This is a genomic window from Polaribacter cellanae (genome assembly GCF_017569185.1).
Lineage (GTDB): Bacteria > Bacteroidota > Bacteroidia > Flavobacteriales > Flavobacteriaceae > Polaribacter > Polaribacter cellanae.
In genome coordinates this window covers 2441103-2671788 of record NZ_CP071869.1, presented here as the reverse complement: position 1 = coordinate 2671788, position 230686 = coordinate 2441103, and the positions used below count along the sequence as shown (strand labels likewise).

193 protein-coding genes, 7 pseudogenes and 1 riboswitch (2 of these 201 only partly in view) are annotated in these 230686 nt (G+C 29.4%); of the genes and pseudogenes, 100 read left to right on the top strand and 100 right to left on the bottom strand.

The window, feature by feature from the left end; genetic code table 11:
• A protein-coding gene (locus J3359_RS11990) for a DEAD/DEAH box helicase (protein ID WP_208077098.1) crosses the window boundary here: on the bottom strand, positions 1 to 708 show its 5' portion. The gene continues 636 nt to the left of window position 1, outside the view; 708 of the gene's 1344 nt are visible here — the first part of the coding sequence; the start codon lies at positions 706 to 708; its stop codon lies off the left edge, out of view.
• Between the two features lie 500 nt (positions 709 to 1208).
• On the opposite strand from J3359_RS11990, the gene J3359_RS11985 reads away from it, so the two are divergent.
• The 13 genes and pseudogenes from J3359_RS11985 to J3359_RS11920 all read left to right on the top strand — a co-directional run bounded on the left by J3359_RS11985 (position 1209) and on the right by J3359_RS11920 (position 17291).
• Positions 1209 to 4037, top strand: a complete 2829-nt coding sequence (locus J3359_RS11985) for a VPS10 domain-containing protein (RefSeq protein WP_208077097.1) — start codon at positions 1209 to 1211, stop codon at positions 4035 to 4037.
• Positions 4038 to 4106: 69 nt separating this feature from the next.
• The gene (locus J3359_RS11980) at positions 4107 to 4472 is read left to right on the top strand and encodes a DUF2200 domain-containing protein (protein ID WP_208077096.1); all 366 of its coding nucleotides are present in this window, start codon (positions 4107 to 4109) and stop codon (positions 4470 to 4472) included.
• Between the two features lies 1 nt (position 4473).
• Positions 4474 to 5022 (top strand): TPM domain-containing protein, encoded by a 549-nt coding sequence (locus tag J3359_RS11975; RefSeq protein WP_208077095.1) that lies wholly within the window; start codon positions 4474 to 4476, stop codon positions 5020 to 5022.
• A 170-nt stretch (positions 5023 to 5192) separates the two neighbouring features.
• Positions 5193 to 5834: a DUF6973 domain-containing protein gene (locus tag J3359_RS11970; protein ID WP_208077094.1), complete on the top strand. Its 642-nt coding sequence runs from the start codon at positions 5193 to 5195 to the stop codon at positions 5832 to 5834.
• A gap of 89 nt (positions 5835 to 5923) precedes the next feature.
• Entirely contained in the window at positions 5924 to 6601 is a 678-nt protein-coding gene (locus J3359_RS11965) for a succinate dehydrogenase cytochrome b subunit (RefSeq protein ID WP_208077093.1), read from the top strand.
• Between the two features lie 10 nt (positions 6602 to 6611).
• Positions 6612 to 8624 carry a fumarate reductase/succinate dehydrogenase flavoprotein subunit gene (locus tag J3359_RS11960; protein ID WP_208077092.1) on the top strand — a complete coding sequence of 671 codons (2013 nt, stop codon included), beginning with the start codon at positions 6612 to 6614 and terminating at the stop codon, positions 8622 to 8624.
• 78 nt (positions 8625 to 8702) lie between these two features.
• On the top strand, positions 8703 to 9443 hold the full coding sequence (locus J3359_RS11955) for a succinate dehydrogenase/fumarate reductase iron-sulfur subunit (protein WP_208077091.1): 741 nt from the start codon (positions 8703 to 8705) through the stop codon (positions 9441 to 9443).
• Between the two features lie 119 nt (positions 9444 to 9562).
• Positions 9563 to 10863 (top strand): annotated as a pseudogene (locus J3359_RS11950) (IS110 family RNA-guided transposase).
• Positions 10864 to 11141: 278 nt separating this feature from the next.
• Positions 11142 to 11606, top strand: a pseudogene (locus J3359_RS11940) (IS1595 family transposase); the annotation flags it as partial.
• A 489-nt stretch (positions 11607 to 12095) separates the two neighbouring features.
• Positions 12096 to 12740, top strand: a complete 645-nt coding sequence (locus tag J3359_RS11935; RefSeq protein ID WP_208077089.1) for a TonB-dependent receptor plug domain-containing protein — start codon at positions 12096 to 12098, stop codon at positions 12738 to 12740.
• Between the two features lie 63 nt (positions 12741 to 12803).
• Entirely contained in the window at positions 12804 to 14102 is a 1299-nt protein-coding gene (locus J3359_RS11930) for an IS1380 family transposase (RefSeq protein WP_208076639.1), read from the top strand.
• A 15-nt stretch (positions 14103 to 14117) separates the two neighbouring features.
• Positions 14118 to 15905 (top strand): annotated as a pseudogene (locus J3359_RS11925) (TonB-dependent receptor domain-containing protein); the annotation flags it as partial.
• Positions 15906 to 15926: 21 nt separating this feature from the next.
• Complete coding sequence (locus tag J3359_RS11920) at positions 15927 to 17291, top strand: DUF4374 domain-containing protein (RefSeq protein WP_208077087.1); 1365 nt, start codon at positions 15927 to 15929, stop codon at positions 17289 to 17291.
• Between the two features lie 63 nt (positions 17292 to 17354).
• Here J3359_RS11920 and J3359_RS11915 read toward each other — a convergent pair whose 3' ends face one another.
• Together J3359_RS11915 and dprA are read right to left on the bottom strand one after the other, a co-directional pair.
• Positions 17355 to 18422 (bottom strand): hypothetical protein, encoded by a 1068-nt coding sequence (locus J3359_RS11915; RefSeq protein ID WP_208077086.1) that lies wholly within the window; start codon positions 18420 to 18422, stop codon positions 17355 to 17357.
• A 162-nt stretch (positions 18423 to 18584) separates the two neighbouring features.
• The gene (gene dprA, locus J3359_RS11910) at positions 18585 to 19685 is read right to left on the bottom strand and encodes a DNA-processing protein DprA (protein WP_208077085.1); all 1101 of its coding nucleotides are present in this window, start codon (positions 19683 to 19685) and stop codon (positions 18585 to 18587) included.
• Positions 19686 to 19779: 94 nt separating this feature from the next.
• Here dprA and J3359_RS11905 point away from each other — a divergent pair, with 94 nt between their 5' ends.
• The 3 genes from J3359_RS11905 to J3359_RS11895 all read left to right on the top strand — a co-directional run bounded on the left by J3359_RS11905 (position 19780) and on the right by J3359_RS11895 (position 21787).
• Positions 19780 to 20691: an HU domain-containing protein gene (locus J3359_RS11905; protein ID WP_208077084.1), complete on the top strand. Its 912-nt coding sequence runs from the start codon at positions 19780 to 19782 to the stop codon at positions 20689 to 20691.
• Positions 20692 to 20766: 75 nt separating this feature from the next.
• Positions 20767 to 21276 carry an acyl-CoA thioesterase gene (locus tag J3359_RS11900; protein ID WP_208077083.1) on the top strand — a complete coding sequence of 170 codons (510 nt, stop codon included), beginning with the start codon at positions 20767 to 20769 and terminating at the stop codon, positions 21274 to 21276.
• A gap of 7 nt (positions 21277 to 21283) precedes the next feature.
• On the top strand, positions 21284 to 21787 hold the full coding sequence (locus J3359_RS11895; RefSeq protein ID WP_208077082.1) for a mechanosensitive ion channel domain-containing protein: 504 nt from the start codon (positions 21284 to 21286) through the stop codon (positions 21785 to 21787).
• 182 nt (positions 21788 to 21969) lie between these two features.
• Here J3359_RS11895 and J3359_RS11890 read toward each other — a convergent pair whose 3' ends face one another.
• From J3359_RS11890 to J3359_RS11865, 6 genes are all read right to left on the bottom strand, one after another.
• A complete protein-coding gene (locus tag J3359_RS11890) occupies positions 21970 to 22989 on the bottom strand; it encodes a mechanosensitive ion channel family protein (RefSeq protein WP_208077081.1) in 1020 nt (339 codons plus the stop codon).
• A gap of 9 nt (positions 22990 to 22998) precedes the next feature.
• A complete protein-coding gene (locus J3359_RS11885; protein WP_208077080.1) occupies positions 22999 to 25995 on the bottom strand; it encodes an ATP-binding protein in 2997 nt (998 codons plus the stop codon).
• A gap of 115 nt (positions 25996 to 26110) precedes the next feature.
• Positions 26111 to 27334 (bottom strand): murein hydrolase activator EnvC family protein, encoded by a 1224-nt coding sequence (locus tag J3359_RS11880; protein WP_208077079.1) that lies wholly within the window; start codon positions 27332 to 27334, stop codon positions 26111 to 26113.
• Positions 27334 to 28104 carry a lipoprotein insertase outer membrane protein LolB1 gene (lolB1, locus tag J3359_RS11875; protein WP_208077078.1) on the bottom strand — a complete coding sequence of 257 codons (771 nt, stop codon included), beginning with the start codon at positions 28102 to 28104 and terminating at the stop codon, positions 27334 to 27336. The genes J3359_RS11880 and lolB1 overlap by 1 nt, the downstream gene beginning before the upstream one ends.
• Positions 28101 to 29081 carry a tetratricopeptide repeat protein gene (locus tag J3359_RS11870; protein WP_208077077.1) on the bottom strand — a complete coding sequence of 327 codons (981 nt, stop codon included), beginning with the start codon at positions 29079 to 29081 and terminating at the stop codon, positions 28101 to 28103. Before J3359_RS11870 ends, lolB1 begins: the two co-directional genes overlap by 4 nt.
• Positions 29081 to 30097, bottom strand: a complete 1017-nt coding sequence (locus tag J3359_RS11865) for a sugar phosphate nucleotidyltransferase (protein ID WP_208077076.1) — start codon at positions 30095 to 30097, stop codon at positions 29081 to 29083. The genes J3359_RS11870 and J3359_RS11865 overlap by 1 nt, the downstream gene beginning before the upstream one ends.
• Positions 30098 to 30367: 270 nt before the next feature.
• Between J3359_RS11865 and J3359_RS11860 the strand changes: the two genes are divergently transcribed.
• From J3359_RS11860 to J3359_RS11840, 5 genes are all read left to right on the top strand, one after another.
• Positions 30368 to 33802 (top strand): GEVED domain-containing protein, encoded by a 3435-nt coding sequence (locus J3359_RS11860; RefSeq protein WP_208077075.1) that lies wholly within the window; start codon positions 30368 to 30370, stop codon positions 33800 to 33802.
• Between the two features lie 816 nt (positions 33803 to 34618).
• Entirely contained in the window at positions 34619 to 36487 is a 1869-nt protein-coding gene (locus J3359_RS11855) for an ABC-F family ATP-binding cassette domain-containing protein (protein ID WP_208077074.1), read from the top strand.
• A 541-nt stretch (positions 36488 to 37028) separates the two neighbouring features.
• On the top strand, positions 37029 to 37631 hold the full coding sequence (locus J3359_RS11850) for a hypothetical protein (RefSeq protein WP_208077073.1): 603 nt from the start codon (positions 37029 to 37031) through the stop codon (positions 37629 to 37631).
• Positions 37632 to 37863: 232 nt separating this feature from the next.
• Positions 37864 to 38034, top strand: a complete 171-nt coding sequence (locus tag J3359_RS11845; RefSeq protein ID WP_208077072.1) for a hypothetical protein — start codon at positions 37864 to 37866, stop codon at positions 38032 to 38034.
• 31 nt (positions 38035 to 38065) lie between these two features.
• A complete protein-coding gene (locus tag J3359_RS11840; RefSeq protein WP_208077071.1) occupies positions 38066 to 38524 on the top strand; it encodes an META domain-containing protein in 459 nt (152 codons plus the stop codon).
• A 499-nt stretch (positions 38525 to 39023) separates the two neighbouring features.
• Here the strand turns inward: J3359_RS11840 and J3359_RS11835 are convergent, their stop codons facing one another.
• Together J3359_RS11835 and J3359_RS11830 are read right to left on the bottom strand one after the other, a co-directional pair.
• Entirely contained in the window at positions 39024 to 39740 is a 717-nt protein-coding gene (locus tag J3359_RS11835) for a 3'-5' exonuclease (protein WP_208077070.1), read from the bottom strand.
• 86 nt (positions 39741 to 39826) lie between these two features.
• Complete coding sequence (locus J3359_RS11830; RefSeq protein WP_208077069.1) at positions 39827 to 41899, bottom strand: T9SS type A sorting domain-containing protein; 2073 nt, start codon at positions 41897 to 41899, stop codon at positions 39827 to 39829.
• 233 nt (positions 41900 to 42132) lie between these two features.
• Here J3359_RS11830 and J3359_RS11825 point away from each other — a divergent pair, with 233 nt between their 5' ends.
• Both J3359_RS11825 and J3359_RS11820 read left to right on the top strand, forming a co-directional pair.
• Entirely contained in the window at positions 42133 to 42831 is a 699-nt protein-coding gene (locus J3359_RS11825; protein ID WP_208077068.1) for a response regulator transcription factor, read from the top strand.
• A 10-nt stretch (positions 42832 to 42841) separates the two neighbouring features.
• Complete coding sequence (locus J3359_RS11820; RefSeq protein ID WP_208077067.1) at positions 42842 to 43882, top strand: sensor histidine kinase; 1041 nt, start codon at positions 42842 to 42844, stop codon at positions 43880 to 43882.
• On the opposite strand, the gene J3359_RS11815 is transcribed toward J3359_RS11820, so the two are convergent.
• The 5 genes from J3359_RS11815 to J3359_RS11795 form a co-directional block, all read right to left on the bottom strand.
• The gene (locus J3359_RS11815; RefSeq protein ID WP_208077066.1) at positions 43847 to 44902 is read right to left on the bottom strand and encodes a glycosyltransferase; all 1056 of its coding nucleotides are present in this window, start codon (positions 44900 to 44902) and stop codon (positions 43847 to 43849) included. The genes J3359_RS11820 and J3359_RS11815 overlap by 36 nt on opposite strands.
• Positions 44903 to 45059: 157 nt before the next feature.
• Positions 45060 to 46334 carry a phosphoribosylamine--glycine ligase gene (gene purD, locus J3359_RS11810; RefSeq protein WP_208077065.1) on the bottom strand — a complete coding sequence of 425 codons (1275 nt, stop codon included), beginning with the start codon at positions 46332 to 46334 and terminating at the stop codon, positions 45060 to 45062.
• Between the two features lie 111 nt (positions 46335 to 46445).
• The gene (locus tag J3359_RS11805; protein WP_208077064.1) at positions 46446 to 48176 is read right to left on the bottom strand and encodes a zinc-dependent metalloprotease; all 1731 of its coding nucleotides are present in this window, start codon (positions 48174 to 48176) and stop codon (positions 46446 to 46448) included.
• A gap of 187 nt (positions 48177 to 48363) precedes the next feature.
• On the bottom strand, positions 48364 to 49104 hold the full coding sequence (locus J3359_RS11800) for a hypothetical protein (protein WP_208077063.1): 741 nt from the start codon (positions 49102 to 49104) through the stop codon (positions 48364 to 48366).
• 20 nt (positions 49105 to 49124) lie between these two features.
• Entirely contained in the window at positions 49125 to 49718 is a 594-nt protein-coding gene (locus tag J3359_RS11795; protein WP_208077062.1) for a T9SS type A sorting domain-containing protein, read from the bottom strand.
• 91 nt (positions 49719 to 49809) lie between these two features.
• Between J3359_RS11795 and J3359_RS11790 the strand changes: the two genes are divergently transcribed.
• Both J3359_RS11790 and J3359_RS11785 read left to right on the top strand, forming a co-directional pair.
• Entirely contained in the window at positions 49810 to 51648 is a 1839-nt protein-coding gene (locus J3359_RS11790; RefSeq protein WP_208077061.1) for a tetratricopeptide repeat-containing sensor histidine kinase, read from the top strand.
• A complete protein-coding gene (locus tag J3359_RS11785) occupies positions 51641 to 52243 on the top strand; it encodes a response regulator transcription factor (RefSeq protein ID WP_208077060.1) in 603 nt (200 codons plus the stop codon). Before J3359_RS11790 ends, J3359_RS11785 begins: the two co-directional genes overlap by 8 nt.
• Here J3359_RS11785 and J3359_RS11780 read toward each other — a convergent pair.
• Both J3359_RS11780 and J3359_RS11775 read right to left on the bottom strand, forming a co-directional pair.
• The gene (locus J3359_RS11780; protein ID WP_208077059.1) at positions 52240 to 53010 is read right to left on the bottom strand and encodes a glycosyltransferase; all 771 of its coding nucleotides are present in this window, start codon (positions 53008 to 53010) and stop codon (positions 52240 to 52242) included. The two genes, J3359_RS11785 and J3359_RS11780, sit on opposite strands and share 4 nt — an antisense overlap.
• Positions 53011 to 54375, bottom strand: coding sequence for an exopolysaccharide biosynthesis polyprenyl glycosylphosphotransferase (locus J3359_RS11775; RefSeq protein ID WP_243765906.1), 1365 nt, complete (start codon positions 54373 to 54375; stop codon positions 53011 to 53013).
• Between the two features lie 52 nt (positions 54376 to 54427).
• On the opposite strand from J3359_RS11775, the gene J3359_RS11770 reads away from it, so the two are divergent.
• On the top strand, positions 54428 to 55531 hold the full coding sequence (locus tag J3359_RS11770) for a glycosyltransferase (RefSeq protein ID WP_208077058.1): 1104 nt from the start codon (positions 54428 to 54430) through the stop codon (positions 55529 to 55531).
• Here the strand turns inward: J3359_RS11770 and J3359_RS11765 are convergent.
• From J3359_RS11765 to rnpA, 17 genes are all read right to left on the bottom strand, one after another.
• A complete protein-coding gene (locus tag J3359_RS11765; protein ID WP_208077057.1) occupies positions 55479 to 56570 on the bottom strand; it encodes an O-antigen ligase family protein in 1092 nt (363 codons plus the stop codon). The two genes, J3359_RS11770 and J3359_RS11765, sit on opposite strands and share 53 nt — an antisense overlap.
• 187 nt (positions 56571 to 56757) lie before the next feature.
• Positions 56758 to 57807, bottom strand: a complete 1050-nt coding sequence (locus tag J3359_RS11760) for a hypothetical protein (protein ID WP_208077056.1) — start codon at positions 57805 to 57807, stop codon at positions 56758 to 56760.
• Between the two features lie 14 nt (positions 57808 to 57821).
• The gene (locus J3359_RS11755) at positions 57822 to 58874 is read right to left on the bottom strand and encodes a glycosyltransferase family 4 protein (RefSeq protein ID WP_208077055.1); all 1053 of its coding nucleotides are present in this window, start codon (positions 58872 to 58874) and stop codon (positions 57822 to 57824) included.
• Positions 58875 to 58879: 5 nt separating this feature from the next.
• A complete protein-coding gene (locus tag J3359_RS11750) occupies positions 58880 to 60184 on the bottom strand; it encodes an MATE family efflux transporter (protein ID WP_208077054.1) in 1305 nt (434 codons plus the stop codon).
• Positions 60185 to 60414: 230 nt separating this feature from the next.
• Entirely contained in the window at positions 60415 to 61455 is a 1041-nt protein-coding gene (locus tag J3359_RS11745; RefSeq protein ID WP_208077053.1) for a GDP-L-fucose synthase family protein, read from the bottom strand.
• Positions 61448 to 62563, bottom strand: a complete 1116-nt coding sequence (gene gmd / locus J3359_RS11740) for a GDP-mannose 4,6-dehydratase (protein WP_208077052.1) — start codon at positions 62561 to 62563, stop codon at positions 61448 to 61450. The genes J3359_RS11745 and gmd overlap by 8 nt, the downstream gene beginning before the upstream one ends.
• A 126-nt stretch (positions 62564 to 62689) precedes the next feature.
• Positions 62690 to 63646: a PorP/SprF family type IX secretion system membrane protein gene (locus J3359_RS11735; protein ID WP_208077051.1), complete on the bottom strand. Its 957-nt coding sequence runs from the start codon at positions 63644 to 63646 to the stop codon at positions 62690 to 62692.
• Between the two features lie 6 nt (positions 63647 to 63652).
• On the bottom strand, positions 63653 to 74110 hold the full coding sequence (locus tag J3359_RS11730) for a T9SS type B sorting domain-containing protein (RefSeq protein ID WP_208077050.1): 10458 nt from the start codon (positions 74108 to 74110) through the stop codon (positions 63653 to 63655).
• Between the two features lie 32 nt (positions 74111 to 74142).
• Positions 74143 to 76104, bottom strand: a complete 1962-nt coding sequence (locus J3359_RS11725; RefSeq protein WP_208077049.1) for a PorP/SprF family type IX secretion system membrane protein — start codon at positions 76102 to 76104, stop codon at positions 74143 to 74145.
• Position 76105: 1 nt separating this feature from the next.
• Positions 76106 to 78280 carry an Ig-like domain-containing protein gene (locus J3359_RS11720; protein WP_208077048.1) on the bottom strand — a complete coding sequence of 725 codons (2175 nt, stop codon included), beginning with the start codon at positions 78278 to 78280 and terminating at the stop codon, positions 76106 to 76108.
• Positions 78281 to 78379: 99 nt separating this feature from the next.
• On the bottom strand, positions 78380 to 78934 hold the full coding sequence (rfbC, locus tag J3359_RS11715; RefSeq protein ID WP_208077047.1) for a dTDP-4-dehydrorhamnose 3,5-epimerase: 555 nt from the start codon (positions 78932 to 78934) through the stop codon (positions 78380 to 78382).
• Positions 78934 to 79788, bottom strand: a complete 855-nt coding sequence (gene rfbA / locus J3359_RS11710; protein ID WP_208077046.1) for a glucose-1-phosphate thymidylyltransferase RfbA — start codon at positions 79786 to 79788, stop codon at positions 78934 to 78936. Before rfbA ends, rfbC begins: the two co-directional genes overlap by 1 nt.
• Before the next feature lies 1 nt (position 79789).
• Complete coding sequence (rfbB, locus tag J3359_RS11705) at positions 79790 to 80797, bottom strand: dTDP-glucose 4,6-dehydratase (RefSeq protein ID WP_208077045.1); 1008 nt, start codon at positions 80795 to 80797, stop codon at positions 79790 to 79792.
• A gap of 2 nt (positions 80798 to 80799) precedes the next feature.
• A complete protein-coding gene (locus tag J3359_RS11700) occupies positions 80800 to 81840 on the bottom strand; it encodes a hypothetical protein (protein ID WP_208077044.1) in 1041 nt (346 codons plus the stop codon).
• A gap of 22 nt (positions 81841 to 81862) precedes the next feature.
• Positions 81863 to 83551 (bottom strand): DUF6909 family protein, encoded by a 1689-nt coding sequence (locus tag J3359_RS11695; RefSeq protein WP_208077043.1) that lies wholly within the window; start codon positions 83549 to 83551, stop codon positions 81863 to 81865.
• 27 nt (positions 83552 to 83578) lie between these two features.
• Entirely contained in the window at positions 83579 to 85210 is a 1632-nt protein-coding gene (locus J3359_RS11690) for a S41 family peptidase (RefSeq protein WP_208077042.1), read from the bottom strand.
• Positions 85211 to 85212: 2 nt separating this feature from the next.
• Positions 85213 to 85602 (bottom strand): ribonuclease P protein component, encoded by a 390-nt coding sequence (rnpA, locus tag J3359_RS11685; RefSeq protein ID WP_208077041.1) that lies wholly within the window; start codon positions 85600 to 85602, stop codon positions 85213 to 85215.
• Positions 85603 to 86214: 612 nt separating this feature from the next.
• Here rnpA and J3359_RS11680 point away from each other — a divergent pair.
• The 10 genes from J3359_RS11680 (at position 86215) to J3359_RS11635 (ending at position 96238) form a co-directional block, all read left to right on the top strand.
• Positions 86215 to 87393 (top strand): acyl-CoA dehydrogenase family protein, encoded by a 1179-nt coding sequence (locus J3359_RS11680; RefSeq protein WP_208077040.1) that lies wholly within the window; start codon positions 86215 to 86217, stop codon positions 87391 to 87393.
• A 94-nt stretch (positions 87394 to 87487) separates the two neighbouring features.
• Positions 87488 to 88255, top strand: coding sequence for an SGNH/GDSL hydrolase family protein (locus tag J3359_RS11675; RefSeq protein WP_208077039.1), 768 nt, complete (start codon positions 87488 to 87490; stop codon positions 88253 to 88255).
• Positions 88256 to 88383: 128 nt separating this feature from the next.
• On the top strand, positions 88384 to 89379 hold the full coding sequence (gene nadA / locus J3359_RS11670; protein ID WP_208077038.1) for a quinolinate synthase NadA: 996 nt from the start codon (positions 88384 to 88386) through the stop codon (positions 89377 to 89379).
• Positions 89380 to 89388: 9 nt separating this feature from the next.
• The gene (nadB, locus tag J3359_RS11665) at positions 89389 to 90972 is read left to right on the top strand and encodes an L-aspartate oxidase (RefSeq protein WP_208077037.1); all 1584 of its coding nucleotides are present in this window, start codon (positions 89389 to 89391) and stop codon (positions 90970 to 90972) included.
• A gap of 436 nt (positions 90973 to 91408) precedes the next feature.
• Positions 91409 to 91990: a HupE/UreJ family protein gene (locus J3359_RS11660; RefSeq protein WP_208077036.1), complete on the top strand. Its 582-nt coding sequence runs from the start codon at positions 91409 to 91411 to the stop codon at positions 91988 to 91990.
• A gap of 57 nt (positions 91991 to 92047) precedes the next feature.
• Positions 92048 to 92473 (top strand): deoxycytidylate deaminase, encoded by a 426-nt coding sequence (locus J3359_RS11655; RefSeq protein WP_208077035.1) that lies wholly within the window; start codon positions 92048 to 92050, stop codon positions 92471 to 92473.
• A complete protein-coding gene (locus J3359_RS11650; RefSeq protein WP_208077034.1) occupies positions 92466 to 94040 on the top strand; it encodes a S41 family peptidase in 1575 nt (524 codons plus the stop codon). The genes J3359_RS11655 and J3359_RS11650 overlap by 8 nt, the downstream gene beginning before the upstream one ends.
• A gap of 31 nt (positions 94041 to 94071) precedes the next feature.
• Entirely contained in the window at positions 94072 to 94389 is a 318-nt protein-coding gene (locus J3359_RS11645; RefSeq protein WP_208077033.1) for a hypothetical protein, read from the top strand.
• A gap of 188 nt (positions 94390 to 94577) precedes the next feature.
• Complete coding sequence (locus tag J3359_RS11640; RefSeq protein WP_208077032.1) at positions 94578 to 95396, top strand: KilA-N domain-containing protein; 819 nt, start codon at positions 94578 to 94580, stop codon at positions 95394 to 95396.
• A 77-nt stretch (positions 95397 to 95473) separates the two neighbouring features.
• Positions 95474 to 96238: a UDP-2,3-diacylglucosamine diphosphatase gene (locus tag J3359_RS11635; protein WP_208077031.1), complete on the top strand. Its 765-nt coding sequence runs from the start codon at positions 95474 to 95476 to the stop codon at positions 96236 to 96238.
• A 51-nt stretch (positions 96239 to 96289) separates the two neighbouring features.
• Here J3359_RS11635 and J3359_RS11630 read toward each other — a convergent pair whose 3' ends face one another.
• Complete coding sequence (locus J3359_RS11630; RefSeq protein ID WP_437440102.1) at positions 96290 to 99190, bottom strand: TonB-dependent receptor; 2901 nt, start codon at positions 99188 to 99190, stop codon at positions 96290 to 96292.
• Between the two features lie 252 nt (positions 99191 to 99442).
• On the opposite strand from J3359_RS11630, the gene J3359_RS11625 reads away from it, so the two are divergent.
• From J3359_RS11625 to J3359_RS11550, 16 genes are all read left to right on the top strand, one after another.
• Positions 99443 to 100432, top strand: a complete 990-nt coding sequence (locus tag J3359_RS11625; RefSeq protein ID WP_208077029.1) for an AAA family ATPase — start codon at positions 99443 to 99445, stop codon at positions 100430 to 100432.
• Positions 100433 to 100527: 95 nt separating this feature from the next.
• A complete protein-coding gene (locus tag J3359_RS11620; protein ID WP_208077028.1) occupies positions 100528 to 101397 on the top strand; it encodes a DUF58 domain-containing protein in 870 nt (289 codons plus the stop codon).
• Positions 101398 to 101628: 231 nt separating this feature from the next.
• The gene (locus tag J3359_RS11615; RefSeq protein ID WP_208080471.1) at positions 101629 to 102519 is read left to right on the top strand and encodes a BatD family protein; all 891 of its coding nucleotides are present in this window, start codon (positions 101629 to 101631) and stop codon (positions 102517 to 102519) included.
• Positions 102506 to 103513, top strand: coding sequence for a vWA domain-containing protein (locus J3359_RS11610; protein WP_208077027.1), 1008 nt, complete (start codon positions 102506 to 102508; stop codon positions 103511 to 103513). Before J3359_RS11615 ends, J3359_RS11610 begins: the two co-directional genes overlap by 14 nt.
• A 47-nt stretch (positions 103514 to 103560) precedes the next feature.
• The gene (locus J3359_RS11605) at positions 103561 to 103923 is read left to right on the top strand and encodes a four helix bundle protein (RefSeq protein WP_208077026.1); all 363 of its coding nucleotides are present in this window, start codon (positions 103561 to 103563) and stop codon (positions 103921 to 103923) included.
• Between the two features lie 43 nt (positions 103924 to 103966).
• Positions 103967 to 105013 (top strand): VWA domain-containing protein, encoded by a 1047-nt coding sequence (locus J3359_RS11600; RefSeq protein WP_208077025.1) that lies wholly within the window; start codon positions 103967 to 103969, stop codon positions 105011 to 105013.
• A 1-nt stretch (position 105014) separates the two neighbouring features.
• On the top strand, positions 105015 to 105839 hold the full coding sequence (locus J3359_RS11595; RefSeq protein WP_208077024.1) for a tetratricopeptide repeat protein: 825 nt from the start codon (positions 105015 to 105017) through the stop codon (positions 105837 to 105839).
• A 77-nt stretch (positions 105840 to 105916) separates the two neighbouring features.
• Positions 105917 to 107677, top strand: coding sequence for a BatD family protein (locus J3359_RS11590; RefSeq protein WP_208077023.1), 1761 nt, complete (start codon positions 105917 to 105919; stop codon positions 107675 to 107677).
• 2 nt (positions 107678 to 107679) lie between these two features.
• A complete protein-coding gene (locus J3359_RS11585) occupies positions 107680 to 108438 on the top strand; it encodes an SH3 domain-containing protein (RefSeq protein ID WP_208077022.1) in 759 nt (252 codons plus the stop codon).
• Positions 108439 to 108503: 65 nt separating this feature from the next.
• Positions 108504 to 108812, top strand: coding sequence for a hypothetical protein (locus J3359_RS11580; RefSeq protein WP_208077021.1), 309 nt, complete (start codon positions 108504 to 108506; stop codon positions 108810 to 108812).
• An 86-nt stretch (positions 108813 to 108898) separates the two neighbouring features.
• Positions 108899 to 110482: a SulP family inorganic anion transporter gene (locus tag J3359_RS11575; protein WP_208077020.1), complete on the top strand. Its 1584-nt coding sequence runs from the start codon at positions 108899 to 108901 to the stop codon at positions 110480 to 110482.
• 11 nt (positions 110483 to 110493) lie between these two features.
• Positions 110494 to 111255, top strand: a complete 762-nt coding sequence (locus tag J3359_RS11570; RefSeq protein WP_208077019.1) for a universal stress protein — start codon at positions 110494 to 110496, stop codon at positions 111253 to 111255.
• An 87-nt stretch (positions 111256 to 111342) separates the two neighbouring features.
• Complete coding sequence (locus tag J3359_RS11565) at positions 111343 to 113211, top strand: SulP family inorganic anion transporter (RefSeq protein ID WP_208077018.1); 1869 nt, start codon at positions 111343 to 111345, stop codon at positions 113209 to 113211.
• 5 nt (positions 113212 to 113216) lie between these two features.
• Complete coding sequence (locus J3359_RS11560) at positions 113217 to 113846, top strand: carbonic anhydrase family protein (RefSeq protein WP_208077017.1); 630 nt, start codon at positions 113217 to 113219, stop codon at positions 113844 to 113846.
• 251 nt (positions 113847 to 114097) lie between these two features.
• Positions 114098 to 114394, top strand: a complete 297-nt coding sequence (locus J3359_RS11555; RefSeq protein WP_208077016.1) for a hypothetical protein — start codon at positions 114098 to 114100, stop codon at positions 114392 to 114394.
• Positions 114395 to 114496: 102 nt separating this feature from the next.
• The gene (locus J3359_RS11550; protein WP_208077015.1) at positions 114497 to 116083 is read left to right on the top strand and encodes a SulP family inorganic anion transporter; all 1587 of its coding nucleotides are present in this window, start codon (positions 114497 to 114499) and stop codon (positions 116081 to 116083) included.
• 157 nt (positions 116084 to 116240) lie between these two features.
• On the opposite strand, the gene J3359_RS11545 is transcribed toward J3359_RS11550, so the two are convergent.
• Together J3359_RS11545 and J3359_RS11540 are read right to left on the bottom strand one after the other, a co-directional pair.
• A complete protein-coding gene (locus tag J3359_RS11545) occupies positions 116241 to 116633 on the bottom strand; it encodes a hypothetical protein (protein ID WP_208077014.1) in 393 nt (130 codons plus the stop codon).
• Positions 116634 to 116685: 52 nt separating this feature from the next.
• Complete coding sequence (locus J3359_RS11540; RefSeq protein ID WP_208077013.1) at positions 116686 to 117189, bottom strand: CvpA family protein; 504 nt, start codon at positions 117187 to 117189, stop codon at positions 116686 to 116688.
• An 82-nt stretch (positions 117190 to 117271) separates the two neighbouring features.
• Here J3359_RS11540 and J3359_RS11535 point away from each other — a divergent pair, with 82 nt between their 5' ends.
• Positions 117272 to 117628 carry a hypothetical protein gene (locus tag J3359_RS11535; protein WP_208077012.1) on the top strand — a complete coding sequence of 119 codons (357 nt, stop codon included), beginning with the start codon at positions 117272 to 117274 and terminating at the stop codon, positions 117626 to 117628.
• A gap of 7 nt (positions 117629 to 117635) precedes the next feature.
• Here J3359_RS11535 and J3359_RS11530 read toward each other — a convergent pair whose 3' ends face one another.
• Positions 117636 to 118430: an SDR family oxidoreductase gene (locus J3359_RS11530; protein WP_208077011.1), complete on the bottom strand. Its 795-nt coding sequence runs from the start codon at positions 118428 to 118430 to the stop codon at positions 117636 to 117638.
• A gap of 106 nt (positions 118431 to 118536) precedes the next feature.
• On the opposite strand from J3359_RS11530, the gene J3359_RS11525 reads away from it, so the two are divergent.
• Entirely contained in the window at positions 118537 to 119907 is a 1371-nt protein-coding gene (locus J3359_RS11525) for a TlpA disulfide reductase family protein (RefSeq protein ID WP_208077010.1), read from the top strand.
• 315 nt (positions 119908 to 120222) lie between these two features.
• Here J3359_RS11525 and J3359_RS11520 read toward each other — a convergent pair whose 3' ends face one another.
• The 7 genes from J3359_RS11520 to J3359_RS11490 form a co-directional block, all read right to left on the bottom strand.
• On the bottom strand, positions 120223 to 122817 hold the full coding sequence (locus tag J3359_RS11520) for a T9SS type A sorting domain-containing protein (protein WP_208077009.1): 2595 nt from the start codon (positions 122815 to 122817) through the stop codon (positions 120223 to 120225).
• Positions 122818 to 122908: 91 nt separating this feature from the next.
• Positions 122909 to 123661, bottom strand: a complete 753-nt coding sequence (locus J3359_RS11515; RefSeq protein WP_208077008.1) for a LytR/AlgR family response regulator transcription factor — start codon at positions 123659 to 123661, stop codon at positions 122909 to 122911.
• Between the two features lie 2 nt (positions 123662 to 123663).
• The gene (locus J3359_RS11510) at positions 123664 to 126594 is read right to left on the bottom strand and encodes a sensor histidine kinase (RefSeq protein WP_208077007.1); all 2931 of its coding nucleotides are present in this window, start codon (positions 126592 to 126594) and stop codon (positions 123664 to 123666) included.
• A 431-nt stretch (positions 126595 to 127025) separates the two neighbouring features.
• Positions 127026 to 127517, bottom strand: coding sequence for a flavodoxin family protein (locus J3359_RS11505; RefSeq protein ID WP_208077006.1), 492 nt, complete (start codon positions 127515 to 127517; stop codon positions 127026 to 127028).
• A gap of 117 nt (positions 127518 to 127634) precedes the next feature.
• Positions 127635 to 127994: a YraN family protein gene (locus J3359_RS11500; protein WP_208077005.1), complete on the bottom strand. Its 360-nt coding sequence runs from the start codon at positions 127992 to 127994 to the stop codon at positions 127635 to 127637.
• 209 nt (positions 127995 to 128203) lie between these two features.
• Positions 128204 to 129199, bottom strand: coding sequence for a S66 peptidase family protein (locus J3359_RS11495; protein ID WP_208077004.1), 996 nt, complete (start codon positions 129197 to 129199; stop codon positions 128204 to 128206).
• A 2-nt stretch (positions 129200 to 129201) separates the two neighbouring features.
• Positions 129202 to 129798: a hypothetical protein gene (locus J3359_RS11490; protein ID WP_208077003.1), complete on the bottom strand. Its 597-nt coding sequence runs from the start codon at positions 129796 to 129798 to the stop codon at positions 129202 to 129204.
• A gap of 221 nt (positions 129799 to 130019) precedes the next feature.
• Here J3359_RS11490 and J3359_RS11485 point away from each other — a divergent pair, with 221 nt between their 5' ends.
• From J3359_RS11485 to J3359_RS11465, 5 genes and pseudogenes are all read left to right on the top strand, one after another.
• A complete protein-coding gene (locus J3359_RS11485) occupies positions 130020 to 130619 on the top strand; it encodes a Uma2 family endonuclease (RefSeq protein WP_208077002.1) in 600 nt (199 codons plus the stop codon).
• A gap of 66 nt (positions 130620 to 130685) precedes the next feature.
• Positions 130686 to 132756 (top strand): annotated as a pseudogene (metG, locus tag J3359_RS11480) (methionine--tRNA ligase).
• On the top strand, positions 132756 to 133658 hold the full coding sequence (locus tag J3359_RS11475) for a histone deacetylase family protein (protein ID WP_208077001.1): 903 nt from the start codon (positions 132756 to 132758) through the stop codon (positions 133656 to 133658). Before metG ends, J3359_RS11475 begins: the two are co-directional and overlap by 1 nt.
• An 81-nt stretch (positions 133659 to 133739) precedes the next feature.
• A complete protein-coding gene (locus tag J3359_RS11470; protein ID WP_208077000.1) occupies positions 133740 to 134198 on the top strand; it encodes a lipocalin family protein in 459 nt (152 codons plus the stop codon).
• 5 nt (positions 134199 to 134203) lie between these two features.
• Positions 134204 to 134911, top strand: a complete 708-nt coding sequence (locus J3359_RS11465; protein ID WP_208076999.1) for a YiaD family glycine zipper/OmpA-like lipoprotein — start codon at positions 134204 to 134206, stop codon at positions 134909 to 134911.
• A 13-nt stretch (positions 134912 to 134924) separates the two neighbouring features.
• On the opposite strand, the gene J3359_RS11460 is transcribed toward J3359_RS11465, so the two are convergent.
• Complete coding sequence (locus tag J3359_RS11460; protein WP_243766022.1) at positions 134925 to 135311, bottom strand: DUF3095 family protein; 387 nt, start codon at positions 135309 to 135311, stop codon at positions 134925 to 134927.
• 265 nt (positions 135312 to 135576) lie between these two features.
• Here J3359_RS11460 and J3359_RS11455 point away from each other — a divergent pair, with 265 nt between their 5' ends.
• The 20 genes from J3359_RS11455 to J3359_RS11360 all read left to right on the top strand — a co-directional run bounded on the left by J3359_RS11455 (position 135577) and on the right by J3359_RS11360 (position 158922).
• Positions 135577 to 136143, top strand: a complete 567-nt coding sequence (locus J3359_RS11455) for a helix-turn-helix domain-containing protein (RefSeq protein ID WP_208076998.1) — start codon at positions 135577 to 135579, stop codon at positions 136141 to 136143.
• 3 nt (positions 136144 to 136146) lie between these two features.
• Positions 136147 to 136593 carry a response regulator gene (locus tag J3359_RS11450; RefSeq protein WP_208076997.1) on the top strand — a complete coding sequence of 149 codons (447 nt, stop codon included), beginning with the start codon at positions 136147 to 136149 and terminating at the stop codon, positions 136591 to 136593.
• Between the two features lies 1 nt (position 136594).
• On the top strand, positions 136595 to 138379 hold the full coding sequence (locus J3359_RS11445) for a CHASE3 domain-containing protein (protein WP_208076996.1): 1785 nt from the start codon (positions 136595 to 136597) through the stop codon (positions 138377 to 138379).
• Positions 138380 to 138521: 142 nt separating this feature from the next.
• Complete coding sequence (locus J3359_RS11440; RefSeq protein WP_208076995.1) at positions 138522 to 139085, top strand: hypothetical protein; 564 nt, start codon at positions 138522 to 138524, stop codon at positions 139083 to 139085.
• 7 nt (positions 139086 to 139092) lie between these two features.
• The gene (locus J3359_RS11435) at positions 139093 to 139245 is read left to right on the top strand and encodes a lmo0937 family membrane protein (RefSeq protein WP_208076994.1); all 153 of its coding nucleotides are present in this window, start codon (positions 139093 to 139095) and stop codon (positions 139243 to 139245) included.
• Positions 139246 to 140157: 912 nt separating this feature from the next.
• On the top strand, positions 140158 to 141174 hold the full coding sequence (locus J3359_RS11430) for a helix-turn-helix domain-containing protein (RefSeq protein ID WP_208076993.1): 1017 nt from the start codon (positions 140158 to 140160) through the stop codon (positions 141172 to 141174).
• A 220-nt stretch (positions 141175 to 141394) separates the two neighbouring features.
• The gene (locus J3359_RS11425; RefSeq protein ID WP_208076992.1) at positions 141395 to 142846 is read left to right on the top strand and encodes a T9SS type A sorting domain-containing protein; all 1452 of its coding nucleotides are present in this window, start codon (positions 141395 to 141397) and stop codon (positions 142844 to 142846) included.
• Between the two features lie 64 nt (positions 142847 to 142910).
• Positions 142911 to 145970, top strand: coding sequence for a SusC/RagA family TonB-linked outer membrane protein (locus J3359_RS11420; RefSeq protein ID WP_208076991.1), 3060 nt, complete (start codon positions 142911 to 142913; stop codon positions 145968 to 145970).
• A 2-nt stretch (positions 145971 to 145972) separates the two neighbouring features.
• Positions 145973 to 147421: a RagB/SusD family nutrient uptake outer membrane protein gene (locus J3359_RS11415; RefSeq protein WP_208076990.1), complete on the top strand. Its 1449-nt coding sequence runs from the start codon at positions 145973 to 145975 to the stop codon at positions 147419 to 147421.
• Positions 147408 to 148880 carry a hypothetical protein gene (locus tag J3359_RS11410; RefSeq protein ID WP_208076989.1) on the top strand — a complete coding sequence of 491 codons (1473 nt, stop codon included), beginning with the start codon at positions 147408 to 147410 and terminating at the stop codon, positions 148878 to 148880. Before J3359_RS11415 ends, J3359_RS11410 begins: the two co-directional genes overlap by 14 nt.
• Before the next feature lie 3 nt (positions 148881 to 148883).
• Positions 148884 to 149393, top strand: a complete 510-nt coding sequence (locus J3359_RS11405) for a hypothetical protein (protein ID WP_208076988.1) — start codon at positions 148884 to 148886, stop codon at positions 149391 to 149393.
• 169 nt (positions 149394 to 149562) lie between these two features.
• Positions 149563 to 150702, top strand: coding sequence for a cytochrome-c peroxidase (locus J3359_RS11400; protein WP_208076987.1), 1140 nt, complete (start codon positions 149563 to 149565; stop codon positions 150700 to 150702).
• A 449-nt stretch (positions 150703 to 151151) separates the two neighbouring features.
• A complete protein-coding gene (locus J3359_RS11395) occupies positions 151152 to 151667 on the top strand; it encodes a GFO_1088 family ECF-type sigma factor (RefSeq protein ID WP_208076986.1) in 516 nt (171 codons plus the stop codon).
• Positions 151648 to 152070: a hypothetical protein gene (locus J3359_RS11390; protein WP_208076985.1), complete on the top strand. Its 423-nt coding sequence runs from the start codon at positions 151648 to 151650 to the stop codon at positions 152068 to 152070. Before J3359_RS11395 ends, J3359_RS11390 begins: the two co-directional genes overlap by 20 nt.
• Before the next feature lie 36 nt (positions 152071 to 152106).
• Positions 152107 to 152577 (top strand): hypothetical protein, encoded by a 471-nt coding sequence (locus J3359_RS11385; protein ID WP_208076984.1) that lies wholly within the window; start codon positions 152107 to 152109, stop codon positions 152575 to 152577.
• Between the two features lie 183 nt (positions 152578 to 152760).
• Positions 152761 to 153525: a GDSL-type esterase/lipase family protein gene (locus J3359_RS11380; protein WP_208076983.1), complete on the top strand. Its 765-nt coding sequence runs from the start codon at positions 152761 to 152763 to the stop codon at positions 153523 to 153525.
• 524 nt (positions 153526 to 154049) lie between these two features.
• Positions 154050 to 154268 carry a hypothetical protein gene (locus J3359_RS11375; protein ID WP_208076982.1) on the top strand — a complete coding sequence of 73 codons (219 nt, stop codon included), beginning with the start codon at positions 154050 to 154052 and terminating at the stop codon, positions 154266 to 154268.
• Positions 154269 to 154328: 60 nt separating this feature from the next.
• On the top strand, positions 154329 to 155165 hold the full coding sequence (locus J3359_RS11370) for a GLPGLI family protein (protein ID WP_208076981.1): 837 nt from the start codon (positions 154329 to 154331) through the stop codon (positions 155163 to 155165).
• A 356-nt stretch (positions 155166 to 155521) separates the two neighbouring features.
• Positions 155522 to 156295 carry a GLPGLI family protein gene (locus J3359_RS11365; protein ID WP_208076980.1) on the top strand — a complete coding sequence of 258 codons (774 nt, stop codon included), beginning with the start codon at positions 155522 to 155524 and terminating at the stop codon, positions 156293 to 156295.
• A complete protein-coding gene (locus J3359_RS11360) occupies positions 156292 to 158922 on the top strand; it encodes a carboxypeptidase-like regulatory domain-containing protein (protein WP_208076979.1) in 2631 nt (876 codons plus the stop codon). Before J3359_RS11365 ends, J3359_RS11360 begins: the two co-directional genes overlap by 4 nt.
• Before the next feature lie 53 nt (positions 158923 to 158975).
• Here J3359_RS11360 and J3359_RS11355 read toward each other — a convergent pair whose 3' ends face one another.
• The 21 genes and pseudogenes from J3359_RS11355 to J3359_RS11255 all read right to left on the bottom strand — a co-directional run.
• Positions 158976 to 160118 (bottom strand): ATP-binding protein, encoded by a 1143-nt coding sequence (locus J3359_RS11355; RefSeq protein ID WP_208076978.1) that lies wholly within the window; start codon positions 160116 to 160118, stop codon positions 158976 to 158978.
• A 1-nt stretch (position 160119) separates the two neighbouring features.
• Positions 160120 to 160755 carry an HD domain-containing protein gene (locus J3359_RS11350; RefSeq protein ID WP_243765904.1) on the bottom strand — a complete coding sequence of 212 codons (636 nt, stop codon included), beginning with the start codon at positions 160753 to 160755 and terminating at the stop codon, positions 160120 to 160122.
• Positions 160756 to 160757: 2 nt separating this feature from the next.
• A complete protein-coding gene (locus J3359_RS11345; RefSeq protein ID WP_208076977.1) occupies positions 160758 to 161513 on the bottom strand; it encodes an SDR family NAD(P)-dependent oxidoreductase in 756 nt (251 codons plus the stop codon).
• A 178-nt stretch (positions 161514 to 161691) separates the two neighbouring features.
• Positions 161692 to 162612 carry a hypothetical protein gene (locus J3359_RS11340; protein ID WP_208076976.1) on the bottom strand — a complete coding sequence of 307 codons (921 nt, stop codon included), beginning with the start codon at positions 162610 to 162612 and terminating at the stop codon, positions 161692 to 161694.
• A gap of 96 nt (positions 162613 to 162708) precedes the next feature.
• Positions 162709 to 163188 carry a hypothetical protein gene (locus J3359_RS11335; protein ID WP_243765903.1) on the bottom strand — a complete coding sequence of 160 codons (480 nt, stop codon included), beginning with the start codon at positions 163186 to 163188 and terminating at the stop codon, positions 162709 to 162711.
• Between the two features lie 179 nt (positions 163189 to 163367).
• A complete protein-coding gene (dsrP, locus tag J3359_RS11330) occupies positions 163368 to 164597 on the bottom strand; it encodes a sulfate reduction electron transfer complex DsrMKJOP subunit DsrP (RefSeq protein ID WP_208076974.1) in 1230 nt (409 codons plus the stop codon).
• Between the two features lie 22 nt (positions 164598 to 164619).
• Positions 164620 to 165747, bottom strand: a complete 1128-nt coding sequence (locus J3359_RS11325; protein ID WP_208076973.1) for a 4Fe-4S dicluster domain-containing protein — start codon at positions 165745 to 165747, stop codon at positions 164620 to 164622.
• A gap of 11 nt (positions 165748 to 165758) precedes the next feature.
• Positions 165759 to 166382, bottom strand: a complete 624-nt coding sequence (locus J3359_RS11320; protein WP_208076972.1) for a cytochrome c3 family protein — start codon at positions 166380 to 166382, stop codon at positions 165759 to 165761.
• On the bottom strand, positions 166372 to 167067 hold the full coding sequence (locus J3359_RS11315) for a nitrate reductase cytochrome c-type subunit (RefSeq protein ID WP_208076971.1): 696 nt from the start codon (positions 167065 to 167067) through the stop codon (positions 166372 to 166374). Before J3359_RS11315 ends, J3359_RS11320 begins: the two co-directional genes overlap by 11 nt.
• A gap of 3 nt (positions 167068 to 167070) precedes the next feature.
• On the bottom strand, positions 167071 to 169398 hold the full coding sequence (locus J3359_RS11310; protein ID WP_208076970.1) for a molybdopterin-dependent oxidoreductase: 2328 nt from the start codon (positions 169396 to 169398) through the stop codon (positions 167071 to 167073).
• Positions 169399 to 169405: 7 nt separating this feature from the next.
• Positions 169406 to 169642, bottom strand: a complete 237-nt coding sequence (locus J3359_RS11305; RefSeq protein WP_208076969.1) for a hypothetical protein — start codon at positions 169640 to 169642, stop codon at positions 169406 to 169408.
• 144 nt (positions 169643 to 169786) lie between these two features.
• Positions 169787 to 171028 (bottom strand): alginate export family protein, encoded by a 1242-nt coding sequence (locus J3359_RS11300; RefSeq protein ID WP_208076968.1) that lies wholly within the window; start codon positions 171026 to 171028, stop codon positions 169787 to 169789.
• A 148-nt stretch (positions 171029 to 171176) separates the two neighbouring features.
• Positions 171177 to 171353: pseudogene (locus J3359_RS11295) on the bottom strand (single-stranded DNA-binding protein); the annotation flags it as partial.
• A gap of 232 nt (positions 171354 to 171585) precedes the next feature.
• On the bottom strand, positions 171586 to 172983 hold the full coding sequence (locus tag J3359_RS11290; protein WP_208076967.1) for a DEAD/DEAH box helicase: 1398 nt from the start codon (positions 172981 to 172983) through the stop codon (positions 171586 to 171588).
• A gap of 2 nt (positions 172984 to 172985) precedes the next feature.
• Positions 172986 to 173426 carry an IS200/IS605 family transposase gene (gene tnpA, locus J3359_RS11285; protein ID WP_208076966.1) on the bottom strand — a complete coding sequence of 147 codons (441 nt, stop codon included), beginning with the start codon at positions 173424 to 173426 and terminating at the stop codon, positions 172986 to 172988.
• A gap of 57 nt (positions 173427 to 173483) precedes the next feature.
• On the bottom strand, positions 173484 to 173990 hold the full coding sequence (locus J3359_RS11280; RefSeq protein WP_208076965.1) for a hypothetical protein: 507 nt from the start codon (positions 173988 to 173990) through the stop codon (positions 173484 to 173486).
• Positions 173987 to 175030, bottom strand: a complete 1044-nt coding sequence (locus J3359_RS11275) for a nucleotidyl transferase AbiEii/AbiGii toxin family protein (RefSeq protein ID WP_208076964.1) — start codon at positions 175028 to 175030, stop codon at positions 173987 to 173989. The genes J3359_RS11280 and J3359_RS11275 overlap by 4 nt, the downstream gene beginning before the upstream one ends.
• The gene (locus tag J3359_RS11270; RefSeq protein WP_208076963.1) at positions 175027 to 175695 is read right to left on the bottom strand and encodes a DUF6577 family protein; all 669 of its coding nucleotides are present in this window, start codon (positions 175693 to 175695) and stop codon (positions 175027 to 175029) included. The genes J3359_RS11275 and J3359_RS11270 overlap by 4 nt, the downstream gene beginning before the upstream one ends.
• Before the next feature lie 195 nt (positions 175696 to 175890).
• Positions 175891 to 176226: a single-stranded DNA-binding protein gene (locus J3359_RS11265; RefSeq protein ID WP_208076962.1), complete on the bottom strand. Its 336-nt coding sequence runs from the start codon at positions 176224 to 176226 to the stop codon at positions 175891 to 175893.
• A gap of 4 nt (positions 176227 to 176230) precedes the next feature.
• A complete protein-coding gene (locus tag J3359_RS11260) occupies positions 176231 to 176425 on the bottom strand; it encodes a helix-turn-helix domain-containing protein (RefSeq protein ID WP_302850221.1) in 195 nt (64 codons plus the stop codon).
• A 69-nt stretch (positions 176426 to 176494) separates the two neighbouring features.
• Positions 176495 to 176665 (bottom strand): annotated as a pseudogene (locus tag J3359_RS11255) (single-stranded DNA-binding protein); the annotation flags it as partial.
• Between the two features lie 181 nt (positions 176666 to 176846).
• Between J3359_RS11255 and J3359_RS11250 the strand changes: the two are divergent.
• Positions 176847 to 177200, top strand: coding sequence for a hypothetical protein (locus J3359_RS11250; RefSeq protein ID WP_208076960.1), 354 nt, complete (start codon positions 176847 to 176849; stop codon positions 177198 to 177200).
• Between the two features lie 12 nt (positions 177201 to 177212).
• Here J3359_RS11250 and J3359_RS11245 read toward each other — a convergent pair whose 3' ends face one another.
• Positions 177213 to 177680, bottom strand: a complete 468-nt coding sequence (locus J3359_RS11245; protein WP_208076959.1) for a CBS domain-containing protein — start codon at positions 177678 to 177680, stop codon at positions 177213 to 177215.
• A gap of 106 nt (positions 177681 to 177786) precedes the next feature.
• Here J3359_RS11245 and J3359_RS11240 point away from each other — a divergent pair, with 106 nt between their 5' ends.
• The 3 genes from J3359_RS11240 to J3359_RS11230 all read left to right on the top strand — a co-directional run bounded on the left by J3359_RS11240 (position 177787) and on the right by J3359_RS11230 (position 182399).
• Positions 177787 to 180084, top strand: a complete 2298-nt coding sequence (locus J3359_RS11240; RefSeq protein WP_208076958.1) for a M28 family peptidase — start codon at positions 177787 to 177789, stop codon at positions 180082 to 180084.
• 94 nt (positions 180085 to 180178) lie between these two features.
• Complete coding sequence (locus J3359_RS11235; protein WP_208076957.1) at positions 180179 to 181117, top strand: ABC transporter ATP-binding protein; 939 nt, start codon at positions 180179 to 180181, stop codon at positions 181115 to 181117.
• Between the two features lie 82 nt (positions 181118 to 181199).
• On the top strand, positions 181200 to 182399 hold the full coding sequence (locus J3359_RS11230) for a BaiN/RdsA family NAD(P)/FAD-dependent oxidoreductase (protein WP_208076956.1): 1200 nt from the start codon (positions 181200 to 181202) through the stop codon (positions 182397 to 182399).
• Here the strand turns inward: J3359_RS11230 and J3359_RS11225 are convergent.
• The 11 genes and pseudogenes from J3359_RS11225 to dinB form a co-directional block, all read right to left on the bottom strand.
• Positions 182386 to 182835, bottom strand: a complete 450-nt coding sequence (locus J3359_RS11225; RefSeq protein ID WP_208076955.1) for a 3-oxoacyl-ACP synthase — start codon at positions 182833 to 182835, stop codon at positions 182386 to 182388. The two genes, J3359_RS11230 and J3359_RS11225, sit on opposite strands and share 14 nt — an antisense overlap.
• The gene (locus tag J3359_RS11220; protein ID WP_208076954.1) at positions 182810 to 183397 is read right to left on the bottom strand and encodes a 4'-phosphopantetheinyl transferase family protein; all 588 of its coding nucleotides are present in this window, start codon (positions 183395 to 183397) and stop codon (positions 182810 to 182812) included. Before J3359_RS11220 ends, J3359_RS11225 begins: the two co-directional genes overlap by 26 nt.
• On the bottom strand, positions 183390 to 183641 hold the full coding sequence (locus tag J3359_RS11215) for an acyl carrier protein (RefSeq protein WP_208076953.1): 252 nt from the start codon (positions 183639 to 183641) through the stop codon (positions 183390 to 183392). The genes J3359_RS11220 and J3359_RS11215 overlap by 8 nt, the downstream gene beginning before the upstream one ends.
• Before the next feature lie 138 nt (positions 183642 to 183779).
• Positions 183780 to 184787 (bottom strand): IS110 family RNA-guided transposase, encoded by a 1008-nt coding sequence (locus tag J3359_RS11210; RefSeq protein WP_208076828.1) that lies wholly within the window; start codon positions 184785 to 184787, stop codon positions 183780 to 183782.
• A 310-nt stretch (positions 184788 to 185097) separates the two neighbouring features.
• Complete coding sequence (locus J3359_RS11205; RefSeq protein WP_208076952.1) at positions 185098 to 185658, bottom strand: transposase; 561 nt, start codon at positions 185656 to 185658, stop codon at positions 185098 to 185100.
• A gap of 63 nt (positions 185659 to 185721) precedes the next feature.
• Positions 185722 to 186990 carry a beta-ketoacyl-[acyl-carrier-protein] synthase family protein gene (locus tag J3359_RS11200; RefSeq protein WP_208076951.1) on the bottom strand — a complete coding sequence of 423 codons (1269 nt, stop codon included), beginning with the start codon at positions 186988 to 186990 and terminating at the stop codon, positions 185722 to 185724.
• Between the two features lie 58 nt (positions 186991 to 187048).
• A complete protein-coding gene (locus tag J3359_RS11195; RefSeq protein WP_208076950.1) occupies positions 187049 to 187489 on the bottom strand; it encodes a 3-hydroxyacyl-ACP dehydratase FabZ family protein in 441 nt (146 codons plus the stop codon).
• Positions 187490 to 187508: 19 nt separating this feature from the next.
• Positions 187509 to 188561: a type III polyketide synthase gene (locus tag J3359_RS11190; protein ID WP_208076949.1), complete on the bottom strand. Its 1053-nt coding sequence runs from the start codon at positions 188559 to 188561 to the stop codon at positions 187509 to 187511.
• Between the two features lie 434 nt (positions 188562 to 188995).
• Complete coding sequence (locus J3359_RS11185) at positions 188996 to 189715, bottom strand: methyltransferase domain-containing protein (protein ID WP_208076948.1); 720 nt, start codon at positions 189713 to 189715, stop codon at positions 188996 to 188998.
• A gap of 9 nt (positions 189716 to 189724) precedes the next feature.
• A pseudogene (locus tag J3359_RS11180) lies at positions 189725 to 190853 on the bottom strand (NAD(P)/FAD-dependent oxidoreductase).
• A gap of 64 nt (positions 190854 to 190917) precedes the next feature.
• Positions 190918 to 192000 carry a DNA polymerase IV gene (dinB, locus tag J3359_RS11175; protein ID WP_208076947.1) on the bottom strand — a complete coding sequence of 361 codons (1083 nt, stop codon included), beginning with the start codon at positions 191998 to 192000 and terminating at the stop codon, positions 190918 to 190920.
• Between the two features lie 64 nt (positions 192001 to 192064).
• A riboswitch (cobalamin riboswitch) is annotated at positions 192065 to 192286 on the top strand.
• Between the two features lie 143 nt (positions 192287 to 192429).
• Here dinB and J3359_RS11170 point away from each other — a divergent pair.
• On the top strand, positions 192430 to 193500 hold the full coding sequence (locus tag J3359_RS11170) for a DUF5074 domain-containing protein (RefSeq protein ID WP_208076946.1): 1071 nt from the start codon (positions 192430 to 192432) through the stop codon (positions 193498 to 193500).
• A gap of 200 nt (positions 193501 to 193700) precedes the next feature.
• On the opposite strand, the gene J3359_RS11165 is transcribed toward J3359_RS11170, so the two are convergent.
• From J3359_RS11165 to gdhA, 5 genes are all read right to left on the bottom strand, one after another.
• Positions 193701 to 194540, bottom strand: coding sequence for an alpha/beta hydrolase family protein (locus J3359_RS11165; protein ID WP_208076945.1), 840 nt, complete (start codon positions 194538 to 194540; stop codon positions 193701 to 193703).
• Positions 194541 to 194551: 11 nt separating this feature from the next.
• The gene (locus J3359_RS11160) at positions 194552 to 195166 is read right to left on the bottom strand and encodes a LysE family transporter (RefSeq protein ID WP_208076944.1); all 615 of its coding nucleotides are present in this window, start codon (positions 195164 to 195166) and stop codon (positions 194552 to 194554) included.
• Positions 195167 to 195343: 177 nt separating this feature from the next.
• On the bottom strand, positions 195344 to 195967 hold the full coding sequence (locus tag J3359_RS11155) for a LysE family transporter (protein ID WP_208076943.1): 624 nt from the start codon (positions 195965 to 195967) through the stop codon (positions 195344 to 195346).
• A 220-nt stretch (positions 195968 to 196187) separates the two neighbouring features.
• The gene (locus J3359_RS11150; RefSeq protein WP_208076942.1) at positions 196188 to 196688 is read right to left on the bottom strand and encodes a hypothetical protein; all 501 of its coding nucleotides are present in this window, start codon (positions 196686 to 196688) and stop codon (positions 196188 to 196190) included.
• A 105-nt stretch (positions 196689 to 196793) separates the two neighbouring features.
• Entirely contained in the window at positions 196794 to 198137 is a 1344-nt protein-coding gene (gene gdhA, locus J3359_RS11145) for an NADP-specific glutamate dehydrogenase (protein ID WP_208076941.1), read from the bottom strand.
• A 209-nt stretch (positions 198138 to 198346) separates the two neighbouring features.
• Here gdhA and pheS point away from each other — a divergent pair, with 209 nt between their 5' ends.
• The 3 genes from pheS to J3359_RS11130 all read left to right on the top strand — a co-directional run bounded on the left by pheS (position 198347) and on the right by J3359_RS11130 (position 200380).
• A complete protein-coding gene (pheS, locus tag J3359_RS11140) occupies positions 198347 to 199366 on the top strand; it encodes a phenylalanine--tRNA ligase subunit alpha (RefSeq protein WP_208076940.1) in 1020 nt (339 codons plus the stop codon).
• 112 nt (positions 199367 to 199478) lie between these two features.
• A complete protein-coding gene (locus tag J3359_RS11135) occupies positions 199479 to 199943 on the top strand; it encodes an Ivy family c-type lysozyme inhibitor (RefSeq protein ID WP_208076939.1) in 465 nt (154 codons plus the stop codon).
• A 41-nt stretch (positions 199944 to 199984) separates the two neighbouring features.
• Positions 199985 to 200380 carry a hypothetical protein gene (locus J3359_RS11130; protein ID WP_208076938.1) on the top strand — a complete coding sequence of 132 codons (396 nt, stop codon included), beginning with the start codon at positions 199985 to 199987 and terminating at the stop codon, positions 200378 to 200380.
• Positions 200381 to 200632: 252 nt separating this feature from the next.
• Here J3359_RS11130 and J3359_RS11125 read toward each other — a convergent pair whose 3' ends face one another.
• From J3359_RS11125 to J3359_RS11105, 5 genes are all read right to left on the bottom strand, one after another.
• Positions 200633 to 204028 carry a T9SS type A sorting domain-containing protein gene (locus J3359_RS11125; RefSeq protein ID WP_208076937.1) on the bottom strand — a complete coding sequence of 1132 codons (3396 nt, stop codon included), beginning with the start codon at positions 204026 to 204028 and terminating at the stop codon, positions 200633 to 200635.
• A gap of 116 nt (positions 204029 to 204144) precedes the next feature.
• Positions 204145 to 204678 carry a Riean_0653 family protein gene (locus J3359_RS11120; protein ID WP_208076936.1) on the bottom strand — a complete coding sequence of 178 codons (534 nt, stop codon included), beginning with the start codon at positions 204676 to 204678 and terminating at the stop codon, positions 204145 to 204147.
• 32 nt (positions 204679 to 204710) lie between these two features.
• On the bottom strand, positions 204711 to 204995 hold the full coding sequence (locus J3359_RS11115) for a hypothetical protein (RefSeq protein ID WP_208076935.1): 285 nt from the start codon (positions 204993 to 204995) through the stop codon (positions 204711 to 204713).
• A gap of 16 nt (positions 204996 to 205011) precedes the next feature.
• Positions 205012 to 205545, bottom strand: a complete 534-nt coding sequence (locus J3359_RS11110; protein WP_208076934.1) for a Riean_0653 family protein — start codon at positions 205543 to 205545, stop codon at positions 205012 to 205014.
• An 859-nt stretch (positions 205546 to 206404) separates the two neighbouring features.
• Complete coding sequence (locus tag J3359_RS11105; protein ID WP_208076933.1) at positions 206405 to 207880, bottom strand: Na+/H+ antiporter NhaC family protein; 1476 nt, start codon at positions 207878 to 207880, stop codon at positions 206405 to 206407.
• A 154-nt stretch (positions 207881 to 208034) separates the two neighbouring features.
• On the opposite strand from J3359_RS11105, the gene J3359_RS11100 reads away from it, so the two are divergent.
• The 4 genes from J3359_RS11100 to J3359_RS11085 are packed head-to-tail and all read left to right on the top strand — an operon-like array spanning position 208035 to position 210976.
• Complete coding sequence (locus J3359_RS11100) at positions 208035 to 208691, top strand: hypothetical protein (RefSeq protein WP_208076932.1); 657 nt, start codon at positions 208035 to 208037, stop codon at positions 208689 to 208691.
• Positions 208678 to 209736: a sensor histidine kinase gene (locus J3359_RS11095; protein WP_208076931.1), complete on the top strand. Its 1059-nt coding sequence runs from the start codon at positions 208678 to 208680 to the stop codon at positions 209734 to 209736. The genes J3359_RS11100 and J3359_RS11095 overlap by 14 nt, the downstream gene beginning before the upstream one ends.
• Positions 209726 to 210421, top strand: a complete 696-nt coding sequence (locus J3359_RS11090; protein WP_243765901.1) for a LytR/AlgR family response regulator transcription factor — start codon at positions 209726 to 209728, stop codon at positions 210419 to 210421. Before J3359_RS11095 ends, J3359_RS11090 begins: the two co-directional genes overlap by 11 nt.
• A 12-nt stretch (positions 210422 to 210433) precedes the next feature.
• Positions 210434 to 210976, top strand: a complete 543-nt coding sequence (locus J3359_RS11085; RefSeq protein ID WP_208076930.1) for a pyridoxamine 5'-phosphate oxidase family protein — start codon at positions 210434 to 210436, stop codon at positions 210974 to 210976.
• A 3-nt stretch (positions 210977 to 210979) separates the two neighbouring features.
• On the opposite strand, the gene J3359_RS11080 is transcribed toward J3359_RS11085, so the two are convergent.
• A complete protein-coding gene (locus J3359_RS11080; protein WP_208076929.1) occupies positions 210980 to 211414 on the bottom strand; it encodes a TerB family tellurite resistance protein in 435 nt (144 codons plus the stop codon).
• Between the two features lie 158 nt (positions 211415 to 211572).
• Here J3359_RS11080 and J3359_RS11075 point away from each other — a divergent pair, with 158 nt between their 5' ends.
• Complete coding sequence (locus tag J3359_RS11075) at positions 211573 to 213231, top strand: glycerol-3-phosphate dehydrogenase/oxidase (RefSeq protein WP_208076928.1); 1659 nt, start codon at positions 211573 to 211575, stop codon at positions 213229 to 213231.
• Between the two features lie 66 nt (positions 213232 to 213297).
• Here the strand turns inward: J3359_RS11075 and J3359_RS11070 are convergent, their stop codons facing one another.
• Complete coding sequence (locus J3359_RS11070) at positions 213298 to 214002, bottom strand: TIGR04283 family arsenosugar biosynthesis glycosyltransferase (protein ID WP_208076927.1); 705 nt, start codon at positions 214000 to 214002, stop codon at positions 213298 to 213300.
• Positions 214003 to 214024: 22 nt separating this feature from the next.
• Here J3359_RS11070 and J3359_RS11065 point away from each other — a divergent pair, with 22 nt between their 5' ends.
• Positions 214025 to 214786, top strand: coding sequence for a DUF547 domain-containing protein (locus tag J3359_RS11065; RefSeq protein ID WP_208076926.1), 762 nt, complete (start codon positions 214025 to 214027; stop codon positions 214784 to 214786).
• 125 nt (positions 214787 to 214911) lie between these two features.
• On the opposite strand, the gene J3359_RS11060 is transcribed toward J3359_RS11065, so the two are convergent.
• Positions 214912 to 216180, bottom strand: a complete 1269-nt coding sequence (locus J3359_RS11060; protein ID WP_208076925.1) for an MFS transporter — start codon at positions 216178 to 216180, stop codon at positions 214912 to 214914.
• 362 nt (positions 216181 to 216542) lie between these two features.
• Between J3359_RS11060 and J3359_RS11055 the strand changes: the two genes are divergently transcribed.
• Positions 216543 to 216947, top strand: a complete 405-nt coding sequence (locus J3359_RS11055) for a hypothetical protein (protein WP_208076924.1) — start codon at positions 216543 to 216545, stop codon at positions 216945 to 216947.
• Between the two features lie 151 nt (positions 216948 to 217098).
• Here the strand turns inward: J3359_RS11055 and J3359_RS11050 are convergent, their stop codons facing one another.
• Together J3359_RS11050 and J3359_RS11045 are read right to left on the bottom strand one after the other, a co-directional pair.
• Positions 217099 to 217758: a hypothetical protein gene (locus J3359_RS11050; protein WP_208076923.1), complete on the bottom strand. Its 660-nt coding sequence runs from the start codon at positions 217756 to 217758 to the stop codon at positions 217099 to 217101.
• A 229-nt stretch (positions 217759 to 217987) separates the two neighbouring features.
• On the bottom strand, positions 217988 to 218983 hold the full coding sequence (locus tag J3359_RS11045) for an NAD(P)H-dependent glycerol-3-phosphate dehydrogenase (protein WP_208076922.1): 996 nt from the start codon (positions 218981 to 218983) through the stop codon (positions 217988 to 217990).
• 100 nt (positions 218984 to 219083) lie between these two features.
• On the opposite strand from J3359_RS11045, the gene dut reads away from it, so the two are divergent.
• Complete coding sequence (dut, locus tag J3359_RS11040; protein ID WP_208076921.1) at positions 219084 to 219515, top strand: dUTP diphosphatase; 432 nt, start codon at positions 219084 to 219086, stop codon at positions 219513 to 219515.
• A gap of 84 nt (positions 219516 to 219599) precedes the next feature.
• On the opposite strand, the gene J3359_RS11035 is transcribed toward dut, so the two are convergent.
• Complete coding sequence (locus J3359_RS11035) at positions 219600 to 219818, bottom strand: hypothetical protein (protein WP_208076920.1); 219 nt, start codon at positions 219816 to 219818, stop codon at positions 219600 to 219602.
• A gap of 69 nt (positions 219819 to 219887) precedes the next feature.
• On the opposite strand from J3359_RS11035, the gene J3359_RS11030 reads away from it, so the two are divergent.
• The 3 genes from J3359_RS11030 to J3359_RS11020 all read left to right on the top strand — a co-directional run bounded on the left by J3359_RS11030 (position 219888) and on the right by J3359_RS11020 (position 223448).
• Complete coding sequence (locus tag J3359_RS11030; RefSeq protein ID WP_208076919.1) at positions 219888 to 222428, top strand: RNA polymerase beta'' subunit family protein; 2541 nt, start codon at positions 219888 to 219890, stop codon at positions 222426 to 222428.
• An 11-nt stretch (positions 222429 to 222439) separates the two neighbouring features.
• On the top strand, positions 222440 to 223234 hold the full coding sequence (locus tag J3359_RS11025; RefSeq protein WP_208076918.1) for a GLPGLI family protein: 795 nt from the start codon (positions 222440 to 222442) through the stop codon (positions 223232 to 223234).
• A gap of 61 nt (positions 223235 to 223295) precedes the next feature.
• Complete coding sequence (locus tag J3359_RS11020; RefSeq protein ID WP_208076917.1) at positions 223296 to 223448, top strand: PspC domain-containing protein; 153 nt, start codon at positions 223296 to 223298, stop codon at positions 223446 to 223448.
• 3 nt (positions 223449 to 223451) lie between these two features.
• Here the strand turns inward: J3359_RS11020 and J3359_RS11015 are convergent, their stop codons facing one another.
• Positions 223452 to 224003 carry a GNAT family N-acetyltransferase gene (locus J3359_RS11015; RefSeq protein ID WP_243765900.1) on the bottom strand — a complete coding sequence of 184 codons (552 nt, stop codon included), beginning with the start codon at positions 224001 to 224003 and terminating at the stop codon, positions 223452 to 223454.
• A gap of 74 nt (positions 224004 to 224077) precedes the next feature.
• Positions 224078 to 225085 carry a recombinase RecA gene (recA, locus tag J3359_RS11010; RefSeq protein ID WP_208076916.1) on the bottom strand — a complete coding sequence of 336 codons (1008 nt, stop codon included), beginning with the start codon at positions 225083 to 225085 and terminating at the stop codon, positions 224078 to 224080.
• A 112-nt stretch (positions 225086 to 225197) separates the two neighbouring features.
• Here recA and J3359_RS11005 point away from each other — a divergent pair, with 112 nt between their 5' ends.
• Together J3359_RS11005 and J3359_RS11000 are read left to right on the top strand one after the other, a co-directional pair.
• A complete protein-coding gene (locus J3359_RS11005) occupies positions 225198 to 225989 on the top strand; it encodes an aldose 1-epimerase (RefSeq protein WP_208076915.1) in 792 nt (263 codons plus the stop codon).
• Between the two features lies 1 nt (position 225990).
• Positions 225991 to 226560, top strand: coding sequence for a pseudouridine synthase (locus J3359_RS11000; RefSeq protein ID WP_302850179.1), 570 nt, complete (start codon positions 225991 to 225993; stop codon positions 226558 to 226560).
• A gap of 80 nt (positions 226561 to 226640) precedes the next feature.
• Here J3359_RS11000 and J3359_RS10995 read toward each other — a convergent pair whose 3' ends face one another.
• Both J3359_RS10995 and J3359_RS10990 read right to left on the bottom strand, forming a co-directional pair.
• Complete coding sequence (locus J3359_RS10995; protein ID WP_208076914.1) at positions 226641 to 230303, bottom strand: DEAD/DEAH box helicase; 3663 nt, start codon at positions 230301 to 230303, stop codon at positions 226641 to 226643.
• Between the two features lie 41 nt (positions 230304 to 230344).
• On the bottom strand, positions 230345 to 230686 hold the 3' portion of the coding sequence (locus tag J3359_RS10990; protein ID WP_208076913.1) for a GNAT family N-acetyltransferase. Its footprint extends 99 nt past the window's final position; only the last 342 of its 441 coding nucleotides appear in the window; its start codon lies off the right edge, out of view; the stop codon is at positions 230345 to 230347.

Below are 230686 nucleotides of genomic sequence, written 5' to 3'. Positions count from 1 at the left end.
CTTAATTGCTAATTCCGTTTTTTGTTTTTTATCAACTTTATAAACTTTGTGCGTTACTTTTTTGGCCGTTGAATTTTGTGCAGCAGTCTCTACAGAAACCGGGTTTCTTAAAATAGTAGCAGCTAATTTTTTAATATCGTTCGAAAAAGTAGCAGAAAACATTAAATTCTGACGCTTTGCAGGCATAAAACTAATAATTTTGTTAATATCTCTAACAAAACCCATGTCTAACATTCTGTCTGCTTCATCCAAAATTAAAACATCAACACGTTTAAAAGAAACTACTTTTCTGTCATGTAAATCTAACAACCTTCCAGGAGTTGCTACTAAAATATCTACGCCGTTTTTTAATGTTGCAATTTGTGGTTTTGCATTTACGCCTCCAAAAACTACGGCAGATTTAATATTTACATATTTGCTGTATTCTCTTACGTTGTCATAAACTTGCGCTGCCAATTCTCTTGTTGGTGTTAAAACCAAGGCACGTAAAGGCCTGTATTTTGGGTGTTTTGTTTCCGATAAATATTGCAAAACTGGCAAGGTAAAACCTGCTGTTTTTCCAGTTCCTGTTTGCGCAGAAGCTAAAATATCTTTTCCTTCTAAAATATACGGAATCGCTTTTTCTTGTATAGGTGATGGTTTGTTGTATCCTTTTTCGGTTACTGCTTTTACCAATGCTGCAGATAAACCTAAATCTTTAAATGTCATAAATAATGGTTACAAAACACACTTTATGTAGCGGTTTCTTTGGGCAAAGATACGTTTTCCTGCAAGGTCTCGAAGATTTCCTGCAAGGTTTCTAAAACTTCCTGCAAGGTTTTTTTAACCTTGTAGATATAAATTATAAAAAGGAGATTATTTTTTGGGCGTTTTAACGGGCTTTACGCACTCGCTTTTTTTCTGAAAAAGAAAAAAGAGCTCAAACAAATGCTTCAATCCCTAACGCGCTTACTCATTCCCATAAAATAACCCAGAAAGGGTTTCAAACCCTTTCTGGGTTGACTTGTTTATTAAATTTCAACCTACAAGAAACGGAATCAAGTTTAGCGAAATAATTTTTTAGGAAGTCTTCTAAACTTTGTGGGAAACAGAAAATAAATACCTACAAGGTGTTCGAGATCTTGCAGAAAAAAACTAAAACCTGTTAATTTTTTTGATATTCATTTTACAAGTAGTAATTTCATCAATTCTAACCAAATTTTACTTTTATGAAAACTCTTTTTCAATTTTTAATACTGCTGTTTTCAGCAACATTATTTGCGCAAACACCAACAAACCCAAGCGAAATTAAGCAATCTTTAAACCAAAAAGCGAATATGATGCATGCTTCATTGGTTAAAAATGTAGCATTTACCAATATTGGACCCACTGTAATGAGTGGACGAGTTGCAGATGTTTCTGTAAATCCAAAAGACCCAACAGAATTTTATGTAGGTTATGCTTCTGGTGGCTTGTGGCACACAAACAATAACGGAACTACATTTACGCCAGTTTTAGACAATTCTCCAACACAAAATATTGGAGATATTGCTGTAGATTGGACTTCTGGAACAATTTGGGTAGGAACAGGAGAAAAAAACTCTTCGCGTTCTTCGTATGCAGGAATTGGAATATTAAAATCTACAGACAAAGGTAAAACGTGGCAAAATGTTGGTTTGTTAGATTCGCATCACATCAGTAGAATTCTTATCAACCCAAATAATGCAGATGAAGTAATTGTTGGAGTTATTGGACATTTATATTCATCAAATGCAGAAAGAGGAGTTTTTAAAACTACAGATGGAGGAAAAACATGGACAAAAACGCTTTTCATCAATCAAGATACAGGAATTATAGATGTAGCTTTTGCACCAGAAAATTTTAATGTAATGTATGCTGCTTCTTGGGAAAGAGAACGAAAAGCGTGGAATTTCGACGGAAATGGAAACAATTCAGCAATATATAAAAGCACAGATGCAGGAACATCTTGGACGAAGATTGCAGACAATGCTGGTTTTCCAACAGGAGATGGAGTGGGTAGAATTGGTTTGGCGGTTTTTAATAAAAATACAGTGTATGCTTTGCATGACAGTCAATTTAGAAGACCAAAAGGAAAAGACAAAAAACCTTCGGATGCTTTAACAAAAGAAGATTTTAAAACAATGTCTTCTGCAGATTTCTTAAAATTATCAGACAAAAAATTGAATTCTTATTTAAAAAATAATGGATTTCAAGAAAAATACAGCGCACAAAATGTAAAACAAATGGTAAGAGTAGGTACTGTAAAGCCTATAGATTTGGCAAGTTATTTAGAGGATGCAAATGCAATGTTGTTTGACACTCAAGTAATTGGTGCAGAAGTTTTTAAAACCAGAAATGGCGGAAAATCTTGGAAAAAAACACACGATAATTTTTTAGACGGAGTTTATAGTTCTTATGGTTATTATTTTGGAGAAATTAGAGTCGATTTACAAGACGAAAATGCCATTTACGTTTTAGGAGTGCCTATTATAAAATCGAAAGATGGAGGAAAAACCTTTACTTCCATCAGCAGAGAAAATGTACATTCAGATCATCAAGCATTATGGGTAAACCCTAAAAAATCGGGCCATATTTTAAACGGAAACGATGGTGGTTTAAACCTTTCTTATGATGATGGAGAAAGTTGGATGAAATTAAACGACCCAGCAGTTGGGCAATTTTATTCGGTATTTGCAGACAATCAAAAAAATTACAAAGTGTATGGAGGTTTGCAAGATAATGGAGTTTGGGTGGCAGATAATAACGTAAAGATTAATAAAGGTTGGCAACAATCTGGGCATAATCCTTATGAATCTATAATGGGTGGAGATGGTATGCAAGTGCAAGTCGATAACAGAGATGCAAATATTGTGTATACAGGTTATCAGTTTGGAAATTACTTTAGAATTAACAGAAAAACAGGTAAAAACAAATACATTCAACCAAAACATACGTTAGGCGAAACTCCTTACAGATTTAACTGGCAAACACCCATTCATTTATCAAAACACAATCAAGATATTTTATATTTAGGAGGCAATAAATTACATCGTTCTTTAAATCAAGGAGACAATTGGGAAACCATTTCAGGCGATTTAACAACTGGAGGAAAAAAAGGAAACGTGGCTTATGGAACCTTAACTTCAATTTCTGAAAGTCCGTTTCAATTTGGTTTAATCTATGTAGGTTCCGATGATGGATATATAAACCTAACCAAAAACGGAGGAGGCAATTGGACACGAATTTCTAATAATCTACCACAAAACTTATGGGTTTCTAGAGTTATAGCATCAGCACATAAAAAAGAACGCGTGTATGCAACTTTAAATGGGTACAGATTCGACGATTTTGCAACCTATGTGTATATGTCAAATAATTATGGACAAACTTGGAAAAGCATTAGCAGTAACATACCAACATCGCCAGTAAATGTGATTAAAGAAGATTCTGAAAACGAAAATATCTTGTATGTAGGAACAGATAATGGATTGTATATTTCTTTCAACCAAGGAAATTCTTGGGAAGCATTTAGTAATAATTTACCAAATGTTGCTGTGCACGATTTGGTGATTCAACCAACTGCAAAAGATTTAATTGTGGCAACCCATGGAAGAAGTTTGTATAAAACAAATATTGCGAATTTGCAATTAATAAATAATAAAATTTTAGGAAAATCGAACCATATTTTTGCGATAAATAATATCAGAAAAAGTGGAAATTGGGGGCGTTCTTGGAGCCAATGGAGAGATGCTTACACACCAGAAATTGCAATTCCGTTTTATACAAATTCATCAAGAAAAACTACAATTGATGTGTATGCTGGTGATGTAAAAGTAAATTCGATCTCTACAGACGCAAATAAAGGATATAACGAAGCAAAATTTAATGTTTCTTTCTCTAAAAAAGGAAAAAGAGCCTATGAAAGAGAACATAAAAAAGCGAAATTATCAGCAGGACAAAATGGAGTCTTCTATTTACCAAAAGGAAAATATATTGTAAAAATTGGCGAAGCAGAAAGTAAGTTTGAGATAAAATAATACAGATCCAACCCTTTAGGTTTTTAAAACTGGAGGGTTTTTTAAATTCTATAATTAAAAGTATTTAAAATGAAAACAACACCAGAACACAACAAAAGAGTTGCAGAAATGAAGTTTTTTTCTGTTTGGCCACACTATGTAACAAAAATAGAAAAGAAAGGAAGAACAATTGAAGAATTGTACCAAGTTATAGAGTGGTTAACTGGTTTTAATGAGAAAAAAACACAAAAACTTATCGACGAAAAAGTTACTTTTAAAACATTTTTCGAAAGAGCCAACTTAAACCCCAATGCTCATTTAATAAAAGGAGTAATTTGTGGTTACAGAATAGAAGAAATAGACAATCCATTAACCCAAAAAGCTCGTTATTTAGATAAATTAATTGATGAATTAGCAAAAGGTAGAAAGATGCATAAAATTCTGAGAGAAGTTTAAAATGAAAAGAAGAACAAATTTGTTTATTTTTCTTTTTTTAGTTATTAACTTGTTAAACTGTAAGATAATTAAAAATGAAGAGAAAACAGCCTCGAATTCTTCGGGTGTTACTTTAAATTCCCATGATTTTGAAAATAATGATTTTCCAAAGAATAGACGTGAAGTAAACGACTATGAAGCTGTTTTTAATGTTGATGAAATAACAATATTAACAAAAATAATTCGAGATTTTGAAAGAAAAACAACAAATCAAATTGCAATTGTTTCGATTAGTTCCATTGGAACATATACAGATTTTGATAAATATGCGATTGATTTATCTAATTATTGGAAAGTTGGACAAAAAAATAAAGACAATGGCCTAACAATAGTTTTCAGTAAAAAATTAAGGAAAATAAGAATTTCAACAGGAAATGGAACTGAAAAAATACTAACAGACCAAATCTGCAAAGCTATTATTAATCAAATAATTATCCCAGAATTTAAAAACGGAAATTATTATGAAGGTGTTTATAAAGGATTGGCTGAATTAATTGCAAAATGGAAATAAAACCAAATCAATTGCATTCAGCTTTAGCTGGGTGTTAAAATAAATTACAAACAAATGGCTTTAGCCAAAAAATGCATTCTCATTTAAAATAGTTTGGCTAAAGCCAACGATAATTAAAACATATTTACTATTGAATTATTTTTGTTAAAACCTATATATTATATTGATAAATGAAAAAAAGCTTACCAATAATTTTCTTCACATTCGTAATTTCTACAAACGCACAATCCGATTTTAAACGTTTTTTTAAACTCTCTGGCCCTATAAAAACATGGGTTCTATTTCATCCTTTTAAAGCGAAAAAATCTTTAAAAATCTCTATGGAAACAAACAGAGTTGCAGATTCCATAAGAAAAACAAATTTATTAGATGGAGATCCTGCAGGTGGGCAGGTAGATGCTTTTAGGCATGCCTATTGGATGGCTCGTTTGCGACAAGAATTAGGAAAGTCTTCTGCAAGATCTTTAGGAAAAGCACACGAAAGAGATAATTATATTACATATAAAAAACGAAAACTAGAAGATGGAGTGTTGCCAGATGAAATTTCATCGGAAATGGATTTGTACAATAACGAAGAAGGTTTAAAATTAATTAGAAAAAATAGCGAGGTTTCTAAAAACGGATTAATTTTTAGAATTGTAAATGCCATTCACGCAGGAAAAATGAAAATCATCAAAAAAGATAAAAATGGTAATTTTTTAACTTGCGATGGAAAAATAATTCCTAAAGAAAGTTTAAAAGGAAAATGGAAAAACAATAAATGTCTCATTTCTTCTAAGTCAATCAATCGATTGAGTAATTATTTAAAATAGTTCTAAATACGCATTAAAATAGTTCAAAACCTTTGTTATGCGAACACTTTAGCCGTATTTTTGTAGTACAATTTTAACTAAATTATACAATGGGCGGATTTTTCAAATCTTCAATTGGAAGAAAAGTAGCAATGGCGCTTTCGGCGTTTTTCTTAATGTTCTTCTTACTTCAGCATTTAACAATTAACATTTTATCGGTTTTTAGTCCAGATACTTTTAACGAAGTTTCGCATTTTATGGGAACAAATCCTGTGGTTCAATTTGCATTGCAACCTGTTTTAATTTTTGCGGTTGTTTTTCACTTTGTAATGGGTTTTATCTTAGAAATAAGAAACAACAAGGCAAGAAACGTATCGTATGCTAAAAATAACGGTGCTGCAAATTCAAGCTGGTTCAGTAGAAACATGATTTTAAGCGGAATTACAATTTTAGCATTTATAGTTTTACACTTTATCGATTTTTGGTTTCCAGAAATCAATACAAAATTTATTCAAGGAGATTGGTCTGGAACCATGGCTGGTGTAGATGGATTTAGATATTATGAAGAATTGGTTCATAAATTCGAAAATCCACTAAGAGTAGGAGCTTACGTTCTTGCATTTGTCTTTTTAGGCTTGCATTTGGCACACGGTTTTGCTGCTGCTTTTCAATCTATGGGAGCTTCAACAATTCGCAAAAAAAACTTACAAACATTTGGTAAAGCATATTCAATTATAGTTCCAGCAGGATTTATATTTATTGCAATTTATCATCACTTAAACCATTAATCTTAGAAATATGGCTTTAAATTCAAAAGTACCAAAGGGTCCAATTAAAGATAAATGGACAGATTATAAAAATCATATTAACTTAGTAAATCCCGCTAACAAACGTCATATAGATGTTATTGTTGTAGGTACAGGTTTGGCAGGTGGTTCTGCTTCTGCAACATTAGCAGAATTGGGCTATAATGTAAAAGCATTTGCATACCAAGATTCTCCAAGAAGAGCGCATTCGATTGCAGCACAAGGAGGAATTAATGCAGCAAAAAACTATCAAGGAGATGGAGACTCTACATACAGGTTGTTTTACGATACTGTAAAAGGTGGCGATTATCGTTCTCGCGAAGCAAACGTATATAGATTGGCAGAGGTTTCTGCAAATATTATAGACCAATGTGTGGCACAAGGTGTACCTTTTGCTCGTGATTATGGAGGTTTGTTAGACAATCGTTCTTTTGGTGGCGTTTTAGTTTCTAGAACTTTTTATGCGAAAGGACAAACAGGGCAACAGTTATTGTTAGGAGCTTATTCTGCAATGAACAGACAAATTGCTCGTGGAAAGATTGAAATGTTTAATCGTCACGAAATGTTAGATGTTGTTGTTGTAGATGGAAAAGCAAGAGGAATTATTGCAAGAGATTTAATAACGGGAGAAATAGAAAGACATGCTGCACACGCAGTTGTAATTGCCTCTGGTGGTTATGGAAACGTATATTTCTTATCTACAAATGCAATGGGTTCTAATGTAACAGCAAGTTGGAAAATACATAAAAAGGGAGCTTATTTTGCGAATCCTTGTTACACACAAATTCACCCAACATGTATTCCACGTTCTGGAGATTATCAATCGAAATTAACGTTAATGTCGGAATCTTTAAGAAACGATGGACGAATTTGGGTTCCAAAGAAGATGGAAGATGTAATGGCAATTAGAGAAGGTCGTAAAAAACCTACAGATTTGTCTGAAGAAGAAAGAGATTATTATTTAGAAAGAAGATATCCTGCATTTGGGAACTTAGTTCCAAGAGATGTGGCTTCTAGAGCAGCAAAAGAACGTTGTGATGCTGGTTTTGGAGTAAATGCAACAGGAGAAGCTGTGTATTTAGACTTTAAATCTGCAATTACTCGTTATGGAAAAGAGCAGGCGAAAATTCATAATATAGAAAATGCATCCGATGCAAAAATATACGAATTAGGTCAAAAAATAGTGGAGGCGAAATATGGAAACTTATTTCAGATGTACGAGAAAATTGTAGATCAAGACCCATACAAAACACCAATGATGATTTATCCAGCAGTACACTATACAATGGGTGGAATTTGGGTAGATTATAATTTAATGACCACAATACCTGGTTGTTACGCGATTGGAGAAGCAAACTTCTCTGATCATGGAGCAAACAGATTAGGAGCGTCTGCATTAATGCAAGGTTTGGCAGATGGGTATTTTGTATTGCCATATACGATTGGAGATTATTTAGCGAATGATATTCGTACAGGAAAAATATCAACAGAAACTCCAGAATTTGAAGCTGCAGAAAAAGAAGTTTCAGAAAGAATTAATTTTTTCGTGAATAATAAAGGAACAAAATCTGTAGATTACTTCCATAAGAAATTAGGAAAAGTAATGTGGGACAAAGCAGGAATGTCTAGAAATGGGACTGGTTTAAAAGAAGCTATGGAAGAAATTAAGGCAATTCGAGAAGAGTTTTGGAAAGAAGTTTCTGTTCCAGGAACCGCAAGCGAAATGAATCCTGAATTAGAAAAAGCAGGTCGTGTTGCAGATTTCCTAGAATTAGGAGAATTGTTTGCAAAAGACGCTTTAATGAGAGAAGAATCTTGTGGAGGGCATTTTAGAGAAGAATCTGCAGAATTAGACGGTCCACAAAAAGGTGAAGCAAAACGTGATGATGAGAACTTTGCATTTGTTGCTGCTTGGGAATATAAAGGAGAACCTGCAGACGCAGTTTTACACAAAGAAGAATTAGAGTTTAACGATATAGAATTGAAACAAAGAAGTTATAAATAAAATAGTTTATGGTTGATGGTTGTTAGTTTATGGAAACAGCAACTAACAACAAACAACTAAAAACCAAAAACTAAAACAATGAATTTAACACTTAAGATTTGGAGACAAAAGGACGCAAGTTCAAAAGGTCAAATGGTAGATTATAAAGTGACTGAAATTTCAGAACATATGTCTTTTTTAGAAATGATGGATGTTTTAAATGAACAGTTAGTAAATTCTGATGAAGAGCCAGTTGCTTTCGATCACGATTGTAGAGAAGGAATTTGCGGCATGTGTTCTATGTACATAAATGGTGAAGCACATGGACCAGATAGAGGCGTTACCACTTGCCAATTACACATGAGAATGTTTAAAGATGGAGATACAATTACAATCGAACCATTTAGAGCTGCAGCTTTTCCAGTTATTAAAGATTTGGTTGTAGATAGAAGCTCTTTCGATAGAATACAACATGCAGGAGGTTATATTTCTGTAAACACATCTGGTAATACACAAGACGCAAACTCAATTCCTATTTCTAAACATGCAGCAGATACAGCAATGGATGCTGCCACTTGTATTGGTTGTGGAGCTTGTGTTGCAACCTGTAAAAACAGTTCTGCTATGTTATTTGTGGGTGCAAAAGTATCTCAATATGCTTTATTACCACAAGGACAAGTAGAAGCAGCAGACAGAGTTAGAAACATGGTTGCACAAATGGATTTAGAAGGTTTTGGAAACTGTACCAACACAGGTGCTTGTGAAGTAGAATGCCCAAAAGGAATTTCTTTAGAAAACATCGCAAGAATGAACAGAGAGTTGATGAAAGCTTCTGTTTAAAATAATACCAAAATATCATTTCGAAATGAGCTTTTTTTAGCGATTGAGAAATCTCAATTATAAATACAAAACCCAAAACTAATACAGTTTTGGGTTTTACTTTATTATATGAAACATCCATGGCAAAGATTTTGCCACCCAAGGTAATGACTTTAACAAAAAGAGATACAACCATGAAAAAACAACAAATTGAGTTTGAACAACTCATCGAACGAGGTTGTGGCATTGATGTACATAAAAAAATTATTGTTGCTACAATCCGAGGCACAGGAATTAAAGAAGAAACACGAACCTTCGACGGATTCACAGAATCAATAGAAAAGCTACGAGATTGGTTAAACAAACATAAGATTACCCACGTAGCTATGGAAAGTACTGGGGTTTATTGGAAACCTATTTACAATATATTGGAAGATAGTTTTGATATTTTATTGGTCAATGCAAGGCACATAAAGAATGTTCCAGGACGAAAGACCGATAAGAAAGACAGTAAATGGATTGCCAAACTATTATTAAGTGGATTATTAAAAGGCAGTTTTGTTCCACCAAAACCAACAAGAGAGTTGCGAGATTTAACCCGTTACAAGCGAAAAGTAATAGAACAAGTTTCGGCAGAGAAAAATAGGATTCAAAAAATACTGGAAGATGCAAATATCAAAATATCTAGTGTAGTGAGTAATACAAGTGGAGCAACAGCTACCAAGATTATAGATGCCATGATAGCAGGAGAACAAGACATTAATGAACTCCTTAAATTTCGACATAGAAGCATACAATCAAGCATCGAAGATATGGTCTCTGCATTGAAAGGCAATTTAACAGCACATCATAAGTTTATGTTACAAACGATAAAAGAGTCTGTAAATGATAAACAAAACTTACTCGAAAAAATAGAGAAACAAATAGAAAATCACTTAAAAAAGCACGAGTTAGAATTAGATTCAGAACTGTTGCAAACCATTCCAGGAGTTGGTAAAGAGGGTGTCGCTTATTTATTAGCAGAGATAGGTTCAAATATGGAACAATTCCCCGATGAAAAACACTTAGCCTCTTGGGCAGGAATGAGTCCTGGCAGTAATGAGAGTGCTGGTAAAAAAAAAGTAGTAGAATAACACATGGCAACAAATATTTAAGAACAATGTTGGTCCAGTTTGCTTGGGCAGCCACAAGAACAAAAGGAACATATCTCAGAGCAAAATATGATAGCTTAGTCATAAGAAGAGGTAAAAAGAGAGCACTAATAGCAGTAGGACACAAGATCCTGATAGCCACCTATTTTATCTTAAAAAACAAAGTTGAATATCAAGAACTTGGATATGATTATTTACAGAATTTAAAAAAAGATAAGAAGATAAATCGCCATATCAAAATCCTAAAAGAATTAGGCATTGAAGTGGAGATAAAAAACAAAGTAGCATAAATAAAAAAAGGTCGATTTTTACTGGAGGTTGAAATATCTTAGGTCTTGAACCATTTAGAAACCCCGATTATGAAACTGACAACAAACGTTAAGCACCCAAGAGTATTGCCTAGAGCATGAACATGAAATTTTGATTTTCTTAACGTGTTGCTACTTATTAAAAATAGAGAAAATACCAAACCCCATAAATGGGTAAGGGTTTTTATACTTAAAAAACACTTGAAAATAATGCTAACTATTGAAAATCAAAATATTAACGAAACAAAAGAAAGACACATGAAAAAGGAAAACCTGGAAGAAGTTATGATAGTAAAAAGAAAAAGATCGTAACTGCAGTAGAATTAACTGATAAAGGAAAAATAAAAAGAATGTATGCCTTGAGAATAGATAATTTTTCAGCCAAAGAATTAGAGAAAATATTTACCAAACATATTGATGAAAATGCAACAATAACAACTGATTTATGGAAAGGGTATCGTCCTTTATCTAAAGAATATAAGATTACACAAATAGAGAGTGATAATGGTAAAAATTTTATAGCTTTACACACAATGATACATCAAGTAAAATCTTGGATTAGAACAACGTATTCTTGTGTAAGTGACTTTAATATAAATAGGTATTTAGATGAATTTTGTTATCGTTTAAATAGATCTCAAAGCAAGATAAATATCTTTGATAATTTAATTCAAAGAATGGTCAAATCTGATAAAATCTATCAAAACAAAATTATATGCTCTTAACTACTGACCTTAATAAATATATTGTATGCTACAATTTTAAGATTACGATCCCAAAAACCTTGTCACGAAGATTGGAACAAAATGTCACCCAAAGAAAAGGAAGCCATAAAAATGTATCAAAAAATCGCCAAAATTTATTTCTGGAAAAAATGGAACTGTAGAAACAAGATATACTTTACCTATTTACTTTTGAGGTTGCATTATTACAATTAGACTTTAAAAACATCCCTAAATTTATTGACCCTAATAAAGGGTTGGTACCCTCATAATCTTTTCAAGGTCATTTTACAGTAATTTTTACAAAAAACAAATCACTATCCTTATCTAGACTTATTAAAAATAATATCTATTTTTTAAATTATTCTCAATTTAAAACATGTTTTAATGGAAAAAGATTTGTAAAAATTTACAAATAATAATAATTCCTAAAAAACATTAACTTTATTTAGACTAATTATAAATAATATTATCTTTGTCGAAAATAAAATAATGAAAGCGTTAAGAATATTTCTCTTTTTCTTTTTATCCTATTCGACTTATAGTCAAAATGGAAATTTTTATGGAAATGTAAAATTTGACAACAATGAGCCTGCAGTTAGTGCATTCATTCTACTTACTGGTAAAGATTATTATAAAGAAACTACTAGCGATCTTAATGGAAGCTTTTATTTTAAAAATGTTCCTTATGGGAATTACAAAATTCAATTCCATACGCTAAACTCAAAACCTAAATTTGTAACATTTCAATTAGACTCCAAAAGAAAAAAAGTTGATGTATTACTAAATTATGTAAACAACGAGTTAGATGAAGTAAAAATATTTTCTAAGACAGAAGAAACAAAAAAAGAAACAAAAGGGTTTACAGTAAATGTTATAAAAACAAAAGAAGCTAGCCTAAGAAACATTCAAACAAATGAATTATTAAACACCACAGTTGGCGTAAAAATTCGTCAAAATGGTGGGTTAGGTTCAGAAGTTAATTACTCTATAAACGGTTTATCTGGAAATGCTGTACGCATTTTTATTGACGGCATTCCAATTTCTACATACGGTTCTTCTTTTAGTTTAAATAGCATTCCACCTTCAATGATTAAAAACATAGAAGTGTATAAACCTGAATTATGCAATAGATGATTTAAAATTTTGTATAAACGATTACGATTATTAGCTTTACAGTGAATTTAACACATAACCCAAATGGTTAATCTCCCTATAGAGTATTCAAGTAAGAAAGTCACCCCTTTTGGAGGGATGAGCTTAATGAAGCGTTTTATTGATCAAACAGAAATTAGAGAACAACTAGCACAATTAGATTTACCTCAACCAAGCTCTAATGCGGGTTATAATCCTGCACATATAACTGAAGCTTTTTGGTTGAGTATTTGGACAGGAGCCTCTCGTTATATCCATTGTGATTGGTTACGTTATGATAGCGCATTGCAAGAAATTTTTGGATGGAATCGTATGCCTTCACAAAGTACCTATAGTCGTTTTTTTGGCAAGTTTTCTCAAAAGCGCAATACAGAAGTATTTCCAAAGTTGCAACATTGGTTTTTCAAGCAATTAGATGTTGACAACTTAACTATAGATTTTGATAGCACAGTTATTACAAGATATGGAGAGCAACAAGGTAGCGCAAAAGGTTATAATCCCAATAAAAAAGGCAGGAACTCACATCACCCATTAATGGCCTTTGTGAGCCAAACCAGAATGGTTGCCAATGCTTGGTTAAGACCAGGCAATACAGCAGATAGTAGTAGCTGTAAAGAGTTTATGGAAGAAACCTTCAATGAAGCTTTAAAGGACAAAAGAGTTGGTTTAGTTCGTGCAGATAGTGGTTTTTACACACAAGATTTATTAGATTATCTAGAAGGCAAACAACTCAATTACATTATGGCAGCACGTATGTATCCAAATATAAAAAATACAGTTTGGAGTTTGGATAATTGGATAGAGCTCACAAAAGGAATTGAGCTTAATGAGATGATTTTTAACCATACAGATGGTAAGTCAAGGCGCTATATTGTCATAAAAAAGAAAGTAGAAGATCGTCCAAAAGCAGCAGGGAAATTACTCTTTGATGATCTGCCTGGTTATCGTTTTAGTTGCTATGTAACTAATCTAGATTTACCCCTAGACCAAGTTTGGAATATCTACAACACCAGAGCTGATTGTGAAAACAGAATCAAAGAACTCAAAGAAGACTTTGGATTGGACAACTTTTGTTTAAAGAATTTTTGGGCAACTGAGGCTTCCTTTAGATTCATTATGGTGGCTTATAACCTAATGAGTTTGTTTAGGCATTTTGCCTTAAATCATCATAATCGAGCAACTTTAAAAACCCTAAAAGTCTATTGCTTTGCATTAGGAGCTTGGACAGTAAATCATGCTAACAGAAAGGTGTTAAAGATTGCTTTGAACACTAAAAAAAGACCTTGGATGGACGGATTATTCTCCCAAATTAATAATTTAAGTCCTCCTTTTGTTTATTCCTAATGCATAATGCGGGATAAAGGAGTCGTTCCTGGTCATTTAGCTGATGATGCTTTGGGAGGGGTCATTAACATTATACTTCATAAAGGGGCAAAAACTAATTTTAATGTTTCTAGCTCTTATGGATCTTTTAATACCTCTCAAACAAATGTTAACGGTTTGTATCGTTTTAAAAAATCTGGTTTTACATTTAAAGGTTCACTTTTTCATAATTATTCCGATAATGATTATAAAGTTTCTGGTAGAAGTGTTTTAGTTACAGGTCTAGGAGGTGTGCAAACACCCATTACTGCTAGAAGGTTTAATGATGCCTATAAATCTACTGGAGGAATTGCTCAATTTGGATTTACAGATGTAAAATGGGCAGACCAATTTTTAATTGGTTTTACTGGTTCTAAAGATTACAAAGAAGTACAACATGGAGCTTTTATGACCATTACACCATATAAAGGCAGGTTTTTAGAGTCAAATGCTATGTTAGCAACGCTCACTTATCAAAAGAAAAATCTTTTCACTAAAGGTTTAGATTTAAATATACACAGTTTATATGGTAAAAGAAACCGTGCAGTAAACGACACAGTTGCTACAGCTTATAGTTGGAACGGACAAAAAGCAATTGATTTTAAAGGAGATGAATATGAATATTCATGGCGTTCTCAACAGGAAGGAGGACCAACACTAGATAAAATAAATAGAAATGTTGCAACTATTAGAACAGGGCTTTCTTATAAGATTAATAGGAAACATAAACTTCTGCTAAACCATGTGTATAGTAATATTAATAGAAAAGATAGCGATATCTTAAAATCGGTTTTAGAAAACACCTTTATCGGAACAAGAGATTTAAACAAAAACATTTACTCTTTAACCTACGAATTAACTGCTTTAGATAAAAAATTAAAGGCGAATATATTCGGTAAGCATTATCAACAAAAAACAACAAGTGTAGATCCTACAGTAGAAGTTGATAATAATGGACAAAGCATAATAGTAGACGAAATTATAAGTTCTAATAAAAAACATAATGGGTATGGCTTTGCACTTTCGTATGCCTTAAAATCGAATATTACCTTGTTAACATCGGCCGAAAAAGCAATTCGTTTACCAAACGAAACAGAAACATTTGGTAATGATGGTGATAATGTTGTTGCAAACACAAGTATTAACCCAGAGCAAAGTAACAACTATAACTTAGGTTTTAGATTTGGCACATTTAATCTCAAAAAACACCAATTTACTATTTCTACCAATTTTTTTATGCGAAAAATTAAAGACAGAATTGGTCTACCTATAGAAAATTCTACAAATGTAAATAATGATTTAATAGTGTATGTAAACCAGGGAAGCGGAACATCTAAAGGAATAGAAGCACAATTAAACTATAACTACAATCATAATTTTGGCTTTAATTTTAATATTTCTCGTTTTGATTTAAAAATTATGAATAATAACATAGAAATAGACGTTCCAAACACTCCTTTCTTTACGATGAATAGTAGCTTACGATATTCGATTGAAAATGTATTTCAAAAAAAATCTAGATTAAATCTATTCTACACAATGTATTTTACAGATGAGTTTAGCTATTTAAATATTCCATCTGGAGTTTCAGGAGCAGATTTCTTTAAAGTTCCTCAACAATTTGCACAAGATCTTGGACTCAGTTACTCTTTTCCTAACAACAATCTTGTAATGAGTTTTGATATCAAAAATATATTTGACAAACCAGTATACGATAACTTATCGGTACAAAAACCAGGAAGAGCTTTTTACCTTAAACTTAACTATTCAATAAATAAATTTTAATCAAAAATAAAATAACTTAACATGAAACGTAATTTTTTAAACTTTAAAGCAATCGCACTATTTTCGATAACCATAGGTGTAATAACTGCGTGTAGTAATGATAACCTTAAAGCTCCCTCGAATACGGATTCTAATAATGGAGATAATAGATGGATAACTGTCGCTGCAGCTAAAATGGGAGATAACCCTGGAGATGGAAATGGTGGAACACTAATTTATAGTATAAGTAGCGAAGTTGCCAAAGACCCAACCAAATCCATAACTCCTTTTGAAAATGGTTTTATTGCACCTTCTAATCGAACTGCTAGATTACAATCTTCTGAAGATGGTAACATCATATTTAATATTAGTTATGCTGGTGATACTGGAGGTAATTACACCAAATATACTGTAGAAGGTGGACAAAAATTTACTCTTACTGGTTCAGAAGTTAGTATTGCTCCTTATGTAGGTAGTGCTCCTAGATGGATAAAGTTATTTGATGGTGACCAAACAGGTGCAGCAGTTTATGTATCTACAGAACATAAAGTAGATGACAATGGTACTCCAAACGATGCAACAGACGATACTTATATTCGTACAAATGCAAAAATTGGTGTAGTTACTTTAGATTTGGTAAACTCTTCAATAAAGAATTTTGAAGAACATAATGTTCCACTAAGTGCAGAAGAAGAAGCAAAAGGGTACTATATTTCTAGAATAGATATGTCAACTTTAAATGCAGCTGGAAACAAATTATACATTGGTGCACGTTTAAGTAAAGTTGATCCTTCTACAGTAGAAAGAGATAGTAATTTTGAAATTTTAGGTTCTAAAACCATCGTTTTAGATTATCCATCATTATTAAACCCAACAGTAATTACATCTACTGTAGGACATGGAAATACGAATGGATACCGAAGTATAAATGCCTTTGAATATAATGGAAGTGTTTACCAAGCAAACCAAAGTGACCCAAATGGTTCTCATATTTTAAAAATTGATGCAAATAACCAATATGATAACTCTTATGATTTTAATTTAGATGATGCTTTAGGTGTAAAAGGTGCTTATATTTTAGCTTGGAGACCAGCCTCTAATGGTAAAGCAGTATTAGCATATCGTCATGATGGATCTGCAGAAGGTGTTGCAGGACCTCAAGGATTTTTTGCTTTGGTAGATTTAAATACACAAACTGCTCAAAAAATTAATGGTATCCCTTACGACCCAGATTTCTACTTATTCCAATATCAAGGTTTTGTAGTAGATGGAACAGAAATTTATTTAACGCAAGCTCCTGTAGGGAAAAACGGAAATATTTATGTTGTAGAAACTGAAACTGGTGCAGTTACCAAAGGTGCTGAATTGGTAAATGTAGAAGGAAGTCATTTTATTGGCGTTTTCTAGCAGACAATTTAAAACACAAAAAATTAAAAGAGGTTGTTTAAAAAAACAACCTCTTTTTTTATTTTAAAACAGCTCTTTATTACTAATATCTAAATAGTTACGTTTTACAAATGCTAAAATGGTTTCGAGAATTTCGCCCATATTTTCGCAATCTTTAAACTTTACATCTCCCACATATTTTATTAAATGCGATTTTAAAAGCTCTACATTTTCTGGAAAGGAAATAGTGTCTGCTTTCATACATTTAATTAAACGAGTAGTTCTTCTTGGGGCAGTAATCATTCTTTTTGCCATAAAAGAACGTTCCTCTATTTTGTATTGCCTTATAGAACTGTTTTCTAGTTTTTTACCCACCATTTCTATCATCTTAAAATTCTCTTTCATAAACTGTAAGTTGTACACTTTTAGGTTTCCTTCGAAAGATTGTTGGTCGAAATCTATGGCTCTTATTTTATAAATAATATGATCGAAATCGTGTGTTGGCGTAATTACATAGTTGTAAGATCGCATATCGCCCAACAAACGCACCAAACATCGTTCTTTAAATTTTACAAATTCTTTGGCGATTTGCGCTTTTTCTAACTCTGTACAATGTGGTAAAAAATCGCTAATAAAATCGTCTCCTGGAATTCCTGCAATATGTTCTTCGATTAAGGTGTCTTTGTAAACGAGAAAGTTCATATTATGTGGAGATAGAATGTGTTCTAATTCTAAACCATAAACTCTAGAAGCATCTGCCTTTTTTACATAAAAGTAGGTAAAGTTATCGTTTAAGATATTTCTAATTTTTATTCTAAAGGGTTTCGAATTTCCAAATGTACAGTAATCAATTGCATCTACATTTAGGAAGGGAATTGCATCGTCATTTCCATCTGAATGCAACATTGTATAGACTTTTTTTAAATTTTTATCAATCTCGTTTCTATCGGAATCTGAGTAATAAGTACGAATCCAAAGTGTGTCTTCATCATTTTTATCGTAAACAGTAACTGAACCTTGAAAACGCAATAAATCGTCGTAACAAACAGAATTTTTAATCGTTCTATTGTAGTTTTTTAAATAGGCATGCAACATTTCGTTTATAGGAAATGAAGGTTTTTTCTTGGACATCAACTTTTTTTCTACTGCCATCTTCTCTTTTCTATTGATTTTGCTCAAAAATAAGAATAATTAAAGGATTTTTTGTTGAAATGATTCTCGCTAGAATAATTTCGCCACAAATTCACGAATTAAAAAAATAAATTTGAAATTGTTCTTTCTTACTTCAAACTTGCATCTTCAAACTTCCTACTCCTACACCAACTCAAACAACTTTCCAGGTAAAGGTTTCGAAACACCTTTCATTTCCATTTGTAGTAAAATGGATGATAATTGATAAATAGGAATGTTACATTCCAAAGAAATTACATCTAATAATTGTGGTCCTTTTTCATGCAATAAATCGTAAATTTTTTGTTCGTTCTCATTCAGTTCCACAAACAATTGTTTTTGAATGGATTTGGGTTTTTCTTGAATGTCCCAATTGAGCATTTTTACAATATCGTTTGCAGATGTTAACAATTGTGCTCTGTTATTTTTAATGAGATTATTGCAACCTTTGCTATAGATATCTGTGGTTCTTCCTGGCACTGCAAAAACATCTCTATCATAGGAGTTTGCAATATCTGCAGTTACTAAAGAACCTCCTTTTTCTGCAGATTCTATAATAATGGTTGCTGTAGAAATTCCTGCCACAATTCTATTTCGTTTTAAGAAATTTTCTCTTAAAGGAGTTTCTTCATGCCAAAATTCGGTAAGAAATCCGCCATTTTCATTTACTTGATTGATATATTTTTTATGAACTTTCGGATAAATTTCCTCTAAACCGTGTGCTAAAACTGCAATAGTTTGCAACTTATTTTTAATGGAAGCTTTGTGCGCACAAATATCTACTCCGTAAGCAAAACCACTTACAATTATTGGATTGTGTATTGCCAAATCTTCAATTAATTTATTGCAGAAATCGCGTCCGTAAGAACTCATGTTTCTTGTACCAACTATAGATATAATTTTGTTATTTGAAAAATCGATATTACCATCTTTAAATAATAAAATAGGGCTGTCTATACAATGCTGTAAATTGGTTGGATAATCGTCGTCCAGAAAATAAGAATAATCAATCTTATGATCTTGTAAGTATTTTAGCTCTTGTTCTGCAGATTTGACGTTCTTCTCATCAAAAAGGTGTTTTAATGCATAATTTCCTATTCCGTTTATTTTTGATAATGTTGTGGGTTTTTCTTTAAAGATTTGAACCACATCTCCCACATTTACAATAAGTTTCTTTGCCAAAATATCGCCAACCGCTTTCGATTTTTGTAAACGTAAAATAGCGAGTAATTTTTCTTCTTTCACAGGTAACAATTTGTCAACCAAGATATAAAAAAATTGTTGATAATTTTTAGAGAACTTTCTTTTGTGAAACTTCAAAACTTATATATTTGTTGCAATGAATTTAGCCAACTACATAAACGATTTATTATACAGATACGATTGCGTAATTGTTCCGGATTTTGGGGGGTTTGTAACCAATAGAATTGGTGCAAAATTAAATGAGAATACTCATACTTTTTATCCACCAACAAAACAAATTACGTTTAACAATCATTTAAAACATAATGATGGTTTGTTGGCAAACTACATTGCTTCAACCGAAAATATTTCTTTCGAAAAGGCCTCTACTGCTATTTCTTTGTCTGTAATTAAATGGCAAAACGAAATTCAAAAAAAAGCAATAAACCTAAATAATTTAGGAACAATTTCTTTAAACGAAGCGCAACAAATTGTTTTCGAACCAATTACAGATGTTAATTTTTTAACGGAATCTTTTGGATTATCTACCTTAAAATCTTCAGAAATAAAAAGGTATAAAGAAAAAGTAAAACCTTTAATTCCTGTTACTAAAACTAATGATAAAAAAGGAGTTTCTGTATTTATAAAATATGCTGCAACTGCTGCAATTTTATTAACATTAGGTCTCGCTGGTTACAATGGTTATCAACAAAACAAGCAAAAAGAAGTTTTGGCAAGCCAACAAAAAGCGTTGGATAAAAAAATACAAGCTGCAACTTTTGTAATCTCAAATCCTTTACCAACTATCGAATTAAATGTTGCTAAAAAAATATCAAAACCTTATCATGTTGTTGCTGGTGCTTTTCAGTTTGTAGAAAATGCTGTTAAAAAAGTAGAACAACTAAAAGAAAAAGGGTATAATGCTAAAATTATTGGCGTTAATAAATGGGGTTTAACCCAAGTTACTTACAATAGTTATGCTAATAAAAACAAAGCAATTAACAGTTTAAACCGCATTAAAAGAACAGTTTCTAAAGATGCTTGGTTGCTTGTAAACACACCAAAATAAATTCCCTTTTCTTTATACTTTTTGCCTTCGCTTTTTAGTAAGCGATTACTATCTTTGCAAAAAAAATATTTTTTGATGGAAGCAAAAACACCTAAAGATTCTTTAACCATTTTAACAGATTTAGTTTTACCTGGTGAAACCAACTATTTAGACAATCTTTTTGGAGGAGAATTGTTGGCAAGAATGGATCGAGCCTGTAGTATTGCTGCAAGAAGACATTCCACTAGAATTGTGGTTACTGCTTCTGTAAATCATGTGGCTTTTAACAAATCTGTACCTGTTGGAAGTGTGGTTACTTTAGAAGCAAAAGTTTCTAGAGCGTTTAAATCTTCAATGGAAATTTATGTAGATGTTTGGATAGAAGACAGGCAATCTGGACAGAAAACAAAAGTAAATGAAGGAATTTACACCTTTGTTGCAGTTGACGAAACTGGGAAGCCTGTTCAAATTCCGCAATTAATTCCAGAAACGGCTTTAGAAAAAGAACGTTTTGAAGGTGCTTTAAGACGCAAACAATTAAGTTTGGTTTTAGCTGGTAAATTAAAACCAAATGAAGCCACAGAATTAAAAGCATTATTTAATTAGTATTATTATGGAACTGCTAAGTCATTATAAATTTATTGGATCTATTATTGTTTTTGCAGTAGCCTTTTTTTCTCGATGGCTAATTACAAAATCTTTACGTAAAATTCAATTGAAATTTGGTTTTCAAAAAGCCAGAATCTTAGTAACCAATAAAATAATTACAATTCTTATTTATATTACTCTTATTATAGTGGTTGCCTTTATTTGGGGTGTTGATGAAAAACAATTATTAATTTATGTGTCTTCTTTTTTAACCATTTTAGGAATTGCATTTTTTGCACAATGGTCCATACTTTCTAATATTACAGCTGGTATAATTCTATTTATAAATTACCCCGTAAAAATTGGAGATTCTATTACTGTTTTAGAAAAAGACAATGATATTACTGGAGAAATTAGAGATATTGGTGCTTTTTTTATCACTTTAAGAACACCCGAAAAAGAATTAATTACATTACCTAATGCTATTATTCTTCAAAAGAATATAAAATACTCTCCACAACCAGATTAATTAATCTATAGTTTATATACTAAATATACAGCAAAAAACCAGAAAGAGCAGTAGGAAATGTTAGCCCAAAAGTATTAAAATCAATACATTTAACAATAACTACAGCTTCCACTATAGAGCCTTTTATGAAGAAAAAATTCGGTTTTTAATTTTTTAAACTTCTTATTTATTTTCAAAACAACCTATCTCAAATCTTTAGGATTAATAATATTTTGTTCTAAAAGCTGTTTTATAACGATTTCTGTCATATCGCTTTTAAAGGCAAATTCGTAACGAATATCTACAACATAGGCTTTTAAACGCATTTTTAAGTACGAACGACCTTCTTTTACTTCATTAAAAAACAACACGTAAATAGGTTTGTTTAAATAAATGTATTTAGAAATTTGTGCAGATTCATTTGCCAATTGACGAACACGTTTTGTATCTACAGTAATTGGTAAATAAATTTCTGCCACTACTTGGCAATTGGCTTCACCTGTGTTAGAATTCGACACAGATTTGTTCATTAATTCTCCATTTGGTATACTTACCAAAGAATCGTCTGCAGTTACAATTCTTATCGAACGCAACCCAATTTCTACAACTTCTCCATAATGACTTCCAACTTCAATTTTATCGCCAACCGTAAAAGGTCTGTCTAATAAAATAATAATTCCACCAAAAATATTCTTAATTATATCTTGAGATGCGAAACCAACTGCAATTCCTAAAGATGCAGAAACTGCAACTATTGTAGCAAATGGAGGTTGAAAAATACCAACAATAATTAAAACGATGATAAATATCCAACCAAAAATTTTAACTACGGGAATAATTCCTTTTATTGTAATACGTTGGTTTGTAAACTTTTCCGCATATCTTTCTAATAAAGAAACTGTAAACTTTATAAATAAATAACCAATAATAATAAATATAATCGCCCAGATAATTTTTCCCGCAGAAAAGAGTTCTAAAATTTCTGGTGGTTTTAAATTTTCAACGATTTTATCTTTGGTATCTTTTACTTCTTTTTTAACCTCTTTTTTAACCTCTTTTTTAGCTTCTTCTTTTACAATAGTATTCAACTTTAAAGAATCTACTTTTAGCGTATCTACTTTCTGTAAAGTCGAAGATTGAATTGGTAAAAACGTAGCAGTATTTTTATTTACCGCCATTAAATTGACAGAAATAAAAAGGAATATGATAATTATTTTTTTCATTGTTTCTATTTAATGAATCACATTTTTACTTTTTAATAAAGAGGTAATTTGACGATATAAAAATATGTTAATCGTGTAAAACTCTTCATTTTCCATAGTTAACAATCCGTTTTCATACAAAGCATGTATACTATTTTTGGTGTGTTGTTCATTTAAACTAGAAAGTTCTACAATATCTTCTATGGTTAATCTTTCTTGCAATAAAATACTATTAAGCATTAATAATTTTAGAGGTGTTAATTTGTTTAAAAAAGAGGTGTTTATACTTTTTAAAGAACGCATATAAATGGTACTTCCAGAAACTTTTACTGTGGAACGAATCCAATACATAAACGCAATTCTAAAATTACTTTGCGCAATTTTATTAATATCGCTAAAAAACTCTTCTTTTAAAATCTCTTGTTGCACTTCTAAAGGAGCTTTTAAAAACTTTTTGGTTAAATAAGCAACTGGTGGTTGCTCGAAATATAAATTGTAACCACTAATTTTATGTCTTTTTATTAAGGCTTCTTTTATGGTTTGCTTATCAATTTCATTCATTTCTATTTGATATGCAAAAAGCTCTGATATTTGAATCGATTTATTTAAATATTGAAATGCATATTTAGAGGAAGTAACAATCCAAAATACATTTTTCTTTGTAGAAGCAATTAAATTAGATAGCAAATGAAGCACATTAAAACCACCCACTTTTCTAAAATATAAATATTGAAGGTCTTCTAAAATAATTGTTCTTTGTTTACCTGCGTTAAAAAATTCAATCCATTCTTCTATGGTTTGTAAATCTTTGTTGAATGACGTTTTTAAGAACTCAATAAACTCAATAGGTTCGCAAATATTTTGTTTAGATGACAGGAAAATCGTTTTTGGAATTTTCTTATGCTTACCCAAAAAATGATGAATTAAAGACGTTTTTCCTGAACCTCTTTCTCCAACAATTACTGTGGCTGCATACTGGTTTTTACCAAAAGATTCGTAAGCTTTATCTAAATTTTGTAACGCTTCTGTTCTTCCAATAAACAACGTTTCGTTTTGTAAAGTTTCCGATCGAAATAAACGTTGGTACACATAAGGCAATTCATCTAAAGCCTGTTCTGCTTGTTTTAAAAAGTCAGACAAATCTCCATTTACATCTACGATTTCTTTGTACAAACCTGTTCTGATTAACAAATTTTTTAGACGACCTGCTGTTTTTGTATACTTATCTTTCGAATAATTTACAGCAATAGGTACAAAATTCTTAACGTTGTTTATTACTTTTTCTTTAAGTAATTTACTTTTTTCTATAGATTTTGCCTTTGCAATAGACAATCTAATTTCTAAAATATTTTCGGTATCTGTTAACTCTAAAATGCTATGGTTAAATTTAGTAATGCTTGGCAACAACATTTCGCCATTAGAAACATTTAAATTATCCAATGTACTTTTTAATTCTTCAATTTTTTCTTCACTTCTTTCTAAACCTTCTAAAGCAACTTTTTTGGGTGAATTTTCTGTGGAAACACTATCATTAGTATCGTTTTCGAAAAGAGATAATGCAGACTCTAAATTAAATTCACTTACTTGCGCCAACGCGTTTATATCGTCTATAAAAGAAGTAACTTTTTCATTTAAATCTACTTTTGCTTGTTTAATTACTGTTAGTAAACTTGGCCAACTTTGGTAGGTTACCAACTGGAAAGGTGAAATATAATTGATAGAAGAGGTTGCTGTTTTTGTTCCAAAATCCATATCCGAACTAATGGCTCTTTTGGTAGAAAGTGTTTTTAGAACTTGTAAAACATTCTCTTCGAACTGATTAATTTGTAATGGTAATTCTAAGTTGGAAACGCGTATAGAAGTTTCTTCAATAATTTTTTTAAAGCTTTTGTTTACATTTTTTAATTCACTAACAAACGTGCTTTTTATAGCTGTTTTTGTTTTTGCTTTCGAGATTGTACTTTTTACGTCAGATAGATATGTTTTAATATTTTCTAATTCATTTTGAATAACTTCTGAACGCTTATGTATCGATCTTTCTAAAAGATCGTATGTAAAGATTACACTAAATATAATTTTAAATATTTCGATATCTAACTCCCAATCGCTCTCTAAAACACTAAACGTATTTTGCCAAAGTTTTACATCTTTTTCACTTTTCCCAGAAACTTCTTTTTGATAGCTTTCAATTTTATTCGTGTTAAAAAAAGTGGTAGGCAACTCAAAAGTATCTGCTTTGTACAATGCTGCTGTATATTGTAAAACATTTGCTTCAAAAAATTTTGTAAACGCTAATGTATGATGTTCTATTCTCGACTCTAAGGAAGGCACATTTGCTAAACTATCTACTATATTTTTAGAGAAAGACAATACTGCTTTGTTAGATAAAAAAAGCTTAATAGATGCGTCAATTGCATTATCTATCTTCCAGTACACATTTGTAATTTCAGCTATTTCTTTATTTACAGCATCTATGGCTGTTGCTAAATTTTTGGTAAGCTCACTTTTAAAGTAATAGGCTGTTGCATTTTTAAAAGGAATTTCTTGTTGCCAAAAAATAATTTCTTTTTTCGTTTTTCTAAAAACATTGGTTGTTTTTAAAGGAAGTTTCGATATATTAAAAAGGGTACGTTTTACGCTTTTTTTTAATTTTAAGGTTTTAGAATCTGTGTCTAAACCAAAAAATCGTTCTCTGTCTTGTGTTCTTGTTATGGTAGTATCTAAATTCTCTAAAAGAGCATCTAAAGATGTATAATAATTATTAAACGGAACTTCTTCAACCGAATTTATGGTAGAAAAATAGCTAGAAACGATGTTTTCTAATGCTTTCTTATAGGCATTTAAAGCTTCAAATGCGATCGTCTTTTCTTTTTCTGTAAACGTTTTGCCAATAAGTTCTTTTTGAAGATGTTCTATCTTTTGCATCGTTTTATGATGCGTAGTAATTTTTTCTAAAAAAACAGACAGCAACTTTTCGTTATATAAAGCTACGATTTTGTTCTTCTGCTGTAAAATAATTTCTTCCATTGACGATAGTTGACATACCAAAGATATCTAATAAAAATAAATAATTTCAAAAAATTTATTTTATTGATTTTTTTAGATATTAAATGAAGTTACAAAAAGTTTTTAAGACGAAAACTTACCTTTTTAAAATCCAAGAAGCAGGGTTTAAAGGAACCGTATTTTTATAAATTGCAAAAATAAGGTTTGTTTTTCCTGATACTTTGTTGGTAAATATTTTACCAATATTTTGCCCTACAACAACTGCATCTCCCTTTTTTACGTATAACTTACTTAAATTATTGTAAGAAGATATGTAATTACCATGCCTTATTAATACATTTTTTCTTCCTTCTGAAGAAACTAAAATATTCATAACCTCTCCTCCGAAAATGGCTTCTGCATTGTTGCCGTTTTTTGTGGCGATATGCAAACCTGTTCCATTAATTGTAATTCCTGGGAAAGTTGGGTGTGGTTGTCGACCAAATTTTCTGGTAATTATTCCTTCTTTTACTGGCCAAGGTAATTTTCCTTTATTCAATTCGAATTTTGCGGCTAATGCTTTCGATTCCGGACTTAATATAAACTCGTTTTTCTTGGAAGATTTTGGTTTATTTTTTACTTTTTTATTTGCTTTTGCAATTTCGTCTCTAATAATTTTATTAATCTTTGCAGCCACTTTTTTATCTTCAGCAATTTTCTTTCTTAAGTCTCGCTTGTACTTATTTTCCTTCTTTTTAATGTTAGATATTAGTTTTTGTTGACTCTTTTTATCTAATTCAATAATATTTTTTTGCTCTTTTTCTGCCAGTATTAAAGTATCTTTTATCTGCTTTTGTATTAATAAAGAATCGTTCATCTTTTTAACGACATTTGTTTGTTCTACAATGGCCTCTCCTTGCTTTTTTCTAAAAGAGACGTATTGTTTCATATATTCCAAACGTTTGTAAGCTTGATAAAAATTTTGTGAAGATAACAAAAACATCGCCCTACTTTGTTGCGATTTGCTTTTATAGGATTTAAAAATCATATCTCCATAATCTTTTTTTAAATCGGTAAGTTGCTTTTCTAGTTTATCTAATTCTTTTTGATTTTTTTTAATCTCGTTAGACAATAATTTCGATTCTAAATTAATGGTATTTATTAATTTTAATCGAACTTGTATTTTCTGGTTGATATCTTTTAGGTTCTCTAAAGCATTTTTCTCTTTTTTCTGCTCTGTAAATAACAAACGGTTTACTTGCTGAATTTCTTTTTTTAGTTTTTTGCGTTGTTGTTCTAACTCTTTTCTTGTTTGTCCAAAAACAGATAGACAACTTAAAAAGAATACAAAAAATGCGATATGAAAATTTCCCCTTATCACTATAACTCTATACGTTTATAACCATTTGGTATTGAAAAAGAAGTGTTTATTACTGTGTTAAATTCTACAGATTTTAACTCGAAATCTATTTGTGTAAATTTCTTTTTATCTTTTGCTTTAATTTTTATTTCTTGTGGAAAAACAACCTCATCTACAACTGTATAAGAAGGATATAAAATATCTAAACGTTGTTCTTTTGCCGAATTTACAATAGACTGGCTATTTAGTTTAAAATGTCCTGGATGGATATTAAAAAAAGCATCAAATAAAATAGATTGTACTTCTGGGTTTAAAACATAAGAATTATTTACAATATTAACTTCTAGCTTTTCTTCTTTTAAATTTAAAATAGCCTGACCTAAAAATAAATTTTGAAGCTGCTTAAAGTTAATTTGTGTTCCTAATAATTTTTCTAACATTGTAAAATCGCCATCGAAATATTGCTTTTTTAAAGGAGAATAAAACTGAACAGATGTTGGTGTTATTTTCGCTTTAAAAACAGAAATAAACTTGGTTCCTTTCAACCAAATTACCTTGTCTTTCTCTATCTTCATATATACAGAAATACTTTGGTTTATTTTTCCATTATTAAAGTTTACTTTGAATTTTGCGTTGATGGTTTTTTTATCGAAATTATTAGCAATGTGTTTTTTTGCTACTTTTTTTGCAGCCATTTCCTTGGCTATAACTGCAGTTCCCATAGTATATTTTTTTGTTTTACATGAAGCAAGAACGAGTACACAAATTAATAAATATTTTAAAATTTTCATATTCCTTTTAACTTTTTATACTTTTCTAAGAACTTTCGCTCGTCTTTTTTGTTTCCCAAACCTTTATAAGAAATAGATAATTCTTTGTAGAAATCTGCTTCCATATCGTCTTCAATAACAAAATCGATACCATTTTGCAAAGTTTCTACAGCGTTTTTAAAATCTTTTTTACTATTTAATGCTTTTCCATTTATCAAATACACAAAAGGTTGTGCAGGAAAAAGCGCAATACCTTCTTCGCTAAATTTTAAAAGACGCTTTAGATTATCTTTCGATTTGTTTAAAATTTCTTCTAAAATTTTATAAGACTTATCCGTTTTAAACCTCGAAATTAAATCTTCGATATTGGCATCTATTTTTTTAGGTTTTGGTGCCTCCTTTCTTTTTTCTAAACTTGCTTTTAATTTTTTTAAATTTGCAGAAAGTACCTCTTCTTTTTCTAAATTATTTAATAAAGAAACCGCACTTTTATAATCTCTATTTTGCAGATACAAACGCACTAAATATTCTCTTTCTCTAGGGTATTTGGCGATTACTTTTTGTTGTGTTTTTATGGCTTCTGGGAAATTTCTTTCTCGAACTTCTATTTTTACCAATTGTTTTAGCATCCAAACATTTTCTGGTTCTTGTGCCAAAGCTCTATGGATGTATTCTTTCGCTAAAAGCGTATTGTTTAAGCGCAAATAATTTTTAGAAAACTCGAAAAAAACCGTTAAATTGTTAGGTAAAATCTGGTTACAATTCTCTAAATTTTCTATTGCTTTTTGATAATTTCCAATAGATTTTTGGGAAAGTGCTTCGAAAAACGATTGTTGAAAAAGCAACTCTTTTTCTTCTGTTAAATCTTTTGCTGCAGGAATGCTGTCTTGCGAATAGATGTTCGTAGAGAAAAGAATAAACAACAAAGAAAAGAGAACAAACTTTAAACAAGTGGCTCTCTTTTCTTTGTTGTTTATATTTCTACTTGTTATTTTCATTAAATTAATTCTGTGTAATCTCCAATACTAACAGAAGTATATCTACCATTATATTTTGCATGATGCCCAATCATAGCCTTGTTTAAATTTGCATTAGAAATTGCTACGTTCGTTTGTATTAACGAATTTGAAATGATAGAATTTAACACAATTCCATTATCGCCAATAGAAACATGAGGTCCTATTTTACTGTCTTTTAAGACAACATTTTTACCAATATAACAAGGCTGTATAATTTTCGAATTCTCTAATATAACGTCTTCGGAAACTAAATTATTACCTGCTTCTTGCTCGAAATCTAAAACTTGTTTATTGGTATCTACTGTTGGATCTTTTTTACCACAATCCATCCAAGCATCTACAGTTCCAGGAATAAATTTTGCACCATCTTGTTTTAAAGTTTCTAAAACATTGGTTAATTGATATTCGTTATTTTCCCTTAAATCGTTGTCGATTAAATATTGAATTTCTTCTCTTACTTTATCTCCATCTTTAAAGTAATAAATACCTATAATTGCTAAGTCTGAAACAAATTCTTTTGGTTTTTCTATAAAATCCGTAATAAAACCATCTTCTAATTTTACAACTCCAAATGCACTTGGATCTTCCACTTTTTTCACCCAAATTGCTCCATCTGCATTTGCATCTAAAGTAAAGTTTGCCTTAAACAAAGTATCTGCATAAGCCACAACACAAGGTCCAGATAAAGAATCTTTTGCACAATACAAAGCGTGTGCAGTTCCTAAGGCTTCCTCTTGTACATAAACAGCCCCTTTTGCTCCTAATTCTTTGGCTATAGTTAATAAATTTTGCTCTGTTTCTGCTGGAAATCCTTTTTTGGCTGGCCCAATTATAAATGCAATTTCATCTATTTTTTCATCTATTACAGAAGAAATATCTTCTACCAAACGTTGTACAATTGGTTTTCCTGCAATTACGGTTAATGGTTTTGGTACTGTTAATGTATGAGGTCTCAAACGAGAACCAATTCCTGCCATTGGCACAATTATCTTCATAAACTATTTTATAAAAAATTAAAAGTGCAATATACCATTATTAATAAAGATTTTTTAAAAATATACACAAATAAAATTTACCTAAAAGACTATTACTTACTACAAAAACAAATATCTTTTCTCATAAAAACAAAAATATATAGCTTAAAATTTTGAGATATCAATAATCTTTTTGTAGTTTTACGGCGTAATGTGTAATTTTTTAATAATTAATTAACATAAAAACACATTGCTTATTTATAAAATATAACTTCTTAAACCCCTAAAAAAATGAAAAAAAGTTACTTAAGTAAACTTCTTGCAATAGGAGTATTTTTCGCTTTTACATTTGCCTTACAAGCACAGAAGAAAAGCGATATTGAAAAAATTCGTAAGAAATACAATTTATCTAAACTTAAACAAATTAAAAAAACATTTCAAGAAGAAATTTTAACCGAAAAACAAAAAGCTATAAGAATTGCAGAACAAAAAGGCTGGGAAGTATTTACCCAAAAACCAGATGGCGAACCTGGTTTTATGGAACTTCAAAAAGTTGTAGATGGCCATCCTATTTATTTTGCTACTTACAATGTAGATGCAGCAAGATCTACTAGAACAAACCACTTAAATACTGGAGGTTCTTTAGGACTAAATTTATTGGGACAAAATATGACTGCCTATGTTTGGGATGGTGGAGCTGTACAATTAACACATCAAGATTTCGACGGAGCAGGAGGAAACAATAGAGTTTCTATTCTTGACAACGAGGCTAAAAGAAATTCTAATACCTTTCATGCGCAACATGTTACAGGAACCATTGTTGGTTCTGGAGAATTTCAAGCCAACTCTAAAGGTATGGCGCCTCACGCAAACGCTATTACTGCAGATTGGAATAATGATGTTGCAGAAGCTACAGATGCAGCAGCTAATGGTATGTTAATATCTAACCATTCGTATGGTCCTAGAGGAGATTTAATTCCAGACTATTATTTTGGAGCATATATTGTAGATTCACGTAGATGGGATGCGTTAATGTTTAACGCACCAAACTATCTAATGGTTGTTGCTGCTGGTAATGATGGTGATCAAGATGCCTACAATGCAAGCCCATTAGAAGGTAACAGCTCTTACGACAAATTAACAGGCCACTCTACTTCAAAAAACAACTTAGTAGTTGCTAATGCACAAGACGCTAATGTAGATGCTGATGGGAACTTAATTCAGGTATTAATTAACTCTTCAAGTAGTGAAGGACCAACAGACGATTTACGTATAAAACCAGATATTACAGGTAATGGTACAAACGTATATTCTGCATTTGACTTTGAGAGCTTCAAACAAAATCGTGGAGCACCAGATTTTTCTGACGGAAATACAGATGATGATTATTATAGTATTTCTGGTACATCTATGGCGTCTCCAAATGTAGCTGGTACATTATTATTATTACAGCAACACAACAATAACACTCATGGTTCTTTTATGAAAGCTGCAACTTTAAAAGGCTTGGCTTTACATACTGCAGATGATGCAGGAGCAAATGGACCTGATGCAATTTTCGGTTGGGGATTGTTAAATGCTAAAAAAGCCGCAGAAGCAATTACTCAAAAAGGAAATCAATCTAAAATCGAAGAATTAACATTAGCACAAGGTCAAACCTACACAATTACTGTCGATTCTGACGGAGTTAACCCACTGCTAGCTTCAATATCTTGGACAGATAGACCAGGTACAGCTACCACAGCAACAAACTCTCCATTAGCAGTTTTAGTAAACGACTTAGATATTAGAGTATCTAAAAATGGTACGACATCTACACCTTGGAGGTTAACAGGAGTTACAACTAATGGAAGAGGAGACAATAACAAAGACCCTTATGAAAGAGTTGATATAGCAAATGCTTCTGGAACCTATACAATTACTGTAACCCACAAAGGCAATTTAACTGGTGGAAGCCAAAATTATTCTTTAATAGTAACTGGTTTAAGCGGAGTTCCTGTAGTTTGTAATGCTACAACCCCTTCTAATCTTACTGTTGATGAATTTGACTCTTCTACAGCTACTGTTTCGTGGAATTCTGTTGCAGGAACTTCTTATGATTTTAGATATCGTAAAGTAGGTAGCTCTTCTTGGACAACTTCATCTGTTGCAACAGCTACAACTTCTTTATCAAATTTATCTCCTCAAACTTCTTACGAAGTACAAGTAAGAAGCAAATGTCCTAACAACACTACATCTGCATACAGTGCATCAGTAAATTTTACAACTACAGAAGTTCAATTAAATTACTGTAGCTCTAATGGAAATAGTGTTTCTGATGAATATATTAGTAAGGTAGTTTTAGGTAGTATTAACAATACAAGTGGAGCATCATCTGGCGGATATGCAGATTACACATCTCAATCTACAAATATTACCAAAGGTGCTTCAACTACAATTACAATTACACCAACTTGGCCTGGCACAAATTATAACGAAGGATATGCAGTTTTTATTGACTATAATAAAGATGGTGATTTTGCTGATAATGGTGAAACAGTTTGGACAAAAACAGCTTCTAAAACTACGCCTGTTAGTGGTTCTTTTTCTATACCAGCCTCTGCAATAACAGGTACAACAAGAATGCGTGTGGTTATGCAATACAATACTGTACCTTCTTCTTGCGGAACTTTTAATTATGGAGAAACAGAAGATTATACTGTAAATATTACGAATGGTGTTTCAGATACACAAGCACCTACTGCACCCACAGGTTTATCTGCCTCTAACATAACACAAACTACAGCAACTTTATCTTGGACTGCTTCTACAGACAATGTAGCAGTAACAAAGTATGAGATATTTAACAATAATACCAGCGTAGGAACCGTAACAGGAACCTCTGCCAATATTACTGGATTAACAGCAAATACATCTTACACATACACTGTTAAAGCTAAAGATGAAGCAGAAAATACATCTACACCAAGTAACAGTGTAACATTTACAACCTTAGGTGTTGCGCTTAATTATTGTTCCTCTAAAGGAAATAGAGCAACTTACGAATGGATTGATAATATAGAGTTAGGTGGAATGAAAAATGCCACTAGTGCAAATGCTGGTTATGGAGATTTTACCTCTAAAATAGCTACCTTAGCACAAGGAAGTTCAAATACTATGGTTGTAAGCGCAGGGTTTTCAAGCACAGCCTATACAGAACATTGGGCTGTTTGGATTGACTTTAACCAAAATGGAACTTTTGATAGCAACGAAAAAGTAGTTTCAGGATCTTCATCTAGTTCAAACAATTTAACAGCTACTGTTGCTGTGCCTTCTAATGCATTATTAGGACAAACAAGAATGCGTGTTTCTATGAAATACAATAGCGCACAAACAGCTTGCGAAACATTTTCTGATGGTGAAGTAGAAGACTACACTGTTAATATTACCCAAAATACTCCTAACAACTATACAATTTACACAGATAGTACGAAGGGTGAAGTATTAGGTAGCGAAATTTCTTCAAGTTTAGAAATATTCCCTAACCCAACGACTAATTTTGTTCAAGTTAAATTTGGTAGAAGTAAAAACTTATCATTTAAAATTATAAATACTATTGGTCAAGTAATAAAGGCAGGAAAATTACAAAAACGCACCATAGATGTTTCTACTTTAAAAAGAGGTATTTATTTGTTAGAAGTTAACGACGGTCAAAAATCTGTGAAAAATAAATTAATTAAAAAATAAAATTACTTTTTAAAATAAAATTAAAAACCTCGAGCAAATTGCTCGAGGTTTTTTTAGTTGATTTTTGCAAATAAATTACAACAGTTACAAGCCATACCTTATTAAGCAAAAAGGCTTACAGAAAACACTTCTTATGCATTTACAGTAAAAGATGTAGCAAAAAATGTTTCTGGAAACAGCAATTCTGTAAAAATTACTACTTCAGTAACACCAATCTTGTTCTAATGGAATTAAAATGAAGGTAAAACTGATATCGATTGTAGAGGATCTTTTTCTAATTCTTATCGAACTTCTAGCGTTTTTTTGAAACTGATTTAAATAGCTGAATCGATAGTGAGCCTAATTATGCAAGAGTAATACCATTTCTACATTAAAATTTGTATTTATTTCATTGAATTGCCAGATAAAATAAAACGTTCTTACAAAAGTTCATTAAAAATTAAGCATTTTCAATTTTATTTCAATTTTAACAAACCCAGTCTACTACTGGGTTTATTGCTACATCAATTTTTCACTTATCCCTGAGCTCAGGGATAGGTATCCCTGAGCTCAGGGATACGAAAAATATACGGAGTTCAGGGATTGACAAGTACTTGTTTAATATATATATTTACATCATCATAGTGTCATTTAATTTTGCATCCCCTATAAGCAGCCCCCTAAAAATTAAATGAACAGAAAAAAACCCAAGATAAAATCTTGGGTTTTCTCGTTTATATAACTTTTTATTGACTAATATGTTTCTTAAGAAATAATTGAGAGATAAACCCAACTGAACGACATCGATTTTTCGTTTCTTTGCAAAAAAGAAGATTAATGAACTATTTATCAGTAGAAAATATATCTAAATCCTATGGAGAACGTGTTTTGTTTGAAGACATTTCTTTTGGAATTAATAAAGATCAAAAAGTTGCTTTCGTTGCAAAAAATGGAAGTGGAAAAACCTCTATTTTAAATATTATTGCTGGTTTAGATGTACCAGATACTGGGCAAATAGTTACTCGTAAAGATATTTCTATTGCTTATTTGGCGCAAAATGACGAGTTAAACAAAAACCTAACCATCGAAGAAACCATTTTCGCAACAGATAACAAGATTCTTTCTATTGTAAACCAATATGAAAAAGCCTTAAAAAACTTGGACGATACAGATGCATACCAAACTGCGTTTGAGCAAATGGAACAATTTAATGCGTGGGATTTTGAAACGCAATACCGTCAAATTTTATCGAAATTAAAATTAGAAGATTTATCGTTAAAAGTGGGTAAACTTTCTGGTGGACAAAGAAAACGACTCAGTTTAGCTATTGTTTTAATTAACAAACCCGATTTATTAATTTTAGATGAACCAACCAATCATTTAGATTTAGAAATGATAGAATGGTTAGAAGCCTTTTTCGCAAAAGAGAAAATTACCTTATTTATGGTTACACACGACCGTTATTTTTTAGAACGTGTTTGTAACGAAATTTTAGAGTTAGATGAAGGTAAAATCTATAAATACAAAGGAAATTACTCTTATTACCTTCAAAATAAAGAAGAGCGTTTGGCTTTAGAAGCTACCAATTTAAGTAAAGCAAAAAGCTTGTTTAAAAAGGAGTTAGATTGGATGCGAAAGCAACCCAAAGCAAGAACTACAAAATCGAAATCGAGAACAGACGATTTTTATCAAATTAAAGAAAAAGCACACCAACGTAGAAAAGACCATCAAATTCAGCTAGAAATAAATATGGAACGTTTGGGAAGTAAGATTTTAGAGCTTCATAAAGTTTACAAATCTTTTGGCGATAAAAAGATTTTAGATGGTTTCGATTACGTTTTTAAACGTGGAGAACGTGTTGGTATTATTGGTAAAAACGGAACAGGAAAATCGTCTTTTTTAAATATTATTACCCAAAAAGCACCTTTAGATAGTGGTAAAGTTATTTTGGGTGAAACTGTAAAATTCGGTTATTACACACAAGCTGGTATCGAAATTAAAGAAGGACAAAAAGTTATTGAAGTTGTAAAAGAGTTTGGAGAATTTATTCCGCTTTCTAAAGGACGAAAAATTTCTGCCTCGCAATTGTTAGAGCGTTTTCTGTTTGATAAAAAGAAACAATACGATTTTGTCGAAAAACTTTCTGGAGGAGAACAAAAACGCTTGTATTTATGTGCGGTTTTAATTCAGAATCCTAATTTTTTAATTTTAGATGAGCCAACCAACGACTTAGATGTGGTTACGCTAAATGTTTTAGAAAACTTCTTGTTAGATTTTCCAGGAAACTTATTAGTTGTTTCTCACGACCGTTATTTTATGGATAAAATTGTAGATGCACTTTTTGTTTTTAGAGGCGAAGGTGTTGTCGAGAATTTTCCTGGGAATTATTCCGATTTTAGAGTGTACGATAGTTCTAATAATACTGAAAGTGTAAAAGAAATTGCCGAAAAACCTGTTGAGAAAAAGGTAGAAAAGAAAGCAACGAAGTCAAGTTTAAGCTTTAATGAAAAAAGAGAGTTTGGTGCTTTGGAAGTAGAAATTGAAAGACTTCAAAAAAGAAAAACAACGATTGAAAATCAGTTTTTAAATGTAGAAATCGAACCCGATAATGTTGCAAAGAAATCTGAAGAATTACAAGAAATTATTGATGCTTTAGAACAAAAAGAAGAACGTTGGTTAGAGCTTTCTTTAAAAACAGAAGAATAAGTTGCAATACTTAAAACATTGCATTATTATTTTTAAAACCTTAAAAAAAATGACATATTATTATTTTTTTTAAAAAAAGCTAAACAAAACATAAATTTTATTTGCATATCCCATTATTTTTTTTATGTTTAAATTGTTTTTATTAACGACTTGATTTCCGTTTTTAAAAACTTGCTAGCAAAAAAAAGAATGTTTATAAAGAGTGCGCACATTCCTTTTTTAAAATTTACCGAACTTTTACCAAGATTTTTTCTTGGATGTTTAAATAGTATTCTTAGACCTTTATTGTATTAATTTATAAAACATAAAAATTTTAAAAAAGAAAAAAATAATTTTTTTAATTTTAATCGTTGTTGTGGGCAATTAAAAGGAAAGCGTAATTATATTCTAAGAGCAAACTCTACTTGGAAGAAAAAAATGAGTTAAAAAATTATGAATTGTACATAAAAAGAGTTTCTTGAAAAAGAAGGCAAAATTATAAGTCTTCATTCAATACTCTAAAAAAAAAAATTGAATGCGTATATTATTAAAAACAAATAAAATGAAATATTTAAAAACTAAATTATTAATTATTTTAATTTCGGTATTTGTTTTTTCTTGTTCAAATAATACTGAACCAGAATTAAATAATTTAGAGGAATTCACAATAAATAAATTAGAATTAGATTTATCAATAAATCTAAAAGAATCTTATGATGTATATTTTAAAACTTCAAATTTAAGTTCCTTCACGGAAAAATTTTCAGAAGATTTGTTAAATAAAGAAGCTTTTTACATAAAAAGTAGCAAGAAGTATACTATTGTAAGAATCTCAAGTCCTGAATATGAAAATAAAATTAATAATTCGTATAAGGGATTATATTCAAGAAGTGCTGCATCTAAAACATGTAAAACTTGTAGAAGTGAAGCCTGTGTAAAAAAAACAATATCAACAGCTGTTGGTGACGGAACAAAAACAGTATTATATATTAGAGTAAAACCAGTAAAAACATTTGGAATAAGAACAGGAGTCGAAGTATGTTATTCAGATACACCAATTAACGCTCAAATAGCACATATACCACTAGAAAAATTAAGCATTGAAGATATAAAGAACCAAGAAGATGATGGTAATATTATTAACATTGACAATTTATTGGAGTAATTAAAAGCCCATAAAACTGCATATAAAAAAATAGCAGTTAAGCGCAAATTACAAAGTTTGTACTTTTCTGCTATCTTTGTTTATAAACTGAGAATAATAGCATTTTTATTCTGCTACTTTTCATCTACCAACACATTATTGGAATTGGATATCCCTTGAATATGATGGTAACCCAACCAACTATCAAGATTGTTCTTGGGAAATAAAAATTCTTAACAACTTTGGAATATCTATGATTAGAAGTGGAATTACAGAATCTGTAAAATTGGTTACTGTAAGAGGCTCTGGTCCAATACGAATTCAAACAAGATTATGTAATTCTTGTGGATGTAGTGATTGGAAAGAACAAACATTTGGTGTTAAATGGACTTCTTCTGGAGGTGGAGGAATATTTGGATTCTAAGAGTTTTATAAAAACATAAAATAATAAGATTATGAAAAATATGTTTTTAATTTTATCAATTTTCTTTTTGATTACAGGATGTAGTAATGAAGAAGAAACAAAACAGCAAGAAAATTCTATTTATGGTACTTGGAAATTAACTTCATTTGTTAATCGGTTAACTAATAATGTCCTTGTAGATAGTGATTTTTCAAATTCAAATCGAATTACAATAATTTTCAATCGAGAGTTGAATTTTACTGGTAGCACAGTTATTAATGATTTTTCAGGTAGTTTTTCCATTGATAATAGAAGCAAACTACTTATCTTTTCGGAGTTTTCAACAACAGAAGCTAATGAAACAGAATGGGGTAATTTGTTTTATCAAAGTTTAAACTCAAATTATAATAAACAATTAGGAAATTGGCAAAACACTTATGAAATTATTCAAGAAAATACCCTAAAGATTTTTTATTCTGAACAAGAGTATATGACTTTAGAAAAACTGTAACTGCCCCTAACAAAGAACTGAGATAAAAAACAAGTAAAATAGTCTTAGAAATTAACTGATAATGACTTAATTAATAAAAGAGAAAATCTTGACCATTTAATTTTCTTTCCTGGCAAGATTTAGTTGCGATAAAAGCCCATAACAAAAAAAAATAATTGCTATTAAGCTAAACCAAAATCGCAACTACTCTTATACCAACATGTTGCTTTTGCTTTGATGAGTTTTACTACAACAAATAAAAACTTTCATAAATATAAAGAAAGAAAAAAGCAAGATGTTTGTGTAAGAAGCTGTTATTACAGGATAACTAGAACATCAACTTCGATTACAAAAACATTAATTGGATGCGAAGATTGGTATTGTGGCTCTCTTGATAAGGCCGTTATAATCGCAAAATAAAAATAATTGGAGTTGGTTTACAACCACTCCAATATTTAATTAAAATTATTAATCTTTAGTTTGTAGTTTTAAAAGTAGAATATCGGTTTTAAAAACAACTTTAAACTCTTACAATATCTTTTGGTTCGAGTAAATTTTCGTTGTTAAATCGCAATAAAACTTGTGCTACAGCAATGGTATCTTTTTCGCAATAAGTAACAATTCGTTCGATGTTTTTTTCTTTGTAGTAAACGCCTGCAACTTCACTGCCATCAATATCGTCTTTTGGCGAAGGAATTCCTAAAATAGACGTTAGTAATTTTAAAGAGGTATAGTGTTTATAATCACCAAATTTCCAAAGTTCTAGGGTGTCTAAATGTGGTACTTCCCAAGGTTTTTTTCCAAATAAATTTAATTTTTTGGGGAGTTCTATTTGATGGACAATCATTCTTCTGGCAATAAAAGGGAAATCGAATTCTTTTCCATTATGTGCACATAAAACATTAGAAGGTTTCGAAAAATGTTTGTTTAAAAGGTTGTTAAAATCTACTAAAATTTTACGCTCATCATCGCCAAAAAACGAGGTAACTCTAAATTGGTTTTTTTCTTCAACCCTTACAAAATAACCTACAGAAATACAGATTATTTTTCCGAATTCTGCCCAAATACCTGCTCTTTCGTAAAATTCTTCTGCCGTAAATTCTTCTTTACGTTGGTATTGTGTTTTTTTCTCGAAAAGTGTTTGTGTTTCTTTAGGAAGAAAATTCCAATGTTCTTCTTGTGGTACAGTTTCTATATCTAAAAATAAGATATTATTCAGTTTTATTTTTAAATTCATATTTCTCTCTTTTCTACTCTAAAGATACAGAAAAAAGAAAAGCTCCGAATCTTCGGAGCTTTTGTATTACTAAAAATAGTAGAAAATTATCTAATTACTAATTTTTTTGTTGCTGTTTTACTTTCTTCAGTAACTTTTAAAACATAAATTCCCGAGCTAATTGAAGAAACATCTAATGTAGCTTTTGTTCCTGTAAAGCTAGTTGAATAAACATTTTTACCTAAAACATTAAAAATAGCAACTTCTTTTTTACTTGAATTGCTAGAAGTAATGGTAAACTCGTTATTTGTAATTGGGTTTGGGTAGGTTGCAAAACCTAAAATACCATTTCTTTGAACCGAAGCAGTTGTATTTTTATACGTTCCTAATGGAAAAGCTTTAGTAGCAGTAGCATTGTTTGTTCCACCTTCTAAACCATCAACTCCACTATAAGTCCAATTTGCAACTGTAAAGGTAGTTCCTTCTGGACCTGTGTTTGCTTTTCTATAAGCCCAACCATCTAAATAATCCCAAGCTTCTCCAGAACCGTCTTTATTTACATCTCCAAAAACATCAACTATTTGTCCACTTTCGTATAATTCTATAGAATCATCACCATTAATAGAAACAGAACCTGTTGTATAGGTAGGCATCATTCCAAAAAATGTATTAAAGTTTGTATCTTCTGTAGCTACATAAATAAATGTTCCAGCAGTTACTGCATCAGCTGGAAAAGAATATCTTATAGTACCAGCAGAAGTTCCTCCTCCATTTGCTACAGCACTTAAACCATACAAGCTTAAATCTGCAATATCTTTTAAAACATATAATTCTACACCTTTTGGAGTTCCTCCACTTAAAGAACCATCGTAAACACCTGTTATTACCATACTATTTGTAACTGCTCCAAAAGCATTACCACTTACAGCAATTGTTTGGTCTGCAACTCCTGTAGAAGAAAGTGTAATATCTCCTGCATATTTACCAGCAGCCAATCCAGATTTTAAACGAACAAAAACAGTTGTTTTTGCTATAGTTCCAGAATTTGGTACAATATTTACAGCGGCACTAAATCCAGTTCCTGTTGTAAGAGATACTTCGTAGTTTGCAGGTGCTGTAACAACAAGATTGTTACTTAAGAATAATCCTTCTACTGTAAAGGTTTGTTCTTCTGATGGGTTTCCTGTACTAATTATAGTATTAAAATCATCTAAAAAAGCTCTAAACGAAAACTGAGGATCTGCAGGACTTATCTTACCTGACAAAGCAACTGTTTTATCTGTTGCTCCAGTTGAAGAAACTGTTACATCTCCAGTATAAGTGTTTGTGGTTAAACCAGCTTTTAAACGCGTATAAATTGTTGTTGAAGCTACACTTCCAGAACTTTGTGTTAAAGTTACAGAAGCTGCAAATCCACTATCTGAAGTTGTTGAAACTTCGAAATTTGTTGGTGCAGTAACTGTAATATCTGTTGTTAAATTAGACCCTTCAACTGTAAAATCTTTTTCTGCAGATGGTCCATTTCCTTCGAAATAATCTAAACCAGTAACTGCATTTCCAACTGTAATGGATGGATCTGTTGAAGCAACAAGTTTAAAACTACCAAATGGTACTAAAGTACTTAAAGCAGCAGCACTATTACATTTCCCTTTACCATCTAATAAATTTTTAGCTCCAAAAGTCCAGTTAGAAGAACTAAATGTACCTGCGTTTGCAGTAGAACCATCTTTTCTGTAATAATAGGTATCTTCATGCTCCCAATCTTTTCCAGTTCCATCTACACCATCTTCTCCAAATCTATCAATTAAATTATCGTCCTTATCAGAAATTTGAAAAGCATCATTTCCATTACTACTAATAGCACTATTTTGTAAAATATTTGTAGTAACATTAAATTCAGAAGTAAAACCTGCAGAATCGTTTGTAATATATGCAAAAGCATCTGTTATAGTTCCTAAGTTTGTAAGGTCTATATTTGTTGTGTATCCTTTTCCATTAGATTGTCTTTGTAGTTTCCAATCTGTAAAATCTATTGTACCACTAACATAAATTTCTACAGTTCTAGGTTTTGCTCCAGTACAAGGTGCATCTACATAACCTGTAATAAGTACTGTTTGCCCAAAAGATAAAAACCCAAAACAGAGTGTTAAAATAAAAGTAAATAAGTAATTTTTTTTCATAAGTAAAAGTTTAAATTATTTGAGGAGTAAATATACAATTTTATGCGAATTATTCTGTTATTAAATTATTAACAATCTAATTATCAGATATTAACTGTTTTACAATTTTAATAGGCTGTTGTTGGTTAAGACAATGTTATCTGTGGTGCTTTTTAGATTAAATGTATGTTAAGAATAGTTGTAGTTTAATAATTATAGCTATTTTTGAGATTCATTGATTTTTAATTTAAGGTATGAACAGTAGCGATATAAAAATTTTATTGGTAGACGACGAACCAGATATTATAGAAATAGTTGGTTATAACCTTAGAAATGAAGGCTATCAAGTTTTTACAGCAAATAATGGACAAGAAGCCATTAAAGCTGCCAAGAAAAACAATCCTCATTTAATTTTATTAGATATAATGATGCCAGAAATGGATGGTATTGAAGCTTGTGAAAAAATTAGAAAAATTAGTTCTTTAGAAAACGTACTTATTTCTTTTTTAACTGCAAGAGGCGAAGATTATTCGCAAGTTGCTGGTTTTGAGGCTGGTGCAGACGATTATATTACCAAACCCATTAAACCAAAAGTATTGGTAAGCAAAGTAAAATCTTTACTTAGAAGGCTTAAAACCGAAAACGAAAGTGTAGAAACGTTTACGATTGGCGATATTGTAATCGATAGAGACGAATATGTGGTTTACAAAGCTGGCACTAGAATTTCGTTACCTAGAAAAGAATTCGAACTTTTTTCTTTATTAACCTCTAAACCTGGAAAGGTTTTTAAACGTGAAGTAATTTTAGATACTGTTTGGGGAAATGAAGTAGTTGTTGGTGGAAGAACAATTGATGTTCATATTAGAAAACTTCGAGAAAAAATTGGCGACAACCATTTTAAAACGGTAAAAGGCGTTGGGTATAAATTTGTTTTAGAAGGAGCAGATACATAAACTTCTTCGAATGAAATTTAAAAGAACCTATTCTTATGCACTTTGGTCTGCAATATATTTAACACTGCTTTCGGTTATTGTTGTTACCATTTCTTATTTTGTTATTGTTAAACATTTAGGAATTGGAGCTGTAATAATTTCTATTATTGTGCTTTTTATTATTTCTTTTTTTATCATTCAATATCGAGCAGAACATTTTATTTACAGACGTTTAAAGAAAATTTACGAAGACGTTTCTATATTAGATGTAAAAGATTTACGTAGAGATTCTGTAACCACAGATATAGACAAACTTTCCAAAAGAATGCAAAAATTTGTGGAAGGTAAACGATTAGAAATTAAAAGTTTAACAGAAAGAGATTCTTTTAGAAGAGATTTTTTAGGAAACGTTGCTCACGAATTAAAAACACCACTTTTTACGGTACAAGGTTATATATTAACACTGTTAGAAGGCGCAGGAAATGACAAAGAAATTCGAAAAAAATATTTAGAAAGAGCCAACAAAGGTGTAGAAAGATTGGTTGCTGTAACCAAAGATTTAGACATGATTGCCAAATTAGAAACAGATGGTTTAAAATTAAATATCGAGGTTTTTAATATTCTAGAATTGATACAAAATGTATTCGATTTGTTCGAAATGAAAGCCAAAAAGAGAAATATTACCTTAAAATTCGATCGTATTTACGAATTTCCTGTTTTTGTAAAAGGAGATATAGAAAAAATTGAGCAAGTATTAATTAACTTGGTTGTAAACTCCATAAAATATGGCAAACCAAATGGAACTACTGTTATTGCCATCGACAGCTACAACCAAAATAAATTTATTGTTCGAGTTGCAGATAATGGCGAGGGAATTAAACAACAACACCTGTCTCGTTTATTCGAACGTTTCTATAGAGTAGACCAAAGTAGATCTCGCGAACAAGGTGGTTCTGGCTTAGGCTTGTCTATCGTAAAACATATTTTAGAAGCACACAACCAAACCATCTTTTTAAAGAGTACTTATGGAGATGGTTCAGAGTTTTCTTTTACGATGGAAAAGGCGAAATAAGGCTTTATTTAGTTTTGTTTCTTTCGATTGTAAACCACTATAGTTTTCTAATGCAGTTAATTTTTTTGAGGTAAATAAATGTTCCTCACAAAAAGGCGCTATTTTTTTAGCATTTAAATATTTTGCCAAATATTCTTGTTCTGGTTGATTTTTAGTCGGAATAAAAAATGCTTTTTTCTCTAAAACTGCCAAATCCATAATCGAAGAATAGCCAGATCTACAAATTATAATTTTACTTGAATTTAATAGTTGTTCAAGTTCTTCTGACAGTGCATAATTATAAAAAGTACAATTGTTCTCTGTCCATTTATGTTGAGTTTTCTCTACTTTTCCCAACACAAAAACAACATTTCTTTCGTCATTTTTAAATGCTGCAATTAATTTTTCTTCTAAATATGTTCTATTGGGTTCTGGACCAGAAAGTAAAACCAAAACATCTATATTTTTAGAAATTTCTTGCTTCTTGAACCTACTTAAAACACCAATAAATTTTTGATTTAATTTTCTTTTAGAAATGGATAATTTCCCTGAAAATTCTGAAGTTAGGTTATCTGGAATCCAACATTCATCAAACTTATTTATTATTTTTTGATGAATTCTACTGGTAAATAAAGTGGTAACATTCGATAAAATATTAATTTGATGTGTAATATATACAGATGTTACTTTGCTACTTCGAACGCCAAAACGATTGTCGGAAATAACACCAACCACCTCAGGATTTTTATCAATATAAATTTGAATTATTTTCTTTTCTTGTTGGATTGCTCTGAAAATTCTTGGAAGTTGAAGAAATAAATTCTTTTTTAAGTTTTTACCGTATTTAATTTTATAGCAAGATAATTCTAATGTTTCCAAGGAAGGAAATTCTTGCTGTAGAAATTCTAAAGCTTTTCCGTCTGATGCAATTATTGGCGTAAAATTATTTTCTAATAATGCATTAATAATTGGCACACATCGTGAAGCATGCCCCAAACCCCAATTTAGCGGCGCAACAATTATTTTTTTTTGATGTATCATTCTTAGAAATAGAAATCTTTATTTATAAAATTGTTGCCTTGATTTATCTTGGGCAATAATCGAAAATCAGAAAGACATAATTAAAAACTAAATTTAGGTTTCGACTGCGCTCAACCAGACATAAATTTATTTTTTTGAATGAAGTAAAAGGTTTTACTTACACCAAATCGAAACCAATATCTTTTCTAAAATTCATTTTATCGAAACGAATTTCTTCGATACTTCTGTACGATTTTTCCAACGCTTCTTCAATCGTGTTTCCAAAAGAAGTAATTGCCATAACTCTACCTCCACTTGTAACTATTTTGTTGTCTTTTAAAGTAGTTCCTGCATGAAAAATGGTTGATTCTTTTACGTTTTCTAAACCTGTAATTTCTTTATTTTTCTGGTAACTTTCTGGATATCCACCAGAAACCAACATTACAGTAGTGGCTGTTTTGGAAGTTACATGAAACATCTTTTTTTCTAAATTTTGTTTGGCAACACCCTCAAACAAATCAAATAAATCACTTTCTATTCTTGGTAAAACAACTTCCGTTTCTGGGTCTCCCATTCGAACATTGTATTCTACTACAGATGGATTTCCATTATCGTTCATTAAACCAATAAAGATAAAACCTCTGTAATCGATTCCGTCTTTTTGCAAACCATTTATCGTTGGTTTTACGACTAATTCTTCTACTTTATCTAAAAACGCATCGTCTGCAAAAGGTACTGGAGAAATGGCTCCCATTCCACCTGTATTTAAACCTGTATCTCCTTCTCCTATTCTTTTATAATCTTTTGCTGAAGGTAAAATTTTATAGTTTTTTCCGTCTGTTAATACAAAAACCGATAATTCGATTCCTTTTAAAAACTCTTCAATAACAACGGTTGCTGATGCTTCGCCAAATTTTTGGTTGGCAACCATTTCTTTTAATTCTGCTTTTGCTTCTTCTAAAGAAAACAAAATTAAAACCCCTTTACCAGCAGCTAAACCATCTGCTTTTAAAACATAAGGTGCTTCTAAAGTTTCTAAAAAAGCGTAGCCGTCTTCTACATTATCTTTGGTAAAAGATTTATATCTTGCTGTTGGAATTCCATGTTTTTGCATGAATTGCTTGGAAAAATCTTTACTTCCTTCTAACAATGCTCCGTCTTTTTTAGGACCAATTACAGGAATATTTTTTAACTTGCTATCGGCAAGAAAAAAATCGTGAACGCCATTAACCAAAGGTGCTTCTGGCCCAACAACTACCATTTTTATATCGTTTTCTAAAACGGTTTGTTTTATGGCTTCGAAATCTGTGGGACTAATTGCGACATTTGTGGCAACTTTATCTGTACCTGCATTTCCAGGCGCTACAAAAAGCTGATTTACTTTATTACTTTCCGATAATTTTAATGCAAATGCATGTTCTCTTCCTCCTGAGCCTAATATAAGAATGTTCATTTTTTGTTGTGTTGTTTGGGGGTTGTTGTTATTGCAAATATACAATTAACACAAAAAAGAGAAGCTTTAACACTTCTCTTTTTATTCTTTTTCATAGCAATATAAAATTTGTTAGTTTTTGATGATTTTTTTGGTAATCATTTCTCCGTTGGTAAATTTCAATTTTATAAAATATACACCTTTTAGTAAATTTCTAATATCAATTTCAAAATTATTAGAGTTCAAATCACGAGTAGCAACAATCCTGTTAATTGTATTTAATACTGAGTAATTAATAATTGTCTCTTTACTCGAAATTTTCACGATTCCGTTTGTTGGATTTGGATATAATTTTACAAACTCCTCGTCACTCAAAATATTATTTTTATTATCAGGTTTTTCTTTGTCAGAACTCAATACTATTTCTTTTGTTTTTTTAGAATTTGTACTAGTTTTGTTTGCAGTAGTTGAACAACCTTCAATATAGGCTCTAAATGTAGAACCTGATTTTGCTTGAAAGCCAGGTTTTAAATGAACACTTTTACCAGCGCGAGTAATAAGTCTAGAAAAGTTTTCAGTAACATAGTTAGAGATATTAATATTTGAAAAAGCAAATAATGAAGAGGTTTGATCGCTTTTTAAATTTTTGTTATTTAAAATTAGGTTATCTGAATCATTATTTTTTATAACATTACTAATATGACCTTCAAGAAAATTTCTAGCTTTTGCATAATTATTATCACCAGCAGGATTATTATCGGGAAATATTAAACTATAATCTGAGTGAAATGAAACTCTTGTTTGAAAATTATTTTGGTAAGACATTACAGTTCTATAATTTGCTCCTCTAAATCCATATGCTTTTTTATTATCAAGCGCCCAATTAAATCCATTTATTTTTCTCTTCCACCAAGAGAACTCTTCTCTATTATGATCCAAATCAAATAAATGCCCTATTTCATGTGCAACACCATAATTTGATGCAGCTCCATTATGAATATAAATAGCTGAATTACTATTTCTGTTTGCTCTACCAGCTACTTTATTATCGGTTTTAGATATAATTAACATAGTAACATCTGCTTTATACTCTGACTTATAACTAAAAATATCGTCATACTTAGACCAATATGGAAATTTATGAATAAATGAATTATAATTTTTATTAAAACTCACATATTCAGAATCTGTTTGATAGCTGAATACTAATCTAGCTCTAACATTTAAATTACTAGCTATATAAACTTGGTTTACAGAATTTATAATAGATTCTAAATAATTATTAATTTGATTTTGATTATTGGAATAAATATTTGCCACTTCTGGTGTGTAAGCTAATATAACTCTATATGTAAATATATTGTTACATGAAGTTAATGATGCGTTTTTAGAATGAACATTTGACTTTTTAAATTCCGAATATAAATGAGAGTCACAATCAGAATTACTCAACTCTTTTTTGAAAAGAACATAATTATTACCACCAATAAAACTTATTCCATAAAAATTACCATTATCAAGCTTTAAAAAACCTGTTAACTCACCATTATACTCCTCTAATTTAACGAAATTACCTGCATTACTACCTTCCCAATAAATTGTATTATTTTCTATAAAACTAATATTTTTTTGAAATAACAATGTATTTCCTGAAGGCAATTCAATATTCAGATTACTATTATTTACATTAAGAATTAAATTTTTAGAATAAACTTTCCATTCCCCGATATTGGAATCGTTCAAATTTATATCTTTAAGAAGTTGATTTGAATTAAAATCAAAATTTGTATCAATTTCTAAATAATTTTGTGAAAACGAATAGAAACTAATCAAGAAAGTGAAAGAGAATAATATTTTTTTCATCATAAAATTTTTAAATTTTGTAAAGTGTAATTTGTAGAATTAGCCTAAAAATTGGCAATAGCAACCCTTTTTAAGTAGAATATTTTACTTAAAATAATTTTGTTAAAGAAGAGAAGCTGCTTGTTTGACTAACTCACAGCCTCTTCTTTTCATAAAGTTCTAATGATAGTGTATTTTTTTAAAAAAACTATTTTTTCTTCTCTACTAATTTACTTTCTAACGCTTTAATACGTTTTTCTTGCTCTATAGTGTATAAAGTAAGTTCTTCTACTTTTTGTAATAATAAAGATGCCATTTGTTTTAAATGTAATCCATTTTCTTTTATTTCTTTAGCAGAAGGCACTTCTGGTAAGTGATGGTTTTTCTTTGTAAATTTTTCTACCTCTGCTAAAGTTGGCATTTGGTAAGAATCATTTAATTTAGAAGAACCTGTATAATATTTTTGAAAAACATAATCTGGTGCTACATTTAAATCTACTCTTACTTCCTCTGCATGTATTTTTCCTTTTACAGTTAGTTTTTCGTCTGGGTTTTGGGTGCCAATGCCAATATTTCCATAAGGACTAATAAACATTCTTCTAATTGGTTTTGCTCCTTTAGAATTTGTAATTGATACATCAAAAGCTATTCCTACCAAACTAGGAGAAGTAGAACTGTATGCTTGTCCAATATAAGCATTAGAAAATAGTGTTGCAGAACCTAACCATCTATTAAAAACTGTACCAGCAGCATTATAATTAAACGTTGTATTTGTATTCCATGCTCCAAATTTAGCACTAATAGGGATTGTTGTTCCAAAATTATATGGGGTCTGTGAAACACCAAAATATAGGTCGTCTGTTCTAATTTCTTGGCTTTGGGTCAAAATCTGTTGTCCGAAAAATGAAATCGACACTAATAATAGTAAACTTGTTATAATTCTTTCCATAATATAAATTTTAAAGGCTATTAATTTTTAATGATTTTTTTTATTTGTTGGGTTCCGTTTGCCAATTGTATTTTTAGGAGGTATATTCCTTTTTTAATTTCCGAAACTGGTACTGTAACTTTATTTGTATATTTTAAATTTTCTTTTTTGATGTTTTTACCCAGAAAATCGTACAATTGGTAACTTATTATCTTGGTAGCATCTGCACGAATGTTTAGAAAGTCTTTAATTTTATTTGGATACACATTTATGTTTTTAACTAATTTCACCTTCTTTTTAAAAGATGCTTTACCGCCAACATTTCCGTTACTGCCAATCTTGGTAGTATGTGTTTGTATATTACTTCCTTTAGATTTTGCACCATTCGCCAATATTCTTACAAACGTATTGCCAGGTTTTATAATAATAGTTCCAGTTGTTGTAATTACACCTCTAATTATGGTTCCATTAGAATCTTTTGGCAACGATGTAACCAATATATCTTTCGTACAATTCATATGAATATGTGTGAATTTCCCATGTACTGTCTTATTGCAAGAAACATTTTGTGAAAACATTTTTACATTAAATAAAATAGATAATGTGAATAGGATTAATTCTTTATAATTTTTCATACTCTGCAAATTTGCGTTTATTTTTAATTCTAATATATACCACAAATATGGTATATTTATCTTTTTTTAATCATTTTAACCGTCCAACTACTTGAAACTTGTAAAACAACCTTTTGTTTTTTCTGTATGTTGTTTTTTCTGTATTTCTTTAATCGCCCAAACTAAAAAGGAGCTTATAAAGCTACATCAAGAATTTAACGAAACAGTTTTTACCGATTTTAATAAAGCTCTTAAAAATGCTACAATAGCTGTTTCTTTAAGTAAAAAAATTAAAGACAAAAGTCTTTTGTTAACTTCTTATAGTAATTTAAGTGAAATATTCTATTTAAAAAAAGAAACGGATAGTGCTTATATGTATAATGCTAGCGCAATTACTCTTGCCTTAGATATAAGTGATAAAGAGCAACTTGCTAAAAGATACAATTTATTAGGGTCTATTGAAAAAAGAAGAAATAACTATAGCGAATCTTTAAAAAACTATGAAAGAGCATTAAAACTTGCTCATCAAAATTCAAAAAGTGTTGTTTTTAATATAAAGAATAATCTTGCCAGATTGTATTGGGCAACTGGCGATAAAATAAATGCTAAAAAAAGTTTACAGGAAGCACTAAAACAAGATTATAGCATTTATAAAAACGAAATTGCAGATGCATATAATATATTAGGCGTTATTTGTTTAGAGAAAAATAAAGATAGCTCTTTAGTCTACTACAATAAAGCATATTATTTAGCAAATAGTAGCCGTAATAATTATCTTAAAAGTACTATAACATCTAATCTAGGATATCTTTATTTGTATTTAAATGACTATCCAAAATCGCTTAAATATCTAAAAGAATCTGAAATTTTAAGTGAAGAAATTCATGATAAATCCTCATTGCATTATATTAATATCTCTTTAGGAATTTATTACGAGCGCAAAGGAGATTTGAAAAATGCGATTAAAAAATATAAAAAAGCGATTGAAGAATATGGTTCTTATGTAGATGATTATCAAAAATCGAAAGCTTATTGGACAGTTTCTGGAGTTTTTTATCATTCAAAAAAATACAAAGATGCTTATTTATATTTGGATGCTTTTTTAGAACTGAACGAAAAAATATTAAATCTTGAAAAGAAAAAGGAATTTGAAAGAATTAGAATACAATATGAAGTAGAAAAAAAAGAAAACAAGATTGCTTTGTTAGAAAAAGAAAATGAGGTAGCTAAAGTTAGAAAAAAGAATATTCTTATTAGTTTTATCTCTACTCTAATCTTAATAACCGTTTTCATCTTATTTTACAGAAATAAAATGAAAAAACAGAAACAACTGGAAAAAATACACCAATTTTTAGCGGGTCAAGAAAAAGAGAAAAATAGAATTGCTTTAGAATTACATGATGGAATTGGTGGAGAGTTAGCTGGTATTAAACATATTTTAACGGCAGTAAATTCTAATATTGAAAATACAGACATTAAAAAAGTTACAGAAAATATAACTTTAATAACAAATGAAGTTCGCTTGTTATCTCACACATTAAGTGCTAACTATATTTTAAAGACTCCTTTTACCCATTTAATTTTAGAATTAAAAAATACGTTTGAAATCTCTAAAAACATTGAAATTAATATTCATATTTACCCTAAAAATAGTATTAATGAATTGACCGCTAATAAAAAACATCATTTATATAGAATTCTTCAAGAATTAATACATAATAGTTGTAAGCATTCCAAATGTAAAAGAATAGACCTTTCATTTACAAACCATATAAAATATTTATCTTTAATTATAGAGGATGATGGAATTGGATTTAATGTTGAAAATAAAGTTGATGGAATTGGACTTCTTAATATTAAAGAAAGGGTTTATAAAATGAATGGTTTTATAAAAATAGAATCTATAATTGATAAAGGGACATTAATTTTGGTAAAAATACCCCATGCATAAAATAAAGATTGTATTAGTTGATGACCATAAGCTATTTTTAGATGGCTTATCTGCATTGTTGGAAAAAGAAAAAGATATAGAAATAGTAGATATATTTTTAGATGCAAGAACAGCATTAGAAGCAATTCAAATAAATGATATAGAATTGTTAATTACCGATATTTCTATGCCTAACATGAATGGTATGGAATTTATAGAGAAAATTAAAAAGAAACATCCCAATTTAAAAATATTGGTGGTTAGTATGTTTCAGCAATTAATTTCTAATAATATGGTTGACGGATTTCTATTAAAAGACTCAAGTAAAGAAGATTTTATAAAAGCAATTAAAGAAATTGTCTTGAATGGAAATGCTTACTTTAAAAACAATTCAGACATTACAATTGAAACAATTAATAAAAGCTCATTAACAAAAAGGGAAAAAGAAATTGTAGCCTTAATCGCAAAAGAAAAAACAGTAGATGAAATTGCTAATGAATTATTTTTAAGTAGAATGACTATTGAAACCCATAAAAAGAACATATTCTTAAAACTACAAGTTAAAACAAATGCGGGCTTAGTTAGAAAAGCTTTAATGTTAGGATTTGCAAATTAAATACCCCATTTGGAAAAGTATTTTATTGCAGAGGAAATGTGTCTTAAAAATAGATTGATATTTTTCGAAGAACCTTGTTTTAGTACATGTACAATTTCTTCGTTAGGATAATATAGTTTCTTTTTTCCTAAGGCATCTATTTTTTTACAAATATCTACGTCTTCCATATACAAAAAATAACGTTCGTCGAAACCATTTAGTTTTATAAAATCCTCTGTATTATATAAATGAAAACATCCAGTTATATATTCAGCAAAAAAAGGTTTATTTAAATTTTTATCTCTATAAGTTCCTTTGAAAATTACTTGTTTAAAAAAAGACTTTAAGAAAAAAAATCGTCTTGCTAACAATTCGGAAATTAATGGATACCTTCTGCATGAATATTGGTGCTTACCATTTGGAAACAACACTTTTGGGGCAATCATCGCTAAACTATCATTAGCTTCTAACTCTTTAATTAAATTTAAAATTACGTTTGTTTCAAAAAAAACATCAGGATTTAAAATAAGGTGATAATTAGAAACTTCTTTTATACTATTTATTACAACATTATGTCCAGCACCAAAACCAATATTTTTTCCAGTCGCTATATAAGTGATATCTTCGTGTTTAAAAATATTCTGAAATTTCTTTTTGGGCGTATTATCTATCAGGAAAAGTTTCTTTTTTAAAGGAATATTCAAAAAGCAATTAACTGTTTTTGTTAACTCTTCTAAATTTTCGTTATAAAGAACAATAGATGCTGTTATGTCTAGTTTTTCTTTCATTTAATAGGCTTGTTCATCTCCTCTAAATATATTTAGAGTTGTCTGAGTAATAATTTTTAAGTCTAAAATGAAAGACCAGTTTTCGATATAAAATACATCTAAACGAACTCTGTTTTCGATATCCGATTTTTTTTGTATTTCGCCTCTATAGCCACTTATTTGGGCCAATCCTGTAATACCAGGTTTTACAGATTTTCTTTTCATATAATTTCGAACTTCCTTATCGAATTTTAAAGAGTGTATATTCATATGAGGTCTTGGACCAACAATACTCATTTGACCTAAAAGAACGTTAATAAATTGAGGGAATTCATCGATACTAGTTTTTCTTAAAAAAGAACCAACCTTTGTAATTCTATTATCATTTTTCTTTGTGTGTCCATTGTCAAGTGAATTTGATTTGTACATAGATCTAAACTTATAACAAAGAAATTCTTCTCCATTAATACCTTCTCTTGTTTGTTTAAAAATGCTAGAGCCTTTAGACTCTATTCTTATTAAAAGAATAATTATTGGAAATAGCCATGAAAAAATAAATAAACAAACTAATATAGAGAAGATAATATCAAAAAATCTTTTTAAAATTCTGTTCTCAGAAATTTCTAATGGTAATTTTTTTACATTTAAAATTAATAAAGAATTTCCATAAAACTCTGCACTTAAATCTTTATTATATATCTCTTTTGAATTTGGAATTAATTTTAAAATCTTGTTATTTTTATTAGCAAATTTTTTTATTTTCTTTATATCTATTTCATTTACTTCGTTTAAAGAGCAAAAAATTTCATCTACTTCATTATTTAAAATATATAGGTAACTATCTTTTATAGTTCCTAAATACTCTTTATTTGATTTTAATTTATTAGAAAAAAAGCCTAAATACCTATATCCTAAATCTTTATCTTTAACTAAAACTTCTTTAATTTTCTTTGTTGAAGAATCATTACCTAATATTACAATATTTCTAAAATTATTTCCTTTAGACCTATATAACCTTATTGTATAAAAAGTTAATATCTTAAAGAACCAAATAGTTATTAAAATAGAAAATAGTATTTTAGTTTGGTTATAAATTATTTCTCCTTCTCTAAAAAAACCAAAATAAGTAAAATAACCTAAAGTAAATATAATCGTTTGATATATTAGTAATACTAACAATTGAAAGAGTCTAGTATTTCTATTTATATTATAAAACCTTGTAGCTTTTGCAGAAAAGAACCAAAAAAAACAGGTATAAATTAAAAAAGATTTATTTAAATATTCCTTATCGCCAATTAAGTATACAATTAAAGTAATGATTACTAAATCAATAATTGATAATAAAGGGTTTACAAATTTTGAATATCTTTTTTTAATTTGATGCACTATTTATTAAATATAATGTTAATTTTAATGGAACAAAATTAATTCTTTTTTAATGAACGAAACAAAGGTATTACATATTGTTGAATCTTTTGGTGGTGGAATTTATACCTATCTTAAAAATTTTACTAAGTTTATACAAAATGATAAAAACATTTACATAAAAACTTATATTGTATACAGTGGAAAAAGAAAAGAAATTGATAGTCTAATAATTGATAAAGAGTTCCCTGATAAAGTAAAAATGATTGAAATAGCAATGGAGAGAGAGATTTCTCTAATTGAAGATTTTAAATCTACACGAAAAATTATTAAAATTATTAAAAAAATAAGACCAGATGTAATTCATTTACATTCTTCTAAAGCTGGTGTGTTAGGTAGAATTTCAAATTTTTTTATTGCGGATAAAATTCAATTATTTTATACGCCACATGGATATTCTTTTGTTAGAAAAGATATTTCCCCAATTAAGAAGAAGATATTCTATTATATAGAAAAAATATCTGGAAAGATTTTTAAAAGTACAACAATAGCGTGTGGTGATTCAGAGTTTAAATTAGCTAAAAAAATTAATAACTCGAAATTGGTTAGAAATGGTGTTTTCATTCAAGAAAAAGAAACAAATGTTAAAACCCCAACAAATAATACTTTGTTACTTGGAACAGTTGGAAGAATTACTGAAGCAAGAAATCCAAGGTTATTTAATGATATTGCGCTAAAATATCCAAATTATAATTTTTTATGGATTGGTGGTGGAGAATTAAAATCATTACTAACCGCACCAAATATAAAAATAACAGGATGGTTAAATGAGCAAAAAGAAGTTCTAAAATTCTTAGAAACATTAGATATATATTTGCAAACATCTTTATGGGAAGGTTTACCTATTGCTGTTTTAGAAGCAATGGCTCATAAAAAACCTGTTATAGCAACTAATATAATTGGAAATAAAGACGCTGTTCTTCATGAAAAAACAGGATATTTATTTAATAATATTACAGAAATCGATAAATATGTATTATTACTCAAAGACAAATTAAAAAGAGCTGAAATTGGTGAGAATGGTTTTGTTAGGTGTAAAAAATATTTTGATAATAAAAAAAATTTTAAACAATTGGTCTCTCTTTATCTAGAAAGTTCTTTAGAAAATAAGCTGTAAAGATAGAAATCCAAAAGCCACTGAAAACAATACCATCAAAACGTATTAAAAAATCGTCTACTAAATTTGATAGTAAAAAAATAATAAAGAAAGACAATAACACAGGATTTGTTGTTTTATACCCCAAGTATGCTATAAAAAATATATAAATAAAAACCACAATAAAACCTAAAAAACCAAATTTTATTGTAGAGTTTAGAAATTGGTTATGAGGAGGGAATTGATTTCTTTCAAGAAATTTTTGATTTGTACGCTTATAATAATTAAACAATTCGTTATTACTATCACTTGCTCCAACTCCATACAGCAAATTTTCCGAAGCTACTTCATAGGATGCTTTCCATATAGATAATCTTGTTACTAGTGAGTTATAAATAGTTGACTCTGGATTTTCTATACTATCTAAATTCCCAATTTTATCCATATGTGCAAAAGTTACTTTAGAATATTTTTCTTTCATATAAGGGTTATTTTTCAAATAAAATGAAAAAATTACTCCAATTAAAATAAAAGTAGAGAATGTAACTATAAATATCTTTTTAAAATTAGCTCTTTTTTTAGCTTCTAATAGAATAACAACTAATACTCCAACGAAAACTTCCATTAAAGCCAATCTTGTATTTACTATAAGAATTAAGAAAAAACTTAATCCAAATAGAAGTAAATTTAAACTCGTTTTAATTATTTTTCTTTCAGCTAATTCTTCTATTAGAAACCAAAAGCAACAAATCGATATAAAAGACAAATGCATATTTAACGCTGGTGCATGCATCCCAAAACTTTTTGCAAACTCGTAACCACTTTCCCAAAGCTCTTTACCTTTTAAATAAACATCGAAAAATTTTGGTGAAATGATAGCAAAACGAATAAATAAAAGAAATGTTATTATAATTGAAATAATCGTATAGCTTCGAAGAAGCTTATAAAATTTAACTCTTTTAAAATTTCCAACAATAATTAAAGGAAATATAATAAGAGTTACTACTTTTTCTATAGATTTTATTCCATTTATAAAGCTTTTATTATTCCAAAAAAACAAAAACTCTAATATGAACGGAGAGCCTATTAATAGAATAAAAAGAGCATGTTTTTTCTTAAGATTATTTTTCTTGTAATTAATTAAATTAAATAATACAAAAAGAATAATTATAATGGTACAAACTTTTCTAAAAAAAATGGTTGAAGCTATTACTAGTAGAAATAATCGAAAAATTTTATCAAATTTTTTATCTGAAAGAATCATAGTACAAAATAAAATAAATTAATGGAAAAACACCCATTTTATGCCTAATAGCTGAGCCTAAATCAGGCTCAAAAACACCTTGAATCATAAAATATGAAAAAACCATATTAAAAACCCAAAGGCTCGTATTTTTATAGGTTCCCTTTTTTAAGGTTTTATCATATCTTATTAATAATATTAATAACATTAATAACTGCCAAAAAATAAACATTATTATTTGTGGCTTAAATATATGTTTAAAACTATTTAATGGCAAATTAACAGAAAAAAAACCATACATAATTCCTACAGTTTCACCATACCATTTGTTAGTATCTACTGGAGAAACAATAACGGAGTTTGTTGCTTTACCTCCATCTCTAATATTATTTATGTATTCTCTAGATGATTGAGACATAAACTCTCCTTTTAAAAAACCATAACTTAAAGACATCATTATTGTAACTAAAAGACCATAAAAAAAAATAGCAGTTTTTTTATTATTAAGTTTTACTTTATTAATTAAAAAAAGAATAGGAGTTAAAACTGCCACCAAAATAAAATACGGTCTAAAGAAAATTCCAAAAAAGAAAACTAAAAGCAAACAAAAAATAATTTTTTTGTAAAATATAATATTCTTTTGTAGGATAAAAACAATAATAGATAAATATAAGAAATTAATAAACTCTTTACTAGGCATACACAGAAATACAGCGAGTATAATAAAACTTAAATATACCAATACATTTTTAACATTAACTATTTGAAATCTTTTTGGAATTCCTATTTTATAAAGTATATAAATTACGACAGAGTATTGTAAAGCTCCTATGATAGCAAAATGTAAATTTTTTAAACCTGTGATATGATAAAACCAAATAGTAAATGGATAACTACCAATTAAACCTATTTCGTTATGTTTATCTTCTATGAGCACAGCAGTATCGTAAAAAAACCTTTCTGGTAAAATAAAAACACCTAAAATGCTCACTATTAAACCTAAAAGAAATAGTGTAAAAAAAATTAATTTTGATTTGTTTATAAAAGATTTCAAAATCTTTATATTTTTTATTCTTTAAATATTATTTCTTCTATTTTACTAGCAATTTTCTCCCAAGTTAAACTTTGTTTTTTAAGTTTAAGTTTGTTTTTTATGCTATAATATCTCGTCTTATCATTAAAGACTGTATCTATTGCTTTCGAAATACTCTCTGTATTAGGGTTGCACCAAATACACTCATCGTCTTCTAGCTGTTCTGTAAAACCACCTACATTCGTACAAATCATCGGTAGTTCACAAAATATGCCTAATGTAATAACACCAGATTGGGAAGCTTCTTTATAGGGTAAAACTAATACATCTGCCCAACTGAGTAATTCTCCTATTTCTTTTTCGGAAAGATACTTATCTATTAAACTAATTTGATTAGTGTCGACAAAATTTATGTAATATTGACTTTTCCCAGCTATTATCAATTTATCAAAACTTTTGCTTGATAATTGAGCCGCATCAATTAACATTTCCACACCTTTATATTTATCAATTCTTCCGAAAAAAAGAAGATTTTTTGTGTTTCTAATTTTTGTGTTTTTTTTAAAAAATTTATTTTCAATAATTGGATGTGGTACAATATGATGTTTTTTTAAATATCCTAATTCATTCTCTACAAGACCTTTAACATATGAGGTTAAATAAATAATTTCTGAAGCTTTTTTTATTCTATAATTAGTCATTTTTTGTGAGACAATATTTCTTTCTCCAGCATGCAAAACACCATCGTGAATTGTAAATACTATTTTTCTATTTAAAATTTTAAATAGAAAAATAAAAGGAAAGTCCCACAAATGTTGATAAGGAAGATATAAGGTATTGTATTTTTTAATGATTTTAGGACTTAATAAGAGAAGTACTATTGGTAAATAAAAAAAAGTATTTAAAAGAAAAGTAATTTTATTTGTATAAGTTTTTATCTCTATTGAGTTTGGTATTTTATTTTTAATTAACCTATTCTTCGAAATTAGAATATCAAAACTTTGATTTTTAATTTTTTTTGCAATTTCCTCTCCATAAATTGGGAGCGAACCAGTTCTTCCTAATGATAGAATTAAAACCTTTTCCATATTTCTTAAAACTTAGCAAAGATTTTTATATTATCTTTTCTATATATAATTATTGCAGACAAAATATTCCAAAAAACTAAGCTACAGCTAAAAGCTATTGAAGCTCCAACCATACCATAGTTTGGAATTAAAATTAGATTTAATAAGAAATTTATAATAACTGCTCCCAAAAGAATATTTTTAAATATATTCTGCCTACCTGTCATATTTAAATATACTGTAACTGAGCCAAAAAGAGTACAAAAACCTTGACTAAAAACCATTATTAACAATGGGTATTTAGCCTCAATATAATTCTCTCCAAAGAAACTCAAAATCTTTTCAGAAAATAAAAATATTGATAATATTAAAGGTAGAGATAACAAAAAGATAATTCTAGCAGAATTATTTAAAAGTTTATTTAATTCTAAAAAATTATTATTTTTATAAAACTCGGCAATTTTCGATGAGGCATTCACATTTATTGCGTTTATAATCATAGATATAATTAGTACAAATTTAACTGCCACACTATAATAGGCTACTATAGAATTATTTCTATATTTTTTAAGAAACATAACATCTATACTTAGTAATAAAAAAAAAGCCATACTGCTAATTGCGATTGGATATGATTTATTAAAGACTTGTCTAGTACTTATTATACTACCTTTAATTTCTCTGTTTTTTAATTTTGAAAATCTCCAAAAAATTAAAATAGATGAAACCATCGCAATTAAAACAAAACCAAATAAAAAAACATATATCAATAATTCTTTCTTATCTATATAAAACAAAACTAGTGAACCTAAGAATACTGGAATATATTTTACAATATTTCTAAATAACTCAGACATGGAAATCATATCCAACGTTCTCATTACTTCTGAATTAAGAGTTGATATTGAATAGAAAAATAATAAAGAAAAACTATATAATAATATTCGGTAAATATTTACATCTCTAAAAAAATCAATAAATATCGATTCTTTTACTAAGCAAATTAAGGTAAACAGACTAAGAGATATAAAAAAAATTATCTTAATCATCTTAATATAGACTGAACGAATTTCGCTTGATCTACCTTGACTATCTAAAATTCCTTTAAAGTAAAGTATTGATTGATCTGTACCCAATAGACATATACTACCAAATAAGAAAATAACGGATCTAACGAAATCGTACTGTCCAACGATATTTGATGGGTAAAAATTTGTAAGATAAAGTGTAAAGCCAAATAGTAATACTATACCAGAAACCCTAAAAAGTAAAACTTTAATAGTTTGTAGAAACAATTTGTTTTTCAAGGTTTTTCTAATCTTATCTTTCATTTATTAATATTTAGAATTAAGAAAAATTATATTTTTTATCCAAATCAAAAATATTAATCTCTTTACTATTCATTTTATATTTAAAGTTTTTATTAGAAATAATGCTATTTAATTTCAATTCTTATGAGAAAACATAAGAATCTCTAAAATAGAAAAAAATTTAATAAAGTTAAAAAGGATAGGTTTTTCAGTATAATTAAGTTATCTAAAATTATTTTTTTAGCATAATTTTATTTCAAATACCAATCATACATCATTTGTACTCCTTTTTCTAATTTTACAGCATGTTGCCAACCTAATTTTTCTAACTTAGAAACATCTGTAACTTTACGCATTGTACCATCTGGTTTGTCTTTATTAAAAACAAATTTACCTTTATAACCAACAATTTCTTTTATAAGATTCGCTAAATCTTTAATAGAAATATCGTTTCCTGTACCAATATTTATGTGTGTGTTTCGAACGTCTTTTTTATCTTTAATTAAATCTTTAAAATCTACATTTTGCATTATATGCACACAAGCATCTGCCATATCTTCCGACCATAAAAATTCGCGCATTGGATTTCCTGTTCCCCAGACTTCTATATTTTCTGATGAAACCCCGAATTTAGATAAAACAGTTTCAGCTTCACCGAAATTAGAGACACCCAAATCTTTTACAACTGCATCTTTTTTTCCTTCTTCTAATAGTTTTGCTAAATGAATTTTCTTGATTAATGCAGGTAAAACATGAGACTTTTCTAAATCGAAATTATCATTAGGACCATACAAATTTGTTGGCATTACAGAAATAAAGTTGGTTCTATATTGCAAATTATAACTTTCGCATAATTTTATTCCTGCAATTTTTGCGATTGCATACGGTTCATTTGTATATTCTAAAACATCTGTTAACAGTGAATCTTCTTTAATTGGTTGTGTCGCATTTTTAGGGTAAATACAAGTACTTCCTAAAAACAGTAGTTTTTTTACTCCAGAAACATAACTTTCGTGTATTACATTATTCTGAATCATTAAATTATGATAAATAAAATCTGCTCTGTAAGTATTATTTGCCACGATACCACCCACTTTTGCAGCGGCTAAAAAAACATAATCTGGTTTTTCTTTTGCAAAAAAATTAGCAGTTGCTTGCTGATTTGTTAGGTCTAATTCTTTATGCGTTTTAGTAACAATGTTTTTAAAACCTCTTCCTTGTAAGTTTTTCAGAAGCGCACTTCCAACCAAACCTCTATGTCCTGCAAGAAAAATTTTATCGCTTTTATTCATAATTATTTAAAATATCGTGTCCACCTTTCTTCAAATAAATTTCTTTTTTCATTAATTTCACATCGTTTTCCATCATATCTTTTACTAAATCTTGCAGTGTAAATTCTGGAACCCAACCTAGTTTTTCTTTTGCTTTGGTGGCATCTCCAATTAGTAAATCTACTTCTGTGGGTCTGTAATAATGTGGATCTATCGCAACAACTTCTTTACCTATTTCTAGATTAAATTCCGCATTAGAACACGATTTTATGTATCCTTTTTCTTTCTCTCCTTCTCCTTTAAATTCTATTTCTACACCAACTTCTTTAAAAGCCATTTTTACAAAATCTCTAACTTTTGTGGTTTTTCCTGTAGCAATTACCCAATCTTCTGGTGTGTCTGCTTGCAGAATCATCCACATCATTCGTACATAATCTTTTGCATGACCCCAATCTCTTTGTGCATCTAAATTGCCTAAATAAATTTTTTCTTGTAAACCCAAAGCAATTTTAGAAACCGCTCTCGTAATTTTTCTCGTAACAAAAGTTTCGCCTCTTATTGGAGATTCGTGATTGAATAAAATTCCATTACACGCAAATAAATTGTAAGCTTCTCTGTAATTTACAGTAATCCAATATGCGTACATTTTAGCAACTCCGTAAGGACTTCTTGGATAAAAAGGAGTGGTTTCTGTTTGTGGTACTTCTTGCACTTTACCATACAACTCGGATGTTGATGCTTGGTAAATTTTTGTCTTTTTTTCGAGATTTAAAATTCGTATTGCTTCTAACAATCTTAAAGTTCCTAAACCATCTACATTTGCAGTATATTCTGGGGTTTCAAAAGAAACATGCACATGGCTCATTGCTGCTAAATTATAGATTTCGTCTGGCTTTACTTCTTGTATGATTCTAATTAAATTAGAAGTATCTGTCATGTCTCCATAATGCAAAAACAAATTCCTGTTTTCTATATGTGGGTCTTGGTATAAATGATCTATTCTTTGTGTGTTAAAACTAGAAGCTCTTCTTTTAATTCCATGAACTTCGTACCCTTTTTTTAATAAAAGTTCTGTTAAGTAAGCTCCATCTTGTCCTGTAACTCCAGTAATTAATGCAATTTTCTTCATTTATAATAATTTTCTCTTAAAAAAAAAGTGATATACAAACATACGATTTTAGTTGTAAAAACCATCTAATTTTATAAGTGATAAAAAATTAAAACGAGTTAAAATTGCAAGCTAGCGTTTGTATTACTATTGAAATATATAATATTTTTGGGTACATCTCGCTAAACTTGGACGTTGTTTAAAATCGAAACCTAAAGTAATCATATGCGAACCCATATTAAAAGCTTGCGTTTTATTTGTATTTATGCCAAAACCATAAGAAGCATACAGGTTTCCTCTTTTAATACCAACGATTGGAGCTACGCTATTTGGTGTTAAAAATTGATCGTTTAAGAAATTATAACTCAAACCTACCCACACGTAGCCATTATTCATTTTTCTCCTAAGTTTCACATTCAAATCTGTTCTAGATCTTTTATCTGCTTCATAATATTCTACTAAAATAGAAGGCTCTAACTCGTAATTATAAGAAAATTTATTAAAAACGTAAGAGTTAAAAAGAGAATATCTTCTTGTAACTATTGGCTCTCCATTTGTAAATGTATGTTCGTCTTTGTCTAATAAATTAGAAATATTTAAACTTACGCTATAATGATTAAATCGATATAGAAAACTCAAGTCGAAATTAGAGGAATTTACACCTCTATCGTCTATAACAGAGCTATCTGATCCAGTAAAATTACCTGTATCTATTCTAAACATATTGTAACTATACGTAAAACCAAAAGATAAAAAACTGTCGTTAAATCTACTTAATGTTAGATGACTTGCAAAAGTTAGTTTTACGCCTTGTTGAGTGGTATTTCCATTTCTATCGTTAAATACAACCAAACCTCCACCAAAGCGATCTGCAATTCTAGTTTCTATGGAAAAAGATTGTGTGTCTGGCGCATTTTTTACCCCTAACCATTGAGATAATCCGTTAATTCGTATTCTTACCCCAGTTCCAATACCTGCATATGCTGGTGTAATCATAAAAGGATTGTCTCCCATATAATTTAAATACTGAGGCAAATTATTTTCTTGTGCAAAAAGACTAAAATTAGTTATAAAACAAATAACTATTATATATATTTTTTTCATATTTAATTATCTGTAAAGTGTAAAATTTCCCATTAATTTTTTCTTTTCTCCTAGGATGTCTTTGTAGTAAATTACGTACCAATAATCGCCACTAGGCATTGGTTTTCCATTATAAAAACCATCCCAACCTTTTTGAATTCCTTTAAATTCTTTTAAAAGTCTACTATATCTATCGAAAACAGAAACTTCAATTTCGTGATACTCTTCAATTTTTTTTGGATACCAATAATCATTTTCATTATTATTATTTGGTGTAAAGAAATTAGGAATCGTAATGTCTATATATTCTCCTTCTACTGTTGCAGAAACTTCACAACCTATCGCATCTTTAACTGTAATCGTATATGTTTTAGTAGCAGTAATTAAAAAATTATTGTCCCAATTAAAATCACCTCCATTTAAACTATAGGTATATGGTGGAGAACCGCCCAAAGGGTTTGCTATAATTTTATTTTTTGTACTAGTATCAAGTACAAGTTCTATAGGATCTATATTCTCGACTTCTACTTCTTTTGTAACAGAACAACCATTAACATGTAAGGCTTCTAACATATATTTACCTGGAGATAAATTAGTATATTTTCCATCTGTTGTATAGTTTGTACCATCTAAAGAATACGTAATTTTATCTTGGTATTCGCTATTTATTCTACCAGAGATTACAGCTCCCTTATCACAAGAGTATGTTACGTTTGCAAATAAATTTAATTTTACTGCAGGCTCAAGAGAAACATCAATTACTTTTTCGCATCCATTTTGTCCTTTTACAACAACTGTATACGACTTTCCTCCTTCTAGGTTAGAAAAAATAGTACGACCCACTACAAAAGCTCCATTATTTAATTTAGTTTTATAAGGTGCTTGATCTCCAGAAATATCGAGCTCGAACGAAGCATTTCCTGTTCCTAAACATGTTTCTTCTTTAATGTTAACAGGTTTTACTTTTAATTCTTTAGGTTCTTTTATAGTAACAGTTTGTTTAATTGGTTTGCAAGCTAGTTCGTCTTTTACAGTAACTTCATAAGTTCCTGAAGGTAGTTTTCCAAAAACACTTTGTTTTTTAAAATTTACTCCATCTATACTGCACCACAAATCTCCTTTTCCACCCTTAGCATCGATTGTAATAACCCCATTATTTTCGCCAAAACAAGAAATATCTTTCGTAGAAACTGGTGTATTAAAAACTAATGGCTCTGGATTATTAATTACAATATCTTTGGTTAGAACACAACCACTTTTATGAGATACTGTTAATGTGTGAGTACCTGAATCTATATTTTTAAAAATTCCTGAAACTTGTGGTGTACCACCATCTAAAGAAAATTTAATTTCATTTACAAAAGATGGGTTTACAGAAGCAGTAATTGTGGTTAAATAATTAGAACAATTTACATTTAAAGCAGTTTGTAAGTTTAAATTTACTGCTTCCTTTAATGGAACAGAAACCACTGTTTCGCAACCCATACTGTCTTCGATAGAAACCACATATGTTTTTCCTCCAGTAAGATTATTATAATATAGTTGATTATCAACAAAAACACCATTATCTAATTTCGTTTTATAAGGTGCTGTTCCTCCAGAAATTTTTATAGAAAAGGAAGCGTCTCCATTTTTAAAACAAGTCTCTTCTTTAATATTTGTTACTGATGCTGTTAACTGGGAAGGCTCACTTATAGTTACTCTTTGTAATATAAAACAACCACTTTCGTCTTGAACAATTACATCGTAATTTCCTGATGATAAACCAGTAAATGTATTTTTAGTTTCGAATTTTAATTGATTTATGCTATAAATTAAATTTCCTGTACCGCCTTTTGCATCAATTGTAATTGAACCATCATTGGATCCAAAGCAACTAATATTTGTTACTTTTATGGGTGTATTTAATTCTAAAGGAACTGGGTCTGCAATTGTGTGCAGAGCAGTAGTTGTTTGGCAATCGCCACTTGTAACTCTAATTTTATAAGTTCCAGCACCTAAATTTGCAAATGTTTCTGATGTTTGTTGTGGTCTTAAAACTGTATTAGAACTATCTAATAATTCGTATAAATTATTGCCCAAACCACCAGAAACATTGGCCGAAAGTACTGCTGTGTTTTCAGCTGCGCAATTTACTAAAGCAACATCTAAATGTAAGGTTGCAGTAAGTGGGGTAATTGGTAAAATTTCGATGGTCTCAGATGCATTAGAAATACATCCATTTACATCTTTTGCATAAAATTGATGTTTTCCAGGAGCAACATTAAAAATAGAACTGTTACTAAAATTAATTCCGTCGGAACTAAAGGTGTAATTTCCTGCTCCACCACTTGCTGTTAAGGTAATAGAAGCATTTCCATTGAAACAAGAAACAGTACTTGTAATTGTTGCTTGAACTTCTACTTTAGTGGGCTCGTTAATAGTAATTGGTAATTCTAAATCGCAAGAGTAATCATCGGAAATTGTAACAATGTATTTTCCTGCAGCTAAGTTCTTAAAAACATTCGATTTTTGTTTTGCAGAAATTGCTTGACCATCTAACTGAATTTGATACCAATAGTTTGGTGGGCTTCCTTGTCCGCCAGAAGTAACATCTACTCGAACAGCAGCATTAGAATCTCCAAGACATAAATTAGAAGTTGTTTCAACTAAAGTTGCTTGAATTGGTTTTGGAGCCTCTAAAACTACGTTTTTAACAACCTCACAATTATTTTTATCTTTTACAGCAACTACATAGGTTCCAGATTTTAAATTTTCAAAGCTGTTATTTGTATTAAAATCTTGAATAATAGTTCCTGACAAAGTGGTTACTTTATATTGATATTCTTCCCAACCTCCAGTTGCACTTATAAATATTTTTCCACTATTTAAAACTGCACAATTTGCAGGTGTTTTTGTTGTTGTAAAATCTAAAGGTTGCAAAGGATTATAAATACTAAACACTTCTGAAGTTATTGTACAAAAAGGACTGTTTGGCATTGTTACTACTGCATAATATTCTCCTACAGGTAAATTACTTATAGTAGTTGCTCTTGTTCCTACACCAGAAATAGAAGTTGCTGTTCTAGTTGCATTATCATATAAAACATAATTATAAGAATTTGTATATGGAGTCGCGACACTAAAATCTAACATTATTTTACCAGTACTTGATCCGAAACAAGTTACGTCTTCTTGTTTTTTTATAGTTAATGCAAATGGTTTACTATTTAAAACTTGATGAGAAATATCTGTACTACAACCAGAAGTTATATCTTTTACAGAAATCGTATAGTTATCTGCCGCCAAATTTGTAAATTTTCCTGTGTTATTTGTTGCCGAAAAACCTTTTTCTCCCACAATTGAATAACGAACATTTGTTATTGGAAATGTAGATGTATAACTTACAGAAATATCTTCTCCAGTAAAACAATCTAATGCTTTATCTACAGTAACTTTTACGGAAGATATTTCTGAAAATGGTAAAATTGTAGCATTTGTAGTTCCAATACAACCTAAAGAATCGTAAATATTAATGGAATAATTGCCTCCGTTTTTATTGTTAGAAACAAATGTGGCACTTGTTCCTCTTTGCAAAATTACATCGTCTACAGTAGTTGCTGTTTTTTTGGTATCAACAAATTCGAAAATTGTATAAATACCACTACCACCAATTATTGCTGTTTTATCAACAATAATTCTAGCATTTTTATTTATGTTAGCAGTTGTACAACTAAATTCTTCTACAATTGGTGTAGGAACCACAATTGCATTATTTTCGTTAATTTTTATGGCAGATTTTACAAAACTACATCCATTAGATCCTAAAGCTGTAATTGTATAAGTTCCTGGTGAAACGTCTATAAAACTATTTGTATTTGCATCAAAAGTTCCGGAAACCGGATTAATACTATACGAATATGTTAAATTGGCTTTTAGATTTTTTAATAAAATACTTCCAGAATTGCTTCCCTCACATAAACTGTTATTTGTTGTATATGTAAATTCTGGTTTAGTAGATTCCTTAATTTCTACTTCTATTGTTTTAAAACATCCTGCTAAATTATCGTAAACTTTAACGTTATAAATCCCTTTTCCTAAACTTAATGTTGTTGGATTGCTCGCTAATTTCGCTTTTGCAAAAATTTCTGTTCCAGCACTATCATATACGTCATAATCATAATCACCTGAACCACTTATAACATTTAATGTTAAAGTTGCATTTGGATTTAAAGAACAATCTAAGTTTTTAGTTATAAGAGCTTCAAAATTTAAAGTCGGTATAATTGCTACTTTTTTAGAAGGGCTCTCACAACCATTGCTGTCTTTTATTTTTACTAAGTAATCTCCTACACTAAGATTTTCAAATTTTGATGTTGATACATAATTAACTCCATCATCAATGGAATAAAAATAAGGTGGCAAACCTTTTGCTCCAGTAATTGTAATTGTTTTATTCGCATCGCAATTATTTGTATTTATTTTTGAAATTTCTGGTTTCTCACTTACCTTTAGTGTTACAGAATTTAAATTTGTTCCACAACCAGATGCATCCTTTACAGAAACTAAAATTGTTGAAGAAATTGTTGCATCTACCAAATTAGATAGAGGAACTTCAATAGATTTATCTTTACTTGTAATTGGATTTACAAAATTAGTACTGGTAAGTGTATAGGTATAATCTCCAAATCCACCAGAAATTGAAGAAATTTCTACAATTCCAGGTAGTGCACAAGTAATATCTCTATTTTTAACTACAAGCCCAGTGATTGGTGCTCCTTTTTTAATTGTAACATCTAAACTTCCCCAAGAACAAGAAGCGCTATTTGTAATGGTAATATAATAATCTCCTGCTGCTAAATTACCAACTTTAATAGTATTCGTATTGGATTGACTTCCACTCTTTATTGCAGAACTGTTAGCCTTTTCGAACAACTTCCAATTAATTGTTCCACTTAAAGGGTTTTTAGAATCGTCTATAGAAAATTCAATTTCTCCAGTATTAGATGTTGCACAAGCGTTTTTCGTTACATTTCCAGTAATTAAAATATCTGGTTTGTATGTATCGTAAACGTCAACTTTATTTTGTTTTATACAACCTGTAGCATCTTTAACGTAAAAAGTATAACTTAAACCTGGTACAAGCTTATCAAAAATATAATCTGAAGAATTTGATGGTGTTGGGGTTTGCCAAGCTGTGGTAGAATTTATTGCAAACTGGTATGGACCAACTCCATCCTTTGCCTCAACCGTTACACTAAAACCGTCGGCACAACTTCCGCCAGCAGCCGTACTTACTAACAAGTTAGAAACTGGATAAGGAATTGTGTAAGCCTCTAATATTTTACTACATCTTACAGTAACACCATCCGCTTCTAATAAACGAATTATAGGATATACTTTGGTTCCTGAAACAAGCCCCATAAAAGTATTATTTGTACTCCAAGTCGTTCCATTATCTGCACTATATTGAATAATAGAGGATCCAAAACTATTGGTTACATTAAATTTAAAACCAAAATCTGCTGGTACATTCGAAGCGTTACAGGGTGGCACAATTGGCGAAATTGTTGCTTTTAGTTCTAATGGTTCTGTAATAACTGTAGTTGCTGTCTTAGTGCAACCGTCTTTTCCTGTAACTTTTATTGTATAATTTCCTTTTGATAAATTTGCATATTCATTAGAGTTTCCAATAAATGATGAAATGATATTAGTATATCCTGCAGGTTCTGTTACTTCAATTGTATATGGTGCAACACTTCCAGAAATATCAACTTTAATTTTTCCTTTATCACCAAAACATTTAGGGTTTGTTGTTGTAGCTGTAACAGCTAAATCTGGTGTTTTACGAATTGTAACTGTTTTTACAAATTCACAAAAACCAATATTTCCACTATTATCTCTTACATAAACATCGTAATCGCCTGCTGTAGAAATGTTTTTAATATTAGAGTTTATAAAGTTGGTTGTTGTTGGTGTGTTTCCTGTAGTTACAAAAGCGTATGTGTAAGAACCTTTTCCGCCAGTAGCTTTTGCGGTTATTGAACCAATAGTACAACTAATATCTTTTGCAACTACATTTACATTTAATTGTGGTGAAATTGTATGAGTTGTTGCTGTAGACTCACAACCTAATGCATCTTTTACATTTACAGTGTATTTTTTTGGTACTAAATTTTTAAATGTATAAGAATTTGGAGTTGCACTATCTGGTGTTAACCAAGGACCATTGTTTATCTTAAAAAGATAATTTCCATTTCCTTGCGTTACAGTAACTGTTATTTCTCCATTATTGCCTGTATAGCACTGTGTACTTGTAGCTGTATGTTTTAAAACTACTGGATTGTCTATTTTTATTACGGCATCTGTTTTTGCCAAACAACCATTTTTATCTTTTGCTTTTATGGTATAATTTCCTGCTGAAAGATTGGTGAACTTACTTTTCCAAGTAATACCATTATCGATACTAAATTCGTAGGGAGCAGTTCCTCCAGAGGCTTTAGGTGTTATGGTTGCATGTGTATTTGAACAGGATAAGTCTTTAGTAATACTAGCAGTAACAATTACTTCTGTTGGTTCTGAAATTGTTTGTGTTCCTAAATCTAAGGTACAAGAACCTTTTTTTAGTTGCACAGTATAACTTCCCTTAGAAAGCGTATTTAAAACAACTGGAGAAGTTGTAGTTGTTTTCCAACTTCCTCCATTTAAAGAGTATTGGAAGCTTCCCTCAAAATTTTCTGCATTTATAACAAAACCTCCATTAGAATTGCCATTACAAACCACATCTTTTACATTTGTAATACTTCCTTTAAACGCTTTATTAGCCAAAACATCTATTAATATTGTTTTTGTGCAATTGCTTCCATAATTTACTTTTACGGAATGGCTTCCTGCAGAAATATTACTAAAAACGTTATTCGTTCCAAAAGTTCCATTATTAAAGCTGTAACTATAATTTGCATTTGTTGGTGTAACTGTAATTGTTCCTTTTCCATCGCAAGAATAGGATACACTTGCTGTTAAAGTTGGTTCTGTAGGTAAAGAATTTATAACAATATTAGGTAATGTTAACACACAATTATTCGCATCTTTTATAGAAGGTAAAAAAGTACCTGCTTTTAAATTTTTAAAAATTTTGTTTGATACATAATTACTATTATCAAGACTAAATTTGTAGGGAGCTTTTCCTCCAGAAGGCGAAGTAAAAGTAATGTTTCCATCTGTGGTACATGTTAAGTTTTGGGTTAAACTTGCAGTTCCAATAATTACAGCAGGCTCTGTAATTGTTGCTGTTTTTTCGTAAGTACAAGTTTCTCCTGCCTTTTTTGCATTGATTTTAATTGTATAATTTCCTGGAGATAATTTATTAAAATATCCTTTTGTTTGGTAAGTTGTACCTCCATCAATACTATACTCTAAGCTGTAGCCTAAATCACTTCCACTTACAGTTAAATGAATACTTCCATTATCTTCGCCATTACAAGTGCTGTTTTTTATAGTTTCATTAAAAACTAATTCTTTTTCTTTTTGAATTTTTACTGAGTTAGATATTGACCAACAATTGTTGGAATCTATTACTAAAAACTTATAATCGCCTTCTTTTCCTGAAGTAATATCAACTGTTTTTGTAGTGAAAAAATCTGTAATAGGAATTGCATCTACAGAAGTATAAAGGTTGTTGCCATTATAAGACCAAATGGCAAAGTTATATTTTGGAACACCCCCAGAAGCGTTTAATTTAATAGAACCATCTAAACAGTTAATGTTTTTGGTTGTAGTTGCAGAAATAGTTAGTGGGTTTGGTTTTGTAAGTGTTACATTTCCTTTAAAACTACAAGTATTTGGGGCAGTTACTTCAACAGAATATGTTCCTCCTTTGGTTACCTCAAAACTATAATCGTTATTGTTAATTGGACCAGCAGAAGCTGTTAAATTACCATCTTTATATAATTTATAAGTATATTTTCCAGGAATATTATCTACTTGCACTCGAATTTTTCCTTTAGAATTTGAACATGTAAATGCTGTTGGGACTAATTTAACCTCAATATCTTTTTTTGCTATATCTATATTTGTAACTGTATAAATACAAGAACTTGCAGAACCTCCTTTTTTTCTTATATATAAATTATAACGACCTGCCTTATTTATCGGAAAAACATTACTTGTTTGGTAAGAGTTGGTAGTATTTGTTAAACTATATTCGTAATCTACTGGTACCTTATTAACTGTAATACTTCCTGCAGTTCCACAAATAATGTCTTTTTTAACAACTACTGGGTTTATAGTTGCTTTAAACACATTAAAATAAAATCTTTTAAAACATCCTCCTTGCGAACGTATTTCTAATCTATATTTTCCTGGTGTTTTTGCTGTATAATCGTTATCTGTTTTTACAGTATTCCATGTACAGGAATTATCTACATTTGCACAAGATGAATTTGTGACTGCTTTACATGAGGTTTCGTCTAATTTTTGCCATAGAATAGTGTTTGAATTTACAATACTTGTTTTAATTTCTTTTACGCTTTGGTCTCCACATAAATAAATTTCTGATAATTTAGAACCATCATTAGGGCAAGTTTTAATCTCGTCTGCATATAATAAAAGCGGGTTTTTTTGTGTCGTAAAAGATACCACATTTACAATTTCTGAAGTGCTAATACAACCAACAGGCGCTATCTTATCTACTGTATACTTACCTGTTTTAGAAACAGTTACAGATTGTTTGGTTCCAATAATTTTTCCGTTTTCATCTTTCCATTTATAAGAAAGAAAGCCATTTCCAGCAGTTAATACTACAGATGTTGCACAAAGTATTTCATTTCTTTCGTATTTACAACCAGAAACATCTACTAGAAAATTCGAGGGACCTTCTAGCCCAATATTACAGGCATTTACTCCGTAAAAACTTGGGTCGTCGTTTATTTCTATTCCACTAGTTTTACCCTTGTAACTTGTAAAAATTTGATTATCGATTTTATTAGAACAAACATCTCTTAAATCGTTACAATTATCTACCACTTTAACTTTTATACGAATATTGTATGCAGTACCTCCATTCTTTACTAATCTATTGGGAATATTAAATTTTAAAATACCTCTAAATCCGTTAGATTTTATTGGTGGATCATAAGTATAAGTAACTCCATTTGGAACAACTATATCGTTTTTTATAAAATCTACATTTTTGGGGAGTTTATCTACTAATATGGTATTTAAAGCATCGTCGTTTCCTTTGTTTCTAAAACTAACGTTATACCAAATTACATCGCCTAAATCAACATCATTTCCTGCAATATCATTTCCTTTTCCGTCATCAATAGTTTTAATTAATTCGATATTTGGTTCAATAATATCTACACTCATCGCATTTAAAAACACCCAATAAACATCTCCAGAAGAGGTTAACTTAATATCTGCTTTGGTTTGTCCATTACTAATTAATTTATTATTTACATTATTAATTGTAAATAAATCGGCATCAAAACCCAATGTATTTTCGCTGGCAGGAAATCTTCCTGCTAAATAAGTATCGTTAATAGTTATAGATCCATTAAAAAAATTATTTTTGGGATTTAAATTCGTGGTAGATAAATCTTGATAATTTCCATAGACATCTTTAATTTTAAATCGATCTCCATCAATAGCCTTATCTCCTTCTAAGGCAGCAACAAGCATTTTAGCTTTAACTGGACCTGTAGGAATTGTTTTAAACCCTGAGTAAGAAATATCTTGTGTCGAGCCAGAACCCACACTAGAAAATCCATCGAATATAGAAACTCTTCTACTTGGCTCTAAATCATTTTCGTAAACCACCACTAAAACCCAGCCTCCAGAGGATCCTAAACCTCCAGCATCTCTACCTACAATAGATCTTATGTTTGCAGCAAAATAATCTCCATTAGGAGATTTTAAACCCGCTACTAAATTAGTTACATCTTTATAGCATGTGTATGGTTTGCTAGTATCTTCTCCATCATCATAAATAACTTCTCCTGTAATATCTAAATAATTTCCGCCAGGAAGTTTAAATTTAATTTGATTAAAATCGGTCTTTCTAGGGGCAGAATTTACAGAAGTATCCCAATGAGTTCTTGGATACACTGCTGCCCAATACAAACCTGCATGAACGACTTTAGAACAACTAGGTAAGTTTAAGCTAGATTTACTTGAAGAGAATGTTGTTGGATCCGAATCAACATCAATATAATCCATAAAAACAAGTCCGTTAGATGCAAATCCATTGTAATTGTCGTTGGCATCTATACCATCTTGTTCTATACTAACAATACTATTTGAAATTATAGTAATGTCTCCTTTTAAATTAATACCTCCATTGGAAAGTCTTTGAGTGAAAGGAACATCTTTTCGAAAATTTACTTTTGTGCTCTTTTCTATATTTTGTACTTTTTTATTCTTTGTTTGAGCAGAAAAGCTTAATCCTAAGGTTTGTAATAAAAGTACAATTAGGACTAAAGTTGATTTAACATTTAGTGTTTTCATATTAGGGGTATGAATTGGGTTAAGTTAATTTTTTATTCTATATGCATAATCCATTTATCGTTCGTATAATTTCCATTTATATTAGAATAATACAATTCTAAAATTTCCTTTTTTGTTTGTTTTTTGGACAAGTACACATATCTATAATTATTTTTAGGATAGATAAAAAACTGAGGGTTTAAATTATCTTCCTCCATTTTTTTTAAAAATTTGTTTGCATAATATTTTTTTGAAAAAACATTTACAATAAGATAATAGCCAGGTTCTAATCCTTTACTCGACTTCATTTTTTTAATTTTAACTGGCTTTTTATTTATTTTAGTTGCTTTATATTTCTTAACAGGCTTTTTAAATGAGGTTTTTTTTGTTGAAGTGTTGCCTAATACTTTTCCAACTCTATTATTGTTTACTTTTACGACAGATAATAATGCAGTATACCTATTATTTAATTTAGAGTCTATTGCTTGTTGCGCTTCAATATTTGTACGAAAAGAATCTAAATAAACGTAATAATAGTTTTTTCTTGGGTGCTTAAAGTATTTAGAATCGAACCCTTTCTTTTGCATTGTTTTGGTAAAAGCAATTGCATTTTTTTCTTTAGAAAAGTAGTTTGCAATCACAAAATACCCATTAAGGTTTTTTGTAGGTATTTTAATTTTTGAATTACTTACAAGTTGCTTTCTTGCAACAATATTTTCTTTTTTTGTAAGAGTTTTCTTTGAAATTGTTTTCTTTGGTGTTATCTTTTTAGGTATAACTTTTTTTGGTTTTTCTTGATTTTTAGCCTTTTCTACACTTTTTTTCTTAGAAATTATCCTTTTTGCTACTGCTTTTTCTTTTTTCTTGTTCGTTACAATCTCTACAGTTTTATTTTGTTGATTACTTTTAATTAATTTTAAAACCTGTAAATGCTTTTTTTCTGCTTCTAATTTTTGAGCTTTGTTAATAGAATCTTGACGAATTTTATAGGAATTCATCAGCTCGTTAACCTCTTTTTTATTCTTGTTGTTTTCTTCTAATTTAGATATAGATGCTTCTAAAGTATTTAAATTACTAGAACCATTAATATTTATTTTTGCATAATCGTGTTTTCCAAAATTATAGGTTAGCCCTATTTCATTGGTAATTCCTAAATTATTTTTTCCTTTTTCATAGACAAAACCAATTGATATTCTTTCAGAAATATTTACTCCAACTCCTATTGAAGTTCCGTAAAAATGGTCGTAAGTAGATTGTATCCAACCAATTTTTGGAAGGTCTAAAAGTAAACTTCCTGTAAATTCGGTGTTATTTTTACCTGGTTTTCTTACAATACTTAACAGCTGTAATTTCCCGTCTTTAAACATTCCGGTTTCGCTTGTAAACTGTTTGGTATACATTAAATGTCCCGAAAATGTTTTGTCTGGAAACTCTGTAATAAATTCGTAGGCTTTTAGATCGTAGTCTATTAAATTTTCAAGAAAGATTCCAACATCGAAACTACCCAATGTTAAATTTACAGCTGGTTGAAAATTAATTAAGGGGCGTTCTTGAAAATTTGCTAAAAAAGGGTCTGGGTTGTTTACCAATATTTTATTTCTATCTATTCCGCTTCTGGAATACATAAAGTTAAAACCGAAAGCAAGTGCATTTTTCTCACTTAACCGAACTTGATATCCGTAATTTAACAGCACTCCAAAGTGTTTAAAAACTCCAAAATTCTGTTGAAAAACTCCTAAACCCACACCCACTTTTTCGCTAATTCTGCCAGAATAACTTCCAACGTATAATTGAGGAGAGTCATCAAAATCAGAAAATTTATTTCTACTTAAAAAGCTTAAATAGGTTGTATTTTCTCTTGCTACTGAGAAGGTAGGATTCAAGAAAAATCGATTGTGCTTTAAAAAATTATGAGAAGAAAAGTTATTAAATAACTGCTCGTTATTACTTTGAGAAAATATAATGGAAGAAACGCTTATAAGTAGCAACGTTAAAAGTAGTTTGGTTTTAAACATATTATTTTATTACAGAAATTGTTCCTTTTTTAATTGTTTTATTTTTGTTTTTTATGACATAAAAAAACAACTGATTTTTATCTATTAGTGTTTTATTAGGCCAATTATTTTGATAGTTATTCGTCTCCAACACCAATTTACCTCGAGAATTATAAATTTTAACATATACATTTTTATTAAACGCATATTTGCTAGGCAAAACCCAAACATCGTTTAAACCATCTCCATTTAAAGTAAGCGCATTTGGTATATTAGTGGCTTGGTTTGTAAAAACAGAAATTGTTTTAATTACTTTACAACCATTAACACTTGCTTCTAAAACGTAAACACCTTTAGTATTTATTTCTAAGGAAGAACCTGTTCCTAAAACATTTTTATTTTCGTCTAACCAAATGTAAGAGTCTCCCCCACTTGCATTTATTTTCTTAGTTTCACCTGAACCTAAAATAATATCTAATGGCGTGTCTAATTGAACAGAAGAAGCGTCAAAAGATGTAATAATTATAGTATTTGAAGTTGTAGAACAACCAAAACCTGTGGCAACTAATTGATAGGCTCCTGGTTTATTAATGGTAATTTCTGCATCGGTTGCATTGGAAACAACTAGGTTATCTTTCAACCATTTATAAGTAAAATTATTATTATTTGAAGTACCTAGAGTAATGCTTTTAGCATCACAAATTTTATTTGAAGTTGATGAAGAAACAATTGTTATTTCAGGAGTTTTTAATAAAACAGGTACTTTGTTTGAAACATTATTTACGGCGTTTGAACTTACTTCCAAGGAATATTCTCCATTTTTTTCGAAAGTATCTATAGAAATTTCAGCATTTGTAAATCCATTTAAATTTACATCTCTTTTTTTCCATTGAAATTTTACATATTGATACTGGTTTTCCAAAACATTGTATTCGTTACTCTCTGAATCAAATGCTTTTAAAGTCTCTAATTTCAGAGAAGTTTTTTCAGAATTACAAGAATTATATGTCGATTTGTATGTTATTTTAGGAATAAATTTTACAATCTTATGAACAGTAAATTCTGAAGAATTTTTAGATGTAGAACAAGAACCTCCATTACCAATAACCTTAGCGTAATAAACGCCAGAATCGATAATGTTTATTTGGTTTTTATTACTATTTGGAATCTCTATTCCGTTTTTATACCAAACAACAGTTGCATTTGTAGCACTATGTTCTATTTTTAATGTTTTCGTTTCTCCTTTTAAAATATAGGTTGATGTGTCTCCAATAGCATCTACAGTTAAATTTGATGAAACTTCTGTAATTTCCACTTCTTGCGAGGTACCAACACAGCCATTTTCGTTTTCTATCTCTACATAGTATTTCCCAAAACTATCGTTACCAGAAACCGTTAAACTTGGCTTATAATCTGGTGCAGGCTGTATTCTTACTCCGTTTTTGTACCAACGATATTTGTAATTCGGGTTATCTACAGTCATTTCCAAAACATAAGAAGCTGTCGAACAAATTTCTACTTTCGAACTTCCCTTAAGTTTTGAAACAACTTTTGGAAGCTTCGTAACCTCTACCATATTAGAAATTACAGCATTATAACAAGATCCATAATAAATTTCGGTATAATATAAACCAGGTTCTGAAACCTCTAATTTAGGGCCGCCCAAACCAATTTTTTTACCATCTTTATACCATTGATAACTTGCAGCAGATTGTATGTTTAGTGCAATTTCTTTGGTAGCTCCATCACATAAAATTACATCAGTAAAATTGTTTAAAATTAACCTATCAGAGGTTAAATAATAGGCTTCAAAAGCATTGGAAGATGGACTAATTTTCTCTGGAGAGGAAGATTTAATTCTTATTTTATAACCTTTTCCATAAAGTTTTTTAGGAAACTGAACATTCGTTTTAAATTTATAAGAAGAATTCTGATTCGAAATTGTTTGTAAAACAGTTGGTAAAGAAAAATCTCCATCTTTATTAGATAATTCTACAGAAAAAACATTGTTATTATTAAAAGCAGCAGTATTATATGCTATCTCTATTTCGAAATTGTTAAAACTGTTAGAAGCACAAACGTAGGAGAATTGCAATATTGGTTTCTCAAGAGTTTGAGAAACTAATATTAATGTACTAAATATTAATAAAAAAGATATAGGGGTTCTCTTTTTAATAATTTTACTATCTAGGGGCATTAATTAAAATTAATGCTGGGGATTATATAACCAAAAGTACAAGTTTTTTTTATAAAAAAAAATTTAAACACATTTTCTTTAACTGTAACTGTTAATAGCTTAAATGATTTTTTGTCGAAATTCTAAAAAAGATGGAAGGTTTTCGTCTTTTTCTGATAAGAGTATTTCGTTTTTCTTTAGTTTCCAATCTATATTTAATACCTTATCATTGTAAATAACTCCATCTTCTGCTTCTTTATGATAATAATTATCGCATTTGTAGGAAAAGATAGTATTGTCTTCTAAAGTAGAAAAACCATGTAAAAACCCTTTTGGCACAAATATTTGTTTGTTATTATCTTCAGATAATTCTATAGAAAAGTGTTTACCAAACGTTGGTGAATTTTTTCTAACATCTACAACAATATCTAAAACTTTACCCTTAATAACTCTAACAAGTTTGGCTTGTGCAAATTCTCCTTTTTGCAGATGCAAACCTCTTAAAACTCCTCTTTGGGAAATGGATTGGTTATCTTGTACAAATTTTACTTTTAAGCCTGTTTTTTCTGTAAATATTTTTTGATTAAAAACTTCAAAAAAATTACCTCTTTTATCTCCAAAAACTTTAGGTTCTATAACAAAACAACCTTTTAAAAATGCCTCTGTAATTTTCATTATATTTTTAATAAGTTGTTCGAGTAACCACTCTTTAATAAAGGTTTTGCTATCGCTAACATTTCTTGTTTTGTAATAAAACCTGCTCTAAAGGCAGCTTCTTCAATAGCCCCAACTTTTAAACCTTGCCTTTCTTCTATTACTTGTACAAATTGCCCTGCTTGCATTAGAGAATCGAAAGTACCTGTATCTAACCAAGCTGTGCCTCTATCTAAAATTTGTACAGATAATTTTCCTTGTTTTAGATAAATAGTATTAATTTCTGTAATTTCTAATTCGCCTCTTTTACTTGGTTTTATATTTTTTGCAATACGTACCACATCATTATCATAAAAATAAATTCCAGGCACTGCAAAATTAGATTTTGGTTCTAATGGTTTTTCTTCAATTGAAAGTACGTTATTTTCATCATCAAACTCCACAACTCCATATCTTTCTGGATCATTTACGTGATATGCATATACAATACCTCCATCTGGATTATTGTTTGCTTCTAATAAGCTAGACAAACCAGAGCCATAAAAAATATTATCTCCTAAAATTAAGGCTACTTTGTCTTTACCTATAAATTTTTCGCCAATAATAAATGCTTCTGCCAAACCATTCGGTTTTTCTTGAACTTCGTATTGAAAATTACATCCTATTTGAGTTCCATCTCCCAATAGTTTTTTAAAAAGCGGCAAATCTTGTGGCGTCGAAATTATAAGTATTTCTCTAATTCTTGCAGAGATTAAAGTAGAAATAGGATAGTAAATCATTGGTTTATCGTACACTGGCATTAACTGCTTACTAACAGCTAATGTTAATGGGTGTAATCTTGTACCAGAACCTCCTGCTAAAACAATTCCTTTCATTTTAATTATTTTTTTCTAAATACCACTTAACAGTTTTTACAATGCCAGATTCGAAATTTTCATTTGCTTTCCAACCCAATTCATTTTCTAATTTAGAAGCATCGATTGCATATCTAAAATCGTGTCCAGGCCTATCTTTTACAAAAGTTATTTGATTTTTATAAGAGTTTTCTTTAGGTTGAATTTTATCTAAAATTTCGCAAATTTTATTTGCGATATATAAATTATTCCGTTCGTTTTTTCCTCCAATATTATAGGTTTCTCCTAATGTACCTTTTTTATATACAGCTTCTATTCCTGTACAATGGTCTAAAACATACAGCCAATCTCTAATATTTTTTCCATTTCCATAAATGGGAATTTGTTCTCCAGAAATGGCTTTTCTAATAATGGTAGGAATTAATTTTTCGTTATGCTGTTTTGGCCCGTAATTATTGGAACAGTTTGTAGTAATTACATTCATTCCATAAGTATGAAAATAGCTACGAACCATAAAATCGGAAGATGCTTTTGATGCACTATAAGGACTATTAGGAGCGTAAGGAGTGTTTTCCGTAAATAAACCTGTTTCTCCTAAAGTTCCATAAACTTCGTCTGTAGAAATATGATGAAATCTTGCCTCTTCAAACCCTTCTTTGAAATTATTAGATGAATCCATCCAGTAATTCTTAGCAACATTTAACAGGTTAAATGTTCCAAATACATTGGTTCTTACAAATGCATCTGGGTTTTTAATAGAATTATCTACATGCGATTCTGCTGCGAAATGAATAACTCCAGAAAAATTGTGGTTTTTAAATAATTTTTCGACCAAATTTCTGTCGCAAATATCTCCTTCTACAAAAGTATATCTTCGATTATTTTTAACTTCTTTTAAATTACTTAAATTTCCTGCATAGGTTAATAAGTCTAAATTTACAACCTTTATTTCTTTATTATTTTCAAGAAAATAAGGAATAAAATTAGCACCAATAAAACCTGCACCTCCAGTAATTAAAATTGTTTGCATCGTTACTTTTTATAAGTATTTAAAAAAGCATTCAACTTTAATAATAGTAAAATTAAAATCATTAGTAAAGCTCCTAGAACTGCTAATTGTGCCGCTTTATTTTTTGTAATTCCAGATATTTTTGTTCCTATGGGCTGAAAGTTAGAAATAACATTAATTACCTCGTATTTTTCCGATTTATCAATAGCAATATCTTTTAAACTGCTGTTTATTTTTTTATTAGTTTCGAATAATTCTAGCTCTTTTGTGGTTCTTTTTTCGCCTCCTAAATCTATACTTGTTCCAGTAGTTTGCTTTTTCGCTTCTTCTACCATTACTTGCATATATACTCTTCTTAGAGTGTCTATTTGAATTAGGTTTTGTCTTAAAATAGAATCTGTTCTATTTAAGTTTTCGTTGGTTAACTCCTTTAAGCGATTAAAGTATTTATTTTTTACAACAGAAGAAATAATAACATCGCCTAACTTATTAAATATGTTATTTTTTTCTGAAATAACTTTTATTGTATGAATTTTATAATCTAAATCTGTAAATGAAGCTTTAAACTCTTGGAAAGAGTAGCTTTTAACAGTTGTTGTATCTACAGATTGAATAAAATCGTTGTAAGAATCTATAATATCGTTTTGATTTATGATGGGTTCGATTGTAAATTTTCTTAAAGAAGCAGCTTCTTCTTTATTTAAGCTAAATGTATTTTGCAACCCAACTGTATCTTTTTGCTTTACTAAATCGTTGTAATAATTTACATTATTATACAATTGTCGAGCGCTTTTAAAATTTGGCTGTACTAACATTTCAGATTCAAATCTATCTGTTGTTGTTACTTGTAAAAAAATACCAATTACAAACCCAATAGCTGCAGCAATTCCAATTTTTACAATATTCTTTTTTATAAAAATTAAAATGGAAATAATGGTATGAAAAATTCCTTTAAAAATATTTCCAATAAAGTTAAAAAAGTTCTTAAAACCTCTTCCTATAATTACAAACAACGAGCCTAAATCTACTTCTTCTTCGTTATTTTTTTGTTGGTTGGTTAACATGTTTGGTATTTATAATATTGTTTTAACTACTAAAAATTTGTTCTAATATTCTTTGTGTAATGGCATAAGTTGGTGTAACTCCTGTCATTCCTAATCCACCAGAAGCTAGTGTTGCTCCTGTTTCTAAAGGATTATCAGAGGCGTAATATGCATATCTTACTTTTACATCTTCGGATACATTTCCTCTAATTCTCGAAGCAGATTGTATGGCTTTTTGGTAATGTGCGCCTTCCATTTCTAAGCCAATAACACTCCAAGTAGAATCGTGGAAAAATTTTAATAAATCTCTATTTTGTAACGATGTTCCTAAAACCGAAATCATAGAACCGTCGAAAACTTTTATTCCAAAACCTTCTAAATCTTCTTTAGAAAGTTCGTTTTTAAACGGATAATTGTCTGCTGTTCCTTCGAAAATATGCGCAGAAGGAATCATAATATCTCCCTTTCCACCTTCCAAAATACCTGCTTTTCCCATGATAGAAACCGATTTTACATCTAAATGTGTTTTGGTATTTTTCTCACAAGTATAAGGTTTTAGCAACTCGTCCATCGTTTCATAGGCTTGTTCTCCAAAAGCATAATCCATTACTATAATTACTGCATTGTCTTCTAATTTTTCTTTTTTAGAAAACGTTAAAACATCAAAATTTATTTTAGCAGTATCTATTATTTGCACATCTATGTTGGTGCCTGATGTGTCTTTTATGTACAAAAGACCATTAGAAGAGGCAAATTCTTTTACTTTCTTTTGCAAAGGTTTGCTGTTCGAATTACTTAACAATTGATATAATTCGAAACCCTTTAACTCTTTTGCTTCTTTTGGAAGTGCATTTTTTGCGTATATAGAGTTTAGAACACTATGCATATTTGCACTAATAATATGTATGGGTCTTTCTAATAAACTGTTTTGTTTTAATACCTTTTTAATATTATTCGCCCAAATTTCTCCATAAATATGATGCCCAATTTCTTCCACCAAAACAGAACTAAAAGTAACTGTTCTCTTACTGTTTTCGAAAACTTCGTTAATGGCTAATTTACCCAACCAATAAATCAATTGGAAAAAACGATGTGGATTTTCTTCCGTAGAAAATGTTTTATAAATACTTAAAACTTCATCGAAAGTTCTTCCTAAAATATTCCCTAAATGTACAATGGTTACTTCTCTTTCTTCCTCAGAAATTTCTTTTTGATACAATACAATATCCTCTAAATGCTTCCATTCTCTTGTAAAATCTTCTCCATCATTTAACGTAACTCTTGCTTGAATTTTATGAGATTCAATAAACAAAAAAGTTAAATGGGTAAGAATATCATAAATTTCCGATCTTCCTCTGGTAATCTCGATATTCATTTGATTTTTGTCTATTCTATAACAATTTCTTCTCCTTTTTGGAGGAACAATTGGCGTAAAATGAGAGTTTTTATAGCCTTCGTCTGCCGTTAAATTTATGTATTGGCATTCTTCAATTCCTTTGGGAAGCCTTTCTATTACATACGTTAAACCATTTAATTCGATTCTTTCTTCTGCAATAGAACCATAAATTTCTGGCCTTAATAATAATAACGATTTTCGTAAAGTTTCTCCAGAAATTCCCATTGGTTTGTAAAAACCTCTACTAAATAAATGACGCATAGAAATGTATAATTTTTCTATGGCATTCGTAGATTCTTGGGCTCTTGTTCTATCTATTTTTTTAAATTCTGACATTCGTTCTTTTAAAGCGCAAATATAAAATTAATTACTCGATAATATTTTTGAATATTTTGTTTGATTATGCAACAAATCTACAGCTTCAGATATTGTTTTATCTTTCTTTAATTTGTGTTCGTAAACTCCTTCTCGATAAAAATAACGCTGTAAAATTTCTTCTTTTATCATATCTGTAAGAATATCTTTATTTTTAGAAATTTCTTCGACTTTTAAATCGAAAAGTTTTTCTTTTATGTTTTCATATTCTTTAGAAATACTGTTTTTATCGGAAGCCAAATATGCCTTTTTAAATAATTTTTCTTGCTTGGTTAAAAAAGTGTCATCAATTTTTAAAAATTTTTTAAACTTATTAAAATCGCTATTTTTAAAATCGAATTCAGTTACATTTCCAATCGTTGAATTTTCGTAATAATATTTCGTCGCAAAATTAAAAATTGCCTTCGATTTTAATAGTTCTTCTGTAGCCTCATTTCTATCGGAAGTTTTTATAACAATGTCTGGTAAAACGCCACCTCCATCGTAAACTGTTCTTCCGTTTTCGGTTTTAAAAGTATTTATGCCACGATCAGAAAATTTTGGAACTTTTCCATTTTTATCTCTATTTGCATAATCCAATTCTTGGATACATCTTCCACTTGGTGTATAATATTTAGAGATGGTAACTTTTAGTTGTGTTCCGTAAGTTAAAGGTCTAAAACGTTGCACTAAGCCTTTACCAAATGAGCGTTTTCCCATAATTACGGCTCTGTCGTAATCTTGCAAAGCACCACTTACAATTTCGGATGCAGATGCAGATCGTTCGTTTACTAAAACCACTACAGGAATTTCTAAATCTAAAGGCTCGTTGGTTGTTTTATAAGTATTACTCCACTTTTTAATTTTCGCTTTTGTGGTTACAATTGTTTTTCCTTTTGGTAGAAAGAAATTACAAATATTAATAGATTCTAACAAAGAACCTCCAGGATTAGAACGAAGATCGAAAATCAATTTTTTCATTCCTTGTTTTTCTAATTTTCGGAATGCTTTTTTAACTTCGGAAGATGCTTTTTCGTTAAAACGAGTTAATGTAATATAACCTATATCTTCGTTTACCATTTCTGCATACGGAACTGGGTTTACAACCACTTTATCTCTCGTAATTTCTTTTTGAAGAATTTGCCCTTGTCGTTCAACCTCTACTTTAAATTTACTATTTGGAACTCCTTTTAAAAAGGTAGAAAGTTGCTCTCGATCCATATTTTTTAACGACTGCCCATCTACAGCTGTAATAATATCTCCCGCTTTTAAATCGGCTTTATCTGCGGAAAACCCTTTGTAAATCTCGCTTATTTCAATTCCTTTTTTGGTGTAATGTACAGAAACTCCAATACCACCATATTCTCCTGCTCTTCGAATTCTTGCAGTTTCTACATCTTGCTCGTTGTAAAAATTCGTGTACGGATCTAATTCTTTTAAGGTGTTTTTTATGGCTTTATTTGTAAATTCTGCAGGGTTTATTTCATCTACATAATACATATTTAACTCCTTAAATAAAGTATTGTAAATTTCTATTTGCTTGGCTACTTCAAAAAATTTAGATTTGAACGAGTACGTCATAAAAACGACTCCAACCAGTAAAATAATAACGGTTCTTTTTTTAAAATTGAATTTTTTCATCTTTATTCTTTTAAATCTTTATTTTTAGTTTGCTCCACAAAAAGCTGCAATAACTTTTCCATTTTAGAAAATAGATTTTCATAAGCCCATTCTTCTCTCCCAAGATACGAAATCATAAAAACATAGGGTTTATCTACATTTTCGTACACAATTTCTTTTTGGAGCCTGTAACATTCGCGCATCAATCTTTTTATTCTGTTTCTATCAACCGCTCTTTTAAAGTTTCTTTTTGCAACAGAAACACCCATTTGCACAGGAAAATCGGAAGTATGTTCTGTTTTAACAAACATCATTCTTAAAGGAAATACTTTTATAGAATTCCCTTCTTCGTAGAGTTTTTCTATGAGTTTTCTACTCTTTAAACGTTCATTTTTTCCTAAAGTGTACTTCATTATTACAAACTTAATAGAAAAGGAACACTTTTTAACAATTTCTAAAGGCTATCTTTAAAAAGATGCGTATTTTTAGGTTAATTTATGTGATGAAAATCAAAAAAAAACACGAATTTCAGAGATTGCTTGGATTATTACACAGAGAAACGCTGAGATTCGCAGAGTTTTATGAATGATGGGAAACAAAAAAGTAGACACGGATTTCACAGATTTTTACGTAGAAATTTTATATGATGATAAAAAATAGCAAAAACACAATTTTATGGATTACACGAATAATTACGCAAAAATTTATCGAGAAACTGGGAGATTCTCAAAAGATACTAAGAACTAAGTAATAGCAAAAGAGTGTTTCCCTTCTTTGGGGAATTAAAGGGAATTTTCACAGATAAATCCGAAAAAAATGCTACGAATGCACAAATTTAAAAGCAATTTTTATCAGGAAATATTTCTATGTTTATGTAGTGAAAAAGTTTTCAAACTTAGCCACAATTTTTAAATTATTAAGTAGTATAAATAAAAACCAATAATTAATTTTGAAGTAATTTGTTGAATATTAAACAATATTTGATAGATTTGTTAAAATTTATTATTTTACAGAATCATAATTTTATGAAACCAGATTTATTTCAAGCTCCAGATTATTATAATATCGACGATTTATTAACGGAAGAACATTTATTAATTCGCGAAGCTGCTCGCGATTGGGTAAAACGCGATGTTTCTCCAATTATAGAAGAATATGCTCAAAAAGCAGAATTTCCAACTCAAATTATTAATGGTTTGGCAGAAATTGGTGCTTTTGGCCCTTATATTCCAGAACAATATGGTGGTGCTGGTTTAGACCAAATTTCTTATGGTTTAATTATGCAAGAAATAGAACGTGGCGACTCTGGTGTTCGTTCTACTGCTTCTGTACAATCTTCTTTAGTAATGTATCCTATCTACGCATATGGAACCGAAGAACAACGTAAAAAATACCTACCAAAACTAGCTTCTGGAGAATGGATGGGTTGTTTTGGTTTAACAGAACCCAACCATGGTTCAAATCCTTCTGGAATGGAAACCAAATTTAAAGATATGGGCGACCATTATTTGCTAAATGGAGCAAAAATGTGGATTTCTAATGCTCCTTTTGCACAAATTGCAGTTGTTTGGGCGAAGAATGAAGAAGGTAGAATTCACGGTTTAATTGTAGAACGTGGCATGGAAGGTTTTTCTACGCCAGAAACACATAATAAATGGTCTTTGCGTGCTTCTGCAACTGGAGAATTAATTTTTGACAATGTAAAAGTGCCAAAAGAAAACTTATTGCCAAACAAATCTGGTCTTGGAGCTCCTTTAGGCTGTTTAGATTCAGCAAGATATGGAATTGCTTGGGGCGCAATTGGTGCTGCAATGGATTGTTACGATACTGCTTTGCGTTATTGTAAAGAACGTGAACAGTTTGGAAAACCTATTGGTCAATTTCAATTACAGCAAAAAAAATTAGCAGAAATGATTACCGAAATTACCAAAGCTCAACTATTAGCTTGGCGATTAGGAACTTTAAAAAATGAAGGAAAAGCAACTTCCGCGCAAATTTCTATGGCAAAAAGGAATAATGTAGACATGGCCATACAAATTGCTAGAGAGGCAAGACAAATGTTAGGTGGCATGGGAATTACAGGCGAATATTCCATAATGCGACACATGATGAATTTGGAAAGTGTAATTACCTACGAAGGAACGCACGATATTCATTTATTAATTACAGGATTGGATGTTACTGGCTTAAATGCTTTTAAATAATATTTAAAAGCTGTTTTAGTAAATTCTCTTTATGTTTTTTTAAATAGAGAGCATTTTCTGTAAGGAAATCGTATATTTTTAGACTATAACATATATGAAAAAAGGATTTTACATTATTTTTTATAGTTTTTTTCTAACGATTGTTTCTTGTGGAAGTATAACTGATTTTGATGAAAACTTAGAAACAAATGTTTCTGAGGTTTTAAAAGACACCTCTTCTGTAAATTTAAACAATGGAGGTGTAAACAAAAACGGAACATTTAAAATTTTATCTTTAGGAGATAGTTACACAATTGGGCAAAATGTGTGTAATTCTTGTAAATTCCCTATTCAATTAGTAGATACTCTTTTAAAAATTACTAAAAATAAAAGTACATTTCCCTTAAAAGTTATTGCAAGAACTGGCTGGACAACCACCCATTTAATTGGTGCAATAGAAGACCAAAATATTACTGCATATTACGATTTAGTTACTTTGCTCATTGGCGTAAACAATCAATTTCAAAATAAATCATTTTCAATTTACGAAGAGGAATTCCCAAAATTAATAGATATTGCTATTAAAGCAGCAGGTAATAATGCTAAAAATTTAGTAGTTCTTTCGATTCCAGATTATGCTTTTACACCTTATGGAAACGGAAATACAACCATTTCTACAGAAATCGATAAATACAACAATTTCGCTCGAACCTATTGTATGAGTAAAGGAATTACGTTTGTAAATATTACAGAAATTACCAGGCAAGGTTTAAATAATAAAGCTTTAGTTGCAAACGATAACTTACATCCATCTAAACTGGCATACAAAAAATTTGTAGAGAAAATTCTGCCAGAAGTTCTTAAAAAATTAGAGTTGAAATAACATTTAGTACTTTTTTATAAAAAAATTATAGCCCTATTAATTATAAAATAAGTAAGGGAATTCAGCTTAAAAATAACTTATTTTTAATTGAAAAAACCTTAATTTTACAGGCTTATAAGCGAACGTATATGAACACTTTAGAAAAAGCAACTTTAAATCTTCAAGAAAAAGGGTTCTTAGATTTAGATACTCCAAATATCGATTACATTAAAGAAATAAAACGTTTAAAAAAGGAAAAAAACGCCATTTTATTAGCGCATTATTATCAAATTGATGCAATTCAAGAAATTGCAGATTTTGTTGGCGATAGTTTAGCACTGGCTCAAAAAGCAGCTAAAACAGACGCAGATATGATTGTTTTTGCAGGAGTCCATTTTATGGCAGAAACTGCTAAAATATTAAATCCAACTAAGCAAGTTTTATTACCAGATTTATTGGCAGGTTGCTCGTTGGCAGATTCTTGTCCGCCAGAAAAATTTGCAGCATTTAAAAAGAAACATCCCAACCATAAAGTAGTAACTTACATAAACTGTTCCGCCGAAATAAAGGCGTTAAGCAATGTAGTTTGCACTTCTTCCAACGCAAGAAAAATAATAGACTCTTTTCCAAAAGACCAACCTTTAATTTTTGCACCTGATAGAAATTTAGGCGATTATTTAAATAAAGAAACTGGCAGAAATATGCTTCTTTGGGATGGCGCATGTATTGTACACGAAGCTTTTTCTATGGAAAAATTAATCGATTTGTATAAAGAGCATCCAGATGCGGAGTTAATTGCGCACCCAGAATCGGAAGCACACATGCTAAAAGTAGCAAAATACATTGGCTCTACCTCTGGCTTATTAAATCATGTTAAAAACAGTAAAAAAGAAAAATTTATTGTCGCTACAGAAGCTGGTATTTTATACCAAATGATGGAAGAAAATCCAAATAAAATTATTATTCCTGCACCAGCAAAAGAAGATAATACCTGTGCTTGTAGCGAATGTGCTTACATGAAAATGAACACTTTAAAGAAATTATATTTGTGTCTTAAACATGAGTTACCAAATATAGAAGTAGACAAAGAACTGGCTAAAAAAGCAATTATTCCTATCGAAAGAATGTTAGAACTTTCTAAATAATTAAGATGTATGGCTACAAGTAATAAAAAGATTGAATGCGATTTTTTAATTATTGGTTCTGGAATTTCAGGTTTAACTTTTGCGCTAAAAATTGCTACAAAATTCGAAAAAGCAAAAGTTGTAATTGTTACGAAAGACGAAAAAAGTGAGTCCAATACAAAATATGCGCAAGGTGGAATTGCAACCGTTTACAATAATAACAAAGATAGTTTCGAACAACACATACAAGATACGTTAATCGCTGGTGATGGGCTTTGCGACCCAGAAGTCGTAAAAATGGTTATTAAAGATGCACCAGAACGATTAGTAGAACTAATTAACTGGGGCGTAAAGTTCGATAAAAACAAAACAGGAAATTACGATTTAGGAAGAGAAGGTGGCCATTCTCAAAACAGAATTTTACATCATGCAGATATTACTGGATTAGAAATAGAACGCAGTTTATTAGCACAAGTCGAGCAAAAACAAAATATCGATTTTCTTACGCACCACTATGCTATTGACGTAATTACAGAACATCAAGTTAAAAAAGAAAAGACAAAACGAAACTCTAAAATTAGCTGTTTTGGTGCTTATGTTTTGGATGAAAAGAACGAAATTGTTAAAACCTTTGTTAGTAAATTTACCTTGTTAGCTTCTGGTGGAAATGGGCAAGTTTATGAAACTACCACAAACCCAATAATTGCAACTGGAGATGGGTTGGCAATTGCATATCGTGCAAAAGCAGAAATTTCTGAAGTAGAGTTTATTCAGTTTCACCCAACAGCTTTGTATAATCCTGGAGAATATCCTGCATTTTTAATTTCTGAAGCTGTAAGAGGTTTTGGCGCTAAACTTAGAGATTACAATGGAAATTTTTTTATGCATAATTACGATAAACGTGAAGAATTGGCCTCCAGAGATATTGTTGCAAGAGCCATTGATAACGAACTAAAAAAAAGTGGAAAACCGCATGTTTATTTAGATTGTAAATATTTAGATTTCGATAAATTCAAAGCTCATTTCCCAAATATTACAGAAAAATGTGCTTCTCTCGGAATTGATGTTCGAAAAGATTACATTCCAGTAGTACCTGCTTCGCACTATATTTGTGGTGGAGTAAACGTAAATAAAAACGCGAAAACTTCCATTAAAAAATTATATGCTTGTGGCGAAGTTACAAGAACAGGTTTACATGGTGGAAATAGGTTAGCCTCCAACTCTTTATTAGAGGGTTTGGTATATGCACACAAAGCTTTTTTAAATATTTCCAAGAAGTTTGAAAAAGCAAAAATGCCCAACGACATTCCAGAATGGAATGATATTGGAGTTAAAAAAAACACCGAAAAAATATTAATTACGCACGACAGAAATGAAGTAAAAAAAATTATGAGTAATTATGTTGGCATCGTTCGTTCTAACGAACGTTTAAAGCGTGCAGAAAACAGGTTAAAAATACTTTATGAAGACACTAAAGTTCTGTACAACAACTCCGAATTATCTGTAGATTTATGCGAATTAAGAAATTTAATTACAACAGCATATTTAATTACCCAGTTTTCTAAAAACCGAAAAGAAAATAGTGGTGGCTTTTATAACTTAGATTTGAAATAACTTCGTTTTGCTACGAAGCTACTTGTAACAAAATATTTGGGCATCTTTTACAATTAATGCCTTTCTTCTTATATTTATTACAACATTTGCTTTTTGGAGTTAAACAATTAGAAGAACAAATATTGTTGCAAACACCTGCGTTCGTTAACCTTATTGTAGGTTTTTCTAAAGTATAAAAAACAATCATTCTTAATAATTAAAGTGCAAATATAATTCTTATTTAGAACAAATAAAAATAAAAGTTGTAAAATACCATGAATCCACGAATTTTCTCTTTAAACAAATCATTCATCAGCATTAAAGCATCTGTCTTATTTGTGAATTCGTGGTATTTATTTTAATTATGAATGTATTCTACCTTAAATTCAATCAAACAAATATGGTTAGCATTTTTTCTTTTTATATCTTTGGAATCCTCTAAAATCTTTATAGAAAAATGGACGATTTTATACTTTATTTCAAAATGGGTTTAAACCACGTGTTAGACCTTAGTGCTTACGATCATATTTTATTTTTAATTGTGTTGGCAGTTGTTTTTAGCTTCAATCAATTTAAAAAAGTGTTGTGGTTGGTAACTCTTTTTACACTTGGACATTCTATAACATTGGCTTTATCTGCCTATGGAATTCTAAATATTAAAATGGCTTTAATTGAATTTTTAATTCCCCTTACTATCTTTATTACAGGAGTTATTAATGTTATGACAGCCAAAAAATCTTCCCTTGGAAAACAAAATACAAACCTGGTTTTTGCCCTATTTTTTGGATTAATTCATGGCTTAGGTTTTTCCAACTATTTTAAAATGATGGTTGGCAAAGAAGAAGACAAATTATTTCCTTTATTAGAATTTGCCTTAGGAATTGAAGCTGCACAGGTAATTATCGTGTTAGGAATATTAATTGCTGGCACCCTACTTCAAAACTTTTTTAGAGTAACTCGAAGAGATTGGATTTTGGTTTGCTCTTCCATCGTAATTGGTTTCGCCATACAAATGATGTTAGATCGTGTCTTTTGGTAGAAAATTTGTCTAATTATTAACGTTTCAATTCTATTAATCTTGTTACTTTCGTAAATCATGACAGAGAAAAAACAATTAAAATACGACAAAGCCTATTTAAAAATGGCGTTCGAATGGGGCAAACTTTCCCACTGCAAACGCAAACAAGTAGGTGCTTTAATTGTAAAAGATAGAATGATTATTTCCGACGGTTTTAATGGAACTCCAACTGGTTTCGACAATTGTTGCGAAGACGAAAACGGAGTTACAAAATGGGAGGTTTTACATGCAGAAGCAAACGCCATTTTAAAAGTTGCCTCTTCTACACAATCTGCCAAAAATGCCACACTATATATTACATTATCGCCCTGCACACAATGCAGTAAACTCATCCATCAAGCAGGAATAAAACGTGTGGTGTATGCAGATTCTTACAAAGACGATTCTGGTTTAAAATTTTTAGAAAAAGCAGGCGTTCAATTAATGCATTTACCTTATGAATAAGAATAAACTTCCTCTTTTTTTAGCAATTGCAGTAGTTTTCGGTATTTTAATTGGAATGTCTTTTGGTGGAAATTCACCAGAAATGTTGTCTTTTGGAAAAAATACTGCATCAGAAAAAAAAATAAAAAGACTCATAAATTTTATTGAAAGAGATTATGTAGATAGTGTAAATACAGACAGCCTTTTAGATGGTGCCATTACACAGATGTTAGGAAAATTAGATCCACATTCTGTATATATTCCAAAAGAAAACTTACAATCTGTAAAAGAAAGTATGCAAGGTAATTTTGTAGGAATTGGCGTACAATTTAGAATGATTTCCGACACAATTACTGTAATTCAACCAATAAAAGGCGGACCAAGTATAAAAATGGGCATTAAAGCTGGAGACAGAATTTTAATGGCAAACAAAGATACTTTATATGGAAAAACAATTTTAAGTGGTTCCATTCCAAGATATTTAAAAGGAAAACCAGACACGAAAGTGGCGCTTCAAATTTATAGAAAAAGTAGCGATTCTCTCTTTACGGTTGATGTAACTCGTGGAAAAGTAAACATAAAAAGTGTCGATTTAGCCTATATGATTAACGATTCTGTTGGTTATATAAAATTAGATCGTTTTGCCAGAAACACGTATTCCGAATTTAAAGCGTCTTTACATAACTTAATAGACAATGGAATGACAGATTTGGTTTTAGATCTTCGTGATAATGGTGGTGGCTTTATAGATATTGCCAACCAAATTGTGGATGAATTTTTAGAAGAGGATAAATTAATCGTTTTCACCAAAAATAACAAAGGACAAATCGACAAATCGTTTGCAACTTCTAAAGGAGATTTCGAAAAAGGCGGTTTGTATGTATTGATAAATGAAAACTCTGCATCTGCATCAGAAATTGTAGCAGGTGCTTTACAAGATAACGATAAAGGAACCATTATTGGGCGCAGATCTTTTGGAAAAGGTTTGGTACAAATAGAAATGGATTTGGGCGATGGTTCTGCAGTTCGTTTAACAACTGCAAGATATTACACACCAACAGGTCGTTCCATACAAAAACCGTACGATCACAAAGGCAATAAAAACTACTATAAAGATTATCAAAAAAGAATAAATAGTGGAGAATTGTTAAGCAAAGACAGCATAAAAGTAGTAGATTCTTTAAAATACACCACACCAAAAGGAAAGGTTGTTTATGGTGGTGGAGGTATTATTCCAGATGTGTTTGTAGCAATAGACACCACTTCTTACATGTCGAGTTTTTATTTTAATTCCATTAATAATTTTGCTTTCGATTATGTAGATAACAATCGTAAAAAATTAGAAAAATGGAAAATAGATTCTTTTGTAAAAGATTTCGATAAAGACGATGCTATTTTAGATTCTTATTTAGCTTCCATAAAAGATAAAATTACACCATCATTTAAAACAAAACAAAGCATTCAAAGATATTTAAGAGCCTCTATTGCAAATGTACTTTTTGGTGATGTTGGTTTCTATAGAATTGTTCACGAAGAAGATAAAATGCTCCAAAAAGTGCTGGAGTTGGAAAGTAAAAAAAGTAATTGATAAAATTGTATCTTAGTAACAAATTAAAATTATGAGCATTTTAGAAATTAAAAATAAAATTGTGGAAGAAATTGATACTATCAAAGATGCTTCACTCTTAAAAAATATTCTTACTTATTTAGAAAATTTAAAAGATAAAAATTTGAATGCTGTTGCAGAAGAACAACTAATTTATAAAAAAAATGCTAATTATTCCACTGAAAATGAAATTGTTGCTTATACAATTAAAGGAGAACCAATTTCTAAAGAAGCATATATAAAGCGTAATAAACAAGCTGTAGAATCTTATAAACAAGGCAATTTTAAAACCCAGAAAGAACTTTTAGAAAAATACCAAAAGAAAGCTTAATTTAGTATAAATAAAAATGCGATACTATAATCTGGTCTTCAGATGCAGAAAATGATTTAGAAGATATTGAAGATTATTATACAATAGTATCACCAGAAAAATCTACTGAAAAAAAATCCACAGTTTATCCTACACAAAAAAGTCCAGAAAACATCTCTTAAATTTCACCAATTTTAATGTAAAAAAGAATGGCAAAAAAGAAATCGATATTTGTAAAAGGAAAGGAAATTAGCATTTTGAATGAAAAAGATGGCGATTTTATTTCTTTAACGGATATGCTACAGGCAAAAAATGGCGATTTTTTTATTTCTGATTGGTTGAGAAACAGAAACACAGTAGAGTTTTTAGGAATTTGGGAATCTGTTTATAACCCAAATTTTAATTATGGCGAATTCGCCATAATTAAAAGTCAAGCTGGTTTGAACAGTTATAAAATTAGTGTAAAAGAATGGGCTTTAAAAACTAATGCAATTGGGTTGCGAGCAAAAGCAGGAAGATATGGTGGAACTTATGCTCACGCAGATATAGCATTTGAATTTGGTATGTGGATTAGTGCCGAATTCAAAATATACTTAATTAAAGAATTTAAACGTTTAAAAGAAGATGAAAATAGCCGTTTAAATTTAGAATGGAATTTACAAAGAACACTCTCTAAAATTAATTACAAAATACACACAGACGCTATAAAAGAAAATATTATTCCGAATCTAATTTCAAAAACTCAAATAAGTTTTACATATTCCAATGAAACAGATTTATTAAATGTGGCGCTATTTGGTATTACAGCAAAAGATTGGAAAAAAGAAAATCCTAAGTCAAAAGGAAATATGAGAGATGATGCCAGTATTGAGCAATTAGTTGTTTTAAGTAATATGGAAAGTATTAATGCTTTATTAATTGAACAAGGATTAACACCAAAAGACAGATTAATTCAACTTAATAAAGTAGCCATAACGCAAATGAAATCGCTTTTAGAAAATAATTCATTTAAAAAAATATCTTCTTAAAGTTCGAAAAATAGAGTTTCTTATATTATTATTCCATAATTTTATACTCGAAAAAATCCAGAAAACATTTCTTAAATTTGATTACAATATCAACTTCAACAAACAAAAAAGTCTATTTTGCTTCCGACCAACATTTAGGCGCGCCTACTCAAGAAACCAGTTTTCCAAGAGAAAAAAAGTTTGTGGCTTGGTTAGACGAAATTAAAAAAGATGCAGAAGCCGTATTTCTTTTAGGCGATTTATTCGATTTTTGGTTCGAATATAAAACCGTTGTTCCAAAAGGATTTGTAAGAGTTTTAGGAAAATTAGCAGAAATAAAAGATAGCGGAATTCCTATTTATTTCTTCGTAGGAAATCACGATTTATGGATGAACGATTATTTCGAAAAAGAACTAAACATTCCTGTATATCATTCCCCACAAGAATTTCTAATTAACAATAAAAAGTTTTTAATTGGTCATGGAGATGGTTTAGGTCCTGGAGACAAAGGGTATAAACGCATGAAAAAAGTCTTTACATTTCCGTTATTTAAATGGATGTTTAGATGGTTACACCCAGATTTAGGTGTAAAATTAGGGCAATATATGTCCGTAAAAAACAAACTAATTTCTGGTGACGAAGATGCTAAATTTTTAGGCGAAGAAAACGAATGGTTGGTTCTATATTGCAAGAAAAAACTCACAGAACAACATTACGATTATTTTATTTTTGGTCACAGACACCTTCCTCTAGAAATAAAATTGCAAGAAAATAGCCAATATATTAATCTTGGAGATTGGATTCAGTATTTTACCTATGGTGCATTTGAAAAAAAATTTAAATTAATTGAGTATCAGCAATAAAAAAAGGAACAAATTCAATTGAATTCGCTCCTTTTTATGCATTCGTTTTGCTTATTTTAAGTTGAAACTTACTCTTGCGAATAAGAATCTACCTCCAATACCAAATTGTTGAGATCTTCTAGACCAATCAAAACGACCACCACTTCTATTAGCTTCAATTGCTCTATCTGGATATATATCTAATAAATTATTAGCACCAATCGTTAATGTTAAATTTTCAGTTGCTTTGTATCCTAAAGATAAATCTGTAACTATTTTAGAGTTAAAAACTTGTTGATTGGTAATACTATTTGTTGCTTCAGAAACTTTCCCAAAATATACATTTCTTAAGAAAACATTAAATTTACCAGAGGTTAAATTATTCGTTAAGTTTATCTTAGTTCTAGGAACTGCTTCCTCTAAATAAATTCTACTATCTTCTGGGAAATAAGTACCTTCTTGACCTGCGTCTCTTAAAATTTGAGAAGAATTAATGCCACCCTCTTGTTTTGTTTGAGAAAAAGTACCTGATAAATCAGTTTTTAATCTTGTTTCTCCAAAAGTTGCTTTATGTGTAACTACAACGTCTATTCCTGTAGACTTTGTATCAATTGCATTTGCAAAAAAGGATGCTGCTGTTGCATTTGCTTGAACTAACAAATTAGCAAGTTCTTGATTTGCTGCATCTACTGGCACTCCATTGCTATCTAAAGTAGGTTTAAATTGACCAGTGTATACTACTCTATCATCGATATTTACAATATATCCATCTACTGTAAAAGTTAAATTAGACTCTGGCAACTTTGCTGTAAACCCTGCACTAAAACTATTAGATGTTTCTTCCTTTAATTGAGGAATTCCTAATAACTGTGCTGCTTTACTATCATTAGAGAAAGTACCCACTTCTACAGGTACACCATCTTGAAAAATTGTAGAAGTAGAATTATAATTTAATTGGTGTAAAGATGGTGCTCTAAAACCAGTATTAAAAGATGCTCTAACTCTAAAATTATCAGAGATCTTATAAATAGATGCTAATTTAAAGTTTAATGTAGCACCAAAATCTGAATAATTTTCATAACGTGTAGCAAAGGTTGTTGAGAATGCATCAGAGAATTTTGCATCCAAATCTACATAAGCAGCCACACTACTTCTACTTCTATCCAATTCGTTTTTTGGACCAAAACCGGGAAATACTTGAGAACCTCCAGGTCTAGAATTTCCGAAAAAATCTTTTAAAGGACTAGTACCATTAACACCACTAAATGGAGAACCATCTGCTTGGTACTGTGTATAAGAAGCTTCTTCACCAGAAATAATTTCGTAATTTTCTAACCTGTGCTCACCTCCAAAAGCGACACCAAATCCTTTAAATATATCTTCATAAAATTTAGACAAATCTAAATTGGTTGTGTTTTGCGAAAAAGAAAAACCTCCAGCATCAAATTTAGTTGCAGAAGCATTTCCTAAAGATGCATTATAGGTATTACCAATAATAAAATCAAAAGCATTTTTTCCATAGGTATTAGAAAAATCTACATTCCATTCACCTATTTTACCTTTAATACCAACTGCTAAAGATTGGTCAGAAATTGTTGAATTAATTTCTGGTAAAAATCCATTAATATAAGCAGGAGTATACGTTCTACTTTGGTTTGGCAATCTATAGAAACCCGCAGAATTACCATCTCTTGAACTCATTCCTGCAAAAGAATATAACTCTGTACCATTATCATCTAAAGGTAATTTAAAATTGGCAAAAAACCTACCTCCTCTAACTCTAGATTGTCCTACTCTCATATTAAAATCTGTTCTATTTAAACCTCTTGCAGCTAATTCAGAAGTTGTAGCATCAGCTTTTAAAATTGTTTGTAGTTCAGATAACCCATCTGAAGGAGCTGTAGCATAACCTGCAGTATTTGCGAACCCTTTTAAATCATTTAAAATACTAGAATATTCTGTAGAAGCTGGGTCTAATCCATTTATTAAAGATAAAAATTTTGTTGTATCGTAATTAGCTTCATTAGCAAAACGCTCTACTGCATTATATCCATTAAAAATAGAGCCTTCCCACTCTTTCATTCTATTATATTCTTCTCTAACATCGAAATCTCCAGAAAAAGTAATAAAACCACCATTTTCTCCTAATGACAATCCGTAACTAGCACTAATGTTGGTTGTTTCGCCATCTACACCACCTGTTTGAGAATTTGAATTTTTACTAAAGTTTGCTCCTGTAGTAACAGATAACGATAATTGATTTACTGTTTCATTTAAAACAATATTAATAACACCAGCAATGGCATCAGAACCATATTGCGCTGCTGCACCATCTCTTAAAACTTCTAACCTTTTAATGGCAGAAGCTGGTATTGCATTTAAATCCGTACCCACAGAACCTCTACCAAAAGTACCATTTACATTTATTAAAGAAGAAGTGTGTCTTCTTTTTCCATTAATTAAAACCAATACTTGATCTGGTCCTAAACCTCTTAAAGAAGCAGGGTCTATGTGATCTGTTCCATCAGAAATAGTTTGTGTATTTGATGTAAAAGAAGGCGCCACAAAATTTAAAATTTGATTTAAATTAACTTGCGGAGAACTAGCTGTAAGCTCCTTAACATCAACAACATCAATTGGTACAGGAGAATCTACTGCTGTTCTATTTGGATTTCTAGAACCAATAACTACAATTTCATCTAAAGCATTGTCTTCATTTATAGAAATTGTTAGATAAGAAGTGTTTGTAATATTTATTTCTTTAGTTGCAAAGCCCATAGAAGAAATAACTAGTTTAGTAGGTAAACTTTTTACAGCAATAGAAAATTCTCCTCTATCATTTGTTGTTGTTCCATTTGTTGTGCCTTTTTGTATAACGTTTACATAAGGCAGTGCTTCTCCTGAAGCATCTGTTACTTTTCCTTTAATCGTTTGAGCTACCACAGTTAATGGTAAAAGCAAAAAAGAAAGCATTAAAAAAAAATTAAGTTTTTGTCGTTTCATTTGAATTGTTTCTATGATTCCTATATGATTTCTAACAAATATTAGTGTTTTAATTTTAGAATGCAAGTAAAAGCTAAACTTTTTTAAAATGAAATTATAGTCCATTACGAATTAAATTTATTTGAAAATATAAATATCTTTAACCTACTTTTAACAAATATAAATATGTTAAAATTGTAGCTTTGTTTGCATTAAAAAATTTAACACCTAATACACAATATAATGGATGTAGATGTAAGAGCTATTAACGAGAAAATTGAAAGAGAAAGTGCCTTTATAGACATTCTTACTTTAGAAATGAATAAAGTAATTGTTGGGCAAAAACAAATGATAGAAAGTTTGTTAATTGGTTTGCTTGGAAATGGGCATATTCTTTTAGAAGGAGTTCCTGGTTTGGCAAAAACCTTAGCAATTAACACCTTATCTAAAGCTGTTCAAGGAACTTTTAGTAGAGTGCAGTTTACACCAGATTTATTACCTGCAGATGTTGTTGGAACCATGATTTACAATATGAAACAAAATAGTTTCGAAATTAAAAAAGGACCAATTTTTGCAAATTTTGTATTGGCAGATGAGATTAACAGAGCGCCTGCAAAAGTACAATCTGCTTTGTTAGAAGCAATGCAAGAACGCCAAGTTACTATTGGCGATAGTACTTTTAAATTAGACGAACCATTTTTAGTAATGGCAACCCAAAACCCTGTAGAACAAGAAGGTACATATCCATTACCAGAAGCACAAGTAGATAGGTTTATGTTGAAGGTGGTTATCGATTACCCAAAAATACAAGACGAACAAATTATTATGCGTCAAAATTTAACGGGAGATTATTCAACCGTAAACCCAGTGATTTCTACAGACCAAATTATAAAAGCAAGAGAAGTTGTAAACGAAGTGTATATGGACGAGAAAATCGAAAAATATATCCTTGATATTATTTTTGCAACTCGTTATCCAGAAAAATACAACCTACCACAATTAAAAGATTTAATTAGTTTTGGAGCTTCGCCTCGTGGAAGTATCAACTTAGCAAAAGCCGCAAAATGTTATGCTTTTATCAAACGAAGAGGCTATGTAATTCCAGAAGATGTTAGAGCTGTTGTTGGCGACGTTTTACGTCACAGAATAGGAATTACCTACGAAGCAGAAGCAGAAAACGTAACATCTGTAGACATTATTAACTCGATTATTAATGAGGTTGAAGTACCTTAAAACTGTGTAATTGTTAGCACCATTATGCCACAATATATAATTAAACAAATACAACATACTACGATTACACAATTAAACAATTACACGCTTACACATTGAAAACAAAAGAAATACTAAAAAAAGTTCGAAAAATAGAGATTAAGACACGTCGTTTGTCTGATCATATTTTTGGAGGTGAATACCATTCATCTTTCAAAGGACGAGGTATGACTTTTTCTGAAGTAAGACAATACCAATTTGGCGACGATGTTAGAACCATAGATTGGAACGTTACTGCACGTTACAACGAACCTTACATTAAAGTTTTCGAAGAAGAGCGTGAGCTAACAATGCTATTAATGGTAGATATTTCTGGTTCGGAATCTTTCGGAACTTCCACACAATTTAAAAAAGATACCATTACAGAAATTGCGGCAACCTTGGCTTTTTCTGCCACACAAAATAACGATAAAGTAGGTTTAATTCTGTTTTCTGATGATATAGAACTATTTATTCCTCCTAAAAAAGGAAAAAGTCACGTTTTAAGAATTATTAGAGAACTAATAGAATTTAAACCAAAAAGTAAAAAAACCAATATTTCAGTTGCATTAAAGTTTTTATCAAGCGTATTAAAGAAAAGAGCGATTGTTTTTATGTTATCAGATTTTATGGACGACGATTATGAAAAAACGATAAAAATTGCCGCTAAAAAACACGATGTAACAGGAATTCGTGTTTTCGACAAACACGACCAGGAAATTCCAAATTTAGGAATGGTACCCATGTTAGATGCAGAAACAGGAAATGTTCAATTGATAAACACAGCATCCAAATCTATAAGAACCAATTATAAAGCAAATGCTTTGCGTTTGCAAGATTATTACATAAATACTTTTAAAAGAAGTGGTGCTGGTACCATTAGCACAAGGGTTGATGAGAGTTATGTGAAAAAATTGTTGGGATATTTTAAACATAAAGGGAGGTAAAATCCCATCCTAACCTTCCCAAGGGGAAGGAATAGTTTGTGGAAATTGACTGAAAAGAAATAAAATTAAAATTGAAGAACAAGTATTTTAATTTCTGTAAAACAGAAATCTAATTAAATAATGAAAAAAAGTATAAAAAATATAAGTTTCATAATAAGTGATAAAAAATCACAAGCCAAGTGCTTTCTTTCCCTTGGAAAGAGATTTAAAGAGATAGGATTTATCTTTTTTATGTTCTGCTCTTTTCTTTCATTCGCCCAAGAAGGAATGGTAAAAGCAGAAATCGATACCACAAATATTAGAATTGGTGAGCAGTTTCAATTAAAAATTTCTGTGGATGAAACTCAGAATGTAATTATCCCAAAATTACGTTTAAATGGTTTAGAGGTTGTAGATTCTACAAAGGTAGATACCCTTAAAAATTCACTCATTAGAAAATATATTTTAACTGGTTTCGATAGTGGCGCATTTTACATTCCTCAACAACAAATATTTGTAAAAAACAAAGCATATTTTACAGACTCTTTATTGGTAAATGTAGCTACAGTGGCTATAGATACTACTAAAGTAAAAAAATTCCCGATAAAATCTATTAAAAAAGAACCTTATACTTTCGACGATTTTAAAATTTATTTTTACATTCTTTTAGCTGCTTTGGCAATTATTGCTTTCTGGATTTATTGGTTTGTTATCAGAAAAAGAAAAGAAGAAATTGAAGCACCAACTTATAGAACATTACCTCCTTACGAAGAAGCCATTTTAAGGTTAAGTGAATTAGACGAGAAATTATTGTGGCAAAACAATAAAGTAAAAGAATATTATAGTGAATTGACGGAAATTGTTCGTGGTTACATAGAACGTGAGCTAAATGTGCCTGCCTTAGAAAACACGACAGACGAAGTTTTGGAAATGCTTAGAGATTTTAAAAAAGCAGACACAATACAAACATCGCAAGACACTTTAGATAAATTAAGAAGCTTATTAAGAGAAGCAGATTTGGTGAAATTTGCAAAATCGAAACCTTTGGCTTTAGAAATAGAAGAAGACCGAAAAGATGCGCAAGAAATTGTAAGTAATTTAAAACCTAAACCAATTATAGAAGAAAATGATGAATTGGAATAATTTCGAGTTTCATAATCCTGAATTTCTCTGGTTGCTAATTTTAGTTCCACTTTTGGCAGTTTGGTATTTCTTTATGCGCAAAAAAGATGCTGCTGTTTTAACCATACCAAGTGTAAAAGGTTTTAAGGTAGAATCTTCTTTTTTATCAAAATTAAAACCCCTTTTATACTTGTTAAGATTGTTCGCTTTGGCTGCAATAATTGTGGCTTTAGCAAGACCAAGAAACATTTCTGTAAGCAAGAAAACAAAAACAAATAGAGGAATAGATATTGTAATGGCAATTGATGTTTCTGCAAGTATGTTAGCAAGAGATTTAAAACCAAACAGGTTAGAAGCGCTTAAAAAAGTAGCGATAAATTTTGTAGACAAAAGACCAAATGACAGAATAGGAATTGTTGTATATGCTGGAGAAAGTTTTACCCAAACACCAATAACAAGCGATAAAAGTATTGTAAAAAGAACTATTTCTGAGCTAAAATGGGGCCAATTAGAAGGCGGAACTGCTATTGGAATGGGCTTAGGTTCTGGAGTAAATAGATTAAAAGAAAGTAAAGCAAAAAGTAAAGTAATTATTTTGTTAACAGATGGGGTAAACAACTCTGGAAATATCGATCCAAGAACTGCAACAGAATTGGCAAAAGAGTTAAAAATTAAAGTATACACAATTGGAATTGGAACCAATGGAATGGCAGATTTCCCTTGGAGTAAAGACCCAAGAACAGGAAAATTAAACTTTAGAAAACAACAAGTAGAAATAGACGAAGCTTTATTAAAAGATATTGCTTTAGAAACAGAAGGAAAATATTTTAGAGCGACAAACAATTCATCTTTAAAAGAAATTTATGATGAAATAGATACCCTCGAAAAAACAAAAATAGAGGAATTTAAATACTATAATTATCAAGAAAAATTTAGAATTTTTGTCTTTTTTGCTCTTGGTTTATTAGTATTAGAATTCTTGTTGAGAAACACATTATTTAAGAGTTTTATATAGGAAAAAGTGTAATTGTTGAATTGTTTAATCGTGTAATTGTAAAAAATATGTATGTATTTTCATTTGAAAAATTAAAAGTATGGCAAGAAGCAATCGATTTATCTGTGGAGGTTTACGGCATATCTACAAATTTTCCTGCTGATGAAAAATATGGAATTACAAGTCAATTAAAAAGAGCAACAAACTCAATTTCTGCAAATATTGCAGAAGGAACATCAAGAATTACAAATAAAGACAAAGCACATTTTTCGACACTTGCTTTTAGCACAACAATGGAAGTTTTAAATCATATTATTTTATGTTACAAATTAAAATTTATAAATGAAACTATTTATAACGACATAAGGCAACGTATTTACAAAATATCAAATATGTTAAATGCACTAAGAAAATCTCAATTAAACAGTTAAGCGTTTCAACAATTAAACGATTAAACAGTTACACCTTTTAATAATGTACAGAATAGAAGAACCAATTTATTTTTACCTACTCGCAATTATTCCAGTAATAGTTGTACTATTTCTATTGGTTTTATGGTGGAAAAAAAGAACGCAGCGTAAATTTTCTGATGCAAATTTATTGCAGAAATTAGCGCCCAATTCTTCCACATTTAAATCGGTTTTAAAATTGGTAATGCTACTTTTAGGAATTACTTTCTTAGTAATTTCTTTGGTAAACCCTAAAATGGGAACCAAACTAAAAACAGTAAAAAGAGAAGGCGTAGATATTGTGTTTGCTTTGGATGTTTCTAAAAGTATGTTGGCAGAAGATATTGCCCCAAATCGTTTAGAGAAGTCGAAACAAATTATCTCTAAAATTATCGATAAATTAGGCTCAGATAGGGTTGGAATTATTGTGTATGCTGGAAACGCATATCCGCTTTTACCCATTACTACAGATCATGGAGCTGCGAATATGTTTTTGCAGAATGCAAATCCAGATATGGTCTCTAGCCAAGGAACAGCCATTAATGAAGCTTTAGAACTGGCAAAAACATTTTATAATAATGATGAACAAACAAACCGTTTTCTAATTATTATTTCCGATGGTGAAGATCATCAAGAAGAAACAAAACAAGTTGCACAAAACTTAACAAACGAAGGCGTAAAAATTTATACAATTGGTGTTGGTACAGAAAGAGGTGGTCCAATTCCTATGCGTTTAAATGGCTCTGTAATTGGCTATAAAAAAAACAACAAAGGCGAAACTGTAATTACCAAACGTAAACCAGAAGTTTTGCAAGGAATCGCAGATATTGCCGACGGAAAATATATGGATGGAAATATTACTGAAAATCCAGTGAGCACAATTGCAGATATTATCGCAAATGCAGAAAAAAATGAGTTTGAAACAAAACAATTTTCAGATTATAAAGATCAGTTTCAGTGGTTTTTGGCACTAGGTTTGTTATTCTTAGTTGTAGATATTTTCTTATTTGAGAAAAAAACAAAATGGTTAAGAAAAGTAGATTTATTTAATGAAGAAAAGAATAAAAAATAGGATGAAAACATTAAAATATACCCTTATTCTCTTTTTATTGCTCTTTTCAACAAAAGAAATAGCAGCACAAAAAGACACAATAACATTGCAAAGAAAAGCAAGAACAATGTTGCGTCAGGGAAACGAATTGTACCAGAAAAAGCAATTTACAGATGCATCTGTGGCATATCAAAAAGCTTTAGGAAACAATTCTAAATACGATAAAGCCGCTTACAATTTAGGAAATGCTTTTTACCAAAATAAAAACTTTAAAGAAGCAATTCCACAATACGAATTAACAGCAAAAACAGCAAAAGATAAATTTACAAAGGCAGAAGCATTTCATAATCTTGGAAATGCACAAATGGAAGCAAAAAATTACCAAGGTGCAGTAAATGCTTTTAAAAATGCTTTAAGAAACAATCCTAACGACGACGAAACTCGTTATAATTTGGCAGTCGCTCAAAAAATGGTAGATAAACAAAAGCAGCAAAAAAAAGACGACAAAAACAAAGATAAAAAGGATAATAAAAACAAGGATAAAAAAGATAAAGACAACAAAAATAAAGATAAAAATAAGGACAAGAAAGACGGAAAAGACAAGAATAAAAAAGACGAAAACAAAGACAAAGACGGTAAAGGCGATAAAAACAAGGACAAAAATAAAGACCCTAAAAAGAACGATAAAAAAGACCAACAAAAGCCAAAACCAAAGCCAGGCCAAATGACTCCTCAACAAGTAAAACAATTGTTAGAAAGTTTAAACAACGAAGAGAAAAAAACCCAAAAGAAAATGAATGCCAAAAAGGCAAAGGGTAAAAAAATAAAACAAGAAAAAGATTGGTAAAATTATTGTGTAATCGTTTAACTGTTTATTTGTGTAAATTTCTAACAATTAAACGATTCAAACAATCATAAGTAAATATGAAGTTGAAAAATTACATATCGTTGTTAATTTGCTTGCTAAGTATGTCTTTAGTTGCGCAAGAAGCAACCATTCAAGCTAAAGTTAGTAAAAACAAATTGGGTTTAAACCAACGTTTGCGAATTGTATTTTCAATAAATAAACAGGGTGGAGAAAACTTTACGCCCCCAAACTTTAATAATTTTAAAGTGGTTGGAGGGCCAAGTCAATCTGTTAGCCAATCTTGGATTAATGGAAGAACAACCTTCTCTCAGTCTTATACCTACATTATTCAACCAACAAGAAAAGGAGAACTTTCCATTGGTGCTGCAAGTGTTAAAATTGGGGGAAAGACTATAAAATCGAACCCTATAAAAATTATAGTTGTAGACGCTGTTGAAATTCCCAAAGACCCAAACGATCCTAATTATGTAGCCCAACAAAACATTCATTTAGTTGCAGAAATTTCTAAATCTACACCTTATGTTGGCGAGGGAATTTATGTTGAATATCGTTTGTATGTAAGTGAAAACGTAAGTGTTTACGATACAAATGTAACAGAAGCACCAAAATACAATGGTTTTTGGAATCAGGATATTAAAATAAATGGTTATCCTGTAAAAATGGGAAAATACAATGGAGAAGATTATAGATACATTGTTTTACAGAAAGCATTATTAGTTCCTACAAAATCTGGAAAATTAGAAATCGAACCCATGAAAATGGACATTATTATTGGTGTTCCAACAGGAAGAGCCGATTTCTTTGGAAATGTTATTACAAGAAATGTTCGAAAAGAATTTGCTTCAGAAAAAAAACTTGTTCGCCCTAAAAGCCTTCCTTTAAAAGGAAAACCAGCAAACTTTACTGGAGCTGTTGGAGAATTTAATTTTAATGTTTCTTTAAGTAAAGACATTTTAAAAGCCAATGAAACATCAGAAATTAAAGTAGCAGTTTCTGGAAAAGGAAATTTAAAATTATTTGAATTACCAAAAATAGAAACCCCTAATGAGTTAGAAATTTATCAGCCAGAAAGAAAAGAAAAAGTAAATGTATATGCTAATGGAATTTCTGGCTCTGTAACAGATTCTTACACAGTAGTTCCACAATATAAAGGAAAATATAAAATACCAAGTACTTCTTTCTCTTACTTTAATCCTAAAGAAGAAAAATACAAAACAATTACTACCAAAGATTTATTTGTAGATGTACAAGAAGGTAAAGAATTGGTTACTGTAGATACTACTTCTGTAAACAAAAAAGATGTTGTTACAACTGGCAAAAACTTTAGATATATTGCCACGAAAACAACTTTTAAACCTGCCGAAAAATTAGATTTCTTTAAATCGAATTTATTTTATATTTTGCTTTTATTACCTTTAATAACAATACCTATTGGAATATTTATAGGTAAAAGAAATAAAAAAAGAAATAACGATATTATTGGAAATAAACTAAGAAAAGCAAACAGATTAGCCAAAAAATATTTGTCGGAAGCACAAAAACAATTGGGTAAAAAAGAGGCTTTTTATGAGGCTTTAGAACGTGCGCTCCATAATTATTTAAAAGCAAAATTAGGTGTCGAAACCTCCGAAATTAGTAAAGAAAGAATTACTGTAATTTTGGAAAATAAAAAGGTAGATTCTGTTACAATCCAACAATTTATTGAAGTTTTAAAAAGCTCGGATTTTGCAAGATATACACCATTTACAGCAACTCAAATGAAAGAAGAATTTGAGCGAGCAAAAGAAGTAATTGTTCAATTAGATAAACAATTATAAAAATGAAAAAAATACTGTTTTTATTGTTGATAATTGCCGGTTCTGTAAAGGCTCAGAATGTAGATAGTTTGTTTATTGCTGCAAATGAAAACTACAAAAACGGGCAATTCGAAAAAGCTATTGAAAAATATAAAAAGATTGAATCTAAAAACGTAATTTCATCGGAATTATATTACAATTTAGCAAACGCTTATTACAAATTAAACAAAGTTGGACCTACAATTTTTTATTACGAAAAAGCCTTAAAAATAGATCCTTTAAACGAAGATGTAAATAACAATTTAATCTTTGCAAAACGTTTGGCTTTAGATAATATTGAAGAAACCCCAAAAACAGTTTTTCAGAAATTTAATACCAATTACCTTCAAAAATTATCTTACAATCAATGGGCAATAATTGTAGTTGTACTTTCTTTAGTAGCTTCGTTGTTATTTCTGCTTTTTTATTTTGCATATTCACCAAGAAAAAAAAGAGCTTATTTTACGACAAGTATTATTAGTTTTATTCTTCTAATAGCTACTCTTTTTATTACTTACAGTCAATACAATTTGGCTAAAAACACTAAAGAAGCTATTATTTTCGCAGAAAAAACAGAAGTTAGAAATGCACCAACTTTAAATTCGGAAAAAGTTTTTACTTTACACGAAGGTACAAAGGTGTTCGTTTTAGACGCTGTAGATAATTGGAAAAAAATTAAATTGGCAGATGGTAAGTTAGGTTGGATAATTGCAAGCGAAATAAAAATGTTTAACGATTTTTAGTTATAAATTAACAAAAAATTAAAAAACCTTTCTTATGTTTGCGTTTTTATTAAAATAATTAATTTTTGAGAGTAAGAATCGCAATTTTCTTTTCAATAGTATTCGCTAGCCTTATAGTGACGCCAACCGTTATTAGTTTAATGGATGCTTCACAAGATATTTCTTATTTTTTAAATTTTAATGAGGAAGAAGAGGAGAATAAAGGCAAAAAAGAATCTAAGGTAGATTCTAAATTAAAAATTCATTCTTCAAACTTTTTAGGGTTTATTTTAAGTGATAAATTTCAGATTAGTAAAAATATTCGTTTTTATTCGAAAAACTATGTTTCTGAATTCTCTAAAGTTACCACTCCACCACCCAAATTTGTACTATAATTTCGTATTAGTACAACAAAAAATTTAATCTTAATTTATTAAAACAAACTCTAGGTATTTTTAGCCTAGGGTAAAAATATTTATATATGTTTAAACACATTAAAAGCGATTTACCAGCAAGTATAGTGGTATTTTTCGTAGCATTACCTTTATGTTTAGGTATTGCATTAGCAAGTGGCGCACCTCTTTTTTCTGGTTTAATTGCAGGAATTGTTGGAGGTATTGTAGTTGGAAGCCTAAGTGGTTCTAAAATAGGAGTAAGTGGACCAGCAGCAGGTTTGGCAGCAATTGTTTTAACTGCTATTGGTACTTTAGGTGGTTATGAAAACTTTTTAGTAGCCGTTGTTTTAGGAGGAATTATTCAGGTAGTATTTGGTATTTTAAAAGCCGGTATTATTGGTTATTACTTCCCTTCTTCTGTAATTAAAGGAATGTTAACAGGTATTGGAATTATTATTATTCTAAAACAAATTCCACATTTTTTTGGTTATGATTCAGAGCCAGAAGGTGCAGACAGTTTTATAGAGGTTTCAGGAGAAAACACATTTTCTGCAATTTTAAATATCACAGATAATATTACTTTAGGTTCTACAATTATAGGCTTTATTGGTTTAGGTATTTTATTACTGTGGAGTAATGTTTTATCTAAAAAAGGAAAAATTTTTCAAATAATACAAGGTCCTTTAGTAGCAGTTGCTGCAGGTATTATTTATTATTTTGCAACAACCGAAAATTCTAAATACGGCATTAATTCAGAGCATTTAGTAAGTGTTCCAGTACCAGATAGTTTCGATTCTTTTATAGGGCAATTTAGTTTTCCTAATTTTAATGCCATTACAAACCCACAAATTTGGGTTACAGCATTTACAATTGCCTTAGTAGCAAGTTTAGAAACGTTACTGTGTGTAGAAGCCACAGACAAATTAGACCCACACAAAAATGTAACTCCAACAAATAGAGAGTTATTAGCACAAGGAACAGGAAATGTTATTTCTGGCTTAATTGGAGGTTTACCAATTACACAGGTAATTGTAAGAAGTTCTGCAAATATACAGTCTGGAGGTAGAACAAAATTGTCTGCAATAATTCATGGTTTTTTATTATTGATTTCTGTAATTTTAATTCCTACTTTATTAAATAAAATTCCATTGTCTGTATTAGCAGCAATCTTATTAATTGTAGGTTATAAGCTAGCAAAACCATCTGTATTTAAAGAAATGGTCCAATTAGGGTGGAAACAATGGGTTCCGTTTTTTGTAACTGTTATTGGTATTGTTTTTACAGATTTATTAGTAGGTATTGGTTTAGGTTTAGCTGTTGGTATTGTAGTAATATTAATTAAAAGTTTCCAAAATTCTCACTTTTTACATATCGAAGATAAAAGTAATGGAAAACATAGAATTAAAATGACGCTTGCAGAAGAAGTAACTTTCTTTAATAAAGGTGCTATTTTAAAAGAATTAGACAGCCTACCAAAAGATACTTTCTTAGAATTAGATGTTAGAAAAACAAGGTATTTAGATAACGATATAATCGAAATTTTAGAAGATTTTACAATTAAGGCGAAAGAAAGAAATATAGATATTCAATTGATTTCTGAAAGAGGTGTTGTAGAAAACCCTCCAAGTTATATCGAGTTCTTTAACTTAAGACCTAAAAAATCTGCTTAAACCAACCAATTATGAATAATAAATGTAAAATATTAGTACTTTCTGATGTCGATAATTCGACATCAGAAATTCTAAAAAAAGGAGTGGATTTAGCAAATGTAGTTCAAGCAGAAATCGACTTTTTTTGTGTAAAAAAACCCACAGATGTTGTGGAAAAAGAAAGTCAGCTTTCTGCAATGAGGTCTATTAATAAAAAGTTTATAGAAACAGACAATCAAATTAAAAAAATAATAGATACTATTTCTAATGAAAAAGATTTTAAAATAAGTCATAAAATTTCTTTTGGAAATTTAAAAGATGAGATTACAAATCATCTAAAAGAAACCAAGCCAGATATTGTTCTTTTAGGCAAAAGAAAATCTAAAGTATTCTCTTTTTTTGGAGATAATCTTATCGATTTAATCTTAAAAGAATTTAATGGAACCATCTTAATTGTTTCAGAAGAAAATCTATTAGAAGCCAAGGAAGAGATCTCTTTAGGGTTATTAAATAATGTAAACTTATCGACAAATAGGTTTATGGAAACCTTAGTATCTTATTCTAACAAACCTCTTAAATCTTTTCAAATAAATACTGTAAAAGAAAAAGTATCCAATCCTAAAAATACTATTGAGTTTGTTTTCGAAGAAGGAGACAATGCAATTAAAAATTTGAGTAACTATCTATCTAAAAATAAGATCGATTTGTTATTCTTAAATAGAGAGAAAGAAACAAATTCTAAAATTGGAAGCTTGGTTAATAGTTTAAACTGCTCTTTAATGGTAAGTAATTAGAGCTTAAAATTGTATGTTAAAAATAAACTTGCATTAAGAATAGAATGATTAACTTAGTGTTTACTAATTAATCAATTTAAAAAAGTAATGAAAAAATTATTTTCAAATATTAAAGGTGATGCTTTTGGCGGAATAACTGCTGGAATTGTAGCATTGCCACTAGCTTTGGCATTTGGGGTTTCCTCTGGGTTAGGACCAAGTGCAGGTTTATATGGCGCTATATTTATTAGTTTTTTTGCGGCTCTCTTTGGAGGAACAAACACTCAAATTTCTGGTCCAACAGCACCTATGACAGCTGTAAGTATGGTTGTTATTGCTGGTATTATCGCTACAAACGATGGTGATGTTTCTAAAGCCTTACCAGCAATCTTAACCGTTTTCTTATTGGCAGGTCTGTTTCAAATTATTTTGGGAGTTATTGGGCTGGGTAAATACATTCGTTTTATTCCATACCCAGTAGTTTCTGGTTTTATGACGGCTATTGGTGTTATTATTTTATTAACGCAAGTATTGCCATCTTTAGGATATTATCCAAAAGAAGATACAGAGTTTGTTACCCAATTTAAACCACAAGCCGAAGAAGTAATTTTAGAAAATATTCTAAAAGAAGAAGCTGGAGAAAAGATTTTAGTTTTAGAAAACTTCCAGGAAACTATTAAAAGGGCAAGCAATATTACACCTGCAGATATTTTAAAAGAATCGCAAACGCTAGCTGCTAAAGAAACTTCTGGAGCTTTGGGTGCCATAAAAGCGTTTCCAAGAGCAATTCAAAATATTAATTTATTAGAATTGTTACTCGCTTTAGGAACCATATTTATTATTTATGGTTTTAAACGAATTACCACAAAAATTCCGAGTACACTCGTTGCTTTAGTAGTCGTGTCTGGAATTGCTGTGGGTTTTAATTTAGATTATCGAGCCATACAAGAAATACCAAGTGGAATTCCTGAAATAAAGTGGGAAATTTTTTCCGACTTTTCTTTAGGAAGTCTTACACCCTATATTTTTACAGCCTTAACATTATCTCTTTTAGGAGCCATAGATTCTCTTTTAACAAGTGTTGTTGCAGATAATATGACTAAAACCAAACACCAACCCAATAAAGAATTAGTTGGGCAAGGAATTGGAAATAGTATTGCTGCATTATTTGGTGGAATTCCTGGAGCAGGTGCAACCATTAGAACTGTTGTAAATATTAACGCTGGTGGAAAAACCAAACTTTCTGGTATGATTGCTGGTATTATGTTGTTAATAATTATGTTAGGTTTAGGACCAGTTGCCTCTAAAATTCCAGCAGCAGTTTTAGCAGGAATTTTAATTACTGTTGGTATTGGAGTAATGGATTATAAAGGATTAAAAGCAATACCATACTTACCGAAAGATATTAAATTTGGTCCCATTAAATTAAGCTCGGAAGTTTTAATAATGATGGTGGTTTTAATACTATCTACTTTTTGGAACTTGGTGTATGCAGTTGGAATTGGGTTGGTAATTGCTTCTTTAATGTTTATGAAAAAAATTGGAGATTTAACCGCAGAAAGATCCGACGTAAAATCTTTAAAAGAACAAGCTTGGGCAGATGAGTATAACTTCCCTCAGAATTTAAGAGAAGAAGTTTTTATAAAACACATAAAAGGCCCTTTATTTTTTGGTTCTACGAGTGAGTTTCAAGCGCTTTCACAACAAATTCCTGCCACTGCAAGAATTGTAATTATGCGTTTGGGAAGAATGCAATATATGGATCAATCTGGGTTGTATGCCATGGAAGATATGTTGCAAGATTTAAAGAAAAAGAATATTGAAGTCTTGTTTGTTAACTTATTAAAACAACCAAGATATATGATGGAACGAATTGATATCATTCCAGATTTTATACCCACAGAACACGTTTTCAAAAATTTTGATACTTGTGTAAAATGGGTAAGAGAAAATGTAAAAGACGAATTTAAAAATTAAAAATTATGAGAACATTAGCACTAAACAAAAACGCACAAGACAACTTAAAACCAAGTGATGTTTTAACAAACCTTATAGAAGGAAATAGAAGATTTATAAATAATTCTTTAGAAAATGTAGATTATAATGCTTTAGTTAAAGACACTGTTGGTGGGCAATACCCAAAAGCTGTTGTTTTATCTTGTATCGATTCTAGAGTTCCTGTAGAGCAAGTTTTCGACCAAACTATTGGAGATATTTTCGTTGCCAGAGTTGCAGGTAATTTCGAGAATACAGATATTTTAGGAAGCTTAGAATATTCTTGTGCAGTTGCCGGAAGTAAACTTGTTTTAGTATTAGGTCACGAAAGTTGTGGAGCTGTAAAAGCAGCTTGCGATGGTGTTAAACTTGGAAATATAACTGCAATGTTAAATAATATTACTCCTGCCGTTAAAAAATCTTCTAAAGAAGTAGATGGAGAAACAAACTCTACAAACAAAGAATTTGTTGCAAAGACTGTAGAGAATAACGTATTGTTAACAATTGATAGAATCCGCGAAAAAAGTTCAATTCTTAAAGAATTGGAAAGTAATGGAGATATTAAAATTGTAGGTGGTGTATATTCTTTACAAACTGGAGAAGTAACTATATTATAGAATTCTCTATAAAAAAATTAAATTATTACTCTAAAAACTCGAGATTCTTTCTCGAGTTTTTACTTTTTTTAAAAAAATATCATAATTTAATACCATTTCTGTCTTGAAATTACCATAAAATAACGTTTTATTACGATAGTTTTAATGCAGAAATGATATAAAGTAAGAAAAATAAGTTTTTCTTTATGTTTGCTTTAACACATTTTTTAGTAGCCTAATGGTATCTTTGCACTCAGCTAAAATAAATCTTTTTGAAAGTTAGAATTGCACTTTTTTTTACTTTTTTATTCTTGGGAATAATCGCTGCTCCAACCATAATAATTTTGATGGACAAGAACCAAGATATTTCTGTTTTTCTTGCTCTCGATGAAGAAGAAGAAACAACTGGATGTTCAACAAGTGAAGGATTAAAAGTATATGCTCCTTTTAATACAACTTTGTTTCTTCGAGAAATAATTCAAAAAAAAGAAAACTTAGCGTACAACACTACAAATTACATTTCTCAGTATCCTATAATTTTAATACAGCCTCCAGAGATTCTGTCGTAATTTTTCCATTTATTATGAAGTTATTTTAACTTCAATCACACAATTTATTTTAAAAATCAAATTCTAAACAATATATGTTTAGAATAAAAAAACACGTTCCCTATGTTTAAACACATAAAAAATGATTTACCTGCAAGTATTGTTGTATTTTTTGTAGCATTACCCCTATGTTTGGGTATTGCTCTCGCAAGTGGAGCCCCATTATTTTCTGGAATTATTTCAGGAGTAATTGGAGGAATAGTAGTTGGAGCCTTAAGTGGTTCTAAAATAGGAGTTAGTGGTCCAGCAGCTGGTTTAGCAGCAATTGTTTTAACTGCAATTGGTACTTTAGGTGGCTATGAAAACTTTTTAGTAGCCGTTGTTTTAGGAGGTATTATTCAATTAATATTTGGTTTGTTAAAAGCTGGAGTTATTGGATATTATTTTCCATCTTCAGTAATTAAAGGAATGTTAACTGGCATTGGAATTATTATCATTTTAAAACAAATTCCGCACTTTTTTGGGTATGATGCAGAACCTGAAGGTGCAGATAGTTTTATAGAAAGTTCTGGAGAAAATACTTTTTCAGCCATATTTAATATTTTCGAACATATAACAACAGGATCTTTAGTAATTGGTATTATTGGTTTATTATGTATTCTCTTTTGGGATAACATTTTAGCCAAGAAAGCGAAGTTTTTTACTGTAATACAAGGTCCATTAGTTGCTGTAGTTTTAGGAATTTTATATTTTATATTTACAAAATCTAACGATGTATTTGGTATTACAGAAACTCACTTGGTTAGTGTGCCAATTCCTAATGATATTGCCTCTTTTTTAGGTCAGTTTAGTTTTCCTAATTTTTCTGCAATTACAAATATAGATGTTTGGGTAACCGCATTTACAATTGCATTAGTTGCGAGTTTAGAAACACTTTTATCTGTAGAGGCTTCCGATAAAATAGATCCAGATAAAAATGTAACTCCAACAAATAGAGAGTTAATTGCACAAGGAACTGGTAATGTAGTTTCTGGTTTAATTGGTGGTTTACCAATTACACAGGTTATTGTAAGAAGTTCTGCGAACATACAATCTGGTGGTAAAACAAAGTTGTCTGTTATTTTACATGGCGTTTTATTATTAATTTCTGTAATATTAATTCCTGAGTTATTAAATAAGATTCCACTTTCTGTATTAGCTGCTATTTTATTAATTGTTGGTTACAAATTAGCAAAGCCAACAGTATTTAAACAAATGTTTACATTAGGATGGAAACAATTTGTACCATTTATGGTAACAGTTCTTGGGATTGTATTTACAAATTTATTGGTTGGAATTAGTTTAGGTTTGGCAGTAGGTATTGTTGTTATCTTATTGAAAAGTTATCAAAATTCTCACTTTTTACATATGGAAGATAAAAACAATGGAGTTCATAAAATTAAAATTACTTTGGCAGAAGAAGTAACATTTTTTAATAAAGGAGCGATTTTAAAAGAATTAAATCGTTTACCAGAAAATTCTTATTTAGAAATAAATGTTTTAAAAACAAGATATTTAGATAATGATATTATTGAAATCCTAGAAGATTTTATCTATAGAGCGAAAGAAAAAAATATAGAAATAGAACTGGTTTCCGAAAAAGGCATCGTTAAAAACCCTTCGAGTTTTATAAGTTTCTTTGCGAATAAAAGAAAACACAAAGCTGCCTAAAACATTTACATTTTATAACAAAAAGATGCCGTCTCAAAAGTATTAAAATTTACCATCGACTGTAATGCAGAAATTTTATTAATTGAATTTTAATATTTTATATTTTTAAACTTCGCTAAGAATAACAGCTAAATTTACTTTTGAGGTGGTCTCTTTTTTATTCGTAATTTTCTTGCTTTATTTTTGTTAATCTTGCCTCCCAAGATCTGCCACCTAAAGTAGAAGTTAAATACACTTTTTCGCCTCTTATTTTATCTACCTTAATGTGCATTTTTGTACCCGATTTAAATGGAAAGTTTGGTAACGTACTTTCTTGGATTATTAAATAATATTCGCAATCGTTAATCCACTCGATATCCGATTTTATAAAATATTTTTTTTTGTTATGATATTCTACATGCTTGTCTCCTTTATAAATAACAATAACCTTACTTCCACGATTTTTATATGTAAACGTATTGTTTTTTAAGATAGAGCAGTCTTTTTTCGAAGTAAAAGACATAAGAGCAAAAGTGCTTATAATAGCTAGTAGAAAGTATTTTTTTTTCATCAATTATATTTTTTGTGCAATTTAAAAAAACGACACAGATTATATGGTATTCTTAGAGGGTTTTTTCCTCTTTTTCTTCTTTTATAATTGAGGGGAAAATAGTAGGTGCTATTTTTTTTACAGGTTTAAATAAGATAGATTCTTTAATTGTTTCTTTTTTAAGAAACGGAATTGTGTTATTCATTTTGCCAAAAAAGATAAAAACTACGCTTAAAATTAATCCAACCTTTAGAGCACCAAAAACGCCACCTAATACTTTGTTTATAATGCCAAGCGAAGCAAAATCTGCTAACTTTGTTAGTATTTTACCTAATAGAGCAATAATTACAATAATTACTATAAAAGTTGCAGCAAAAGCAACTAAAGAAATATATTCTTGTTCCCAAGATACGGATTCTTTTAAAAAATCTCCAATAAAATACGAAAAATGTATCGCTCCATAAACACCACCTATTAAAGCCACTAAAGAAGCAACCTCTACAAAAAGCCCTTTCATTATACCTCTAACAAAGCCAAATAATAATAATGCAGCTATAACAATATCGAAAATATTCATCAAAAAAATTTCTTCAAACCTACATCTTTTTTTTTAAATTTTAAAAATGGCGTTTGTATCTTTACAGCAAACTTAAAGTACTATGCCTAAAATAAGTAACCTTAAAGAAAAATGGAATTTTTTAACCGAAAAATTAACCAACCAATTTGCAGATGGAGATGAGTTAAATATGGATGGAATTATCTATTTAATAGGTGTACAGGAGCTTGGCCAAGGTCATAGAGCTTTTAAAAAAGACGAAAAAGTAAATCTAATGCACATTGCCATTTGTAAATTATTAGAACCTTATGGTTATTATGAATTCGATTTTTTTGATGCTGAAGGCTGGCCTCATTACAAAATACTTACAGAATTACCGAATTTAAAGCCTGGAGAACAAACCGTTTTAATGAAAGAAGCAATTATTAATTATTTTGATGCTTTAAAATATTTTGAATAATACTCTTCTAGGTAACACTCATTTTTCTAACTAAAATAGAAAATATTTTTGGAAAAAACCTTTTTGTATAGATTCCTAATTTCTCTTTTGCTCCTGCTATATAAACTTCCTCTTTTTTCTTTTCGATTGCTTTAATCATTAATATTGCTAAACGTTCTGGAGACATTCCATTTCCTGTAGCAACATCCATTTTTCCTTGTGGAGTTCCATCGCCAGTTAAAGCATTTTTAGAAACATTTGTATTTATAAAGCCTGGGCAAACCAAGGTTACTGCAATATTGTTTTTGTGGTTTTCTGCTCGTAAACAATCGAAAAAACCATGCAATGCATGTTTACTTGCTGCATAACTAGATCGTAAAGGAGTTCCTATTTTACCAACAATACTTGTAGTTACCACAAACTGCCCGTTTTTATTTTTTATAAAATGAGGCAAAACAGCTTTCGTAAGTGCAACTGTTCCTAAATAGTTGATATCCATAATTCGTTTATCCACCATAATTTGAGTATTTTTTACAAGCGAACGTTGGCTAATTCCGCCATTATTTATTAAAATATCTATCTTCCCAAAAGTTGCAATTGCTTCGTCTGCTTTTACTTGTAAATTATTATAATCTTCTAAATCGAGGGTAATAATTTTTACGTTTTCGCTGTTTTTACATTCACTTTTAACCAATTCTAAGGCTTCTTTTTTTCTTGAAGATAGAATTAATTTGGCATTTTTATTAGCAAATGCAATTGCCAACGATTTTCCAATTCCAGATGATGCTCCAGTAATCCAAATTACTTTGTTAGAAAAACTCATTTATCGTATTTTTATGCCACAATATACCCTTTTTGGTTGAGAAATAGTACTTTTGGTATGCTTCTTGAAAATAGGTTTACAAGAACAAAAAAATAAACATAAAAAAATGAAAAAATTACTCGCATTTATATTTTTAGTTTCGTCTTTAGCACAAGCACAGCATACCATTAATGGAACAATAACAAATGCTTTGGAAACAGATTGGGTTATTTTATATAAAGTTGAAGGTGCAAGACAACAATTCGTACAAAACTCTACTATTAAAAAAGATACGATTGTTATTGATGCGAAAAAACAAGCCATTGGTACTTTTCAGTTTCAATTGCCAGAAACTTCTAAGGCTGGTTTTTACAGAGTTACATATAGAACAACCAACCCAAGTTTTGTAGATTTTATTTACAATAAAGAAGATGTAAGTTTTACGTTTCATCCAGATTATCCAGAGCAATCTGTTACTTTTTCTAAGTCTAACGAAAACATTATTTATAAAAATTATCTTACCGAAATTTCTAAGGCACAGCAGAAGTTAGATTCACTTCAAATAACTGCGATTAAGAATCCTAGTTTAGATTTAAAAACGGATTATAAAACTGCTTTTAACAAGATAAATACAATTCAGAATAAATATCTAAAAAACTCAAACGGAATGTATGTACAGCCTTTTATAAAGGCAACATTAAGGGCAAATCCTTCCGAAATAAAAACAACTGCGAAAGATTATATGTCTAATATGACATCTACTTTTTTCGACAATATGGATTTTACGAATAAAACACTTATAAATTCTTCTTTTTTGGTAGATAGAATTACGGATTATATTTTCTATATTAATTATTCCGAAAATAAAGAAGTACAACAAAAACTGTATAAAGAGTCTATAAAAACAGTACTTTCTAAAGTAGAAAACCTTCCATTTAAAAAAGATATTATAGAGTTTTTAGTGGCGCAATTCGAAAACACTAAAAATTTAGAATTAATTGATTTTCTTTTTAAAAACTACTACGAAAAACTTCCTGAAGAATTCCAAAATAAAGAATATTTAAAAGAGAAAAAAGCACTTTTTGCGACTGAAATTGGTAGAACTGCACCCGATTTTTCCTGGAAAGAAAATGGTAAAAACTTAAAACTATCTACTTTAAATGATGCCGAAAATTATGTATTGGTTTTTTGGAGTTCAGGTTGCTCTCACTGTTTAAAGGAAATTCCATTATTACATAAATTTATGCAAGATAAAACAGGTGCAAAAGTGGTTGCTTTTTCTTTAGAGAGAAACGATTCTGGTTGGAAAAACATGAAAACTACATTGCCAAATTGGCACCATATTTTAGGATTAAATAAATGGGATAACAAAATTGCGAGAACGTATAATATTATCTCTACACCTACTTATTTTATTTTAGATAAAGACAAAAAAATTATTGCAAAACCAGAAGAATTAAAAGATTTAGAAGAGTATTTCTTAAAAAAAGATAAGTAAAAATTCACTTTATTTTTTCTCTTTTCATTTCTTTTTTTAGACAGCAAAATTTTAAAGTGAATAATAATATACTCTAAATCTTAAATTGTGGTCTTTAGAAGTTTAGTTCTTATTTTCCATTTTTAACGGATATTCCAAAAATTAAAATACTTTAAAAAAGGAATTCGTAAAACATGATGTTATTTTATTTATAGAAAACCCATAATTAAAAAACTACTTTAGTAGTCTTAGAGTAGATATATCATTAGATAAAAAAAAGGCTGTTTAACATATAATAATTATGCAAACAGCCTTTTTTCTTTAAACTTTCTTTTTCTAATTCTTTATAAATTTTTTGGTGGAAATTCCATTTTTTTCACTAATAACTTTTAGCATATAAACTCCCTTAGCAAAGTTGCTAATATCTATTTTATCGGAAATACTTTCTATAATTTTTTGTCCTTGTAAATTATAAATAATAGCTTTTTTTACTTCAGCATTTATCTTAATGTTTACTATTGAAGAAACTGGGTTTGGGTAAATTGAGATTTTATCATCATTTAAAAAATTATTTACACTTAATGGAGAAGAAGAACCGAATTCATAAGCACCCATATCTACAGTTGTGTTAAAAATTCTTTGATTTCCTAATAAATCTGTGGTTCCAAAAACTTTAGAATTATCTCCTGTATCTATTGCTGGAGAGTTTCCTTTTAAACTATAATCTGCATTAAAAGAAGGATTTGTACTTATATTATTTGATGTAGAGGAAATACTATCATCATTAAAGTTTAGCTCGTCTAAAGAATTTGTAACCGTTAAAGAATTTATTGGAGATAGATACAAATCTGTAATCGATCTACTTTTAGAACCATTTGAAGAGACTTTGTTATTCCAAAAAATACAATTAGAAACTGTTGCGTTAAAAGTACTTGAAATATTAGTAGTTTTACTAATACCAACTACAGCTCTGGTAAAATTATTTAAACTTTGTCCTGTTCCAAAATCTTTATGATTTACATAAGTATTATTTACTAAGTTTAGTTTTACATCAGAACCATTTGCAACTACTCTAAACCAAGAAGCACTTCCACTTATTCCTGTTAAAGTCGAGGATAAATCTGCTGCTAAATTGTTATCAAATAAAGAGTTTGCAACAGTAATATCTACATTAGAATTGGCTCTTACAAAACTATAAATACCAGATGCCCAACGTGACATGTTATTAATAAATTTACAATTTTCTATAATTAAACCTCCTCTTGTACCAGAAGTATTATTCAATTCAAACTCTGCAATTAAACCTGCATTGTCGTTTCTAGAAACATTGTTTTTTATAATACAATTTTTAAGTGTTAGTTTTGAAACCCTTTTATCCTTTACTATTGCACCACCTCTTTCTGTTGTGTTTTTATTATTGTGTGCATCGCTAAATGTAATACCATCTAACAATAAATTATCTCCTCCAGTAAAAACTCTGAATACGTGATAACTATTATCTGAATTTCGTGTTGTATTTGCGTAGTTTGATGCAAAATCTGTAAGATTAACATCGTTATTTTGTAAATCTCCAGAAAGTATGGTTTCATTAGTGCCAAAAATACGTTCTGAAACTTGTGCTTCTGTACCAGCAAAACCTCCATAAACTTTAACGTTTTCTCTTCCTATAGAAAAAGTAGCAGATCTATTAGTAGCATCTGGTTTGTATGTTCCTTTGGCAATCCAAACTTCTTTTTCATTAAAAGTTTGTACTACAGATAAGGCATCTTGTAAGCTTGTAAAAGCATTTTGCCAACTTGTACCATTGTTACTACCTGTTGCAGTAGCATCAACAAAAATAATTCCTGAAGGTCTAGAGGTTGTAAAGACAAAATCATTAGACCAATCTGAAACGTTATTACAGTGTTCTCTAATTTTAACTACATAAGGTGTAGAAATTTCTAAACCAGTAATATTTATTGGATTTGTGGAAACATTATTAATAATAGTTGCATTACTAATAGATTCACTTTGTTTATAATACGCTAAATCATAATTTCCTGAACCACTTAATGTAATGGTTGCAGATGTATTGTTTGTATTAGATAACCCAATAATAGTATTTGGTGGTGCAACACAATAATTTCCGTCTTTTCTTATTTGTGCAATTTCTGCTCTTGTTAAAGCGCGGTTGTATATAAAAAGGTCGTCTATTTGATCTTTATATTTATTTGCAGTTGGTAAACTATTACTTCTATTATTTGCAATGGTTATATTTCCTGTGCTATTTATATTTCCATTAGGATTAAAACCAAATTCTGAACTTTTATTAATAATAGCTTGATCTACAAAAATATCGTCTATATATAAATTTGCTGTAGTTAAATAATTTCTAATTTCTCTTCCTGCCCTATATTGTCCAGTACCAGTTATGGCTTGAGTTATAGAAAAAGTTATGTGATGCCATTTACCATCGCTTACATTTGTTGCGCCTGTTTTTTTAATTCCTACTCTACCAATATTGCTTGCAGTAAAAAGTTGCTGAATTACAAAACCAACTTTTCCATTTTGTAAAAAAAGATAGTAACCAGACCAAGTTGTATTGTCTGCAACAGAATTTCTATTGTGTGCATCATCATAAATAGTCTCAACATTACTATTATTTGTTGTTGTTTTTACCCAAAAGCTAATACTGCCAGTATTGCCTGTAAAATTAACATCAGACCTTGTTAAATAATCTCCATTTAAACGTATTGCATTTGTATTTACGGCTGTAAAACGATCATCTTGTGCAGTTAATAATGTTCCAGTTTGGGTAAAATTGTTGCTATTTGCTCCATCTGTTAGTGCTCCATTATCAAAGCTATATTTACCAACCAAGTCATTTGTAGGAAATTGTGCATAAAAAATACTACTAATAAAAAGTAGTGCTAAGAGTAATTTTGTTTTCATATCATTTTAGTTTTTATGAAAACAAATTTGCCATTAAATAAGGTTGTTTTTTAGGTTAAATTTCTGAAATGCCTTTTTCGACTTCTAAAAATCACCCAATATTTTGTACAATCGTTAAAAACTCTTCTTTTTTATCTTTAGATATGGAAACACTTTCGTTATTGTCCATAAGTATATAACCACCGTCTTTTTTTGAATATTCTTGAATGTATTTTAAGTTGATTAAATAAGAACGATGAGGCCTATAAAAAGACGGAATTGTATCTAACAACTCTACAAAATGCTTTAACGGTTTGCTAATTAATATGCCAGATGCGTTTAGAATACTAACTTTTGTGTACATTCCATCTGCTTTTAGGAGAATTATATCTTCGAAATTTACGAACTTAATTCCATCTGCAACAGGCAATCCTATTTTTTTGAAATTTGCAGATTTTAAGCTTTTTTGAAGCTCATCTAATTTTAAATTAATAGTCGATTTTCCACTGTTTTGAATCGCTTTTTCGATTGCTGAAATTAATTTATCTGTTCTTAAAGGTTTCAACAAATAATCTACAGCAGAAAGTTCGAAGGCTTTTATGGCATATTCGCTATAAGCTGTTGTAAAAACTATTTCAAAATTATGGTGTTCTTTATCAATAAAATCGAAAATTTCTAAACCAGAATGTTGTGGCATTTCAATATCTAAAAAAACGATTTTTGGCTGTTGTTGTTTTATCAGTTCTACACCACTTAACAAATCTTCTGCAGACGAAATTAACGTAATTTTAGGGCAATTTTCTTTGATTAAAATTTCTAATAAATTCCGTGCTTTTGGCTCATCATCTATAATTACTACATGCATAATTAAATTGTTGTATAAGGTATTGTAATATTTACTTGCGTTCCTTTTGGAGTATTGTTTTCGAGCAAATCTGTAATGTTTACGCCTACTTGTTTTTCTTTGCCATAATTTAATAATGCCAAACGATCTTTGGTTGCTTTTGTGGCAAAAGATTTATGGTTCTTACCACTTCTTGCTTTAAATTCTTCGGCCTTTTCACGCCCAACTCCATTGTCTATAATTACACATTTAACAACACTATTTTGTTTATCAATAGAAAAATTGATGGTTAAAATACGTTCGTTTTTTCGATGTAACAAACCGTGTTTTAAAGCATTTTCTACATAAGGCTGAATTAACATGGTTGGAATGTAAATGGCATCTGGAATTAAATTTTCGGAATTTGTAATTGAATAATTTAGCTTGTCTTCGAAACGTAATTTTTCTAATTCGAGATACATTTCTAAACAATCTATTTCTTCTTTTAAGGTAATTTTTCCTTTGCTACTGTGGTTTAAGTAGGTTCTAATTAAATCTGCAAATTTCCCTAAATATTCACTCGCCAATTTTTTCTGATTCAAAATAATATATTCCTGAATAGAGTTTAATGCATTAAAAATAAAATGCGGATTCATTTGCGAGCGTAAATTCTCTAATTTTAAAGCAATTAGTTCGTTGTCTAAAGAAAGTTTATTTATTTCTAACTCTCGTTGTTGTTCTTTCTTCTTTATTTTTCTTCGGAAGTATAAAATTATAGAACCCAAAACCAAAATTAATATTCCTAAAATAAACCACCAAGTTTCCCAAAATGGTTTTTTTATAGAAAAATTAAGCGATTTAATTTCACTTTTATTCTCTTCTAAATCTAAAAAAGGTTGTACTTGAAAAATATAATCTCCAGCTGGTAAACTGTTGTATTTTACGCTTGATTCTCCAATAGCTGTAGTAATCCAACTATCATTATAACCCAATAACCTATATTTATATTTTCCTTTTTGGTTGAATATTAATCCATTTACATTAAAACTAATTTTTACGGCATTTTGGTTGTAAGCTAACTGGTAATTCGATTTTAATTTTTCTTTTTTATCATCTATTTCTATGTTTGTAAAGTAAACTTTTACCTCTTTTTGTGCTTTAAAAGCACGTTTTTTATCTACAGAAAATAAACCTTCACTGGACGAAAACACCACTTTATCGTCCATAATTTCTATCCCAGAAATATCGTAAGAAATAATACCATCTCTTTTTGTTAAGGTTTTAAATGATTTTTTTTTGGTATTTAAAAACTGTATTCCTGCATCTGTGGCAATCCATAAATTGGTTTTATCTGCTTCTATTTTTTCGATTCGATTAGAAACCAATCTTTCTTTTGTTGTAAAATGATGTATAACTGTATCATTCTTTATTCCAAAAATACCATCTTTAAAAGTTGCTACCCATAAAACACCATCTTTAGTTTCTGTAATAGATAACCCATAAATAGGATTATTTTTATACAAGATTGTCTTGGGGTTCCAAAATGCATTATATTTTACCAAACCATCTACATATCCTACAAAAACTGCATTATTTTTTTTACTATAAAATGATGTATAAGGTCTTCTATTTAAAAGTAATTTCTGTGGCTTGTAATTATTAGCATATTTTAAAAGCGTAGTTGTTTTATAATCTACTACAAAAACATCGTTATTATTTAAAATTGAAAAACTCTTGGCAGATGAAGTACTAAAAATTACCTTACACTTTAATGTTTTTTTATCTAAAACATGCATTTTTGTTTGTTTACCAATATAACCTAGTTTTTTTTTAGAATCGAATGCAATTGCAGAGACTTTAGAAGCTTCTGGCATTTCTATATTAAACTCTTTATTGGTTTTTATATTAAAAAAACTCACATCTCCATTATTTGAACCAAAAAATAGAGTTTGTGAATCTACCTTGTCTAAAGCAGTTATTTTTTTATGTGTTTCAGAAATATCATAGGTTTCAATAAAAATATTTGGCATTACGTAAATACCTCTATTTAAAGTAGTAAACCAATAATTTCCATCCTTATCTTTTATGGTTTTAGTAACATTTTTGCCTTTTAAAAACTGCCTTTTTTCATAAAACTTATTGCCTGAAAAGTTGTAAACATAAACACCATTTGTTGTTGAAAACCAAATTTGATTCCCATTCTTAAAGATATGCTGTATACTTTCTGACTCCATATTTTCGAAACCACCTAATTCTAATAATTTATTTTTATGAAAATCTATTTGGTAAAATTTATTTTTATGAAAACGAACTTGTCTCAAAAAAAATAAAGAGTCTAATTGAAATACTTCTGTTTTACCATGAATAATTGTAACTCCGTTTTTATCTCTTGTGGAAAGGTTGGTTGGAAATAAATTTTTGTATTCTGTTTTACTATTAATTACTGCAATTGAGTCTGTTGTCGCTAAATAAATAGCTTCTCCAACTTTAACATTTAAACTGTAAGAGAAATTTGAAAAATGTGTTTTTTCAATTAATTTCGTAGCTCTATTTATGTAATAAATTGTATTCTGACTAAAAACAATTACATGTTTTTTTCTTACTCGAAATAAAGCCAGCTCGCCTTTTAGCTCTTTACTTAAATCTATAAAAGTTACTAATTTATTTTCTTTTACATAAAAAAATTGTCCGCTAATATTATTGCACCAAATATTACCATCTGCATCTTCTTGTACCCCAAAAACCGACAATCCTCGTTTTTCTTTATTGCTATAATTTTTGAATGATTTACCATCGTAACGAAACAAACCTTTATCTGCACACAACCAAATAAAGCCTTTGGTATCTTCAATTATATTATAAAATTCTTTGTCTGGTAAGCCATCTTTTTCTGATAAATGTATAGAAACAGGTTCTTGAGCTTTTGTAAAAAAGCTGATAAATAGTAGTAAAAAAGTGAGTTGCGCTCTAAACAAGAATCTAAAATTTATTAAAAATACAATTTAAGCCTTTTTATCTTTTAAATTACTTGCTAAAAGGTGGTTTATAGTTTCTAAAGAGAAAAAAAGAGTTTTGAAATTGGTATTTCACACATTTACATTTTAATAAAAAATTAGTTACAATGTGTTTTAACCCATTGTGAAAATATTTAAAAAATGGTTTTAGTCAAACTGTTTTCATAGGATAAATATTTTGGCTAAAGCCAAAATTTGTAAAAACCTAATAACATCCAGCTGAAGCTGGATGCAATTGACAGGTTTTAAGCAACTAATTTAGCAAATAAAAACTGAATAGAAAATCCTTACGGATTTTCGTCCAGGGCAAACGCATTAAAGGTTTAGAATTTCCATAAGGTAATCAAGATTCCAAGCAGCCATTAATTATACACGTTATTGCCACACGTTTTTTATTTTTCAATCTGGTTAATAAATTCATTTAATTCTATTTCGTTTATCTCTCCAGATATTGTGTGTAAACTTCCGAGATAATTCATTCCTAAATATTTTGCGGTTTCAGAAAATGGAAGCCAGAAAACTTCGCCTAAATTATTTCCAATTGAACAACTAATTCCAGCCATATTTTTTCCACGTAATTCTCGTCCAAGGTCTTTTTCAATTTCCAATAAGTCAGTTATTCTGTCAAAAAACACTTTCATAATTCCGCTCATTGAATACCAATAAACTGGTGTCGCGAAAATTAAAGTATCATATTTTTCAATTATTTTCCGCATTAATTTAAGATAATCATCCTTTTCGTTTTTATGTTCATAATGATAATATCCAAAATTATAATCGTTTAAATCTATCAAATCCCAGTTTGATTTTTTTATCAGTTTATTCGTCAGAGTTTTAGTATCTCCATCATTTCTTGAGCTTCCTGTAATTATAACTTTTTTCATCAAGTGTTCTGATTTTCCTCAAATGTGTGGCAACTATGCATTTATTTATAAGATCTAGCTAAAACTGGATGCAATTGACAGGTATTTATTTTTAATAATTTTATTGTATAAAATTAGTTAAAAATATAAAAAAGCATCTTCTAAGTGCTCTAATTTTGTTCTTTTTTTATTGATTAAAATCGCAATAATATCAAACCGAACTTCTACATCTAAATCTCTTTGCACCACATAATAATCTATCGCAGAAACTAATAATTTTATCTTTTTAGGCGTTATAAAATCTTGCGGATCTCCAAAATAATCTGAACTTCTGGTTTTTACTTCCACACCTATTAGAAATTCCTCTTTTTGGGCAATAATATCTACTTCCGCTTTTAAATAACGATAGTTTTTTTCGAGAATTTTATAACCGTTTTTTACTAAAAAATCTACAGCTAATCTTTCTCCTTTTTTACCAAGTTCATTATGTTCTGCCACTTTTTTAGTCTTTAGTCTTCAGTTGGCAGTGAGCAGTCAAAAATTTTGTAGATTTAAAATTTGTGCTTTTAATTACCAAAGTGTTAATTTACAGATTATTATTTAATTTCTGTATGATTTTTCCTACAAGGTCAAAAAAAAAAAAAGACTTGTCAGGAAAGTCTAATTCGTGAATTCGTGGCATTTTTTTCCAAAATAAAAACGCTAATTTAATCCGTAAAATTTACTGAATACTGCTCACTACCAACTGCCAACTTAATTTTCCTTCCAAAAATCAAAGCTCTATTATCTGCTTCATGTCCAGCAGGAAAATCGAAGAAAACAGGAACATTTTCAGGCACAACCTCTAAAATTAGTTGCTCAATAGAACTGCCCCATTTTGTGGAATTCTTTTTTATAGAAGACATATTGCCCACAATAACAGCTTTAACTTTAGTAAAATATCCTGCACGTTTTAAGCTTTGTAACATTCTGTCAATCGAATATTTGTACTCGCCAATTTCTTCAATAAAAAGTATTTTATTTGCGGTATTAATTTCACTTTTTGAACCTAACATAGAGGTAATAATGGAAAGATTTCCTCCAATAATTTGTCCTGTAATTATTTTTGAGGAATTTGTTCTATTATATTTTGAGGATTTAATTTTATAAGAAATTTCTTCTCCAAAAAGTGCTTTTTTAAAACTTGCAATTGCCTGTTTAATTTCTTCTGGTTTTTCCTCTAAACTGGTTGCCATCATTCCATGGATGGTTTCTACGCCTAAATTGTTAATATGGCAATGAAACGCAGTAATATCCGAGTATCCAATAACCCATTTTGGCTGTTTTTTAAATTTCGAAAAATCTAACATATCTAAAATTCGTACAGAACCATAACCACCTCTTGCAGCCCAAATTGCTTTAATATTCGGGTTATCTAAAGCTTGCTGAAAATCTTCACAGCGTTCAATATCAGTTCCAGCAAAATGATTATTCTGCTGGAATATATTTTTTCCTAAAACCACTTTTAAACCCCAGCTTTCTGCTAATTTTTTAGCTTTTTCTATAGTTGCTTCTCTATTTTTTAAAATTCCTGCAGGTGCAACAATGGCAATAGTATCTCCAATTTTTAAATATGGTGGTGTTATTAGTTTACTTGTTTTTTCTTGTGCTTTTATTAATGAGAAAATCATCAAAAATAAAATAGACAGTGTTTCTTTTTTCATATTTAATATTTTTTATGCCAGCCTATACCAAAGTTTAAACCTAACCCCACATAAGACTTTTTTGCAATGTTAGCATATAGTTTTATTCCAAAAGAGCGTCCAAAACCTGTAGGTTTTCCAACAGGAATTAAACCATATAAAAGTCCCAACCTCTTCTTTTTAGATTTAAACCAATTAACACCAATTTCTATAGGAAAACCAAAGTATTGGTATCTTTTATTAATTTTTCTATCATTTGTATGGCTATAAGAAATTCCTCCAGAAAAATGATACGAAAAATTATCTTCTATATATCTTTTACCATACAATAAAGAAAATTGTGATGTTACTGAATTTGCATTAAAAAATGGAATTAGATAACCAAAATCTTCTTCTTCTAAAATGGCAGTATATTTTAATGTAAAAAGATTGTTTTTTTGTTGATAATTTACATTGAAGCCTAGATTAAACCCTCTTAATTCTGCGCTTGTAAAACCTAAATTCATTCCTGTAAAAATAATCGGATTCGTCTTTATTTTTATAGAATCTTGTTTTTGTTGCGAAAAAACAGTGAAAAAAAGCATCGATAAGAAAAATGTAAAAAGTGTTTTTTTCTGCATAATTTTGAGGTTTTAGAAGTCTAAAAACTAATCTATGTAAATGTATGCAATTCTAATGACGTTTAAAACTCCATTTTTATACAATTATTGATTAGAAAGTTATCAATAAAAGTAAAAAAGTTATTTTTTTCATTTTCAAATTTAAAATCAATAAAAATAGTAAAATCATCTTTATTTTGTAAACATCTTAATAATTTGTAATTTGTAACAAATTAAACGATATGAAAAATACTGTTGAAGAACCAATTTTAGATTACGGAAAAGTATATACATACGCAGATTATTTACAATGGAGGTTTAAAGAGAGAATTGAAATTTTAAAAGGAAACGTTTTTAAAATGTCTCCTGCTCCTGCAAGAAATCATCAATCTACCTCAAGAGAATTAGGACGAATTTTTGTCAATTTCTTTCACAAAAAAGATTGTAAAGTTTATATCGCTCCTTTTGATGTTCGTTTGGTTGATAAAAGAAAAAACTCAACGAAAGACGAAGATATTAGTACCGTTTTTCAACCAGATTTATGTGTTATTTGTGACAAAAATAAACTCGATGAAAAAGGTTGTATTGGTGCACCAGATTTAATTATTGAAATTTTATCTCCAAGTAATTCCAATAGAGAGATGAAAAATAAATACGAATTATACGAAGAAAATGGCGTAAGAGAATATTGGATTGTAGATTATGTGTACAAAACCATCCACAGATATGTTTTAAAAGATGATATTTATATCGGTTTAAAACCATTAATTGCAGAAGAAACTGCTACAAGTTTTATTTTTCCTGATTTGTCTTTTACAGTAGGCGAAATTTTTGAAGATTAATTGCAGGCTTTCATCAGTAAAATCAACTAAAATATCTTTACTTTTGCGCAATTAAATTTTTTGATGATGAGTGCTCCAAAAAGATATACAATTACAGCAGCTTTGCCTTACACGAATGGACCAATTCATATTGGGCATTTGGCAGGCGTTTACGTTCCTGCAGATATTTATGCGCGTTATTTACGTTTAACTGGTAAAGATGTTGCGTACATTTGTGGTTCCGACGAACATGGAGTTGCCATACCAATGAGAGCAAAAAAAGAAGGTGTTTCTCCACAAGATATTATCGATAAATATCATGGCATTATCAAACAATCTTTTTTAGATTTTGGTATTTCTTTTGATAATTATTCGAGAACTTCTTCGAAAATTCATCATGAAACAGCTTCTGAATTTTTTATTGATTTATATAATAAAGGCGAATTTATAGAAGAGGTTACAGAACAATTATATGATGCAGAAGCGAATCAGTTTTTAGCAGATAGGTTTGTAGTTGGAACGTGCCCAAAATGTGGTTTCGAAGAAAGTTATGGCGACCAATGTGAAAACTGTGGAACTTCGCATAATGCAACAGATTTAATCAATCCTAAATCTGCAATTACAGGTAATGTGCCCACAGTAAAAGAAACCAAACATTGGTTTTTACCTTTAGACAAACACGAAGATTTTTTACGAGAATGGGTTTTAAAAGGACATAAAAAAGACTGGAAACCAAATGTGTACGGACAAGTAAAAAGTTGGGTAGAAGATGGTTTAAGACCAAGAGCAGTAACCAGAGATTTAGATTGGGGAATTCCTGTTCCTGTAGAAGGTGGCGAAGGAAAAGTGTTATATGTTTGGTTCGATGCACCAATTGGCTACATTTCATCTACCAAAGAATGGGCCGCAAGAGAAGGAAAAAACTGGGAAGATTATTGGAAAAAAGACGATACTAAATTGGTGCATTTTATTGGAAAAGACAACATTGTTTTTCACTGTATTATTTTTCCAAGTATGTTAAAAGCGCATGGAGATTATATTTTACCCGATAATGTACCTGCTAATGAATTTTTAAATTTAGAAGGAAATAAATTATCGACCTCTAAAAATTGGGCAGTTTGGCTGCACGAATATTTGGAAGAATTTCCAAATCAGCAAGATGTTTTGCGGTATACATTAACTGCAAACGCACCAGAAAGTAAAGACAACGATTTTACTTGGAAAGATTTTCAAGCAAAAAATAACAACGAATTGGTGGCCATTTTTGGTAATTTTATCAACAGAGTTGTGGTGTTAACCAATAAATATTATTCAGGAATTGTACCAACTCCAAATAATTTTACAGAAATTGACGAAGATGTTTTAGCAGCAGTTAAAAATTTTCCAAACATTATTGGAAAATCTATTGAAAGATATCGTTTTAGAGAAGCTTCTCAAGAATTAATGAATTTAGCACGACTTGGAAACAAGTATTTGGCTGATGAAGAACCTTGGAAAGTTATAAAAGTAGATGAACAACGCGTACAAACAATTATGTATGTTGCTTTGCAAATTTCAGCAGCTTTAGCCGTTTTATCTGAACCATTTTTACCTTTTACTTCTCAAAAACTGAAAAATATTTTGAACCTGTCATCTCGAGCGCAGTCGAGAGGTCTAACTTGGGAAGATGTTGCTAATAAAAATATTTTAATTTCAGATGGTCATCAAATTAACAAAGCAGCACTATTATTCTCTAAAATTGAAGACAAAACCATCGAAGAACAGCTACAAAAGTTGATTGCAACTAAGAAAGCAAACGAACAAGAGAAAAAAAACGATTGTTCCACAAAAAGAAACTATCGATTTTGAAGATTTTACAAAATTAGACATCAGAATTGGTACCATTTTAGAAGCAGAAAAAGTACCTAAAACAAAAAAACTTTTAAAATTAAAGGTCGATGTTGGTATTGATACTAGAACAATCGTTTCAGGAATAGCAGAGAGTTTTTTACCCGAAAATATCATTGGTCAACAGGTTTCTGTATTGATAAACTTAGCTCCAAGAAAAATAAAAGGAGTAGAAAGCCAAGGAATGATTTTAATGACAGATACACCAGAAGGAAAATTAGCTTTTGTTGAACCACAACAACAAGTTAAAAACGGACAAGAGGTTAGTTAATGCTAAAAATAGCATATCATCCCATATACAAACACGAATTACCAAAAGGGCATCGTTTTCCTATGGAAAAATATGACCTTTTGCCTCAACAATTAATTTACGAAGGAACTTGTATAAAGGAAAATTTCTTTGAACCCAAAATTCCGAATAACAAACACTTTTTTACAGTTCACGATCCAGAATATTTTTTCGATTTATTAAACATTACACTTTCACAAAAAGCAGCAAGAAAAATTGGTTTTCCTCTTTCTGAAGTTTTAATAGAAAGAGAAATGATTATTGCAGATGGCACTATGAAAGCATCTGAATTTGCCCTAAAAAATGGAATTGCAATGAATATTGCAGGTGGAACGCATCATGCTTTTTCGAATCGTGGAGAAGCTTTTTGCATGTTAAACGACCAAGCAATTGGGGCAAAATATCTTCAAAATAAAGGATTAGCACAAAAAATTTTAATTGTAGATTTAGATGTACATCAAGGAAATGGAACTGCAGAAATTTTCCAGAATGATGCTTCTGTCTTTACCTTTTCTATGCATGGCAAAAGCAATTATCCTTTTATTAAAGAAAAAAGCGATTTAGATATTGCGCTAGAGAATAATACAAAAGATGGTGAATATTTATCAAAAATAAAAAACATACTCCCAAAACTTATCAACCAAGAAAAACCAGATTTTATTTATTATTTATGTGGTGTAGATGTTATTGAAACAGATAAGTTAGGAAAACTAGGATTGACTATAGAAGGTTGTAGAAAAAGAGATCAATTTATTTTACAGACTTGTTTCGATTTAAAAATTCCTGTTATGTGTTCTATGGGTGGTGGCTATTCACCAAATATTAATACTATTGTAAATGCACATGCAAATACATTTCGATTGGCACAAGGTATTTATTTTTAAATGCATCCACCTTTTTTGCTTTTGAGTTACATTTATAACTAATTCTGTCGTTTCTTTGCAACAACCAAAAAAGAAATATTTATGAAAAAAATAATGATTTTTATATTTGCATTAACACTTTTTTCTTGTGGTGCATCTAAAAACGTACGATCTAAAGAGAAAACCATAAAAGGAAATTGGGTACTTAACAAAATTACCTACAGTAAAACTGGCGACTACAATGTAACCCTATTTAACGATGCTTCGAAAGAATGTTTAGAAGGTAGTACTTGGAAATTTGTACCAAATAATAATTCTGGAGTATATACAGTAAACAATAAAAATTGTACAACAGGAAAAAGAGATTTTATTTTTGTAATTCAAGAAATTAATGAAGCTTCTGGTTATTACGACTTTTTATTAAAACCAAAAGGAAACGAAAATAACATTGGTTTTAGAGTCGAGTTGTCTCAACTGTCTGATAATTTTATGACTTGGCAACAGAATTTAACTGTAAATGGTACGCCTTTTATTATTAACATGAACTTTACAAAACAATAAATATTATGAAAAAATTAATTAAAAAAATATCCGTTTTTACGTTAGCAATTACCTTAACACTAGGTTTTTCTAGTTGTGAAGCTACTAAAAATGCAAACAACAAACAAAAAGGTGGTGTAATTGGAGCTGGAGCTGGAGCCATTATTGGTGCTATTATTGGAAACAATGTTGGAAGTGGAAAAAACGGGAAACTTGGAGCTGTAATTGGTGGTGTAATTGGTGGTGGAGCTGGCGTTTTAATTGGTAAGAAAATGGACGACCAAGCAAAAAAAATCGAAACAGAAGTTCCTGGAGCAAAAGTAGAAAGAGTAGACAATGGTATTGTTGTTACTTTCGATGAGAATAGTGGGGTTTATTTCGATACCAATAAATCGAATATTAATGCAAAGTCTCAAGCAACCTTAGATAGACTTGCGAATGTATTTTTAGAATTTCCTGATACAAATATCTTAGTTGTTGGACATACAGATAGTAGTGGAAAAGCTGCTTACAATATGACTTTATCTGAAAAAAGAGCAAAATCTGTAACCAACTTTTTAGTTAATAAAGGGCTAGCTAATAGTCGTTTTAACACACTTTGGTATGGAGAAGAAAAACCAAAATACGACAATACAACTGCAGAAGGAAGAGCAAAAAACAGAAGAGTAAATGTAGCAATTGTTCCTAACGATAAAATGATCGAAGACGTTAAAAAACAAACTGGAGAGAACTAGAAATTAGATTAATTCATATAAAAAAAGTTGCTTTTTTAAGCGACTTTTTTTTGTATCTAAAACTACCCTTTTTACTGCCAAAATACTCTTTATAAATATTTAATTTTCTGGCTGCACTTGTATAACCACCTTCTGTACCATCTATAAAATGAATGTGTTTTTCGTCTCTATCTTCTATATAACAAGACATTATAGAGGCATAAGTAGCATGCATTCCGTAAATTATTTTTCGATCCGATTCCAAGGAGTCTAACAATAATTTTAATTTCCCTATTTGTTTTTCTGTTCCTGAAAAAATAGTGTTTATAAACATAATCGTGTCCGATAATTGCGAAATCTTAAACAAGTATTCTTTTCCTTCTTTAAAAAACTTGAAATAGAATTTTCCGAATTTGGTAATAAGCCAATTCTTAATTAAATATTTTCTATCGAATTTTCCCAGTTGTAGAATCTAAAATATCTGTTACGATAACAAACCACAAAATTAAAGAAATTTTCGTCCTTTAACAGTTCTCTTAATGCAATTTGATGATGCTATATCCTTATAAAAACCCGTATTTTCTAACATAAAGTTTCATAGAGAGAATACTGCTCTTTCTTTTTGTAAATGTAAGTAATATATATTATTTAATAATCTATTATCTTAGCGTGGTAATTACTTATGTATGAAAATATTTATTAAGTTCGATTTTACAGCCATTTGTAACAAAGTTCTTGAAGACAAACTACAAGAACTAAACATCAAATACAAAACATTAAGCTTTGGAGAGATTGAATTTTTAGAGAAAATTTCTAAAGAGCAATTAACTGCTTTAAACGATTCTTTAAACGAATATGGAAGTGAAATTGTAGAAAACCAAAAAAGTATTTTAGTTCAAAAAATAAAAGATACAATTATAGATATGGTTTTTAATGAAAACAGCAATATTAACGTAAAAAGTTCTGTTTATTTATCAGAAAAATTAGAACATAGTTATGGCTATTTGTCTAATTTGTTTTCGGAAATTACCTTTACTTCTATCGAGAATTTTATCATTCTTCAAAAAATAGAATACACCAAGCAATTAATTACAAAAAACGAGCTAACACTTACAGATATTGCTTACAAATTAAACTATTCTAGTGTAGCACATTTAAGCACACAATTTAAAAATACCACAGGTATTACTCCTTCTACATTTCAGAGAATAATTACAAAAAGAAGGGAATTGAACAACAAATTAAACAGTTAATTTATGCAAGAAGATCGTATATATATCGTTTTGGCAGATGATGATGAGGATGATAGATTGTTTTTCGAAGAAGCTTTCGAGGAATTAAAAATGAATACCAAAGTAAAAACCTATAACGATGGTGTAGAGTTAATGAACTATTTAAATAGCGAAACCGATTCTTTACCCAATATTCTTTTTTTAGATTTAAACATGCCTAAAAAATCGGGAATAGAATGTTTGGTTGAAATTAAGAAAAACGAACTTTTTAAAGACATTGCAATTGCCATTTACTCTACTTCTGCCTCCGAAGAAGATATAGAAAATACTTTTGTAATGGGCGCTAATATTTACATTAAAAAGCCAGACGATTTTAAAAAATTGAAAAAAATATTGTCTAACGTAGTTACCATTAATTGGCAATATCATACCAGTGGTTTAAATAAAGATAACTTTTTATTACGCCTATAAAGTGAAAAGAACAATTTTAAAATCGGAACGTTTTCTAAAAGCCATTTTTGGCGCTAGCCTTTTTGTAATACTTTGCATTGGAGGTTTTGCTTACCAACACATTCAAAAATTGGTAATGTCTTTTGAAATGGTAGAACACACCTATGAAGTTAACGTAGAATTAGAACAAATTCTTTCATATTTAAAAGACGCAGAAACAGGGCAAAGAGGCTACCTTATTACAAAAGACACTCTTTATTTACAACCTTATTACGCTAGTAGAGAAAACGCAAATAATAGTTTTGCAAGGTTAAAAGAGCTTACAATAGACGATAAAGAGCAACAAAATAATCTAAAAAACCTAAGCTTTCTAATTGGTGAAAACCTAAGTATTTTTGATAAAAGCCTAAAATATGCAGATAAAAACGGCACAAATACTGCTGGTTTCTATGCCTTATTAAAGAATGGAAAACAAACGATGGACAATATTCGTGCAGCAATTAGTAAAATGATTTCTCATCAAAACGAACTATTACAAATTCGTAAGAAAAAAAGTAACGAAAGCCTCACAAATACACCTTTGGTTATCTATTCTGTTTTAATAATTACATTGGTACTTTTATTACTTACTTATGCCAAAATTAATAAAGATTTAAAAATACTTAAAGAGAAAAACATCCAGTTAGAAATTTTTAAAGAATCTACAAATCAATCGGAAATTGTTAGTAAACATGGCAATTGGACCTATTATATTAATGAAAATCGATTTGAATATTCAGACAATTTATATCGTCTCTTAGGAGAACAACCACAATCCTTTCCATCGACCATCGAAAGCTTTATGGAGTTTGTACATCCAGAGGATTTGGAAAATCTACAAAAACAGGTAGATAAAATGATTAAAGAAGAAAATTTACCTTTTATCTATTACAGAATTGTTCAAAAAAATGGAAATATAAGACATTTTAAAGCTTATGGGAAAATTATTGTTAGTAATGATGATCAAAAAAGGCTTTTAGGAATTACCTCCGACATTACAGAAGAAGTAGAAAACTACAGGTTGCTAGAAGAAAGAAATTTAGAGCTAGAAAGAAATAACAAAGAATTGTCTTCTTTTAACCATGTTGCGAGTCACGATTTGCAAGAACCTTTGCGTAAAATTCAAACTTTTATTTCTAGGTTAGATGATAAAGAAGCCGATAATTTATCTGAAAAAGGAACCTTGTATTTAAAAAGAATAAAAACTGCAGCTTCTAGAATGCGTTTGTTAATAGACGATTTATTACAGTTTTCTAGAACCAATAAGTCGGAAGAAGTTTTAGAAGCTACCAATATGAATCTTATTTTAGAAAATGCAAAACAAGAATTGGCAGAAACAATTTTAGATAAGAAAGCAAAAATAACTTCGGACGCCATTCCTGTAATGACCGTTATTCCTTTTCAAGCTCAACAATTATTTATAAATTTAATTGGTAACTCTCTTAAATACAGTAAAAAAGAACTAGCACCCACAATAAATATTTCTTACTGTAAAGTAGCAGCAGACGATGTTCCTAAATTAAAAAAACCAAAATATAGCAACTACCATAAACTAACATTTGTAGATAATGGAATTGGTTTTAACCAAGAATTTGCAGAAAAGATTTTTGTGCTTTTTAGCAGACTACATAACAAAAACGAATATTCTGGAACAGGAATTGGCTTGTCTATTTGTAAAAAAATTGTAGACAACCACCAAGGTTATATATTTGCTAAAGGGAAACTAAATAAAGGAGCAATCTTCGAAGTTTTTCTTCCTTTTAAATAATTTTTTTACTTTTGCCAAATATTTTTCCTCTACTTATAAAATTTAACATTAACTTAATGGTAATTCTATAAATTCTGTTATTAATTATATAACAATAAAACATTAATTTTTTTAACCTTTGTATAACAAAACAAAGCATATAATGAATCTTAATAAAAAAATACTGATAAGCTCTCTTCTTAGTGTTTTTATGTTTGTAGCAATTTTTCTCTCAGTAGTTTCTTGTGACACAAACAATAATGGAAAAACGGAGGAGGACAATGAAGCCAATAAAGAAGCTAAAATAAACAAAAGCCAAAAAGAGGCAAAACTATTAGTTTTAGCATCCGAGAACTACATAAATTTAATTAATTACAGCAACTACATTAAATCTAAAAATTACATAAGCAAAAAAACAAAGTCTCTTTTAAAATCTTTTGAGTTTAATACTACAGAACGTTTAACAAATTTAAAAGAGCTTTCTAAACACGAATTGGTATTGTTGCCTAACTATACAAATACTACATTTACAGATACTACAGAAGTGGAAATAAATCAAAACATTTATTTAACAAAACTAAATATAATGATTAGTAATCAAATAAATTTAATGAATAAACTCTCGGAAGAATCTAATAAAATATCCATAAGTATTTTAGCCAGCGAAGCTGAAGATTTCTTAAGACAAAATAAAAAAAACATAGAAAATATAATTGATAAAAGTTAAAGCAAGCATGAAAACCTTACTATACACTATTACTATTCTTATAATAATAATTTGGGCCTTAGGCTTTTTTGTATACGCAGTTGGGTCTTTATTAGTTCACTTGTTATTAATATTAGCTGTAGTACTTGCGATTGTAGGCTATAAAATTAAAAATTCTTAAACATTAAAAAGCCAATAGATTTACAGGTTAAACGTATTAAAAATACAACAGCGATAAACCATTATTTTCTTTTACAATAATTTCAAAACAGAAAAGGTATTATTTCTCAATTTTTTTTCAGGCTTACAATTTTCGCATCATTATAATTAACGTGAGTTAGACACTTTACTATTTGACTATTAAGTGTTTATATTTTTTTATTGAAAAATAAATGTCATTTCAATGACGTAGGAAGAAGAACCTTACAAATTGTAGTTATAAATTAAAATATAGACATCTATTATTTCTTAAATAGAACTCACATTAATTAATGTTGATTTTTTTTTCCCAACATAATCTCCAGCAACCAAATCGTATTTTTTCTTTGCTTCTGAATTTATGACCTAAAACTAAAGCGCATTTCTTTTTGCATCTGTATAAAAATAATAGTTTTTTTCTGCTCCATCAAAAGTTGCTGTAACTTTTTTTTCTACGTTTTTTTTTATCAACTTTATTTAAATTAGAAGAACTTGTTTTTATACCTGCAATAAATACAACCGAAAGAAACATATATATTAGGTATCAAATTTTTCATCACTTTTAAATTTTAAATTTATTTTTTTGTTCAAGTAGATTTAAAATCAAATGCAACAAAATTTGTTATACAATTTCCTTAATATCTTATATAATTTCTAATTGAAATATGATTTTAAATTAAAAATTTATATTAAAACACTGTAAAACAAATTATTAACTTAAAAAAAACATAAGTTTTATAACAAAAAATGAAATCATGTAACAAAAAAAAAAAATTGTGTAACAAAAAAAGTCGTTTATGGTTGTTTCTTTGTAGTATTATTTTAATTAAATGTTAAACAAAATTTAACTGATTTAAAAGCAAAAACTAATAATAACTTAAAAAACCAACCAATTATGATTACTGTAAATTCTAAATTAAACGGCTTAAATTTATTCTTTAATAAATTACAAAAAGAAATTGGGGGCACATTAAATACTGTTGCAGGAGAAAATATTCTTACTCTTAATAACAAAGTAGGTAATGGTACTATTCGTTCTATTAGTTTAGAAGATGGTATTAGTTTATTGGAGTTTAATATCAATGCTAAAAGAGATTTACAAATTAGCATAGACTCTAATGTAGGTTCACATATTAATTTTGTGTACTGTTCTAAAGGAAAAATATCTCATTCTTTTGATAAAAGAGAGACTATAAATACAATTGAAACTTTTCAAACAAGTATAATTTCTAATGTTGTATCCCAAAAAAATACCATTAATTTGTTTGAAGGTGTGGAAACAAATACAACAATAATTTCTGTAAATACAGCAGTAAAAAAAGGAAATGTTTCTTCTATTAATGCAACTTTAAAAGAGGCTTTTATTACAAATAAAACAGAAGATTACATTTATTTAGGTTCTTACAACTTAAAAATCGCAGAAAACATAAAACAATTAAGAGCAATTGATAATGAGGGTGTTGTAAAAGCTTTATTAACAAAAGGAATTGTAAACTTAATTTTAGCTTTAGAAATCGAGCAACATAAAAAAGATTTAACAAACCCACAAATTGCATCTTCTTCGTTAACAAAAAGCGAAATGGAATTGATAAAAGAATTAACTGAGTACGTAAACAACTACCCAGATATGGATCACAGAGTAAACGTTTTAACTCGTAAAATTGGTTTAACTGCAGCAAAAGTACAGGAAGGTTTTAAATTAATGCATGGTTTAACAGTTTGCGAATATGTAAGAACCATACGTTTAAAAAAATCGGAACAATTAATTACGAATACAGATTTAAGTATTTCTGAAATCGTTTATAGTTTAGGTTTTTCTAGTAGAAGTTATTTCTCGAAAAAATTTAGAGAAATGTTTAACTGTTCGCCAAGTAACTATAAAAAGAAAAATAGGTTAGCTGTATCAGCATAATATATACCTAATGAATTTTCATTAGCCATTATCGTGTAAAAACACAAATAAAATTTGAAAAAGAAAAACTAAAATTGAAGTTGAAAAATTGAAAGCAAAAATCTCAAGGTAAAAATATCTTGAGATTTTTTTTTATTTATAAACTATAAAAATTACTGTTAAAAAACTATTTAAAACCATTCTAAATAATTACTTTTGTGAAAAATAATTAATAACTATTATGACTAAAAAATTACTTTTTGCAGGAATGTTATTCCTAACTTTTTATTTAACTGCTCAAATATCGCCAGTTAAAAACATTAATTTAGAAAATACTGGTGAAACCAACAAAAGTTCAAATCCACAGCAATTATATGTTTTTGATGGTAAACTTTACTTTTCTGCCCATGATACTAATGGATTAAATTCTCCAGGAAACGCAAATTTAGGTAGAGAATTATGGGTTACAGATGGCACAGAAGCTGGCACATCTTTACTTAAAGATATAAATAGTGGTAGCTCTGGTAGTCTACCAAGAGAATTCTTTACATTTAATAATACCATGTATTTTACAGTAAGTGATGCAGATGGAGCAAACATTTGGAAATCTGATGGAACTGCTGTAGGAACTGTAAGTGCAGAATTATTACCAAATTTTAATGAATCTGCCCAAAGACCAATTACTCTTAATGGTAAAGTTTACATGACAGGTATTACTACTGCTGGAGATACAAACGATTTACTTGTTTTTGATGGTACAACTTTAACCAATGCAAACACTGGCACTGATGATGAAAATATTTTAACAAATATTGTTGCTTTTAAAAATAAAATTTTCTGTTATGCATCTTTAGCAAGCCAAGATGCTACAATTGGCATAGAATTGTACAGTTTTGATACAACTACAAATATGTTTACACTTGTAAAAGATATTACTGGTGATGATGGAAACGCTAGCATTAGTAATTTTACTATTTTAGGAAACGAATTGTATTTTGAAGCATTAAGCAAATTATGGAAAACTGATGGTACAACTGCTGGAACAGTTGCTGTAGCTGCTGCAGATATTTACAAAGGCGTTAATAATTTAGTCGCTTTTAATAATAAAATTTTATTTGAAGGTGATGTTACTGTTAATGGTGGAGGAGATAATTTAATTGCATACGACCCTGCAACAAATACAACTATAAATATCTCTAATTTTACTGGAGATACACAAAATCATGACCCCTCTGATTATTTAGAATATGATGGTTTTTTATATTATAGAGGTGAAGAAGCAACAACAACAACTGGTCATTTATATAGAACAAATGGAGTTACCACAGACTTAATAAGCAACACCATAAAAGATGTTGATGATTTAGTTTTATTTAATAATAAAATTTATTTTGAAGGTGATAATGGTACAACAGGTAACGAATTGTATGTATTAAACCCAACAACATTATCTATCGAAAAAGCAACTTTTAATGCAATTTCCATATATCCAAATCCATCAAAAAATACAATTAACGTTTCTCATAATTTAAACGATAAAGTTTACTATTCTATTTTAGATTTAAATGGGCGTTCTGTTTCAAGAGGAACATTAGTCGATAACAAAATTAAACATTCTCTAAGTACAGGAGTATATTTATTAAAATTAGAAAGTAAAAATACAACAAAAACACAAAAAATAGTTGTAGAATAATTTTTGAACCCTTAAAATTAACTTCGTTATCTTTAATTTTTAGATAACGAAGTTTTTATTTTTTATGATAAAAAAAATCTTTTTCTTAATAATTCTTTTTTTTGCTTTTTCTTCTTTCTCTCAAGAAGAAAGAATTATTAATGGTGTTGTTTTAGATACTAAAACAAACAATCCTTTACCAAGTGCATCCATATTAATAAAAGGAACCAAAAAAGGAGCTGTTACCAATTTTAACGGAAAATTTGCTTATAAAGTTAAGAGCAAAACAAACATAAAAGATATAATTTTAGTTGTAAAATTTATTGGCTATAAGTCTAAAGAAGTTAAATTAGGTAAAAAATCTTATTTTGTAATTAAACTACAAGAAGATGTTGCCAATTTAGATGAAATAATAATAACCTCTTCTTATGGCACATCAAAATTAAAACAAGACGTTGTTGGGAGTATAGAAAATATAAAAACCAAAGACATTATTCCAGAACAAGTAGCCACCTCTTTTGACCAATTGTTAGAAGGGCAAGTTGCTGGTGTTTACATAGAATCTGGCAATCAATTAGGTGAAGAAATTAAGATAAATGTTAGAGGCCAAGGTTCTTTAACACAATTAAATAACAATGCTGTTGGTACTTCTACACAGCCATTAATTATTGTTGATGGTGTTATTTTATCTGAAGAAACAGGTTTAGATGGCAACAATTTTTTTGATGCTGGTAATGGTCTCTTATCAGAAAATATTTTAAATCCTTTAGCAAGAATTGGCATACAAGATATAAAAAGTTTTAATATTTTAAAAGATGCAGCTGCAGTTGGCTTGTATGGTGCAGATGCCGCAAATGGTGTAATTATTATTACCACAAAATCTGGTAAAAAAGGAAAAGTGAAGTTTAATGCTTCAATACAATCTGGTGTAAGTAGTCCTTTTAATCAATTTAAATATTTAAATGGCGAGCAATACCAAACAGTAAGAAATATTTACAACCAAAATAGCGGAAATTTAGATGCAATAGAACCTTGGAATGGTGTAGATACAGATTGGCATAATTTGTTAAATGGAATTGGCACTTATTCTAATTATAATTTAGGTTTTTCTGGTGGAATAAAAAACTGGACATATAGAACAAGTGTAGGATATCAAATAAATAATGAGAGCCAAATTAACAATAATTTAAAAAGATTAAATACAAGTATAAATATTGGTTATAAGAAGGATACATGGAGTGCAAATATTCGTTTTTCGCCATCAATAGTTACTAAAAACACACCAAATACTTTAGCAAATTTTGCTGTACAACCAACCTTGGCTCCTTTTAATGATAATGGAAATTATACTTTTATAGACACATTTGGTAACCCTTTGGCAGTTGCCAACCAAAATAAAAACGAAGTTGTTACAAAAGCATTTATAACCAGTATTTCTCTAAATTATAACATTTTAGATAATTTAAAATTTTCTACATTATTTGGTATGGATTTTTCTTTAAAAAATGAAGATCGATTCTTTTCTGGAAAAAATGGAACTGGTGATTTGGGTAATAAATCTATTACAAATCCTCAAGACCCAAATGGTCCTAAAATAAGTGTTCCCATTTTTGGCAGAAGAATGTTAAGAGAAAGAAACACCAATAAATGGAATTGGAATGCAAACATAACTTTTGATAAAATTTTTAATAAAAAACATACTTTTAATGCTCTTTTAGGAGTAGAAGCAAGAAGTGATACAGATGAGTTTGGATATAGAATTGGTGCTGGCTTTTCTAATTTTAGTACGCCTCAAAGTTTAGATAAAGCACTTATTATTGATGAAGAATCTGACAGTAATACAGATACAGGGCTTTCTTTATTTTCTCAACTCAATTACGATTTTGAAAAAAAATATTATTTTTTGGTTAATTTTAGAATAGATCAAAGTTCTGCTTTTGGTACAGATAAAAACACAGCATTTAATGGAGGTATTGGTTCTGCTTGGGTAATTAGTAACGAAGATTTTTTTAAATCTAACGTTATAGATTTTTTAAAACTACGTGTAAGTTATGGTTCTACTGGAAATTCAAGAATTGGTTCTTATAGATCTTTGGGTTTGTATACTGTAGATAATGAAGGTAATGATGGTTACAATGGCTTTAATTATGCAAATACAACATCGCCACCAAACCCAAATTTAGGTTGGGAAAGAAATATAAAAGCAAATATAGGTTTAGATTTTAATTTTTTAAATAAATTTTCTGCTACTTTAGAGTATTATAGAGATTTAAGAAAAGATATTATTACAAGTAGAGATGCAATCCCAGAAACAGGTTTTAATAATGTACAAATAAATGGTGCAGAAATGATAAACCAGGGTATAGAGTTTTCTATACAAGCCAATTGGATTAAAACAAAAAAAATTAATTGGTCTACTAATTTTAATATTGCTACTTTAAAAAATGAAGTAACTTCTTTATCTGGTCTAGGTTCTCAATTTTCTAGTGCAGAAACTGCAAGAGCACAAAGAATTGGTTTTGCAACCTCTACAATTTGGGGTTATAATTTTTTAGGAATTGACCCAGCAACTGGAAGAGAATTGTACAATGTAAATAACAATATTTATGATGCCAGTTATATTGCTGCAAATTTTAACAATACAAACTGGGAACCAATTGGAGATAGCCAACCTACTGTTTTTGGGGGTTTTAGAAACAGTTTTAAATATAATAATTTTAACCTTGCTTTCGTTTTTTCTTATGCTTTTGGGCAAAGTGAATTGTTAAATAGAGTTTTGGTAGATCAATACAGAGTTATAACCAATAGAAATATAAATGCCAATGTTTTTTATGATGCCTGGCAAAATCAAGGCGATGTAGCTTTGTACCCAATTATTGCAGATAATAATAGAATTATTTCTAATTCTTCTAAATATTTAGTAGATGCATCCAATATAAAATTACGATCAATAAATTTAAGTTACTCATTACCACTTAAAAATATAAAAATTCCTTTAGATGATTTAAGTATTTTTACAAATGTTTCTAATGTTTATACATGGTTTTTTAGTAAAACAGCCGATAATAGAAATGGAATAGCAGAATTTAGTAATATTTATCCAGAAATGAGAACCATTTCTTTAGGTGTTAACGCAAATTTTTAATGATGAAAAAAATACCCTTTTTAATAAGCATTTTACTATTTAGCTTTTACTCTTGTAGCGATTTTTTGGAACAAGAACCAGATGAACAAGTTTCTATAAAACAACAGTTAGCTACAAAAGAAGGCGTTTTACAAGCTTACAATGGCATTTATAGAGATTTAGAAGCTATTCTTTCTGGCAATTTTGCAGTTTATGCAGACCTTTTAGGTGGCAATATTACATTTACACCTGTAATATCGAATAAAGAAATTAGCATTCCTGCTAAATTTTTAAATACCTATTCTTTCAATTCAAAAGAAAACAAATTAGATTTTGAAACCTTTTATGAAGATTGTTACGATTTAATCAATCAAACAAATGTATTGTTAGAAAATAATAACTCTTTTATTTTTTTATCATCAGAAGAAAATAACCAATTAAAAGCAGAACTTTTAACTGTAAGAGCAACAGCACATTATTTATTAACTTTATTATTTGCTCAAAATTATAATTTTACTGTAGATGCCTCTCATTTAGGTGTTGTTTATAATACCAATACTGTTATAGCTGGTGTAGATTTCCCTGCCAGAAAAACAATGGCAGAAACTTATACATTATTACAACAAGATTTAGAAAATGCTTTGCAATTATATCAAAACATTCAACTTTTAGGTGGTTTAGAAGTTTCTTATTTTTCAGTAATTTCTACACAAGCATTGTATGCAAAAATAGCTTTGCAAATGAATGATTACCCAAAAGCACTTGAATATGCTAACAAAGTAATTACAAGTAGTTATAAGGTTTTATTAACCAAAAACAACTACATATTAGAATGGGAAAAAACAGAAGCACCTGTTTTAGAAACCATTTTAGAGTTTTCTGCACCAAGAAATTCAAGTGGTGCTGTTAGCTCTTCTCTTGCAAATTCTTTTTTTGGTTATAACAGTAACCAAAATTATAAAAGACACGTAGCTTCTGGAGATTTGTTAAGCCTTTATTCTACTAATGATATTAGAGCAGATCTATTTTTAGAACAGCAATTAGAAACTGAAAAAAATGGAAATGTAGCTTTAGAAAGTTACTTTTTTACTAAAAAATATCAAGTAAGCCCAGGAACACTTTTTATAAGATTATCAGAAATATATTTAATAAGAGCAGAGGCCAATGCAAGGTTAAACAACACAGCAAATGCTTTAGCAGATTTAAATATTATTAGAGAACGCGCAAATTTATTAGCAATAAATAATACCAACAATTTATTAGAAGAAATATTTTTAGAACGCAGAAGAGAGTTAGCTTTTGAAGGACATTTATTTTTTGATATTGCCAGATATAAAAAAGACGTAATTCGCGATTTAGGCTGTATTGCAACAGTTTGTAACTTAAGTTATCCATCAAACTTTTTTATTTTACCAATTCCATTTGCAAGCGTTTCTTTAAACCAAAACATCAAACAAAATGAAGGTTACTAAAATTTACTTTTTAGGAATAGTTTTTATTATTCTATTATCTTGTACAGAAGATAAAACTATCGTTTTTAATACTGATAACAGTTTTGTACGCTTTTTTTTGCTTGTAGATAATAATAACGAAGCTTTAGAATTCCCACAAGTAAATGGCGGTTTACAACCCGTTAATTCATTTACAAAAAACAATTTTAAAATACTTAAAATACCTGTAGCTTTAGCATCTTTAAATAAGAATGTAATTACTGTAGATTTTAAAACCACAATTTTAAACTTAAATAACATAGAAATTACGCCACAAAATAAATTAACGTTTACAAAAGATAAAAAAGTAGATACTATTTATGTAAAATTTAATGAAAGATGGAACATTTCTAAAAATCCTAAATTAGAATTTGAACTCACAAAAAGTTCTGATAAAAGCATAAGTATTGGCATGCCAAATGATGTAATTTCGAATAATAAATTAACAATAAATTTTAGTAAATTAAATTTTACCTATAAAATTGCAAATCCAAACAATCAAGAAATTATAGGAAATATAGGTGAAAAACGTATTATAAACATCGATTTTCCAAAAGGTTTTATAGCATCAGAAATTGCAAATACAAAGTTGCTTTTAGAAACCCAAAGTAATTTTGACTATAGTTTAGAGCAATTACCAATTACAAAAAACAACCAAATTAGTTATGTTTTTACTGTTAATGAACACATTAAAATTAATGTGTTGGAGTTTAAAACAAAATTCGAATTAAACAATATTGCCAACTATAAAATTAATGGTTTAAAAACAGTAACAATTAAAAAAGAGCTCGTTGTAGATAGAGATAATACTACATTTACAGCCGCACAATTTTACAATCTTTCAGACCAATTTCACAGAACTTATGGCGAATATTGGTTCGATTTAAATGCTAATGGTGTTTGTGATTGGTCCACTTTTAATGCATTTACATTCCCAGTTATAGTAGAAAGTAATCACCCAAATGCAGTTTTGTTTGATGATAAAGGTACAGCAAACCCAACAGACGATATATATCATCATGCCTTTAGAATTGGATTTAATACACCAATTGCTGGTAGAACAACCAATTCTTTTAATTTAAAAAGGTGGTTTACAAATGAATCTACAAACAGTGCAAATTCACCAGGATTTAATATTACTGAAGCTTTAGAGTTTTTCCCTTTAAATGGAAATAGTAAAACAGAAGGTTTTGTAAAAGTAGTAGAAAACGATTTGCAAATTCAAGATAGAAATGGTAATAATTATACAATTTCTATTTCCGGAAATGGAACTTATAAAGAAATTTCTACAGGCTTAATAGAAATAAATTTTGAATTAAAAGCAGAAAATACAGCACTTTTTGGTGGCACAAGAACAGCCATTTATAAATTGTACAATCAAAGAAATTATCCTAAGCCAGCTCCAATAAATCAAAACTGTAATAAACCCATAGAACTATAAACTATGAAAAAAAAGCTATTTATTTTAGTTCTATTTATATCAACCTGTGGTTTTAGTCAAAACAAAAATTATTTAGATTTAAAAAAAATGACTAAAGAAGAATTAGTTTTTTTTTGGAAACAAAAAGATTTAAAAATGGATAGTTTAAGTAAAATCGACTTTCTAAACAAAAACTATAAGTATTTAGATGATAATTTTAATATTTCAATTTCTAAAGAAACCTTTGATAAAGCAATTAAAAAATATAAATTTATAAAATCTAGAATAAGAAAATATAAAGATTCTTTAAGTGTTGTTTTAGCTTATGAACTTGGTGATGAAGACGCAAGTAGAATAGCTAAAACAAGAATTGGGTACACTTGGCTTCGTCTGGCATATCACATTTGGTTATCTGAAAAAGAATGTAAAAAAATTGGCAAAAATTTTGGATTTACACACCCTTACAGATTTAAAGAATTTATAATTGATGATACAAATAATGAAATAAAAAGACTAAATTTAATTGATAATTAAAAAAAACGAATGCAAAAAGAAAACAATTATAAATTAGATACTTTTTCAACTACAAATAAACTTTTAAGTTTCGCCTTACGTGAAAATCCAGTTCGCAAAAAGGCTTTTAAGGAAAATAAAAAAAGACATTAATGTACGATAAAGTTGAAGAATTAATTAAAAACAAAAAATGAAATTTAAATACCTATTTTTATTATTAGTTATCATTTTTTCTTGCACAAAACAAAAAAATACATACATAGATATATCTTATTTAAGAGAAGTTTATTCACAAACTAATACTTCTAAATGGCCTGCTCCAACATTAGATTCTTTAATTGATAAAAGTAAATTTAAAGATATTGGTATGCTACCTAAAGTAAAATTCCCAGAAGATAACCGATATTCTAAAGCAAAAAAAGATTTAGGTAAAGCTTTATTTTTTGATGGTCGTTTGTCTAAAACTGGACAAATTGCTTGCGCAAGTTGTCATAATCCAGAATTAGCTTGGACAGATAATATTAGCCGTTCTTTAGGGCACAATAGGCAAAATAATAATAGAAATTCTATGACTATAAAAAACGTTGCTTTTGCACATACACTTTTTTGGGATGGAAGAGCAAAAAGTTTAGAACATCAGGCTTCTTTTCCAATATCGGACCCAAAAGAAATGAATACTGATAAAAATATTGCTGTAAAAAGAATTCGTAAAGTAAAAGGATACAAACCAATGTTTAAAAAAGCATTTGGAAATGAAGAAATAAACTTAGATAAAATTTTAAAAGCAATAGCAACTTTTGAAAGAACCATTGTAAGTAGAGCTAGCAAATTTGATCGTTTTATAAAAGGTAAAAAAAACCTTTTTACAGATGAAGAAGTTTTGGGTTTGCATTTATTTAGAACCAAAGCAAGATGTATCAATTGCCACAATACACCTTATTTTTCTGATAATCAGTTCCATAATGATGGGCAGACTTTATTTGGCACAAAAGATGAAGATTTTGGAAGATATAATATTACTGGCTTAAAAGAAGATTTAGGAAAATTCAAAACACCTACATTAAGAGAAATTTCTAAAACAGGACCTTGGATGCATCATGGGCATTTTCCATCGCTCTTAGATGTTGTAGAGCTTTATAATTTAGGAAATCCTGCTCCAATTCAAAAAAAATATATAGGTGTTGGTAGAGATTCTTTAATACCAGCAACTTCTCCTCTGCTTAAAAAATTAGACTTAAACAAAACAGAAATAAAAGCTGTTTTGGCATTTTTAGAAACTTTATCTACAAGAACACAAAGAATTAATTTAAAGGTTTTGCCCAAAGAGTAATTACCCCAAAAAAAGAACTCTTTTTTCATCTCGTTTACAAAAGACTTACTGTACATTCTCTTTCCTAAAGCTGCATTAATTGCATTTGCAACTGCACCTCCAACAGGCAATAAACCTGATTCTCCCAAACCTGTTGGCGATAAATTATTTTTCACAAAATAAACGTCCACTTTTGGAGTTGTAAAACCATTGAAAAAGTGTTTGCTAATCGATTAATTACGGGTTAAATTTTACTTGAAAAACATAATCGAATCACAGTTAATACTTAATGTGTTTTTAAAAAGAATACCAATTTCTTTTATTATGAGTAATTATAGCTGTAGTAGTCTTATTCAATAAAAATTTATTAGAATTCATCTTCTTAATTATCTTCTTTTTGTAAATTAATTTACTTTATTTTACTAAATCTTGTTATACTTTTCAAGAATATTCGTTATTCTAAATATAAGATGAAAACAAAAGATTTCGAAACTAAAATACTTTCTCTCTCAGATAAAGTTTATCGAATGGCTTATCGAATGCTTCAAAATAATGAAAGCGCCGAAGATGCCGTTCAAGAAATAATGATAAAACTTTGGGATAGACGTAATAAAATTGCAAATCACCCAAATATTCCTGGTTTTGTGTTTTTAACAGCTCGCAATTATTGTTTGGATCTTTTGAAAAAGAAAAAATCGAATTTTAATTCTTCGGAATATCAATTAAAAATATTAGAATCGGATACAAATCAGCATCAAATTGAGTGGAAAGAACTAACCGAAAATATTAAAAATATTTTAAAAGAATTACCCGAAAAACAAGCGGAAGTTATGCTTATGAGAGATCTTGATGGTTTTGAATTTAAAGAAATAGCCATTATTACAAATCAAAAAATAGAACATGTTAGGGTTTTATTATCGAGAGCCAGAAAACAAGTTGGTGTAGAATTAACTAAAATATATAACTATGAATATCAGAAAATCTGATGATTTAAAAAACAAGTATTTTACTGCTAAAACTACACTCGAGGAAGAAGAGTGGCTTTTTAACAGTAAAAATAACGACCCAGAAATAGAAAAATGGGCGACTTACGTGAATAAAAATAAAGCTGAGATTCCTTCTAATTTAAAAGATTCTGTTTGGAGTGCAATACAAAATAAAGAAAAAAGGAAAAAACAAAAATTAATTCGTTTATCTGGAATTGCTGCATCTATCGTTTTATTTATATCAATATTTATTTATAATTACACCAATAAAATAAATGATAAAAAAAATGAAGCTTTGCTAAACGAGGCTTTATCTATGTTTCCTAAAGAAAAAAATGTAGCAGAAATACAGCAAGTATTGTATGAAGATAACATGGTTATTGTATACTTAGCATCAAAATAATTTTAAAATAAAAATTCACTAATATTAAAATAAATTATGAAAAAAATACTCATTGCAATTTTTATATCCTGTATATCTATTGCCAACTTTTCTGCACAAAATAAACTAAAAGTTGAAGTAAAAGCAGAGAAAAAACCAGATGTTTATATTGATGGAGTAAAGTATAACTACACAATTGTTAATTTGCTTGATCAAACAAAAATTGAATCTATAGATATTATAAAAGACGAGAAAGCTTTAAAAGAATACAAAGCACCAAATGGTGTAATTCTAATTAAAACTAAAAAAAATAGTAAGCCAAACCTTTCTATTGATGAGAAAAAACCAAGTAGTAAAAAAGAGGATAAAGAACCGCTTGTAATTATAAACGGAAAAGTTGCAAATAAAGCAGCATTGTCTAATATATCTACCCAAAATATAGCGTCTGTAAAAGTACTTAAAGGAAAAGAAGCAATAAAACAATACAAATCGCCTAATGGGGTTATTATTATAAAAACTAAGAACTAATATATGTTTATTGCATTAATCTACAGAGATAAGAATACTATTTTTTTATTTTGAAATGAATGCAGAAATGGTATTAATAGTAGCTTATTCTTCTTTTTGTTTGGAGGTTTATTAAAGTTTGTACGTTAGGTTTTCTAAAAAACCATTAACTTCGTTTATCTCGAAACAAATCACAAAAAAATTATGCATAAATTATTACTTTCTACTTTACTGGTCTTTATTTTTTTAGGGTGTAAAAATAAAGAAACCGATATTAAATCTACCACTAACAATATTGTTAAAGTTTCAGAAAACTTGGCTTCATTGGAAGTTAAAAAAGAAGAGAAATGGTGGATAAAACGACACCAAACAATAATAGGCAAGTTAAATCCAGATTCTGAATTGATACTTATTGGGAATTCCATTTTTAATTCTTTAGATAAAAAAGAACAAGCAGGCATTTGGAAAAAATACCTCGATACCTACAAAACAATAAATATGGGAATTTCTGGTGACAGAACCGAAAATGTAATTTGGAGACTTAAAAACGGTGCTCTTGAAAACATAAACCCAAAAGTAGCAGTTCTTTTAATAGGTACAAATAATACAGATGGTAACCATTATCTTACTGTAAGCACGCCTGAAGAATTAGCAGGAGGAATAAAGAAAATATGTACTATTATAAATGAAAAACTACCCAATACCAAAATTCTTTTAATGGGCATACTACCTTATGGCTATAAACCAAACCATCGAGACCAAATAAATAAAGCTACAAATAAAATTATTTCTAAATTCCCAGAAGCAAACCCTCTTATCCATTATATAGATATTGGTGCTGTTTATTATAATGATAAGGGAATGGTTAGAAGAGATTTAATGCCAGATTTTCTGCATCCGAATAAAGAAGGATATATACTTATGTTTAATGCACTTGAAGATAAAATTAATGAACTAATGATTAAATAATATATTATTCTAACTTAATTATTGATATTTTTGGTAAGTAAAATCTTATAGTTAAAATATACAATAATTCTACTTTAAAGCCCTAATCTGCTTTTTTAATATTTTAAACTCTTTAAAATTAGAAAGTTGACTAAAATTTATCAAAAAAAAGTGCTTTATAACTATCTAAATATCAATTAGTTAAAACTCCACTATCCCTGAGCTCAGGGACAAGTATCCCTGAGCTCAGGGATACAAAAAATATACGGCGTTCAGGGATTGACAGGTGTTTTTTAAACGCTTATGTTTACATTATTATTTCTTTATAAAATACTAAAGAGAAATAGTTGGCAATCATTCGAGCACTCAAAATGAGTAATTTAAAGACCATTCGACTTACGGAATTTATAAGAAAAAAGTAAATTAACTCTCGGAAAATGAAGAATGAAAACCAACAGGTCTTAAAAGTGGATAGACTGCGACCTAAACTATAATGACCATAAACTTATAAAGTTTAGACTTTTAATTATTTAAATTGTTTTATAATGAAAAATTTATTTTTAGGATTATCATTCTTGTTTGCAACATTTACTGGAGGAAGTACTGAAATCGACAACAAAATTGCCGAAGAAGATTTCAACGATTGTGTTAATGTAACCCTTTCTTGTGGAGTATCTGGTTGCGTTTACGTTACATCAATGGAAATGTTGATAAGCCATATTGGCTATGCAGAGGCATATTGGTGTGAAAGTGGAAGAAGATAATTATTCAATCTAATCCCTAAGAAAACAAATGTTTTCTTAGGGATTTAAAAAATTAAAACTATGAATTTAAAAATTATAATATCAATTTTTTTAATAGTAATTATCCATACAGTAAGTTATTCTCAGATAAATGACACTATAGATTATAAAATTACTTATGAATTAGAGTTTAAAGAGCTAAAGAACTCAGAACTGAAACAGAAAGAAAAAATGTTTCTTTTTATATCTAAAAACCATTCAAAGTTCATAAGTGAAGGCAAATATAAAATTGATTCTCTAATGGCTTCAGAAAATGTAAAGCAGTTGAGTTTTTCTGAATTTATGAGAAATATACCAAAAACTAAATTCGATTTTTTCGTAATTAATGTTTTGGGTTCAAACAAAATATTGTTTCATCAAAAAATTCTAAAGGACAAGTTTTTTTATGAGGAGTCTATTAATCATAACTGGACTAATCATAAAAACACTAAACAAATTCTCGGTTATAACTGCAAGAAAGCAACTGTAAGCTATCAAGGAAGAAATTATACAGCTTGGTATTCAAATGATATTCCTGTCAGTACTGGACCATATAAATTTTATGGATTACCAGGATTAATTTTTGAGATTTATGATAGTAAAAAAGAATATCATTTTTTAATCAAAGGAATAGAATCTTTGTCAAATGAGCATATCTTAAATTTCAATCCGAAAAATTATATCCAAGTTAGTAAAAAAGACTATGAACAAACAAAAGAAAAACTAAATGAAAACCCTATAAAAATGTTGGAACAAAGTGGAATATCATTAGATTTTTCCAACGAACTTCAAAAAAAATCTCTTATTGATTCGCATAAGGAAAAAATGAAGAACAACAACCCAATCGAGTTAAAAGATGATGGTGAAAAACAAATGTAAATTAACTCTCTAAAAGTGAAGAATGAAAACCGACAGGTCTTAAAAGTGGAAAGTCCACGACTAAACTATAACGACCTTAAACTTATAAAGTTTAGACTTTTAATTATTTGAATTGTTTTATAATGAAAAATTTATTTTTAACATTAACTTTTGTCTTGTGGAGGGACTTTTACGTATAACGACACTGGTTTGACTACTGATCAAGAATTTGACATAGCAGAATTTGTTGATGATTTACTTTGTTAATTCTTTAATTAAATCTTCTCTCCTAAAAAATTTGGGAGAGAATTTTTAATAGTGCATACTGTATTGAATAAACATATACACAGACATTAATAACATAAAAAATTAAAAACATGAAAAATATAAGACTTTACTCTTTATCAGTTGTTCTTTTTATTACATTCAATTTATTTTCTCAAAAAAAGTTCACATATAGTTTTTCTTACCCGTCTCAAAAAGAACCAACTGTAAAATCAAATAAAAAAATGCTGTTGTTTACAAATAATCAAAACAGTATATTTATAAGTGAAATTAAATTAAAAATAGATTCTTTAAGAAAGGTGTATTCAAATAATCGATATTTGTTTATAGAAAAAAAGAAACAACTTAAAAAAGAAGAGGTTTCCTATATCATTGAAAAAAGAATTAGCGAAAACTCATATACTTATTATAATAAGTATGCATTTGAAAAGTATCAATATAAAGACAACTTACCAGAATTAAAGTGGCAAATAACAAAGGAATCAAAAAATATTTTAGGTTATAAATGTTTCTTAGCAAAAACATCGTTTTCTGGTAGAAACTATAATGCTTGGTTTTCCTATGATATACCATTAAGTGATGGCCCTTATAAATTTACTGGTTTACCAGGATTAATACTAGAAATTTACGATACCGAAAAAGTATTTAAATTTCTATTAATTGGAATTGAAAAAGGTAATTTTAAAATTTTTAACAAAAAGGACTATAAAGTAATTAAAAAAGAACAAGAAACAAAATTAAAACAAGGGGTTGAACAATTTATAATCAACAGAGCCATTGGAAATTCAAAAAGGTTGATTAAAAATAGAATAAAAGAAAAAAAAGAGATCTCAATTCCTATCGAATTAAAAGAAGAAAATAAATGAAGCAAGTTTTAATATTGTTATTGCTTTGTTACTTTTCAATAAATGGTTTTGCTCAAACTAAAATTAGTGGTACGCTATCCACAGAAAAAAGTCAACTTATTTCTGGTGCAAGTGTTACTATAACAGAATTAAATACTGACAATATTATTAACTACGATATTTCGGATAACAAAGGTTTCTTTTCAATTTTAGTAAGTTCTAAACATCAACAAATACAACTAAACATTAGGTCAATGGGTTTTAAAACGGTTACTAAAATCATTGAAAATAAAACTCAAACTTTAAATTTTGTTTTAGAAGGAGAAATAACCGAATTAAAAGAAGTTGTTGTAAAAAATAACCCAATTACAAAACGTGGAGATACCATTAATTACTCTGTAAGCGCATTTTCTAAACAAGAAGATAGAACTATTGCCGATGTTTTAAAAAATATGCCAGGTATTGAGGTTTTAAGTAATGGAAAGATTTTGTATCAAGGAAAACCTATTAATAAATATTATATTGAAGGTTTAGATTTGTTAGAGGGGAAATACAATTTAGCCAATAAAAATTTACCCTATAAAACAGTTTCTAAAGTTCAGGTTTTAGAAAACCATCAACCCATAAAAATGTTAGATAGCTTGGTATATTCAGACCAAGCAGCCATAAACATCAAACTTAAAAAAAGTTACACTTTTACAGGTCAAGCAGACATTGGTAGTGGATTGTCTCCTTTACTTTGGGATGCCAATATAACACCTATGCTGTTTTCAAAGAAAAAACAAATACTAAGTTCTTATCAAACCAATAATACAGGAAATAATGTAGCTTCACAATTAAAAACTTTGACCATTGAAGATTTATTGGAGCAATTTGAGCGTAATGACAAAAAACAAGATTGGTTATCAATTCAAAAACTTCAAACCCCTAATTTTTCAGAAAAACGTTGGTTAAATAACAATGTTCATTTAATTACAACCAATTACTTACAGAAGTTAAAAAATGATTATGAATTGCGATTAAATGTTTCTTACATTAATGATTATCAACAACAAAAAGGATTTACCAATACGCAATTTTTTACCGCAAATGGCACCATTAATTTATTTGAGCAAAAGTATAACCAACTCTACACAAATACTTTAGAAACCAATCTAACTCTCCAAAAAAATACGGATAAAAACTTTTTTAAAAACAGTTTACAATTTCAAAGGTTTTGGGATGCTCAACAAGGTAATATTCAGCTTAATAATGATAATATCAATCAAAATTTAAGTAATAACTATTTTAAATTATCAAATAATTTTAAAACTCTATTCTCAATTGGCAAACAAATTACTTCATTAAAATCTTATATAGGTTTTAATAAAGTACCACAATCATTAGCTGTAAATCCTGGTCAATTTAGTAACTTATTAAATAATGGTAATGCCTATGAAAAAGGTATTCAAAACGTTAATCTTAATACATTTTACACGAACAATTCTTTAGGTTTCACAAAAGGATGGAAACGATTTACTTTTAACCCTAAAGTTGGTTTTCAGTTTGAAAAACAAAATTTAGAAAGTGTAATTTTTACATCAGAAAATACAACTAAAAATTTTGAAAACAATTTAGATTGGACACGTTCTAAAGTGTATTTTAATTTACAAACACAATACAAAAAAGATAAATGGCGAATGAAATTGACAACGCCTATTAATTTTTATAACTACCAATTAGAAGACAAACCTTTACAGCGTAATCAAAACCTAAATAGACTAACTTTTGAACCACACTTTTCTTTAAATTATGATATTACTAATTTTTGGAGTATTGCTTCATCCGCTAGTTTTGGCAATCAATTTGGCACTATAAATCAAGTCTATTATAATTATATTTTAAAAAATTACCGAAATATACAACGTATAAATGCACCTTTGCCTGAAAAGCAAACTATTAGTTATTCTGCATTTATTAGATATAGAAACCCTATTAAGGCTTTATTTTTAAATTTAGTTTATTCAAATGCATCAACAAATAACAACTTACTGTACAATACAAAAGTTTTAAACAATGGTGCAATTGAGTTAAAAGCTATTGAACGAGATAACAAAAGACAATCTCATAGTTTTTCTACCAAAGTTAGTAAATATATTAGTTCAATAAACACTAATATTACTATGAGTACCAATTATAGTTTACAATATTTTCAGCAAATTTTGAATTCGGAAACAACAGATATCTCTAATCAAAATTGGAGTTTTAACGGAAAGGTAGACATAGATATTACTGATTGGTTAAATACAGAATTAACATCTACTTTTCAATTTTCAAATAATCAAATCCAAGAACAAAAAAATCAAACAGTAACTCAACAATTTCATAAATTCAATGTAAACATTTACCCAAAAGAAAATAAATACATAGGTCTAAAAACGGAATATGTAAAAAACAATTTATTTTCAGAAAATACAAAAAATTTCTTTGCTGACTTAATGTATCGCTACACTTGGAAAAAGAAAAATATTGATTTTGAATTGCAATGGAATAATATTTTTAATACAGAAAATTATAGAACTGTAAATATTAATAATTTTAGTTATTTGGAATCTAATTTTATTTTAAGACCAAGACAAATTTTATTTAATATAAGGTTTTCACTTTAACAATCGAACCTAAAAAAAATCTATCAACAAATTCTATACAGGCTTCTAAAAACCTAACCATACTGTACTTTCCTTATCACACGCATCGCTTCTTTATAATTAATATAAGTGGTTTTATCTTCTAAATTTTTAATGTAATGCTTTGCTTTTTTCAATTGCTCTGCAACATCTAAAAATCCGTTTAAATAGCAAATTAAATAGTTGGTTGGCAATCGTAAAACATCTATATATTCCGCTTTATAAAGCGGTTTATTTTCTTCTATTTTTTGGACGATTGCATTGCAATTGTTGTATATATGGTTGATAATTTCTATATCGAACTTTGGTGGCTCGAAGAGAAATTCTTTTACAATATCGTGTTTGCCATTGTTCTTAAAATTGATAATCGTTTTTTCTAAGGGATAGTATTTTTCTTGCTTTTCTAAACCCAAATAAATGTATTCTGTAACGATAAAAGAATTGTTGTTATAACTAATTTGAACGTCGTCTAACGCCGAAAAAAAGAGTTTCACTTGTTCGTTTATCAACTCTATATCTACTCTAGAGAAAAATTCTTCGTTATTAATAAGTTTACTTTTTCCTGCCCAACACAACACAAATTGCTCGTTAAAAACTTTGTATTGTGGGTTGTATTCTGGCTTGTGATTGTTTATAAAATCGAACACACCATTTAATGTTAATTCAATATTATTACTGGCATTTTTTTCTATAGAATTTACAATTTTTTGGTTGCTATTCCGCAACTCGAAATTATCTCCTAAAAATGGCATCGAATTACTACCTCTTCTGTAAAAAATGGTGTTTTTCTTGTATTTCCAAGCGTTTTTTAAAAGCGATGTTATTTTATTATTCGGATAAATTGTAACCAAACCAACCACTTTATGTCTTGGCAAACGCGGAAAAGGCACGTTTTCATATTCAATTTTTGGTGGGTTATTTAAGTAGGCATTTACCAAATTCTGTATTTTAGAATCATCGAAAAAATCGACACCCAAAATCTTATTTTCTTCGTCTTCTACACCAATTACAATAAAAGAATTGTTATTTGGGTTGGAGTTAGAAAGTGCGCAAACGTGTTTTAAAAACTTGGCTTTTCCTATTTTAGAATCGAAAGTTAATTGTTGCTTTTTATCATAAAAACTATTCTCATCGTTATGAGAGAGTAGGTTTTTGATAAGCAAGCGTTTATTTATCATTTTAATTGTAAAGATTTAGTTCTCTTTGTAGATTTTCTCTTGCTTGTTTTTCGAATAAATTTTTATATTTCTCTGTAAAATATAATGTTTCTCTGTCTAAAAAACCTTGCAAAACTTTCTTTCTTGCTGGCCTGTATAAAAAGTTGGGAAACATTTTATATTCTTTTCTTATCTTTTGGGTATATGCTTCATAAACATTCCAATCTTGACCAAAAATCGCCAAATCGAAATCTAACAGAAAAGCATTGTCTAAATCTGTTTTAACAAGTATTTTATGTTTTTTTGTAGAGAGAATTAGTTTATAAATTTTGTTTCTTTTTAACTCTTTTAGATTGAAATTTTTTAGTCTTTTTACAGCATATTTAGCGCTCTTTTTTTCGTTTCTTTTAGAGCGAGATTTGTAAATAATATCATGAAACCAAATGGCGAAAAGAAGCGCATCAAAATCTTTAATTGCTGCTCTATTTTCTTTGGCGAGGTTTAGCATAAATTCGATATGATTTAAATTATGATAATGTCTATTCCTTTCTGAATATCGTTTCTTTATTTTTCTTCCAATAGCATTTAACAAAGAAAAATCTTTGCAATATTTTTGACCTAATTCTAACCAATTTTTATTTAGGTTTTCGATATTCATTTTTATGAATTTCTATTCATTATTGTGGCACTTGCTTGCGCAGTTGGGTACACCACCAAATCTTCGATATTTACATGATAGGGTCTTGTAACTACAAAGTAAATAATATCTGCAATGTCTTCTGCCTGCAAGGCTTTATAACCTGTATAAACCGATTTTGCTTTTTGGATATCTCCTTTAAAACGAACTTCCGAAAATTCGGTTTCTACAGCTCCTGGATGAATTGCAGAAACACGAATATTATGCTTATTTAAATCAATCCTCATTCCTTTATTAAGCGCATTTACAGCGTATTTAGAAGCGCAATATACGTTTCCATTAGGGTACACTTCTTTTCCTGCAATAGAACCAATATTTACAATAAATCCGTTATTTCTATCTACCATTTGTGGTATAATTGCTTTAGAAACGTACAATAATCCTTTTACATTAATATCCATCATTGCATCCCAATCGTCTATATTTCCATCTTGGAAAGTAGATAAACCATGTGCATTTCCTGCATTATTTATTAAAATATCTATGTGTTGAAATTCTTTTGGAAGACTTTTTATTGCTTTTTCGACTTCGTTTCTTTTTGAAACATCGAATTGTAAAGTAGTAACTTGGGTAAGTTTCCTTAATTTTGTTGAAAGTTCTTGTAATCGTTCTGCTCTTCTTCCACAAAGAATTAAACGAATATTATTTTTTGCAAAAATTTCTGCGGTTGCTTTTCCAATTCCAGAAGTTGCGCCTGTAATAAATGCTGTTTTTTTCATTTTTATTTTCTTAATTAATTATATTAAAAGTAATTAAATGGATTCTTAGAAACGATTTTTTCTCATTTATTTTTCATTAAATATAAACAAAGAAAAAACCGCCCTCCTCAGAGCGGTTTTCCTTTCAATTGATTATCGAGAGATAATCAACCAAAAATCAACTAACCAAACTTTATTTTTAATTTCTTCTAATTTTTGTTTTTCTTTCTATTTTAGTACGTTTTCTGTTGTTATTCCTTACAGCAGATTTTTTCGTTTTTTCTCCTTTTTTTAATGCTACAAAATTTCTTCCTACGAAATCGTATGTTGTTTTAGATTTTACGTTGTATAATCTTATTTTCTCATCATCTTTAACGCTTAATTCGAACTCTTCTATATCTCCACTATCATAAGAAAGTGTTAATATTTTAAGGTCTTCGCGATTTGTAACATCAAACACTTTATAACTACCAACGTAACTCCAATTTATATTATCAATTTGCGTGCCAAAGTTATCTTTCGAACTACGAAATGTGGTATTATTTTCTGGTGTAAATTCCAAGAAATTCTCATCATCAAAAGCGTTTGGAGCACCTCCATTTGTGGCAACTTTTTCCCAAGCTTCGTATTCTTGTAAAAAATACTCGATGTTTTCGTAAAATACTTTATCGTAATCGAAAGTATTTGTTTGGTAACCAATTAAAAAATAGGTAACATTTAGCCTGTAATTATACAATCTTATTTCATTGGCAGAAATAACAGTTACTTCAAAATCGTTTCTTCCATCTATATCGTGATTTGTTTTTAACAATCCATTAAAAGTATCGTAAGTTCCTACATCTATTCCTAATCCATTTCCTGTAACTCCAATATCTACAATATTGTTGTTTGCGTACAATGTTCCATTTAAAAACGATAATGTAAATGCTCTTGAGACGTAAGGTACATCTGTATTACCAATTGTTCTATGATAATCTACATACCATAAATCGTAGCCAGAAACAACTTCTTCTAGAGAGATGCTATCTTCTTCTATAAAATCGTCTTCATAAACAGTGGTACATGAGCTTAATAATGCTCCTGTGATTATAATTGTAAAAAGTAGTTTTAAAGATTTCATAAGCTTTTGTTTTATGGATATGAATATTCAAATTACGTGCCAAAAATAAAACCGCTAAATTTTTAGCGGTTTATATGTTAATTATCAAATAGATATCTATTGTTTTTTTGCTGAAGGAAAAAAAGAAGTTCGTTCTTTTTTGATCTCTGTTATCTTAAAATAGTGTAGTTTATTTCCTTTTTTATAAGATAAAACAGCTTCGTTTTCTTTTAGCTCGAATTTCGGTTTTTTAATATTTGGAGGTGTGTTTTTTAATTCTTTTTTAGGGTCTGCATCTAAAATAAGATCTCTTTTTTCTCTTGTTGAAGTACTAAAATGACCAATTAAAATGGTTTTATTTTTGTCTTTAGAAACTTCTACTTCTGTTTCTATTTGCTGAAAAAATAGTGATTCAAACTCAACTTCTGATGCATTTGAAATATGTATTTCTAATTTTGTTCCACTTACTCCTGCTTGCCCACCTTTCCAGTTATTATAGAATGCTTTTTCTATTTTAAAAGAAGGGTTTTCAACAAATTTACTGCTTCCACATTGAGAGAAGCCTAGTATAATTGCAAGTATCGATACTATTTTCATGATTTTCATTTTACTGTTTTTATAATATCTTCAAATCTAATGCCAAGGTAAACTTTTATTTGTTTTTATTTAAAATTACTTTTTCGATTTGTTTAAAATTACTACCAGAAAGCGTAAAGAAATTAAAAGCAATAAAAAATCCACTTTTGTTAAAAGTGGATTTTTTGTAAATTATAAGTTTAGAACTTCTTTTTCTTTTTAAATTTTATTTTTCCTAATTCGATATAAATTGCGGTTTTGGCCAACATTGTAAATACCAATGCACCCATTGCCCAAATACCTAAGGTTACTCCAATTTCTATACCTGTTGGTGTGTATTCTGCAATTTTTCCATAAGGTCCAGGGATAAACCCAGGAACTATTAAACCAAATCCTTTTTCGATCCAAATTGCAACAAAAAGTAAGAAACAACAGAAATATAATGTTTTAAGATTGTTTCTAAACTTATGAAAAGTTAATAGAATAGTTGCTACTACATTCATAGAAATGGCGGTCCAAATCCAAGGTAATAATGCTGTTTTGCCATCCAAACCAAAGAATAAATAATAGGCACTTTCACTATGGTGTGTTGGTGCATAAAATTCTTTAAATAATTCTGAAACCAACATTATTAAGTTTATCTGAGCTGCAACAGTTACTACCATTGCTATTTTTTTAATGGTTTTATCTTTAATTTTAAATTCTGTAAAAGCTCTAATAATTGCCAATACTAAAATAATTAATGCGGGTCCAGCTGCAAATGCAGATGCTAAAAAACGAGGTCCTAAAAGTGCATTGTTCCAAAATGGTTTTGCTTGTAAACCTTGGTATAAAAATGCAGTTACTAAGTGAATACCCACTGCCCAAAAGACTGATAAGATTGCGCCTGGTAAATACACACTTTTCTTAGATTCTTTGCCTTGATAATGTCTAAAGAGAATGTAAAAAGGAATGGTAATATTTAAAAACAAATATCCATTTAATACCAAAACATCCCAAGTTAACATAGAATTAGGAAAGTTAAAAACTCCTATTCCAGGAATCATATGCCATAAAACAGATGGCCCTCCCATATCTGCCACAACAAATGCCAAGCACATTATTAAAGCAGCAACTGCCAAACCTTCTCCTATTAAAACAGCTTGTTTAAAATCGATATCTTTTAAAACGTAGGTTGGCATTACTAACATAACTGCTGCTGCTGCAACTCCTACTAAAAAGGTAAAATTAGAAATATACAAACCCCAACTTACTTTGTCTGTCATTCCAGTGGCACTTAAACCTTCTTCTAATTGAATGGAATAACAATACATTCCTGTAAGCATAATAATGGTTAAGGAAGCCATCCAAATATGGTAGGTAATTGAGCCACTAGTAATTACGTCTAAGCTATCTTTAACTAAGCTTTTAAATACTTTAAGTTGTTTCATACTCTTTTTATTAACTCGCTTATTAATCCATGTAATACCAAAATTTAGGTTCTGTACCTAAATCTTCTTTTAAACGGAATACTTTTTTATTTTCTAAAACCCATCTAATGGTACTATTTGGATCTAATAAATTTCCAAAAACTCTTGCTCCTGTTGGGCAAGCTTCTACACATGCTGGGTTTTTTCCTGCTCTAGAACGTTGTACACAAAATGTACATTTTTCCATGACTCCTTTTTTACGCATTCGGTTTCCTAAATAATGTTGATTGTGGTTTACTTCTGCTTCTGGAACTTCTGGTTTGCTCCAATTGAAACGTCTTCCATCATAAGGACAAGCGGCCATACAATATCTACAACCTACACACCAATCGTAATCGATTACAACTAAACCATCTTCTTCTCTCCAAGTTGCTTGTACAGGACAAACCTCTACACAAGGTGGGTTATCGCAATGAAAACATTGTGTTCCCATATAAAAATGGCCTTCTGCAGGAACTTCGTGATAATAATTATCGTCTGCTTCATTAAAGTTGAAACCTTTTCCGTCTTTCATTTCATGAATACGAATGTATTGCATTTCCGAATTTCTATCTTGGTTGTTTTCCTCAACACAAGCATTCACACAATCCATATATCCTTGGCACTTAGAAATGTTAAAAGCATAACCAAATAACACATCTTTTTCTGCGTTTTTAGAAGACATGCTAATGTTTTTTCCAGTACGTAATTGATAAGATCGAACCAACCTGTCTACAGTTTCGCTCTTCTCTTTATCGTTCATCAATTTGTAGTTTCCTTTAAATTGCTCTTCCCAATCTATTTGTGCTTTTTCTTTGGTTTTACTGCCAGTTACTGTGCTACAAGAAGTAGTTACAGCTCCTGCACCAATTAATAAGCTTGCTGTTAATTGTTTAAAGGCAGTTCTTCGATTCATTTTTACGTCGAAAACTTGGTCGAAACCATCTTTTTTACGTTCGTCTCCAATAGACGCATCTACTGCAGCTTCAAAAAACTCGTTTGCACTTAATTCTTCTTTAGGTTCGTGTGAGTTACAACCACCTTCTGTTTTTCCACAGCCACAAGTAGCACCAGAAATTTGTTTTTTTGTGCTATTTAAATTTAAGGTAAACCATTTCTTATTATCACTCATGCCTAAGTTTTTTATTTACGTTCTTTTTCTGTTTGCGTGTTAAAACGCGATGGCCACCTACTTTCTATATGAGGTTTGTGTGGGTTATGACAGTTTACACAAGTCATAGATGCTCTTGGTGGTGCCCAACCTCCAATACGTTTTCCATGTGCGCCCCCTTTCCAATCTTCGAATTGTTTGGTGTGACATTGGTTACATAATTGGTAACTCTTATTAAAGTCTATTTTATTTCCTGTAATACTTTTTAAACTATTCATGTCTTTGCTGTTATGACATGTAGCACAGTTCATTGTATTTGAATTTGCGTGGTTTAATTCGATATTCCAATGTGCTTTTTTAATAACTTTCCCTTGCAACTCTTTTAAGGGTTTAGAATGACATTCTATACAAGCATATAATTTTATCTTTCCTTTTCTTTCAGGAATTAAAAAAGTGTGTTCGCCTTCAGTTATTTCTACAAATTCTCCATCACCCAAAAATGCTTCTGACGAAATAGAAGTTCCATGATAGTTTTTACCTTCAACTTTAATTCTATCATTTACACTATGGTATTTTTCTTCTTTATGACCACAAGAAGATGCTAAAATCGATAAAAATAGAAATCCTAAAATCTGTATGTTTTTTCTACTTTTCATCTTTTAACTTTTTTATAAAAATTCCTATATCTGTCGTTTCTTTATTATTTAAAACATGGCATTGTCTACAATTAACTCTTTCTGGATGCGAAACTCTAATTTCTTTTGGTGCACTTGGTCCAGCATGACAAGACAAACAGTTTTCGTGCATTTGTAACTGATGTGGCATTACTGGCGGACTTGTAACCAAAGCATTGTTAACGCCTACTTTTGGAGCTTTTACTTTTCTAAACTCAAAAGGCTTAAAAGTTTCGTTTGTTTTTTCTATTACATGACATTGTCTACAATTTACCATTTCTGGGTGTGGAGTTACAGGTGCATAGGCATTAAATTTTTGTACAAAACCACCATTTTCATGGCATTGTAAACAGGTGTTTTCTCCAATGAGCATTTCTTCTTTTACTGGATGAGGAATGCTTGGTGGAGCTCCATGATATGATCTGTTATTATAATATGTATCTAAAGTTCTTTGATGATTTTTATCCACAGGCATATTTGCGTAATCTAACGCATATTCAGATCTTCTAAAAGTACCTGCTTCAGATGGAATTACTTTTATAGTGCTATTATCTTCGATAGGAATATATGCTTCTTCCTGACCTGTTTGATAGCTGAAATTCCAAACCACAATAAATGCAATAAATAGAATTATAAATAATGATATGATTCCTAATCTCTTTTTCATCCTTTAGGCTTTTTCTACTTTAACCGCACATTTCTTATAATCTGGTTCTTTAGAAATAGGGCAAAATGCGTCTAACGTAACATCGTTAATTAACATATTTTCATCAAAAAATGGCACAAAAACCTGACCCTGAGTTGGCAATCCTCTTTCGTTAATAGAAGCTGGCAATATACAAGTACCTCTTCTTGAGGTTACTTTTATTTTTTCGCCATTTCTAATGCCTAATGCTTTTGCATCTTTTGGATGAAACTCTACATACGCATATGGCATTGCTTTGTGTAAAACTGGAATTCTACGTGTCATAGAACCTGTATGCCAGTGTTCTATAACTCTACCTGTATTTAGCCAAAAAGGATATTCTTTATCTGGCGACTCTGCTGCTGGTTCGTAAGGACGTTGCCAAATAACTGCTTTACCATCTGGTTTTCCGTAAAAATCGAATTCTGAACCTTCTTTACAAGCAGGATCGTATTTTGCATTAAATCGCCATTGTGTAGATTTTCCATTTACGTAAGGCCAAATTGCACCAGATTCTTTCTTTAAAACTTCTAAAGGAGCCATTCCATGTTTTTTTCCTTCATGAAATTGTCGATATTCGTTAAATATTTCTTCTACGTGGTTTTCTTTAGAGTAAGGAAATAAATCTCCAAACCCCATTCGTTTTGCAACCTCGATAAACATCCAAGCATCAGGGGTTGCATCACCTGGAGCTTCTACCATTTTATCCCAATGTTGTGTTCTTCTTTCGGAATTTCCATATAAACCAGATTTTTCGATATGCCAAGCTGCTGGTAAAATTACATCTGCAACATCTGTTGTTGGTGTTGGAAAAACATCAGAAACTACTACAAAACAAGATTTTTTTTCCATTCCTGGGCGAAATCTACTGGTTCTTGGTAAAGAAACTAGAGGATTTACTGCTTGGGTCCAAATAAATTTAATATCTCCTCTATCTACAGCCCTAAACATTTCTGTTGTATGATAGGTTGGTTTCGAAGGGATATTTTCAACAGGGACTTTCCAAATTTTGGCTGCTAATTCTCTGTGTTTAGGATTCATTACCACACCTTTTGGTAATTTGTGTGTAAATGTACCAACTTCACGAGCAGTTCCACAGGCAGAAGGCTGTCCTGTTAAAGAAAATGGACTATTTCCCGGTTGAGAAATTTTACCTGTTAACAAATGAATATTATAAATAATGTTATTCATCCAAGTTCCTCTAGTGTGCTGGTTTACTCCCATACACCAAAGTGACATTACTTTTTTATTTGGATCTCCATAAATTGCCGCTAAATATTTAATATCTTTTACAGAAACTTTAGAGTATTTTGCTACTTTTTCTGGAGTATAATCTTCTAAAAATGTCTTGTATTGGTCGAAATTTATTTTTGTTGGTTTGTCTTTAAATTTATATTTATCTTCCATACCATAACCCATTTTAGTAAGTCCTTTACTAAAGTTACAGTGCTTTTCGATAAACGATTTATTAACCCAACCATTATTAACTATTTCGTAACAAATAGCGTTTCCAACAGCTAAATCTGTTTGTGGCTCAAATAATATTGATTTATCTGAAGCTGTACTTGAACGTGTAGTTCTTGTCGCGAAATCAATTATTTTAGCGCCTCTTTTATTTTTTTGCTCTAGCATTCTTGAGAATAATACTGGATGCATTTCTGCCATATTATTACCCCAAGTAATATAGTAATCTGCATGGTCGAAATCTTCATAACAACCCATTGGCTCATCTGCACCAAAAGTTGTTAAAAATCCTGCAACAGCACTTGCCATACATAATCGCGCATTACAATCTAAGTTATTGGTACCAATGGCACCTTTCATAAATTTAGAAGCTACATAACCTTCTGGAATTGTAGATTGCCCAGAAGTATACATTGCCACTGAATCTTTACCATGTGTTGCAATGGTTTCTTTCATTCTATTGGCAACAATATCTAAAGCTTCGCTTATTGGCGTTTTTACATATCTGCCATTCTTTTTTACCAAAGCATATTCTAACCTATCTTTGGCTTGAATACACATAGTTTGGTGATATCCTTTTACACAAAGTAACCCTCTATTAACAGAAGAATTTGGGTCTCCTTTTACAGCCACTGCTTTTCCATTATCTACACCCACCAAAATACCACAACCTACACCACAAAAACGACAAGGTCCTTTTTTCCAGTCTAGATTTGCTTCGTTAGGAATTCCTTCTAATTGTTCACTCGCAAATATAATTCCAGGGAACATAGTTGCAGCTGCTGTCATTGCTGCTGTAGCTGCCATTTTTTTTATAAAACTTCGTCTACTTGTTAGAGATGTTGCCATATTTTAATTATTTTATAGGTGTGTTAAAGCCAGAAACTAAAGCCAATAGTTTTAGACTGCTAATTGCCTCAATTTTTTCTTTTAGTTTTGTATCTTCTTCCTCTGTTTCGGTTTCCGTTACCAAAACCAGCACGTTTTTATTTTCTGCAGGTAAAACCTCACAACCTTTTAGAAAGGAAATTGCTTTGGCTAAATCTTCTTTTTTACCTTCAAGTGGATGTGCTAAGTAACTTTTTATGGGCATTTTTGAGGTTTGTTTTTATTTGTGATAAAATTATCTTTTTAAACAGAGAAATTATATGATAAATGTCACAAAAAGAGGAATTTACTCAAAATTTTCGAGTAAATTCTTCTTTTATCTTTAATTTATAATATTAATAAATTGTGTTTATTTGCTAAACAGTGTAGGTTTTATTGTTACCATTAACCACCCCCAATTGTTTGTGTTTCCGTCTGAATTTCCTTTTAAAACCTCCATTCCTTTAGATGCAAACATTTGAGAGTATCCTGCATTTATTTTTATATCCTTAGATAAATTATAACCATAAACCAAGTCTAGTTCTGTTCCTAAATTTTTTGAAACGGTATTATTAATGTCTTCTGCAGCAGAAAATTGGTGTACAAATGCTGTTAAGCTCGATTTAGCATTTAGCTTAAAGTTTGCTTTTGCATAGATGTCTAACAAACCAACATTGTTTGCGTGGTTACCCACGTAGAAATAATCCATAAACCCATTAAATTTGTGATTGGTTCCATAAAAAGGGGAGAAAGCTTTGTTCTTTCCATTACTTGGTGCCCCATTTTCGTTACCACTTTGCAACTCAATACCTAAAGCTAATAGTGTGTTATTGGTAACTTTGTAAGAACCTTCTAAACCCAATAAATAGGCATTCAAATCGTTATCAGCAAGGCTAGCATCTTTACCAAATTGATAATACAAGTTTGCATTTGCTGCAAATTTAGTTTCTTTATAGATTAAATGTGTTCCAATAGTTTGGCTGTATTTTGTTTGATTTTTAAACTGCTTTCCGTTGTTTAAGAATAGTAAACTACCAGAAAAATTAGTCCAATCTTTATGCAACCAAGCAAATTGCATTGCTTTGTATGTTTTTGGAGTTGTTAAAATTGTACCTGTGTTTGCTTCTTTATCTTGATTTAAAGCCATACCTACATCTAACTTAAATGCATTTTTCCGATATTTAAACAACACCATATCATGGCTTCTAGCTTGTTGTGCCCAGTTTACGCTCCCAAAAATTCTTTGGTCGTCGTAAGAAACTTCTTGTCGCCCTAGTTTTACAGATATATCTGGGTTTAATAAAAACTCTGCAAACGCTTGATGAACTGTCAATCCACTATCGTCTGATATATTTAATTGTGGTACATCACCCCAAACTCTAACATCTTGTAAACTGATATAAAAGTTTAAATTATTTGTTAAGTAAGAGGTATTTAATCTAGTTCTTTGTGATATAAATGCGGCAGGATCTGCATTGTCTGGAATTAAATCTGAAAAACCATGTCTGTACTCAAAACGAGGTCTTATTTCTGCATCAATTTTAAATTGCGCGTGTGCTGTAGAAATTGTTGCTATAAAAACAAAAAATAAAAGTTTGCTAATTTTAGTCATCTTGTATTGTTTAAAATTAATATGATACAAAGCTCTTAATAAGTCTTTACGTAGAATATGACATTTATCAGCTTATAATTTAAGCTTTCAACTTAAAAAGCCCACCATTTCTGGTGGGCTTTGAACTCTTTCTTTTCAAAAATGACTTTTATTTATTTCCTAACATTAAAATTTCGTTACAAACAACTTCTGTAATATAACGTTTGTTTCCTTCTTTATCGTCGTAACTTCTTGTGGTTAGTTTTCCTTCGACTGCAACTTCATTTCCTTTGTTTAAATATTTCTCGATAATTTCGGCTGTTTTGTTCCAAGCAACCACATTGTGCAAAATTCTTAATTTGTATTCTTTACCTTTTATAATAATTACCTATGAATACAAGTAAGATATTAGTTTTTCTATTTCTTTATGAAGCAATAATGTATAAATATTAAGGATTATTTTTATCAGATTTAATCATTTGTAGTCGTTTGAAATTGATTTATATCCCTGTTTAACACTATTACTCTTTCTTCAATTTTTAAAACATAAATAGTAAAACATGCCCCACAATTACTAATTAAATTAATCTTTCTTCCAAAGTATTTTTCCATTTATAAAATCCCTTTTGATCTTCGCTGTAATCATGAATAACCTTACTAAAGTTTTCGTTTTTAGTTTCTAAAAAGGATTGACGACCATTATTTCGAATCAAATTCAGAGTTTGGTTTATTTGCTCTAGTTCTTTTTTAAATAGTAGAACTTCTTTAGAAAGACACCAAACATAAGTAGCCTCTTTAGTATCTAATGTTTCTAAAATGATATGATATTTTTCTTGTCCTTCCAATAAGAAGACAAATGAAAATGGATATAAAACAAATCTAATTTTTAACGTTTTATATAAATGGTGTTTTGCTAGATATAATAACTGTCTATGATGAGTATAATTAATGTTTTTTAATAAGGCTTCCAGTAGACTACCCTCAGAACCAAAGAAGGAACCTATTTTTTTAGAAACTTCTTCATTTTCTTTCTCATCCCTAGATTTACTAGTTTTAATAAAATTTTGCTCTACAAATTGAAATTTTACGCTATCTACAATTTGTTTATTAATACGATCAACATCTTCTGATGTTGCCAGTTGAGAAGCGATGATTGTATCCTCAAAACCAACCTGAATACGAACAGTAATAAATTTAGAATTCAGGATTTTTGAAAAATAAGGTTTCAAAACCTCAAATTCTGGTTGTATTTCCTCATTTTCGATTTCAAATTGAAGAGATGTTTGGGATGATGCCTTGTATGAAAAGCAAATCATTCCGTAATGAAAATCTAAATCATTAATTGGTACTTTTATAATCTTATCAATATCCTGATGTTTTTTTGAGTTTACATCAACAGTTTCGTTTAAATCATCGAATAGCGTTGCTTGTCTATCTAAATTTCGATAATATGTGTTTCGTTTTAAAAATAGTTTGTTAAGATATGGGATTTGATTATCTCGATAATCATAAATAATTGGAGTCAATTCAGAGCGTTGTATGCGTCCAATATATTGAATTAGTTTTCCTTTAAAAGCAAAAGGGTACACTAAAAAAAGACCAGAAATATCCTTAATATCAATACCTTCTCCAAAAAACTGACCAGTGGTTATAATTGCCTGATAATTACTTTGCTGTATACTTTTCCATTTTGATTTTCGTGAAGCGACATTATCTTCTCCTGAAATAGGAATAACTTCATATTTGGTTTTTAAGTACTGATACAGAACCTTAATATGCTCTTTTCGTTCTGTAATAATTACAATTTTTCGGTCTTTATTTAATTCATAATAGACATCTTTTAATATTAGTTTGTTTCTTTCTGAATCGTGAATGAGTACTTTTGAAAGTGTTTCAAAATGGTCAGTTTTTGAAGTAGAAATCACACTTCTAAGAAGGTAGCTTTGGATAGCCCCCATAGGAGGCGGCAAGGGCATGGTCAAAAATCAAACTTTTGTTGCTGATCCTCAACCCGCTTTTCTTCTTTTTCTTGGTATTTGACATATCTTTTTATCATTTCTTCGTCCAATCCAACCGTACTCACAAAATACCCACGAGCCCAAAAGTGATTGCCCCAATAGGGCTTCTTTTTCAGTTTGGGATAACTCTTGAACAGTTTTATAGCAATCTTTCCTTTCAATGTGCCCATCAACTTCGAGATTGAAACTTTGGGAGGAACCGAAACCAACAAGTGGATATGATCCTCCTGAACAGTAAGCTCCCCGACCTCGCAATGCTTCCATTCACAGAGCATTCTTATATCTCGCTCGACAAGTTCCTTTATCGCTCCCTTCAAAATCCGAAAACGATATTTTGGAACCCATACAATATGGTAGTCGCATTTATAAACTGCATGGCTAAATTTCTTATATTTGCTCATGGTACAAATATAAGGCATAGCCATCAGAACATTACCACCTGCAAAGCAGGTGGATTTTTAAGGTGAATTAAACTCAAACCCATAATCATTTCCAAAAGAAATTAATTTTTCTACGGTATTATTATAATATTCTTCAGTCAAATTGTTTGTCTTAATTTTTATACAAGCGCTTTCAAAAACTTCATCCATTTTTATATAATAGTCTTCATCAAAATAACCGTAGGTTTCTATAAACTCGTTACAATTTTCTACAAATAATAATTCACAATCTATAGTGAATTGCACGCTAATATTTTTTTTTCTGATACGCTCTAAAAGTTTAAAAGCATCTTCTTCTTTAGTATTGTTTTCAAGTATATCTGGTAATAAATATTCGTTAAATTGTTTTTTGTAACGTTTAAAAAGCTGTTCAGTATTTTGTTTAATAACCTCTTTTTCTAAAGGAACAAAAACATCAATAAAGTCTTTTGCGTCAGGTACTTTATTATAAACGTTGTAAATGATTGTTTTTAAATCTGCAACGTTTTTATCTTTCAATATTATTTTAAGTTGTTCAAAATTCATACTTCTTGAAGCGTTTTATACCAATAATGAAATGCTTCTAAATTGTGCTTTTTTAATTTATTTAGAAAAGAGTAATTATGGTCATTTATTACCCATGATTTCATATCAACAGATTTATCAAATCGTTCAATATTAGTTTTATTTCGCTCTATTTGTTTTACGATATAAGATGCTTTTGCTACAGCAATTTGTGCTTGAGGTTCTCGGAATTTTTCGCCATAAATAAAACCAGTTAAATTACTTACCCCAGATTGCATTATCTTAAACGTATCTTTATCAACCTTTCCATTGGTGCAGAAATTATAAGAATTATTAATATTGTCATCTATTATCACTTGAAAGTGATCAGAGTCTAATCCTTTATAAGCAAGTTCGTCATGTGCTACTTTTATGAAGTTTTCTCGAACACCTTTTAGTGACGGTATTCTGTCAAAAATACTTGCGATATCATAAATTTGTTTTAAAACTTCCTTTGGTTTGCTTAATGGAACTCCCGTTGTATTGGGCCCATAAGCAGTTAATTTATCTCCAAGAATGGCTTCGAGTGTTGGAGTGATAACTTTTATTGGCTTTTCTTTTTCTGATAAAAGAAAATGGGAAACTTCCGTTTCTTGTGTTTCTACATAAGGATTTTCTTCAAAAACAATATCAAGCAAAATATTATTTATATCTCCATCTTGTTTTGTTTGAGGTGTGTAAAATAATTTGAAGTGCCGTTTCTCAATACCAGATTTAGGCTTTCTTATTTTTTCTTCCCATTTAATAAAATCAGTAGATGCGACTACTTTTCCTAACAGAGCTTCAATATCTTGCTCTTTATTTTCAATGATAATATCTATATCAATGGAAAATCTTCTCGGCTCTTGTATCATTAGCATTAATGATGTACCTCCTTTGAAAATGAAATTAAGTCCTACAGATTGCAGAGCTTCTAATAGAACTAATGCTCTAATTACTTTTTCTATGATTATTGGGTCAGCATGAAATTTCTCTCTATTTGCATTAATCCAATCAGTCTGTAGGCTTTCAGGTAAAATCATTTACTATCTTTTTTATAGATTCTTTCTTTTACAAATGGCTTTTTTCTTCTTCTATCAGCATAGCGAAGCAGGGTGTCTTTTTTAATCGTATTGTATTGAAAAGCATTTTCAATAATACTATCAAGGTCACGACCTTGATATGCTGCATAAAGTTCGGTATCTATAATAAGGTCTACTAATATTTTTTCTATACTCGGAATCTTAACTTGTTCTACATCTTGAAGAGGCGCATCTGTTATTAAGTTCTTTATAATAACTATGCTTTCATTTCTGTTTGCATATTTATCTAAAATATCTTTTGATGGGTTTAAGAAAACATTGTCTCGAATATCTGAAAGAAAATAAAAAACGTTTTCTTCAGCACCTTTTTCTACTTCTATAATTGTTTCATAGATATTAGGGATATGTAGCATCCACTGTGCAATCCATTTAGTAGACCAAATTGAAATGTCTAAAAAAGGAAACTCTTCTGTTAGTTTCAAATATAAACTTTGAGTTTCTTCAGAGACTAGTGGTTTAAACTCTTTTTGCTTTCCAAGTTTGTATTTCCCTCTACCTACTCTTTGTATAACTCCATCATCAATTAGGGTATAAATACGCCAATTAATAGTTGTCTTTTTAACCTTGTTTTCGTACTTCTTATAAAAGGAAAATATATCGTTCACAGATATAGATTCTATATCCTTAAACTTACTTTTAAAAGTATCTATATGTAGTTTTTTTGTGCTAATTGTGTGTTTTTACTGCAAATATACAAAAACTATAATTCGTCAGCAAATCAAGTTTAGTGACGAAGTATAGTTTTAAACTAAAAAAAGAGCATGAATAGACGCTCTTTTTTGATCAAGTAATTTATTCTGCTACTTATTCCCAAACATCAAAAGTTCATTAACAACAACTTCTGTTACATATCTCTTTTCTCCTTCTTTGGTTTCATAAGAACGAGATGTCAATTTACCTTCAATTGCTATTTCTTTTCCCTTGGTGACATATTTCTCAACAATATCTGCTGTCTTATTCCATGCAATTAGATTATGCCATTGAACATTATCAATCTTCTGTCCTGAAGCATCTTTATAACTATCATTTGTTGCCAAAGAAAACTTTGCTAATTTCTTTCCAGATTCTAATGTAATTATTTCTGGATCGTTTCCTAAATTTCCTATTAATTGTACTTTGTTTCTAAGTGAATTCATAATTTTATATTTTTATTTTGTTCTGAATTCTTGGGTCGTAACCCATAAATTCTATTATTTTATTTAAGTTATTTCCTTGTAGTTTTGTGAGGTTATTTTCCCACTTATAAATGGTAGAATTGTAAACATCTAATTCTAATGACATTTCAAAAGCAGTATAACCATTTTCTAGCCTATATTGTTTTAAGTAGTCTCCTATTGTAACTGGGTTAATGTTATAACCCTAGGCTTGGGCTTTGGGGCGGTTAGTTGAATTTCGCAAATGGTCAACAACGTTATGCCATTGCGTATCTGTAATTTTTTCTCCTTTCGAATTTTTATAACTCTCGTTTGTAGCGATAGAAAATTTTGCTAATTTCTTGCCACTTTCTAAAGCAATAATTTCTGGATCGTTTCCTAAATTTCCAATTAACTGTACTTTGTTTCTTAACGTATTCATAAGATAAGGTTTTGTGCACTTTTTTATTTTTAAGTGCTTGTTTATAATTTGTGTTTGCCAATCTTTTTGACGTTGCAAAGTTGCGACACGATTACAGTTTTATTCGGTTATAAAACAATTACTTTCGGTTGTAATTATTTGTAGTCGTTTGTAAACGGATAATTTATTGTACCTTTATCGAATGGAAAATAGAGAATGCTTAGAGTGCAAAGAACCCGTAAAAGGTAGAGTAGACAAGAAATTCTGTTCAGATTATTGTAGAAATTCCTATAATAATCGTGTAAATAAAGACAGTAAAAACCTCATTAGAAACATTAACAATCGTCTTCGAAAAAATTATAAAATTTTATGCAATTTAAACGTTTCTGGAAAAACAAAGGTTACCAGAACCAAATTATATGATAAAGGTTTCGATTTTCAGTTTTTTACTTCAATTTATAAAACCAAGACAGGAAACACCTATTTTTATATTTATGATGAAGGCTATTTGGCTTTAGATAACGAAATGTTTTTGCTAATTAAAAGAGGTTCTTAAAATTAAGAAAATCTATAGCCAAGTATTTCCATCTACTTTAATAGCCGCTTTTAAAACATCTTTCTGACTTAATTGTCCAATTAATTTTCCTTTTTCTACAACTGGAAATCTGCGTCTGTGAGAACTAATAAATTTAAATGCAGCATCGAAAACATTCATATTTTTATCAATCGTATCTACATCTGTAACCATATATTTTTCCACAGTATTATTAATGTCTGCTGGCATATTGTAGTATTTACTTTCCGAAATATGTTTAATACAATCTGTTTCAGAAATAATACCAATTAATTCGTTTTTATCGTTAACAACTGGGCCTCCAGAAATTTTATGGGTTATTAATTGTTCGATTACATGATCCAAGGAGTCTTCTGCTTTAAAGGTTATTAAATTCGTTGTCATATAATCTGCAACTAAAATTTGCGATTCTTCTTTAGCTTGATTTGCATCTCTTTTTCCTTGAAAACTCTTGATTCCCATAATAGTATGTTTTTTGGTTGAACGAAAGTTAGCAAATTTTCTGTTTCATTTTACTTTTTATTGAAGTTTTTTTTATTTCTTACTTTTATAAAAACTAATTTATCTAATGAAAAGATTTTCTACCATTATTTCTGTTCTTATTGTTTTGGGGGTTATTTACTGGAGTTTTTCTGATGCAAAACCTTCTTTAGAAAGCCATACAACACATATTGAAACCGATTTTTCTATCGATAATGCGCTTCAACATTTAAAAAATATTAGTAAAAAAGCACATTTTGTTGGAACTAAAGCACATAAAGAAGTGCAAGATTATATTAAAAACGAACTTACGAAATTAGGTTTAGCAACGGAAATTCAAACGCAAACTGCCATTAATACAAAATGGTTTGCAGCTACAACTACCGAAAATATTATTGCACGCATAAAAGGTTCTGGAAATGGGAAAGCGCTAATGCTTTTAACACATTACGATTCGAGCCCACATTCTTCTTTGGGCGCAAGTGATGCAGGTTCTGGAGTGGTAACTATTTTAGAAGGTATTAGAGCGTTTTTAGCGAAAAACGAAACGCCAAAAAACGATATTATTATTTTAATTTCTGATGCTGAAGAATTGGGGTTATTAGGAGCTCAAGCTTTTGTAGACGAACATAAATGGGCAAAAAATGTTGGTTTGGTTTTAAATTTTGAAGCCAGAGGAAGTGGAGGTCCTTCTTATATGTTAATGGAAACGAATGGAAAAAACAGCAAATTATTGTCGGAATTTATGGCTGCAAAACCAAATTATCCTGCAGCAAATTCGTTAATGTATTCCATTTATAAAAAATTACCAAACGATACAGATTTAACCGTTTTTAGAGAAGATGCCAATATAAATGGATTCAATTTTGCATTTATTGGCGATCATTTCGATTATCATACAGCACAAGATTCTTACGAACGTTTAGACAGGGAAACACTGTTACACCAAGCAGATTATTTTACAACGACTTTAAATTATTTTTCAAATTCTAATTTGTCTAATTTAAATTCAAATGAAGATTTCGTCTACGTAAATTTTCCGTTTGTTAAACTATTAAGCTATCCTTTTTCTTGGGTAATGCCCATGCTAGTTATTGCATTTATTGTATTTATGGTTTTATTATTCTTTGGGTTTTCATTAAATAAAATTACCATAAAAGGGGCACTTAAAGGGTTTGTCCCCTTTTTAGTTTCATTAATTTTATGTGGTGGAATTTCTTTCGGGTTGTGGAAATTATTGTTGGTTATTCATCCACATTATGCAGATATTTTACATGGTTTTACCTACAATGGTTACACGTATATTTTGGCTTTTGTATTCTTAAATTTATGGTTGCTTTTTACAATTTATAAAAGAACTTCCAAAGAAGAAAAACCAACGAACTTATTAATTGCGCCAATTGTTATTTGGCTTTTAATTAATGTTTTAATTAGTAATCTATTAAAAGGTGCAGGATTTTTTATAATTCCCATTTTTTCTAGTTTGCTAATTTTAGCAATTGCTATTTTCTTAAATTTAGAAGAAAAATCGAAACGTATTTTATTTACCATTTTATCGATACCAACCATTTACATTTTCGCGCCTTTGGTAAAAATGTTTCCTGTTGGTTTGGGGTTAAAAATACTATTTGTAAGTGCCATTTTTATAGTACTAATTTTTGGTTTGATGGTTCTTACGTTTCATCAAAAAAAATCGTTTTGGACACAAAAATGGTCTGGAATTTTAGCCATTTTATTTTTCGGAATCGCCACCTACAATAACGGATTTTCTATTGATAATAAGAAACCTAATAGTTTGGTTTACATCCAAAATTCAGATGCTAAAACTGCTTATTTTGGAACCTATAACAATACTTTAGATAGTTATACTGAACAAATTTTTAAAGACAATTTCGTTAAAGGCGGCATAGAAAATGCAGAAACAAAAAGTAAATACAACACTCGTTTTAAATTTCATAAAAAAACAGCTTTTAAAAATATTTCAAGTGCAGAAATAAGTATAGAAATAGACACTATTATTGGCGGAAAACGATTCTTAGAGTTGGCAGTTATTCCTAATAGAAAAATAAATAAAATAGAATTTCTTACTAAAAATGCGCTTAAAATTCAGCAGTTTAAAGTGAATGATGTTTTGGTAAATAATGGGAAATCTTATGAAGTTAAAAATGGGACTTTTTTAATATATCACTTAGGGAATGAAGACCAAAATGTTGTGCTTTCTTTTACTGTTGATGCCACTGAAAAACTAGATTTAGTAATTAATGAAATTTCTAACGATTTACTTTCCAACGAAAATTTTAATTTAAAACCAAGAACAAAAGAAATGATGCCAATGCCATTTGTAACCAATGATGCAATTATTATTACTAAAAAGCTAGAATTATAGGTAATTATCTTTTGTAAGCATATAAAGTGTAGTATTTATAAAAAAAGCATTTCGAATTCTAAAAATTAATTTTTCTAAAAGCTATTTTTGCAATATGCTAAAAGTCCAAAACATATCTTTCAGTTACACAAAAAACAAACCCGTTTTAAATGACTTTAACTTTACTTTAAAAAAAGGAGAACATTTATGTGTTATGGGTGAAAGTGGTTGTGGAAAATCGACACTTTTAAAAATAATTTATGGTTTATTAGATGTAGATAAAGGAACTATTTTCTGGAAAGAAAATGAAGTTTTAGGACCCAAAGAACATTTAGTTCCAGGAATGGATTTCTTTAAATACGTCGCGCAAGATTTCGATTTAATGCCTTATATTTCTGTTTCTGAAAATATTAAAAAACACTTATCTCGTTTTTACCCTGAAGAAAGCGAAAAACGTACACAAGAATTATTGGAAGTTATAGAAATGAAAGCTTTTAAAAACACGAAAGTTAAAAATTTAAGTGGCGGACAAAAACAACGTGTGGCAATCGCAAGAGCACTTGCAAAAGAGCCTGAGTTATTATTGTTAGACGAACCTTTTGGGCAGATAGACAACTTCAAAAAAAACGCTTTAAGAAGACGTTTGTTTGCTTATTTAAAAGAGAAAAATATTGCTTGTATTGTTGCAACACACGATAAAAATGATGCACTTTCGTTTGCAGATAAATTACTAATTATTCGTAATCATAAAATTTTAGCTTACAATTCTCCGAAAGAAATTTACAATTCTCCAAAAGAGAAATACGTTGCAGCTTTGTTTGATGATGTTAACGAAATTACAATTAATGGAAAAACACATTTGCTATATCCACATCAAATAAAAGTTGTAGAAAAATCAAAAGAGAAAGCAACTATAACAAACGCTTATTTTAAAGGTTCTTATTGGTTAATTGAAGCTGAGTTTGATAATCAAAAAGTATTTTTTAATCGTAAAACCAATCTCGAAGTAAAAACACAAATAAACCTTTTATTTGATGTTAATTTATCAAAATAACTAAATGTCAAAGAGTAAAGAAAAAAAGTCGAAGCCCGTCAATTGCATCTAGCTTTTGCTGGGTGTTATTAATTCAGCATAAATGAAAAAAAAGATATCAATTATTGGAGGTGGATCTTCAGCTCTTTTTGTCGCTTCTTTTTTAGACTCTAAAAAGTTCGATGTTACTATTTACGAAAAAAATAAAACCTTAGGAAGAAAGTTTTTAGTCGCAGGAAAAGGCGGTTTTAATTTAACACATTCAGAAAATATTGCTGATTTTATTGAACGTTACACACCTTCTAAATTTCTAAAAAAAGCCTTAGTAAATTTCGATAATAATCATTTTAGAGATTGGCTTAAAGAAATAGGAATCGAAACTTATGTAGGAAGTAGCAAGCGTATTTACCCAGAAAAAGGCATCAAACCCATTGAAGTTTTAAATGCGATTATTTCTACTTTAGAAAAGAAAAATGTTGCCATAAAATACAACCACACTTGGTTGGGTTTTAATGCTAAAAATGAATTACTGTTTAACGAAAATAGAATTGTAAGTTCAGATATTACCATTTTTGCTTTGGGTGGTGGAAGTTGGAAAGTAACAGGTTCTAATGGAACTTGGCTAAATACTTTCAAAAATAAAGGTATTTCAACAATTCCTTTTCAAGTTTCTAATTGCGCTTTTGGCATTGGTTGGAAACCAGCATTTATCAAAAATTTTGAAGGAAAACCGCTAAAAAATATTGCAATTACCTGTAATAATAAACAACAAAAAGGCGAAGCTGTAATTACAAAGTTCGGATTGGAAGGAAACGCAATTTATGGGTTGAGTCCACAAATTAGAGAGCAATTAAAACTCCATGAAAAAGCACAAATTTATATCGATTTAAAACCAGCTTTCTCTTTAGATATTCTTACTGAAAAAGTAGAAAAATCGACTTTTAAAAACACGACTCAAATTCTAAAAAAGGAATTAAAACTAAGTGAGGTTCAAATTGGTTTATTAAAAAAATATTTAACCAAAGAAGTCTTTTTAAACGAAGATTTATTGGTAAAAAACATCAAAAGATTTCCTTTAGAAATTACAGAAACTGCTAATTTAGACGAAGCAATTTCTACTGTTGGTGGAATTTCTTTAAATGCTGTCGACGAAAATTTTGAGCTTCGGAAATTACAAAACCACTTTTGCATTGGAGAAATGTTAGATTGGGATGCACCAACTGGTGGTTATTTATTGCAAGCTTGTGCAAGTATGGGTGTTTTTCTTGCAAAAAATCTAAATAAAAAATTTACTGAATTTTAAGAATTTTTATTGAATTTCCATTAAAAATAACCTCGTCAGTTTCCTGTTTTCCTAACAATAATTTTCCAATGGGAGAAGAAACAGAAATCGCAAAGTATTTTATGCCTGCAACTGCTAGTTGCCCAGCAGAAATTGATAGGAAATAATTGGCTTTTTCTGTAAAGATAATGCTTCCTAAATGTGCATTTTTCGATTGTTTGGAAACATCTATTTTATTTAAAATCTCTTTCATTTGAGAAACTCCCGCCAATTGCTGGCCTGCTTTTTCCATTTCTAACTGCAACATTGCACGACCTGTTTCGTGTTTATCGCCAGCAGAACTTTTGGTTTCCGATTGTAATGCTTTTTGGTTAGAAGAAATTACCTCTTCTATATTTTGTAAACGTTTGTTTACAAAAGCTTCACATTGCTTAAAAAGTTCTTGTTTTAAATTCATTTTCTAAAGTAAATGCAAAAGCTCCGTAATTTCCATGATGCGAAATGGAGCAAGATCTTATAAGTTTTTTTTCTTTGTGATAATATATTGGTGCTCCAATAATCGACTTTCTTTTTTCGATTTCTTTTGATGGAATTTCGGTTTCTTTAGCAAGTTTTAATTTAATATCGCTCTCAACCATTTTTGCTGAGCTAATATTAGAAAAGATTTCTATTTTTTCTTGATAACTCTTTGCAAGTGTATAGATATAAAATTCATTAAAAATAGTTGTTGTATAAAATTCTAAATTTTCAAAAACTACAATTCCTTCCTCTTTAGAAATTAAAGCACACTCGAATTTTTTGGGTGCAAAAAAACGTTTTTTAACCTTTTGAGTATAACATTTATATGCAGCTTCTTTCATCGACCAAAATTGCCAAACTTGTAAAAAAGAATCGTTAACATTTAAAATAATTTCTTGTTCTTTTTTGGTAAATTGCTTCTCTAAAACCCCTTTTCGTTGCCAATTGCTTTGGGTTTTAGCCAAATTTAAATCAACAATATCGTTACCAATGCTAGGCATTTATCTTTTCTTGAATAATGGCTACAGTTGCTTTTACAGACAACATTTTTTCCATAGCATCATTATCTATTTCTATGTTAAATTCGTCTTCTACATCTAAAATAATGTCTACCAAATTTGCGGAATTTATCTCTAAATCGTTAATAAAGTCTGTTTTTTCGGACATGTTTTTAAAACCTTCTTCGTTTTGTACATAAGGTTTTACGATGGTTGTTAATTTATTTATAATTTCTGCTTTTGTCATTTAGTTTTATAATTTGTTTTCAGACCTCACAGATACTGTGTTAAAATCCTAATTTATTTATATTAATTTTCTATTTTTATATTTCATTTAGGAAATCAATTTTATGATTATCCTGTGGGCGATTCATTTCGCCCTTTTTTATTTCCATTGATATTCTGGATTATACTGTTGCTCATTTTTCCATAAGGTATAAATTACAATTAATAGTTTTCTCATCACAGCAATAACTCCTTGTTTTTTAGTATTTTGTTTTTCATTTAATCTTTTATAGAAAGTTTTCATTCTCTGATCAAATCTAGAAGCACAAAGTGCTGGCATATACAACGCTTCTCTTATATGCGAGTTCCCTTTTTTTGAAATTCTAGTTCGCCCTGATTTAGTTCCAGATTGATTTTCTACAACATCTAAACCAGCATAACTGACTAATTTACGAATACTACTACATTTTCTAAAACCATCTGTTTCTGCTAATAATTTAACAACAGTAAGCATTTGAATGCCTTTAATTGCTGTTATTCTATTAATTTTTTCTTCTAAATCTTTGTCTTTTGAGACCCATAATTTTATTTCTTTTTCACACTCATTTATACTATCTTCTTGCTGAACCAATAGCTTATTCATAATTGTAAGCACTTCTTCCAAAACACCGTGTTTACTCTCAAACGCATGCAATTGAGATTGTGTTGCAGATTTAGATTTTTTTAATTGTGATAACATTCTACACAAGTCTTTTATGGCTTGAAAATGTTCACTAATTGGTTCCCATAATGCTACTGAAAATGAAAACCCAAAAAGAGCGATTAATTTAGCATCAGCTTTATCTGTTTTTGTTTTTTGATGTAAACTTTTTCCAAAATATTTTATCTTTTGTGCTAATTGTACACTTACTTTTTCTTGCTGTTCAAATAAGAAATAACATAAATTCTCATGATAAACACCTGTAGCCTCCATAATATGAACTAAATAAACTTCCTTTTTACGTTTAGAAAACCATATTAAATAGTCTTTAAAGCCTTTTAGATCATTACTAAAACTACGTGTGCCTTTAATACTTAAACTTCCTGTTTGTGTTTGCTCTTGAAAACATACATCAAATTTCTTACAAGAAACATCAATGCCTACTACTTGTTTAATTACTTTGTCCATTTTGTTAGATTTACAAAGAATTCTTCCCACAGCCTAACCTCGTAATAATACTGGATATAATTATTGAAATTATTCCTAAAATACTGTTCAGGTTCTAAAGAAAGAAAGCTAGGTAAGAGGATATTCTGAAAGACGATATATGCAAATGCATTATCAAGGTTTGTTTCTTGCACTTACCTAGTTCTTTGTTTGTTTAAGTATCAAAACAAAACATTTTTATCCTTTTTTCAATGAACTTTATGTATTTTTATTCTTCAATTTAATCAAACACAAACATACGAGGTTTTAAAAACCTGTGAGGTCTTGTCTTTTATTCTAATGTTAGAGATTCTAAGGTATGGAGTCTTTTAAAATTATGTACATCAATAAAGTTCTCTTTATCACCAAAGAAATCTATTATAAAACCCCTGTCTAAACTTGTTTTTTGTGTTGATAAAATAGATTGATACGATGAGTATTTATAATTACTAAAGCCTTCTGTAAATTTATGATGAGTTGGGTTTAAATGTACATAAATAATTAAATTTTTCAGATATTCTTCACTATCTAATTTTATTCTTGAAAAGCGATCTTTGAATAAACTTCCACTTCTTCCGTATTTTTTATTGATACTTTTAGAATATGAATTGAAAAGATTTGAAAATGATTGAGAAATCTCTTTTGAGAGAATATTTTCTTTCGTTTTTATGATTAAATGAAAATGATTTTTTAATAGACAATATGCTAAAATATCACAGGTATTAAAAAGGTGTTTTTTGACTAATTTTAAAAAGTAAATATAATTTTTCTCTTCAATAAAAATATTTTCTTTATTATTTCCACAGTTATAAATATGATAAAAAGAATCTTCAACTAAAACTTCGTATTTCATAACAATTACTTTTTCAGACCTCACAGGTTTTAAAAACCTGTGAGGTCTTTATTCTCAAAATTCTTAATATTTCTTAAAGATAACACAAGCATTTACATCGCCAAAACCAAAACTTGCTTTTGCTAGAATATTTATGTTTTTTTCAACTAATTTTTGCGGAATTTTATCATCAGAAATCAAATCTAAAATCTCTGGATGAACATCTTCACAATTAATGTTAGGAAACATAAACTGTTCTTTAATTTCTAAAACAGAAGCCACAGATTCAATTGCACCAGAAGCAGACAAGCAATGCCCAATCATCGATTTTAATGAATTTATATATGGAAAATCAGTTCCTTTTCTTTGTAATGCTTTGGTCCAATTTTCTATTTCTAAAGGGTCTTTAGAAGTTGCTGTTAAATGCCCATTTATCACATCTATTTCGTTGGCAGAAATATTTGCATCTAAAATGGCATCTGTAATACATTTCTGAACAGCTGTTGCATTTGGTGCAGTTAACGTTCCTCCATTTCTTTGTCCGCCAGAATTTATATTTCCTCCTAAAACCTCTGCATAAATGGTTGCATTTCTTTTTAAAGCACTTTCTAAAGACTCTAAAACCAAAGCGCCTCCTCCACTTCCTGGTACAAATCCAGATGCTGTTTTACTCATAGGTCTCGAGCCTTTTTCTGGACTTTCATTGTGCTTGTAAGTCATAACTCTCATCGCATCAAAACCTCCCCAAGTATACAAACTACTATCGCTAGAACTTCCTACCAACATTCGTTTCGCTTTTCCGTTTTTAATGCGTTCAAACCCCATTAAAAGTGCTTCTGTTCCTGTTGTACAAGCAGATGAATTAGTGGTTACTTGATTTCCAAAACCTAAAATTCCGCCCAAATATGCAGAAATTCCACTTGCCATTGTTTGTACAACAGAAGTACTTCCCAATCGTCTTACATTTTGGTTATCTATTTTATAAATCGCTTCTCTAAATTTTTCGATTCCAGAGGTGCCTGTTCCAAAAATAATTCCTGAATCATAATCTAAATTCGAATTTTCATCAACCAAAAAACCTGCATCTTTCCATGCATCTATTCCTGCTATAACTCCGTATAAAATTGATGTAGCATTGAATCCTCGTAATTGTAAAGGCGATAAATATTCGCTTATTTTTTCTTCGGAAACATGCGGAATTCCGCCAATACAACAAGAAAAACCCTTGTCTTTTAAATTTTGATGAAAGGCAATTCCTGATGTTCCATTTTTTATGGCTTTTGTAAAATCGGGCAATCCAACTCCATTTGGTGCTACAACTCCTAAACCTGTTATGACGACTCTGTTTTTCATTTATACTGATAAAAATTAGACACGAATTTCACTAAAAATCTCTTATCAATTAAAATTTTTATTTAGCGATTATCATTCCAGAAATTGTTCCTCTACAAACAAGTTCTTTTTTAGAATTTATCATTTTTACGGAACATTTTAGTTTGTTAAATCTAAAATATTCTTTTGTGGAAATTACAATTATTTTTTCATTTGGTAAAACTGGTAAAAAGAAATCTATGTTGTTTGATGTTAATGCAATTTGTGGTTTTTTATCCGCTGAAATTTCATCTTTCAATAAAAAAAAACCTAAGCAAACCACACCAATTTGCGCCATGGTTTCTGTTAAAATTACACCAGGCGTAATTGGATTGTCTTTAAAATGACCCTCGTAAAAAAATTCTTTTTCTTTAAATGTGTAGTTTCCTGTAACTCCGTTTTCTGAAATTTCAGTTAACTCATCTACAAACAAAAATGGTTTTTTGTAAGGTAAATTATGTATGATTTTGGTTGAATTCATTTCTGCATTTTAACATCTTTTACCATTCTAACAAAATTCTTTGCGCAGAAAATCCAGGCCCAAAACTTAGCATAATTCCACGTTCGCCTTTTGTAGGGTTTCTATCCATAAAACGTTCTAAAACATACAAAACCGTTGCGCTTGACATATTTCCATACAAACGTAAAACCTCTTTTGTATCATTAATATCCTTACCTAATTTACCAAATAAATCTTCTACAGTTTGCACAATTTTCTTTCCTCCAGGATGAAATATTAAATGGTCAATATCATCAATAGTTAAATTGTTTTTTTCTAAAAAAGGATGAATAATCGTTGGAAAATGATCCGAAATTTTTTGAGGTACTTCCTTGTCTAAAATCATTTGCAAACCTGTATTTACCAGTTTAAAACCCATCATATTTGTAGCATCATAAAAATGATACATGGCTTCGTCTATAATTGTTGCCCCTTTATCTTCTTCGCAAGAAGACAAAATAACTGCTGATGCTCCATCACCAAAAATGGCTGCAGAAACAATATTTGTCATCGAAAAATCGTTTAACTGAAACGTGGCTGTTGGTGCTTCTACTGCAATTACTGCTGCTCTTTTATTCGGATTCGCTTTTAAGAAATTCTTCGCATAAATTATTCCTGAAACTCCTGCTGCACAACCCATTTCTGTAACTGGCAAGCGCACAATATCTTGTTTCATTCCCAGAGAATTTATCAAATACGCGTCTACAGAAGGAATCATAATTCCTGTACAACTTACGGTAATGATGTAATCGATATCTGTGGGTTTTAAACTCGCTTTTTCTAAAGATTTTTTGAGAGATTTTTCTGCTAATTGAATGACTTCTCTTGCATAAATATCGTTTTTTTCTTCGAAAGAAGTGGCTGTAAAAACCTCTAATGGCTCCATAATGGAATAGCGTTTGTCGACAGCTGCACTTTCAAAAAGTTTAATTACTTTTCTTTGAAAACGTTCTTCTTGATCTTGCATCCATAATTTTACAAACGGAATAATATCTTTGGTTTCTCTGTAATATTTTGGAAGTTGCTTTGCAACTGAGGTTATCTTTACTTTCATAGTTTGTAATTACACAGAGAATCGCAGAGGTTTTTTACAGAGATTCTCGGAGGTTTTTTTTTAATTTTTTTTTTTTGACACAGATTTCACAGATTTTCTCGGATTATAACTTTATTAAAGTTCTTAAAACAACTTTGAATTTTTAAACTCAAAACTTTGAACCAATTATTTGTGCTTTTTTCGAAAAACTTTGCGTCTTTGCGACTTTGCGTTTAATTTTCATCAACACAACTTTAAATTTTAAACTCAAAACTTTGAACCAATTATTTGTGCTTTTTTCGAAAAACTTTGCGTCTTTGCGACTTTACGTTTAATTTTCATCAACACAACTTTGAATTTTAAACTCAAAACTTTGAACCAATTCTTTGTGCTTTTTTCGAAAAACTTTGCGTCTTTGCGTTTAATTTTCATCAACACAACTTTGAATTTTAAACTCAAAACTTTAAACTTTCAAGCGTCCATAAATAACGAAAAGCCCATTTCCATTGAATTCTTGGTTTTACTTTTATTTTTTTTGATATTTCTTCTAAATCTTTTCTTTTAAACCCTCTTAAAACTGATGTTAAACCATCTTCGATAATCATTTTATTAGAGATAAAAATCGACAATAATAGAAACAAATAATACGCTAATTTATGTCTGTGTAAATCGTTTACAACAATGCCTATTTTGGTTTGTTTAATGGTATTTTTTAAAAACAAAACGAGTTCTGGTTCTTTAAAGTGATGAAAAAATAACGTTGCCAAAACAACATCTACTTTTCTATTTTTAAAATCATCAGAAAAAATATCTTGCGTTTCAAAACTTAATTCTGGATAATTTACAGACAATTCATTCGCATATTCAATCGCTGTTGGGTTTGCATCTACTCCAATTAATTTAAATTTATAACTGTGTTTTCTACCGAATTTTGCAACATCTCGTAAAATATCTCCATGTCCACAACCAATATCTATAATTGTAATTTCTTGTGCTTTATTATGGTTTTTTAAAATAGACTTTAATCCATTTATTGTTACTTTATTGCCTCCCAACCACCTATTTATCTTCTCTAATTTATCTAACGTATCTCGCAACAAATCGCCACCAATAGAAAAATCGTCCATCAATTCTTCTTTGTTTGTTCTTTGTTTTGTGCTTATGAAAAAATCCATTAATTCTTTTTAAATTTTTATTGATTTTCCATGCGTTTGTCTAATAATAATTGGCAATAAAAAAGGCATTTTCTTTAAAACAGCTAATAAAAAAGATGCTATTCTATCTTTTCTGAACAACATTGCAATAAAATGTCCTGTTTTTAAACGCCATTTAAATTGTTTGTTCCACTGTCTAATATAAAGCTTTTCAAGTTCCTTTCTTGTTTCAATTTTACCATTTGAGTAATTTAGAATCAGTTTAGATGCAATTTGTGCAGATTGTATGGCCATACTCATTCCATTTCCACAAAGTGGATGAATCATTCCTGCAGCATCGCCACACATTAAAATATGATTTTCTACTGGTTTTTTGGTTTTAAAAGAAATCTGACTAATAGAAAGTGGTTGTTTCCAAATTGGTTTTGAATTTTGAAACATTTCTTTTAAAAAAGTATTTTTAAAGACTACATTTTCTTGAAAATCGTGAATGTTTTTATATTTTTTGAATGCCAAAAAATTGGTAATGTAACATAAATTAATCGCATCGTTTTCTACTTTAGAAACCCCACAATAACCACCTTTAAAATTATGAAGCGCCACTAAATTTGCTGGAAACTCTCCTTTTACGTGAATTTTTACTCCTAAGTAAGGCGATTTTTTTTTGATGAAATTGCGTTCCATTTTTACATCTAATAAAGAACGTTTTCCAAAAGCACCAATGCAAATTTTAGATTTAAAGCTGTTATTTTCTTTGGTTGTAACTGTAAAAACATCTTCCTTAAAATTAACGTTTAAAACGGAATCTTGTAAAATTACAGCATTATTTTCTTTTGCTTTTTCCGATAAAATAAAATCGAATTTGTAACGAGAAATTCCAAATCCGCCCAAAGGTAATTTAGCTGAAATAATTTTATTTTTCGTGGTTGATAACTGGAAACTTTCAATTTTTACGGCACCAAAATTAAACGGATTAATCTCTAAAAATTTTAAATAAGGCAATACTTCGTTCGAAATATATTCGCCACAAACTTTGTGTTTTGGATATTGGTTTTTTTTCAATTAATAAAACTTTCTTTCCTAATTTCGATAAATGAATTGCGTTGCACAATCCTGCCAAACCTCCACCAATAATAATGATATCGAAATTTTCTTTCATTTTTGTTTTTTTTCAGGCTTTATAGGCTTTTCTTACAGTTAAAAATACAAAAAGACACTGTGTCTTAAAACTCAAATTTTAATTGTACCCAAACTGGTTCTTTAATTTCTGTGTTTAAATTTCCGAAAGAAATTCCTAATAAACGCACAGAGTTTACCAATTTATCTTGAAACAACAACTCTTTTAGCACAGGAAAAAATTCTTTTTTCTTTTGCATAAAATGTGGTTTTGTTTTGCTTCTTGTTTGTTGTGTAAAATCGGAATATTTAATTTTTAAAGTAATGGTTTTTCCTTTTGTATCGTTTTTTAGCATTCTTCGTTCTAACTCATCTGCAATTTTATCTAACTTTTCTAGCATAAAAATTTCTGAAGAAATGTTTTCGTTAAATGTTCTTTCTGCTGCTAAAGATTTGCGAATTCTGTTTGGTTTTACAGCACTGTTATGAATTCCACGAACAATATTATAATAATGTGTGCCCGATTTTCCGAATAAAGTAACCAATTCTTCCAACGATTTTTTCTTTAAATCGTTTCCAATAAAAATGCCTAAATTGTACATTTTAGCGGCTGTAACTTTACCCACACCATAAAATTTATTTACGGGCAATTCTTCTAAAAATTTAAGCACTTCTTCTGGATGCACTGTTTTTTGTCCATTGGGTTTGTTTATGTCTGAAGCTACTTTTGCAATAAATTTGTTAATGGAAATTCCTGCAGAAGCTCGCAAACCTGTTTCATCATAAATTCTCTGGCGAATTTCTTTGGCAATATCGTTTGCAGATGGATTTCCTTTCTTATTTTCGGTAACATCTAAATAGGCTTCGTCTAAAGAAAGTGGTTCTACCAAATTTGTATATTCGTAAAAAATTTCTCTAATTTTTGCTGATAACTCTTTATAGCGAGCAAAATCTGACTTTACAAAAATTAAATGTGGACATTTTTTCTTCGCCATAAAACCACTCATTGCAGATTTTACACCAAATTTTCTGGCCTCGTAACTTGCTGCAGAAACGACTCCTCTTATTTCACTTCCACCAACAGCAATTGCTTTTCCTCTTAATTCAGGATTATCCAATTGTGCTACAGATGCATAAAATGCATCCATATCTATATGAATAATTTTTCTGAAAGGAGGTTGTAATTCCATTTTAACAAAAATAAGAGAGTTTATTAACAGTTCTGTCTTTTTTTATATCAAAAAAGTAAATACTTTCGCGACATAAAGTAATGGTTTTTATTTTCAAAATTATTGAAACTAAAATTAAAAGGGAATCAGGTGATTTTTAAGTAAAAAATCCTGAACTGTTCTCGCAACTGTAAGCTTCATCTTGTAGAAAAGATGTCTGTTAAATCTTACGCCACTGTTTAAAAAATTAAATGGGAAGGTTTTAACAAAAGTAAGTCAGGAGACCTGCCAATGCTCAAATTCGTGTTTTTTATGCTTTCGAGAAAAAGGCTAGAAACTATTATTTTTTGTTAACCATATCTATTCTTTTGTTTGATTATTTTTTTAATCTAACTCGTGAAATAGAATACGCATACGAATTTTTAAACTGTAATCTAAAACCCAATTATAATGAAGAATTTTTATGCTGTATATGCATTGCTATGCATTTTAGTAATTACCTCTTGTTCCAAAAAAGACACTCCAGAAATCGAAGAAGAAGTTATTTTCGATTCTACTTTTATTTTAACGTTAGAGAATAACAAAACAACAATTAACTTTTTAAATAGTGGCGCTTTTTTAACGCCAAATGTGTACGAATCTACAGATGGTAATTCTATCTCTTTTTCGAGTTTCGATAATGCGTTATTTGTTGTTAGCCAAAAAGGCCCAAATTACATTACACAATTAGACGTAGAAAACTTAAATGTTGATAATGTTGTGACTAAATCGAACCTTTCTTCACCTTCTTACTTAGCAATGTATTCTGCTACAGATGGCTTGGTTATTGGGGTTTCTGGTAGAGGAAGACGAAGAAAATACAATGTTGCTCCTGTAAATATAACAACTGGTATTGGAGAAAAAATCGATGGCTTTTCTAATAAAATCTTATACAACAATGTCGCTTTATTAGCAGACGGAAACAAGGTTTTAGTCGCAGATGGTAAAGATTTAAAAGCTTTTAATACCACTACAAAAAAAGTAACTACTTTGTTAACTTTTAAAGAAAATATTTCTGGTATTTTAAAAAATAAAAACGGAACAATTTGGGTAGCTACCGAAAAAAGAACAGAAAAAGCAGCGTTTACAAAATTAAACGAAGATTATACAATAAACGAAGTTGTAACCATTACAGACGACAATATCAACTTGTTTAAAAACAGCCTTTTAAGTTTAAATCATTCTAATTTTACAGCATATTGGTCGGAATCTGCCTCTGGTAAAATTTACAGATTTAATACGATTACAAAATTAGTCGAAGAATTTGCAACACCAACCACAAATAATGTTGCTTTTACAACAGTTGTAAAACAGCATCCTGTTACAAAACAGGTATTTGTAATGGGTTTAAAAGATTTTTTAGATCCTGATAATAGTATTATTGCCATTTATAACGATAATAAGTCTTTTGAAAAAGAAGTAAAAGATGTTGGAAAGTCTCCTATAGATATTTATTTTTCTGATAAAAACTTTACAAACTAGAAGTTTTTTTAAAAAGTAAAATTTTATTTAAAGGTGAAATAATCTATTTTAAACATTAGATTGCTTCACTTTTTTTATGAGCTATTTTTAAAGAATGCATAATAAGCTTTTTTATATATGAGAAAAACATATCCTTTTTATGGGTTTTAAATATTTAAATTACTGGTTTCAAAATAATTAAAATTTATTATAAGAAATTTCTAACCTAAAAACGCTATACAAATTTTAGTAACTTCTTCTAATTCTTTAGACATTTTCTCTTTTTGCCAGGGATGAGAAACATTAAAAACATGGTCGGCATTTTTAATGATTTTTAATGTGCTTTTGGGGTTCCAAGAATGTATCTTTTTACTTTCTTCAACAGAAATTGAAGTATCTGCATCTCCATGAATAATTAAATGTGGTACAGTAACTTTTTTTGCTGATTTTTCGATATTTAATCGTTCTTCGTTCTCTTTGAAGTTTACATAAAATTGATAAAAATGTGGCATTAATTGTTTCGTTCTTCCATTTTCTACATATTTTACGCCTCTTTTCTTCCAGTTTTCTAAATCGCCAATTGTAGATGATCTTGAACCAAAATCGCAAACTGAAGCTAAAGAAATTAAATTTCTTACTCGAAAATCTTCAGCCGCTTTTATGGTAACAATTCCTCCAGCTCTACTGTGCCCAATTATTGAAATATTATTACGCTTTGCTTCATTTTTAAAATTGGTATTTGTAGAAACCCAATCTAAAACGCTTTCTAAGTCGTCTAATTCTTTGGTGTAATTATTATTCCCAAAAGCTTCTAAATCTGGGAAATCTATTGGTTGTTCTGCAGTGCCTCCATTGTAAGAAAAATTAAATTTTACAAAGAAAAAACCAGCTTCAGCAAATGCTTTTGCCACTAAATTCCAAGCGCCCCAATCTTTAAAACCTTTGTAACCATGACAAAAAATAACTACTTTTTTTGGTTGATGTGTTTCCTTATAAAAAACGTCTGTTACAATTGGTTTTTGGTGTTTTCCTTCAATTAGTATATTCTTAATTATTTTCATCCTTTATTAAATTAAATAATAAATTTTAACATCGTAAATAGGGCAAAACCGGCTGTAATAAAACATAAAACCAAGTTTATATTGTTGGTAAGGTTTCCTGTTTTTTGCTGAATTTTATGTGCAAATTTACCATATAAAAACAGAATAAAGTAAATACCAATAACAGAGCCAACCACAAATAAAAAAACCGAAATAGTATCGAAATGTATAAAATTAAAAGTCATTAATAATGCTGCCATTCCACAAAAAAAAGGAATCGCAAACATGTTAAGTGCAGATAGAATAACACCTTTTAAAAAAAAGCTTTTCTTACTCTTTTTTTGAGGTGCTGTTATTTTCTTTTCTTTCTTATTTTGTTTGTAAAAATAAAGCGATAATAAAAGTAAAACTACAATTCCTGCTTTTTCTAAAAAGATTAAAAAAGTAGGACTCTGATGAATGTATGCTGTTAAATAAATAGAAACATACGCTTGCAAGAAAACAATTATAGAAACACCCAAAGTAAAATTGCTAAACTCTTTTTGGTTTCCATTTAATCTAATTTGTAAGGCAGTCATATTTAATACACTTGGTGGTGTGTATCCTAAAAAAGAGAAAAGAAAGCCTAAAAAAAATACAGAAATCATAAACAATGGTTTGTTTTGCATTGTGTCGAAATTGGTTACAAAAAATTACTATTTTTGATGATTTTTTTATGAAAGCGTAATTTTATCGACATAAAAAAGGCTAAAATTATGTTGGTACTTTTTGTTAATTTCTTTTGTTTTTTTCTGAATCGTTTTTTCGATTTTTTTAATATTTACTTATTGCGATACTAAATAAATTAGGTTTCCTAAACCAACAAGCCCTGTTAAGCAACCTAAAATAAAGTCCATTTTTGTAGCAATGTATGTTAGTTTGTGTTCAATTTTCTCTGCAACAATTGCATATAAAGAATATAAGGTAAAAGAACCTATTGTAGATCCAATGGAAAAGAAAAAAGCATTTAGTAAAGAATATTCAAAATATTTTAAACCAATTAAAAGAGAAATGGCCGTAAAATAAAAAGGAACTGCAATGGTGTTTAAAGAAGACATAATTATACCATGTAAATACGCTTTCGATTTTGGTATTTCTTGTTTTTCTTTAATTATTTTTTTTGTAAAATACAATCGAAAAAAATTAATAGATAATAGAAACAAAATACCTGTTCCTATTTTTTGAATTAAGGTAATATATTCGGAATTTTTCATTAAAATACTAGCTAAATATGCACCAATATTCGCCTGAAAAAATAAAACAGTTGCATAACCACCAATTAAATAAAAAGCGGCTTTTTTTCCATTTCTTAAACTAAATTTTACAACTGTTAAATTTAAAAAACTGGGTGTAATACTGCCAGCAGAAGCAATTAAAAATCCAAAGAATATATAAATTAAGAGAGTCATAAAGAAATTTAAGTTAAAAAAATAACAGGGCAAACACATCTATATTTTCTTAATATTGATAACCAACAACTTGGTTTTTCGTAAACTTACTTCTTTTATAATTGAAAGAAGTTAGCCTGCTGATAATCATTTTTTTTTGAATGCGTTTGCCCTGTTTTGCCCTGTAAAAAACGAAACGTGTTATAAAAAGAAGGCACGTTTACAATTTATTTTTTAGCTTTTATTCTTCTTTATGCGCTTTGTCCATCGATTCATGCTGTTCTTTCATTTTGGTATGTTCTCTTACCATCATTTCGTGTTCTTGGTTCATTCTATTATGATCTTCTTCCATCATTTTATGGTCTTCTTTTATTTTTTCGATAGACATTTTTTCTTCTTTGTGCTTCTTTTTTATTGCTTCATGTTTTTCCATAAGTTTTTCATGATTTTCAATTAAAGAAGCATGTTTATCAATTATTTTTTTATGCTGTATAATATATAGTTTATGAGCTTCATCATCTTCTTCTTCTAATTTATTTGTTATAGAATCGTGCTTTTGTATCCATTGGCTATGCGTTTTTTCAAAATCTATATGTTTTTCTTCCATCGATTTATGAATAGAATCCATTTTGTTATGTATTTTTTCTAATTCTTTGTGATAAGAATTGTCTTTACAACCCATTATAAAGGTTAAAAGTAATAGCATAGTACTTACAGGTAAAATGTTTTTTAGAATTTTCATACGTTTTTAGTTTTTAATTTAGTTTTACATTTATAATTTCAAATATAAAAAAAACGCATCAAAATATTGACGCGTTTCGCATATATAATAACTTATTACAGTTTTTTAGATTACTCCTTGAGCCAACATTGCATCTGCAACTTTTACAAAACCTGCAATATTTGCACCTCTAATATAATCTATAGAACCATCGTCGTTTTTACCATATTCTACACAAGAATCGTGAATGTCTTCCATAATATCTTTTAATCTTGAATCTACTTCTTCTCTCGACCAAGAAATTCTTAACGAATTTTGGCTCATCTCTAAACCAGAAGTGGCAACTCCACCTGCATTAGATGCTTTTCCTGGAGCAAATAAGATTTTTGCGTTTTGGAATTCGTGAATTGCTTCTGGTGTAGAAGGCATATTTGCACCTTCCGAAACACACATACAACCGTTTTTAATTAGCTGTTTCGCTTCATCTCCATTCAACTCGTTTTGTGTTGCACATGGTAAAGCAATATCGCATTTTACAGACCAAGGTCTTTCTCCTTTTACAAATTTTGCATTCGGATACTTCTCTGTGTATTCGCTAATTCTTCCACGTTTTTCATTTTTAATATACATTACGTGTGCTAACTTTTCTGTATTTATTCCTTCTTCATCTAAAATATAGCCTCCAGAATCTGATAAGGTTAAAACAGTTGCTCCTAATTCTATCGCTTTTTCTGCAGCATATTGTGCCACGTTTCCAGAACCAGAAATTACTACTTTTTTATCTTTAAAAGAATCGTCTTTTCTTTGCAACATATTTTGTGCAAAATATACGTTACCATAACCTGTAGCTTCTGGTCTAATTAAAGAACCACCCCAAGATTGTCCTTTTCCTGTTAAAACACCTGTAAATTCGTTGTTTAGTTTTTTATACATTCCAAACATAAAACCAATTTCCCTTGCTCCAACACCAATATCTCCAGCAGGAACGTCTGTATTTGGACCAATATGTCTAAATAATTCGCTCATAAAAGCGTGGCAAAAACGCATAATTTCGTTGTCTGACTTTCCTTTAGGGTCAAAATCAGAACCACCTTTTCCACCACCCATTGGCAATGTTGTTAGCGAGTTTTTAAAAACTTGCTCAAAAGCTAAAAACTTTAAAATACTTGCATTTACAGATGGGTGAAAACGCAAACCTCCTTTATATGGACCAATTGCAGAGTTCATTTGTATTCTATAACCTCTATTTACTTGAATTTCTCCATCATCATCTACCCAAGAAACACGAAAAGAAATTAATCTTTCTGGCTCTACCATTCTTAATAAAATATTTTTTCCGTGATAAATATCATGATTCACGATATAAGGAATTACAGTTTCTGCAACTTCTTGAACGGCTTGTAAAAATTCTGGCTCATGGTTATTTCTACTTTTAACCATTTCCATAAACTCTTTAATTTTTAACTCCATAATTTTATATGTGTTTTTTTATGAATTTTATAAAATTTTAATCCAACAAAGATACGTAATTTCTGAATTGACAAAATAAAATTTTTATTTTATTTACTATCTGCTTCGCCTTATTTCAATCGATTTCGAAAGCTGAATTTGTTTTCTTTTCTTTAGATTGATAAAACTCTACAAAAAACACTAAATTTGCGCTATAATTTTACCCGAAAATGTTAGACAAAGTAAAAGAATTAATTGGCAATGTAAAGGCGTTTAACGCAACTACTAAAGATGAAGTTGAGGCATTTAGAATTAAATATTTAGGAAGCAAAGGCTTGTTAAAAGATTTATTTGCCGAATTTAAAAATGTAGATACAGAACTGCGAAAAGATTTTGGACAAGCGTTAAACAATTTAAAAAAATCTGCGGAAAATAAAGTAGTAGAATTAACAGATGCTTTAAACAATTCTTCGAGTCAACAATCTTTTTATGGCGATTTAACACGACCTGCAGAACCAATTGAGTTGGGTTCTCGCCATCCAATATCTTTGGTTAAAAATCAAATTATAGAGGTTTTTAACAGAATTGGTTTTACGGTTTCTGAAGGACCCGAAATTGAAGACGATTGGCATAATTTTACAGCGTTAAACTTGCCAGAATATCATCCTGCAAGAGACATGCAAGACACGTTTTTTATAGAGCAAAATCCAGATATTTTATTAAGAACACACACTTCTTCTGTGCAAGTTCGTTATATGGAAAAAAACAAGCCTCCAATTAGAACTATTTCTCCAGGAAGAGTTTTTAGAAATGAAGATATTTCTGCACGTGCACATTGTATTTTTCATCAAGTGGAAGGTTTATATATAGATACAGATGTTTCTTTTGCCGATTTAAAACAAACGCTTTTATACTTTACAAAAGAGATGTTTGGGAAGTCGAAAATTCGATTACGCCCTTCTTATTTTCCATTTACAGAGCCAAGTGCAGAAGTAGATATTTATTGGGGTTTAGAAACCGAAACTGATTACAGGATTACAAAAGGTACTGGTTGGCTAGAAATTATGGGTTGTGGAATGGTAGATCCAAACGTGCTTAAAAATGCAAATATAGATCCTACAAAATACTCTGGCTACGCCTTTGGAATGGGAATTGAACGTATTGCTATGTTGCTATATCAAATTCCTGATATTAGAATGTTTTACGAAAATGATAAACGTTTCTTAGAACAATTTAAGTCTGTAATATAAGTAGCTTTTAAGTAAAGAGGAATACCCTTATTATAAACAATTGTTGTAAATAATACAATAAAAAAAGCAACAAATTGTTGTTTTAAATTTAAGCCAATAAATTTTAATAGTAATGAAAAAAACAATCTTAACCATATTAATACTAACTGCTTTCGCTATTTCTTGTAAGAGAAAAAGTGAAGAATCGAAAAATAATACAAAAAGTTTTAAAGTTGAACAACAAAAGGAAGTAACTTCTCAAATACACCAAAATATAATTACAAAGAATAAAGGAAAATACGCAAGTGAAATAAACTTTTTCGACAAGAATAATATTTCGTTAAGACTAAAAAAACTAACAGGGGTATTGTATAAAGAAATGGTAAAGAATTTTAATGTTCAAACGCCAATTGTTTCCGAAAATAGCATATACAAATTAACAGGTTGCTTAAAGCACAATTGCCCTGCTTATATGGTTACAATTCTCTACGATTCTAAAGGCGATAACCTAAATGTTTTAATAGACGAAAATGGCAAACTCGCTAAGTTTGCCGAAAAAGATAAAATTAAATTAACAAAGTCGTTAAAAATAAAATAGCTTATCGAATAATTGCTTTTTTAGTTAAAAAAGATGGGTTTATGAAAAAAGATATTCTAGTACCAGAAGTTACAGACGTAAAAATGGCTGTTGTATATGAGTTTAACGACATTTATAACACTAACGATTGGAATGTGTACCTAATTAACAATAAAAAGGTAGATTTAGAAATGGTCGTGATTGTTTCGCAAGGTTTTTCTGCCAAAAAAACGACTTCTTTATTGCGTAAAAAAGTAGAAAAACTACCAGCAAATTCTTTTGCAAAAATTGAATTTATGCAACCAGAACTATTTAAATTAAATAACCGTTTTCAAGTAACTTTTTTTGAAGGAAATACATTGTACGAAAAAACGTTTTTATTCAAAGAAAATACTGTTAAAGAAGGTGCTTTAAGAGAAATTCCTGAATTGAAGAAGCGTGGGGTTTTGGCGAAGTAGAATTTAAATGTAAAAACGTTACGTTTTTGCATAAAAGGTTAATAATACCATTTCTGTTTTGAAATTACCATAATAAAACACGCTTTTTCTCTTTACCTCAAAATAAAAAACATTATTTTCTTTTACAGTAATTTCAAAACAGAAATGGTATTAGCGTTATTTCAAGGGAATTTGAACCTCTTGTTTTCTTTTTGAGCAAAAAAAAACGTCATTAATTTTATAATGACGTTTTGAAATAGTTAAATTTTACATTTATTCTATAATAAGCTTTTTAGACGTTGTGCCGTAACTGGAAGTAACAGTTACTGTGTAAACACCAGTAGTTAAATTAGTTAAAGGAGAAATATCAACTAAGAAATTTTGGGTGTTGTTAATAAAAATTACTTCTTTACTATATACAGTAGCACCTGTAGCAACTTTTGTAAAGGCAATTTTACAATTTATATTTTCAATTGCTAGTGGGTTTGTGGTTTTAGTTCTTCTATCTAAAGATATGGTTACAAACCTTTCTTGTACTGGGTTAGGTGTTAAAGTAAAAGTTACAAAGGGTTGGGGTGCTGGAGTTGTTGGAGTTGTAGAGGTAGCTGTTTTATACACATTGGTATCTGTTGCACAACCACACTGGTTTATTGCTGTAACTTCTACTTCTAATAAACCACTTTTACTAAATACTATTTTAGGACTTTCATTTAAAGAAACTTCTTGTATGGTTGGCAAATCATAGTTATAGGCACTTCCATCTGGTAATACATCTCCAGAAGAATCAGGAAGTGTTCTATAAAAATCTTCTTGAAAATAATAATCAATTAACGACACCAAACTTGCTACACTTTTGGAAGCTAAAGTAGGCAAACCACTATCTGTTAGTCGCAAACACGATGTATAAGGTACAAAGTCGCCAACCAAAGAGGCAGGGTCGTAGTAGGTATGTGTACCTGGAGCGTCTTCTGGAATGTACTTTTTTTCTCGGGTATATTTCCAAGAGATGGTGTTCGCTAAGGTTTGGTCTATTGTAATTTTACTACCATTGGTTATAGACACATTTGGGTAGTCTGCAGGTTTTTTACCTGCTAAAATAGCATCTCTTAGAGAGGTGTCTTTAAAACTTATGGTGGGTTTTGTAAGTAAAGAAATTGTTCTTGTAACTGTTTTTGATTGATCGCAATCTGTATTACCTACAACAGCTTGTATAACAACTTTCCCAGTACTATCTTCATTTAATTTAGTTACTTTAAAAGAATTATCTGTAGTAGTAAGTGTACTTACCAAATTGGCTCCACTAATTACAGACCAATTTCTTTGAATACCATTATCTATATTTAATGTGTAAGTGTTGGCTTTACATAAAGCATTGTTGCCTTCTATAGAAATTGTTTGATTAGCACAAAATATAGAGCAGTTTGCCTTTGGAACTTCTTTGCTTAATTCTTTCGCTAACCAATTTCCGTTTCGTGTGTTAAATGAAATATGAGGTTTATTTTGAGAGTTTGGGTTTTTATCAAAATCTGAAATAAAATTTTTGAAAGGACTCTTTTTTGTACCTGTAGGAGGTGTTCCGCCAACATAAGCACTCTTATAATCTACATCTTTTAAAGCAATATTATTTTTACCAATATCTAATGCACTTGAAGTGGGTATAAAACTAAATTTATCTCTTATAAAAACGCCACTTGGCAAAAGCGAAGGATTTATGTTTGATGTTACAGAATAATATCCACCACCATAACTATCAAAAGGCAAAACACCACTTGGCTGGTTTTTATTTACGTTTGTAATATCTGTTGTAACACTAATTAACCAAAGAATTTTTTTAGTATAAGATATTTTTCCTTTGTAAATTTGATTTCCTGTTCCATAAGGAATTGATTTGACCCAAATGTCAGTATTAAATTTAGAACTACCAGGAAATACACTTAAAACTGTAACACCCCAAAGATCTATATCCCCTATTAATACCCCACCTAAAAAAGAAAAAGCAGGAGCAATAAGATTTTGAAGAAAAGATAATTTATTACTGTTTTTATATTTAAGCAAATCGCTACCTGCCACAAAACCTTGTGAACTACCGCATTCGCTACCATTGCTTATGGCTATGTTTCTTGAATTTATTGGGTAACCTCCGCTATTATTAAGACCTTTGTTTTTAAGATCATTATAAAACGAAGTGTGTAAAGAGTTTTCTAATACGTAGCTATTTGTTGCTCGGTTTTTTAACAACTGTTTAGAAGCAGGAGTATCTAATAATTTAAAAGGTTCTTCTACATCTGAAAATAAAGAAACTAAAACACCTGCAGTGGTATTTATAAACTGATTTTGAATATGCCTATAAGCATACTGTATACCAACAGGTACATTTGCACCTTGTTGTGGAGCATCGTGGCTTATAAATAAACGTGTATCGTGGTTTAAACCACGTTCTTCCATATCTGCTAATGCCCAACGTCCAATAACACCTCCCATACTTTGCCCTAAAACAACGTTTTGTTCTTTGCCTTTTTTTACACTATTTACCCATTTTATTACTTCTTCTAAAGCATAGGCATTGCGTTGTAAATAATCTACGCCATTGTCCCAGTCTACATAAATGATGTCGTATTGTTTGTTATAGTCTGCTATTAACCTTTTTAATTGTGTCCCAGAAAATTGTAAGCTTCTTTTAAAATCATCTTCATAATTAGTGTATCCATACTCATTTTCAGGACTTAAAATAACACCAACATCAAAGCCTTCTGCTATAATTAAAGGTTTGGTTATTTGGCTATGTCCATTCGCTAAATCTATGGTTAAATTTACAGAAGCTTTTTGTCCTAAATAACTATCGGTTGCTGTTATTTTTTTGCAAGGATATCTTGAAACACCTGTTGATGTCAATTTTTGTAGATTGTTACTCCCATAAGTATAAGTTTCATAACCTTTTTCTATTTTAATTTTAGAATGACTATATACACTAGTTCCATTGGTTAAGTTTAATTTGTATTTCCAGGTCTTTAAACCTTCAGTAGTATAATTAACTGTAACATTTTGGTTAAAAGGAATGGTTACATAACCATTACCATTGTTAAAGTCTATTTGAATGCTTTGTATTTGGTTGTTATTGTTAGAGTAAAAAATAGCAGAAGGTATTTTTACTTTTAAATTTAAACCACTATACTTTTGTATTGCAGGTGACATTGCAAAGGTTTGTTTGGTTTCATAAGGGTTTTTATTAGCTATATCGTAAAATTTGCCATTAGTATAGTTAATTAAATTACTACTTAAAGCATTGTCTTTAAATTTTGCATATTTAAAGTAAAAACCAGTTACAGCAATAATGCCCTTTTTTCTACTGGTTTTTAAATTATTTTTAAAAGCAGTAGGTGTTACCAAACCATTAGCATTGGTATTAATTTTGCTGGTTAATAAAGTTTTGTAAATTTCGTCTAATCTACCTAAGGTAACATAATTTCTTGTAGTTAATGTACCATTAAACTCTGCAAGGTTGGTAAATTCCATTCCATAATCGAGTAAAATTCCATCAGGTACTTTATTTTTATCTAATTGCCCAAAAAGAGCGTCCATTTTAGTTGTAAAAGAATTGTTTATTTCTTGTTGTGCAAAAGTTAGTTTTGTTATTATTAAAAAACAAAACATTAGTGTAATTTGTTTCATAATTTTGTGTTTGGGTTAAATAATTGTAAGAAGTTGTTTAACTGTGTTTTGAAAGATTGCCTGCCTTGCAGGTGGTCTTTCTTCTTTTAAAATTATCTTTTCATAAATTTTCTTTTTTAGTATTTCATATCGAAGCGCCCTTCTCTTACTTCTACTTTTTCTCCTATATTGTTTACGGCATCAAACCAAAATGTACCGCTAATAATGGCATTGTTATAATCGTGGTGGGTTATGGTTAATTCGCCTGTGATTTTTGAGGTCGTTTTATAAGAAACAGAATAAGGAGCTTGAAACTCTCCATATTTTGAATCAGAAAGTGTATCTTCTGTTAGAAAGTATGTTCTATTTACATGTAAATTAGTATTATATATATATATATATATATGAGAAGAGGTATTATTTAGTCGTTTTGAAATACCTAAAGAAAAATTTTTCTGATTAATATAAAAACAGTTTAAATTTCCTGTTGAAAAATGTCCTTTTGGCAAAAAAGCTTCTCCATTTACCAAACAACCAGCAGTGTTGGCTCCAATTTTAGTAGCCTTAGGTAATTGTTCTAAAGGAGTTAAAGTTGGGGTGTCTTTTTTTTCGCAATTACTTAAAGTAAAAGCAAAAAGAAATAGTGTTGTTTTTAAAAAGAATTGTCTCATAATAATTGAGTTTTTAGGTTTGTACTTTTAAATTATATAATTGGCCACTTTTTTCTAAGCTTTTTCTGAAAATCTTTCTTATAGCTAGTGTATCCATATTCATTTTCAGGGCTTAAAATTACTCCCACATCAAAACCTTCTACAACAATTAAGGGTTTGGTTATTTCTTTGTCTCCATTAGCATCGTCAATTGTTAAAGTTACACTAGTCTTTTTGCCTAAATAACTATTGGTTGCAGTTATTTTATGTTCTAAATAAGTTTGTGCTTGTGTTACAAAAGCACTAATAATTAATAGTAGTTGTATTATTTTTTTCATAATTTTATTTTTTACATTAGTATTTCATATCGAAGCGCCCTTCTCTTACTTCTACTTTTTCTCCTATATTGTTTACGGCATCAAACCAAAATGTACCGCTAATAATGGCATTGTTATAATCGTGGTGGGTTATGGTTAATTCGCCTGTGATTTTTGAGGTCGTTTGATAAAAATTAGAAGAGTAAGGATCTTCATACTTAGCATATTTTGAGTTTTTAAGAGAAACTAGGTCCTTATTAGTTAATTGATACGTTTTATTTATTTCTAAATTTGTATCATATATATATATACCTCTGAAAGTATCTTTAAATACTTGAGCAATACCTAAAGAAAAATCTTTCTGATTAATGTAAAAGCATTTTAAATTTCCTGTTGAAAAGTGTCCTTTCGGCAAGAAGGCTTCTCCATTTACTAAACAACCTGCAGTATTTGCACCTATTTTGATGGCAGGGGGTAACTGTTGTAAAGGAGTTAAAGTTGGGGTGTCTTTTTTTTCGCAAGAAGTTATTGTAATAACAAAAATGGTAAACGATAAAAGTATTTTTTTCATGATAATTTTATTTAGGAGCTTAAAATTATTATTTACAAAAATGTTCTGTAAGTTGTAATTATATTTTTATAAATAGTTATTTTTTTGTTTTTATACAAGTTAAAGTTCTGGTAATTAATTTTTTAAATTTAGTTATTCTATTTTAATCTTAATTGTATTTAACAATAACATAACTTTTTATTAATATTAGTTTATAAACTATAATACTCCATCTAAATCAAAAAAATAGGAGGAAGTATTTATATAATCTTTTTTTACAAGAAATTATGGTAAGTAATACCATTCTTTTTTATATTTAGGAAAGATACACTTTGTAACTCATTGATAATATGATAAATATCAGTTTTAAAAAATGGAAATATTTTGTATTTGTGTTAATGCTATTTTTTTAGTGCGATTTAGGTTTATCTTATTTTTCTTTTGAAATTATCTTAATAAAACATGCTTTTTACTTTTACAGTAATTTTAAAACAGAAATGGTATAAAAAGGTGCTCGATACATTTTTTATTTCCACTACTTTTCACTAAAAAACCCTCGAACTGACAGTGTATTTTTACTTTTTCGTGGATAATCTAAAAATTTTAAAGGTAACCCTAAAGGGTTTAAAACCCTTTAGGGGTTGAGCAATTTTAGAACAATCTTTTTAGGAAATGATAAAATTGTTTGGAACAACAAATTGTTTATAAACAAGCTTGCGTTAGCGATTGAACGGTTTGTTTGAGCTCTTTTTTGTTTTTCTCAAAAAAAGCGAGTAGTGAAAGCGCGACCTTTTTAGGGAACGCCCAAATAATTAATAATAAAATTTACTGCGCGCTTTTTTCAAAAAAAGTTTGCATCTTCACGATTTTGAGAGAAAAATTACCCCAAAAACCCAATAATCAAATATAAAATAACAGTAATTGCACCACCAACCAATGCATAAGGTAGTTGTGTTTTTACATGATCTATATGATCGCTGGCAGAAGCCATAGACGAAATGATTGAAGTATCGGAAATTGGCGAACAATGGTCTCCAAAAATTCCTCCTCCTAAAGTGGCTGCAACCACAATTGTAACATCTGCTGCATGAATATTTGCCATTGGAACTGCAATTGCCAACATAATAGCAAAAGTGCCCCAAGAAGTTCCTGTAGAAAAAGCAATAAACGAACTAATTATAAAAACCACTGCTGGTAATAATTGGGGCGATAACCATTCTTTGGTAGCATTTGCTACATAAACCCCAGTTTCTAATTCTTTACAAGCGTTGCCAATTGCAAATGCTAACAACATTAATAAAGCCAATGGCATTAGTTCACTAATTCCTTTTAGGGTTAGGTTTACAGCTTCTTTTGGTTTTAAAAAACCTTGAATCATATACATTGCAATCGCTACTAAAAGCGCTGTAATTACTGCGTATAAAACGGATGAAGAACCAGAACCTGCACCAATGGCTTGTTTTACATGATCGAAAGTGGATGAGAATTCTTTAACCTCACTCCAACCTGTGTAAATTAAATTGATTGGCATCATAAAAACCATGGTTGCTAATGGCACAACCATATTGTAGGCTCTTGCTGGAATGCCTTCTTTAGGAGGAAAAGAAGTAACTTCATCTGAAACCATTGGTTTGGAACCTTCGTTCATTAATAAACCTGTTTCTTTAGTTCGTTTTTCGGCTTTTTTCATTGGCCCAAAATCCTTTTTTGATAAGATGATACAAAACAAAATTCCAATTGCCAAAATTGGATAAAAATTGTATTTCATGGAAGAAATTAACATTACAAAAGGCTTGTCTATTCCTTGTGTGAGTAACAACCCCATAATAAATGCACCCCAAGCATTAAAGGGAATTAAAATGGATGAAGGTGCAGAACTTGAGTCTGCAATATATGCGAGTTTTTCGCGTGGAATTCCTAATTTATCGAAAATTGGACGATACAAAGTACCCACTGTTAAAGAAGAAATACTTGTTTCTACAAATAATAAAAGTCCTGTAAAAGTTGCCAAAATTTGCACCATTACTCTGCTATAACCCGATTTTTTGTTTTCATATTTTACCAATTTTTTATTAATAATATTGATAAAACCCTCTACTCCTCTCGAAAACTGAATGAAAATTAACAATGCACCCACCAAAGCACTAAACATAATGGTTCTTGTACTTCCTTTGTCTTGGAAAACGTCTACCATTCCTTCAATCATGGCTAAAGTTCCATTTAATGGATTCCAGCCCTCGATTATTAACCAAGAAAACCAAATACCAAATAACAAAGCGATGTATACTTGTTTGGTTTTTAATGCTAAAATAATGGCAACAATGGGTGGTATTATTGAAAGAAATCCGTATTCCATATAAATGATTTTATTTTTGGTTAAAGGTTACAATTTAGAAAGTTTATTTAAAAAAACTATTGTTTGTCGAGAAAACAAACAAGTTTAACGATTTTTATTTTTTTTCTTTCAATCTAATGGTTGATTTGTAGAATAATCTATAAATTTAAAGTTTATGAAAATTAGAAATTCACTTTTTGCAATTTGTTTGCTTCTTTTTACATCTTGTGTTGTAAAATCTTTACACCCTTTTTACACAAAAGAAACTATTTCTTTTGATAAAAATTTTATTGGAAAATGGGAAGATCATAAAAAAGGAAAATGGGAAGTTATTGCTTTTGTAGATGAAATAACAAAAAATAACCCTGTTGAAAAAATGAAAAAAGATGATTTAAAACTATATCATAAATTCAATAAAAGTTACTTTATACAAAGGAGTTATAGAGATAAAGAAGTTATATTTATTGCAACTCCTTTTATTATTAATAATCAAAAGTTTTTAGATTTTTTTCCAATAAACCAAGAAAATGGTGTTGATAATTTACTAGAAAGCCACCTAGTATACACACATAGTTTGGTAAAATATGACGTTCAAAAAAATGGGAAAATAGAAATAAAATGGCTAGATGAAGATAAAATTGAAGCGCTTTTTAAAGATAAAAAGATAAAAATTAAACACGAAAAAATTGGTCTAATTGATGAAAAATATTTGCTCACAGCAAAATCAGATGAATTGCAAAGATTTATAAAAAAATATATGTCTTCTAAAGATACAGAAAAGTGGAAAACATCTACAAAATACGTTTTAAGTAAAATAAATGCTACAGATTAACACTTTCTTTAAAAGAATAAACTCGCATAATAAGGTTGTTTTTAATATTTTATTGTGGAGTTCTTCTTTTTTGGTTTTACTATTTCTTTTTTCAGATAATTCTTCTCCTACTAAAATCGATTATATTTATACTACTTCATTTCTTGTAACTATAATAATACCAGTAACTATAAATTTATATTTTTTAATTCCTGTTTTTCTAAAGAAAGAAAATTACTTAATTTTTAGTTTTCTTTTTTTATTAAATTTAATGCTATTTACTCAGCTAAATATTTGGTTTTTTAATTCTTTAATTGAAGGTTTTTTCTCTGACTTTTATTTCATTTCTTATCATTCTAATATAAAAATAGTATTTATATTTAGTACTTTTTTTTTAGTTACAACTCTCATTAAACTATCTGAAGATTGGTTTTATTTAAACCAGTTGGAAAACAGAGCTTTAAAGATAGAAAAACAAGAAATAGAAAATCAACTATCGTCTTTAAAAGCACAAATAAACCCTCATTTTTTATTTAATTCTTTAAACGTTTTATACGCTTTATCTTTAAAGAATCAAGCAAAAACAACAGAAGCAATTTTACAACTCTCAGATATTTTAAGATATGTTTTGTATAATACTAATACGAAAAAGATTACTTTAAAAGAAGAAATTATTTTATTAGAAAAATACATCGATTTTCAAAAATCAAGACACCAAAAACCAAATATAAATTTTGATGTAAAGATCGATAATTATAATTTTAAAATATACCCAATGTTATTACTACCTTTAATAGAAAACAGCTTTAAACATGGCATTAAAGGTGCTACAGAAAATACTTTTATTAATATAAAAATAAGACAGGTTAAAAATAATTTTTCTTTTTTTATTGAAAATAACCTTCCTAATAATAAACCCTTAGAGCTTAATAACGTTGGTGGTTTAGGGTTAAAAAACATTAAACAAAACTTAGCACTTATTTATTCTAAAAAACATTCTTTTTCTACAAATATCAAGAACAATAAATTTCAAGTCTCTCTTAAAATAAATGTAAATGAATATTAATTGTTTAATTATAGATGATGAACCTGCATCACAAGAAATTATAAAACTTTTTATTGAAAAAATAGATTTCTTATCGCTTATAAAAACATGTAATAATGCTGTTGAAGCTTTATCGGAAACAAAAAAGAACCAAAAAATAGATTTACTTTTTCTAGACATTAATATGCCAAAAATATCTGGCCTGTCTTTTTATAAATCATTACAAAATCCGCCTTTTGTAATTTTTACAACTGCATATCCACAATATGCTGTAGAAGGTTTTGATGTAAATGCTATCGATTATCTTTTAAAACCATTTTCTTTTGATCGTTTTCTACAAGCCGTAAATAAAGTTACAGATAAATTAGAAACTTCTAAAAAAGCGATAAACTCAGAAGAAACTATTTTAATTAAGGCTGATAAAAAACTACATAAAATAAAAATTTCTTCCATTTTTTATGTGGAAGCATTTGGAGATTATGTGAAAATTCATCTAGAAAATAAATTTCTTTTAACAAATAATACCTTTAAAAAGGTATTAAATTTATTACCTAAAACTACTTTTTTTCAAGTTCATAAATCGTTTGCAATCAATTTTAAAAAAGTAAACACTATTGAAGGAAATAAAATTTTGATTGATACTGAAAAAATACCTATTGGATTAAAATATAAATCAGAATTTTTAAAGAAATTTAAAAACGAATAGTATCTTTATAGTATGTCTAAATTCTACACTAAAATAACATCTCGACTTCAAAAATTTATGGAAGCTCAAAAAATATTTTTTGTAGCTACAGCACCAACTTCTGGAAGAATTAATTTATCGCCAAAAGGAATGGATTCTTTTAGAATTATTGAACAAAATAGAGTTTTATGGCTAAATGTTACTGGAAGTGGAAATGAAACTGCTGCACATTTATTGGAAAATAAACGCATTACCATTATGTTCTGTTCGTTCGAAAAAGCCCCAAATATTTTACGTTTGTATGGAAAAGGAAAAGAAATTAAAGAAGGAGATGCTTCTTGGAATGAGTTGATTTCTTTGTTTCCAAAAACACCTGGAACAAGACAAATTTTCGATATTAAAGTAGAGTCTGCCCAAACTTCTTGTGGAATGTCTATACCTTATATGGAATACAAAGGCGAAAGAAACGATTTAAACGTTTGGGCTACTTCTCAGGGAAAAAAAGGCATAACACAATACTGGGAAGATAAAAATCAAACCAGTATCGATGGATTACCTACAAATATTTTAAGTTAAAAATTAAGCTTTATCTACTTTTTTAATTGCAGGAATAAATTCGTCTAAATCTACATTTTTTATAACTAACTCTATGGCTTCTGCACAAACTTTTTCTGCTCTATCGTTTGGGAAATGTAAACCAACAGCAATTTTTTCAAACAATTTTTGCTCCTTTAAATGTACATCTCCATTTGCTAAAACCATCTTTGTTAAACGATATAAACGCTCTATCCTTTCGTCGTAACTAACTGGCGGATTTATAGGAAATTTTTCAGGATTATTTAAAATAATGGTAAATTCTTCTAAACTAATATTCAGTTTTTTACCCATTTTAATTAATAAATCTTTTTCTCCATCACTAATTTCTCCATCGGCTTTTGCTATTTTTACAATATTTGCAAAATGACCTATTTCTTTGCTATGTTCACTATTATAATATAAATCTGATATTGACATTCGTTTTTTTTTATAAATGTAAAAAATAAAGTAGGTTTAAGTAGAATAAAAATTATAAAATCTTCATAAAAAACGAAAAAAGAGAAGTGTAATCGCATAAATATTTGTATTTTCATTTATCTTTTTACTAAAATTCATTTAAAAATTTAAGCATTATTATGAGCAACTTTTCTTATTTCAATAGAGAAAAAATTACCAAAGATTTACAATCCACAGAATTCGATATTTTAATAATTGGTGGTGGAATTACAGGTGCAGGTATTGCTTTAGATGCAGCTTCACGTGGTATGAAAGTAGCATTAATCGAGAAAAACGATTTTGCTTCTGGAACCTCAAGTAAATCTACAAAGCTAATTCATGGTGGTTTGCGTTACTTAAAACAATTCGATTTTTGGTTGGTAAAAGAAGTAGGTACAGAACGTGCAATTGTACATAAATTAGCGCCACATTTGGTAATTCCAGAAAAAATGATTCTCCCTTTAATTGAAGGTGGAACTTATGGTTCTTGGTTAACGTCAATTGGTTTAAAAGTGTACGATATTTTGGCTTCTGTAGAAGGAGAAGACAAACGTAAAATGCTTTCTAAAAAGAAAGCTTTAAAACAAGAACCTTTGCTACCAAAAAAGATTTTAAATGGCGCTGGTTATTATGCAGAATATAGAACAGACGATGCTCGTTTAACATTGGAAGTCTTAAAAACTGCGTTAAATTATAATGCAAAAATTATCAATTACGTAAAAGCAACCGAATTTATTTATGAAGAAAAAAGAGTTGTTGGCGCAAAAGTAAAAGACAGTTTTTCTGATACAACTTTCGATGTTAAGGCAAAATATGTAGTAAATGCAACTGGACCTTGGGTAGATACTTTACGACAAACAAATCACTCTAAAACAGGGAAACGTTTGCACTTAACAAAAGGCGTTCATTTGGTAGTTACACACGAAAAATTACCTGTAAAACAATCTGTTTATTTCGATATTCCTGATGGACGAATGATGTTCGCTATTCCTCGTGGAAGAGTTACGTATTTTGGAACGACAGACACCAATTATCAACAAGATAAAGATCATGTAAAAACAAGTTTGGTAGATGCAACCTACTTAATATCTGCAGTTAACAATATGTTTCCAGAAATTAACATCACTTTAAACGATATACAATCTTCTTGGGCTGGCTTGCGCCCTTTAATTCATGAAGAAGGAAAATCTGCCTCTGAATTATCGCGAAAAGACGAAATTTTTGTTTCTGATACAGAACTCATTTCTATTGCTGGAGGAAAATTAACAGGTTACAGAAAAATGGCAGAACGTATTGTAGATTTAGTTGCCAAAAAATACAAACGTAGATTCGAAAAAGAATTTGAAGACATAAAAACAAAAGAATTGGTACTTTCTGGTGGAACTTTCGAAAATTTCGAGGAAGTTAAAAGTTATATAGATGCCATACACAATAGAATTGCTGAAGTTGGTTTTGATGAAAAAGATGCAAAATATTTGGTATATAATTACGGAAAACAAACCGACACAATTTTACAGAAATACGACGATTTATCTTTAAAAATGTCTGAAGAAGGTGAACAAAAGAAAATGATAAAAGCAGAAGTTCTTTTTTGTATTGATAACGAAATGACTTGCACACCAAACGATTTTTTTATGCGAAGAACTGGACGTTTATTCTTCGACACGCACAGCGTGATTTTATATAAAGAATTTGTATTAGAAATCTTTAAAGACATTTTTTCTTGGGATGAAAAGACAACAGTATTTCATCAACAAGAATTAGAAAAAATGCTGAAAAATGCCACTACTTTTGAGTAGTTGATTTTTTTAATTATACGTCTGCAGATCCTTTAAGTTTTAAAAATCTGAAGGGTCTTTTTTACTTTATACACTTTCGCGCAACAAACTTTTATAAATTTTACGCAAATTTTCGGGTGAAGCACCAAACTTATATTTAAAAAAAACATATCCGTTAATTAAATTTACTTTTAACCAAGAATTATGCTCATACTTTCTTGCACTTACAGTGGCTTTCGACTGAATAATTGCAAACGGAATTTTCTGTTTTCGAACTCTGCCAATTATTTCGAAATCTTCCATAATACAAAAATCTTCGTTAAAGCCATTTAATTCTTTAAAAGTCTCTTTTGTAAAAAACTGACATTGGTCTCCACCTCCAGAAAACAAACCGTCTTTTGTAGTAAATTTACTGTTGAATTTTAAAAAAGGAGTGTCTTTATCGAACTTATAAGCAAAAAAACCTGCTTTATTTCCTGTTTCAATCGCATTTTTTATTTGCAGATAAAAATCCGTAGGAAGTTGCACATCTGCATGTAAAAACAATAAAACATCGCCTTTGGCTTTGCTGGCACCAAAATTCATTTGTGCTGCTCTTCCTTTTTTATCGCTTGTAAAATATGTAACTTTATCGAAATTCTTACAAATTTCTAAACTATCGTCTGAAGTCTCTGGAGAATTCGAAACAATAACTTCTATAGAAAATTTGTTAGTTTGTTTACACAGAAACGACAACCTTTTTACAAGATTTTCTCGTTCGTTATAAACAGGAATTATAATACTTAATAACATACTTAAACATACGACTTTTTTTATGAAACAGTTTTTTTTAGCACTCGTTTTTTTAGCAACTTTAAGCCTAAATGCGCAAGATAGAGTAAATTATTCACAGGTTTCGCAAGATTTATTGCAAAATATTATGGATAAAAAATCGTACAACAAACAAGTTGAAATTCTTGCAAATAGCACGTTAGAAGATTTAACAAGTCAGTTGAAAACCGATAACCAAAAAATTGCCTTTTGGGTAAATGTTTACAATTCTTTTATTCAAATTTCTTTAACAGAAAACCCTAAAGAATATGAAGATAGAGGAGCATATTTTAAAAAACCAAGAGTAAAAATAGCTGGTGAAACATTGTCTTTTGATGAAATTGAACACGATATTTTACGTAGATCAAGAGTAAAATTAAGTTGGGGATATCTAAGAAAGTATTTTAGACCGAAATACGAACGTAAATTACGTGTAAAAAATATCGATTGGAGAATTCATTTTGCCTTAAACTGTGGTGCAAAAAGTTGTCCGCCAGTTGCAAAATTTACTCCAGAAGATTTAGATAAAGAGTTCGATTTTATGACGACTGAGTATTTAAAAGAACAAACAACGTACAATAAGGAAACAAGAACTGCAAAATCGGTCTCTTTATTTTCTTGGTTTAGAGCAGATTTTGGAGGTTTATGTGGCGCAAGACAAATTTTAGCAGATTATAAGATTACGCCTAAAAAACCTAAAAAATTAAAGTTTGGCGATTATGATTGGACGTTAAGTTTAGGAAATTTTAGAAAAATTCCGAAGTAAAGTTTAGACACGAATTTCACAAATTACTCGAATTTATATTTGTTCTCGATACAAAATTCTTGAAAAAAGAATTTCATTCGAACTGACAGTTTGTGAGTTTTTATATGTTTAAAATTTAAATAACCTTAACCCTCTTTTTCATTTTCTTCAATTTCTGCTGTTAAATCCAATTCTCTTAAAGTAGGGTTTATTGCTCCTATTGTAACCACTGTAATTAACGTCATTGTTCCGCCAAAAACTACTGCTGCAACTGGCCCAATTAATTTCGCTGCTAAACCACTTTCAAACGCACCTAATTCGTTAGAGGAACCTACGAACATAGAGTTTACAGAGGAAACTCTTCCTCTCATATCATCTGGCGTTTTTAATTGTAAAATTGTTTGTCTAATAACCATCGAAATTCCATCTGCGGCTCCACTAATAAACAAGGCCAAAACACTTATCCAGAAAATAGATGATAATCCGAAAGCAATAATACTTAACCCAAATATAAAGACAGAAGCTAACATTTTTTTACCTGTATTTTTGTTGATAGGAATATAGGTTGTTAAAAACATGGTTACAATACTTCCCATTGAAATAGAAGCGTTTAAAATACCAAAACCTTCTGGGCCAACTTTTAAAACGTCTTGTGCAAAAACGGATAAGATTGCTACGGTTCCTCCAAAAAGAACAGCAATCATATCTAACGTTAAAACCCCTAAAATGGCTTTATTATTAAAAACGAATTGTACTCCTGCTTTTAAACTTTCTTTCATTGGCTCGCCAATTTTTGTATTTAAAATTGGTTTCTTTTTAATTAAAAAAGTGAAGATAAAAGCTAAAAAAACCAAAATGAAAACTAACCACAATGTTTTGTCGACTCCTATTTTCCCTATAAAAATTCCTCCAAAAAGCGCTCCAGAAACCGCGGCTGTTTTCCAAGTACTTGTGCTCCAAGTTGCTGCATTATGGTATATTTTTTTAGGAACTAATAACGCCACTAAAGAGAAAATAGTAGGGCCAAAAAACGAACGTAAAAATCCGCCAAAAAACACCAAACCATAAATACAATATAAAATAGAATTGGTAGACCACGTTTGTAAAACGCTGTCTGTAGTTAGTAAAAATAAGCCTAAACTAATCAGTGAAAAAGCGGCTATACAAATGGCTAATAAGTTTCTTTTTTCTCTTTGATCTACAATATGTCCTGCAAATAATGCCATTGAAAATGCAGGTATTATTTCCATTAAACCAATAATTCCTAAAGAAAGTGGGTCTTTTGTAATTGAATAAACTTGCCACTCAATAACAATAAATTGCATAGACCACCCAAAAACCAATAGAAATCTTACAAATAAAAAAATATTAAATTCTTTTATTCTTAATGCTGCATAAGGATCTTGTTTTGCCAATTTATACTCATTTTAATACTCGACAAATCTACAAAACTTCAACTTAGCAATGATGTTTTAAAAGTGTTTCATTTTATAATTTATGAAGCTACTTTTTCTTTTTTTTTATATTATAAAGGTTTATGTTATGCCTCTTTTATCAATATAATAAAATATAAACCACTATATAATAAGGGTTTAAATTTTTTGTTAACGATTTCTTAAATCGATTACTTACAACTTTTTGAGATAACAATATTTCTAAATGAGTTCATTTTTAAAATAATTCTAATCGTAATTTGTATTAGAAATAAAAACCGACAATCCTTTTTTTAAAGTTCTTTGTCAAAAAAATGAAAGTGAAAATCAAAAAACGAAACAAGATGAAAAATTTATTTAAAAACGTTAGCTATTTGTTTATTGTGGCAACAATAACATTATTTACGCAGAACACAAACGCACAATCTTCTGCAGAGAAAAAACTAACATTAACCTACCAAGGTTTAAACGTATCTGACAACTTTAGGTTTGTAGATAGTAAGGGTAAAGAGATTGTTTTTCATGATGAAGATGAAGCATCTCCAAGCAAACTTAGCTTATTTGATGAAAGTTTAATTGGTAAAAAATTTGTAGTACATTATAAATGGGTAGATGTAATGCTTTTCGACCAAGAAACTGGGCTTGCAAAAGATAAAACAATAAAAGTAAAAAGAATTACCAATTTTTACGATGCAAATGAAATTAGAATGAAGAAAAATTCTAATGTATTGGCTTCGAATAATAAGTAGGTTTTTTAAATTATAATATTGAAAGCGTTCTTAGAGTTAAATCTAAGAATGCTTTTTTTATGAAAAATCGAATAGTTTGGCTAAAACTTATTCAGTATTTACATTATTTTTCAATGGATTAAAACCCATATTGCAACAGAAATGTAGTTTTTTAACTCAACTTCATATCCATTAAAATGGCAAAAGTTTGGTTGATGTCTTCTTCTTTAACCACAATTGTCATTTCGTTAGTCGTAGAAATAATTTCTTGTAATGGAATATCTGCCCAAGCCAATTGCTTTAAAATAAAGTAGTAAATACCAGATTGTTCTTGGTTTTGTTTTGGTAATTTAATAGTAATAGAAGCTAAATTTAAAACACTAGAAATTAACATTTCTTTTTTAAAAATGTTTTTTACAAAAGGCTGTAAATTTTTACTGGTAACAATATTTGTTTCGAAAATTCCTTGCGAAACTGTTAAAAAATAATCTGAACTTTCGGAAGATTTGTTTAAAAATTTTGCAATTTCTTTTAAGAGTGAAGTCGTATTTTTAAATGTAAAATCACACAAGTCGGATCGTACAATTACATCTCCCAAATCTAAGGCCAACTTTTTTATGTTTTTACGAATTCGTAATTCACTTGCTGGAGAAAGTCTGTTAATTGCCATCATTACTGCACCAACCTTTACATCTTTCTTTAATAAAGCAGAAACTTCTGGTAGAATAATTCTTGCTAAAGAAGAAACGTTTATTAATTTTTCGTTGAGCGCTTCTTCTATAAATGGTGTTTTTCTAATGGTGCTTTCTACAACTTCTTGTATTGTTTTCATAGTAATTGTTTAATAAAACATAATAATGTTCAAAAATAAACAATTTCTGTTAATTGCATCTAGCTTTAGGTGGATGTTATGAATAAATTATACAGATAGCTTTAGCCAAAAAACTCTTGGTACTTGAAAAAAGTTTGACTTAAATATATTTTTACTATTTAACCTTATATATTCAATAAAAAATCCAGAACGTTTTTAATTTTAGGTAACTAAAAAATTGATGAAAGATTTAATCCAACTTATTTGTCAATTTTTTAAATTCTTTTTTAGCATCTTTATCAGCATATAAAACATTGTAAACAGCTTCTATAATGGGAGTTTTTGCACCATTTTCTTGCTTTATTTTAAAGGCACTTTTGGTGGCATAATACCCTTCTGCAATCATGCTCATTTCCATTTGGGCAGATTTTACAGTGTATCCTTTTCCAATCATGTTTCCAAATTGTCTGTTTCTACTAAAAACGGAATAACCTGTAACCAATAAATCGCCTAAATAAGCAGAGTTGTTAATGTTACGTTTCATTTTGTGTACCTTTTTAATAAAACGTTTCATTTCGCGAATTGCGTTGCTCATTAAAACCGACTGAAAATTATCGCCATAACCCAAACCATGGGCAATTCCTGCAGCAACTGCATAAATATTTTTTAGCATGGCTGCATATTCTGTTCCAATAATATCATCAGAAATTTTGGTTTTTATATACCAGCTTTTTAATGCTTTGCCAATTAGTTTTGCTTTTTGTTCGTCTCTAGAAGCAATAGTTAAATACGAAAGTCGTTCCATAGCAACCTCTTCTGCATGACAAGGACCTGTAATTACACCAATGTTTTCGAACGGAATATCGTATTCTCTATTAAAATGTTCGCCAACAATTAAGCCTGTTTCTGGCACAATTCCCTTAATTGCAGAAAAAATAATTTTGTCTTTTAAAGGTTTGTTTAACTTTTCTAATTCGCTCACTAAAAAAGCGGAAGGAACTGCAAAAATTAAAATATCGTATTTCGCAACTGTTCTATTAATGTCTTTAGATAAATCTAATTTTGTGGCATCAATTTCTGCAGAACGCAAATATTTAGGGTTGTGGTTGTTCTTTTTAATATGCTCAATCGCTTGTGCACTTCTCATATACCAACCAATTGTATTTAAATTTTCTGTTAGCATTTTTACAATGGCTGTTGCCCAACTTCCACCTCCTATAACCGCTATTTTTGGTTGTTTGTTCATAATCGTTGCATTTGAAAAATCAAAAGTAAGAAAACTATTAACTTTTAAGGAAACCTTTGTTGTTTTATTATATTTGTTACATATCTAACTTTAAGTAAAAATGAAAGTACAAATAATTAACAAATCGAAACACGCAACACCAAATTACGAAACAGAAGGAGCTGCAGGAATGGATTTAAGAGCAAATATTAGCGAGGCAATCACCTTAAAACCTTTAGAAAGAGCCATTGTTAAAACGGGTTTATTTATAGCTTTACCTGTTGGTTTTGAAGCGCAAGTAAGACCCAGAAGTGGTTTGGCTTCAAAAAAAGGAATTACCGTTTTAAATGCTCCTGGAACTGTAGATGCAGATTATCGTGGAGAAATTGGGGTTATTTTAGTAAACCTTTCTAATGAAGATTTTGTGGTGAATGATGGCGAAAGAATTGCGCAATTAATCATTGCAAAACACGAACGTGTTAATTGGACAGAAGTTGAAGTTTTAAGCGAAACAGCACGTGGTTCTGGTGGTTTTGGAAGTACTGGAGTTTAAAAAAAAAGCACATTTTAAATGATTTATTTAAAATGTGCTTTTAATTATTTGGTTATCGGTTTCTAATTCCTGCACAATATCCATTTACAAAACCTTGAGCTTCTTCTCTTGAATCAGCAGAAAAAGTAAACGTTGTTCCATCCAAACATTTTCCTCTATATTTAACAAAAAAATGGTTTTACCATCAACTATTTTAGTAATCGTTTTTATTTTTTCAATTTTAATCGTGTTCGGTTTTTCTATCTTTACCTCAATATTTGTTACTGCATTTATATTTCCAGCAATAAAAAGTGCAAAAACCAAAGAATAAACTAATTTTTTTATAATAAATTTGTTTTATAGTTAATAATAATGCATACTTACAACATTTTTATGAAACTACCAACTTTTTTATTTGTTTTCTTTTTTTATACTGCTTTTACACAAGAAGTTAAAGTGCAGGGTTTGGTGGTAAACGAAGAAAATAAACCAATTTCTAATATTCTAATCTCTATTGTTACAAAAACAAACGAAATGTTAGATTACCAATATACGAGTAACAAAGGAGAGTTTAATTTTACCTTAAAACCTACAAACGATTCTTTATTTATAAAAGCTTCTTCTTTAATTTATAATGAAGAAAAAATGTTATTAAAAAAAAACAGTAAAATAATATTTCATTTAACCCCTAAAATAGAGATCTTAAATGAAATTGTTATCAATACAAATACAAGAAATAAAGACACTTTGAATTTACATATAGAAAAATATGCGATTAAAGAAAATGAAAGTGTAGAGAAAACACTTAAAAAAATACCAGGTATCTCTATTGATAAAGAAGGGAAAATAAAATATTGGAATAAAGAGATAGAAAAAATTTTAATTGATGGCGAAGATTTAGCAAATAACCAATATACATTTATCTCTAAAAATTTAAGAACAGCTGTTATTGAAGATATACAAGTTTTAAAAAATTTTGAAGAAAATACGGTGCTTAAAAAAAATCAAAAATCAGATAAAATTGCCTTGAATTTAAAAGTAAAAAATACTTTTAAAAATGTATGGTTTGGTAATATTAATTTAGGATATGGAAGTGATGTAGAAAAAGAACTAAGACTAAAAGAGTCGTTAAATTTAGGGCTGTTAAGAAGAGAAATAAAATTTTTAGACTTTTTAAGCTATTCTTCTCTAGGAAATAAAGCAGTACCCATAATATTTGGCGAAAATAATACTGATTTAGAAAATAATGCACTATACAGCCTTAAAACATTTTCTAACATATTACCAGATAAAGCCACAAATTTTAATAAAGCGTTTAGCAACACATTTCTAATAAATAAAAAGTTTAAAAATATTACTTTTAGAGGTACTGCTTTTATTGGTATTGATAAACAAAAGCAACAAATAACAAATAACATTAACTATTTTTTACAGGAAGGTGCATCTTTTATAGAAAACAACAATTTAAACAATAGAAACAATTTATTTTTTGGTGAAGGTGAAATAAAGTCAAATAATTTAAAAAAAAGTTATTTTATAAACAAATTTAAGTATAAAATTGGTGCTAATAATTTTAATACGCTTACAGATTTTAATACTACCAATTCAATAATAAATGATATCTATAAAAATAATGAAACCTCTTTTTTAAATTATTTCCAATATACTTATGACCTTGGTAATAGAACTGTTTTAAATAACGAGATTAAGTTTGGTATTTCTAAATTGAATGAAAAAAGTACAATAAAATCAGATATTCTTGCTAATTTTTTAAATAGTAACGAACAAATAAACCAAAATATAGAAAATAAATTTGCCTTTTTAGATATTAAAACAAATATTAGTTATTATTTGAATAAAAAACTAAAAAGTAATATTGCTATACAATATAAAACAAACAAAGAAGATTTTTCTACATTTTTAACACCCAATAATAGTTTATTTGAGAATAATATTACCTTTAATAGAAATGAAATTAATATTATACCTTCTCTAATATATAACGTTTCAAGAAAAACCAGACTAACAGCTAAATTAAATACTACTTTTTTTAAACTAAATAATTTTAAACAAAATGCTGTTAATTACAATATTAAGTTAGATACTAAGTTTTTGGGCGATATAACTCTTTTTCATTCAAAAAAACAAGAGTTTTTATCGAATCGAAACTTTTTACCAAACTATTATCTTTCCAATAATAATACATTTAGAAAAGGGAGCACTTTTTTTAATTCTTTAAATTATCATTTATTTAAGTTTCAAATAAACCATAAAAATAAATTAAGAACTTTTAATAACGAGTTTTCTATCGCTTATAAAGTAGCAAATTCCTTTTTATTACAAGAATATAAATTTACAGATAATATAAACTTTAATAATGTTTCTATTGTTGATAAAAAAGGAGAGTTTTTAACGTTTAAAGAACAACTTATTTTTTTAGTAAATTCTATTGATATTGGTTTTAATATTAAAACTTTACAAACCTTTTCTAAATTACCCTTAGGAGGTAATATTAACGAATTAAGTAACACATATGTAGGTTTATATAATTTTGAAATAACATCTTATTTTTCGTCTAAATTTAATTTTAATTTATTTTTAGAGTACAATAAACAATCCCAAAAGGTTTACGATACTAATTTTTCTTTTAACTCTAAAAACATAGTATTAAACCTAGATTATAATTTTAATAAAGCAACTTCTTTAAATTTAAATGGAGCGATTTATAAAGTAAATAAAAATTATTATAACCTAATTAATTTCGATATAAATTATTCACCAAAAAATAGTAATTTTTCTTACAGTTTAAGTGTAAATAATTTACTTAATGAAAATAGTTTTTCGTATCAAGAAAGTAATTCTTTTTTCTTTTCAGAAGAATCTGTACCATTAATTCCTTTTTATTCTTTTTTAAATGTAAAATATATTTTTTAATCTTAACAATTATGAAAAAACACATATTCCTAATCGTAGTTACAGTTTTTAACTATGTACAATCGCAAAACTCAAAAAAAGGTATTATTTATTACGATTTTATAGACAATCATTACAATGTAAGCTATAATTCTTATTTAGTCTTTAACCAAAATACCTCTTATTTTATTACAGCAAAAGACTCTTTGGGTTTAAGTAACTCTAAAACAAATGGTAATAATGAAGAAACACTTATTGAGGTCGATAATTTTAATGAAGCAAAGAAAACACGAAAAAATGGTTTATATGTTTATTTAGATAAAAAATTAGACAGTATTTATTTTTCTGATGCTTTCACTTTAACAACCGAAACTATCTTTTCTAAAGAAAAAAGACCTAAATTAAATTGGAAGTTAATTAATGAAGAAAAAAAAATAGGAAAATTTAACTGTAAAAAAGCAACCGTTATTTTTAGAGGAAGAAATTATATTTGTTGGTATTCGCAAGAAATTCCCCTTCCATACGGTCCTTGGAAAATACAAGGTTTACCAGGTATAATTTTAGAAGTAAAAACAGAAGATAATTTTATTTCTTTTCTCTTTAAAAAGATAAAATACCCCGAAGAAAATGTGGATATTCCTTTAAATAACAAATCTATTATTCCTAAAAACAAAAAAGTGTATGCTTTTAAAGATTACCTACAACAAAGAGAGAAACACATTAAAATGAAAGAAAATTCTTTAAAAATTTTAGCAAAAAAGTTTAATGTGCAAGTAGATCCTTTTAGTCAAAAAGATAATTTTATAGAAATTTTTGAGAAAAAATAAAGAATTTTGCTTAGATTTCATTTAAAATATTTGGCAATACATCTATATTAAAACAAAAATTATGATTTTAGGAGTATGTGAATGGTTAAGTACCAAAACAAATTTTACAGCAAAAAATATTAGAATATTATTTGTCTTATTGGTCTTATTGGCTGGTTTTGGAATTGGAGCTTATTTGATTTTATGGTTGGTAAAAATTCTATCTAAAGAATAAAGGTTAAAGAACTTTATAAATCTGACTCATTTTTCGAACCTCATCTTTTAGCAATTCAAAAGCTAAAAAAGTGTGAGAATGATATTGATACCCAAGTTTTTCATAAAATTGAAAAGCTTGTGGTTGTTCATTCATTGCATCTAACCAAATAATTTTGTAGCCTTTTTCTTTGGCTTTTTCTTTGGCTTTTTCTTCTAGCCAAAAAAGCAACTTTTTACCAAATCCTTTTCCTTGTGTTTTAGGATGTAAATAAATTCGATGTAGTTTTACGTGTTTTCCTTCGGATAAATTAGCGATTTTTTCATTCCAAATAATTCTAAAATTACCTACAATTTTATTCTTAAAAAGGATAAAATAATAGTCTGCATTTTCTTTTGAAAGTTCTTTTAATATGTTTTCCTTTGAATATTGAGAGTTTACATACCAATTGCCATTATCTATCCAAAAATGTTGGTAAGCTGGTGGATAAATTTCTTGCATCAACCTGAATAACACTTCTGAATCTTCAGCAGTTATTTCTTTTAATTTTATGTTTTTAGAAATTTTAATCATCATTTATACATAAAAAAACTGCTATAGATTGATTACTTCCATAGCAGTTTATAAAAAATAGTTAGAACTTTTAGGGTTTATTCTTGATTTTCAATAGCATCTTTTATTTTAGCTTCTAACTCTTCTGCTAAATCAGGATTTTCTGCGATTAATCCTTTAACAGCATCTCTTCCCTGGCCAAGTTTTGTTTCACCATAACTAAACCAAGAACCACTTTTCTTTACAATACCTAATTCTACACCAATATCTAAAATCTCTCCAACTTTAGAAATTCCTTGTCCATACATAATATCAAATTCTGCAATTTGGAAAGGTGGTGCTACTTTATTTTTTACAATTTTAACTTTGGTACTGTTTCCAAGAACCTTATCTCCGTCTTTAATTTGTGTTCTTCTACGAATATCTAAACGAACAGAAGCGTAGAATTTTAATGCGTTTCCACCAGTTGTTGTTTCTGGGTTACCAAACATTACACCAATTTTTTCACGTAATTGGTTGATAAATATAACCGTACATTTTGTTTTAGAAATGGTACCTGTTAATTTTCTTAAAGCTTGCGACATTAAACGTGCATGTAAACCCATTTTAGAATCTCCCATTTCACCTTCAATTTCACTTTTTGGTGTTAATGCAGCCACAGAATCTATTACAACAATGTCAATTGCGCCAGAACGAATTAAATTCTCTGCAATTTCTAAAGCTTGCTCTCCATGATCGGGTTGCGAAATAATTAAATTGTCGATATCTACACCTAAATTTTCTGCATAAAATTTATCGAATGCGTGTTCTGCATCAATAAATGCTGCAATTCCGCCTGCTTTTTGCGCTTCTGCAATTGCATGTAAAGTCAAGGTTGTTTTACCAGAAGATTCTGGTCCATAAATTTCTATAACTCTTCCTCTTGGATACCCACCAACGCCTAAAGCTAAATCTAATCCTAAAGAACCCGATGAAATCGCATCTATATCTTCTGTAACAACATCTCCAAGCTTCATTACTGAACCTTTTCCATATGTTTTATCTAATTTATCTAAAGTAAGTTGTAATGCTTTTAATTTTGCTGTTTTTTCTTTGTCTGTTGCCATAAATAGTGCTGAAATTTCATTTTTAAATAGTGACACAAGTTACGAAAAACAACTTTCAATCTCCTAATAATTCCTATTGATTTTTGTATTATTGTTTCTTCAAAAATAAATGATGAAAGATTTTATTAAATTATCGAATAAAAATAGTGTTGTAACCATCGAAAAAGGCGAGTTAATCTCTTTTAAAGTAGATGAAAAAGAATACATCCATCAAAAAGGAAGTAAAGGTTGGCGAAAATCGGATGATGAAATGTTTCCTATAATTGGTCCAATTTCTAAAAATAATTTTAGAGTACACACCAAAAAAGGAGATGCCATACAAGACCAACATGGTTTGTTACGAGAATTGGAATATTCTTTAATTTCTTTGGATGAAAACAGCGCAAAATTTAGTAAAAAGTATGTAAAAAACACGAAAGTCATCAACAGTAAATATCCTGAAAAATCTACTGAAAAAGAATTATTTTGGCCTTTCGATTTTACGTTTGAAAAACATTTTTCTTTAGAAAATAACACCTTAAAAATCGATTTTACTATTATTTCAGAAGAAAAAATGCCTTTTATGTTGGGGTATCATCCTGCTTTTTTATTATCGAATACTGGAAAAGATACTTTGGTTGCCAATGATAAAAAAATAACTTTAGAAGAAATTTACGAAGCTGGGCACAATGCCTTTCCTGTTTTAAATACCAATACAATTATATTAGAAAATTCGGATAGAAATCATTTGGAGATAACTACAAAAAACTTTCATAATTTTATGTTGTGGACAGCCGTTGATAATATGTTGTGTATTGAACCAATTACACAATATACTTCTTATACAGACGAAAAATTTTCCGAAGGAAATATGCGTATTTCTTCTGGAAAAGAAGCTTTTTCTGTAACGATTAAAGTGTTATAAATTGAAAAAAAAACACCGTCATTTTATCATTCATAAACCTTGGGGAATGATTTCTCAATTTGTAAATCCTGCAAAAAGGAAAAAGAAGTTGTTGGGTGATTTGTACGATTTTCCTGAAGGAACCATGGCAATTGGACGTTTAGATGTGCCTTCCGAAGGTTTATTATTATTAACAACAGATGGCAAACTTTCCGCAGAAATTAGATCTAGTAAATACGAAAAAGAATATTATGTTCAAGTGGATGGACAAATAACCCAAGAAGCCATTGAAAAACTAAAAATTGGTGTAGAAATTGGTTTTAACGGAAAAAAATATTTAACAAAACCTGGAAAAGCTTCCCTAATTAACGATCCTAAATTTCCTTTAAGAAGCCAGAAAATTAGAGACGAAAGACATGGCCCAACAAGTTGGATTTCCATTAGTATTAAAGAAGGAAAGTTTAGACAAGTACGAAAAATGACGGCAGCTGTTGGTTACCCAACTTTACGCTTAATTCGTGTTAGAATTGGTAAAATTAAATTGGGAGATTTGGATGTTGGAGGTGTTATTGAAATGGATAGTTTACTTTAAAATTCCAATAAAAAATAACAAAACAAGCCCAAAAATATAGAAAAAGTAAGGGAGTATACTTCCCTTATTAACCAATAAAACTAACTAAAAAGTGCTTTAATTTCTTTTTTATTAAATGATTTTTTTGCAACGTCTACTTGAATTAAAGAGTCAGAAACTTTTCTTTTGTTTTTTTGTAAGTCTACAATTTTTTCTTCAATGGTATCTTTACAAATCATTTTATAAGCCATTACATGTTTTGTTTGTCCTATTCTATAAGAACGGTCTATTGCCTGGTTTTCAACTGCTGGGTTCCACCATGGATCTACTAAAAACACATAATCAGCCGCTGTTAAATTAAGCCCAACTCCACCCGCTTTTAAACTTATTAAAAACACCCGTAAATTTTCTGTTTCTTGAAAATTTGCAACTTTGTCTTGTCTTTTTTGGGTTTTTCCATCTAAATATTCGTATGCTATGTTTTCGTTATCTAGCCTGTCTTTTATCAATTGTAACATGGTAGTAAATTGCGAAAAAACTAACACTTTATGGTTCGTTGTTTTTGAGATAATATTTTCAATTAAAATATCTAATTTTACGGACGATTTTCCATAATCTTCCTCATCGCTTAATAATTCTGGCGAGTTACAAATTTGACGTAATTTTGTTAGCCCTTCAAGCACATACATTTGCGATTTTCCAATACCATTCTCATCAATTTTATTTAATAAATAATCTCTGTATTTATCTTTAAATAAGTTATATACCTTTCGTTGCTCCATTCCCATTTCACAATACAAAATATTTTCTGTTTTCTCTGGAAGTTCGGTAGCAACTTGTTTTTTTGTTCTTCTTAACAAAAAAGGATGAATCATTTTACTTAATAATTTAGAAGCTTCTTCGTTTTTAAATTTATCTATAGCTTCAGAAAATTCTTTTTTAAAATGACTTATAGTACCTAAAAGACCTGGATTTAAAAAGTTCATTTGTGCGTATAAATCGAATGTATTATTTTCTATAGGTGTACCTGTAAGTGCTAACCTATTTTTGCTTTGAAGCATTCTTACAGCTTTGTATCGCTTAGAATTTGGGTTTTTTATTGCCTGACTTTCATCTAAAATTACGTATCCAAATTTTATTTCTTTTAACGTTTCTATATCGTTTAAAATAGAGCCGTAAGTTGTTAAAATTATATTTGCTTTTGCAAAAGACTTAATCTTTTCTTTTCTATTTAAGCCTGTGTAAACCAATACTTTTAAAGATGGGCAAAACTTTTGTATTTCGCTCTCCCAATTAAAAATTAAAGAAGTTGGCACCACTACTAAATGACTCAATTTTTCTTTTTTTACTATTTTTAAATATGCTAAAAATGCAATTACTTGTAATGTTTTTCCCAATCCCATATCGTCTGCCAAACACCCACCTAATTCGTTTTCTTCTAAAAAAGCCAACCAATTTAATCCTTCTTTTTGGTATGGTCTTAAAGTGGCTTTTAATTGTTTTGGAATGGTAATATTTGCAACGTCTTTTAAATTGAGTAATTGTTGTTTTTTGCGTTGTAGTTTTAATAAAAATTCTGGCGTGTTTTCTAAGTCTTCATACAATTCATCAATACTATTAAATTGATAGTTAGAAATTTTAATAGCATTATTTTTTACTTCGCCCGATTTAAAATATCTCGAAAATTTTTGAAGCCATTCTTTGGGTAAGATTCCAAAAGTTCCATCGCCTAAAACTACATACTTACTTTTTTTAAGTACCGCTTTTTTAATGTCTCTTAAACTTACTTTTTGGTTGCCATATTTTATTTCTATATTTAAATCGAACCAATCCGTTTCCGATTTTACACTCATAGAAATGGTTGGTTTATTTAAATTAAATTTGAATGATTTTAACTCCTTTGCTCCAAAAATAGCAATGTTTTTTTGAGGCATTTTTTCTGAGAATTTAAGAAGCCAACCATCTTCTACTAATTGATATGGTGTAAGAAAAAAAACGCCATCTTGTTCTTTAAAATCTGGATGAAATTCTTTAAATTCTTCTAAAAATTCGTTTTCAAACGTGTAGTTTCGAGGAATTATTCTTTGTTTTTTTGCATCAAATAATTGTTCTTTGGTATGTAAAAGCATTACCTCTTTATTGTATTGTACACCTAGTTTAAAAAGAATATACTCACCTTCATAATCAGATAGATACACTTGTTTTTGAAGCTGTTCTTCTGCTATTTTTTTCTTAGAAACTTTATATACTTTAGTTGTAATATCGAAATGTTTAGAGATAGGTTTTAAAAATTCTTCATACAATTTATTCTCGTCGTTTTTTATAAAATTTATTTCACTTCGTTGTTGAAGTCGATTGATATGTAAAAATTCTTGTGGTGTTTTAAAGCAATAAATTGTATTATTATACAAACAAAAAAATGGAAAAATTTTTATTTTTGATGAGTTTATTTGATAACTATTCCCTTCGATAGTTATTTTAGGTTTTAGCGTATAAAGTGCTTCTTTTTCTGTAAATGTAAAAGATAAAATAGGGTTTTCTGATGAAAAATTAACAGGAACAATATTTTTTTTAACAAAAGTATCTTTCTTTTTTTTTGTAAAATAAGAATACTCAGAAGTCTCTTTTAATAAATTGTTAAACTGAATAAATGAACTACGATACATATCAATAGAAAAATTATTAAGAAAACGTTCGTAAATTTCTCTAAATTCTATTGCTTGTAATAAAGCATTCTTTTCTAAGACAGAAATCGTTCTTAATTGTTCTACAAAATTATACCTATCTATTTCTTTAAAAGTAGAAGCAAATTCTTTGGAATGCTTTTTAAATTTTGCTTTAAATGGAAGAAAACTAAAAAAATCTATCTTATTTTGCCTGTATAAATCAAAACAAAAACCAATACCATATTCTAATTCTTGGCTTTTATTTTCTGATGAAATTAAAAAAGCATCTTCTTGTTTTTTATCTAATTTCGGAATTAAATTTGATGAAGCCATTTCTAATGAGGGTACAATATTTTTTACCTTTTCTACAACTTCAATTCCATTTATTCCAAAAGAAAAATCAAAAAAATCTTTATAATTATCTGCTAGTGTTAAACCGTAATTTTTTAAAAATAGTTCTTTTTGATTATCTATATAATTAGGAGTAAAAAAATCTTCTCCAAAATCTTCTATTAATCTACTTAAAGCAGATAATATATGCACACATATATTTTTTTTAGATTCTCTACAAGTACAAAAAACTTTTAATATATTATTAGTAGAATTGTAGTTAAATTCTTGGTTTTTGGAAGGCCAACTATTATACGTAGTTTTAATAAAATTTTTAGTTATTGCTAGTATTTCAATACTATATTCTTGTAGATAATAAATGTTATTTTTTTTACAAATACTATCTAATAAAACATCTGTAATTAAATGGTTTTCTAAAAATAGTTCATCATTTTTTACTTCTATAATCTCATTTCCAAATAAATCTTTTTGAATTTTTTCTAGCATTTCTTCGTCTATAATAAAGTTTAACCCTGCTACTTCGTGTTTACATAAACCAGCATAATCATAAGGGCAATTACAGCTGGTTTTAATATTTTTTTCCTTAAAAAATACTATTATTTCGTAAGGTTTATTTCCTGAACCTTTATAATAAAAAACGTATTTTTCCTTTGTTTTAAATTTTAGATTTACTTGGATAGAATTGGCTCTGTTACGAATGGCTTTAGTCGAGCAATTAGTTATGTATTTTTTTATTTCTTTTATCATCTTTTAAAAAAATCTATTTAAAAGTATCCTTTTTTTTAATTTTAATTTCTATCCATTCGAATATGAGGGATTCCATCTTCTAAGTACTCCTTACCTATTTTTACAAATCCGTGAGATTCGTAGAATTTTTGCAAATAAGCTTGAGCAGAAATGGTAATTTTATCAGCATTAAAATGCATTTTTACTGCTTTTATGGAAGCTTTTATTAAATCGTTACCAAAACCTTGTTTACGTTCTTCAGCAGAAACTAATACTCTACCAATATAGGCATTCTTAAAAGAATTTTCCGCGTTAAAAATTCTTGCATATGCAACTATTTTGTCATTTTTAAGACCAAAAACATGTAAAGACTTAAAATCTTTTCCATCTACATCTTGATACAC

What these genes read in the sequence shown, in the direction of transcription:
- J3359_RS11985 (WP_208077097.1), top strand. Translation starts at nt 1,209, where the DNA reads ATGAAAACTCTTTTTCAATTTTTAATACTGCTGTTTTCAGCAACATTA.
- J3359_RS11980 (WP_208077096.1), top strand. Translation starts at nt 4,107, where the DNA reads ATGAAAACAACACCAGAACACAACAAAAGAGTTGCAGAAATGAAGTTT.
- J3359_RS11975 (WP_208077095.1), top strand. Translation starts at nt 4,474, where the DNA reads ATGAAAAGAAGAACAAATTTGTTTATTTTTCTTTTTTTAGTTATTAAC.
- J3359_RS11970 (WP_208077094.1), top strand. Translation starts at nt 5,193, where the DNA reads ATGAAAAAAAGCTTACCAATAATTTTCTTCACATTCGTAATTTCTACA.
- J3359_RS11965 (WP_208077093.1), top strand. Translation starts at nt 5,924, where the DNA reads ATGGGCGGATTTTTCAAATCTTCAATTGGAAGAAAAGTAGCAATGGCG.
- J3359_RS11960 (WP_208077092.1), top strand. Translation starts at nt 6,612, where the DNA reads ATGGCTTTAAATTCAAAAGTACCAAAGGGTCCAATTAAAGATAAATGG.
- J3359_RS11955 (WP_208077091.1), top strand. Translation starts at nt 8,703, where the DNA reads ATGAATTTAACACTTAAGATTTGGAGACAAAAGGACGCAAGTTCAAAA.
- J3359_RS11935 (WP_208077089.1), top strand. Translation starts at nt 12,096, where the DNA reads ATGAAAGCGTTAAGAATATTTCTCTTTTTCTTTTTATCCTATTCGACT.
- J3359_RS11930 (WP_208076639.1), top strand. Translation starts at nt 12,804, where the DNA reads ATGGTTAATCTCCCTATAGAGTATTCAAGTAAGAAAGTCACCCCTTTT.
- J3359_RS11920 (WP_208077087.1), top strand. Translation starts at nt 15,927, where the DNA reads ATGAAACGTAATTTTTTAAACTTTAAAGCAATCGCACTATTTTCGATA.
- J3359_RS11915 (WP_208077086.1), bottom strand. Translation starts at nt 18,422, where the DNA reads ATGGCAGTAGAAAAAAAGTTGATGTCCAAGAAAAAACCTTCATTTCCT.
- J3359_RS11905 (WP_208077084.1), top strand. Translation starts at nt 19,780, where the DNA reads ATGAATTTAGCCAACTACATAAACGATTTATTATACAGATACGATTGC.
- J3359_RS11900 (WP_208077083.1), top strand. Translation starts at nt 20,767, where the DNA reads ATGGAAGCAAAAACACCTAAAGATTCTTTAACCATTTTAACAGATTTA.
- J3359_RS11895 (WP_208077082.1), top strand. Translation starts at nt 21,284, where the DNA reads ATGGAACTGCTAAGTCATTATAAATTTATTGGATCTATTATTGTTTTT.
- J3359_RS11890 (WP_208077081.1), bottom strand. Translation starts at nt 22,989, where the DNA reads ATGAAAAAAATAATTATCATATTCCTTTTTATTTCTGTCAATTTAATG.
- J3359_RS11885 (WP_208077080.1), bottom strand. Translation starts at nt 25,995, where the DNA reads ATGGAAGAAATTATTTTACAGCAGAAGAACAAAATCGTAGCTTTATAT.
- lolB1 (WP_208077078.1), bottom strand. Translation starts at nt 28,104, where the DNA reads ATGAAAATTTTAAAATATTTATTAATTTGTGTACTCGTTCTTGCTTCA.
- J3359_RS11870 (WP_208077077.1), bottom strand. Translation starts at nt 29,081, where the DNA reads ATGAAAATAACAAGTAGAAATATAAACAACAAAGAAAAGAGAGCCACT.
- J3359_RS11865 (WP_208077076.1), bottom strand. Translation starts at nt 30,097, where the DNA reads ATGAAGATAATTGTGCCAATGGCAGGAATTGGTTCTCGTTTGAGACCT.
- J3359_RS11860 (WP_208077075.1), top strand. Translation starts at nt 30,368, where the DNA reads ATGAAAAAAAGTTACTTAAGTAAACTTCTTGCAATAGGAGTATTTTTC.
- J3359_RS11855 (WP_208077074.1), top strand. Translation starts at nt 34,619, where the DNA reads ATGAACTATTTATCAGTAGAAAATATATCTAAATCCTATGGAGAACGT.
- J3359_RS11850 (WP_208077073.1), top strand. Translation starts at nt 37,029, where the DNA reads ATGAAATATTTAAAAACTAAATTATTAATTATTTTAATTTCGGTATTT.
- J3359_RS11845 (WP_208077072.1), top strand. Translation starts at nt 37,864, where the DNA reads ATGATTAGAAGTGGAATTACAGAATCTGTAAAATTGGTTACTGTAAGA.
- J3359_RS11840 (WP_208077071.1), top strand. Translation starts at nt 38,066, where the DNA reads ATGAAAAATATGTTTTTAATTTTATCAATTTTCTTTTTGATTACAGGA.
- J3359_RS11835 (WP_208077070.1), bottom strand. Translation starts at nt 39,740, where the DNA reads ATGAATTTAAAAATAAAACTGAATAATATCTTATTTTTAGATATAGAA.
- J3359_RS11830 (WP_208077069.1), bottom strand. Translation starts at nt 41,899, where the DNA reads ATGAAAAAAAATTACTTATTTACTTTTATTTTAACACTCTGTTTTGGG.
- J3359_RS11825 (WP_208077068.1), top strand. Translation starts at nt 42,133, where the DNA reads ATGAACAGTAGCGATATAAAAATTTTATTGGTAGACGACGAACCAGAT.
- J3359_RS11820 (WP_208077067.1), top strand. Translation starts at nt 42,842, where the DNA reads ATGAAATTTAAAAGAACCTATTCTTATGCACTTTGGTCTGCAATATAT.
- J3359_RS11815 (WP_208077066.1), bottom strand. Translation starts at nt 44,902, where the DNA reads ATGATACATCAAAAAAAAATAATTGTTGCGCCGCTAAATTGGGGTTTG.
- purD (WP_208077065.1), bottom strand. Translation starts at nt 46,334, where the DNA reads ATGAACATTCTTATATTAGGCTCAGGAGGAAGAGAACATGCATTTGCA.
- J3359_RS11805 (WP_208077064.1), bottom strand. Translation starts at nt 48,176, where the DNA reads ATGAAAAAAATATTATTCTCTTTCACTTTCTTGATTAGTTTCTATTCG.
- J3359_RS11800 (WP_208077063.1), bottom strand. Translation starts at nt 49,104, where the DNA reads ATGGAAAGAATTATAACAAGTTTACTATTATTAGTGTCGATTTCATTT.
- J3359_RS11795 (WP_208077062.1), bottom strand. Translation starts at nt 49,718, where the DNA reads ATGAAAAATTATAAAGAATTAATCCTATTCACATTATCTATTTTATTT.
- J3359_RS11785 (WP_208077060.1), top strand. Translation starts at nt 51,641, where the DNA reads ATGCATAAAATAAAGATTGTATTAGTTGATGACCATAAGCTATTTTTA.
- J3359_RS11780 (WP_208077059.1), bottom strand. Translation starts at nt 53,010, where the DNA reads ATGAAAGAAAAACTAGACATAACAGCATCTATTGTTCTTTATAACGAA.
- J3359_RS11770 (WP_208077058.1), top strand. Translation starts at nt 54,428, where the DNA reads ATGAACGAAACAAAGGTATTACATATTGTTGAATCTTTTGGTGGTGGA.
- J3359_RS11755 (WP_208077055.1), bottom strand. Translation starts at nt 58,874, where the DNA reads ATGGAAAAGGTTTTAATTCTATCATTAGGAAGAACTGGTTCGCTCCCA.
- J3359_RS11750 (WP_208077054.1), bottom strand. Translation starts at nt 60,184, where the DNA reads ATGAAAGATAAGATTAGAAAAACCTTGAAAAACAAATTGTTTCTACAA.
- J3359_RS11745 (WP_208077053.1), bottom strand. Translation starts at nt 61,455, where the DNA reads ATGAATAAAAGCGATAAAATTTTTCTTGCAGGACATAGAGGTTTGGTT.
- gmd (WP_208077052.1), bottom strand. Translation starts at nt 62,563, where the DNA reads ATGAAGAAAATTGCATTAATTACTGGAGTTACAGGACAAGATGGAGCT.
- J3359_RS11735 (WP_208077051.1), bottom strand. Translation starts at nt 63,646, where the DNA reads ATGAAAAAAATATATATAATAGTTATTTGTTTTATAACTAATTTTAGT.
- J3359_RS11730 (WP_208077050.1), bottom strand. Translation starts at nt 74,110, where the DNA reads ATGAAAACACTAAATGTTAAATCAACTTTAGTCCTAATTGTACTTTTA.
- J3359_RS11725 (WP_208077049.1), bottom strand. Translation starts at nt 76,104, where the DNA reads ATGTTTAAAACCAAACTACTTTTAACGTTGCTACTTATAAGCGTTTCT.
- J3359_RS11720 (WP_208077048.1), bottom strand. Translation starts at nt 78,280, where the DNA reads ATGCCCCTAGATAGTAAAATTATTAAAAAGAGAACCCCTATATCTTTT.
- rfbC (WP_208077047.1), bottom strand. Translation starts at nt 78,934, where the DNA reads ATGAAAATTACAGAGGCATTTTTAAAAGGTTGTTTTGTTATAGAACCT.
- rfbA (WP_208077046.1), bottom strand. Translation starts at nt 79,788, where the DNA reads ATGAAAGGAATTGTTTTAGCAGGAGGTTCTGGTACAAGATTACACCCA.
- rfbB (WP_208077045.1), bottom strand. Translation starts at nt 80,797, where the DNA reads ATGCAAACAATTTTAATTACTGGAGGTGCAGGTTTTATTGGTGCTAAT.
- J3359_RS11700 (WP_208077044.1), bottom strand. Translation starts at nt 81,840, where the DNA reads ATGTTAACCAACCAACAAAAAAATAACGAAGAAGAAGTAGATTTAGGC.
- J3359_RS11695 (WP_208077043.1), bottom strand. Translation starts at nt 83,551, where the DNA reads ATGTCAGAATTTAAAAAAATAGATAGAACAAGAGCCCAAGAATCTACG.
- J3359_RS11690 (WP_208077042.1), bottom strand. Translation starts at nt 85,210, where the DNA reads ATGAAAAAATTCAATTTTAAAAAAAGAACCGTTATTATTTTACTGGTT.
- rnpA (WP_208077041.1), bottom strand. Translation starts at nt 85,602, where the DNA reads ATGAAGTACACTTTAGGAAAAAATGAACGTTTAAAGAGTAGAAAACTC.
- J3359_RS11680 (WP_208077040.1), top strand. Translation starts at nt 86,215, where the DNA reads ATGAAACCAGATTTATTTCAAGCTCCAGATTATTATAATATCGACGAT.
- J3359_RS11675 (WP_208077039.1), top strand. Translation starts at nt 87,488, where the DNA reads ATGAAAAAAGGATTTTACATTATTTTTTATAGTTTTTTTCTAACGATT.
- nadA (WP_208077038.1), top strand. Translation starts at nt 88,384, where the DNA reads ATGAACACTTTAGAAAAAGCAACTTTAAATCTTCAAGAAAAAGGGTTC.
- nadB (WP_208077037.1), top strand. Translation starts at nt 89,389, where the DNA reads ATGGCTACAAGTAATAAAAAGATTGAATGCGATTTTTTAATTATTGGT.
- J3359_RS11660 (WP_208077036.1), top strand. Translation starts at nt 91,409, where the DNA reads ATGGACGATTTTATACTTTATTTCAAAATGGGTTTAAACCACGTGTTA.
- J3359_RS11655 (WP_208077035.1), top strand. Translation starts at nt 92,048, where the DNA reads ATGACAGAGAAAAAACAATTAAAATACGACAAAGCCTATTTAAAAATG.
- J3359_RS11650 (WP_208077034.1), top strand. Translation starts at nt 92,466, where the DNA reads ATGAATAAGAATAAACTTCCTCTTTTTTTAGCAATTGCAGTAGTTTTC.
- J3359_RS11645 (WP_208077033.1), top strand. Translation starts at nt 94,072, where the DNA reads ATGAGCATTTTAGAAATTAAAAATAAAATTGTGGAAGAAATTGATACT.
- J3359_RS11640 (WP_208077032.1), top strand. Translation starts at nt 94,578, where the DNA reads ATGGCAAAAAAGAAATCGATATTTGTAAAAGGAAAGGAAATTAGCATT.
- J3359_RS11630 (WP_437440102.1), bottom strand. Translation starts at nt 99,190, where the DNA reads ATGCTTTCTTTTTTGCTTTTACCATTAACTGTGGTAGCTCAAACGATT.
- J3359_RS11625 (WP_208077029.1), top strand. Translation starts at nt 99,443, where the DNA reads ATGGATGTAGATGTAAGAGCTATTAACGAGAAAATTGAAAGAGAAAGT.
- J3359_RS11615 (WP_208080471.1), top strand. Translation starts at nt 101,629, where the DNA reads ATGTTCTGCTCTTTTCTTTCATTCGCCCAAGAAGGAATGGTAAAAGCA.
- J3359_RS11610 (WP_208077027.1), top strand. Translation starts at nt 102,506, where the DNA reads ATGAATTGGAATAATTTCGAGTTTCATAATCCTGAATTTCTCTGGTTG.
- J3359_RS11605 (WP_208077026.1), top strand. Translation starts at nt 103,561, where the DNA reads ATGTATGTATTTTCATTTGAAAAATTAAAAGTATGGCAAGAAGCAATC.
- J3359_RS11600 (WP_208077025.1), top strand. Translation starts at nt 103,967, where the DNA reads ATGTACAGAATAGAAGAACCAATTTATTTTTACCTACTCGCAATTATT.
- J3359_RS11595 (WP_208077024.1), top strand. Translation starts at nt 105,015, where the DNA reads ATGAAAACATTAAAATATACCCTTATTCTCTTTTTATTGCTCTTTTCA.
- J3359_RS11590 (WP_208077023.1), top strand. Translation starts at nt 105,917, where the DNA reads ATGAAGTTGAAAAATTACATATCGTTGTTAATTTGCTTGCTAAGTATG.
- J3359_RS11585 (WP_208077022.1), top strand. Translation starts at nt 107,680, where the DNA reads ATGAAAAAAATACTGTTTTTATTGTTGATAATTGCCGGTTCTGTAAAG.
- J3359_RS11575 (WP_208077020.1), top strand. Translation starts at nt 108,899, where the DNA reads ATGTTTAAACACATTAAAAGCGATTTACCAGCAAGTATAGTGGTATTT.
- J3359_RS11570 (WP_208077019.1), top strand. Translation starts at nt 110,494, where the DNA reads ATGAATAATAAATGTAAAATATTAGTACTTTCTGATGTCGATAATTCG.
- J3359_RS11565 (WP_208077018.1), top strand. Translation starts at nt 111,343, where the DNA reads ATGAAAAAATTATTTTCAAATATTAAAGGTGATGCTTTTGGCGGAATA.
- J3359_RS11560 (WP_208077017.1), top strand. Translation starts at nt 113,217, where the DNA reads ATGAGAACATTAGCACTAAACAAAAACGCACAAGACAACTTAAAACCA.
- J3359_RS11550 (WP_208077015.1), top strand. Translation starts at nt 114,497, where the DNA reads ATGTTTAAACACATAAAAAATGATTTACCTGCAAGTATTGTTGTATTT.
- J3359_RS11545 (WP_208077014.1), bottom strand. Translation starts at nt 116,633, where the DNA reads ATGAAAAAAAAATACTTTCTACTAGCTATTATAAGCACTTTTGCTCTT.
- J3359_RS11540 (WP_208077013.1), bottom strand. Translation starts at nt 117,189, where the DNA reads ATGAATATTTTCGATATTGTTATAGCTGCATTATTATTATTTGGCTTT.
- J3359_RS11535 (WP_208077012.1), top strand. Translation starts at nt 117,272, where the DNA reads ATGCCTAAAATAAGTAACCTTAAAGAAAAATGGAATTTTTTAACCGAA.
- J3359_RS11530 (WP_208077011.1), bottom strand. Translation starts at nt 118,430, where the DNA reads ATGAGTTTTTCTAACAAAGTAATTTGGATTACTGGAGCATCATCTGGA.
- J3359_RS11525 (WP_208077010.1), top strand. Translation starts at nt 118,537, where the DNA reads ATGAAAAAATTACTCGCATTTATATTTTTAGTTTCGTCTTTAGCACAA.
- J3359_RS11520 (WP_208077009.1), bottom strand. Translation starts at nt 122,817, where the DNA reads ATGAAAACAAAATTACTCTTAGCACTACTTTTTATTAGTAGTATTTTT.
- J3359_RS11515 (WP_208077008.1), bottom strand. Translation starts at nt 123,661, where the DNA reads ATGCATGTAGTAATTATAGATGATGAGCCAAAAGCACGGAATTTATTA.
- J3359_RS11505 (WP_208077006.1), bottom strand. Translation starts at nt 127,517, where the DNA reads ATGAAAAAAGTTATAATTACAGGAAGCTCAAGAAATGATGGAGATACT.
- J3359_RS11495 (WP_208077004.1), bottom strand. Translation starts at nt 129,199, where the DNA reads ATGAAAAAAGAAACACTGTCTATTTTATTTTTGATGATTTTCTCATTA.
- J3359_RS11490 (WP_208077003.1), bottom strand. Translation starts at nt 129,798, where the DNA reads ATGCAGAAAAAAACACTTTTTACATTTTTCTTATCGATGCTTTTTTTC.
- J3359_RS11485 (WP_208077002.1), top strand. Translation starts at nt 130,020, where the DNA reads ATGAAAAATACTGTTGAAGAACCAATTTTAGATTACGGAAAAGTATAT.
- J3359_RS11475 (WP_208077001.1), top strand. Translation starts at nt 132,756, where the DNA reads ATGCTAAAAATAGCATATCATCCCATATACAAACACGAATTACCAAAA.
- J3359_RS11470 (WP_208077000.1), top strand. Translation starts at nt 133,740, where the DNA reads ATGAAAAAAATAATGATTTTTATATTTGCATTAACACTTTTTTCTTGT.
- J3359_RS11465 (WP_208076999.1), top strand. Translation starts at nt 134,204, where the DNA reads ATGAAAAAATTAATTAAAAAAATATCCGTTTTTACGTTAGCAATTACC.
- J3359_RS11455 (WP_208076998.1), top strand. Translation starts at nt 135,577, where the DNA reads ATGAAAATATTTATTAAGTTCGATTTTACAGCCATTTGTAACAAAGTT.
- J3359_RS11450 (WP_208076997.1), top strand. Translation starts at nt 136,147, where the DNA reads ATGCAAGAAGATCGTATATATATCGTTTTGGCAGATGATGATGAGGAT.
- J3359_RS11440 (WP_208076995.1), top strand. Translation starts at nt 138,522, where the DNA reads ATGAATCTTAATAAAAAAATACTGATAAGCTCTCTTCTTAGTGTTTTT.
- J3359_RS11435 (WP_208076994.1), top strand. Translation starts at nt 139,093, where the DNA reads ATGAAAACCTTACTATACACTATTACTATTCTTATAATAATAATTTGG.
- J3359_RS11430 (WP_208076993.1), top strand. Translation starts at nt 140,158, where the DNA reads ATGATTACTGTAAATTCTAAATTAAACGGCTTAAATTTATTCTTTAAT.
- J3359_RS11425 (WP_208076992.1), top strand. Translation starts at nt 141,395, where the DNA reads ATGACTAAAAAATTACTTTTTGCAGGAATGTTATTCCTAACTTTTTAT.
- J3359_RS11420 (WP_208076991.1), top strand. Translation starts at nt 142,911, where the DNA reads ATGATAAAAAAAATCTTTTTCTTAATAATTCTTTTTTTTGCTTTTTCT.
- J3359_RS11415 (WP_208076990.1), top strand. Translation starts at nt 145,973, where the DNA reads ATGAAAAAAATACCCTTTTTAATAAGCATTTTACTATTTAGCTTTTAC.
- J3359_RS11410 (WP_208076989.1), top strand. Translation starts at nt 147,408, where the DNA reads ATGAAGGTTACTAAAATTTACTTTTTAGGAATAGTTTTTATTATTCTA.
- J3359_RS11405 (WP_208076988.1), top strand. Translation starts at nt 148,884, where the DNA reads ATGAAAAAAAAGCTATTTATTTTAGTTCTATTTATATCAACCTGTGGT.
- J3359_RS11400 (WP_208076987.1), top strand. Translation starts at nt 149,563, where the DNA reads ATGAAATTTAAATACCTATTTTTATTATTAGTTATCATTTTTTCTTGC.
- J3359_RS11395 (WP_208076986.1), top strand. Translation starts at nt 151,152, where the DNA reads ATGAAAACAAAAGATTTCGAAACTAAAATACTTTCTCTCTCAGATAAA.
- J3359_RS11390 (WP_208076985.1), top strand. Translation starts at nt 151,648, where the DNA reads ATGAATATCAGAAAATCTGATGATTTAAAAAACAAGTATTTTACTGCT.
- J3359_RS11385 (WP_208076984.1), top strand. Translation starts at nt 152,107, where the DNA reads ATGAAAAAAATACTCATTGCAATTTTTATATCCTGTATATCTATTGCC.
- J3359_RS11380 (WP_208076983.1), top strand. Translation starts at nt 152,761, where the DNA reads ATGCATAAATTATTACTTTCTACTTTACTGGTCTTTATTTTTTTAGGG.
- J3359_RS11375 (WP_208076982.1), top strand. Translation starts at nt 154,050, where the DNA reads ATGAAAAATTTATTTTTAGGATTATCATTCTTGTTTGCAACATTTACT.
- J3359_RS11370 (WP_208076981.1), top strand. Translation starts at nt 154,329, where the DNA reads ATGAATTTAAAAATTATAATATCAATTTTTTTAATAGTAATTATCCAT.
- J3359_RS11365 (WP_208076980.1), top strand. Translation starts at nt 155,522, where the DNA reads ATGAAAAATATAAGACTTTACTCTTTATCAGTTGTTCTTTTTATTACA.
- J3359_RS11360 (WP_208076979.1), top strand. Translation starts at nt 156,292, where the DNA reads ATGAAGCAAGTTTTAATATTGTTATTGCTTTGTTACTTTTCAATAAAT.
- J3359_RS11355 (WP_208076978.1), bottom strand. Translation starts at nt 160,118, where the DNA reads ATGATAAATAAACGCTTGCTTATCAAAAACCTACTCTCTCATAACGAT.
- J3359_RS11350 (WP_243765904.1), bottom strand. Translation starts at nt 160,755, where the DNA reads ATGAATATCGAAAACCTAAATAAAAATTGGTTAGAATTAGGTCAAAAA.
- J3359_RS11345 (WP_208076977.1), bottom strand. Translation starts at nt 161,513, where the DNA reads ATGAAAAAAACAGCATTTATTACAGGCGCAACTTCTGGAATTGGAAAA.
- J3359_RS11340 (WP_208076976.1), bottom strand. Translation starts at nt 162,612, where the DNA reads ATGAAATCTTTAAAACTACTTTTTACAATTATAATCACAGGAGCATTA.
- J3359_RS11335 (WP_243765903.1), bottom strand. Translation starts at nt 163,188, where the DNA reads ATGAAAATAGTATCGATACTTGCAATTATACTAGGCTTCTCTCAATGT.
- dsrP (WP_208076974.1), bottom strand. Translation starts at nt 164,597, where the DNA reads ATGAAACAACTTAAAGTATTTAAAAGCTTAGTTAAAGATAGCTTAGAC.
- J3359_RS11325 (WP_208076973.1), bottom strand. Translation starts at nt 165,747, where the DNA reads ATGAGTGATAATAAGAAATGGTTTACCTTAAATTTAAATAGCACAAAA.
- J3359_RS11320 (WP_208076972.1), bottom strand. Translation starts at nt 166,382, where the DNA reads ATGAAAAGTAGAAAAAACATACAGATTTTAGGATTTCTATTTTTATCG.
- J3359_RS11315 (WP_208076971.1), bottom strand. Translation starts at nt 167,067, where the DNA reads ATGAAAAAGAGATTAGGAATCATATCATTATTTATAATTCTATTTATT.
- J3359_RS11310 (WP_208076970.1), bottom strand. Translation starts at nt 169,398, where the DNA reads ATGGCAACATCTCTAACAAGTAGACGAAGTTTTATAAAAAAAATGGCA.
- J3359_RS11305 (WP_208076969.1), bottom strand. Translation starts at nt 169,642, where the DNA reads ATGCCCATAAAAAGTTACTTAGCACATCCACTTGAAGGTAAAAAAGAA.
- J3359_RS11300 (WP_208076968.1), bottom strand. Translation starts at nt 171,028, where the DNA reads ATGACTAAAATTAGCAAACTTTTATTTTTTGTTTTTATAGCAACAATT.
- J3359_RS11290 (WP_208076967.1), bottom strand. Translation starts at nt 172,983, where the DNA reads ATGCCCTTGCCGCCTCCTATGGGGGCTATCCAAAGCTACCTTCTTAGA.
- tnpA (WP_208076966.1), bottom strand. Translation starts at nt 173,426, where the DNA reads ATGAGCAAATATAAGAAATTTAGCCATGCAGTTTATAAATGCGACTAC.
- J3359_RS11280 (WP_208076965.1), bottom strand. Translation starts at nt 173,990, where the DNA reads ATGAATTTTGAACAACTTAAAATAATATTGAAAGATAAAAACGTTGCA.
- J3359_RS11275 (WP_208076964.1), bottom strand. Translation starts at nt 175,030, where the DNA reads ATGATTTTACCTGAAAGCCTACAGACTGATTGGATTAATGCAAATAGA.
- J3359_RS11265 (WP_208076962.1), bottom strand. Translation starts at nt 176,226, where the DNA reads ATGAATTCACTTAGAAACAAAGTACAATTAATAGGAAATTTAGGAAAC.
- J3359_RS11250 (WP_208076960.1), top strand. Translation starts at nt 176,847, where the DNA reads ATGGAAAATAGAGAATGCTTAGAGTGCAAAGAACCCGTAAAAGGTAGA.
- J3359_RS11245 (WP_208076959.1), bottom strand. Translation starts at nt 177,680, where the DNA reads ATGGGAATCAAGAGTTTTCAAGGAAAAAGAGATGCAAATCAAGCTAAA.
- J3359_RS11240 (WP_208076958.1), top strand. Translation starts at nt 177,787, where the DNA reads ATGAAAAGATTTTCTACCATTATTTCTGTTCTTATTGTTTTGGGGGTT.
- J3359_RS11235 (WP_208076957.1), top strand. Translation starts at nt 180,179, where the DNA reads ATGCTAAAAGTCCAAAACATATCTTTCAGTTACACAAAAAACAAACCC.
- J3359_RS11230 (WP_208076956.1), top strand. Translation starts at nt 181,200, where the DNA reads ATGAAAAAAAAGATATCAATTATTGGAGGTGGATCTTCAGCTCTTTTT.
- J3359_RS11225 (WP_208076955.1), bottom strand. Translation starts at nt 182,835, where the DNA reads ATGAATTTAAAACAAGAACTTTTTAAGCAATGTGAAGCTTTTGTAAAC.
- J3359_RS11220 (WP_208076954.1), bottom strand. Translation starts at nt 183,397, where the DNA reads ATGCCTAGCATTGGTAACGATATTGTTGATTTAAATTTGGCTAAAACC.
- J3359_RS11215 (WP_208076953.1), bottom strand. Translation starts at nt 183,641, where the DNA reads ATGACAAAAGCAGAAATTATAAATAAATTAACAACCATCGTAAAACCT.
- J3359_RS11210 (WP_208076828.1), bottom strand. Translation starts at nt 184,787, where the DNA reads ATGGACAAAGTAATTAAACAAGTAGTAGGCATTGATGTTTCTTGTAAG.
- J3359_RS11205 (WP_208076952.1), bottom strand. Translation starts at nt 185,658, where the DNA reads ATGAAATACGAAGTTTTAGTTGAAGATTCTTTTTATCATATTTATAAC.
- J3359_RS11200 (WP_208076951.1), bottom strand. Translation starts at nt 186,990, where the DNA reads ATGAAAAACAGAGTCGTCATAACAGGTTTAGGAGTTGTAGCACCAAAT.
- J3359_RS11195 (WP_208076950.1), bottom strand. Translation starts at nt 187,489, where the DNA reads ATGAATTCAACCAAAATCATACATAATTTACCTTACAAAAAACCATTT.
- J3359_RS11190 (WP_208076949.1), bottom strand. Translation starts at nt 188,561, where the DNA reads ATGAAAGTAAAGATAACCTCAGTTGCAAAGCAACTTCCAAAATATTAC.
- J3359_RS11185 (WP_208076948.1), bottom strand. Translation starts at nt 189,715, where the DNA reads ATGGATTTTTTCATAAGCACAAAACAAAGAACAAACAAAGAAGAATTG.
- dinB (WP_208076947.1), bottom strand. Translation starts at nt 192,000, where the DNA reads ATGGAATTACAACCTCCTTTCAGAAAAATTATTCATATAGATATGGAT.
- J3359_RS11170 (WP_208076946.1), top strand. Translation starts at nt 192,430, where the DNA reads ATGAAGAATTTTTATGCTGTATATGCATTGCTATGCATTTTAGTAATT.
- J3359_RS11165 (WP_208076945.1), bottom strand. Translation starts at nt 194,540, where the DNA reads ATGAAAATAATTAAGAATATACTAATTGAAGGAAAACACCAAAAACCA.
- J3359_RS11160 (WP_208076944.1), bottom strand. Translation starts at nt 195,166, where the DNA reads ATGATTTCTGTATTTTTTTTAGGCTTTCTTTTCTCTTTTTTAGGATAC.
- J3359_RS11155 (WP_208076943.1), bottom strand. Translation starts at nt 195,967, where the DNA reads ATGACTCTCTTAATTTATATATTCTTTGGATTTTTAATTGCTTCTGCT.
- J3359_RS11150 (WP_208076942.1), bottom strand. Translation starts at nt 196,688, where the DNA reads ATGAAAATTCTAAAAAACATTTTACCTGTAAGTACTATGCTATTACTT.
- gdhA (WP_208076941.1), bottom strand. Translation starts at nt 198,137, where the DNA reads ATGGAGTTAAAAATTAAAGAGTTTATGGAAATGGTTAAAAGTAGAAAT.
- pheS (WP_208076940.1), top strand. Translation starts at nt 198,347, where the DNA reads ATGTTAGACAAAGTAAAAGAATTAATTGGCAATGTAAAGGCGTTTAAC.
- J3359_RS11135 (WP_208076939.1), top strand. Translation starts at nt 199,479, where the DNA reads ATGAAAAAAACAATCTTAACCATATTAATACTAACTGCTTTCGCTATT.
- J3359_RS11130 (WP_208076938.1), top strand. Translation starts at nt 199,985, where the DNA reads ATGAAAAAAGATATTCTAGTACCAGAAGTTACAGACGTAAAAATGGCT.
- J3359_RS11125 (WP_208076937.1), bottom strand. Translation starts at nt 204,028, where the DNA reads ATGAAACAAATTACACTAATGTTTTGTTTTTTAATAATAACAAAACTA.
- J3359_RS11120 (WP_208076936.1), bottom strand. Translation starts at nt 204,678, where the DNA reads ATGAGACAATTCTTTTTAAAAACAACACTATTTCTTTTTGCTTTTACT.
- J3359_RS11115 (WP_208076935.1), bottom strand. Translation starts at nt 204,995, where the DNA reads ATGAAAAAAATAATACAACTACTATTAATTATTAGTGCTTTTGTAACA.
- J3359_RS11110 (WP_208076934.1), bottom strand. Translation starts at nt 205,545, where the DNA reads ATGAAAAAAATACTTTTATCGTTTACCATTTTTGTTATTACAATAACT.
- J3359_RS11105 (WP_208076933.1), bottom strand. Translation starts at nt 207,880, where the DNA reads ATGGAATACGGATTTCTTTCAATAATACCACCCATTGTTGCCATTATT.
- J3359_RS11100 (WP_208076932.1), top strand. Translation starts at nt 208,035, where the DNA reads ATGAAAATTAGAAATTCACTTTTTGCAATTTGTTTGCTTCTTTTTACA.
- J3359_RS11095 (WP_208076931.1), top strand. Translation starts at nt 208,678, where the DNA reads ATGCTACAGATTAACACTTTCTTTAAAAGAATAAACTCGCATAATAAG.
- J3359_RS11090 (WP_243765901.1), top strand. Translation starts at nt 209,726, where the DNA reads ATGAATATTAATTGTTTAATTATAGATGATGAACCTGCATCACAAGAA.
- J3359_RS11085 (WP_208076930.1), top strand. Translation starts at nt 210,434, where the DNA reads ATGTCTAAATTCTACACTAAAATAACATCTCGACTTCAAAAATTTATG.
- J3359_RS11080 (WP_208076929.1), bottom strand. Translation starts at nt 211,414, where the DNA reads ATGTCAATATCAGATTTATATTATAATAGTGAACATAGCAAAGAAATA.
- J3359_RS11075 (WP_208076928.1), top strand. Translation starts at nt 211,573, where the DNA reads ATGAGCAACTTTTCTTATTTCAATAGAGAAAAAATTACCAAAGATTTA.
- J3359_RS11070 (WP_208076927.1), bottom strand. Translation starts at nt 214,002, where the DNA reads ATGTTATTAAGTATTATAATTCCTGTTTATAACGAACGAGAAAATCTT.
- J3359_RS11065 (WP_208076926.1), top strand. Translation starts at nt 214,025, where the DNA reads ATGAAACAGTTTTTTTTAGCACTCGTTTTTTTAGCAACTTTAAGCCTA.
- J3359_RS11055 (WP_208076924.1), top strand. Translation starts at nt 216,543, where the DNA reads ATGAAAAATTTATTTAAAAACGTTAGCTATTTGTTTATTGTGGCAACA.
- J3359_RS11050 (WP_208076923.1), bottom strand. Translation starts at nt 217,758, where the DNA reads ATGAAAACAATACAAGAAGTTGTAGAAAGCACCATTAGAAAAACACCA.
- J3359_RS11045 (WP_208076922.1), bottom strand. Translation starts at nt 218,983, where the DNA reads ATGAACAAACAACCAAAAATAGCGGTTATAGGAGGTGGAAGTTGGGCA.
- dut (WP_208076921.1), top strand. Translation starts at nt 219,084, where the DNA reads ATGAAAGTACAAATAATTAACAAATCGAAACACGCAACACCAAATTAC.
- J3359_RS11030 (WP_208076919.1), top strand. Translation starts at nt 219,888, where the DNA reads ATGAAACTACCAACTTTTTTATTTGTTTTCTTTTTTTATACTGCTTTT.
- J3359_RS11025 (WP_208076918.1), top strand. Translation starts at nt 222,440, where the DNA reads ATGAAAAAACACATATTCCTAATCGTAGTTACAGTTTTTAACTATGTA.
- J3359_RS11020 (WP_208076917.1), top strand. Translation starts at nt 223,296, where the DNA reads ATGATTTTAGGAGTATGTGAATGGTTAAGTACCAAAACAAATTTTACA.
- J3359_RS11015 (WP_243765900.1), bottom strand. Translation starts at nt 224,003, where the DNA reads ATGATGATTAAAATTTCTAAAAACATAAAATTAAAAGAAATAACTGCT.
- recA (WP_208076916.1), bottom strand. Translation starts at nt 225,085, where the DNA reads ATGGCAACAGACAAAGAAAAAACAGCAAAATTAAAAGCATTACAACTT.
- J3359_RS11005 (WP_208076915.1), top strand. Translation starts at nt 225,198, where the DNA reads ATGAAAGATTTTATTAAATTATCGAATAAAAATAGTGTTGTAACCATC.
- J3359_RS10995 (WP_208076914.1), bottom strand. Translation starts at nt 230,303, where the DNA reads ATGATAAAAGAAATAAAAAAATACATAACTAATTGCTCGACTAAAGCC.